The sequence below is a fragment of the Parapedobacter sp. 2B3 genome, from assembly GCF_041925275.1.
In the GTDB taxonomy this organism is placed as follows: Bacteria; Bacteroidota; Bacteroidia; order Sphingobacteriales; family Sphingobacteriaceae; genus Parapedobacter; species Parapedobacter pyrenivorans_A.
The window spans coordinates 1-196,660 of record NZ_JBHEUZ010000010.1 but is presented as its reverse complement, the minus strand read 5'-3'; the positions used below and the strand labels follow the sequence as shown (position 1 = coordinate 196,660).

The window sequence follows — 196,660 nt, the reverse complement described above, 5'->3', positions numbered from 1 at the left end:
TTTCATGATTTAAATATACTGAAAATCAAGCTAATATCAAATGTTATTTCAAATCAATGAGTTTTTAGAGGTGCCCTAATAATAAAATGATTTTACTAAGTTTGCAACGTGGTGGTAAAAACAGCGATATTTGTATGCAGCAATACACGGGTGGACCAGCTGCCGCCAGCGAATCTGCCGGAGTATGCATTCATTGGACGCTCCAATGTGGGTAAGTCGTCGCTTATCAATGCGCTTACGGGCAACCGCCAATTGGCAAAGACCTCGCAGACACCGGGCAAAACACAGCTAATCAATCATTTTTTAATTAACGATGCTTGGTACCTGGTGGATTTGCCGGGTTATGGCTTTGCCAAAACCTCCAAGACCAACCGTGCAACCTGGGAAAAATTCATCCGCCGTTACCTGTCTACGCGCGAAAACCTGCAGTGCGTTTTTGTACTGGTTGATAGTCGCCTTGGGCCGCAGAACAATGACCTGGACTTCTGCCGTTGGCTCGGTGAAAACGGTATACCCTTTCTGCTGGTTTTTACCAAGGCAGACAAGCTATCGCTCGGTAAAGCCAATGCGAATGTGGAAAAATTCCATCAAGCCCTGCTCGAATGGTTCGAGGAAACGCCCCCGCATTTTCTCACTTCGTCTGAGACCCGCGTGGGGTGCGAACAACTGCTCGCCGCCATTGACGAAATCAATGCGAATTTCCAACCACTTCACATTACCGACCGCTGATTGCCGTTTATGAAGAAATATTTCTCGCTTGTCCTCTTCGCCCATAGTATTTTCGCGCTTCCTTTTGCTTTCATCGGCTTTTTTCTGGCCATACACACTACCGCGGCCGATTTTAACTGGCTAAAGTTGCTATTGATGCTAGCTTGCATGGTATTCGCCCGCAATGCCGCGATGGCATTCAATCGTTACCTGGATCGCGATATCGATGCAGCGAATCCCCGTACCGTTATGCGCGATATCCCTGCTGGCCGTGTCAGCGCTGCGCAGGCACTGGGCTTTACCCTAGCAAATGCCGGCCTGTTTATGGCTGCCACCTGGTTTATCAATCCGGTTTGCTTTTATCTGTCGCCCGTTGCATTGGCGGTGGTGTTGGGCTATAGCTATACAAAACGGTTCACGCCGCTGTGCCATCTCATACTCGGGCTGGGGCTGGGGCTGGCGCCACTGGGGGCTTATTTAGTGGTGACAGGAGTCTTCCACATAGTTCCGGTGTTTTATGCTTGCGCGGTTTTATTTTGGGTTGCAGGCTTTGATATCATCTACGCACTGCAGGATGAAACGTTTGATCGCGCACACCGGCTTAATTCCATCCCGGTATGGCTGGGAAAGCGCAACGCGTTGCGTGTTTCAAGCCTGTTCCATGTGTTGTCTGCGATTTTCATCATCCTGCCGATGTATGTGATTCCGCTGGGTTGGTTTTATATCGTCGGTGTGTTGTTTTACTGTGCCTTACTCGTCTACCAGCACCGCATTGTTAGCCCGACGGACCTGAGCAGGGTAGATCGGGCGTTTATGACCACGAACGGAATTGCATCGGTGATCTTTGCATGCTTTTTCCTGCTGGACCTGTTTTTTTGATTTGCCATTCCTTGAATAACCTGCTTTGCAGCAGCGATTAGCACACTTCCGGAACGAATAATTTGTTATACAAGTAACCCAATTTATTGCATATAAAACAAATTTCTCTAAGTTTGCAGAAATCCGAAAAAATCAATGGCAAAGAATTTACTGATTGTAGAGTCACCGGCGAAAGCAAAGACAATAGAGGGGTACCTTGGCAAGGATTTCTTGGTGAAATCGAGTTATGGCCATATCCGTGATCTGGTGAAAACCGACGATGCAATCGACGTAGCTAATAATTTTACACAACGATATGAGGTACCCGCCGATAAGAAGGCGGTAGTCAGCGAGTTAAAGAAACTGGCCAAAGACGCTGAAACCGTGTGGCTGGCATCGGACGAGGACCGCGAAGGAGAGGCTATTTCCTGGCATCTTTATGAAACGTTGGGTCTCGATGATGAAAAAACCAAGCGCATTGTTTTCCATGAAATCACCAAGCCGGCCATCCTCCGGGCCATTGATACCCCGAGGGGGATCGATTTCAACCTGGTCAATGCGCAGCAGGCGAGGCGGGTACTCGACCGCTTGGTAGGTTTTGAGCTTTCGCCCGTATTGTGGAAGAAAGTGAAGCCGTCCCTGTCGGCCGGGCGTGTGCAGTCCGTGGCTGTGAGGCTGATCGTGGATCGCGAAAGGGAGATCAACCGGTTCAACGCAGAGGCTGCATTCAAAATCGTAGCAGTTTTCCATACTGGTAACCCCAGGGAATTGTTCAAGGCAGAGCTACCCAAGCGCTTCGCGGAAGCCGCGGATGCGGAACGTTTCCTAACAGACTGTATCCACGCGGATTTTGTGGTCAATGGTTTGGAAACCAAACCCTCCAAACGTAGTCCGGCCGCTCCGTTTACCACCTCTACACTACAACAGGAGGCCAGTAGGAAGCTGGGGTTTTCGGTAGCACGGACCATGTCGGTGGCACAGCGCCTCTATGAGGCCGGCCGCATTACCTATATGCGTACCGACTCCGTGAACCTGAGCGATACCGCCCTGCAAGGTGCCGAACAAGAGATCAAGTATGCCTATGGCGATAGGTACCATAAACGCCGCCAATACCGCACTAAATCCGCAGGCGCCCAAGAGGCCCACGAAGCGATCAGACCCACGTATTTCGACCGGCATTCCATTGAGGGCGACGGTGCCGAGCGGCGGTTGTATGAGCTGATCTGGAAGCGGGCCATCGCCTCGCAAATGAGCGAAGCGGAATTTGAGAAGACCACGGCCAAAATCGGCGTGTCTACCCGTGAGGAAGAGTTGGTGGCCAATGGCGAAGTGATGCGGTTCGATGGCTTCCTGAAAGTTTATTTCGAGTCTACCGATGACGAACATGAACCGAATCTCGATAACGAAACGGACAATGCGTTGTTGCCACCGCTAACGCGTGGGCAGCAGGTGCAGTTGCAACGGCTATCGGCCACGGAGCGTTTCTCTCGTCCGCCGGCACGTTACACCGAAGCAAGTTTGGTCAAAAAGTTGGAAGAATTGGGCATCGGCCGTCCGTCTACCTATGCGCCTACCATATCCACCATCCAAAACCGTGGATATGTGGTCAAAGAGAGCCGTGATGGCAAGCCCCGGGACTACCGTGTGCTGGAATTGGAGAACGGAACGATATCGTCGCAAACCAAAACTGAAATCACGGGCACGGAAAAAGCAAAGTTATTTCCCACGGATATCGGCGTGGTGGTAAATGATTTTCTGGTGGAGCACTTCAATGGCATTGTAGACTTCAATTTCACGGCCAAGGTGGAGAAGGAGTTTGATGAAATTGCCCAAGGGATGAAAGAATGGACAGCGATGTTGCACAGTTTCTACGGACCATTCCACCAGGAGGTCGAAACCACGACAAAACACGCCGACAGGGCTACGAACGAGCGGGAATTGGGTATGGAACCCGGCACCGGAAAGCGGGTTAGCGTACGTATTGGCCGGTTTGGCCCCATGGTGCAGATCGGTTCTGCCGACGACGAAGAAAAACCGCGCTATGCGAGCCTCCGGCCCGGCCAGATGATTGAGACCATTACGTTTGAAGAAGCATTGGAACTCTTTAAGCTACCCAAAAAAGTAGGCGAATTTGAAGGAAAAGAGATGACGGTTGCCGTGGGGCGGTTCGGTCCTTACATTCGGCACAACAATGCGTTTTTCTCACTTCCAAAAGACGTGGATCCATTGGATGTCACTACCGATTCGGCGATTGAGATCATCAAAGACAAACGTCAGAAAGACAAGGAGAAGATCATCAAGGTTTTTGAAGAAAATGCGGACGCACGTATCGAAAATGGTCGCTGGGGGCCGTTCATCCGGTTCGGTAAACAGAATATCAAGATACCCAAAGGAACGGAAGTAAACGACATCACCTATGAAAATGTCGTTAAATGGGCGGCTGAGGACGATAAAAAGCCAAAGAAAAAACCACGCGGGAAAAAATAAATGAAAAGGGATTTACCGTTGAATATCGTCGAGGATATTTCCATCGCGGTGGTGCTGGAGGGTGAAGCGCCCACCGGTAAAACATGGAACGTGTACCTGATCAATGAGAAGGATGAGCCGATCAACAATGTGATGGTCAGTTCAAAGGGTTATGGGGTCAAGGACGAGAAAGAGGTGAAAACCTCCATATTGCGGCATTTTATCGGCGATATCGATCCGCATGATTATGCTAAGATAGAGGCCATAGACGAGCAGGTGTTTGGGCTTACCAATGAATACTGGCTCAGTTATTACATCAACGGTACCATCTACGATAAGAAATACATCTTTCTTCCCGAGAGTATCATCGACGATAATCTGATCAAAATACCAGTGTTGAATAAGCCTGGCGTACTCATCGGGGGGCAAAATTAATCCACATGGACCCGACGAATAAAATCATCGCTATTGATGGCTATTCCTCCTGTGGGAAAAGCACACTTGCCAAGGCATTGGCCGGGAAATTACATTACCTCTATATCGATAGTGGTGCCATGTACCGGGCCGTTACGCTCTATTTTATCCGCCACGTTGTACCTGTAAACGATGACCGTAAGGTGATGGCTGCGTTGGAAGATATCCATATCGATTTCCACATCGAGCCGGGCGTAACCCGCATTTCGTTGAATGGGGAAGACGTATCGGATGAAATAAGGCAGATGCATGTTTCGGACTATGTGAGTGAGGTCAGTGCCGTCAAAGCCGTCCGTGAGGCGATGGTGGCCCAGCAGCAGCGGATGGGAAGGAACAAAAACATTGTGATGGATGGACGCGACATCGGAACCACCGTTTTTCCCGATGCCCATCTGAAAATCTTCATGACCGCCGATCCGAAGGTGCGCGCCGAGCGCCGCTACCTCGAATTGAAGGCCAAGGGCGAAGATACCACGTTGGAAGAAGTGTTTGAGAACCTTGCACACCGCGATTACATCGATACCACCCGTGCCGAAAGCCCGTTGGTGCGCGCGGAAGATGCCATCGTACTGGACAATACCGATCTCAACGAAGTGGAACAATTGCAATTCGTGCTCGATCGGCTTTAGCGGTACGGGGTCCTTTAAGGTTAACTCCGTCGCCCGGGGTAGGCCGCCAACCCCTTTTCAAGGCAGACCAGCGCATTATTCAAATCGGTAGTATTTAACACATAAGCCAATCTCACCTGATCTTTCCCCGCATGTGGCGTGCTGTAAAAGCCACTGGCAGGCGCCATCATTACCGTTTGGTTTTCATGGGCAAAATGTTCCAGTATCCATTGGCAAAACCGATCCGCATCATCAACGGGCAGTTGGGCCAACACATAAAAGGCTCCACCGGGATTCGGGCATTTTACCCCTTCGATGCCGTTCAGGCCTTCGACCAAGGTGTCCCTCCGGGCTTCATATTCCCGTTTCACCGCGTCGAAATAACTTTGTGGCGTATCTACAGCTGCCTCCGCGGCCAACTGCGCTACCGCTGGGGGGCTAAGGCGGGCCTGGGCAAACTTCAATGCTACCTGCCAAAGTTCCTGGTTCTTGGTAATCATGCAGCCCAACCGTGCGCCACAGGCACTGTATCGTTTACTCACGGTATCGATAATCACCGCATGCTGTTCCAAGCCTTCCAGGTGCATGGGCGAAATGAACTCCCGGCCATCGTAGCAAAATTCGCGGTACGCTTCGTCCGATAGGAGAAACAGGTCGTGCTTGATACACAGGTCACGCAGTGCCTCCAATTCTTCACGTGAATAGAGGTAGCCCGTTGGGTTATTCGGACTGCAGATGGCAATTGCTTTGGTTTTTGCGGTGATGAGTTTCTCGAAATCCGCTATGGGCGGCAGTGCAAATCCATCATCGATGTATGAGAGGATGGGTTTTACCACGATGCCTGCCGAGCGCGCAAAGCTGTTGTAATTTGCATAGAAAGGTTCGGGGATGATAATTTCCTCGCCCGGGTTAACGCATGCCTGCATAGCGATGGCGAGGGCCTCCGAGCCGCCGTTGGTAACCAAGATGTCGGTAGCAGCTATGTTGTATCCTAAGCCATTGTAATAGCCGCTCAGTTTATTCCGGTAGGAGGCCGTTCCTTCCGATGGGGTGTAGGCCCAGACCTTGAAATCAATGTTGCGGATGGCATCGAGCATGCCCTCTGGGGTCTCTATATCGGGCTGCCCTATGTTCAGGTGGTATACCTGTTTTCCGTCCGCCTTTGCCTTGTCGGCATATGGCGTCAGTTTACGGATGGGCGAGGCGGGCATTTCGCGGCCCTTTACAGATATCGATGGCATATTGTGTACAGTTTCGGATGCAATATTACGGATAGCTTTGGTTTAACGCAACAAAAAAAACCGCTATTGGTAGCGGTTTCTTGTTATTTCGGGTAATCCGGTACGCTAACCTGTCACTTCTCCTTTGATGTAAAGGGTTTTTACGGGTGTTTTGGTATTGGAACGTACGGTGAAGTTCTTTGTAAAAGGCTGTTTTGCAGCGGCATTGTACGTTACCGATATGGTGCCCGATTCCCCGGGCTTTACCGGTGTTTTGGTAAACTCGGCGACCGAACATCCGCACGATGGCTTTACTTCACTGATGATGATGGGCTCGGTACCCACGTTTTCAAAGGTAAATACATGGGTTACCGGCTTTCCCTGCGGGATTTTGCCGAAATCATGGGTTTCTTTGTCAAACTTGAATTCCGCTTTGCTGTTTTGCTGTGCGAGGGCAGTGGCGCAAACAAAGGCAACCAATGCAACGCATATTGTAGCGACTTTTTTCATCATTGTTCTTCTTTTAGTTTTTGTTTTAGTATGAGCTACCGTCCTACCGGCGATAAGCAAATTTACTGTTTTAAGTTGATAAGGTCAAAAAATGTTCCAAAAACCATCGCTATAGGTTCCCTCGCCGTTCCTGCTCGCGCTCGATCGCTTCAAAGAGTGCTTTGAAGTTGCCCGCGCCGAAACTCTGCGCACCTTTTCGCTGTATGATCTCGAAAAACAGCGTGGGCCTGTCTTGTATGGGCTTGGTAAAGATTTGCAAGAGGTAGCCCTCCTCATCGCGATCCACTAGGATGCCCAGCTCTTGGATAGCCTTTATTTCCTCATCTATATTGCCTACCCGGGTAGGTAACATTTCGTAGTATGCTTCCGGTGGTGCACTGAGAAACTCCACACCCCGTTTACGCAGTAACTTCACCGTGCGCATAATGTCGGTAGTGGCCAACGCGGCATGCTGCACCCCTTCACCCTCGTAAAACTCCAGGTATTCTTCAATCTGCGATTTCTTGGCCCCTTCGGCAGGTTCGTTGATGGGGAATTTCACGTAGCCGTTCCCGTTGCTCATCACTTTGCTCATCAGTGCGGAATATTCTGTATTGATCTGCTTGTCGTCAAACGTGAGGATATTTACGAATCCCATCACGTCCTGGTACCATTTTACCGTTTCGTCCATGCGGTTCCAGCCCACATTGCCTACGCAGTGGTCTACATAGAGTAGGCCGGTCTCATCCGGCCGATACGCTGGCTCCCAACGTACATATCCCGGCATGAATACACCGTGGTAGTTCCTGCGTTCCACGAAAAGGTGTACGGTTTCACCGTACGTGTAGATACCGGCGGTGCGGAGTTCACCGCTGTCGTCCGTCAGCGTTTGTGGCTCCTGGTAGCTTTTCGCCCCGCGTTTGGTGGTTTCTTCGAACGATTGGTAGGCATCGTCTACCCATAACGCCAGTATCTTCACCCCGTCGCCATGTTTTTTCACATGTTCACTGATAGGGTGTTCCGATCGGAGTGCCGAAGTGAGGACGATCCGTATCTTCTGTTGCCTTAGCACGTACGAAGCGCGGTCGCGCACGCCCGTCTCAGGGCCGGCATATGCCTCCGGTTGGAACCCGAAAGCCGTTTGGTAGTAATGGGCCGCCTGTTTGGCGTTCCCCACGTACAGTTCAATGAAATCGGTACCATTGATGGGCAGGAAGTCGCCCGCCTTCGCTATTTTTTCTGCAAATGTTGCCATAGTTAGTCGTAAGTCTTTAGTCTTTGGTCGTAAGTCTTTAGTCGATCTGCCAAGATTTGTAATAATCTCTATCTTCTATTTCCAGTGCCTCTTCGGTCAGCATCAGCGGCCGGAACGGGTCGATCATTACGGCCAGTTCGTCGGTTTTGGTCTGGCCGATACTTTTCTCCACCGTGCCCGGGTGCGGGCCGTGGGGGATGCCACCGGGGTGGAGGGTTATCTGGCCACGTTCCACGCTTTTGCGGCTCATGAAATCGCCGTCTACATAATAAAGCACCTCGTCCGAGTCCACGTTGCTATGGTTGTAGGGGGCGGGTATCGATTGTGGGTGGTAGTCATACATGCGCGGGCAGAAACTGCATAGCACGAAGTGGTCGGTTTCGAAGGTCTGGTGCACGGGCGGCGGTTGGTGTAGCCGCCCCGTGATGGGTTCAAAATTATGGATGGAAAACCCCCACGGGAAGTGGTAACCATCCCAACCCACAAAATCGAAGGGATGTGTACCGTAGGTATAGGGGTACATCAACCCCTCTTTTTTGATCACGATTTTGAAATCCCCCTGTTCGTCGTGTGTTTCCAAGTCGCGCGGCAGCTTCATGTCGCGCTCGCAGAATGGCGCATGTTCCATCAGCTGGCCATGTTCGTTGCGGTACCGCTTCGGTGTCCGAACCGGGCTGAACGATTCGACGATAAACAACCTATTGTCGGGCGTGTCGAAGTGCAGCTGGTAGATCACACCGCGCGGTATCAGTAGGTAATCGCCGTATTCAAACCGTATCTGTCCATAGCCGGTTTTCAGCACACCGCTTCCTTCGTGCACGAAGACGATCTCATCCGCCTGGCTATTTTTATAAAAATAGCCCGTCATCGAATGTCGCGGTGCTGCCAGCGAGATATGCAGGTCGTTATTTACGAGCACTGGTTTGCGGCTATCGAGGAAATCGTCCGCCGGAGCGATGTTAAATCCTTTCAGGCTCGTATGTTTCAGGTGTTTCTCGCGCGCCACCTTCGGCTGTACAGCGTAGGGTTCGCTGATCTGTTTCACCAACGTGGGGGGGTGGCAATGGTACACCAGTGAGTACGTGCTGGAGAAACCATGTGTAGACACCAGCTCTTCAGCATACAGGCCACCGTCCGGTTTGCGGAATACGGTATGGCGTTTAGCGGGGATTTTCCCCAAGGTATGGTAAATCGGCATTTTTTTAATTGATAGTGTATAATTGATAATTGACGATGGAAAATTGATAGTTGTCTACCATCTCACCATTGAAATAACCAAAAAAAGGGGGCGTTGTTCTTAGTATTGCGCAAAAATCAATTCGGCCAGTAAGGCTTGCGTAAGCGGTAGCATGCCGATGACCAAGGCAGTAGTTATATGTACCGTGTGTGCAGGCATCATTGTTCTAGTAATTGGTACTACAGCTACGAAGGTACGTATTATTTCGAAAAAAATGTGCTTTAGCCTATTTTATGACGGCGGGGGCTGAAAAGGTGTACAAGGTCTATGGAATATTCAGGTACTTATGCGTCTGCAAGGAGATTTCCCACTGGGGGTTTTGCATCACGTAGTCAACGATGAGGGGCGTCATCTCTTGCGCCTTTGACCACTCGGGTTGTAGGTACAGCTTACAAGAGGGTGGAACGAGGGCCGCATGCTGCTCGGCCCAGGCGAAATCGCTCTTATTGAACACGATGACTTTCAGTTCGCCGGCAGCGGCAATCACATCGGGCAGGGGCGATTTGAACTTTTTCGGTGAGAGGCAAATCCAATCCCAATAACCGCTTAACGGATACGCCCCGGAGGTTTCCATAAACGTCTGGATGCCTGCGGCCTGCAGGCCACGGGTAAGGTAATCGAGGTTATACAGCAGCGGTTCGCCACCCGTTACCACCACCGCCTTTGAAGGGTGCTGCTTGGCGTGTTCAATGATGGTGTCAGCTGCCGTAAGCGGGTGGAGCTCGGCGTCCCAGCTTTCTTTTACATCACACCAGTGGCAACCCACATCGCATCCGCCGAGGCGGATGAAATAAGCCGCTTTGCCCGTATGGTATCCTTCACCCTGGATGGTGTAAAATTCTTCCATCAATGGAAGTAATGTGCCGTCTTCGGGAACTTGGTGTGCCATGCTTTTTTTTGGAAATGCAAAGGTAGCAAAATTTATAATGGGTTTGGGTGTAGCGTTTCGGCTGCGGCATCCGTTATCGATATAAATGCCATTTTTGGATTCCTAAAACATGACTTGATATGGAAAGAAAATCACTCTTTGGTCGTTTGTCCAATAGTTGGATGGGCTTGCTGCTGGCCGTGGTGGCGGTATTATTTGCATCCTGCCGCGACCAGGTAGAACACTCCGTCACCTATAAAACGCAGGTGCCTGTTTATATCGAGGTCAGTGCTTTCCGAAGTATGGACGTGGGGATTAAGCCGCCGAAAAGCGTGTCTGAAACCGGCAAGATCTATGTGTATGGCGATTACCTGTTCATCAATGAACCGCAGAAAGGCATCCACATCGTCGATAACCGCAATCCTTCCGATCCCAAGAACATCAATTTTATCAGTGTACCGGGCAACGTGGACATGGCGGTGAACAGCAACATCTTGTATGCCGATAGCTACATCGACCTGCTGGCTTTCGATATCAGCAACATCCGCGACGTGAAATTGGTGGAACGGGTTGAGGCTGTGTTTCCGAATATGTTCGTTAATGCCGAGCGGTCAACATTCATGACCTATAAGGATACGGTAATCACAGCCGTCACTACCGAAGAAGGAAGGATATGGGGCGGGGTATGGCTTAATGAGATGGCCTTCGCCTCCGGTGATTTCTCCGGGCCCAGCTACGGACAGGGCGGTTCCATGGCCCGTTTTACACTGATGGGCGGGCACTTGTACGCGGTAGACAATCAATCGCTGCGGCTATTTGACGTACACCAGGCGAATAAGCCCGAATTTGTAAAGGACATTCCCTTGGGATGGGGCATCGAGACCATATTCCCATATAAACAGAAACTGTTCATCGGCTCGCTCACCGGGATGCATATCTACGATGCCAGTACGCCTTCGGCACCCGAACCGATGGCCGTTTACCAGCATGTGATGGCCTGCGATCCTGTGGTGGTGAATGACGATTATGCATTTGTAACCTTGCGGTCGGGCACAACATGTCGCATGAGTGAAAACGTGCTGGAAGTACTGGACATCAAAGATCTTTACCATCCAAAACTGCTTAAATCCTACCCGATGGATAATCCGCATGGGCTAGGCCTACGGGGGAACAACCTGTATATCTGCGAAGGGGATTACGGACTGAAAAGTTTTGACGCAACCGACGTGATGCACATCGGCGAAAACCTGCTGGAACATCACAAAGACAGAAGCGCAATTGATGTTATCCCGGCGCCGAAGTCGCTGATTGTAACCGGTCCCGACGGCGTATGCCAGTATGATTACAGTGACCCTGCAAGGCTACGGCTGCTCAGCCGCATTCATACGAAATAGTGCTCTATGCGATGGAAATGTAGCCTGCTTGTGGCCGTTACGATGAATGTGATGGGCATGGGGAGCCCGCTTCGCGGACAGACAATCAACTATACAAACGAGACGGAGATCGGCGTGATGTGGTCGCGGGCAAATTTTTTCTCGCCGGTAGCCGCTACCGTGCAAACCTTCCATGGGGTGCAGTTTGATGGGATATTAAGTATGGGGCTTACGGCGGGTATCGATGAATACTTTGGCCTACGCGTAGTGCCGATAGCGGTAGGCAGTCGCGTGGTGTTGCCCCGCAAAAGCCTAGCGCCATACCTTGGGGTGGACGTAGGGTACGGATTCGGCTGGTTGGAGAAAAAGACTGCCAGCGAATGGCACGATGGTGGCATGGTGTTCCATCCGGCCATCGGCTTGCGTTGGAAGACCGGAGGCAAAGACCGCTACCTTTTTAACATCGGCTATAAAAGGCAGGTAGTGACCGAACACACCGCTGACGCGGGATGGGGCCCCGGCTCTTTCAAGACCTCAACGTATACCCTGAACCGGATGACGATACGGTTTGGGATGATATTCTAAATTTCTTTCGTTACCTTTGCGCCCGAACTGACAACCACAATTGTATGGTGGTTTGCTGGATTTTTTATTTAACGTAAAATCATAGTTGTAAGTGATGAACATTACCCTACCAGACGGCTCCGTGCGGCAATACGCACAGGGCACGTCGGCGATGGAAATCGCCCAATCCATTTCAGAAGGTTTGGCCCGCAATGTACTGGCGGCCGAAGTGAACGGCGAAGTTTGGGATGCGTCGCGCCCCATAGAACATGATGCCTCCGTACGTCTGCTCACGTGGAACGACAAGGAAGGCAAATCCACTTTTTGGCATTCGTCGGCCCACTTGATGGCCGAAGCGCTCGAAGCGCTGTATCCGGGCATCAAATTCGGTATCGGACCGGCCATAGACACCGGATTTTATTACGATGTTGATTTTGGCGACCGTGAGTTCTCGTCGGATGATTTCAAGCAAATCGAAGACAAGATCGTGGAGCTGGCCCGTACGAAGGCCGCTTATGTGCGCAAGCCCGTTAGCAAAGCGGAGGCCGAGGAATATTTCACCAAGAAAGGCGACGAATATAAACTGGATCTGATCAAAGACCTGCCTGATGGCAGCATCACCTTCTATACTCAGGGCAATTTTACCGACCTCTGCCGGGGTCCGCACATCCCGAATACGGGTTTCATCAAAGCCGTGAAACTCACCAATGTGGCCGGGGCTTATTGGCGGGGAGATGAAAGCCGGAAACAGCTTACCCGCATATACGGCGTAACGTTCCCGAAGGCAGGCGAGCTGGCCGACTACCTCCACATGATCGAGGAGGCCAAGAAACGCGACCATCGCAAACTGGGCCGGGAACTGGAGCTGTTCGCTTTTTCGGAAAAGGTGGGCATGGGGCTGCCGCTATGGCTGCCCAAAGGGGCGCGCCTGCGGCAGAAGCTGATCGATTTCTTGCAGCGGGCACAGGTAAAAGCCGGTTACGAACCGGTGGTAACGCCGCATATCGGACACAAAAACCTGTACGTTACTTCGGGGCATTATGAAAAATACGGGGCCGACTCTTTCCAGCCCATCCACACCCCGCAGGAAGGCGAAGAGTTCCTGCTGAAGCCGATGAACTGCCCGCACCACTGTGAGATCTATAAAACGAGGCCCCGTTCGTATAAAGACCTACCCATCCGGTACGCCGAGTTCGGCACTGTATACCGATATGAACAGAGCGGCGAATTGCATGGCTTGACGCGCGTGCGTGGGTTTACGCAAGACGACGCCCATCTCTTCTGCCGTACCGATCAAGTGAAAGATGAGTTCAAGAAGGTTATCGACTTGGTACTCTATGTTTTCGGTGCGTTGGGTTTTGAAGATTATACCGCGCAGATTTCGCTCCGCGACCCGGGCAATAAGGGTAAATATATCGGTACGGACGAGAACTGGGACCGCGCCGAGCAGGATATTATCGAAGCAGCGAACGAGAAAGGCCTGAATACCGTGGTGGAATATGGTGAGGCTGCGTTTTATGGCCCTAAGCTGGACTTTATGGTGAAGGATGCATTGGGTAGAAAATGGCAACTGGGTACCATCCAAGTAGATTACAACCTGCCGGAACGGTTTGAGCTGGAATACACGGGAAGCGACAACGCCAAGCACCGTCCCGTGATGATACACCGTGCGCCTTTTGGGTCGTTGGAACGCTTTGTTGCTGTGTTGATCGAGCATTGCGCTGGCCAGTTTCCGTTGTGGTTGGCTCCGGAGCAATTCATCATCCTTCCGGTCTCGGAAAAATACGAAGAATATGCGAAAAAACTTTTAGAATCGCTCAATAATTCCGATATTCGCGGCCTACTGGATTTGCGCGACGAAAAAGTGGGACGCAAAATCAGGGACGCGGAGTTGAAGAAAATACCCTATATGCTTATCGTGGGAGAGAAGGAAGAGGCGGATGGTACGGTTTCTGTAAGGAAACATGGCGCAGGGGATTTGGGAACTATGGGCGTGGACGCATTTAGTGAACAGTTAATAAAAGAGATAACCGTTTAATTAGTAGATCATTTGGCATTAAAAAGACCAGGATTCAGAGGCCCGAGGCCGCCATTCAGGAAGAAGGAACCGGAGCACCGTATCAATGAAAATATCAGGGTACCTGAGGTACGATTGGTAGGCGACAATATCGAGCAGGGGATATACCCCACACGTAAGGCATTAGAGCTTGCCGATGGGTTGGAGCTGGATTTGGTAGAGATATCGCCAAACGCGGTGCCCCCTGTCTGCAAAATCATTGATTATAGCAAGTTCATCTACGAGCAGAAGAAGAAGCAGAAGGAAATCAAGGCCAACGCGAAGCAAACGGTCATCAAAGAAATCCGCTTTGGCCCCAACACCAACGACCATGACTTTGAATTCAAGCTCAAGCATGCGATAAAGTTTTTGGAAGCAGGGGAGAAGGTACGGGCGTACGTGCATTTCAAAGGCCGTGCCATCGTGTATAAGGAACAAGGCGAAATTTTGTTGCTGCGCTTTGCGCAAGCCCTCGAAGACTATGGCAAGGTGGAGTTGCTTCCCAAATTGGAAGGTAAGCGGATGTTCCTTACGGTAGCTCCCAAAACAGCCGCAAAAAAGTAAATACTAACAAGTCGATATAAAAATTAGTAATCATGCCAAAAGTGAAAACCAATTCCAGTGCGAAAAAGCGTTTCAAGCTTACTGGAACAGGTAAGATTGCCCGGAAGCACGCTTTTAAGAGTCACATCCTGACGAAGAAAAGCACCAAGCAGAAACGCAATCTGACGCAGACCGGTTTAGTGTCTGAAGCCGATATGGGCAACGTGAAACGTATGCTCGCTATCGGGAAGTAGTACATAATAGTTAGTAATTAGTAACCGGGTATTGGGTTGTAAGTCCGTTGCGAAACACGGCGCCTGCTACCAAAAATTGAAAGTTTATGCCACGTTCGGTTAATGCAGTAGCGTCGAGAAGACGGCGCAAGAAAATCCTCAAGATGGCCAAGGGCTATTATGGGGCACGTAGCAAGGTTTATACCGTTGCTAAAAACACAGTAGAAAAAGGTTTGCAGTATGCTTATCGCGACCGCAAGACCAAAAAACGGGAATTTAGGGCGTTGTGGATACAACGTATCAATGCCGGTGCCCGCGAGCATGGAATCTCCTACTCGCAGTTGATCGGTAAGTTGAATGCTAAAAACATCGGTTTGAACCGCAAGGTACTTGCCGATTTGGCAATGAACAATCCGGAGGCTTTCAAGGCCGTTGTTGATGCAGTGAAATAACGTTTTAAAAACCGATATCGATTTTGTTAGTAAAAAAAGGAGTCCGTCTCGCCTAAGGCAAGATGGATTCTCTTTTTTGTGACCTATCCGTTGGCAGCCAGTCTGGCCAATAAGTCCACTAGACGGTTCGAATAGCCATATTCGTTGTCATACCAGCCAACCACTTTTACCAATCCGCCCACTACCGATGTCAATTGCGCGTCGAATACACACGAGTATGGACTATTGATGATATCGACAGATACGATTGGATCTTCCGTGTATTGCAACACCTGGCTGAGATTGCCCGCAGCAGCCTTTTTAAAAGCGGCATTGATTTCTGCCACGGTTGGCTGCTGCCGAAGGGTACAGGTGAAGTCGGTGAGCGAACCGTTTAACACCGGTACGCGGATGCCTGCACCGCCGAGTTTACCTTCGAGGTGCGGGAATACGTTGGTGATGGCTTTGGCGGCACCGGTAGTGGTAGGGATGATGGAGGCAGAGGCGGCACGTGCCCGCCGGAGGTCCCGGTGGGGGCGGTCGTGCAGGCTTTGGTCGCCCGTCATGCTGTGTACGGTGGTGATATAGCCGTCTACAATACCCCAGTGGTCATCCAATACCTTCACTAATGGTGCGAGGTTGTTGGTGGTACAGGATGCATTGGATAAAATGGGGGCACGGAGATCGATTTCGCCATCGTTTACCCCAAGCACCACCGTTGGGATTTCCTTGTCTGCCGAAGGGGCAGAAATAATGACCTGTTTGGCACCGGCTTCGAGATGGTTTGCCGCTTGCTGCTTTGCCGTGAACTTGCCGGTTGATTCGATAACGACCTCTATGCCCAACGATTTCCAAGGCAACCGCAGGGGATCCTGTTCCTGTACGATACGGATAGCGGGGTATCCATCGATGACCAATCGATCCCCATCGGTCCGCACGTCGCCCGGATAAGGCCCATGTACCGAGTCGTATTTAAATAGATGAGCCAATGTAGGTACATCCGTGAGGTCATTGATGGCCGTGATAGCCACTCCATCCAGCTTGCGGAGCAGGATGTTCCGTAGGGTATTGCGACCGATACGGCCGAACCCATTGATGGCGACGTTGAGCATGTTCATTCAAGTTATGGCGGTCTTACCGCGAAAGGAAGCCGCTATTTGTTGATGGCTGCAATGATTTCGTTGGTATTGCGTTCGCCATTCCAATATTCTTTCAACTGACCATCCGTACCGTAGACATAGGTAGCGGGATATTGCGACGGAAGATGGAATTTATTGATGAACTCACCACCCCTGTCATAGAGGACCTCTACGTTTTCCTTGCCTACGAGGGGTTTTGCCCACGTGTCAAGGAAGGATGCCATCAAGGCGGGATCGTTCATCGATACGAAGTAAAAATTGGCGTCTTTGACACGGTCATAATGCTTACCGATATCGTTGGCTTCGTGTTGGCAATGGCTGCATGTGGGGTCGAACAGAATAAATACGATGTTTCCCGTTTGGGCCAAGTCTTCTTTCGTAAAGCGGATGCCGCTTTTCAGGATATGGAACGTGAAATCGGGAATGGATGCCGCCGGCTCCGTGGAAACGGCAGGTGGGTGGTTAGTGGCCGGGGCCGCGTGTGCCTGTTCGGATGCCGCGCTCGCGGTGGTTTGATGGGTCGACTGTGCGGTGGTTCCACTGTTGCCACAAGCCTGCGTCAACGCGATAAAAATAACGCCGGCAAGCGTGGTAAGGAGATTTGCTCGTGTTGTCATGTGTACAAAGGTAAGGGTTTCCAATTACAGTTTACGTACCAAAAGCTGGCAGGTATAACTGTCTTTCAGTTCCATGATGATTTCCTTTTCGACCAGTACCCGGTCGATGGTTTGCTGGTTATAGTAGCGTATGGTAATCAACTCCAATCCATTCTGGTGATGTACGTCATACCGCGATTGGAGATCCCCAAGCAAGGCGTCCACATTACTGCCCGTGTCGTCTATGCTTACCGAAAAACTCACGGCGCTGTTGTGCATCATGTTTACCTTGATTTTATGTGCATGGAAACGGCTGAATATATCGCTCAGGTTATCTTCAACAATGAAAGAGAAGTCCTTGGGCAAAATAGACACCAGTACTTGGTTTACCTTGAAAATGAACGACGGTACCGGCAATGATTCATGGGTGCCCTTGATCTGTGTTCCGCCATTTTCAAGATCAATAAATGATTTCACGAAGAGGGGGATGTTTTTATTCTGTAATGGTTTGATTGTTTTCGGATGGATAACCGTAGCCCCGTAATATGTCAGTTCAATGGCGTCTAGATAGGATAATTCGGGAATAAGCTCCGTTTGGTCGAACCATTTTGGGTCCGCATTAAGCACTCCCGGTACATCTTTCCAAATGGTGAGGCTTTCCGCCCCGAGGCAAGCGGCGAAAATGGCCGCTGAATAATCCGACCCTTCGCGGCCCAATGTGGTGGTGAAATTTTCGGATGTGGAACCAATGAATCCTTGCGTTACCAGCAATTGGCTTTCGAGTAATTGGGGCAGTTGCGCCTGTATGCGCGAAGCGGTCACCTGCCAATCAACCCGGCCTTCGCGGTGCGTGTTGTCGGTAAGGATATAATCGCGGGCGTCCAGCCACCTGCTTTTCAGCCCGATTGCTTGCAGATAGTGGCTTACAATGGTGGTGGAAACAAGCTCGCCCACGGCTACGATTTGGTCGTATAGGTAGTCGTAGGGGTCCATCGGCGGTTCTTCCAGTATCCACTCGATTTCAACGAATCGGTTGGCCACTTCGTTATGGACGGGATGGTCTTTGTCGGGAAAGAGCTCCTCAATGATCGTATGGTGGTAGTGCTTGGTCTCTTCGAGTAGGTGGGTCGCAGTCTCCGAGCCGTCTACATGGTTTCGCACCAACTGCTCAAGCAGATTGGTGGTTTTGCCCATGGCAGAAACGACGATCAGCAGCGCATGGTCTTTGTGTGCCGAAACGATAGCGCCCAGATTCACTACGCCCGAGGCGTCCTTGACGGATGCACCGCCAAATTTAAATACTTGCATTAAGGTTCAATTGGTGTATTCAGTTCAGTGATGATGCGTTTTGCACGATCCGTCAATAACCGTTCGAGATCGGCATAAGGCACACGGAGTTCCGTCTGCCCGTTTACGTAGGGCTTTATTTCGTAGATGTTATAAAGGAACAGCATGCTATCGGACTCGAGGGCAAAGTTATCGGGTAGGCTGAAACGTCCGTCATCAAAGAAATAGGTGCCTTCGAGCGGCTGGTTGACCCCAAGGTTCTCCTGGTTGCGGAAATAACGCTCGGCTACAGCCGTCAGCTCGTTCTGGAACGAGGGGTTTACGATATCGCCGAGGGCCAGTGGCTCGTTTGCCTGTAGGTCGTAGTGCTTGAAGATAGTTGCATAATTGCCGTGGGCACCACCGGTATAGGACGACGCATGGATGGCCAATGCCAAATACGTAGGCGTGATGCTATACACCTTCGCGTGCGACGCCGAGGTCCATACACGGGGAAACGGGTCAGAAGCGAAGAAGCGATCAAATTCTCCTATAAATGTGCCCGCAGCTTCGGCCACTGTCGTGGTGTCATTGCCCAGGAGCGCCATTCGGACAAATCGATCAGCTGTCGGCTCATCAAACACCGGGTACGATGCCGCAAAGAAAGTCGTATCGGTTGTCTCGCTGGTCTTAATCAGGTTGCTGCTGTATTTGATATAATCTTCATAGGCGTAAGCCAAGGTGTCCGCGGCTGGCTTCCCGGCCTGTGTTTTCTCCTTGTCCGTGTTGAGCTGACAGGCCTCCATTAACAAGATACCTATCAGGCCATAAATATACAGTTTGCTTAATTTCATTCCTTTCCTATTATACAATGACTAACGACCAGCGGCGATGGATACATTTACCCACTCACCGTCAAAAGTCGCTCCATATTTTTTGTAGAACCGGATGGCCGGCTCATTCCATTCGAGCACCTGCCAGACCATTCCGCTGTAATTGCGTGCTTTGCACAGGTTCCAGGTCTCCTCAAAAAGCAGCTTGCCGAGGCCTCTGCCACGCATGGCTTCGGTCACAACGATATCTTCCAGGTATAGCCGGCGGCCTTTCCACGTAGAGTACCTGATATAAAAAAGTGACATCCCCACGATGCGGCCGTCCACTTCGGCCACGAATGCTTCCCACACGGGGTTGGCGCCAAAGCCGGCGTCGATAAATTCATCCAGGCTAACGGTCACCTCATCGGGAGCACGCTCATAAACGGCCAATTCTTTAACCAGCGCTAATAATTGCGTACAGTCTGCAGCAATCGCTTTGCGTATAGTAGGGGTTGTCGTTTCCATGCCCATTAGCCTTCAATTGTCCGGCCCGTTTATCACCGATTACCGAAAAGCGTGCTTCCCAGCCGAACCATGGTACACCCATGTTCGATAGCTAGCTTGTAATCTGCCGACATCCCCATGGAGAGGGTGTCGAAATGATCGGTTTTCCTGAAAAAGCTGGCCTTAACGCCGTCAAACAACGATTTTAGTTCGCTGAATTCTGCTTTTATTTCCCGTTCGTTCGGGGTGTTGGTAGCGATACCCATTAGCCCGCGTATACGTACGTGCTCCAACCCGGTTAATTCTTCCGATCGCAGCAGTTCGATCAGTTCCACGTGGTCAAGCCCGAATTTGGTATCTTCTGCCGCGACGTGTACTTGCAGCAGGCAGTCGATGACGCGATTGTTTTTTGCCCCTTGCTTGTTGATCTCCTTGAGTAGCTTCAGACTGTCCACCGAGTGGATAAGCGCCACGAACGGCGCGATGTATTTTACCTTGTTGGTTTGCAAGTGACCGATAAGATGCCATTGGATGTCTTTGGGCAATGCATCGTATTTCGCTACCAAATCCTGTACGATGTTCTCTCCGAAAATCCGCTGGCCGGCGTCGTAAGCCTCCTGAATCGTGTCTAATGGCTTGGTCTTGGAGACGGCCACCAAGGTGATATTTAAACGGTTTAACTCCTCGCTAATGGTTTTTATCTGATTGGCTACATCCATAAATACAGTACAATGTTTATGCAAACTGCGAAGCAATTTGTCTAAGTTTCATCTTCCTCAACTTTCTCTCAATGGCAGATGAGAGATCGACAAATTGCATTTAAATAGCAATTTGTCTAAGTTTGCACAAAACTACGAAACCTACGGGTATCCGCCAAAGGTGTTGTGTTGGAATTGGCGGTTAGTTTATCGTAGTGATGTAGTTAAAGAAGGTTAGGTAAATACATGCGGCTGACGACGATCGTACTGATGGTTTTATTTTTAGGCGGTGCCTGTGGACGCAAGATACCACCTGACGTGGTGCCGCAGCAGCAGATGGGGAATGTACTACTTGATATGCACCTGGCGGATGGCCAGCTGGCTTCGATGCTCGCCGATTCCGCTCGACGCTACCGGGATGCGTATTACGACGCGATATTCAATCGGTATGCCATAGATTCCGTTACTTTTGAACGGAGTGTCGAGTTCTATTCGTCGCGGCCCAAACTGATGAAGGCACTGTACACCGGTATAGAGAAACAATTGGAGGCATATAACATGGCCGACCAAAAAGCGACGGAGGAAAAATACAATCTACAGCGGAAGGCCGACTCAATAGCCACTTCCCGGCACATGGATAGTTTACGGAAAGTGACACGTGACTCGTTAGATCTTAAGCGCAAGCGCTACCTGCTTTACATAGATGGCCCCGATAGCCTCGGGTATGGCCAGCCGATACCCATAACCCACGCGTTGTTGAGAGAACGTTTGATGGAGACAGTGGGGCTGAGGGACGTTGCTCCATTGGAGCACATACTGTTACCGCGTACGGTGCCTGTGGCACCCCCCGCCGCACCTATACCGGCCCCGAAAGAGGAAGACCACGCCATGCCGCCGTTAAGACCCCTCAAGAAAGCCAACTGACCATGACTTATCCAGAAAACGCCGTCGAGAAACTCGGGTTTGCTGATGTAAAGGCGTTGATTGCGCTGAAGTGCCTCAGCGATGTTGGGAGGGAACTGGTGGATCGGATACAACCGCAAACCCGCTACGATCAAATCAACCGGTTCCTTCGGCAGGCGGTGGAATTCAAAGAGTTGCTTATCAATGACTCGCCACTGCCTGTAGACCACCTGTATCCGATACGACCGCTGGCCGAAAGAGCACGAGTAGTGGGCGCTTTCTTGGCGGAGGAGGATTTTTTCCAACTCATGCTTTCTTTGCGGACCGTATTTGCGATCATCCGTTATTTTAACGACCGGAACGGCCAATACCCCAACCTCGAAACGTTGTTTGAGCACCTGCCGATAGAAAAAGATCTCTTGCTTGCTATCGAACGGGTAATCGATGCCAAAGGTCATGTGAAGCCGACCGCGTCGCCAGCATTATCGGACATCCTAGCCAACATTGCCAAGGCGGAACAAGAGGCGAGGAAACGCATAGACCAGGTATTCCGGACCGCGCAACAGCAGGGGTGGACCGCCGATGGCAACCTGACGGTACGCGATGGTCGCCTGTGTATTCCAGTGCTTGCCGAGAACAAACGGAAGGTGAAAGGCTGGATACACGACGAATCGGCCACGGGGCAGACTGCATACATTGAGCCGGAAGAGGTATTCCACCTCAATAACAGGGTGCGCGATCTAGCGTTTGAAATGCGACGGGAGATTGTCCGTATACTTACCACTCTTACCGATGAACTCAGGCCCCATGTGCCCTTGCTGGTCGATTATCACCGGCTCCTTGCCAAAGTTGATTTTGTTCGGGCAAAAGCACTTTTTGCTATTGATATCGACGCGCATATGCCCGAATTGACCACAGAGGCGTCGATATCGCTTGTCAATGCGCGGCACCCTTTGTTATTGCTCAGTTTCAAGGCAACCCGCCAAACGGTTGTGCCATTGAACGTCACGATAGACGAAAGGCAGCGCATCGTAGTGGTTTCGGGACCGAATGCTGGTGGTAAATCGGTGTGTATGAAAACCATCGGCTTGCTGCAATTGATGGTTCAAGCGGGGTTGCCCATCCCGGCCGACCCAACGTCGAAGGTGGGTATCTTCCGATACGTATTCGCCGATATCGGTGATGACCAATCCATCGAAAGTGACCTTAGTACCTATAGTGCGCATCTCACCAAAATGAAGTATTTCTCGGAACATGCCAACGCTAAAACCATGGTGTTGATAGACGAGTTCGGCACAGGTACCGACCCGCTTTTCGGTGGTCCGATTGCCGAAGCGGTGTTGGAAGTGCTTAACCGGAAACAGGTGCGGGGCGTGGTAACCACGCACTATTCCAATTTGAAGGTGTTTGCCAGTAACACGGAGGGTATTGAAAATGCATCGATGTTGTTTGACAATATGGCCATGCAACCGTTGTATATTCTCCAAACCGGTAAGCCGGGAAGTTCCTATGCCTTTGAGATTGCCCAGAAAATCGGCTTGGGCAAGAACATATTGCATGCGGCGAAGCAAAAAATCGGTGCCCAACAAAAGCGGGTAGATACGCTATTGGTCGATTTGGAGCGGGAAAAAAAGGATGTGCATGATGAAAGGGTATCACTGAACCAGAAAGAGAAGCAACTCACACGGTTGAAGGCCGAAAACGACGCGCTGCAGGCTTACTTGGAAGACAACAAAAAGACCATTATCAGCAAAGCACGGGAAGAAGCCCAAGCAATTATCCGCGACGCCAATAAACTGGTGGAAAACACCATCTCAGGCATCCGCGAGAGCCAGGCCGATAAGTTAAAAACGAAGATGCTCCGCAAGCGGTTGGGTCAGGAACTCGATAGACATGCACCGGCGAAAGAGAAAGGGGAGACGCCGGCAAAACAAAAAATGCCCGAAGTTGCTATACAGGTAGGCGATTGGGTTAAAATATTGGAGACAGGCAGTGAGGCGGAAGTCATCAGTACGGCAAAAAACAATCTTGTGTTGGCGATGGGGGAACTCCGCACCGTTCAAAAGCGGAACAACGTGGTGCTTATAGACAGGAAGAAGCAAAAAGCAGGCAGCCACCGTTCAAACCAGACGCAACTAACCGATAATGTCGCCAGTTTCAGTCCGGAGGTGGATGTCCGGGGGATGCGTACGGATGCGGCCCTTTCAGCCATCGAGAAGTACCTCGATAGGGCGGTGATGATGGGCTTTCCGAGCCTGAAGATCGTCCATGGTAAGGGTGATGGGATTTTACGTAAGTTTATACGGGAATATCTGCGCAAGTACGGCGAAGTGACCCGTATGGAGGATGAACACCCTGACCGTGGAGGTGAAGGGATCACGTATGCTTATTTGGATTAATAGAGCTGAAGATGGAATTTTTGCCGGAAGATAACGATTTAGTGGCCATCGGGGTTTCCCTATTGGCAGGTAGCCTCGTGGGGCTGGAGCGTGAGTATAAAAATAAGTCCGCCGGTTTCCGCACCATTGTATTGATTTGCTTGGGTGCCACCGCATTTACCATTGTATCCCGTTTTGGCGTGGGAAGTGATGACCGGATAGCGGCAAACATCATCACCGGTATCGGTTTTATAGGTGCGGGGGTCATATTCAAGGACAAGTTTTCGGTAATGGGTCTTACCACCGCCGCGGTGATTTGGGTAGTGGCAGGTATAGGTATGGCGGCAGGCATAGGCTACTACAGCTTGGCACTCTCGCTTTCGGTGATTACGGTTATTATCCTGTCGGTATTCAATAAGGTGGAGAACGCAATGGAACGGCTGTTCCTTACGCGCACTATCTATGTAGGATTCCATGATACGGATGCCCACAACCTGGAGAAACTGAAGCAGGTGATGGACGAATACCGTATCAGATACACGCGCAAGACGGTTGCTAAGCGTGCCCGTAAGTTGTCCGTGGTATTTGAATTGTCTGCCGATCGGCAGAATTTGCAACGCTTCAATAATGCGATGATGGAGCTTCCCTACGTGGAGGAGTTCCATTACAATTCATAAGAAAGCCGTTTCGCCACACAGGACGAAACGGCCTTCTCTGTTTAAATGATAAGGAAATCTAGAAGCTGTATGTGAGGCCGGCGTTCCACGTGGTGCCCAACCCGTAGAAGTACCCAAACCCGTCTTTACGGCCAAAATACTCCTTGTTGAGTACGTTATAAACGTTCCCGCGGAATTTCAACCGTTGCCCACCAAAGCGGAACGTATAAGACACCCCGGCATCTAGCACACCAAAGCCATCCAGTTTTTCAGCTTCGTATACCTCGCCATCGAGAACGGCGCCGACTACATCTTCCGGGTCTACCTGGCCATACAGGTTGTCGTAGAAGTTGAAATCCACATCGACCGACAAGTCGGGGAGGATAGTGTATTTCGTGCCCAATCCAAGCGATGTCTGCGGCGCATTGCCCACTTTAACCCCCGACAAGTCTAAATTGCCTGTGCCGATAATTTCGGAATTTACCTCTTCGCGGAAACGGAACGGAGTTTCGCTATCGTACTGCCAGTCGCCGACGGATGCATAGCCGCGCAGCATCCAGTTGGTTGTGATATGCGATTGGAAGTCGAGCTCCAACCCTTTGTGCAATTGGGTAATGCCGGTAATCAAGTAAGCACCTTCGGTGTTTTCACTACCAAACGTGCCGCTTTGCAGCAGAAAGCGGTTTGCCCAAGAGGTGTAGTAGCCGTTCAGATTGACCGTGATATTGGACGTGGTAAATCGGTAACCAGCTTCAAAACCTAAAATTTCCTCGTTTTCGACCACGGGATCAGTAAAGTCCACCGTATTCTGGATAAATACATTGTCTAGGAAAGGCTGACGGGAATAGAAACCGGCGTTCCCGAAGACAGTGTGGTCTTCTTCAAAATTGAATGAAAGACCCCCTTTCGCGTTGTACCCGAATTTGTTTTCAACGGGCGATTCGGCTTGGCCGCCGGTGTAGTTCCAACGATCAAACTTTTGGTACGATTGGTTTGAAACAGCACCCTGTACGAACGCCGAAACAATGCCATTGCTAAATTCGGCCTGACCGAACACTCCTTGGTAGTTGAGTTGCTCGGAGTTATCATAACCTACCCTGTATTCCTCACCTGCCGGATTGAACAGCGCGGTCCACGGATTGGCCTTAAACGTTTTGGTCACTAAGTAATCGCCGCTACCCCTGTTTTCGTTTGGCGCATTCCAGGCTTCCAGTCCCAATTTGTCGACCAACTGTTGGAAGTGGTCGCCACGATAGAAACGGATGTCTGCACCTACATTAAAGGTAAAATAACGCTGTGTGTCGAAATTGTAGTTCGTTACTAAACCATACCAAGCGTGGTTGTTGGCCGAAGCGCGCAACAGGGAACCGTTGCGGCCGGCACCGATGCCGTTGGCAATGGTAGCGTTGTAATCCATCACGCCCTGCCAGTTGATTGACCCGTCAGGCAGGTATCCGCCACCGTATTGCTGGTCTATGAAACCCAGGCCATTGCCGAGCGGACCTACGCCGCCACCCCGGCCCAGGGAAGCATAAAGTACGGTAGATAGCGATGATTGGTCGTTTATTTCAAAATCCCAGTTAAAGTTGGCTACCGGTTTATGGTAGAAATTTTTGCGGACAGCCAATCCCTCGCCGTTGAGGTACCCGTAGTTGGAATTTCCTTTGATACCCGTTATATCATAGCCAGGCGTATTGATCGTACCGTTCGTATTATACCGGGTCAACAATGCCTTTGAATAGTTTTGATCGTGCCATTGGGGCGCACCGAATACCATCAAGTTGAAATTATGGCGCTCATTTGGCCTATATCCTACCGAGAAGAAATAGCTTTGCCCTTCGCCGGCGGTACCTTTGGCATACTTGCCATCGCCACGCCAATAGTCGAGCATGAAAGAGAAGCCCCATTTTCCGCGTAGCCCTGTGTTATACGCCACCGTACCCTTGGCATAACCGTAGTTGCCGGTTAGGAAGCGAACCGAACCGCCTTCCTGCATATCCGTAGCCTTCGTTACGATGTTGACCGTACCACCAACCGATGAGATGGCTAATTTGGATGAACCAAGGCCGCGCTGTACCTGTACCGCATTGGCGATGTCGGCGATGGAACTCCAGTTTGACCAATACATGTTGCCGTCTTCCATGCCGTTGATGGGCTGGCCGTTCAGCAGGTAAGCGGTATTGGATTGATCAAAGCCGCGAAGGAAGTTCTGGCCATCACCGAATCCACCTGCTTGGTTAGTAATGAATACCGACGGTATATTTTTCATAATCTCCGGAAACTCTACGTTACCGATACCTTTTTCCAATATCTCGGCGCGGGAAACGGTAGATACGGCAATCGGCGTTTTCCGATCCTCGGCAATATCGATGATGCCACGGCCAACGACCACGACTTCTTCCAACGATTGCGAGTCGGAAGTCGTTAAGACGATGGTGCCTAGGTTCGTCTGTGCAGAAAAGGGAATCGACTTACTGGTAAACCCGAGTATGCGGATGACGACCTCGCCCGACTCAAGGTCGGTGGACAGGCTGAAGTTCCCTTCACCATCTGTGGCTGTAGCCTGCGTAGTGCCTTTGACCAGCACGGTTGCGCCCGCTACGGGACCTTCGCGATCGGTGACTTTCCCCGTGAGCACGCGTTGTGCCCATGAATAGTTGCTAAATAGAAGTAACATAGCAACCAGGGTGATGCATTTGGTAGTTTTTGCGTTCATATGTACAATAATTAGTGGAAAAAGTGAATGTAAACAATGCGGGGTTTTCACTTTCAGTGAAAAGGGCTTCGTAGTGTGTGCAGTGAAAAATAGTGCATTCATGGGATGAATGATGATTTTACGCTGCAAAGGTAGCTTTTTACATATGAAGTTAATGTTAACAGGTCATTATCTAACATTTTTTTTATCAACAAATGGAGGGATGTGTTGATTCCCGTTGATGGATTGAGCCATATGGGTTGCACAGGGGGGGACAAGAAAAACACGGCCTTTCACGTGAGCGTGAAAGGCCGTGCAGATTATTTTTTTACCAGGCTAAACGGTCGGACCCTGCGGTTTTCCCGCCTCCACCGCAGCACGTATTTTACTATGACGCTTGCTGTAAAGAAAATAGATAGCAACGCCAATGATCATCCAAATAGCTAACCGCTCCCAACTTTCGATAGGGAGGGATGCCATCAGCGCGATACACACGACAATACCGAGTATCGGTATCAGTGGAACCAACGGCGTACGGAACGGGCGTGGGGCATCGGGGTTTGTTTTGCGAAGCACCATAATACCGATACAAACCAGTGTAAAGGCAAATAAGGTACCGATGCTTACCATGTGACCTAAATCTGAAACAGGCACGAATCCGGCAAAGATGCTTACAAATACCATGAAAATTAAATTGGTCTTCCAAGGTGTTTGTTTTTTTGACAGGTCAGAAAAAAAACGGGGCAGCAAACCATCTTTACTCATGGTATAAAATACACGGCTCTGACCGAGCAGCATCACCAGCATTACGGAAGTATATCCTGTGAGAATTGCCACAATGAGCGCTGTATTTAAGAACGTATATCCTGTCTTTGCAAATGCGGTGGCCACGGGCTTGGCATCGCCAGCAAAATTAGCATAATTTTCGAGGCCGGTCATCACATACGAAAAGAGCATATACAACAATGTACATACGAGCAGTGATCCGATAATACCTATGGGCATTCCTTTTTGTGGGTTCTTTGCTTCCTGGGCCGCGGTGCTGACAGCGTCGAAACCGATAAATGCAAAGAAAACCACACCGGCACCACGCATAATTCCGCTGATGCCGTAGTGTCCGAAATAGTCGCTTTTGAAAAATTCGAAAAATCCCAGCTGGCCGGACTTAACCATTTGTTCGCCTTCATTCACCGGGATAAAGGGTACATGGTTCAGCGGATTAATAAAGCTCCACCCCAATGCAATGAAAATCAGTACCACAGCTACTTTAACAACCACCAATATATTATTGACAATCGACGACTCTTGTGTGCCGCGCATGAGTAGCAGGGAAAGTAAACAAACAATAACTATCGCTGGGATATTGATAATACCGCCTTCCCAAGGGCCATGGAGCATGCTTTCGGGCAAATGGATGTTAAACACCAACAACAGCTCATTGAAATACTGTGACCAGCTCGATGCCACGGTTGCAGCGCCCAATGCATACTCAAGTACCAAGTCCCACCCAATGATCCAGGCTACGAATTCGCCCATCGTAGCATAAGAATAGGTATATGCACTTCCAGCCACCGGAATCATGGCTGCAAACTCCGCATAGCATAGCCCAGCAAAAGCACAGCCGATAGCCGCAATGATAAAAGAAATCGTTACTGCGGGCCCTGCATTCTCGGCAGCAGTGATGCCGGTAAGTGAAAACAGGCCGGCACCAATAATGGCGCCAACACCCAGCGCCACCAAACCGCTACTCGATAATGTCCTTTTCAGCGTGCCTTCGCCACTCTCCGCGGCCTCGGCGATCAGGGTTGGAATCGTCTTTTTAAATAACATGAGCTTTGATCTTTTCTGTTTTAATTTAGGCCCATTCATGTGTGGGCATGCCAAACCTACAAATTTTATGATTAAATCATATAATATTTTTATATATCACCGTTTGTAACGCCTGGGTAAGAACGTAAAATCCCCGACACTGAGCCAGTACCGGGGATGTTATGTTGATCTGGAGGACTAAAATGACCTCACAGATGGGTTATTTGTTTTATTGTTCGAGGCCGTGGTTAGCCGTTTGCGAGACAGCCACCTGTTCGGTTGGGACCTCAGCATCATTTTTCGCTTGGCTGTCTGCGGTGTGTCCACCCAAAATGGGGGCGATGACCAATCCAACCAAGCACGTTAGTTTGATGAGGATGTTCATCGACGGGCCGGACGTATCTTTGAACGGATCACCGACCGTATCGCCGGTTACGGCGGCCTTATGTGCATCCGAACCTTTGTAGGTCATTTCACCATTGATTTCCACACCCGCTTCAAATGATTTTTTCGCATTATCCCATGCGCCGCCCGCATTGTTTTGGAAAATGGCCCAAAGCACACCTGAAACCGCAACGCCAGCCATATAAGCACCCAGTGCTTCGGCTCCCATCACGAAACCGACGATAATCGGCGTGATGATGGTGATGGCACCGGGAAGCATCATTTCGCGGAGTGCTGCTTTGGTCGAGATATCGACGCATTTGCCATACTCGGGTTTTCCGGTCCCTTCCATGATCCCCGGAATCTCCCGGAACTGACGGCGAACTTCATTCACCATATCCATTGCGGCCTTGCCAACGGATTGCATGGCCAATGCCGAAAAAACAACCGGGATCATCCCACCGATAAACAAGGCAGCCAGCACATCGGCTTTGAAGATGTTGATGCCATCTATCCCGGTAAACGTTACGTAGGCCGCAAATAGTGCCAAAGCGGTCAACGCCGCAGAAGCAATGGCAAAGCCTTTTCCCACCGCAGCGGTTGTATTTCCTACAGAATCAAGGATGTCGGTACGCTGGCGTACTTCTTTGGGCAATTCGCTCATCTCGGCGATACCGCCGGCATTGTCCGCAATGGGGCCGAATGCATCGATAGCCAGTTGCATGGCGGTCGTTGCCATCATGGCCGATGCGGCGATGGCGACCCCATAAAAGCCTGCCAATTCGTATGAACCCCAAATAGCCAATGCGAAAAGCAAGACCGAAGAAAAGGTCGACTTCATACCGGTTGCCAATCCGGCGATGATATTGGTCGCCGCTCCGGTAGACGAATTCCGAACGATATTCAGTACGGGCTTTTTACCCAATCCGGTATAAAATTCGGTGAAAGATGAAATCAATCCGCCTACCGCCAAGCCCACGATGGTTGCATAAAATACATTCGTGCGGGGTATTTCCTTGACGCCTTCGCCGAAAAATTTCATGTTGATGGTTTCGGGCAGCATGAAGCCGATCAGGAAGAAACAAGCGATAACCGTCAATACAATCGCTACCCAGTTTCCCCGGTTCAGTGCGGCTTGCACTTGGTTTTCTTTCGCATCGTTGGAAGCTACCTTAACGAACAGTGTTCCGATGATGGAAGCGATAATGCCGATGCCGGCAATCACCAAGGGCAAAAGGATGGGGCCATAACCGTTGAATGCATCGGTATAAGGTGCGTCCGAAACTTCGGCCATGTCTTTGATGATGTAATTTCCAAGCACCATCGAAGCCAGTACGGTGGCCACATAAGAACCAAATAGGTCGGCACCCATGCCGGCTACGTCTCCTACATTGTCGCCCACATTATCGGCAATGGTGGCCGGGTTCCGTGGGTCGTCTTCCGGAATCCCTGCCTCAACCTTGCCCACGAGGTCTGCACCTACATCGGCGGCTTTCGTGTAGATGCCGCCACCCACGCGCGCAAAAAGTGCAATGGACTCGGCTCCAAGCGAGAATCCTGCCAGTGCTTCCAGCACCACGGTCATCTCGCGATAGAGGTTGTTGGGATTATCCGTAATAAATAGGTTAAGGAAAATCAAGAAGAAGATGGTTAGACCGAGCACGGCCAGTCCGGCTACACCCAATCCCATCACCGTGCCACCTGAGAACGAGACCTTCAACGCTTTGGGCAAACTAGTCCTTGCGGCCTGTGTGGTACGCACATTGGACTGGGTGGCAATACGCATACCTATATTTCCCGCCAGTGCTGAAAAGAACGCGCCGAAAATAAAGGCAACGACAATGATCCAGTGTGTAGTTTCAACCACGGTAGACACCGCAAAGAGCGCTATCGACGCAATGAGTACAAAGATGAGGAGAATCCGATACTCAGCCCTAAGAAATGCCAAGGCACCTTCCTGGATGTTTTTCGCGATACCCTTCATCCGGTCGTCGCCGGCATCCTGTTTCCGTACCCATGCTGATTTTACGATCATCACTCCAATGCCGATCAGCGCGAACACAAGCACCAAATAGATTAAATTTTCCTGTAAAAATTCCATTATAGCCAAATCAATTGTTTACAAACTTCGTCATTGTCAAAATAGGTCTTAACAAAGAGTCGCCAAAAATAAGATGCTTATCCCAATAAACAAATTTATTTGCATGTTTTCATATTATTTACCTACTTTCGGCGCTACTAATCGTATATTTTAAGGATAACCTAATGCACACAAATACAGAACAACACGATGACATGAAGCGCGAGCTGGGTTTGCTCGATGCGACCATGCTGGTAGCCGGGTCGATGATCGGCTCGGGGATTTTCATTGTCAGTTCCGATATCGTGCGGAATGTAGGTAGTGCGGGCTGGCTTATTTTCATTTGGATACTAACCGGCGTAATTACGGTTATCGCAGCCTTAAGTTATGGTGAGCTGTCAGCCATGTTCCCTAAGGCAGGCGGGCAGTATGTTTATTTACGCGAGGCATATAACCGGCTGGTCGCTTTCTTATACGGCTGGTCGTTGTTTATGGTTATCCAGGCGGGTACCATTGCCGCGGTAGGGGTGGCATTTGCAAAATTTGCTGCGTATATATTTCCCGCGCTGAGCGATGAAAATGTACTGTGGAATCTGGGAGTGGTTAACATCAATGCCGCCCAGTTGGTATCCATCGGTACCATCGTCATCCTTACGTGGGTTAACGCGCGGGGCGTAAAGAACGGTAAGATCATTCAGACGGTTTTTACTATCGTCAAAATCCTGTCGCTGGGCGGACTGATTGTGATGGGACTCTTTGGCGCGTTCAATACCGAGGTTTGGAGCACTAATTGGGCTACAGCATGGGAGGCTGTGCGGTGGGACGTGAATGGTGGTACCGCCGTATCAATCGGTGGTGCGGCATTATTCGCCGGTATTGTTTCCGCCATGGTGGGCTCGCTCTTCTCGAGCGATGCATGGAATAACGTTACCTTCATAGCAGGGGAGATACGTAATCCCCGCAAGAACATTGGACTGAGCCTTTTCCTAGGAACAATGATCGTTACCATCGTATATGTTTCGGCAAATCTCATGTACTTGGCTACGCTTTCGATGGAAAGCATCGCACATGCGCCGGCAGACCGTGTAGCCGTGGTGGCAGCGCAGGCCATTTTCGGTCAGGTGGGCACGCTGGTCATTGCAGTGATGATCATGGTTTCCACTTTCGGATGCAACAACGGCTTGATACTGGCAGGTGCTCGGGTATACTACACCATGTCGCAAGATGGGCTGTTCTTCAAAAAAGCCGGCGAATTGAATCGATTCGAAGTGCCCGGCTGGGGGCTTTGGGCACAGTGCATTTGGACATCGGTACTGTGCCTCACAGGCCGGTACGGCGATTTGCTCAACTATGTTATATTCGTGGTATTGATTTTTTATGCGCTTACGATCATCGGCATATTTATACTGCGGCGCAAGCGCCCAACCGCCGAGCGGCCCTACAGAGCAGTTGGCTATCCCGTGTTGCCGGCGTTGTACGTACTCGCGGCGTTTACTATATGCGTAGGCCTACTGATTTACCAACCAACGTTTACTTGGCCGGGGTTGATCATCGTGCTGTTAGGTATCCCCGTCTTTTTCTTATGGAATAAGCAAGGGGCTTCTAAAATAAGCAGTAAGTAAGGGGGGTTACCGCTTACGCGGTATCTCCCTGTTGATTTCGGTCATGTCTACCTCGTCGCTGTAGTCGCCAAGCAGGTGTTTGCAGAAATAGTCGCCCATTTTCCAGAAAAAATACTCCGTCATGTCGCCAAACCCGTGGCGTTGGCCGGGCAGCAGCAGGAAATCGAACCGCTTGTTGGCTTTGATGAGTGCTTCCGCCATGCGGATGGTGTTGGCAGGGTGCACATTGTTGTCAATGTCGCCCGTGGCTAGCAGCAGATGACCCTTGAGGTTACGCGCCAGTTCGGTGTTCTTCTCGATGGCATAAGAGAAGGTGGTATCACCTTTGGCGGATACCTTTTCGGCAACGCCGTGGTGCCGTTCGCTCCACCATCGGTTGTAGATATTGTTTTCATGGTTGCCCGCACCCGATACGGCTACCTTGAAGAAATCCGGATACACCAACATGGCCGCAGTAGACATGAAGCCGCCACCGGAATGCCCGGTAATGCCGATACGATTGATGTCGACGAATGGGTAGCGGTCGGCCAGTTGTTCGGCGGCCGCTTTCTTGTCGGCCAAACCGTAGTCGCGTAAGTTGCCATACCCGTAGGTATGGTACCATTTCGACCTTGCGGGATGGCCCCCGCGGTTGCCAACGGTCACCACGATGAATCCGAATTGTGCCAACCGGTCGATGCGGTCCATGCTGCGTCCGAAGGCTTTGTTTACGGCTTCGGTCTGCGGACCGGGATATACGTACTCGATAAGGGGATACGTTTTGGTAGAGTCGAAGTCAAACGGTTTGTACATGACGCCATACAAATCGGTAATACCGTCGTCAGCCTTTACACGGAACGGCTCGGGGAATTGGTAACCAGCGGCAAACAGCTGCGATAGGTCGGCTGTTTCCAATTGCATGATTAGCTGCCCTGAACTATTGTGCAACGCCGATTCGGGAACGGTGTTTACGCGCGACGCGTTGTTCACGAAGAACTGTTCCTTGTCGTCCATTTCCGACTGATGGTCGAAGTCGCCCGGGTTGAGCAGTTTCATGCCGGTGCCGTCCAGGTTTATCCGGTAGAGGTGTTGGTAATAAGGATCTTCGTTTTCCTCGCGGCCATTCGCCTGGAAGTAGAGGGTGCGTGTTTTTTCATCCAATCCGGCAATGTCCGAGCAATAAAACTCGCCCGATGTAACCTGGTTTTTCAGGTTGCCGTTGCCATCGTAAAGGTAATAATGACCCCAACCATCGCGTTCAGACCAAAACAGAAACTCCCCTCCTTCATTGATCAGCGCCGGTTGCTGGATGTCGAGATACGTGTTAGCACGTTCTTCGACAAGCGTATTCACCTTGCCGTTGATGTCTACCGTAAGGAGGTCGATGCGTTTGAGGTCGCGGCTGCTGCGTGCCATAAAAAAAAGTTCGTTGGTGCCCAGCCAGGTGTCTATGCGGATGTCGCCGGGTTGTACATTACGCGGCGACGGTGCTGTCCAGATGGAAAGCGTCTGGTTTTTGAAAGCGGCCACCGGGATTCGGCGCGGCTCTTTGGTGGCGAAATCAAAGAGATGGAGTTCCTGCTCCGTACTGTCGGTTTCGCCAGGCATCTGGTACTTATAGGTTTCCAGTGTGGGGCGCTTACCACCTACGTTGTTGATGACCCACAGCGCATGGAGGTGCCGGTTATCTTTTCGGACAACCACAAAGTGGTTGCCATCGGGCGACCAGAGGATACGGGCCCGTTTGCGTTTGTCTTTTTCTTCCTCGTCCTCCTTATCATCGCCCGTGGTGATGGTACGGTCGTCACCACCCCAGGCAAAATGCTGTATGCCATCGGTAGTGAACTGGTGTTCCACGATGGTGCTGTCTTTCTCATCTTTTTGGGCTTTCCTGTAGTTTTCACGGTCCATCCAATACAGGTTATAATTTTTGGCGAAAATCACCGTGTTGGTATCGGGCGAAAAAGAGGCCCATGAAAGATGGGGCTTGGGTTTGAGTGAGTCTGCAAGTTCAATCGTTTGGCGCGTTTGCAGGTTGTACTCGATATAAAATACCTTTTTCTTCAGTGAATCTGCCTTGTTCTTGTTTTTTTTGCGTTCCTCCTCATTTTTGAGTGTGTCTTTTGTGCTGTTGACCTCAAAGCGGATGCGTTGCTCGTCGTCGGTGAATCGCAGGTTGCGGATATCGATATGCTGTGCATCGAGGGGATCTTTTACGATCCGTGTAAGCTGGGCCGCCATATAAGCGTTGTCAAAAAGCACCTCTTTATGGCGTGCGTGGGGATCCACTATGTACCAATTTTTGCCCTCGGAGGTTTCGTATGTATACCAAAACCGATCCGAATTTTTGAGCCATTGTGGATTGACTGATGTGGAAAAAATAAGACGTTTTAATTTCTCAGGTGAAAAGCGGGCTGCCAATTGATAATTTGCCCGTGGATTCCCATCGTTTTCCTGTGCGAATACAGGATTGAATAACGCAAATACGAGGAATACCAGTATATGATTTTTTTGCATGATGGCTTAATGGTGTATGTTGGGATTATCTTGCCATGCAAAAGAACGGTTTTTGATTGAAATTGCCGGATGGCTGATTGTAATATTCGCGTGATGTTGGGAGGACCGGGGGTGAAATTGCGATAGTCTACCGGCGACTTTTTAGGTTAAGGTCGATATCAATTTGTTGGACCGGATGTGCGGGATCACAAGTGCGCCGATTGATGCCAGTGTATGTATAATTTTATTATCAACGGCAAAATCCCGACTATTTGATAGAATAGGGTATATGCCAAAGGCAATGAACAAAGCTATTGATTTAATTGAAACAAAAATTATTACAATTGAAAAAAATCATTATCTTTGTTGCCAATATGAACAACACAAGGTTTGCAACGGTTATACATATCCTGACCCTTTTGGCCAAGAGCCCGGGCGAATGGTTAAGTTCCGACTGGATTGCAGGCAGTATCCAAATCAATCCGGTTATCGTTCGAAAGGAGTTGGGTGAATTGCAGGATCAGGGATGGGTGACCAGCCGAAAGGGAAAGGAAGGGGGGTACACGTTACTTATTCCGGGTAAAGACATCAACCTGGCGGCTATCTACAAGACCGTAAAAAAGACGGATGTACTGGGGAAGAAGAACCTCAATCCGAATCCTAAATGCCCTATTGGCAAGGATATGAATAAGGAACTGGAAGACCTGTTTGCGGAAATAGATGAAACCGTATTCGACGCGCTCCGGCATCGAACGTTGGAAAGTTTTGTAAAACAGTTCGGTTAAAAAAATTTGAACATTAATGTAATATGTTTTATTACAAATAAAAGTTAGTATGAAGATTGGAATTACTGGAGCTACCGGACAACTAGGTCGTTTGGTAGTGGAGAAATTAAGACAAAAGGTAAATGCGGAAGATCTGGTGGCGCTGGTGCGCTCACCGGAAAAAGCTGCTGATCTGGGAATCGAAGCACGTGAATTCGACTACGCAAAATCAGGAGCGTTAGCCGATGCGCTAAAAGATATCGATCATCTTTTGCTGATCTCGGGAAGCGAAGTCGGTCAGCGCAAAGTTCAACACGAAAATGTAATCAAGGCAGCCCGAGAGGCCGGTGTCAAGTGGATTGTTTACACCAGCTTGCTCCATGCCGACACCTCTTCGCTAAGCTTGGCCGCGGAGCATGTAGAAACCGAAGAACTGTTAAAGGCGTCGGGCATTCCACACACCATTCTAAGAAACGGATGGTATACAGAAAACTATACGGCTTCGGTACGGGGTGCCTTAGAGGCCGGTGCATTTATAGGAAGTGCGGGTGATGGCAAAATATCCTCGGCCGCACGTGAAGATTATGCCGAAGCTGCTGCGGTTGTATTGACAAGCGAAGGGCATCAAGGAAAAGCATACGAGTTGGCGGGCGACGTGGCTTATACGCTGAAGGATCTCGCAGCGGAGATTTCCGGCCAGACCGGGAAAGACATTCCGTATAACAACTTATCCGCAGAGGAATATGCAGGTGTATTGACATCCTTGGGTTTGCCTGACGGGCTTGCTCAGGCCATTGCCGGTTGGGATATCGGGGCTTCAAAAGATGACCTGTTCGATGATGGCAAAGTGCTCTCAAAATTGATTGGTCGTCCCACCACGACGTTGGGTGATACCGTTAAGAAGGCACTGGAGGCATAATGGAACAACGTAATTTAAACATCGGTTTATTGGTTTTCAGATTGAATATGGGCTTTTTCATGCTGTTTCATGGCATTTACAAGCTGGTTAACGGAGTGGACGGTATTAAGGGGATGTTATCTGAAATGGGGCTTCCCACCTTTCTGGCTTATGGTGTGCATTTGGGGGAAACCTTAGCGCCAATTCTGTTAATCATTGGCTTTAGAACCAAACTGGCCGCATTACTATTTACCGGTGTCATGGTGGTGGCTTTTGTGATGGCGCATACCGAAAATATTTTGTCTTTGGGAAAATCGGGTGCCTGGGCACATGAGCTGATCGCTTTGTTCTTGTTTGGGGGATTGGGGCTGATCTTCACCGGGGGAGGGAAATATTCCTTGTCCACTTCTCATAAATGGGACTAGTTTACAGTAGGGTTCCGGGCCTTTTGTAGTAGACATAGATTAATGCCGCCGATGCGCTGCGCGCAAATACCAACTTCCCGGATATAGTGCCCCGGCCTTTGCCTGTTTCGAGCCGGTGGCACTCGACTATATCCGCCAAGCAGGCCATCTCGGCCAATGGTCGCGCCGGCGGGTAGCGGAAGGAAGAGAAGGACGAAGCCGGCAAGGCATTGCTTAAATCGCTGCGCGCAGTGGCCAACTGCATCAACAATTTCACGGAAGTGTGTTTCCTGCGGCTGAGATCGGCGCCTTTCTCGCTGATAGCGCCTGCTTTTTCGCCGGCACGGGTCCAAGATATGCCGGACTGGGTCCGAGATATGCCGGACTGGGTCCAAGATATGCCGGCACGGGTCCGAGATATGCCGGACTGGGTCCAAGATATGCCGGACTGGGTCCAAGATAACGTCGGCATGGGTGCATATTGCGCCGGCATGTATGCAAGCCGTGCCTGCACGGGCCCGGGCTGCACGGTACGATGCCCATGTTGCACCGGACGGGATTACGTTTGTATCGACATGGATTCCTGCCGCACCGGCCTTGGTTTGGGATACGCCGGACCGGGCATAGGGCAAGGTGTACCGGGTTCGGCCGGGCGCTTCATGAAGCCGGTTGCGGCCCACAAGGGATGGTGTGCAGCACCCCCCATCCCTGTGTGAATCCACATGGGTCCGGTGCGACGCGTATACAACCCGTGTGCGTTACACCCGGAGCCACGTTGGTAACCGTTTAATCCTTGTTGATTCCACCCGAACCCAGGGTGGTTCCACCCGGATCCCTCCTGCGTTCGCCCCAACCCGGGCGCGTTAGCCATGAATCCGGTGTGCTTTCACATGGGTCGGGATCCGTTTCACCTGGGCCTGGTCGGGTTTCACCCGCGTTCGGGCGGCGTAAGGGTGGTGCCGTGTAGCGTTGTCCCCGGTTCGGTGCCGTGTGCCCGCGATCCGTTGCGGCATATCCAGAACCCGGTGCCGCGCTTACTCATCGGCGCAGCTTGCGGCAACAACGACTGATAGACCCCTTCCTGCCAATGTCAAAATGGCCGCGTTTGCTGTTACAGGCCCGAAGGTTAAATAGTGCCAGTTATCGGATGGTCCACAAATAGATGGTATCGTGGGTTCCTACCCGTACCGTTTTCTCGGGCTCCCAATCGTCCATGTCGAAATCGTGCGATACAATGCGGCTTCCCGGCTTCAGTTCTTTTTGGAGCTTGGGTCTCAACTGCAGGTTCACCGATGGCAGCAGGTACATCGTTACCACGTTGGCCTCGCTGAAATCAAATTCAAACAGGTCGCCCAGTACAAACTTCACCTTGTCGGCAACGCCGGCCGCCGCCGCGTTGGCATTGGCCTCTTTGATGCGTTCGGGATTGAGGTCGACCCCAACGCCGGTGGCACCGAACTTTTCTGCAGCCGTGATGACGATCCGGCCATCGCCGCATCCCAGGTCGTAAACAACGTCTCCCGGTTTCACGCCGGCCAGCTTCAGCATTTCTTCGACTGTTTTCTGGTCGGTAGGCACATAAGGTACATCCAATTGGGTTTTTTGGGCATATGCACCCGAGCATACGCCAACAAATAGGGCAATCAGCCAATTTTTCATCGTGCTCATCGTCTTCGTTTTTTTGTGTTATTTCATTGATTTATAAATAGCGTATCCATACCTGCCTACGTGGCGGACCACAGGGTAAACACCCGACGGTTGGCATTGTTTCGTTAAGCTATGTATCATATTGGTCACATTTAATAGCCTGCTAAAAAAGCGTGATTCCATCACCTCATCGGATGACATAGAAAAATAACGTGCCCAATAACAGTACGGCAACGCCCACCAACGCCCCAACGCCGGTATATGCCAAACTCGAGTATAATAAATAGGCGCATGACCCACAGAAAATAATCGGCGTAACCGGATACAGCGGTACCCGAAAGGGGCGTGGTATCTGTTGTTTTTTCTTACGCAACACCATTAATGAAACCCCGATGGCCAGAAAGAAGAACCAGAATACGGGTGCCGTAAAGTCTACCATCGATTGAAAGCCATCGCGCGTCATTGCACCCAGCCCGATCAGCGCCAACGAAACGATTCCCTGCGTTAGCAGCGCGGGGATTGGCGACGATGTTTTATGGTTCCATTTCCCCAGCCAAGAGAAGGTTTTGAAGTCGCGGCCAAGCGCATAATTCGTCCGAGCGCCGGTAAAGATGGTCGCATTTACCGACGTGAGGGCTGCCAAGGCTGCGAGTACGCCTACAAGGAAGACACCGGGTTCACCGAGTGTGACCCGCATCAGGTCTATCCCTACGGCGGTTGAAGCAGCCATACGATCCATACCCAATACGTAGATGAAGGCGCTGTTTATCAATAGATATATTCCAGTGATTACCAGTATACTGATGATAAGTACCTGAACCATCTTGCGGCTGCCGGCCCGCAATTCGGCAGATATGTATCCGGCCTCGTTCCAGCCACCAAAGGTGAGCAGAACGAATACCATGGCTAGGCCCAGCGCAGTTGACGGGCTATCCGTAACCGGCAAAGCTGCCAACGCCATAGGAGAGGGGCGTATGAGAAACCCTACGGTAATGATAAGCAGTAGGCCGACGAATTGGATGGCCAGCAAGACTTTCTGGGTGCCGGTACCGAATGTGATACCCAGTATATTCACCACGGTAAGGGTAATCACCACCAAGCCGGCGTATATTGCTGGCGCATAGGGGCCAAGATAATAGAGAGGCGAGAGGTAATCGCCCACAATGTAGGCGAGCAACGCAATCGACCCGGTTTGGATAACGCTCACCCGGGCCCAAGCGAATAAGAAAGCAAACCGTCTTCCGAAAGCTTGCATGAGGAAGTGATAGTCGCCGCCGGTATTCGGGAAAGCGGTAGTGAGTTCAGCGTAGCATAAGGCACCGATTAACGAAACCAAGCCGCCAAGTAGCCAGGTTGCGAGGAAGAGTTCCCAGCCTCCGGTATAGGCGGCCACCAAAGAAGGCGTACGGAAAATACCAGCTCCAACAACGATACCGACAATGATAACCATGGCATCCACCATGCGGAGCACTGGCTTCGGGCTGTTTTCGCCAGCCCCACTTCCTCCTTTCATACAACGCTTGTTACGATTGGTGTACAGTGTTAGTACAAAAAGAAGTGGGGTTTGTTTAGCGTGGATTGTAATTTTTTACTGGATTAACCAAAAAACTTTTCATGGAAGTTGACCAGAAACAGTTCGTCGGTAGCCCGGGTGCAGGCGGTATAAAGCCAACGCAGGAATTCGACGTCTAGCAGGTCGTCAGTGAGATAACCCTGGTCTACAAATACGGCCTGCCATTGCCCACCTTGCGCCTTGTGGCAGGTTACGGCCATGGCAAATTTGATTTGCAGTGCGTTATAGTAGGGATCTGCCTTTAGGGCAGCCAGGCGTTCTTTTTTATCCCCGATGTCGGCATAGTCGGCCATGATTGCTTCAAAAAGCCGCTGCTGGTCGCTCTGTGGCAGGTTTGCCGAATCGCTATGGAGCGTGTCGAGCATCACTCGGCAGTCGACCGGCTCGGTTTCGTCAGCCTCCATAAATTCCAAGCTCACATCCGCAAACCGAAAGCCATGCTGCTCGTGCACATTGCGTACCCGCCGCACTTGTGCCATATCGCCGTTGGCAATGAAACCGGCCCGGTCCGATTCGGTGGCAAGCCAAAAGTAATTGTTGCGGACCACCATGATGTAGTCGCCCCCGGTTAGCTCTTCTTCGCGGAAGAGGATCCGGTTACGGATATGCTGGTTATACAGGTTAGCGTTCTTATTGGACCGGCAAATTACCAGCGTGTTTTCCATACCGTACTTTTCATACGCATAGTGCAACCCCTCGATCAGGTGTTCCCCGGTCATCCGGTAAATATCGGAGTAGCCTTTTACCGTAAACCGCGGGAAGGGCAGAGGTTTGTCATCGGTTTGGCCAACAGCGGTTTGGATTTGCCGGCGTATGGCTGTCGCATTGTACAGTATGCCGGAGTCTTTTTCCTGCCGCACTACGTCAGTGAGTTCATAAACCCTTGTATGGAGGCCAAAGCGTTGCCCTAATCCCTGCGCATCCAATGCAGGGCTTTGCAGCAGTCCTACAGGTGGGAGCTGGGCGGTGTCGCCTACAAAAAGCAATCTGCAGCGTTCGCCATTGGCGACGTACTGGATGAGGTCTTCCAGGACGCTCCGCCCATTGAAGGTATGGCGGTCGTTGGAAATCATCGATGCCTCATCTACAATGAATAAGGTGTCCGTATGCGGGTTGTCGGCCAGGCTGAATGCCATATCCAGCGACAGGGCTACTTTCTTGCGGTAGATTTTCTTATGTACGGTGAAAGCCTTTTTCTTCGCGTAGTTTCCCATTACCTTTGCAGCGCGTCCGGTAGGGGCCAAAAGCACCGCGCGCATACGCAAAGCGGGTAGCGTGGCTACCAGCGCACTGATGAGGGTCGTTTTGCCGGTTCCTGCATAACCTTTAAGTACAAAGCAACCAGGTGTGCCCGTGCTATGATCAACCAGGAAATCCGCAAGCCGCTGCAATGCCTCATCTTGCTGCCCTGTGGGATGCATCGGGAAATGGCTGGAGATTAATTCGACTAACTGCACGGCCAAAGGTATCCAAAAGTTTGCTCAAAATGATTTATCTAAGTAAGTTTGTCGCGGCGCAAATAAATCAGCATGATATATACAACGACTAATTTCGACGGGCAGGAAGCAACAGACGACACGCTGTTGATTGGCGTGGGGCCGGCCAGCCATCGATTGGTTGTTGTGAGTAAGACACGCCAATTGAAATTTGCGGCCAGCTATGACCCCGCAAATGTGGAACCAGCAGTTACGGCGCTTCTCAATCGTGATTTCGGATCCGTGAAACTGGCCGTTACCGATTGCCGATACTCCTTCATTCCTGCGGACGTGTACGACGAACGGCAGCACGACGCGTATCTTCGGCATCTTCCTTTTGACGGGGTGGGGGGTGCGGATGTTGCCGATGTGGCGCCCTTAGGCATCAAAGTATTGTATCAGACCAACCGGATGGGATTGGAAACCTTTGTCGCCCGGTTCCCCCATGCCGTCAGCTGCCCGCAGGTACAAGCATTGCTCGGTGCCGTGGCCGATCTTGGCCTGCATGCCGGCGCACCGTTACTGGTTATTGAGCAGCAGGCTCAGTGGATGACGATCAGCGTATTTAATGATGGCAAATTTCTGTATTGCCACGATTTTGAATCCCATAATGAAGATGACTTCAGCTATCACTTATTGGCGGTCTTAAACCGATTCGGGTTGGCCGACCGAAAACCCAGCATCCAGTTGGCAGGTGATACAGACCTTGGCGATGCCTGTTACAACCGGGCGGCAACCTACGGCGGAGAGGTGGTGCTGGCTGATAGCAGTTCGCTGACAGGCATCCAGATACCCGGTGATATGGTACCGCACCAGCACCGGTTTCTCTCACTTTTCGGTTTGTATCTATGCGAATAATAGGGGGCAGCCACGCCGGACTACGGCTCCAGCCACCAACCAGCCTGCCCGTGAGGCCGACAACGGACATGGCAAAGGAAGCATTATTCAATGTGTTGCAGCATCGCATCGATTTTGTGGGAATGCAGGTGCTCGACCTATGCGCCGGCACCGGAAATGTAAGTTTGGAGATGGCTTCCCGCGGGGCTGCCCGCATAATGGCCGTAGACATTCACTTCAAGTGCATACAATACATCCAAGCAACTGCGAAGAAGTTGGGGCTTGAAGCCGTGAAGGGTGTTCGGGCGGATGTGTTGAAATTCATCGCCTCGTGCAAGGACCGATTCGATTTTATTTTCGTGGACCCACCGTACGAATTGCCGCAGCTGCCCGATATTCCCCGCCGAATATTCGATGGGGGACTGCTCAAGCCGGGCGGATGGTTGGTTTTGGAACATGCCACGACGCGTAAGATACCCACGCATGCGTATTTGGTGGAAACACGGAAATACGGATACTCGTCATTTTCTTTTTATCATTGCGAGCAGAATGGAAGCCAATAACTGGAAAACAGTACGTAGGGAAACCACCTACGAGAACCCGTGGATATGTGTGGAACACCGGGATGTGATCACACCTGCCGGTGCACCAGGTATCTATGGCGTTGTACAGTTCAAGAACAAAGCCATTGGTATTGTTCCGGTAGATGACGAGGGTTTCGTTTACTTGGTGGGTCAATATCGATATCCGCTAGAGGAATACTCGTGGGAGATACCCGAAGGCGGCGGACCGTTGGGAGAAGATAGTTTATCGACGGCCCGGCGCGAGCTGAAAGAGGAAACGGGTTTAACGGCCGAAAGTTGGCAGCAGATAGGCCGTATCCATACATCCAATTCCGTCACCGACGAAGAAGGATTCATTTTCCTGGCACAGGGACTCCGCCAAGGAGAGGCCCAGCCGGAAGAAACAGAGGAACTTTCGTTGAAGAAGATACCGCTGGCCGAAGCGGTGGCCATGGTGATGCGCTCGGAGATCACCGATTCGATTTCCTGTTGCGGCATATTGATGGCAGCGAGGATACTGGGCTGTTAAATAACCGAGAGGTAGAACATGCGTCCTTTGCATTGCAAACGTTGAAAGGAATGCCGACCTTTGAAGCATGTTAAAACCCAATATCAAAGCCGTCTTTTTCGATATCGACGGTACCCTCCTCGGACTGAGAAGCAAGGCCATTCCCGACTCTACGATAGAAGCCTTGGCTTTATTGAAAGCGAAGGGCGTGCGGATCCTTGTTTCGACAGGTAGGTCTTACGAACATGCTAAATTCCTGGCTTCCTATGGGTTCGATGGATTTATCACCTTTAATGGAAGCTATTGCGTAGATGGGGAAGGACAGCCGTTTTTCCGACATACGATCGATGTAGGCGACATCCGGATATTGCACGACCACCTGAATACCATAGAAAACTTTCCCGTGGGGGTGATGACTACGGAGGGCTCGTTCATCAGTGACATCACGGACGACGTGACCGCGACGTTCAGGTTACTGAAACTGGATGTGCCGCATGCGAAACCGTTTGCCAATGCATTGGAAACCGAAGTGCTGCAGCTGAACTTATTCGTCGATGAAAACAAAGAATCGCACCTGATAAACAATGTATTGAAAAACTGCGAATCAAGTCGTTGGTGCCCCGAATTCATCGACGTCAACGCTCGTGGAATCAGTAAACAGATCGGTATGGAACAGTTTTTTAGCCGATATAAATTGATTCCTGAACAGACGATGGCTTTCGGCGATGGTGGGAATGATATCCAAATGCTACGTACTGCTGGCATCGGCGTAGCGATGGCCAATGCAGGCGACCCCGTGAAAGCGGCGGCAGACCATGTGACGGACACAACCGAAGAGGATGGTATCTGGAATGCGCTCAAGCGGTATGGAGTTATCTAGGAGGTAGCTTGCATCATCCTTGTTAAATACTGCACTAATTTTATATGTTTGCCTCAAACAATGACAATATACAATAACAAACCCTTGATTTAACGTAAAGGTGATGAAAAATATGCTATTATTTGCCGTATCGGCACTTTGCATGGTTGGTGCGCGTGCTGCCGGTGTGGATACCGTATCCGTATGGAGCGCAGCGATGAACAAAGCGGTTAATTCGGTGATCATTACGCCGGAAACCTATGCCCAAAAGGATTCCTTTCCGGTGGTATACCTACTGCACGGCTACAGCGGCAACTATGCCGATTGGGTCAACAAAGCACCTGTGGTCAAAGACCTTGCCGATCGGTATGGATTGATTATCGTTTGTCCGGACGGTGGCCATGGCAGTTGGTACTGGGATAGTCCGGTTGACAGCACATTCCGCTACGAGACGTTCGTGTCGGACGAACTGGTGACGTGGGTTGATGGCCAGTATAAGACCATCCCGAACCGAACCGGGCGCGCCATCACGGGACTTAGCATGGGGGGGCACGGTGCGCTTTATCTGGCCATGAAGCATGTGGATGTCTACGGCGCCGCAGGTAGCACGGCAGGGGGTGTGGATATCCGTCCGTTTCCGCTCAACTGGGATATGGCTAAGCGACTGGGGAGCTATGCTGCTTATCCGGAGCGGTGGGAAAGCCACACAGTGATCAACCTGATCCATCACCTCACGCCCGATGCACTGGCGCTTGTCATCGATTGCGGAACAAGCGATTTCTTTTACGGCGTGAATGAGCAACTGCACCGCAAGTTACTCGACCGTAATATTCCGCATACCTATATCACCGGCCCCGGCGCCCACAATTGGGAGTATTGGCAACGTTCTATTGCCTACCAGTTGCTGTATTTCAATTCGTTCTTTTCTCTTTAGTCCCCAACCGCATCAATACGGGTACGAAAAATGATACGATACCAATAAGACCGATTACGCCGCCCAACATCACAAAGGTCACACTGATGCCAATCGTGTCTGCTAAAAAACCGGTGCTCAGCAAACCGATCATAGAGGGTAGCAACGCAATGCTGAAATACATGGAAAACACGCGGCCGAGCATGGCAGGATTTATCCGTTCCTGCAGCACGGTCGTAAAAGACGCATTATAAATCGAAGCGGCTAGGCCCCCCAAAACGGTGAGGGCCACGAAAAAGATGAATCCCGTTGCCGGCAATAGACCCGAGGCCGCCAAGCTTACACCCAATAGGATGTGCATGCTGTTGATAATGATGACCTTGTTCAGCGTAGGCTTGAAGATACCCAATAGTCCACCGCCAACGAGCATCCCGATACCCCAAACAACCTCGATGATACTCATCTCGAACTTCCCACCACCAAAGTGTTGCAGCGTGAGCAACGGAAACAAAACCGCCACGGGCATGATACAGAAAGTGGCGAGGATGGAAAACCCGAAAAGCCAAGATATGCCCCTGTTTGATGTAACGGCATTGATACCCATGGCGAGGTCGCGCAGCACTTGTCCGATCCCGGCGGTTTGTTCGGTCGTCGCTTTTTCAGGATTGGGGATGTGTACCAGTAGGAGGGAAGCGATGGCAAACACAGCTCCGCCGATATCAAGCAACAATACATACCCGATGTCCATCAGTCCGATGGCCAACGCACCGAGTGCGGGGCCGGCTATGCTGGATACCGACTGGATGACCTGGTTGATGCCTCCAATGCGGAGTAGTTCAGACTTGGGTGCCAACAATGGCACGGAGGCCTGCATGGCCGGCATGTGGAATGCCGATCCCACTGACCGTAGGGCTAACAAGATGTAGATGAACATCAGTTCGGAGTATCCGAGATAAAACAGCACGGACATCACCCCGGTGCAGGCGGCGATGAAGCCGTCTGCAAGGATCATGGTGCGCTTTCGGTCCCAGCGATCGATGAATACACCTGCAAAAGGGCCGATAATGGTTTGCGGCAGGAAAGCAGCGATGGCCGCAAAGGCCAGTACTTCGGCCGAACCCGTTTCGAGGCTCAGCCAAATGATGATGGCGAAATTGACGGCAGAACTGCTCAACAGCGACACAAATTGGCCGGTCCAGATAATGGCAAAAGTTCTTTTCCATGTAGTCGTCATGGCGAGGAGATAAGTTTTGGGATTCTCCGCGGTCGCAGCTTTGCATGGTGCGGAGAACAACAGTTAATAAGACGTGGGTAATCGCGGAATGTTTCGTAGCTGGCCCTTGGGGCTCATGCCCTGTGCCTGTAGTACAAGGCGCTGTTGGAATAAACCAATTTCATCGGAGTAATGTGTTGTTTCGGCTCAAAGATAGCTTAATTTTTTATTCGAAAATAATTATTCATTCAGCTCCTTGCTTTCAGTGGTATGCATGAATGCTTCACAATTTGTTCGTTAACGGTTTTATTTTCTATGTAACGTTTTGTTTATCTCCGCGTGATTTATTTATGCTACTGGCAGATATTTTTTAAGTTCGCCTCATCAAAAAGATTTGCACATGAAGTATTGTTTGAACCTAGTAATCGCTATGGCGGTTATCACAACCGCTATGGCACAGCAGCGCCATCAGGGAATCCATCTCGGTTATATGGATAACACCGTTCGGCCGCAAGATGATTTCTATAATTATGTGAATGGAAACTGGATGAAAACAGTCGATATCCCATCGGACAAGGCCCGTTGGGGAAGTTTCGATGAATTGCGGGAAAACACGGATGTCGCTACCCTCGAAATCCTGAAAGCCACCTTGGCACAGCAGCACGCAAAAGGTACGGATGGCCAAAAGATTGCCGACCTGTATCGATCGTATATTGACTTCGATGCGCGCGACAAAGCGGGTATAGACCCGATAAAGCCGTTGCTCCAACAGGTGGATGCTATACAGGATTTCGACGACCTTTATAATTACCTTGTAGAAACAGCCCCTATTGGCGGTAATCCATTCTTCGGTGCGAGCGTATCCGCTCATATGAAGAATAGCCGTATGAATACCGTGTACCTGGGTTCCGCAAGCCTCGGGTTGGGGCGGGCCTACTATCAAAAGGAAGATGAAGCGAATGCAAAGACTCTTGCCGACTACAATGATTACATCAACCGTCTGTTCCCGAAAATCGGCCAGCGTACACGGGATCTGAAAGGCCCCGCGATTATCGCTTTTGAAAAGGAATTGGCGAGCCATATGCTTACGGTTGAAGAAGGCCGTAATGCATCACTAAAGTACAACCCCATGGCCGTTGCCGACCTGAAAGGACTGGTAAAGAACTTCGATCTGGCCCGATACCTTACGGACTTGGGTTTCCATACAGATTCGGTTATCATCAGTGAGATAAGGTACTACCAGGCACTTGATGAGGTGCTGAAACCAGCGAATTTGGCTGTTATCAAAGATTTCCTCCATTTCCATATTGCCAACGGCGCTGCCACCAGCCTAACGCAAGAGTTGGATGAGCTGAGTTTCGATTTTTGGGGCCGGACACTCCGCGGCCAGCAGGAACAGCGTGCATTGGATAAACGCGGGCAGGAATTTGTAAACCATATCGCGGGCGAAGTGCTCGGTAAGTTGTATGTAGAGCGATATTTTCCTGCCGAAGCCAAGCAAGCTGCCGAAGAGATGGTAAATTACCTAATCCGTTCGTTTGAACAACACATTGGGCAGTTAGCGTGGATGTCGGACGCGACCAAGGAAAAGGCGTTGGCTAAGTTGGCCCGGTTCGAAGTGAAGATTGGCTATCCGGATAAGTGGAAAGACTATTCGAGTTTGGACGTGGGGGCGTCGTTGTTCGGAAATGTACTTAATGCACGGCGTTGGCGGTTCGAAGAGAACCGTGCCAAGCAAGGCAAACCGGTAGACAAGACCGAGTGGGGCATGACACCCCAAACGGTGAATGCGTATTACAGCCCACTTCGTAATGAAATCGTATTTCCGGCTGCGATCCTGCAATCACCTTTTTATGATTATAGAGTTGATGCGGCAGTCAATTTCGGGGGCATCGGTGCGGTGATCGGCCATGAATTGTCGCATGGATTTGACGATAGCGGCTCACAATACGATGGCAATGGCAACCTAAACAATTGGTGGACGGACGAAGACCGTGCCCAGTTTGACAAGGCTACGGATGCGTTGGTGCAGCAGTTCGAGGCATATGAACCTGTACCCGGTGTATACGTGAACGGCCGTTTCACGTTGGGCGAAAACATCGGCGATCTTGGTGGCGTCTCTGTAGCTTACGATGCACTCCGACTATACCTGAAGGAGAAGGGAGATCCGGGCACGATTGATGGATTTACTCAACAGCAGCGATTTTTCCTTTCCTGGGCAACTATATGGCGCACGAAAACAACCGAGCAGTTCGTCGTGAACCAAGTGAAGACCGATCCGCATTCGCCGGCTCAATACCGCGCGGTGGGACCACTGGTAAATGTCGAAGGGTTTTACGAAGCGTTTGATATAAAAAACGGCGATAAGCTGTACCTGCCGAAAGAGAAGCGCATCGTTATTTGGTAAGCGTGAGATTTACTCTGTTGCCCTAGCCTCTGATGCGGTCACCAGGCAGGACTTTAAACGACGTTTATTTTCTTACGTTTCCACCTCAATCCATACCGGTGCATGGTCGCTGGTCTTTTCCCACCCGCGCACATCGCGGTCTACGCCGGCCGAATGCAGTCGCGGAGCCACTGCCGGGCTTAACAGGAAGTGGTCTATGCGCAAACCGGCGTCACGGCCGAAAGCGTTGCGGAAGTAATCCCAATAGGTGTAAACTGTTTCGTCGGGATAGATTTGCCGTATCGCGTCGGTCCAGCCCTGCGCTATCAGTGCCTCGAACGCCGCACGTGTTTCCGGTCGGAAGAGGGCGTCGTTTACCCACCGTTCGGGTCGATACACGTCGGCTTCCGTAGGGATAACATTGAAATCGCCGGTCAATATCGCCGGGTCGCCTTGGTCGAGCAGCATTTGCGCGTGGCTAAGCAGGCGGTTCATCCAGCTGAGTTTATAATCGAATTTCGGTCCGGGGGCCGGGTTGCCGTTGGGAAGGTATAGGCAACCGACCAATACACCGTTTATTTTGGCTTCGATATAACGGCTATGGGCATCTTCGGGGTCGCCGGGCAGCACGCGACAGGTTTCTTCCGGCAGTCCTACCCGGGAAAGGATGGCTACTCCGTTCCAGCTCTTCTGGCCGTGCCAAATGGATTGATAACCTACGTCTAGCAGTGCCGACTCGGGGAAATTCTCTTGAATGGCCTTAAGCTCCTGCAGGCACACCACATCGGGTTTCGATTCTTCCAGCCATCGCAATACCACGGGCAGCCGCGCGTTGATGCTGTTTACATTGTACGTAGCAATCTTCATACAGCAAACTTAGCTAAAATATTGATTCCTTAATCTTATTTTTAAGGCATCAATGAGATCGCTTCGCTCCCCGTATTGACGGTAAATTTCCGTACATTTGCTTTTACCGCGCCGGATTACGCCACGAGCGACACCGGTTGATTGTTTGTACATACAGCATAAAGTGAAACAGGAGATGACAGTCAAAAACTCGTCAGACACATCTTATTTGCCGGTGGCATGGGAGTATCGTGAAGTGATAGAAGAGGCTATGGAGAAGAAAACAACTGGCAAAATCTTCTATTTCTGCCACGAAGGCAGCGTCTGCGAGGCGACAGGGAGCGTGATATCGATGGAAGAAATTGCGAAGAAAGGGCTCTACGTCCTATTGGATGGGGGCTTGGACATACGGGTAGACCGCATCATTACGCTTTTTGGAAAACCCGGTGCTGCCTATGACGAATACAGTGCATATGCGAATGCATGTATGGATTGCCTGGGCGGATATGACGCAGACGAGCTGCCTGGACCCAGTGGAAAAAGAAGCCATACCCCGTGATAAATTTTGTATATAAACGCAAATTTTTCTAAATTTGCACCCCCAGAAGATAATACCAGACTCCGTAGCTCAGCTGGTAGAGCAACTGACTCTTAATCAGTGGGTCGACAGTTCGAACCTGTCCGGGGTCACCACAACAAAAAAGCCGTTTTTCTGCACGAGGAAGCGGCTTTTTTACGTTTTTAAGAGCAGATTAGAGACATCTGCGCTTGCCGAATCGGATCCACCGAAACGGTGTGATTTACATAGTTTTTTGTTGAACTTCACGCAAAACCGTTACAAATACGTTACGGAAACTTTGTGTGGTAATTGAAAAATTATGGCAACCGTAAGCGCCAAGGTGTTTGAACACCACAAGAAAACCGATGGAACGTACAACGTCAAAATCTATATCCAGGCATCATCCGACCGAAATGGCTGGCACCATTCGAACCGTAGTATCCAACTCGTACCCTGGCCGCACCCACAAAAAGCCAAACTTGTCCCGGAACATCCCGGCTCCGTTGTCGCAGGTCTGTACCGGGGGAGGAAAAAGCGTGGCAACTCAATTTTTCTTATGACGGATTATAGAACAGGCAGAAATGGAAATTGCAGAGCGGAACAGGCTAATTAAACTAATTGAAAAAGATTTTTGATTATCTTTGTTATAATTTGAAAAGGAGGAAAAGATGAAAACAGCAGACTTAAATACAACCTTGATTGACAGCTATTATACATTGCTGAAAAGTCTTAGTCCCAACAATAAATAGGAACTTATCGCCCGACTTTCAAAGTCGATGAAGACAACTAAAAAGAAAGAGAAAGAAGTTTCCCTTGAATCTTTATACGGTTCTTGGGAATCAGACCAAACCGCAGATGAATTAATTGCAGAACTTAAAGCCGCGAGAAACTTTACCCGTAAACGTGAAGAATCGTGAGAAAATTCTTACTCGACACCAATATTTGTATCTATTTCATCAAAGGGCAATTTGACCTGCATCGTAAAATCACGGCGGTTGGTGAAGAAAATTGTCTTTTGTCCGAGGTAACGATAGCCGAACTTAAATACGGCATTGAAAATAGTGTACAGAAAGAAAAGAATCGAAAAAACATCGAAGCGTTTATTGCTAAATTCGATATTCTTCCCATTTTTCCTGTTCTCGACATTTACGCAAAGAAAAAGCCCGACTGAAAACCAAGGGCAGGAGTTAGATGATTTTGACTTGCTTATAGGTACAACAGCCATTTTCAACAACCTTACTTTGGTGACAAAAAACGTAAGTGATTTTGACAGACTTGACGGAATTGTTATCGAAGATTGGACAACGGAATGATAACCACACGCACCTGGCGTATACCTTGAGCATGCCCGAAGTATCCCCTGAGCGTTAGGCGAGATGCGTAACAAAATAAACCGATTTCAAATCAGGAAATAGTTGTACATTCAAGGGGTATAAATACCATACTCGCTATGAATAAATTAAGCAACGTCGATGAATACATCAACAGTTTCCCACAAGGAATCAAAGTGATATTGGAGCAAATCCGGCAGACCGTCAGGCAAAAGTCGCCCGATGCTGTTGAATCCATCAGCTACGGCATGCCTGCTTACAAGCTAAACGGCAAACCGCTGGTCTATTTTGCAGGTTACAAAAACCATATCGGATTTTATGCCACGCCAACAGGGCATTCCGAGTTTGCAGAGGAGTTAGCAACATACAAACAAGGCAAAGGGTCGGTGCAATTCCCCTTGAATAACCCCATGCCGCTGGATTTAATTAGCCGGATCGTCGCATTTCGCGTGAGGGAGACCTTGGAAAAATAAAACACACACATGATCAGTATCCAACGCACCGATTCTAACCATTCGGATTTCATTAAATTAGTAGCTGCCTTAAATGCCGATCTTGGTGTTTTTTAAATTTTTTTAAAAATGAATCGAAAAGATTTTCTCCGTTCTACCCTGTTCCTATGGGCCCCAGTAATCATTCCATTTGGTAGCAAGGGCGTACCTGATTTCGAGGATGGTTATGTTATGACTGTCAATGGCCCCGTGTCAACACGGGATATCGGGTTCACCCTTTCGCATGAACACATCATGGTAGACTTTATTGGGGCTGAGGAGGTAACACCTGCCCGCTACGACGCTGATGATGTGTTTGTTAAATCACTACCACACCTAAAACAGGCGGGTGAACTGGGGTGCAAGACGTTGGTAGAATGTACACCTGCGTGGTTAGGCCGCGATGTGCTGTTAATGCGGCGACTCGCTATCGCAAGCGGCCTCCATATCATCACCAACACGGGATATTATGGCGCTTCTGCAGAAAAGTTTCTACCGATACATGCTTACAGTGAATCTGCTGAGCAACTCGCCGCGCGTTGGATAGAAGAATGGAAAGAAGGAATCAACGGCTCTGGTATCAAACCTGGTTTCATTAAAATAGGTGTCGATGGTTATCCGCTTTCCGCCGTACAACGCAAATTGGTAGCGGCCGCTGCGCTGACCCACCTGGAAACCGGTTTAACCATCGGCATTCACACCGGTAGCGGAGCGGCAGCACAAGAGGAGCTACACATCCTCAAAAACATGGGGGTAGCACCTGAAGCTTGGATTTGGATTCATGCTCAAAATGAGTTGAATAGTGCCACACATATAAACATGGCTAAAGAAGGTGCATGGGTATCGTTTGATGGATTAAGTGACCAATCCATCGATACCTATATCCAATTCCTTACCAATATGAAAACCGCAAACATGCTGCACAAGGTATTGGTTTCGCATGATGCTGGATGGTACCATGTGGGTGAGCCAGATGGAGGGAATTACCGCCCGTATCATACTGTCTTTACAGCACTTATCCCAGCATTGAGGAAAAGCGGATTCTCAGATGCCGAGATCAGCCTGATATTCATAAAAAATCCTGCCCATGCATTGGCTGTAAGGATACGGTAGCACAGCCCGCACACAGCCACTGGAAGAATTGTTAACACCCAAAATCGCTGCATCGGATACCACCAAGAGCTTGCACGCTAACTATTACACCCTGCTTAGCGCGCGTATCAACGTCAACCCAATGACACGGGGTGCCAGCATGGGGCGTGAGAGCAAAGTTCATTTAACCACCGCGCTTGCGCAGGCTCCCGACAACCCTCGTGCTCTTTATGTACGTGGTATGGGTATTTTCTATACGCCGGCAGTTTTTGGTGGTGGAAAAAAGAAAGCGAAACCATTCCTCGAACGTGCGAGGGAAATCTTCGATGCCTCCATCGACTTCGTCCCATTGGATCCCCATTGGGGCCGACGTGAAACCGCAGCATTGCTGGCTACCTATAAATAGCGTATTTTTCTTACCTTTGTCCGCCGCGAGCACACTGCCGTTGGAGATGAATACCATTGATATTGTATGAAGTCTGTCCAAGAACTCGAAGATTTCTTCCGTATGCATCCGGTACCTGAAGGTACGATGCTTAATGCAGCAACCGTCATCACCGAACCTGATAAATATTTGGAGGTCAACCTCGACGTCATCCGGGATTGGCCGCGAGATTTAAATAAATGCCCGAGCTACTGGCACCTCTGCCAGTTGGCAGCCATCATTTCGGGTACGGAGCAGGCTGAGGGGACCCGATGAAGCCTATGATGAAGAAGGGGCTACTGCTCGTTGTAATTTACTTGGCGTTTATTAGTCTGGGCCTCCCTGATTCCTTACTAGGCCCCGCGTGGCCAACGATGTATATCGATTTAGCCGTACCCATCCATTTTGCAGGCATCATTTCGATGATCGTAGCCGGTGGAACCGTGATTTCCAGTTTGTTTAGCGCGAGGCTGATTGCCCGTTTGGGCGTGGCCTCGGTAACCACTGGCAGCGTCTTGATGACTGCCTTGGCGTTGGTGGGCTTTTCGTTTTCACACCACTTCATTTTCCTCTGCCTGCTTGCCATCCCCTTGGGCTTGGGTGCGGGTTGCGTGGATGCTGCCCTCAATAATTACGTGGCCCTGCACTACAAAGCTAAACACATGAATTGGCTGCACTGCTTTTGGGGTGTGGGGGCGGCGATTGGTCCAATCATCATGGCCCGGCAGTTGGCAAACGGCGAATCATGGAATAGCGGATATTTCGCGGTAGGTTCGATCCAGATGGCTCTGGTGTTGGTTTTGCTCCTGTCAATTCCGCTTTGGATACGCAGATCAGCGACCCTTCCTGGAGATCACGGTGACACCAAAGCGGGGTTTAAGACATTGCTGCGTATCGCAGGTTTGAAACAGGCACTTGTGGTATTCTTTTGCTATTGTTCGGTCGAGGCGACGTTTGGGTTGTGGGGGGCCAGCTACCTGGTCTTTGCTCGGCATCTGGAGCCGGAGACCGCTGCAAGGTTGGTCTCCATCTACTATGTGGGCATCACAGTGGGGCGGTTCGCTTCTGGCTTTATCGCCGGGCACCTTACGAACAAGCAATTGGTATATTTGGGGCAGGGGATTATCGTGCTTGGACTCCTCGTTCTGTTGTTGCCGTTTGATGCCGCCTTGCTCCCAGGCTTCCTGTTGATTGGCCTGGGATGTGCGCCCATTTTCCCGAGCCTATTGCATGAAACACCACGGAATTTTGGCGAAAAGCATGCGCAGGCCATTATGGGCATGCAAATGGCCAGCGCGTATATTGGTATTACGTTGATGCCATTGTTGTTTGGAAAATTAGCTTCTTACGTAGACTATTCATTTTTACTCGGATTCATTGCGCTTATGTTGGCGCTACAAATCGTTATGACCTATAACCTTAACCGTAGCGTCTCCACCAAGAAGGCGATGCCCGATTGATAGCGCCGGGTCACGAGGTCGGTGGTCCGATTTTTGACCGGAACTGATTTTCTTCCTATCTTGGGCGCTGAGAAGACTCAATAGTTGGATTTTATTACAAACATACATATTATGCGGAACGGTTTGTTGACCCTAACATGCCTGGTATCGATGGTTTGGAGTAGCTTCGCGCAGGAGCAACCGGACCACGCTAAATACGAGCTCATTCGGGAAACCATCAATTTTTTGGCTACCGATAAAGCCGTCTCCCGAGATACGGCCTTCCAGGTTTCGTGTGAAGCATTGGACTACGGTTGTTTCGGACAGCAGCTAGCCGGCAACCCCATAGCGGGTATTGAACCGTGGTATAATCGATGGCGGTCTGTTGCTGTGAAGGACAACGACGGTTTAAAGGCGTTACGGGACCGTATTTTCGCCGACATCTTTGAACGACCGGGCAAAGGGTATAGAAAACAATTGGCCGGCTACGAAGGGTACGTTTCGCGCACCGCAGCATTGATTGCACCTCCGACGGAAAATCTGCCGCCTGAAGATATTGCCGAAGACATCAGTTTGGCGCCAATGGCGGACCAAACCGGCATACAGACCATATACCCCGAACAACTACCTGATCAGATTGATAACCCCGAAAAAGAGAACACCATGATTGCTTACGTCGCTTTCGTCATTGGCCTCATTGCATTGGTCATTGCAGCCTTGCCTTTTATCAAGAAAAAAGAACCTAACCAGCCCAACGATTTCGATGGATTGGAAGAACTGCACCGTCGCCTAGATGGAATCGCATTGCGCATGAAGAACCTCGAACAGAAAATCAGTGATGCGCAGATGGCTGAAGCGGTAACCCACTTGACCGAAATCATGGAGTCCGTGGAAAAGCGGGTAGTGGAGCTGGAAGGTCGCATCAGCGAGTAGGTAAAATAAATTAATTTAGCTAAGTTTGATGGATGAAACGATCGATAATCCTGTATACGCTGATCGCCGTATGCCTCGTCGGGTATGCTACCCGTAATTATGCGCAAGAGAGAAAAACTGGGTTCAACCATGTGGCCTTATCTGTTTATGACCTTCAGAAAAGTGCTTCTTTTTATGAGAACGTACTGCAGCTCGATACCATACCCGAGCCATTTAAGATTGGTAAACATAAGTGGTTCAAAATCGGCCCGGGCTTATCACTCCACTTAATCAAAGACGCAACCGAAATCATTGCGCACCGCCGGAATACGCATATATGCTTCAGCGTGGCCTCCATAGACCAAATGACGGCCCGGCTTAAGGAGTTCGGTGTGAAGTACTACAATGCGCAGCAGGAACCGGATAAGGTGGGCACACGGGTAGATGGCGTACATCAACTGTATATCCAAGACCCTGATGGGTATTGGATAGAGATTAACGACGAACGAATGGAGTTGTAAAAATTGCAACTGGTTACAACTATACGTAACTTCGCGGGCAAATAATAACATATGCAGCAGCAAAGGCAGTGGCGGGGGAGCCCCGAAAAGCGTGAAACCAACCAACAGGTATATGGTATCCGCGCTGTGATGGAAGCTATCGACGGCGGAAAGGAAATCGAGTCGCTTTTTATACAGCGGGGTTTGTCAGGGCCGCTTTTCCAAGAGCTGAAACAGCTACTGCGGCAATATGATATCAGTTACCAACAGGTGCCGGTAGAAAAGCTCAACCGGATGACGCGCAAAAACCACCAGGGTGTAATTGGTGTTATCTCGCCCATTACCTATCAGCGGGCCGAAGACGTGGTGCCCGTCTTGTATGAAAAGGGCGAAGTACCCTTGCTGCTCATACTCGATGGCATTACAGATGTACGCAATTTAGGCGCAATTGCCCGGACAGCGGAGTGCGTGGGTGCACACGCGCTCATCGTGCCAAAAAAAGGCTCGGCCGAAATCAACCCCGACGCTATCAAAACGTCTGCTGGTGCATTATTTAAAATCAGTGTTTGCCGCGAAGACAACTTATCGCACACGGTACGTTTCCTGCAGGAATCGGGCATTCAAGTAGTAGCCTGTACCGAAAAAACCAATGATAGTATCTATGGACTGGATTATTCCGGTCCGATTGCTTTTATCTTAGGTTCCGAAGAACGGGGGATTACCGACGAACTGATTCGTCTAGCCGACCAATTGGCACGTATCCCCATGGCAGGCACTATTGCATCGCTCAACGTGTCCGTATCCGGCGGTGTCGTGCTTTACGAAGCGCTTCGGCAGCGCCTGGCAGCCGTTAACTAGCACGCCTTCTTCCGCTTTTTGCCGGCTGTCTTCTTCGGCCGTACGTGCCGTTCACAATTTTATCACGTTTGGTTTTCTTATCTCCTTTTCCCAAGTTGATTACGTCAGTTGTCAAACCATGATGAAATCGGCTTGCCGGAAAATGTAAAAACGAGTATGATAAATACGGTGGGTAAAACCGAGAAATGTAATGCTGTTTTGATCAAAGGGTAGTTTTATTCGCATTAACTAAAAGTTAATGTTGTTCGTGATTTTATTGTTTATCAGTGTGTTACTTATTCAATCTAATGTTTTTATGTATATAGATGTCGAACCTATGGCTTCGTTCGTACAGAGTGAAATGTCGTATTGGGCTACGGGGATTAGAAAAGGCAGCAATTAAGGTTATCTTCGCATGCAATGGAAAAACAATATCTGCTTGATGGGCTGCCGGTACAGGTAACGTTTGCGGATGGCTTGGTGCGTATTGTCAATGACCAGCCGTTCAAACAGGCTGTGACTGGGCAGCCCGAGGGAAACACAACGGCACTCGTTGCGAAAATTAAGTCCGACTACAAGGCGTCTTTTGGCAACGGTCTTGCTATAGGCGACGATTCCTTTGTTATGGAAATATTGGGACACCTTTATTTTGATTACTTATTGCTGAGATATAAGAGCTTGCTTAGGTTTATCTGTGTGTTTGGTTTATATGATAGATTTTGTCGCTCCTGTAGGGTAATTGATTGCGGTGAGCGTGGTAAAGATCCCAATCGGTGGTTGTGGAATAAACTGGTACCTTTTCAGAAGCTATTGGCCAGGCGATTGGGCAATGTCCGATTATCCCGGTTTACGGAAGGTTAGTCCCAACTGTTCCAGTGCGTTTTGAAGTTTTGGAAGCGAAGCCGGACCCATGCCGTGCAGTGCCAGTATCTCTTTTTCACTATAGGTTGAGAGTGCTTCTACCGTTGTGATCCCTGCGTGCTCCAGTGCACGGCGGGCAGGTGCACTTAAGGTGGAAAATAAACCCGGTTTTGGTGTCTTCGATGCCTCACAGACCGGGCAGACCGGACAATCGCTGCTTTTGTAGTATTGGTGGCCTTCAGAGCATGTTCTCAATGATTTCATCGCTTATTATTAGATCAGGCCACTTCCCGCATATCCACAGCGACAACACGGGAGATTCCCTGTTCAACCATGGTAACCCCATAGATGATATCGGTGCTAGCAATCGTCCGTTTATTATGCGATACGATAATGAATTGTGAGTGGTCGGAGAAGTTGCGGATAATGTTATTGAACTTGTCGATGTTCGTGTCATCCAAAGGTGCGTCGACTTCGTCGAAAATACAGAACGGTGCGGGTTTTAGGAGGTACAAAGCGAATAGTAGTGCCGTTGAAGTCAATGTTTTCTCGCCCCCGGATAGCTGATTGATAGACAACGGGCGTTTCCCTTTGGGCCGCGCTATGATGTCGATATCGGATTCCAGTGGGCTCTCGGGATTGGTAAGGATGAGATCGCACGTATCTTCCTCGTTGAATAGGGAGCGGAACACCGTGATGAAGTTTTCGCGTACTCGCGTAAAGGAGGCCATGAATTTCTCGCGTGCGGTATCGTCGATTTCCTGAATGGTTTCCAGTAATGAATTCTTTGCATCGAGCAAATCCTGTTTCTCCTTGATGATGAATGTGTAGCGTTCATTCATCTCCTTGTATGCCTCTATCGCCATCGGGTTGATGCTACCGAAGTCGTCCAACTGCCGCCGCAACTTGTCCGTTTTTTGACGTAATGTGTCCTCGTCGTCCTGTTGCGCCGCGTCGGCGTCGGTGTCTTCCTCCGCGGTCGGTGCGAGGTCGTTGATGTCGATGGAAAACTCAACAGCCAATCGTTCTTTCAGTGCATTGAGATCGAGTTTCAAGGTTGTTTTCTTGTCGCGGAGTTCGTCGAACAGAAAGTCTATTTGCTCTTTCTGCCGGCGTAACTGCGTAACCTGTTCTTCCGTTTCATTGATTTTACCACGAGACGTGTAGTAGTCTTCCTCTATCTCCTGTAGGCCTTTTTCGTAGGCTTCCTTCTGGGCGTACATGGCCATGAGATCCTCGTCCGAGTTATCAACATGCTGTAGTGTGTCTTTGATAGCCGTCTGCACCTGTTCATATTCCGCAGCATTTTTGGTAATCCGGCTTTCGTAAGTGTCCCGTAGGTTTTCGCGGTATTCCAGGTCTTTCGTGATACTTGCTACCGCATTTTGCTGCTGGTGGAAACGGATGTTCTCTTGGTTGAATACCGACGATTTATCGGTCAGTAGGTCAGCTAGTTCTTGGTAGGCAAACTGCATTTCCTGCAGTGCAACACCACTACTTACTTTCGTTGCATTCAGTGCCTCGAGCCGAGGTTCGGCCGCGCGGAGGTCGGCTGCAATGCCCGCCATTTTCTGCTCGATATCCTGTTCCCGGTTCCGGCTGTTGGTTATAAAGGCCTCGTATTGTTCTTGTTTGGTTTTTACCGACACCAGCTCGCTGTTCAGCCGGTTGAGTTGGCGGCCAAGCTCTTCCATATCGTTTTTCTTGGAGCTGTTCTTCAATGTGGCTAGCCGCTGGGTCGCTTCGTCAAGCGCTGCCTGTTGTTTGGCGATGTACTGGCCGAGTGATTTGATGTCTTTGGCCAGGTTTTCCAGGTTTTTTGCACGGCCGATGCGCTTACCTTCGAATAGCCCCACTGAGCCGCCAGACAGGCCCAATCGGTTCTTGCTGAATTTACCGTTTTTATGCAGCACGACAACCGCATCACCGGGCAATTCGCTATCCAACGCCCGCTCATCTTCCGTATTTAGTAAGTATACGTTATGCAATAATATACGGCAAAGGGGTAGGTAACGTTCCTCCACACTGATGATATCCAATGCCGGGATGAGTTGCTCGTCGGCCTGCTGTACCAATATGACATCGGCGGACTCTTTGATGGCATCGAGCACGAAAAAATTGGCCCTGCCGCGTACGGCATCGCTAAGCAACCGGATGGCTTGGACCGCTTCGCCGGGCCGTTGTACCACATAGTGGTTCATATAGGGTTCCAAGTAGTTTTCAATGGCAACCCGGTATTCCTCTTTGCAAAAGAGAATATCTGAAAACAGCGGGTACTGGTTTTTCCAACCTGCATTTTTACGTAAAAAACGTATCGACTCGGGGAAACCTTCCAAGTTATCTACCAGCGATTTCGTGAGGTTGTATTCATTCTGCTTGGCATCGAGCTGCCGGTTGTCGCGCATAAGCTCCTCATTGAGCGATTGGATGGCGGCTTCTGTGCTGGCCACCTGTTCCTGAAGAGTGGTTTCGGCATCGGCTGCGGCGTTGTAGGCCTGCTGTACTGCTTCTGTTTGCCCTTCGAGGTCGGCAACCAACGTATTGAACTGATCAAGCTCAGCGGCTTTGGACTCCACATCGCTTACATTGCGCAAACTTTCTTGTTCGAGCGCATCGTGCTGGATACGTAATACGGCGATTTCCTTTTCGAGTTTATAGCTTTCGTTCTGCTCGTCGCTATGCTGCCGTGCCGCGCTGTCGAGCTTTTGTTTGGCTGCATGTTGTTGACCGCGCAATTCGCCTACTTCGGCCCGCTGGTTTTCTAACGTGGCTGTAACAACATAGAGCTTTTGTTGCGCTTCGATGTATTCCTCGTTGAGGCGCTTAATGTTGTACAACACGTGGTTGAGCTGCTGCCGGTCTTGTGTGAGCTCACCACTGATGCGTGTTTCTTTATCCTGCAGGTTCCGGAGCTGCTCATTTTTGACCTTTTTATCGCTTTCGTATGCCCTTATCTTAGCCACGTATTCGTTGGTGGTGCGTTGCTGAGCAGCCAGGTTCTTCTCTTTGACCAGGCTCTCTTGTTTGAGCTGCTGGATGAGTGCTTCCAATTTAGCGATTTCGGTGCTGATACGCATTTGCTCAGCACGGTGGTCAAGTTCTTGGGCATCAAGCGTGGCCAATGAGGCATTGAAGTGACTGATTCGATAGGTGGCTAGTGCGATACTGAGTGTTTTGTATTGTTCCTTCAACCGGTAATATCGTTCGGCTTTCTTGGCTTGGCTCTCTAGCGTCTTGAGGTTTTTTTCAATTTCAAACAGCAGGTCGTCCACCCGCTCCAGATCGTTCTCTGTATCCCTTAGTTTGTTGAGTGTTTGTTTTTTACGTACTTTATATTTAGAGATACCTGACGCTTCTTCAAAAAGCATCCGACGTGAGTTCTCCTTATTATTGATGATCTCGTCAATCATCTTTAATTCGATGATCGAATAGGTGTCGGCTCCGATGCCGGTGTCTAGGAATAAATCAGTGATGTCCTTGAGGCGGCATTTTACATCGTTGAGTCGGTATTCGCTTTCGCCGCTGCGGTAAAGTTTCCGGGTGATGGTAACTTGGGAGAACTCGGTGGGTAGGATGTTCTTCGTGTTGTCGAACGAAAGTGACACTTCGGCCAGATTGGCGGCTTTGCGGCTTTTCGTTCCATTGAAGATGATATTCTCCATCTTTTCCGAGCGCAATATGCGTGTGCTTTGCTCGCCCAACACCCAGCGGATAGCATCTACCACATTGGATTTTCCGCAACCATTTGGCCCAACGATAGCGGTAACACCTTCGTTGAAATGAATGGTGATCTTGTCTCCAAAACTTTTAAAACCCTTTATTTCGAGCTTAGTGAGTTGCATCTACGCCACGGTTCCTTTGTTCTTCCTGTGCGAATTTAAGAAATTGGTTTGATTTTTTTACCTAACGATAGCCAACGCCGAGCAACCCATTCATGTCACTAGTAATTTCATGCATTACACGATGCGGAAATCGGGCATATTTGGGTGCGGGCAGGAAGGTACAGGATACTTCCGCAGGATATTTTGCGTTCTTTAGTAGGCGATAAATGTTTTTATAAACCACTCGATGATTAAACAGACTTTACCTGTGGAACGGCGGTTGCCGATAACGGTTTGTGTTTTTTTTTTACAGCTTCTTGCCCTGGCGGCATATGCACAGCCTGAGGCGCCGGCGAGCGAACCCGCGGACATATGGTGGGGCTGGGAATTTGTAGGGCGGATGCATCCTATGCTTGTGCATTTTCCGGTATCGCTGTTATTGATTGCCGCTGTGATGGAGTTGTTAACCTTCCGTCGCTTCCAGTCGCAACTGCGCGCCGGTATCAATTGGCTTGTTTTCATCGGGAGTTTAAGTGCCGTCATCGCTGCGTCATGTGGCTGGTTATTGGCCTGGACCGGCGAATATGGTGGCGACACATTCTATGCCCATCAATGGTCCGGAACCGCCACCGCGGTGCTAGGTGCGTTGGCTGGATTATTACTGTGGGCAGTGGTCCGTAAAAAACGACTGGCTTTTATCAAGGCATACCAAGTTACCTTGCTTCTTTCTTCCGTGGGCGTATTCCTTGCCGGTCACTACGGTGGGTCCCTTACCCATGGTCAAGATTACCTGCTGGGCGTTACACCCTGGGGGGGCGAAGACGAACGGATGGCGGCTGCTTTGGGTGGCACGCCAACCACGGTAGCATGGCAGTCGTTCGCCCAGCTCGACACCTTGGACGAACAGCAAGAAACCCAGCTGAACATGGCCGTCCGCACCGTGCTGGCGCACCGCTGCTTCCAATGCCACAGCAGCGACAAGACTGAAGGGAAATTACGTCTCGACCAACGGGAGTTTGTATTTCAAGGTGGTGAATCAGGACCCTCAATCCTGCCCGGAGACGTGGATAACAGTGAGTTGATTCGACGCATTACACTGCCAGCGGGGCATAAGGAGGCCATGCCCGGAAAAGGCAAGCCGCTGGATGATAACGAAGTAAATCTGATCAAGGTTTGGGTAGCGAAAGGTGCGCCATGGCCGGAACACATCAAAGGTATTTTCCCTGTGGCGCCGTTGGAACCTCGGCGCCCTGAATTGCCGGCATTAACGAAAGGGTTGGAGAATCCCATTGACCGATGGGTCAATGATTATTTCGAAGGCAATCAGCTCACATGGCCCGACGTGGTAGACGACCGGATATTCCTCCGACGCATATATGCCGACCTGGTTGGATTGCTGCCGACGCCGCAGCAATTACGCGATTTTGAAGAAGACACACGGCCGGATAAGCGGGCACAGGTCGCTGCTGAATTATTAGGCCGCAACGATGACTATGCGATGCATTGGACCACCTTTTGGAATGATTTGCTTCGCAACGATTATACGGGGCCAGGTTATATCACCAACGGCCGCTTCAATATTTCCGACTGGTTATACCGGGCGCTTGTAGACAACAAACCTTATAACCAGTTCGTGAAGGAGCTGCTGAACCCCGATGAATCGTCAAAAGGCTTTATCAAGGGCATTGCATGGCGGGGGGCCGTCAACAGCAGCCAAACTACCGCCATGCAGGCTGCTCAGAACGTGTCACAGGCGTTGCTGGGCGTGAATTTAAAATGTGCTTCTTGCCATGATAGCTTTGTAAGCGACTGGAAACTGGATGACGCGTATGCCTTTGCCAACATCTTTTCCGAAAATCAGCTCGAAATAGCCCGTTGTGATATCCCCACGGGGGAAATGGCCGATACAAGGCTGCTTTGGCCCGAGCTGGGAGACATTACAAAAAACGGATCGGTCGAGGAGAAGTCGCGCGAACTTGCGCAGTTGCTCACACAACCTGAAAATGGACGTCTATACCGCACACTGGTAAACCGGATATGGGCGCAGCTGATGGGACGTGGTATCGTAGCACCCACCGACGAGATGGACAACGAACCGTGGAGCAGGGATCTCTTGGATTGGCTTGCGGTAAATTTTGTGGATAACGCATATGATGTGAAGCATTTGCTTTACCTGATCACCACGTCTAAAACCTACCAGCTTCCCTCTGTAGCCATCGCCGATCCGGCGACGATTAACAACGCTGATTTTGTGTTTACGGGGGTATTGAAAAGGAAGCTTACCGCCGAGCAATATGCGGATGCCATCAGTACGATCGTCCATCCAATGTATCCCACTACGTCTTTGAAGTATAATCCGGAAGGTGATGAAGCATCGTATAAGGAATCCCACCCGTTTGTACGCGCAGCGTTGGTGCAAAACGACCCGTTTCTGACCGCACTTGGCCGCCCTAGCCGCGAGAATATCATTAGCGTTCGCGATGGGCAAGCTACGCTGCTGCAGGCGATGGAGTTGACTAATGGAGCCCTATTGAATGAAACGCTGATAGCCGGTGCGCAGGAGTGGATGGCAACCCATCGGGACAAGGACGGACTGATTACCGCGGTATTCACGCAAAGCCTTGGACGCCAGCCGTCGGAGGATGAACGGCGTGTATCGCATGAAATCTTGGGCCAGCAGATGGATACCACCAGTGTGCAGGATTTGCTATGGTCAGTGGTGTTGTTACCTGAATTTCAATTTATCGAATAATATAGCTATGAACCAATATTATAACAGAAGGGATTTCTTGAAGACGGCGACTGCCGGTACCTTGGGCGCATTAGCTGCCGGTGCGCCGCTTGCGGGATTTTTGAGTTCGTGCTCCGGAAAGCAGGCAACTGCTGATGCTGTCATCTTGCTATGGATGGCCGGCGGCATGGCCCATACAGACACGTTCGATCCCAAAGCCTATACGCCGTTTGAGAAAGGGTTGGATTCCAACCGGGTATTGAGCACTTTTCCGTCCATTCCGACAGCATTGGATGGCATCTCTTTTTCGGAGGGTTTGGAATCTATGGCCTCACTGATGGACAGGGGTACACTTATCCGTTCTTATGTGGCCGCCGACCTCGGGCATATCCTACATTCGCGGCACCAGTATCATTGGCATACCTGCTATGAACCCCCACAAACGGTATCTGCTCCGCATATCGGGGCGTGGATAGCGCAGGAGCTTGGCCCTAAAAACCCAGTGATCCCACCGTTCATTAATATCGGTCAGCGGATGACGGTAGGAGAAGCGGAAGAACTCAAAGCTTTCCATACGGCCGGTTTCCTTGGCAGTGAATACGGGCCTTTCATGATTCCCGACCCTTCCGGCGGACTCGATGCTGTGAAGCCACCCGCAGGGATGTCATTTAGCCGATTTGAGCGGCGCAACCAATTGTACACCGAACTGCTCGACCAAAACGCAATTGGCGACCTTGGGAGTGACTATCAAAAAGAATCGTTCAAAAGATCGATGGAGCAGGCGTATATGCTGCTCAAATCGCCGGAGGCCAAAGCATTCGATTTGCGGGAGGAACCGGAGGAACAGTATGCGGTATATAACACCGGTAAATTCGGATTGGGATGTTTAATGGCGCGTAGACTTGTGGAACAGGGTGCAAGGTTTATCAGTGTGACTTCCGAGTATGAACCATTTATGGGGTGGGATACCCACGAGAACGGCCACGTACGCGCAGGGGATATGAAGAAACTCATCGATGCGCCCATAGCCCAGTTGATCAAAGACCTTGACCGTAGTGGGCACCTTGAGCGTACACTGGTTATCATTGCCAGCGAATTCAGTCGTGACATGGTCATGGAGGGCCGCCCGGGGGCAGAAGTGTTGCACCAAGTAGAGCAACCCGATGTGATCAATGACATCCGCAACTATGGCATGCACCGCCATTTTACCGATGGGTGCTCCATATTGATGTTTGGTGGGGGAATAAAGAAAGGATCGGTGTTTGGAAAAACAGCCGATGAAAGGCCTTGCAAGACCATCGAGAATCCCATCCGGATTGAGCAAATCCATCAGTCGATTTACCATGCATTGGGTATTGACCAACAAAAACACGCGATAGTAGAGGGCCGCCCGTTTTATACGACCCCCGATGGTGTGCACCTGCCGGAGATGGCATTGTTTGCGTAACAGAAATCGGAAAAAAAAATAATACATCTCATACAATACATGACAATACACTACGTTATAAGTAAAAGTAAGATTGTCTTTTCATAATTTAGGTTTATAATTGGTTAGTTTAAAAGCCCCTATCCGCCCGGATCAGGGGTTTTTTTCTAACACAAGTTTTTTTGCGCTTCCGTTTAGGCACAAGGATTGCAGCGGATTTTAAAACGTAAATGATGAAGACCATTAACTTTGCTGTCGTATCGTTGTTTATCGCCGTCTTATACCTGTGGGGTTGTACGAAAGATACAGCGCCCGAGGTGTATCCGGTAGCAGAAGACGTAATCTTGAAAGACGTGGCCTACGGGGACCACGAGCAACAGCGGATGGATGTTTATCTTCCCGCGGGAAGATCGCAAGCGACGACGAAGATTGTCGTTTTTATCCATGGCGGCGGCTGGATGGCGGGTGATAAAGGTGACCTTCAGTTTACGGATGAAAATTTACAGACGCTGAAAGCGCATTTTCCCGGCTTTGCACTGGTGAATCTGAATTATCGGCTCGTGAACGGCGACGAAAACCGGTATCCAACAGCGGAGAATGACGTGAAGCAAGCGATGGATTACCTGTATCGCCGATTGGAACCGTACCAATTGTCGTCAGACACGTACCTGGCCGGGGGTAGTGCCGGGGCACACCTCGCTGCGCTTCATACCTTGAAGCACAACAGCAACGGCAATATCAAGGGCTGTGTAGCGATTGCCGGCGTTTACAATATGCAATCGCTTTATGAGTACGGAAATACGGAAGCCAAATTGATTGTGGCTGCATTTATGGGCGGTGCGCCAACCGATCAAGGTGATCGGTATGAACAGGCGTCACCGATAAACTTCGTCACATCATCCAGCCCGAAATTCCTTTTATTGCACGGCACGGAAGATGCATTGGTGCCCGTATCCCAGGCTTATGAATTGCGTGATGCACTTGCCGGAAATGGAGTTGAACATACGGTCTTTACATACTCCGGAGGCCATGGTATCCCACCGGAGCACCTGGCTGAGGCCTTTGAATATATTGGTGCTTTCTTGCAATAGTCCCACACCGATGCGCACGGATTACGTCAGTTTGTTAAACCAATCGATGTACGCATCAACCGCTTGGTGGAGGAACGCTTTTGTTTCTTTGCTTTTCAGATTATCGTCCTCATCGAATGCATCTTTCATATCCGGAAGATAAACCTCTGGCTGCTGCATAGCGGGTACGTTGAGAAATACCAAGCATTGCCGTAGGTGGTGGTTGGCTCCAAATGCGGAAAGGTTTCCCGGCGAATTACTGAATATGGCGGCAGGCTTTCCGTCCCACGTGTTTTTGCCATACGGCCGTGACCCGACGTCCAACGCATTTTTCAGGACACCCGGCATGGAACGATTATATTCGGGAGTAACGAAAATCACGCCATCGACGGCCTTAATGGCATTCCGGAATACGACATACGATTCCGGCACCCGGTCTTCGTCATCGAAATCCTGGTTATAGATAGGCAAGTCATCGATCGGTATGGTCTTGAACTCAAATTCGGAAGGAGCCATGGTGGAAATGGATTTGGCGAGTTTCTTAGAAAATGATGCCTTGCGTAAGCTGCCTACGATAATTCCTATGATGTTGTTGCTCATCGGATTTTAATTTTTACTTGTCAATCAATCGTGGTTCCTGAACGGAGAACAATCAGCACCGCCGATTGTTTACCCTTGTAAAATCAGAACGATGAGAGCTATATGGAGAGGCGCTATCGGCTTCGGCCTGGTAAACATTCCCATAAAAATATACAGTGCTACGCAGGAAAGCCGGCCAGACTTCGACCTGCTGGAACGGAAGTCACTGGACCGCGTGCGGTACAAGCGGGTGAACGAACGCACGGGAAAAGAGGTCGATTGGGACAACATTGTCAAAGGCCACTACCTTAAAGACAAGTACATCGTAGTCGAAGATGCTGATTTTGAAGAGGCAAGTCCGGAAAAGACGAAGACTATCAACCTGCAATCGTTCGTCAACGAATCGGCAATCGATAGCATCTATTTCGAATCGCCTTATTACCTGAGCCCGCAGAAAGGCGGCGAGAAAGCCTATTCACTGCTGTATCGTGCATTGGTTAAAACCAAAAAAGCAGCACTTTCCACTTTTGTAATGCGCAGTACAGAGAACTTAGCCGTCATACGACCTTATGATAACTTATTGTTGCTCAACCGGCTTCGCTTCCATGAGGAAATCCGGCCAGCATCAGACCCCGGCATTACCCTGTCATCCGTTTCGAAAGCCGAAATGGATATGGCAGTAAAGCTAATCAAGCAACATACCAGTGAATTCAATGTAGAGGAATATCGCGATGAATACAGCAAGGAGTTGATGAAACTCATCCGGGCAAAGGCCAAGGGCAAACGGCCTACCGTAAGGAAACTGAAAGCTAAACCCAAAGGCTCGGCCGATCTTTTGGAACAATTGAAAGCAAGCCTGGCATAACCAATCGCACATGGCACTCTCAGCATACAGGAAGAAGCGTCGGTTGAACGAAACGCCCGAGCCGGCAGGAGGTAAGGCTCCCGCCGCACAACTCCGTTTCGTGGTACAAAAACACCATGCATCACGGTTACATTACGATTTCAGGCTAGAACTCCGTGGCATATTGAAGAGTTGGGCAGTACCGAAGGGCCCCTCGCTTAATCCAAACGATAAGCGATTGGCTATGGAGGTAGAGGACCATCCTTATGATTACAAGGATTTCGAAGGTGTCATACCGAAAGGTAACTATGGAGCAGGTACGGTGATTGTCTGGGATGAGGGTACCTATGAGCCGATCGAAAGTAACGGCGATAAAAAAACCATGGAAAAAGACCTGATGAAGCAATGGCGGGCCGGGTCACTAAAAGTGGTATTGAAGGGTAAAAAGCTAAAAGGTGAGTTCGCACTGGTGAAGATGAAAGGAAAGGAAGATAACGCTTGGCTGCTTATCAAGCACAACGACCGGTATGCTACCGATGCGGACATTACGCGGAAGGAGAAATCGGTGGTTTCCAAATTGACGCTCGCCCAGGTGGCAGCAGCGGCCAGTAATGGGAGCACGAAGCCATCGGCGAAGAGAAAGGCTGAAAAGAAGCAGGCAGTTAAAACCACGTTGAAAGAACAAGTAAATCCCGAGGGGAATGCGAATCCGCGGACCGCCGTAGATGTAGCCGCATTGCTCAAAAGTGCTAAAAAAGCACCTTTTCCGAAATCCATTCCACCCATGTTGGCCACACTCGTCGACGCCTCTTTCGACGACCCGGAATGGGAGTATGAGGTGAAATGGGACGGATACCGCGCATTGGCGTTCCGAAATGGAAAGCAAGTGGCCTTGAAATCGCGCAGTAACAAATCGTTTGCCGATAAATTTTACCCCGTTTTTGAAGCGGTAAGCGCGTGGGACATAAATGCTGTAGTAGACGGGGAAATTGTCGCGGTGACGAATGGCGGAATCTCTAACTTCAATCGGCTGGAGAACTGGCGTAGCGAAGCGGACGGTGAGCTGTTGTATTACGTCTTTGATCTGCTATGGTATGAAGGTAAGGACACCATGGAGTTGCCGCTGTCGCAACGGAAGGCCATCCTCCAGCGCCTCGTACCGGCCGAGGGAATCATTCGGAGTGGTTATAGTGTCAATGCCGATGGGAATGCATTTTTCGAAGCGGCAGGTAAGCTCGGCTTAGAGGGTATTATCGCCAAACGCTCCGATAGTATTTACCATCCCGGTGAGCGAACGAGGGATTGGTTGAAAATCAAGCTGCAAAAACGGCAGGAAGTTGTTATTGGCGGCTTTACGCGCAACGCGGGAACATCGAAGCCCTTCAGTTCGCTGTTGCTCGGCGTATTTGACGGTAATGATTTCAAATACGCAGGAAAGGTAGGCACCGGCTTTAAAGACCAGGAGCAACGTGAAATGCTACAGTTGTTCAAACCGCTAATTCGCAAAACCAGTCCCTTCGCCACCCCTCCCGACCCGAACAAGCCGTCGCGGTTCAGACCCAATCCGCCGCATGCAAAGGCAACTTGGATCACACCTAAAATCGTGTGCGAGATCCATTATACAGAAGTGACCGATGATGGTGTGTTCAGGCACCCCGCATTCATCGCGCTACGGGTGGATAAGGACCCCAAGACAGTGGTTATGGAAAAAGAAGCTATCATGGGAAAAATAATAGGGAAAGAAAAGACGCAGGTAAGGAAGGTGAACGGCAACGAGCTGAAATTCACGAACGTTCAAAAGGTATTCTGGCCAAATGTGGGATATACGAAAGGTGACATGGTCAACTATTACTGGCAGGTAGCCAACTATATACTCCCTTATCTCAAAGACAGGCCCCAGTCGCTCAACAGGTTTCCAAATGGGGTAAACGGTAAGAGCTTCTACCAGAAAGATGTGACCGGGAAAGTACCCGCATGGGTAGAAAAATATCCCTATAAAGCAGCGGGCGAACGGAAACGTAAGCACTACATGTTATGCAATAATGAGGCGGCCCTGCTCTATATGGCTAACCTTGCGGCTATTGAGATGAATCCGTGGAGCAGCACAATCCATAAGCCCGATTACCCAACGTGGTGCCTTTTGGACCTTGATCCCGATAAAAGCAATACGTTCGAGCAGGTTATTGAGGTGGCCAATGCCATCCATGCTTTCCTGGAGGATATCGCCGTACCATCATACTGTAAAACCTCCGGCTCGACAGGACTGCATATTTATGTTCCTTTAGGTGCAAAATACACCTACGGCCAGTCGCAACTCTTTGCACGCTGGGTGGCCACTGAGGTAGATTCTACGTTGGATTTTACCAGCGTTGAACGGATGACCGACCGGCGCCGGGGCAAGGTGTATATCGATTTCCTGCAAAACCGGCCCGCGGCAACGCTGGCCGCACCTTACTCACTGCGACCCAAGCCTGATGCCACGGTATCTATGCCGCTTCACTGGGAAGAAGTGAAAAAAGGGTTGAAGTTAAGTGATTTTACCATTGCCAATGCGTTGGATCGCATTCGCTCCGAAGGCGATATATTCAAACCGGTATTAGGTAAGGGGATTAGCCTCAAGAAGTTGCTCAAAAACTTGGATAAATAACAATGGAAATCAGTGGATCAGTGATTTTTATTTACTTTTATAGATATATTCGGCCGTTGCCCCTTTGGAGCGTTGGCTAAAATATGGAAAAGTTAACCGCTAAAAGGAAGAACGATGCCACAGTTAAAAAAAGAAGACATCAAGCAAGAGGTCTTCGACCTCTACGATGATTATGCACACAACCGGCTATCACGCCGCGATTTCATGCAGCGGTTGTCGGCGTATGCCGGCGGGGCCGTTACCGTGCCGGCACTGATGAGCTTCCTGATGCCCAATTACCAGGACCGCATTCAGGTAAAGCCCGGCGATCCCCGGATTACGGAAACGTATGTAGACTACCCGTCGTCGAAAGGCGGCGGTACGATTAAGGCGTTGTTGTGCATGCCGAAGGGCAATACCCAACGGTTAGGCGGCGTCGTGGTGGTCCATGAAAACCGCGGACTCAATCCGCACATCGAAGATGTATGCCGTAGGGCCGCATTGGCAGGATTTGTCAGCCTTGCACCGGACGCACTAAGCCCGTTAGGAGGGTATCCGGGTACCGACGATGAAGGACGCGAAATGCAAAGCAAGCGGGATCGCGATGAAATGCTCGAGGATTTCATCGCCGCGGCGGCTTTTCTGCAACAACACGACTCGTGCAATGGCAAGGTGGGGGTGGTGGGATTCTGTTTCGGTGGGTGGGTTTCGAATATGATGGCCGTCCGTTTACCGGATATAAAAGCTGCCGTGCCGTTTTACGGCGGCCAGCCCACTGCCGAGAACGTGCCGAAAATACACGCGCCACTCCAATTGCACTATGCAGAATTGGATACCCGGGTAAATGAAGGATGGCCGGCTTACGAACAAGCGCTGAAAGCAAACCATAAAGAATATACCATGTATATGTACACCGACGCCAATCATGGATTCCATAACGATACCACGCCCCGGTTTGACCCGGAGGCTGCACAGCTCGCATGGCAGCGCACGGTGGACTTCTTCAAGGAAAAGCTTGGACCAACGTCTGATACCCCATCCAGGCCATGAGTACAACCACCGCCGCTCCCGCCAGGCTTAACCACAGCGGTTGCTTGTAGGTGCCCACGACTTTTGCCCGATACGCAGCAATAAGCATGATGCCCAACGATACGGGCAGGATGAGTCCATTGAGCGCGCCGACGACGATCAGCGTCTTTACAGGCTGGCCTACGAAAACGTAGATGGCACATGAAACCAGCATGAAGACGACGATGATGGTGCGATTATATGCGGCGATAAGGGGGTGGAAAGTTCTGATAAACGAAACCGATGTATAAGCTGCTCCAACAACGGAGGTGATGGCCGCGCACCACATCACCAATCCGAAGAGCTTATAACCAAGTTGCCCACTGGCTAGCTGGAATACGGAAGCCGGCGGGTTTGCCGGGTCTAGGGTATAACCCGAGTTGACGACCCCAAGGGCAGCAACAAACAGCAATATACGCATAAGCGAGGCAATGCCGATTGCACTGACGGCCCCGCGATTCACGGCCGGTAGGTTTTGTATACCGGTAATCCGGGCGTCTAACAGCCGGTGAGCGCCTGCATAGGTAATGTAACCCCCTACCGTGCCCCCTACAATGGTGAGCAAAGCGGTGAAGCTGAACTGGCTCGGAGCCACCGACCGCAGCAGGGCGTCTGCCACGGGTGGCTTGCTCTGATAGGCGATGTAACAGACGAGCAAGATCATCAACAGCCCGAGCCCTTTGGCAAACCCATCCATCGCTTTGCCGGCCTCTTTATATACGAATATGGCCACGGCAATAACGGCACTGATAACGGCCCCATATGCCACGTCGATGCCGAGCAATACGTTCAAGCCTAAACCCGCCCCGGCCATATTGCCGATATTGAAGGCCAAACCGCCAAGGAATACCAATGCAGCAATCGCGTAGCCCAGTCCGGGCAACAGCTTGTTGGCAATTTCCTGGGCGGGTTTATCCGCTACGGTAATGACCCGCCAGATATTCAGTTGGGCGATGGCATCGATCACGATGGAAAGCAGGATGATGCAGGCAAAATCGGCACCTAGCTGGGCGGTAAAAACGGCGGTTTGGGTGAGGAAACCGGGGCCGATGGCCGATGTGGCCATTAGAAAGGCCGCTCCCAATAAGACACTCCAATTGTATTTCTTCATGGGGCAAAGGGTGGGATGATGGCGATGCCCGACCGTACGCATGCACCACGCACCATGCGGGCGTGCGTCACCGCTTGCGGGTTATCACCGTGAATGCATAACGTATCCACCCGTTTTGACAGGGTAACGGCCTGATTTGATAGGGTTTCGATGTCGGTAATCAAAGCGTCCGGATGCGACCGCGGTGTAAGCGTGCCGTCTGCTTGGTAGGTGCGGTCTACAAACCCTTCGGTGGCTACCCGTAAGCCCTGCGCTTTTGCCGCCCGTACCATTTCGCTCCCTTCAAGTGCGTAGAGAATGAGGTTGGCATCGAAATCGTAAACCGCCGCTGCCAACGCCTTGGCCAAGCCCGCATCGCGCGCGGCCATGTTATACAATGCCCCGTGGGCTTTGACATGGCGCAGCGTTCCCCCCGCCGCGCGGACAAATCCATATAGCGCCCCTATTTGATAGAGCGCCAGTTCGTAAACTTCTTTGGCGGAGACTGGCCGTTCCAGCCTGCCGAACCCCTTCCTGTCGGGCAGCCCCGGATGGGCACCAATAGCGACCCCACGCTGGACGGCACGGGTTACCGTGAGCTGCATGCGATGCGGATCGCCTGCATGGAAGCCGCAGGCGATGTTGGCCGAGGATATATACTTCAGGAGTTCGTCATCTTTCGATCCCGGTTGGTTTCCCGGTGTCTCACCCATATCGCAATTCAAGTCAACGGAAATCATCATCACATGGTTGGTGTATGCATCGCGAGCGAAGCCGCCAATCTGTTCAATTGGTTCTCACGGTGAAGGTATAACTTTTCAGCTTCGCTACGGCTGATTTCGTTAAAAAAAATCATGTCGCCGGGTTTGAGTTGCGCGCAAAGGGGCATATCCACCGTGGCAACTTGCGCGATTCGTGGATATCCTCCTGTGGTTTGGCAGTCGGCCATCAGCAATAGGGGGTTACCGTCGCCCGTAACCTGTACTGTGCCTGGGACGACGGCCGTGGAAATTAGTTCGCGGTCTACCGTACGGTGGAGGGCAGGCCCCTCCAAGTGGTATCCCATGCGGTTGCATCTGGTGCTCACGGTAAAGGGCGCCGAAAGCAAGTCTACCACAGACTTGCCCACAAACCATGCGAATTCCCGGGCAGGGACAACACGTATGGAGTAGCGGTTCGGGGGCAAGAAATGCCCACGGGCGATGGCCCATGGTGGGTAACGGATTGCCCGGCCCCACAGATGGCGACACCATGCTGCTGTAATAGCGGTGTGGTTATCCGCGGCATGCAGCAGGTCGCCCGGACGCAAAGCCCGACCTTCATAACCACCGAATGCTGCGGTGATATAAGTGCTCCTGCTGCCCAACACTTCGGCAACGTCCCATCCACCGGCAACGGCGAGGTAGGTCCGGCAGCCGCTGGCGTTGGGGGCGAGGCAAATCTCAGTGCCGAATGGCACATATACCGGTCGGTCTGACGGCAAGACATATGAACCCGCTTTGAGCACCGCCCCATCGCCGGAGTAAGCCAGCAACAAGTCGTCTTCACTCCGGAACAGCGCATCGGCATAGGTAAACTCGATCACCGCTTTATCGATGGTGTTGCCTACCGCCAGATTTGCGATGCGTGCGGAAAGGGCGTCCATCGCCCCCGAGCGGGGCACCCCTTGGGACAGGTGCTGCCAACGCCCCATGTCTTGGACTGTACTCAACAGACCCGGCTTAATTATCGCTATCCGCATCGGCATCACTGGAGAATCGTTCAAATAATTCATGATCGATGGCTTGGAACACCACGCGATCGCCTGCCTTCAGCAACGCCGGCTGCTCGCGGCTGGTATCGAAAAGGCGAAGCGGCGTGCGGCCGATGATTTGCCAGCCACCGGGGGTGTCGAGTGGATAAATGCCTGTCTGCTCCGCGGCAATACCTACTGATCCCGCCGTCACCTTGTTGCGCGGTGAAGCTTTGCGTGGTACCGCAAGTTGCTTGGGCATGCCCCCCAGGTAGGCGAATCCGGGTGTAAATCCGATAAGGTGCACTCGATAGATCGCCGCACTGTGCAACTCGATAACCGTTGCCGCCGCAATGCCAAGCTGGCGGGCCACATCATCCAGGTCGGGGCCAAATGCGCCTCCGTAGCATAATGGAATAGGCGTAGGGTCGGGTGCGGGCGCCAGCGCAATCGACCATTCAGCTTGGAGTCCGTGCAGGAAATTCGAAACCCGTTCAAAGCAATTGATACCGGTCAATCGGCTGGCTTGCATCACATCAAGCGGGTCAAAGTATACGCTCAGTGTCGTGTAGGCCGGTACCGTAGTGCGAAATCCATCAAAGGGATGGCGATGCAAAAGGGCATTGAAACTGCGGATACGTTCAAGCATATCTGCGTTGATGCGATCATCGAATTGAACGGTTACGGCATATTCGCTGAGCGAATACACTACGAATGCATCGACGTTTTTTACATGCACATCCATTCCCTATGGTGTATATCCCATCCAATGATAAGTAAAAATTAGGAAGCGGCCAAAATAGCGGCCGGCTAAATCAGCAGAAATAATGTCGATATCGCGGTCAACGCAATCATGGCCGTCTTGAACTGGCGTTCGGGGAGGATGTGAACCAGGCGGATGCCGAGTAGGCCGCCAAGCAGGATAAAGGGGAGTGCTGTCAGATTAAGGAGGAGACTGTTCCACGAGAGGTTGTCCCAAAGGAAAGCTTGTAGCGGGATTTTGAGGTAATTGAGAATCATGATAAACCATGCCCCGGTGGCAACAAAAGCGAACTTTGGCAGGCGCAAAGCGAGCAGATAAACCACCAGGAGCGGGCCTGCGGCATTGCCGATCATGGTCGAAAAACCCAATAGAAAGCCCATTACGGGGGCGAACCACGGTGATTCGGTGAGCGCATAAGCCCGCTCGGGGTGTCGGGTGCCCACCATGGTGGCTATCCCGATAAGGATGCAGATGGCCATCATGATCCTGAACCCCGACTGGGGAATAAGGTGCCCTGCCACGAGTGCTACGACCAATCCCAGCAGCGCCCACGGCATGGGCTTCAGCACCAAATCACGGTGGAATTTCTTGCGGTAATAAATGACGGCCAGTAAATCGGCCATGCAGAGCATGGGCAAGGCAATACCCGTGGATGCCTTGGCCCCAAAAAGCAGCGCGAACACGGGTACGGTAAAGGTTCCAATGTTTGGGACGCCTGTTTTAGACATACCGACAAGCATAGCACAACCCAGAAAAACAGCCCATTCGACCGGTCCTTGCAAGAAACCGGAAAAGTCAGGCATTGTGGGCAGTTAATAGTTGGCCGATATCGTCCACGCCGATTTCACGGTAGTCATGTATATAGCGCTGGCACGGTGGAAGCTCGTCGGCTGAATGCGACGTGAGCACGCCGACCACCGTCGTACCGGCGTTGATTGCAGCGGATACACCGGAATACGAATCTTCAAAGACCACGCAATTGCTGGGCTTGGCGTTGAGCAAGGCGGCCGACTTGAGGTAAATTTCCGGGTCGGGCTTGTGCGCCGTCACGTCCTCGCTCGAGAGGAGCGCGTCCATGAGCGGGCGTAAAGACAGCTTATCGATGATGAAGTCGAGATTGGCCCTTGGCGCGGACGTAGCAACGCCAATGCCATAGCCTGCGGTTTTGAGCGCGTCCAGGAACTGGGGAAGCCCCTCAATGGGCTCAACCTGGTCTGCATAAATCTCCCGGAAGAGCGCCTCTTTTTCCTCGGCGAGCTTTTTAACTTCGGCATCATCCAGCGGTCGTTTGAAAAAGTAGCGCATGATGTAGTCGTTGTGTTTGCCATACATGTGGTCTTCAAACTCCTCCATGGTGTAGGCCACATTGTATTTGTCAAAAAACTGCTTGAATGCCTCGGTATGATGTGGGTTGGTATGGGCGATGACCCCATCCATATCAAAAATAACGGCGTAGTTGTCCATATGGCAAAGATAGCCTTTTTGGCGGAACGTAGGTGGAATAGGTTTCCCGTTGTCGCTATGAATACGTAATTTTGCCCGTATGAGTAACCACGATCACTATGCGCCCAAGTTGCCGCAGTTTGCGGAACAGATAATCTACGAAGACGACAACCTGATTGTGATCAACAAACCACCCTTTTTGGCCTCGTTGGATGAACGGGAAGGGGGAGAACCCAGTGTATTGCGTTTGGCCAAGAAGTACCACCCCGATGCCCAAGTGTGCCACCGGCTCGACAAGGAAACTTCCGGTCTGTTGCTCATCGCCAAAAACCCCGAGACTTATCGGTTGGTATCTATTGAATTTGAACGCCGGCGCGTTACCAAGTTATACCACGCAATTATCGGGGGCACCCACGTGTTTGAAGATGTGTTGGTCGACCTGCCCATACTTAATCTGGGCAATAAAAACGTGACGATAGACCGGGCCAATGGCAAACGGGCTGAAACCTATTTCAATTCGCTTCGCTATTTTAAGCACTTCACGTTGGTGGAATGCCGTCCGGTAACGGGCCGGATGCACCAGATACGCATACACCTGGCCACACAGCAGGCTGCCATTGTGGGGGATGCCCTATACCACGGTAAACCGGTATACCTTTCGCAGATCAAAAAACGCGGTTTTTCGCTGGGGCGTGGAAAGGAAGAACAACCCATTATGCGTCGGTTTGCCCTGCATGCGCATGAACTACGGCTTACGATAGGGGATAAAGCCTGTCATTTCCAAGCACCTTACCCGAAAGATTTCGCGACCTTGCTCCGCCAGTTGGAGAAATACGACGATTGATCAATTAAACAGCTTGCCGTCCGGCCCTCTTACCTCGAGGCCGAGGTCGGCATTGAGCCGATCGATGAAATAGGTGGAAAGGAGTGGGGATTCGACTTCGATATTTTGGTGAACAAAAAAGTAGAGCGCCTGCAAGCCCGCGTCGCGCCATTCCTTGATGCGGGCAACCCAATCATCCAGCCGGTTCTTATCCGTCGGATGGTTGGCACCTACATAACGGACAAAAGCCGTAGGCGTGGTGAGTCGCATGTGAAGCATGTCGCGCCGCCCCGCCGTATCCACCAGTACATTTGCGGTTTTTTCTTCTTCCAACAGGCTGTATAATTTTTGGCTAATGGAGGCGTCCGCGAACCACTCCGCATTGCGTACTTCCACGGCCAATGGTACGGATTTCGAAAATTTCCTGACGAATGTCGCCAATCGATCAAAATCTTTCGGTTTGAAGTTGTCATGCAACTGGAGAAAACTCACCCCCATCTTCTCTTCGAATAATGCGATAGCATCAGCGAATGCAGTCATTTTCTCATCCACATTGAGCAAACGGCCATAGTGGCTGATGGATTGCGGCACCTTGGGGAAAAACTTGAAATCAGCAGGGGTCTTGGCTTTCCAGGTTTCCACCTGCTGTTTGTCGGGCGAGTTGTAGAACGTGCCGTTCAACTCGATGCTGTTGAATTGCGTAGCGTAATAGGTCAATTCGTCTTTGGTCCCCCGCGGATAGAATCCTTTGAGGTCCTGCCTATTCCATTTCGCGCAGCCCACATATACCTCCAACGGCTTAGCGGATTTATGCTTACCCAACAAAGCCAGGGTATCCGGATGGGTGGGGGGCAGGGTAAAATCTATCGCTTCTGGATGTTCAACGCTTCCAAATTTCATAACCGAGTTGTTTTAATTAAACACGGATGACACGGATGTAATCGACCCGTGTTCCATTACTAATGTTTAAAATGCCGCACACCAGTGATAACCATCGCTACATCTTTCTTGTTGGCCATTTCCACCGATTCCTTGTCGCGGATAGAACCACCCGGCTGGCTGATTGCCGTGATGCCTGCGTCAGCTGCAATCTCCACACAGTCGGGGAACGGGAAGAACGCATCTGACGCCATCACCGCACCACGCAAATCAAAGCCGAAAGACTTGGCCTTTTCGATGGCTTGCTTCAGTGCATCCACGCGCGATGTTTGCCCCACGCCGCTTGCGGATAGCTGGCCATCCTTGACCAGTACAATGGTATTGGATTTCGTGTGTTTGACGATTTTATTGGCAAAGAAGAGGTCTTCCAACTCCCGCTCGGTAGCGATTTTGTCCGTAACGGGCTGCATTTGTTCCGGCCCCTCAATCACCGCATCTTTATCCTGCTCGATGACACCGTTGAGCAGCGTCTTGAATTGGCTCTTGGGAAGAGCTGTATGTTTGCGCCGCAACAATATCCGGTTTTTCTTTCCGGTAAGTATGCGTAGCGCGGCCTCATTGTAGGTCGGCGCAATCAAAACCTCAAAGAACAGTTTGTTGATTTCGTCGGCCGTTTGCCCATCGATCTCACCGTTGCAGATGATTACACCGCCAAATGCCGATACCGGATCGCAGGCCAGTGCATCCTGCCATGCGGTGAGCAGATCCGGGCGGGTAGCAACACCGCAGGCATTCGTATGTTTCAATATGGCGAACGTCGGCTGTTCAAATTCATCGATGAGCGCTACCGCCGCGTCTACATCCACGAGGTTGTTATAGGACAGTTCCTTGCCGTTGAGCTTATCGAACAGCGCATCCAGGTTACCATAAAAAACGCCCTTTTGGTGGGGGTTTTCTCCGTAACGGAGCACCTGGGCCTGTTGTTCGCTTTTTTTGAACACTTGCAGCGGTGCTTCTTGGTTAAAGTAACTGAATATCGCCGAATCGTAATGTGACGACACGTTGAAAGCACGTTTGGCGAGTTCCTTACGGTGCTCAACGAACGTATAACCCTCGTTCTCGGCAAGGATATCTTCAAGGTATTTATAGTCGTCTTTGGAAGCGATGATGACCACATCGTTGAAGTTCTTCGCCGCCGCACGGATCAGTGAGATACCGCCGATATCTATTTTTTCAATGATTTCCTGCTCCGATGCGCCCGACGCCACCGTTTCTTCAAACGGGTAGAGGTCCACAATCACCAAGTCGATCTCAGGGATTTCATATTCCTGCAATTGATGGCTATCGGCTTCCAATGGCCGGCGCGACAGGATTCCGCCAAATACCTTGGGATGGAGTGTTTTCACGCGGCCACCTAGGATAGACGGGTAACCTGTGAGGTCTTCTACGGGAACGACATTATGCCCGAGTTCGCGGATGAAGGTTTCGGTGCCGCCCGTGGAATAGAAGGTTACACCTTGTTTGTGTAGTAAGTTGATTAACGGGGCAAGGCCATCCTTATAATATACGGAGACCAGTGCATTTTTGATTTTTACGGGATGGCTCATTCGCTATTCAGCTATTTAGTTTATGAGCCGCAAAGATAAAAAAAATCCCCGCAGTCACATTCTCTTAAGCAGGTTTTCAATGACTTTCGGATAATGCAGATGTTCCAATTGCTGCCCTTTGAATTTGATGACCTCCAAGCCATCGTTGGGTTCGATGCGGAAACGGGCTTGATAGATGATTTCACCTTCATCGAACTGTTCGTTGACGAAATGGATGGTAATGCCCGATTCTTCCTCGCCAGCATGGAGCACAGCTTGGTGTACGCGATCACCATACATTCCCTTGCCACCGTAGGCTGGGAGTAATGCCGGATGTATGTTGATGATTTTATTGGGGTACTTGTCGAGTAAATTCTGGGGGACCAACCAAAGGAAGCCCGCCAATACTACCAAATCAATTTGGAGTTTGGCCAAAAGATTGACGATTTCATCTGTTTGATAGAGTGCGTGCCTATCAAACACATGGGTAGGCACCTCAAAATTGTCGGCGCGCTGGAGCACGTATGCATCTGGATTATTGCTTAAAATCAAGGCGACTTCGGCTTGGCCGTCGTATTTGAAATGTTCCATGATTTTCTGGGCGTTTGACCCGGAGCCGGAAGCAAAAATGGCGATTCGTTTCTTCACGTTCTTTGTTGAATTGATGGTGTTCCCCAGCAGATTGCCCCAAACATAACAAAGTTTGCCTAACAAAGCAAGGCGAACGGCCATCTTCGGGGCGCTGCAAAAATAGTGTTTATATTGCGGCCCACCAATAACCTTATCTCTTTATGCACGGCAAGATTTTACCAGGCATATTTATATTAAAATTGTGACAGTTCACCGCTGGTTTCGTTAATATAATTATTTAAATAATCTCATTTTTTTGAAAAAATGATTAAAAAAAATAGTTTTTATTGCGAATGTCAATATTTTATCCGTTACTTTGCAACATTAGCTAGAATGAATATTTAATTATATTACATATATGTGTGGAATCATTGGAGCTTTTGACTTGAAAACCAAGTCGGAAGAGTTGCGCCCCCAGGTATTGAAAATGTCGAAAAAGATTCGCCACCGGGGACCGGACTGGTCGGGGATATACAGCTCGGACCGGGCTATCATGGCGCATGAACGTTTAGCAATCGTTGATCCGAAATCAGGCCAACAGCCACTGTATAGCTCAGATCGCAGTATTGTACTTGCGGTGAACGGCGAGATTTATAATCACCAGCAATTGCGGAATGAGTTGTCCGATTACAATTTTTCCACGCAGGTTGACAGCGAGGTCATTTTGGCGCTTTATGAGCAGAAAGGGCCGCGATTCATTGAAGATTTGAACGGTATTTTTGCCTTTGCGCTGTATGATGCCGAAAAGGATACTTATTTGGTCGCCCGTGATCATATCGGGATTATTCCATTGTATATGGGTTGGGACGAGGCAGGCACTTTTTACGTCGCTTCTGAACTGAAGGCGCTCGAGGGTTATTGCAATCGTATCGAAACCTTTCCTCCGGGGCACTACTTGTATAGTAAGGAAGGGAATACGCCGCAGAAATGGTATGCACGTGATTGGGAGCAATATGACGCTGTAAAAGACAACGTGACAGATATCGATGCGCTGCGCAAAGGATTGGAGGATGCTGTACATCGCCAACTGATGTCTGATGTGCCTTACGGTGTATTGCTTTCAGGTGGGTTGGACTCGTCGGTTATCGCAGCCGTCACGAAGAAGTTTGCGTCGCGGCGTGTCGAGTCTAACGACCAGGAAAAGGCTTGGTACCCGCGGCTGCATTCGTTTGCAGTTGGACTAAAAGGATCGCCCGACTTAATCGCGGCAAAAAAGGCTGCTGACCATATCGGTACAATCCACCATGAGATCAATTTCACTATCCAAGAGGGGCTGGATGCCATCCGGGATGTTATTTATCACCTGGAAACCTACGATGTAACGACCATCCGTGCGTCTACGCCCATGTACCTCCTTGCACGGGTTATCAAATCGATGGGCATCAAGATGGTATTATCGGGCGAGGGATCGGACGAGCTGTTCGGCGGATACTTGTATTTCCATAAAGCACCCAATGCTAAAGAGTTTCATGAAGAAACCGTTCGGAAACTGAGCAAATTGCATCTCTACGATTGCCTACGTGCAAACAAATCGTTAGCTGCTTGGGGCGTAGAAGGCCGGGTGCCATTCTTAGACAAGGAATTTATGGACATTGCCATGCGCGTGAACCCCGAAGACAAGATGATACGGGAGGGGAGGATGGAAAAATGGGTTGTGCGCAAGGCTTTTGAAGATTACCTGCCTGAGAGTATTGCTTGGCGGCAGAAAGAACAATTTTCAGATGGGGTGGGGTATAACTGGATTGATACCTTAAAAGAACAGGCGTCACAACGTGTCAGCGACGACGAATTGGCTGGGGCAGCCGAACGGTTTCCTGTTAATCCGCCACAGAATAAGGAGGAGTATCTATACAGATCTATTTTTGCGGAACATTTCCCGTCCGTTGCGGCGGCGTTGACCGTTCCCTCTGTCAAGTCGGTAGCGTGTAGCACACCGGAGGCATTGGCTTGGGACGCATCATTCCAGAACCTGAATGACCCTTCCGGGCGGGCGGTCGCCAGCGTGCATAACGAAAGTTACGAGAAGACAATTGTCAATTTTTAATTGTCAATGGCCAATTTATAGTAGAAAGGGCCGGAAAGTCGATACTTTCCGGCCCTTTCCGTATTGGCAATTAACAATTACAAAGATCTAATCCAGATATTGCGGAAGCTCACCGGGTTGCCGTGGTCCTGCAACACGATAGGTCCAGCACCATGTGCTTTGTATTTCGGGAGACCGATGTATTCTGTAGGGCCGTCCAGTTCTACATTATTCTGAACCAATACACCGTTGTGCAGCACGGTAATACGTGCTTTGCTTATTAGGATACCCTCCGCATTGAATCGGGGGGCTGTCCACACGATATCATACGTTTGCCATTCGCCGGGTGCCTTGGTGGCATTGACAAGCGGAATCCGCTGTTTATAGAGACTTGCCGCCTGGCCGTTGGAATAGGTGCGGTTGTTGTAGCTGTCCAGTACTTGCAACTCGTATAATCCCTGCATAAAGATACCGCTGTTGCCACGACCCTGCCCCTCGCCAACGATTTCTGTAGGCGACCGCCACTCCACGTGTAGCTGGTAGTCTGTGAATTGCTGTTTGGTCTGGATGCCCCCTTTACCACCCACCACCGTGAACGCGCCATCCGATACGTGCCATTCGGTCGGGGAGGAACCATCTTTCTGGCTCACCCATTGATCAAGCGACGTTCCGTCAAATAATACAATGGCATCCGAAGGAGCCCGGTCGGCAGAAGTCGTAACAACACGTGGTTCGGGTTCCCACACTTCGGTTTCTTCTGGTTTCATCTTTGTCTGTTGTGCCAGGGCCGGGAGCATGAGCAACACGGCCGCACCGGCGGTAATCATTGATTTTCTATCCATACTTCTATTTGATTGTAATTAAAAACAAACTATTAAACGAATAACTTACGACTAACTAAATGCATTCATCCCCGTGATATCCATCCCGGTAATCAATAGATGAACGTCATGCGTACCCTCATAAGTGACCACCGATTCCAAGTTCATCATGTGCCGCATAATGGGGTATTCGCCGGTGATGCCCATGGCTCCCAGCATTTGGCGGGCCTCCCTGGCTATATGCAGCGCGGTAGCTACATTATTGCGTTTGGCCATGGAGATCTGCGCGGGGGTAGCCCGGTCCTCGTTTTTTAGCAACGCCAGCCGCCATGCGAGCAGTTGCCCCTTGGTGATTTCGGTAAGCATTTCGGCCAATTTCTTTTGCTGTAACTGAAAGCCTGCGATCGGCCTGCCAAACTGCTCACGCTCCTTGGCATAACGCAGGGCCGTGTCATAGCAATCCATGGCTGCACCCAAAGCGCCCCATGCGATGCCGTACCGTGCCTGGTTGAGACAGCTAAGCGGCCCGCGCATACCGGTTACGCCCGGCAGTATGTTGGATTTGGGCACCCGCACATTATCGAATACGAGCTCTCCCGTGGCTGAGGCCCGCAAACTCCATTTGTTATGGGTTTCGGGCGTGGAAAACCCTTCCATTCCCCGCTCCACAATGAGCCCCTGTACCTTGCCTTCCGGGTTTTTGGCCCACACCACGGCAATATCGGCAAATGGGGCATTGGATATCCACATTTTGGAACCATTCAATAGCACGGTGTCCCCTTCGTCTTCAAAATGAGTGAGCATGTTGCCGGGGTCGGAACCGTGATTTGGCTCCGTCAGGCCGAAACAACCCATCAGTGCGCCGTTAGCAAGTTTGGGCAAATAGCGCTGCCTTTGGTCTTCACTGCCGTAAGCGTAGATAGGGTACATCACGAGCGATCCCTGAACGGATGCGGTGGAACGGATGCCGGAATCGCCACGCTCGAGTTCCTGCATCATGATTCCGTAAGCCAAGTAATCCAGCCCGGCACCACCATAACTTTCTGCGATTGTCGGACCAAATAAGCCCAGCTGGGCCATGCCTGCGAGCAAATGCGTAGGAAATGCGGCCCGTTGCGCGTGGTCTTCGATTACGGGTATAAGTTCGCTATTGACCCACTGCCTCACGCTATCTCGAATAAGCAGGTGTTCTTCGCTGATCAATTCGTCCAACAAATAGTAATCCGGTGCGCGGTACGAACTCATAGTTTATATTTGCACACAAGTATACATATAAATTCGCGTTATTTTCAAAAGTAAGCGGTGTGTAAAATGGTTAAGTGGGTGCATTAACGTACTCAAAAGTGAGTATTTTTATCTACTTTTGGCCGTTTAGAATCTTAATCCCGAAGACTGATGCCTGATTTTCTACCTATTGATTTCGACTGCAGTGAAACCATCCGCGATGCTGTCATACAGAAGCTGGCTGCATTTGACGCTATTGCCGACGAACTTCCGGTATATATCATCCACGATGTGCGTGACTTTTCGGTGGTGTACATGTCTGAGCTCGGGCTGCGCCAGCTGGGAGTAACCCAAGAAGAAGTACGGCAGCTGGGACCGACGTATTTCGAAAAATTCTTTAATCCTACCGATGTTGAATTTTACATGTCTAGCTTTGTGGGCTCAATGCAAAACACGGAGAAGCCAGTGGAATGGTTCTCCTTCTTCCAGCAGGTAGCCACAGGACGAGATGAAGAATTTGAGTGGTTTTTGAGTGCATCGCGAACATTTATCCATGACGAGTTAGGGAGGCCGTTGTTATCGCTAACTTTTGCATTGCGGCTGAATCCAGACCATCACTTGGCCGAAAAAGCTGAACGGCTGATGAAGGAGAATCTGATGCTCAGAGAAAATTACCAACGCTTCGCTTCGCTGACCAAGCGAGAGAAAGAAGTACTTAAATACATTGCTTCAGGTATAAAAACAACGGAAATCAGCGAGCGGGTTTGTGTTTCGGAAAAGACATTGAATACACATCGGCGTAACATCAAGCGGAAGATCGGTGCGAAAAACCACTACGATATCTTTAAGTTCGCTCAAGCGTTTAATTTGGTGTAGCTTTATATCTTTGTAATCATGGGGAGGATTCGCCAACAAGTGGCACTTATTGATGCCCGTTTTTACGCTTACCACGGTTATTACCCCGAGGAGCAGGTGCTCGGCAATGAATTTACGGTCGATATCTATGTTGCATTCGATCGGGGCGACCGCAAAACAGCCGATGAATTGCAATACACCGTTAATTACGAGCAGCTCTACAATATTGCGAAAACCGAAATGCAAGAGCCCCGAAAATTATTGGAAACCGTGGCCGAATCGATGTTGCACCGTGTGAAAGCCGATTTCCCGTTCGTTTCCCATATCGAAGTGAGCGTAACCAAACACAACCCGCCTTTCGGGGGCGACCGCGCCAAAGCCGGAGTAAAGTTGACGTGGGAACAGAACGCCTAACAGACAATATGTCATACTTGACAATAATATAGATGACACAAAGTCATTAAAACATTTCTTTTTCCTGTTGGTATATAATTTGGAAGGTTGATACCAAAGTCAAAAACAAAAATTATAGGAGGATAAAAAATGACAATGGTAAAATTTTCTGGAAACAAAAACAGGGGCGTGGACAATTGGGTGAATGATTTTTTCAACCCCATTTTCAATGATTCATTCTTGTCTGATCGTTTCATTTCCCGCGTGCCAGCGGTGAATGTAGCGGAAACGAGCGATGCGTTCCATATTGAGTTGGCAGCCCCCGGTTTGGAAAAAGGTGATTTCAAAATCAACGTTGATAAAGATGTCTTGACGATTTCTGCCGAGAAGAAAGTGGAGCGTACAGATGACAACAAGAAATACAGCAAACGCGAGTACAGCTATACGTCTTTCACTCGCTCATTCACCTTGCCCGAAAGCATCGACCACAACAGCATTGATGCCAACTACAAAGATGGTGTGCTGAAAGTGGCAATTGGCAAGAAAGAAGAAGCAAAAGTAGCTTCACGGCTGATTGAAGTAAACTAATGAATATGCAGTGATATAAGTCATTGCTGCAAACAATTCCCCCGAGCCCATGGACGGTATGCCATGGGCTCTTTCTTGCGTGCTCAGGTAGTCACTTCTTCGTAATCTGCACTTTTAGGCAGATGGACGACAATGGCTTGCCATTCTTTTGGCAATACCGTGAGTTTCCTTTTTTCGATATCCATCCATGCGCCATCAACCGTTACTACCGCACATTTGGTCCCGTCTGAGCGGTAAATCTCGTGCCGGAAGGAGAACCGGGAGTTGGTTGTGTTGTATTTGGTCATCACTACGGTAACCCTCACTTCGTCATTCAGGTGTATCTCACGCAGGTATACCAATTCCTCACGGAAAAGTACCGGGCCGATGTTTATTTCTGCTATCCTATCGAGCGAAAGGCCGGTGTCTCGCAGCATGTTGCTCCTCGCTTGGGCGCACAGATCGGCGTAAGCAGAGTGGCGTAGGTGCCGATTCGCATCAATCTGTGCCCAGATAATCTGCCCCTCGTAGAAAACGTTTTCTTCCATAACCCAAACATAGCAATAATATCGATAAACCAACCGCCGCTATTTTGTTTATGTGCTAACGACGTCGCGATTCTCGGGAGGGGGCTTTCGGTGACCATAAATGAGGATCAAGTAGTTTTTCAGGCCACAATGCGTATTGTTATCGGGCACCTTTGACTGCCATTTGCAGCGTAAACACTTTGTCGCTTGCGGTGATGAACAAAACATCGTGATTCGTTCCGCTAAAGCAAACATTGGCTGTCCAGTTGGCGGGAACATCGATGTGTTCGATTTTTTCACCCTCGGCGTTGTAAACGCTAACACCTTTACCCGTAAGGTAAATATTGCCTTTTTCATCAATGGTCATCCCGTCGGACCCCTGGTTTGCAAAGAGCTGCCTGCCCGCAATCGTACCGTCTTTGCGCACGGTATACCGATATGTTTTATTGTCGCCGATGTCTGCAACGTACAGCAGCTTCCCATCGGGAGAACCGATGATGCCATTCGGTCGTTTAAACTGGTCATCCAATCGGGTTACCTGTCCGTTTTTATACATATAAAGGGCTTCGGCAACTAGTTCGGGTGCCGTCCGGCTCCAATAATCCCGCTGGTAATACGGGTCGGTAAAATAGATTACCCCTGTTGGAGATACCCAGGTGTCGTTTGGCCCATTGAAAAGGGAATCTTGGTAGTGTATTGCTAGTTTTTCCACTTTCTTATCCATTCCGATACGCCACAGTTCGTATTGTTCGTCGGCACATGCAATCAGATATCCCTGATGGTCGACATACAGGCCGTTGGCCCTGCCGGCCGGCTCCATGAAGATGGAAAGGTTTCCGTTGGTGCCATATTGCCATATCCGGTTGTTGGGTTGGTCCGTAAAGAATACATTCCCGTACCGGTCTGCCGCCGGCCCTTCGGTGAAACGGAAGCCGTTGGCTACCATTTTCAAGGCGGCGCCCGGCGCAACAACTTGAGCCATAACCCCATGTGCCAAGATGATGGACAATGAAAAGGCAAGACAGATTTTATATTTCATCATACGTTATAAAATTAGTTTATGTTTACTCAATAATTTTAAAGTCGGTACGCCGATTGAGTTGGCGCCCTTCCGGTGTATCGTTCCCGGCAATCGGCTGGGACTGCCCGTATCCTTTGAAACTTAGGCGCAGCGCCGAGATACCGGCTCGGATCAAATAGTCATATACGGATTTGGCCCGGTTTTCTGACAATTGCTGGTTGTGGGCCTCGCTGCCCGTATTGTCCGTATGCCCACCGATTTCGACCCGTACGTGGGTGTTCAGATTGAGGAAGCCGACGAGTTGGTCCAAGTCGCTCTTTGACGCCGGTAGGAGGGTGTATCGATCTGTTTCGAAGAAAATGTTGCTAAGGGTTTCTGATTTGCCAACCTTTATCCGGGATAGTGGAATTCGGATTTCGTAGGCATCATTGATCTGTGCGCTGTCGTCAAGCGGATAATTTTCCGAGAAAAAAAGATAACCGGGTTGGTTGATATGCAGCGCGTATGTTTTGCCGAAGGGCAGGGGCGCCAGGAAACTTCCATCCTCGTAATCTGCCTGCTCATTATATAGAACACGGTTTGATACTATTTCTGTCACCGTCACCTCTGCTTGGAGTGGATGGTTGTTTTCGGCATCCACGATAATGCCCTTGAGATATGCCACGGGTTCAGGCCGGAATGTTTCGGCCAATTGAAAGGTATAGATGTCTAACCCTCCAATGGCATCTGGCCTCCGGGTTGAAAAGAAAGCTTGGGCCCCATTCATGCTCACTGTCAACGCGCTCTGCTCATGATGATCGTTAATTGGATAGCCTAGGTTGATGGGCTGCGCCCAGTTACCATTGGTATCCATCTTACTTTTAAAGATGTCTTTATCCCCAAGCCCGGGCCATCCGTTGGAAACGAAGTAAAGGGTACGGTTATCGGCATGGATATACGGAGAGCTCTCGTCATAAGATGTATTGATCGCCGGACCAAGGTTCTGCGGTTCTTCCCATTGGCCGTTGTCTTTCAACGAGGTTCTCCAAATATCATACCCCCCTTGTCCGCCATGGCGGTTGCTAACGAAATAGAGTGTACGGCCGTCGGCTGCTAACGCGGGTTGTGCCTCCCAACCGCGCGTATTGATGGGGCTGCCCAGGTTGTGTGGTTTTCCCCATTGGTCGCCTTCGCGTCTCGATACGTAAATATCACAGCTGCCAATCCCGTCGGGCCGATTGCAGCCGGTAAAAAACAGGTATTTCCCATCGGGCGAGATGCAATGGGCACCCTCGTTATACAGGTCCGAATTGATCTGGCCCTTTAAAAACGAGGCTTCCCGCCACGCGCCGCTGCTATCGCGGCTACTCTCGAAAAAGTTCTCGCGGTTATCTTTCTTACGTGTAAAGATGATGGTCTGCTGGTCGGCGGTAACGCGGGGAAAGTACTCATCATAAGGGCTGTTGATAGCCGGACCAGGGTTCCGCGGTGAAAAAGAGGTGGGATTCCCTATCGCGGTTATGCTGAACTCACAGTCTGTTATGTATTTATCTACAACCCGTTTGCCATTCGCATCTAAACCGGGGGTATCCCGATACCGCTTCAACGCGGCCAATCCATCTTGATAGCTGCCAGTGAGGAGAAGGCTTTCGCCCAGGCCAAACCAAGTGAGCGGCGTAAGCACTGAATCCAGCTGGATAACTGTTCGATAGTTACGGGCGGCCATTTCGTAGTTGCGCTGTTTACGGTACACATCGCCAAGCTGTTGATAAGCGGCGGCAAACCCGGCGTCAAATGAAATAGCCTCTTCCAATGATAAAATGGCAAGTTCATATTGTAGGTTGCTGAGTTGGGACCCTGCTTTATCGAATGCCTGTTGTGCACGTTTATGGGTAGAACCCGTTTGTGCTATGGCGGGTGGCGTGAACAACGTGCCGAATAAAATCAATGAATAATATAATGCGTCTGCTACTTTCATCACGCAGGGTCGTTTTTTACGACGTTCTTTGTTTGAATTGTCGGAGTGCTTTTTTCGACTCTTCGCTGAGTGCCAGCTTACCGCTAATGGCCGCCAGGTCATAAAGTAACACCTCCCAATGGTCGGTGCCCTGCCATAGCGTACGTTTGAGTGCCGTGAGTGCCTCTACGCTTTTGTTGAGTAACGGGCTGCAAAATTGCTCGATAGCCACGTCCACCTCCGCGGCGGTGGGCCATACGGCGTGGATAAGACCATGCTGTTGGGCCCAATACGCATCGAAAAAAGTGGTCGGATTTAAAGAAAGCATCGTAAATGCCGAAAGGCCGATTTTACGCTCCAATGCCGGCGCGATAACAAACGGGCCGATATTGATGCTGATTTCACTGAGTTTGATAGCCGCATTTTCGGAAGCAAAACAATAATCACAGGCCGCCATGAGGCCTACGCCACCGCCCACCGCCTTACCTTGGGTTCGGCAAATAACGAACTTGGGTGATTGCCGGATAGCGTTGATAACCCGCGCAAATCCGGAAAAAAAAACCTTCCCTGCGCCTTCGTCTGCCAACGTCAATAATTCATCAAAACTTGCCCCTGCGCAAAACGTACGGTCACCGGCACTTTGTAGCAAAATCAACTTCACGGCTGGTACCGTCGCCGCCGATTGAATATGTTCACCAAGTTGCGATAACAGGGCGGAAGGCAATGAATTATGCGCAGGGTGCCCGAACGTAATCACGGCTAGCCCCGTTGAGTTTATTTCGGTCTTTACGAATCCTGAATCCATTAACAAAGCATTTGAACGCGGATTTCCGCACTGTCTTAATAATTCATGTCAGATATACTTACTGCCAAATTTCCCTTTTACATCAGATACAATTTCCTTAACTCCCTGTTCTTCGTCTTTCGGGCAAATCATTAATATGTCGTCAGATTGCACCACGATGAAGTTGTTGAGGCCTTTTAAAATGACAAGTTTATCTTTGGGCGCATGGATCATGCAATTCGACGAGTCGTATGCAATTACATTTTCTGAAGAAGAGGATACATTGCCGAGGTAGTCCTTTTCGGACAATTCATATATAGAGGCCCAAGTGCCCAGATCGGACCATCCGAAATCTGCTGGCAACACAAATACGTTGTCGGCCTTTTCCATAATGGCAAAATCAATCGATATATTAACACAACGGACAAATGCTCCAGAAATAAATTTTGCCTCCCGGGTAGAGTTGTATACTTCCGCTCCTTCCTTAAATACTTCGTTCATCTCCGTCTGATACTTTTGAAACGCTTTGATGATCGCTTTAGCTGACCAAATGAAGATTCCGGCGTTCCAGAGGAAATCGCCACTTTGCAAAAACGTCGTCGCCAATTCGATACTTGGCTTCTCCGTGAACGTCTTCACTTTCTTGAAGCCTTGTACGGCAGCACTTTTACCATACTGGATATATCCATACCCTGTGTCGGGACGCGCAGGTTTGATGCCGAGGGTGATGAGCCAATCGTTGCTTTCGGCACACTCGAGGCCTTTGGTTACGTCAGCCAGGAAAACATCGGGTTCCAAGATCAGATGGTCGGCCGGTGCAATGACCATAACGGCGTCGGGATTCAATTGCTGTATCTTGTGGCTGGCATAGGCAATGCAGGGTGCCGTGTTCCGCATGATCGGTTCGAGTATCAACTGCTGGGGAGAGAGTTCCGATAACTGTTCGCGCACCAGGTGGGCATACGACTCGTTCGTGGCCACAAAGATGTTCTCTTGGGGGATTATCTTCCGGAAACGGTCATACGTTGTTTGGATGAGCGTCTTCCCGGTGCCCAGCATATCGATGAATTGTTTGGGCAACTGGGTACGGCTCACCGGCCAAAACCGGCTGCCGATACCGCCTGCCATGATTACGGCGTAATAATTCTTCATGTGTTGTTCTTCTCTCTTTTGTTAACTATGCCGTCGGCTTCCAGCCGTCAGATTTCCGTGCATAATATAGGCATTTTATTGATGTATCCATAACCATCATCAGCGTACGTGGGCATCATGCTTATCCGCTGCCTCGCTGCAACCGATTGGCTTATAAGAGTAGACAAATGCTTCATGTAATATTTTTTTGTTTTGGATTGTTAATCACAAATATATTTTCTAATTTTAGATACTGATATGCGCAAAAATATGTTATTTTGGGCATTCTTTGGTTATCAGTCTATCTGAATTTTTGCGAAAGCGCAATGGAAATAGAGAAAAGATTATTTGACAATCTACAGGATTTTTTTGGGTTTGATACATTTAAGGGCGATCAGGAAGCGATAATCACCAACATCCTACAGAAGCAAGACACGTTCGTGATTATGCCCACCGGCGGCGGCAAGTCGATATGCTACCAATTGCCGGCATTGATGAGTGAGGGGACAGCTATCGTCATATCGCCTCTTATTGCCCTGATGAAAAACCAGGTGGATCAACTACGCTCATTTGGTGGCGATGATAGCATTGCCCATTTCCTAAACTCCTCTTTAAACAAAAGTGACATCACCCGCGTGCGGCAGGATGTGGTGGCAGGCAAAACGAAGTTGCTCTATGTAGCGCCCGAGTCGTTGGCGAAAAGCGAAAATGTGGAGTTCCTGAAGCTGATCACCGTATCGTTCGTTGCGGTGGATGAAGCGCATTGTATTTCGGAATGGGGGCATGACTTCCGGCCGGAATACCGCAAAATCCGATCAGTTATCAACTCCATAGGGGAGGGGATACCGGTGATCGCTTTGACGGCGACCGCTACGCCCAAAGTGCAATCGGATATCCGTAAGAACCTGCAGATGAACGATGCCACTCTGTTCAAATCTTCTTTCAATAGGGCGAATCTTTTTTATGAAGTAAAGCCTAAAAGGAACGTTGTAAAGGAAATCGTCCGCTTCATCAAGAATAATTCGGGAAAATCGGGCATCATTTACTGCCTCAGCCGGAAGAAAGTGGAGGAGATTGCAGAAGTACTGAATATAAACGGGATAAAGGCATTGCCGTACCACGCGGGTTTGGATGCCAAGACACGGGCGGATACGCAAGACAAATTCCTGATGGAAGATGTGGAGGTTATTGTGGCTACCATAGCTTTCGGCATGGGAATAGACAAACCAGATGTGCGATACGTTATCCACCACGACATCCCTAAGAGTATGGAGGGATATTATCAGGAAACCGGACGGGCCGGACGAGATGGGGGCGAGGGGCATTGCTTAGCATTCTATTCTGAAAAGGACATCGAGAAGCTGACCAAATTCATGAAAGACAAGCCCGTATCGGAACGGGAAATCGGTACGCAGATACTTAAAGAAGTTATTGATTATTCCGAATCTTCGGTATGCCGTCGTAAACAGATACTCCATTACTTCGGTGAGAACTTCGACGAGACGGGTTGCAACAACATGTGCGACAATTGCAGTGCCGACCAGACGGCTTTCGACGCCGAAGAACCGCTGTTGGATGTATTGAAGTTTATCCAGGAGCAAGGAGAGAAGTTTGATGACCATCATGTCATCAACGTATTTATCGGACAGAATAACCAGCCCATATCATCTTATAAACACGATGTACATCCGTTGTTCGGAAGCGGAAAAGAGCGCGGTGTCCTCTATTGGAAATCACTTATCCGCCAAGCGGTGTTAAATAATTTCTTGGCGAAAGACATTGATCACTACGGGTTACTTATGCTTACCGACACGGGGAAGCGATATATCGGCAATCCGTATGGCTTGAAGTTCATTCTAAATAAACCCATGGAAGCGGCAGCGGAAGACGGCGGCGACGAGCCGACCCAACAAGGCGGTGGAGCTGTGGACACGCAACTGCTCAAGATGCTGAAGGAATTACGCAAGAAAATCGCCAAGCAAAAAGGGTTGCCTCCATTTGTTATTTTCCAAGACCCGTCCCTCGACGAAATGTGTACGCACTATCCTGTTACCATCGACGAGCTCAAACAGATTCACGGCGTTGGGGCTGGGAAGGCGCTTAAGTTTGGCGGTAAATTCATCGAACTCATCCAGCAGTATGTGGACGAGAACGAAATAGATCGGCCACAGGACCTAGTCATTAAAGGCACCGCCAATAAATCGGCACTCAAGGTTTCCATCATCCAGAATATCGACCGTAAAATCGGACTCGAGGACATCGCTCATGCAAAGGGGATTACATACGAAGACCTATTAAAAGAGGTCGAATCTATCGTAAACTCCGGCACGAAATTGAACTTGGGTTATTTTGTAGATGAGCTCATCGACGAAGATCGGCAGGATGAAGTTTTCGACTATTTCCGGGCTGCAGAGATTGACTCCGTGGATCAGGCACTGCGCGATCTGGGTTCCGATGACTATACCTACGAGGAAATCCAATTGATGCGGATCAAATTCATGTCGGAGTTGGGAAACTAACCAACTTAAATTCAACTAGCTGTTTTTTAGAACGATAGCTAATTCCTTTGTCAAATTTTCATTTTAAAACTACTATTTCTATATACATTAGGTATATTTGCATCCATATAAAGGCGGGCACAGGTAATCGCCCGTCGTTGATAAGAGTGTAGAGTAAAGGGATATAGAGCGATTTCTCCCATTTAAATTAGCTAAACAACATCCATGCAGAGTTTTAGGACCGAACTGGAAAACCCGGTCGTAGAAAAGGAAATCATCGAGCTTGAGCGCAAAATAAGGGCGTTTCGGGACGGGTCAATACCAGAACAGAAATTTAAAAGCTTGCGGCTAGCGAGGGGCATTTATGGGCAACGGCAACCTGGCGTCCAAATGGTGCGGATAAAATTGCCTTTCGGTAAAGTGACTTTCAAGCAGTTGCTCCGCATATCGGATATTTCCGATGAGTATGCCATCCGCAACCTGCACTTTACCACGCGCCAGGATATCCAGATTCATTTTGTCAGCTTGGATCGGACTCCGGAGCTATGGGCTAAACTGGCCGAGGATGATATCACCATCCGCGAAGCTTGTGGCAATACGGTGCGGAATGTCACCGCATCACCGGAAGCGGGAATCGATCCCAAGGAGCCCTTTGATGTATCCCCTTATGCCCATGCCACGTTCTCTTATTTCCTGCGCAACCCGATTTGCCAGGAACTTGGGCGGAAGTTCAAGTTCGGCTTTTCATCCAGTTCCCGTGACACGGCCTTTGCATTCGGGCAAGATCTTGGATTTATCCCGCGGACCCGCGAAGTAAATGGTTCCGAAGAGCGCGGTTTCCGGGTGATATTGGGAGGTGGGTTAGGAGCGCAGCCGATGGCCGGGCATGTGGTGCATGAATTTTTACCCGAGGACCAGCTGATACCGTATTCCGAAAGTGTATTGCGTGCATTCGACCGGTATGGTGAGCGGAACAACCGAAATAAAGCCCGGTTTAAATACTTGATACAAAAACTTGGACTCGAAGAAGTAAAGCGGCTGATCGAGGAAGAACAGACGGCTAGCAAAGTGAAAACATTTGCGATCGACCGCGATGCTGTACCGCAGCCTGCCCCTCCGGTATCGGCTCCGATTGAGATAGCACCTGTAGTGGATCTGGTCGCCTACGAAATCTGGCGGAAAACCAATGTGTGGGCGCAGAAACAAGAAGGTTTTTACGCAATCAACGTAAAGGTGCCGACCGGCGACATGCCCACTGAGAAGGCAAGGGTGTTGCTTGCAGGTATTCGCGGGCATGTGGCCGACGAGATACGTGTAACACAGAACCAGGGACTCCTTCTAAAGTTTGCGCGCGAGGAGTCGCTCCCACATATTTACAATATATTGTTTAAAATAGGTTTCGCGAAGCCTGGGTTCGATAGCGTTGCGGATGTGACCACTTGCCCCGGTACGGACACATGTAACCTAGGCATTTCCAACAGCACGGAAATGGCTAGGGTATTGGAATCGTTGATATACGAAGAGTATGAAGAACTCGTTTACGATCGGGACCTCAAGATCAAAATAAGTGGTTGCATGAATTCTTGTGGCCAGCATGGAATCGCGCATATCGGCCTACATGGCAGTTCTTTGAAAGCTGAGGGAAAGGTGGTGCCGGCGGCACAGGTGATGCTAGGCGGCGGTGTTTTGGGCGACGGACTGGGTCGGGTGGCCGAGCGGGTGATTAAAGTTCCATCCAAGCGGGTGGTCCAGGCAGTCCGTTTGCTGTTGGACGATTTTTCGTCCAACGCGCTTCCCGCTGAATATTTCCATGATTATTTCGAGCGGCAAACCAAGGATTATTTCTACCGGATGTTGAAACCTTTAGCCGATCTCTCCACGTTGGTAGCGGATGAATTTGTCGATTGGGGACACCAAGATACTTATGAACAAGCAATTGGTGTGGGCGAGTGCGCCGGGGTAGTAGTCGACTTGGTTTCTGTATTGCTTTTCGAAGCGGAAGAAAAGCTCGATTGGGCCAACCAAAGTTACGCTGCGGGAGCGTTTGCCGACGCGATATACCACACCTATAGCATGTATATCAGCGCAGCGAAGGCTTTACTGCTCGAGAAGGGCATCCACAGCAGTACGCAGATTGCTATCATTAACGACTTTGAGAAAAACTTTGTCGAATCGGGTGAATTTACCATCCCCGGAGGGTTTGCTAATCAAGTGCTCGAAATCAACAAGCACGAGCCCTCGGAATCGTTCGCCCGGCAATACTTGTCGAAGGCGATCGACTTCCACGAAGCAAACTTCGCCAAACGATCCGTGACAGAGGCAGCAAACGGCTAGTGCAACGTTTTCCGGCGTGTGCATACGAGTAGTAACTAAACGACGAAATGAACAGACAACCAAAAATAACGCTGGTAGGGGCCGGACCTGGTGATGCCGACCTGATCAGTTTGAAAGGCTTGAAAGCGTTGGCCTCGGCAGATGCTATACTTTACGATGCCTTGGTTAATGAAGAATTACTTGATTATGTGCCTAAACATGCCTTGCGGATTTTCGTAGGGAAGCGGGCAAACCACCATACGTTCAGTCAACTGGAAATTAACCAAATGATGGTTGAGCTGGCACGGACAAATGGGCATGTGGTCCGCTTGAAAGGCGGTGATCCCTTTGTATTCGGACGGGGGGGGGAGGAATTGGACCATGCGGCAGAAAACAATATCCCGACGACGGTAATACCGGGCATCTCCAGTGCCGTCGCACTGGCTGGGCTGCAGGGGATTCCATTGACTTACCGCGGTATCAGCGAAAGCTTTTGGGTGATTACGGGTGCCACCACGGCGGGCTCGATTTCAAAAGATATTTACGCAGCTGCCCAAACAGATGCCACCGTGGTCGTACTCATGGGGTTGAACAAATTACCCGAAATCGCTCGTATTTATCAAGATGCCGGGCGTGGGAAACTGCCCATTGCCGTTATCCAGAACGGGTCTCTGCCAGATGAGAAAATCGCATTGGGCGCCATGGATGACATCGTAGAGGCGGCCCGGGCACAACAGATAGGAGCTCCGGCGGTGATTATTATCGGCGAAGTGGTAGCCAAGCATGCGCACTACGGAGTGAAGCGGGAACAGGAAAATGCAATAGCCGTATGAGCGAACATGTAAGCAATCTGCTATTTCCCGTTTTCTTGCAGTTGAACCAACTGCGCACGCTTCTCGTGGGAGGTGGGAATGTGGCATTGGAAAAGCTTGCAGCATTACTTGGTAATAGCCCCGATGCGGCGATTAAAATTGTCGCCAAAGAGATCAGCGCGGCCGTAAGGGATTTTACCCGTGGTTACCCGTCGGTTATCCTGCACGAGCGGGTTTTTGAAGATGCCGATTTGGAGGGGGTAGATGTGGTCTTTGTGGCAGCGGACAATGCGGAATTAAACGCGCACATCCGCAACGAAAGCCGTAGGCGTCACCTATTGATCAATATAGCAGATAAGCCGGACTTGTGCGATTTCTACCTTGGATCGGTTGTAAAGAAAGGAAACCTGAAACTCGGCATATCTACAAACGGAAAATCGCCTACAATTGCAAAAAGGATCAAGGAAATATTGAATGAAGCCTTGCCGGAGGAAATCGACGAGACGTTGACATACATGGGGCAACTTCGGGATTTGCTGAAAGGTGATTTTACCGATAAGGTGAGAACACTCAATGCGCACACGGCGTCTTTGTTAGCATCACAGGAGAAAAAATGAACGCACAGACAACAGAAATAGCTACCCTTGTAGACGGGCAAGCCGTATCCGATGCGTTGGCTTCACTTGCTGACCGTTTCCCGGGGCGCGTGGTTTTTTCCACAAGTTTCGGAATAGAGGATCAGGTCATCACGCATATTATTTTCCGCAACAATTTACCGATACGTGTTTTTACGCTCGAAACAGGACGGTTATTCCGCGAGACGTACTACGTATGGAACCGTACGTTAGAAATTTATAACAAAAAGATAGACACTTATTTTCCCAATACGCAGGCGGTGGAACAACTGATCAGCCAAAAGGGACCCGCCAGTTTTTACGAATCTGTTGAAAACAGGAAGGAGTGCTGCCGTATCCGCAAGATAGAGCCTCTTGGACGCGCTTTGGATGGAGCGGCATGTTGGATAACAGGTATCCGGGCTTCCCAGTCTGATAATAGGCAAGGCATGACGCAGGTTGAATGGGATGCGGGCCACGACCTCATCAAGGTCCATCCGATATACCATTGGTCGGAAGAAGAGGTGTGGGATTATGTGAAAAAGCATCAAATACCCTATAACCCCCTCCATGACAAAGGGTTTCCCAGCATAGGCTGTGCGCCCTGCACACGGGCTGTGGGAGAGGGGGAAGACTTCCGTGCAGGCCGTTGGTGGTGGGAGGATAGGAGTAAGAAAGAATGTGGCTTACATGCTACGTGATCGGGGGAGATTTTTAGATTTAATGATTATTGGGTTAATAACGATAAGAAAATAGAGGAAACAACAAACATGGATTATTTAGACCATTTGGAGGCTGAGGCCATATATATATTGCGGGAGGTGGCTGGACAGTTCGAAAAGCCGGCGCTGTTGTTTTCGGGCGGGAAGGATTCAATTACATTGGTTCACCTTGCAAAAAAAGCATTCAGGCCGGGGAAATTCCCTTTCCCATTGGTGCATATCGATACCGGGCACAACTTCCCGGAAACGATTGCCTTCCGTGACGAATTGATAGCGGAACTACAGGAAGAACTGATTGTGGGCTATGTGCAAGACAGTATCGATGCGGGGAAAGTAGTTGAACAAACCGGAAAGAATGCCAGCCGCAATCCATTGCAAACCACCACACTACTGGATACGATATTTGCAAATGGATTTGATGCATGCATCGGTGGTGCCCGTCGCGACGAGGAAAAAGCACGGGCGAAGGAACGTATCTTCTCCGTTCGGGACGAATTTGGGCAATGGGATCCCAAACGCCAACGCCCCGAATTATGGAGCATCTATAATGGACGCATTCATAAAGGGGAGAATGTGCGCGTATTTCCGATTAGCAATTGGACGGAGCTGGATGTTTGGAACTATATACGTAGGGAGAAAATCAAATTACCATCGATCTATTTCGCCCACGAGCGCGATGTCATCACCCGTAATGGACAGTTGATGGCAGCTGCGGAATTCCTGAGTATGGACCATGAAGACGTAGTGCAACGGCTTAAAGTACGGTTCAGGACCGTGGGCGACATGACCTGTACCGCTGCTGTGCCATCTGAAGCATACCACATTGATCATATTATCGAAGAAATCCAGTTGTCCAACATCAGCGAACGTGGTGCGAGGATGGATGATAAAGTATCGGAAGCGGCTATGGAAGACCGGAAAAAAGGCGGTTACTTCTAACCACGCCCACGCCCACTTACACAGAAACAGAATCAGAAATTCAAACAAAAAAAATCCAACATGGATCTATTGAAATTCATAACAGCAGGTAGTGTAGATGACGGAAAAAGTACCTTGATCGGTAGGCTGTTATACGATACCGACTCCATATTAGATGACCAATTGGAGGCAATACAACGTGCCAATCGGAAAAACGATGACGGCACATTGGACCTGGCCATCCTGACAGACGGTCTGAAAGCAGAGCGGGAGCAAGGTATTACAATCGACGTGGCTTATAAATATTTCCACACCGATAAACGTAAATTCATTATTGCCGATACGCCGGGGCACATCCAATACACCCGCAACATGGTGACGGGGGCCTCAAATGCGGACCTCGCCATTATCTTAATCGATGCCCGCAAAGGGGTGGTGGAGCAGACCCGTCGGCATTCGTTCCTTGTATCCTTGTTGGCCATCCCGAACATCCTTGTATGTATCAATAAAATGGATATGGTCGATTACGACCAAGCGGTATTTGAGAAGATCAAAAACGATTATGAACGATTGACCGAAAGCATGGCCGCTACACAAATAGATTATATCCCGGTGAGTGCATTGAAGGGCGATAACATTGCCACCCCTTCGCCGAATACTCCTTGGTACACGGGCAGTCCGTTGTTGGCATTCCTGGAAACTGTGGAGGTTAAGCGGCAAGCGGAAACTCAGCAGGCGCGGTTTCCCGTCCAATGGGTTATCCGACCGCAAACGGCCGACCTACCGGACTATCGCGGCTACGCTGGCCGCATTCTAGGCGGAACATTTACAGTAGGAGACCAAGTTGTTGCCTTGCCTTCGGGATTTACCAGCACCGTTACACGTATCGAGCTGGATTCGAAGAGCTTACCAACCGCTGAAAATGGGGCGTCGGTAGTTGTACATTTGGCAGATAATATTGACATAAGTAGGGGAGACATGCTTGTAAAAGCAGACGAACTGCCGGTGTTATCACAAAATTTCGAATCCGATATTTGTTGGATGGATACCAAGCCGCTTGATGTCAACCAAACCTATTTATTGCAGCAACACGGGAAAACGACCAAAGTAAAAATACAGGATATCATTTACCGTGTTGATATCGAAACATTGGAAAAGTCAGCAAGCGAAAGTTTTGGATTGAACGATATTGGCAGAATCCATTTTAAAAGTGCTGAACCGATGGCTTTCGATCGTTATGCATCCAACAAAACAAACGGCGGCGCCATCCTCATTGATGCACGAAATAATCTTACTGTAGCGGCATTGATGATAATAAACAATCCAATAGATTAAAAACTATTATTGTTTGCCAGATTTTCTATATGCAGCTGTAAGCTGCATATAGTTGTCGATTCATTAAGCACCTGTTTGACTTGCCACTTGCAGGTCAAATCGATTGATAGGGCCTATCGGAATTTACTATTTAACATAACGCAAATAGGGGAGGGTATTCCCATATTATGTTAAATACGCGCGGGGTTTCCGCTAAGAGATAGACAATTATAAGTATAATACATGAAATTTCCAAATGTCAACATTTGAAACTGCGAACGACCTTGTAGCGTTCGCGTTTGTCGTACAAATCAATTTCGTCGGTCCACGTGTTATGGAATGCCTCAAATCCGGGCACATCGCCATTAAAACGCGATAGGATAGTATCCAAGGTCGAACCGTCGGCACGGCCGGATACCCATATTTCACTAAACCGCCTAATAGCGGTAAACAATTCCACGGACTTAATTTGGCCGTGTAAATCCTGAATCCTCATAAGTTAAGATTTAAATTGCTCCTTTGCTTTTTTCCAGTATTTGGAAAGGATAGGCTTATTAAAGCTGGTTTGGCCGTTCGACGGTTCGCCACTGTAATGGCAAAACTTTTCCGAAAAATCGCCATTACTGTACTTACTCCATGACTTAAACGCGTCCGCACAAAATGGCTTTTCGGGATTGAACGGAATCTTTTGACCAGTACGGATACAATAGCCAGCATGCTTTTTTATCGAAAAAATATCACTGAAAATAGACTTGCCTTTATACTTAGAACTAGCTTGATAAATAAAATCTACTTGCTGTCTAAAATCTCGATACAAATCAGCATCCAGTACGACATCTACAACAATACCCAATTCAAAATTATTCGCCAATGAATTATCATATAAATTAGCTGAACACATTATCAGCCTATTGGCATTATAATAAGCCTTAGCATGTAACCTTTCGCAATCCCTTAAGTTTACAAACGAAAACCTCCTTAGACTATCAATAATATCCGGTTTCAACTCATCTCTCCTAAATATAATAGTCGTAAAAAGACCTTTACTATCACGGTACTTAAGGGCATCAAAAATATGACTAGTGCCTTTTATATAAGGTGATATCAAAACCACATTATCCAAATCACTCTTTAAAAGGTCTACTAACTCCGCATTAATTCCAGTCGTATCTAAAACCTTAGCCATAAAAATTTTTATTAGGTAGCATAGTATTGTCCTGCAAATATATCTTATTATCAACAGATTGATGCCATTTACCGAAATAAAATTTGTATTCCTGATAATCAATAGGAGGGGGCGGAATATCGTCGTTGGCATTGTACATGTTAATGCCCAACTTTTTCAAGTCTGCTTTATACCTGTACAACGTACGTTCATCTATAACACTTTTCAAATTCGCAATATCCATGTATTGGCTAAGCATGGCCAGCGTGATAAGCCGCGTTTTTTGCGGGTTGGCCTTCCGCTTTTTACGCAACGTGTTTTTAGTCTCGTTTATCAACTCGTTTTCGTCAATCTTTTTCATAACGTCATGGATGGACATACGGATATTCAATTGGTAATCCTTGACTTTTTGCCAAAAACGATTGTAAACGTGCTTAAATAGGTGGCTGTCAAACGGCAAATCATACTCATTGAAATAATCTTCGTAGCGTTTCGCGCCCTTGATATCCTGCCACTTGCTTTTCAGCGTGAACGAAAGTGTTTTGGAAAGATAGTCATCAACATACTGATTGAACCTACGACCATATTTCAACCTGGCCATCTTTGCCAGCGTATTGAAGTCGTGCGGCTCGTTTTTCTTGACAATGTCCTGCTTGAATATGTAGTTAAGCATCGTATTCCTAAACGTCATTTCGTACCGCAATATGCGGTCCGCTTGATACTGGAGATTATCCACATCATAACCTTTCGGATTGCCTGCCTTGTATATCTGCCTTTTATCATGCTTTTCAAATTCGGTCCCTTTGTGGTATATCTTGAATGAATAGCGGCCAGTTACGTACATCAAGCTGGTATCATAGCTGCGATAGTTGTTTTTGCTGCTACGTGCGTATTTTGCGGCCAAACCTTTCTGTTTGTCGAGGTAAGACAGGGCTTGCGCCTTATCAACAAAAAACTGGTTATAGCATAAGTCTATACGCCGGACCTCCACATCTTGGAAATCCGGCGTATGTATGAGCACCTTTTTGAAAAAGTCATCAAAGAAGTTAATAACCACATAGTAAGTTGCCTTGAAATCGGTATCATAGTAATTGATGGCTTGCAAAATATTGGTGCCGAACTGGTATTTCGGGAGGGATAAGTTAAAATCAATGAAATCCCTGTGATAGTTCACCGAATAAGATACGCTATAATGACTAGAGGGGATAAAGATATCAGACCTACGAGTAATAGGCATAATATTATCATAGTCATGGAATAATACAGAACGAATACCGGAAGCCTCTTTAGTCTCAGCCATAGAACGGCTGACCTCGATTTCGGTATGTCCTTTTTTGGACGTAGTAGAAAGTTGATTAACGATTGCATTGTACTTGTTTAAATTCTTAATTCTAAAATGGACTGTGTCAATCATTTTTCGAGAGATAGTATAGGTTTGATTAATTAGCCTGGATTAAAGTCCAAAATTTTAGACTTTAGTCCAGGGAATATCTGAACGGAGTGCGCGAAGATTCATCAATCCGTTCTTTAATCATTCTCAATGTTTGATATTGATAACCATTTCCGTACGGCACAGCTTTAGGCAAATGGACGCGCGGAAGCTTATAAAAGCCGCGCGCACAATTTCCACAACACCAAGAACCATAATTACCGTGAGGCCATTCAAAATAATACATATGAACGGCCAACCTCTTAGCGCCACACTTAACACAAACCTTGCGGCCCTCTACTAAAGAATTGCGAGACATAATAAAAGTTATTTTACGTAAAAATCGATTTTACCGTACTTTCTGAACCGGACGGTAGTTTTATCGGTCAGGGAATTTAAAGCCTTTTCAATGGCTATCTTTGCGTTGTGACGGCCAACGTACATGGGCAAACTATAGGGACTTACGAAGAAACGCCTACGATGTCCGTAGGCGCTTCTTTGTTTCGGTGTGAATACGCAAAGAAACTCTTTATTTAAATTCATTGTCTTTATCCGTTTTTTCCGTGATTTTGAACGCTTTCTTGAAATAGAGATTGGTCAGCGTGTTTATCACCTTGGCCAATTCCAGCGCCGTTATATTATGCGCGGTTTCGGCAGTAACCTCGTCATCGACGAGCGTTATCATGATTGCTTTTCGGGCCATGAGTTTGCATGAATGTCCAATACCTGTATCCTGTCTATATCCAATTCGTAAAAGCCGCTACAGGTATGGCCTTTCACGAATACGCGGCAAAATCCCCAATGGTCTTCGACGGACACAACCGAAAAGAAATCGTCGCCCATCTTTATGATTTCGCCGTAACTCAACTGGTTAGGTGTTTTCTTATAGGGGAGCATACGCGACTATATAAATACTATCCACAGGAAGGACGTAAAAACGGTGCCTGAACGTGCCGTCATTGACCACCAAGACATACGCCTGTTTTTGATGGTCGTACCATCTTTCCCGGCACTCGAAAACGGTTTGGCTTTTCGGGTTCATCTTGAACAGAAACACCCTGTGTTTTTCGTCGATGTTACCGATACGCATGTAACCTATATCATTGCACATACGAAGGACCGCGGCGGCGATGAACGCAAGGGCCAGCGCGGCCAATAGAAATAGTCCGTATTCCATAATCCAAAAAAATTTAAGTGAACAAAAAAAGCCGCCCACGGATATGGACGGCTTAACCGTTATCCGTTAAAGTTCAATGCCGGATTAATTTATATGCCGCAAGCGCAGCAGCGATAAAAACGAAAGTTCCGATGTTCTTTATCGCCTGTGTAGTCGTTGTGGCCACCGCCTTGCCCAGACGCTTACCGTACCATTTCCTGAAATCACCTTTGGTGATGAATCCTTTTCCGTCCGCGTCTATGGACCTATTGGCCTTATACGCGTTGTCCGGCAACCTGCTTTCGTCGGGCTTATTAAACCAAGCGGGGTAAAACACCAATACGTAAAGCTCGAATCCATCTTTAGGCTTGCCCAACCGACTGAACCAGTTGCTGAAATACTTTTCGACGTATGGCAGCTGCTGGACGTTGGTCATCTGCCTAATGGCCGCGGTGGTTGTACCTAGTTCCTTAGCCGTGCTTTCTATAAACTGGATAAGGCCGGAGGCCGAGCCGTTAGGGTTCTTTGCATTGGGATTGAAACCGCTTTCCAAGTAGATTATATCGGCCAGCCATTCGGCACGGATACCAAGATTGGACGCGGATTGATTTAGGAACCGAAAAAAAACGTCCGAATTGCCGGAATAGCGGTCTACTAGGCTTATGTATTTGCTATTCATAAAATAATTTGAAAGTGGCCCATTGATTCGGTTCAGTGCCCATATATCTACGATACGTTCCATCGCCATTGTCCACAACATGGGATTCTAAAACATAATTAGTATGCGTATGTTGACCGCCCAAATACACAGCTACATCGCTGCTTAAATCCACAAAATACCAAAACTTACCATCGCTATGATAAGGCCCCATACAAACGGAATTAGGCATAGCTATTGGAGCAGAACCATCCGGCAAAAACCTATATTCCCCCTTCGAACCTATAAGACCAACCGCAATCAAATCATCCAGCACATCCTCAACAATAACTTCGTGACCTGAAAAGAAATAACGGAAATCTAACAACAAATCTTCATCGAAATAAACAGAATCTTCATCGATAACGAGTTCCCTATTTTCATCTAAAAAGGGTTCGGTAGGAAATTTACCTAACGTCGATAAATAAGAATCAACATAATTTGCATCCAAAGGCGGAGATATTTTCAAACTCGAATAATATTCAAAAACCTTACCACTAACACCTAATGACACGTCACCGACCCCATCAACATCGACAAGAAACGATTTGAAATAATTACTAGTACCGCTTCCACTTGGATAACTTAATTTACTTGACACATAGGGGCTTTCTGGCACCCCGCCGCCCTCACCCAAAACAAATCCCTGAAATTCAATAACACAATTCCAGCCCTCAGTCAAACGGCTGCTACGTCGAATACGGATGAAATCCGCAAAGCCAATGAACTCGCCGCGCTGCGATTGCATCGGGTAATTGGAATCACCCATAGCGCCGTCACGGTAACGTTGCTGGATATCGCCGTCCTTGAAAAATTCCAAGATTACATACTTGATGTAATTGGAATGGTCGGACATCGGATAATTGAAGTTGAACGCATACGACCATTTGCCGTAATATAAATTGCCATCCGACCAATCGGCAAAATCGCTTTCAACATCGCGGCTCAAATCAACGACGAACTGGACAGGGGTAAGGGTCACGTCCGGCGCAAACATACGCGCCAGTTTCCATATCTCGGGTTTGAAACCCGAATCCCCAATCATTTGGTTTATTTGCTCCAATTGCTCCAATTGGGCACCCGGCACCGTTCCGGCGCCGTTTAACTTCTGAAATGCTATACCCATGGCTAAAGAATGTCTATTTTATAACCAACAAAAGTAAAATACGTGTCGTACTTCGTGCTTTCAAAATTCAACTCCAACAGGTCGAAAAGTTCAATCGACTGACTGTTTTCGTTGATAAGATTTTCCTGCTCTACATAGCGCGTTATCCGCTTCATATACGGCTCGATGTTAAAATACGAACGGTATTGAATCTCGATTTTTTCGGGCTGCAAAGCATTGTCGTTGGGATTCACCGACAGGTTGAAAAACCCGAAAAACAGGCTATTGGGTATGTGGTAGTCCTTCGGCAGGTCCTCGCCGTTGTTGTCGCTGCCAACAGTGAAACTATACGGTATGACGCTCTTAACTTTCATCCGGGAATAGTTTTCCGCTAGAAATGAACGGATATAGGCAGGGGAGTAGATGTTAAATTCATTAACACCGCGCTCATATGCAAAATTGATGCTATCCATGGTTAAAACCTCCTATACCCGCGCGAACTGGAGTTTACCGGATAAAATTTTGCTTGACGAAAGTGAAAATAAAGGTTACCCCCATTTCTTTTCGTCAACGAATCCCACGTGTTTATAAACAAACAACTGCCAAACTCCATACCAGCAAACACCCCATAATATACCCTCCTCGTTGAATCTACAATCTTATAACGTTTACCTTCTACCAATTTCTTAGTAGGCCTATTAAATGAAAAAAACGACATAACCTCTAAATTAAGCCAGCAACGCGGAAACGTTGCTTTATACCATTGTAATACGTTTCGTGTCCTTCGAAATACGTCAGTAACGTATCGGTAAACGTTTTCTTACCCATGCCAAAGTTTTCAAATTCCTGACCTGTTATACGTACGCCATAGGCTACATAAACGGCACGCAATTCCTCGTTACCAAGCGCGGAAACCATATTGAAAACATCGGCCATCTGCGATTTGCCGAACCAATCGGATAGCTTTTTCCATCCGTAGGTAAGGTCCGCAATGCGGTTCGCGATATTGATTATCCGCGAAGTCTTGGCCAGTTCGGATACCGCATTGTCCTTGGCCACGGCGGCGATAGACTTGCTTGCGGCCGTTTTGTACTCGCTCGATGTCATATCGAACGTTTCGCCCAAATCGGCAACCTTGAAATCCTTCAACCATTTGACAATCCAAACGGACAGGAACGCCAACACGCCGATAACCAGCAGATTGATATTCAATTTTCTCATAATCACGTAAAATAGGGAAGGGGCGGGAATTGCCCCGCCCCAGAATCATGGGCCAAAGTCCATAATTTTGGACAATCGCCCATTAAAATCAATCTTCATAGTCCTCATCATCCGCATCGGCATCCGGCCGGCTGGTCGGGTTCAAATACTCCTGAATCTTAGGTGTGATATAGATGAACAGGATGGCGAGCAACGTGCGGGATACCCAGTTTTCGCCGAGCCTAACGACCTTATGGGCCAAACTTTCCTTGGGGACTTTTTGGAACTGGGTCGCCAAATCCTCTTTCTGCTCCTCATCATCCGTTGCATCGATACGTGACTGCAAAAGCGCATTGGCTTTCTTTATGTCATCGATGCTTTTCAATTCAAGTTCTGTTTGGTTGTACCAACCCATGGCATCGGATTTAAGTTCAACAGCCGATTTTTCCGACATGGGTGCGAAACGCTCGATGATGCCGTATGCAAATTCCGTAATTCTCATTTGTAAGTTATTTTGCGATGAAGAATAGACCGAGCAACGCCAATCCGGCGATTGCTAGGCCGTTGTTTCCACTATTCCCGGCAGCGGTCACCGTGGGACTGATGGTCTCCAATATCTCTTTGTCGACCTTTGCCACCTTTTCCTTGCTATCCTGAATTTCCAATTCCTTCGTTGCCTTCGTCAATGCCAAGCTATTCGCCTTTTGGATTTCAGGGGACAGCACGCTAGACACGTTCATGTTTCCTTTGCTTTTATCCAAACTTGTAACAAACGCAGCCATGCCCGTTTGCCCTTTCAACGGGTTGTTTGCATCATTCGATACGGAAAAGCCGCCAAAGTTCAAAATACTGCCAACGGGCTGCGTACCCTGCATAGCCAACAGCGTGCCCGTGGGCGGTGGCTTTCCAGTCTCGGCTATATATTTTTCCAAGTTCTTTTTTGCCTGCGACTGCAAATCATTCTTTGCCTTATTGGGCGGGTTCACAATCAAGCTAAGCGGGTTAAGTATATAGCCGATATTTTTCCCGAGCCACTTAAACATTATTTACGTGTCAGGAAATACAGGGCAGCGGCAGCGCCGCCAAGCAGCCACAGGGGCTTTGTGTCTACCTTGTGTTCCAACGAAGCCGATAAAAGCGAATTGGAACTTTTGGGGAATACCTCGACCTCGTTAATGGTATAACCTTCCTTCATATTACCAGTAGCCAAACCGCCGTACGCATTACCCGTATTTACGGGATTGCCATTAATCGCCGAAATCACATTTGCAGCCGAGTTACCAAGACTACCTACAAGACCTAAAATCTTGGCAACATTATCAATCCCTTTGTTTTGATTCGCATTGACGGCGGGGGAGGTCACGGGCGTGTTGCCGTTATAAGACAGCATACTTGGCAAACCGCCAGTGGCGAAATTAAGAAAATCCATAAATCCAAAATTAGGGTAGCGGGGCTTACCCGCTACCATTGGTTAATCCTAAAGCGTAACGGGCAGCTTTGAAATATTCTCGGCCGCATGCTTTTCGCTCATCGCCGCTGCTTTCGCAATGATTTCCTTGCTTGAAAGGAAACTTTGGTAGACGATATAGTTCTTTTGCGCGTTGACCTTCGAAGGGTCGAAAGTGATATCGACACTGCAATTGTCAACGGCTTCCTCGTTGTGGAACACGAACGATTGCGGGTAGGCAGGCTGGTAGCTATCCACATCGGAGCCCCCGGAAGCGTAGTCGAAATACTTCAACCATTGACTATTACGGAACCAAATATCGTTCAACGCAATGAGTTCCGCGAAATTGAAAGAGCCGTCGACCCGGTCACTCGAAAAATTCAGGTTCTGTATAATCTGGTTGGATACGCCCGTATCTTCCATGTTCAGGAACGCGATACGCGTAACGGCATCCCCGAGGTTGACGGCCTCACGTGTCGCCGACTGCTGGATGACATTGGAACGGGTCACGAATATACCAACCTCCTTGCCGATGCTATAATGCGGGTTAATCTGCACGTAGCTTTGGTTAGAATCGATGGCGCTACCAAATGAGTTTCGGCCAACGTTGACCTCGAAATAAATTTCGTCGCCCGTGGCTAAATTCAGATGGCCGCCCAATCCGAGGAACAGGGTACGTATTGAATGGTGTTTAGCGGCGGAGGCGGGACGCACGATGTCGGTACCGAGTGACCAGTTTTTGCCGCCGTTCAGGATGGAGTTGAACGCGCCAAGGATACCCAGGTTATCGTGCATGACAACAAACTCCTTGCCGCCGCGCCGTAGGATAACCTTGAAATTGACCTGGCTTGCATCGAAGCCTGTACCCGTACCGTATTGCGTGGCGGCCAGTACCGTGTTGTTCGCCGCGGCTACCAAGTTGACGGACACCAAAAAGCCATCCAAGGTACGTTTACTGATTGTGCCGTTACGGCCTTCGTTTAATTTCGCTAACATGGTTACTGGATTTTGTCTTTGATTTGATTAACAAACGGGGTTATCTTGTCCTTGAAAATGTAGGTGGCAACCGCCACCGCTGCCAGTAGCAGCCAGTTTTGTCTACGTCTCATTGATTACTTCTTTTTAAGTAAAAGGAATGCCCCGGCCGCAAGCGCGCCGATGGTCAACATCTTGTTTGTCCGTTTCTGCTGGGCCAAACGGCGGCCCAAACTCCTAGCGCGGCTTTTAGCCTTGTTGATAGCGCGGCCAGCGCCACCGAATGAACCGCGGAAACGTCTCCGGCGGCGTCCATAGAATGCCATAGCAATGGATTTAAAGGGTTAATGATTAAGGGGTTAATTATCGTCCTGCGTAAGTTGATAGGGCAGGGAAGGTAAGTTAGAGTACTGACAGGGTTGTCATAAATTGTAGCATGTTATAGGCACGCTACAGAAACTTGCAGTTTCACCGCTTTTTCTTTCTTTTAAGTTCCCGAGAGATAGTTCAGGTGTTCCACCTATTTTTTTGGCTTGGATAACAAGTGTTCCGATACGTAGCCGATACGGCCGCCCAATTTGTAGGTATTGCCGAAGCCTGTTTGCTTCATACCGATTATTTGGAAAAACACGCCGTCATAGATGACCTGTTCGCCGACTTTGAATTTACTGGCGGGCTTACTTTTCCTTGCCGCCGCTGCGTTTGTCATAGCTTAAATTTTACGTAATTCATTTTCCGGAACGAGGACACGCGAGCGTCCCAATCGGTAATCGATACCACCGAACAGATTGTATTGAATCCTCGTTACCTTCCAGCGCTTGCCGCGCCAAAAAACCGTTTCGCCTAGCGAAAAACGGTTTTGGACAGTAGGGGGGGGGCACATCGCGAATCATGATGAATGCAATTTGATGTCCTCAGAAATCAGCATGCGGACATATTCATCCGGTGTCAATCCGGCAACCATGGAATTGATGGTCAATGCCCGTAGCATATCCTGACTTAACATAACCATCATATTTGCTGGATTGCCGATAATGGTGCGTTTCAATTTCAGTTCGCCGATTTCCACAACGTCACCGGGTTGCGCGTCTTTATAAAGTTCTTTATAGCGTTGCGCTTTCGCTTTGAGGTTTTCTGCCATTTTCATTGTCTATAAGTTCAAATAATTTCTGTTTTTCCAATTCCTTGCGCATAAGTTCAGCCGCGGCCCTATCGGCCCGCTTGCGCTGGAAGTAATCCGATACCCGCAAAATCACCTGTATGACCACAGATGAAAGGAGGGCAACCATAACGTTTTGTACAGACGGGTCCTGCGTGACCGTGGTCAGCACACCCGTGGTACTGGCGGTGGAAACGCCCACCTGCGTAATCGATTCTTTAATCATTCGAGAGATGTTTTAGGTTAGCGGACTATCCGGGCAATTTTCGCCCGTGTCCTACGATCGTATACCATGGCATGGGACCAACGGATATTTTGGGCATCTACCCACCTGATGGCGGTATCGGTGTTATGCACGTATTGCATAAACAAGCGCCTTATTTCACCGTCATAGAACGTCATGCTATAGTCGTTTTTACGCCCTTTCATAGTTATTTTTACTGAATTTCGTTTCTAAGCGACTTTATCGCCATTGACGGGTATTGCGCCGACGACGATTAAAAGCCGCTTACAGGGCTTTATTTTAAGTAATGGTTTGACGTGGCACCATTAACGTCGTACGTCAAAAAAACAATCGCCTGACTTTCAGTCACAGAATGGAAGCACAGTGTTTAGCTGGTACTTCGTTAACAGGTCTTTTTGGTATAGCTTGGTAAATAGGATACGCGTGGAGTAATTGCAAAACAGATGCATGGTCAATAACGAGGGCGTGAGGAGGACACAGTAATACGTATCTTTGCCGGTAATGATGAAATTGGATGGGAAATCACCGCCAAGGGTGACTTTATCACCATACGTATTGTAGGTTATCTTAGCGCGCCTTAGACAGCGCAACAACCGCAGGGTAGCGTGGTTTTTACCTCGGCGGATTGGCAACGATGTTTTAGTAAATACCTTTTGTTCCATTTCCCTAAGCTAATCCTTAGAGGGAACCCTGATTTACTATTTAACATAACGCAAATTATAGAGATTAATAAAGGCATTGAAAATGCGGGTTTCTCTGATAAATGGATTATATCCGATACCGCTTGTTGTTTTCCCACATCTAATGTATCATTTTTTTGACATTATTTTAATAAATTGCGAAATCTGTATTATAAATTCATAAATAATCATGGCTTTCATTATATTTTCGTTAAATTCGCCTCCTTCATAAAATTATATTATACTTTAATATGACAAACTACTTTGAATCGTTCGTTGATTATGTCACGGCACGCAACCCGAATCAGCCAGAATATCTTCAAGCCGTCCGGGAAGTTGCTGAAGACGTCATCCCGTATATCGAGAAACATACCGCCGAGTTGATTGATTGCAAACTTTTCGAGCGTATAACGGAACCCGAGCGGACCGTTTCTTTCCGCGTGGTCTGGCTGGATGATTCAAACAAGGTACAGATCAACCGAGGCTATCGTGTCCAAATGAATAGTGCATTGGGCCCGTATAAAGGTGGCTTGCGATTTTCCCCGACCGTCAACCTCAGTGTATTGAAGTTTCTCGCGTTTGAGCAAACATTTAAAAATAGCCTGACAGGACTCCCGCTGGGTGCTGGCAAAGGCGGTGCCGACTTTGATCCACGTGATAAATCCGACAGCGAGATCATGCGTTTTTGCCAGAGCTTCATGACCGAGCTTTATCGCCACATTGGGGCGGATACCGATGTTCCCGCTGGAGATATCGGCGTCGGTGAACGCGAAATAGGTTACCTATTCGGACAATACAAACGTATCCAGAATAATTTCACCGGTGTATTGACCGGTAAAGGCCCTGCTTGGGGAGGTAGTTTCATCCGTCCGGAAGCGACTGGTTTTGGTTTACTCTACTTCGTAGAGCGTATGTTGTATGAAATGCAGGACTCGCTAAAAGGCAAAAGCGTAGCGATATCGGGGGCTGGGAATGTGGCTTATTATGCTGCCCTTAAAGCCATTTCGCTGGGTGCAAAGGTGATTACCGTATCCAACAGCAACGGCGTCATCTATGATGAACATGGCTTTTCGCAGGAAAAACTTGATTATGTAAACTCGCTTAAGCGCAACCTGAAAGATTATACGGACCGCTTCCCTGCAGAATACCATGCCGGCAAAAAGCCCTGGCAATTTGCGTGCGATATAGCCCTCCCCTGCGCTACGCAGAATGAGCTCGACGAGCAAGATGTACGCCAACTGCTGAAAAATGGCTGCATGTGTATTGCCGAAGGTGCGAATATGCCCTGTACGGAACAGGCTGTAAAGGCCATAATGAAGGCGAAAATACTCTATGCGCCCGGCAAAGCAGCCAATGCGGGCGGCGTGGCGGTTTCCGGCCTTGAAATGTCGCAGAATCGGATTGGGCAACAATGGACTGCCGATAAAGTAGATAGCAGGCTCAAGAAAATTATGCAAGAGATTCACGATACTTGCGTACATTACGGCAAAGATAAAAACGGTGTGATCAATTACATGAAAGGTGCCAATATCGGCGGTTTCTTGAAAGTGGCTACCGCGATGAAAGCCCAGGGATATGTTTGATATCACGACATGAGAACAATCGCAGAACTCCCCCACCCTGATTTTAAAATCACCATCTTTGCAATGAACCAGAAGTTCATTGTCAAGTTTGAACAGGCGACACTCGAACAGGTATATAAAATCGCCGAAGCCGATGTGACGGGGGGGGTTGACGGATTATTCCAATTGGTCGATGCCGAATTTACCAAATCGGTCTCCGCACGTTTTGATGACATGCGGAAGGGCTTCATCGAGGCATACAAGAGACACGAATATTAGGCCACCAGCGGTCGATAATACGCAGTTGCACCTTCCAATTAAGTGATTTCTGTCGGATCTACTCAACGATTCCGGCACGAATGAATTATCTTTGGGCCAATATGATCGAACTGTATACAGATGGGGCATCCAGTGGCAATCCGGGTCCAGGCGGCTACGGCACCATCCTGCGGTCGGGGCCCCACTATAAGGAGCTATCCGAAGGATTCCGTAAGACAACGAACAATCGAATGGAACTGATGGCAGTAATCAAAGGCTTGGAAGCACTCAAAAAGCTAAATCAAAACGTCACCGTCTATTCCGATTCAAAATATGTTGTTGATGCAGTAGAAAAAGGATGGGTACATGGATGGGTACGGAAAGGGTTTGCCGGCAAGAAGAACAGCGATCTTTGGATGCGTTTCTTGACGGTCTATAAGCTGCATAACGTCCGGTTTGTGTGGGTTAAAGGGCACGCGGGCCATCCGGAAAACGAACGTTGCGACCGCCTGGCGGTGCAAGCGTCGCAAGATACGGCGCATTGGAAAATCGACAGTGTCTTTGAGATGGGCAACGCTTGATAAAAATACCTATTTTGGTGTATTGGCGTTACCCCTATTTTTCGCGATGTTTGTAACGTACTAATAATTAGTTTCTTAAAAAAACCGATGATGAAAGACGCAAACAATCAAAAGAAAAGCAAATTGAATCTCATCCCCGTTGAATTGGCACAGCAGATGGTCAATGCGTATGATAAGCAACGACGTGGACCCGCCGCAAGGAAGCGCAGCAAAGAACTTGGAAAAAATGTCGAAGAGCCCCGGTCTTTCTGGGTCAGCAAAGAAGCACTCCTCGAACTATTGAAGATCAATAAGGCCGACGGTATTCGCTTCTACTACGCCATAGCGGATGATTATCCGGGCTTCGAATTGAAGAAACGCGAACATAAAAAAGCACATACCGCCGTCATGGTCGCCACACGTTCTGTTGATCCAGATAACCCGACGATGGAAAACAGCGTGGATTGCCTGAATATGCCAAAACCAATCCCAACGATGCGCAAAGGGAAGATTGGTCCGGTAGTTTTACCCATCGCTCCGTCACGAGCAGGGCTGCCTGCAGACGAATTGGATTTATGTCCCCCCCCGCAGCCCAAAGGCCAATTGTTATGACGGAATACCCCTTTCTATAACGACTCCGCAGCGCTCCACCATACATATGCGGGTGTAGCGGATCGTTTGAGATTGTCAACGCCGACAAAAACATCAACCTATGAATAGTGTTACCATCGTTTTATTGGGTCTGGTCCTATTGGGGGCAATAATCGGCTTTTACCACCGCCGTAACCTTGGCTTACCTGTATTGAAACTATTTCCTTATTTTCTCCTATTCCAATTTCTCTATCAACTGTTCGCCTCCCTATATTCCTTTGTTTTTACCGACCATGCTTCCAATCATTTTATATTCAACTGCGTACTGCCCATAAACATCCTGTATTTCGGCGCTTTGTTCCATGGTTTGATCAAGCATCCTATTAAACAGAAGGTGGTTGTTGTTGGTACCGTGTTGAACCTGCTGTTTTTCTTTGTGGATTTGTTGTTTATTCAAGACATTTCCTTCCTAATGACCTATCCCCGTACCACGATGTCTGTGTCCCTGGTAGTTTTCGCCCTATTATATTTCCATGAGATTATCAAATCCGATCGCAGGTATGACACCAATCCAGCTCGGAATGTGGCTTTCTGGATTGTTACCGGGATATTCTTCTTCTACTTGAGTAGTACGCTTACCATCATTTTCTGGACCTATTTCGTAGTCAACGATGTTTACTTCGGATCTGTGATGCTACGTGTATTTGCCTTTATATTGTATTCCATGTATATTGCCGGTATACTGTTGCATAAACCGCCTGGCAAGGAGGTTTAGCTAACCGACCCAAACTATTGAATTGTGGGAAACTCCATAGAAACGACAAACATCGAAATAGCGATCGCTGTTCTATTCGGCAGCTTGATGCTCGCATTGATCGGTGTATTTATGTTCCTTATGGTTATTATTTATCAGAAGCGCAAAATAAGAGCCATCAGGGAGCAGCAACAGCTGATTGCCCAGTATGAACAAGCGGTATTGAAAGCCAAGGTAGAGATACGCGAGGAAACACTTAAGTATGTCGGGCAGGAGCTTCATGACAACGTGGGCCAAGTACTCTCTTTGATTAAGCTTTACCTCTCCCGTCCAGACACCCAGGGGCAGACCGATGTAAAACAGTTGATCGACCAAGCGATCAAAGACATACGGCTTCTATCACATGACCTCAATATCAACCGGGTGGAACAATATTCGCTCAGCGACTTTATTGAACAAGAGCTCAACAAGGTCTATAAAGCGGGTGTTGTGAAGGTGTCGTTCAGAAACGAAGGGTTTTGTGAGCCGGCTTCCATCCATGACCGGCTCATGATTAGCCGAATATTTCAGGAATGCATCAACAATATCTTAAAACATGCGGATGCTAAACATATATTTGTTAAGTTAGTGGCTCAAAAGGGCGGCTGCGCGTTGTCTATTACCGATGACGGTATAGGATTCGAATCAGATTCAACGTCTATGGGGTCCGGGCTTATCAATATTTACGACCGGGTTAAACTTATTGGAGGATGTATCGAGATCACATCTTCCCCCGGCGACGGGACCGAAGTTTTGTTGCGTATTCCGAACGAATGATTACCTATTACTGGATAACCGATGATAACTATTGCCATAGCAGATGATCACAAGCTGATGTCCGAAGGCATCGCTTCGATTTTGCAATCGGATGCCGATCTGTCCATTGTAAAGATATGCAACAACGGCCGGGAACTTGTTGAGTATCTGCGAGCCCATACGGTTGATTTGGTCCTGGTCGACCTAAATATGCCGATATTGGATGGTCCCGACACAATCCGTATCATCAAGAACGATCGGATTCCCTGCAAAATCGTTGTATTGAGCATGTACGCCGATGAAAACGTCTACGCCAAATGCCGTGAATTGGACATCCATGGGTATCTACACAAAGACTCGGACGCCCAGCACCTCATCGATACCATCAAACGTATCCACAACGGCAACAACCATTACGATTACGACCATACCACGATGGCCAACGAGCCCAGCAAGCTTTTTGACGATAAATTCTTAAATAAGTTCAAGCTTTCGCCACGCGAACTGGAAATCATCGCTTTGGTAAGCAATGGGCTTACTAACAACGAAATAGCTGACAAGCTTTTCCTATCGGTACATACCGTCATGACCCACCGAAAAAACATCCTCCATAAATTAGCGGTACGCAATACGGCCGAGATGCTTTCGCTGATCAATAACAGTTAAACCCAGATTGTTCATTCGCTTTCGTGATGAGGGAGGGGCTGGTGGTGTCTCCCTCCCATTCATGGTTGGTCGCTGTATACATACCGTATTTCCTCGCGGAGGTTATACCGTGATGCCATTACCTCGCCATAGGCTCCCGCTGTACGGATGGCGATGAGGTCGCCCCGGCGGGTCAGCGGAAGCAGCACTTCCTTGCCAAAGCAATCGCTGCTCTCGCAGATAGGCCCGACCACATCGTAATGTTTGGTGTCATCGCCGTATGTGCCCGTATCTGCGGTGAGGTTCTCTATTCGGTGGTAAGCCTGATACAAAGCCGGCCGCATCAGCTCGGTCATTCCCGCGTCGATGATAAGAAAGTTCTTTTTGATGCCATTTTTCACGTACAGTACACGTGAAACTAAACTCCCGCATTGCGATACCAGTGCCCTGCCTAGCTCAAAGTGAACCTCTTGCCCGGGCTTCCGCTCCAAAAACTCGTCGAAAACAGAAAAATAGGCATGGAAATCCGGTATGGATTGTTTATCCGGTTCGTAATAATCTACCCCCAGGCCACCACCTACGTTGAGCACTTTTAGCCGGATTCCGCGTTCGTCGAACCAGTTATTCAATTCGTTGGCTTTCACGCATAGGCTCTTGAATACATTAAGGTCTGTAATTTGAGATCCCACATGGAAATGGATGCCCACCAACTCAATGTGCGGGCACCCCCGTAATGTTTCCATGGCTTCTGCCAATTCCCAATGGGCAATGCCAAATTTGTTCTCGTCCAGGCCGGTCGTGATATACTGGTGGGTATGCGCATCGACATTCGGATTGATACGTAGCGCTACGCGGGCCCTTTTTTCAAGTGCACCCGCAAGCGCGTCGATAACCTCAAGCTCTTGTATCGATTCAACGTTGAAAGCAAAGATGTCCTCGCTCAACGCATAAGTGATCTCTTTGTCAGACTTGCCTACTCCCGCGAAGACAATTTTATCGGGGTCGAATCCGGCTTCAATGGCCCGCCGTACCTCATTACCACTTACGCAATCTGCGCCAAACCCGGTATCCCGTATGGAACCCAGCACGCGATCGTTGAAATTGGCTTTCAGTGCATAGTGTACATGGAAACCCAGTGTATCGGCAGATTTGCGGGCCGCTGCCAGCGTTCGCTCCAATAGGTCCATGTCATAGTAATAGAAAGGTGTTTCCCGTTGAGCAAATGCGTTAACACGGCTGGGGTCAAACATCATATCGGTCACTTACTTATTTATTAGAAAAGCCTATTATGCAGTGATCGAAGAGACTCGACCTTGTACTCCGTCTGCAATAATAAAGAAATGTTATAATTGCTTCCTCCATACGAAATCATCCGCACAGGGATGTGCTTAACGGCGTCCAACACGCGCGACGCATAGCCATGTGTATCCCAGCCGAAGTCACCCACCACACAGATGATTGTTTGGTCGCAATCTATCTCGACGGTACCGAAATCACGGAGTTCCTGTTCGATTTCAGGTAGGTATTTCGTATCGTCTATGGTCAGCGATACTGCTACCTCAGATGTTGTGATCATGTCTATCGGGGTCTTATAGCGCTCAAACACCTCAAAAACCCTCCGTAAAAAACCATAGGCCAACAGCATTCGCGACGAATGGATACGGATGGCGGTGATGCCATCTTTTGCGGCAATGGAGCGCACGATGCCCTTTGCCGCACCATCCTTGTTAATCAACGTACCCGGTGCGTTGGGGGCCATGGTATTCAGCAATCGCACCGGCACATTGAATCGCTGTGCAGGGAAAACACTTTGCGGGTGCAGAATCTTGGCACCAAAATAAGCAAGCTCTGCAGCCTCATCAAAGCTCATATAAGCAATTGGCTCGGTGCCTTTCACGATCCGAGGGTCGTTGTTGTGCATGCCATCGATATCCGTCCATATCTGGATTTCGTCCGCACCGATGGCGGCACCGATGAGCGATGCTGTATAGTCACTGCCACCCCTCCGTAGGTTATCAATCTCACCGAAAGCATTTCGACATATAAATCCTTGGGTGATAAATAGGTTGTGGTCGTTTGATTGAAGGAGCAATTCATTCAATTGCTCCCTTATGAAATCAATTTTCGGCTCGTTGTCCTCGTCTATTTTCATGAAATCGAGCGCCGGCAACAACTTCGACCGTATACCCAATTCCGTCAAATGGAAATGGAACAACGTGGTGGATATCAATTCCCCTTGCGCGAGGATGATCTTCTCTTCTACCGGCGTGAACAACTGGTTTGAAAAAGACGCGATCAGGTTGAAATGATAATCGATCAACTCGTGGCCATTCCGGCGCCCCTCGTCCGACGAAAAAAGTTCCGCAATCAGCTTTCGGTAGCTATCATATAATGCATTGATGAGCGCCGTTGCCTTCTCCTTGTCGCCTGCTGTGTAAGCCTGTGATATCTCCACCAACGCATTGGTCGTACCAGCCACGGCCGACAATACGATGATCTGACGATTTTGGGGGTTGATGATATCCAACAATCCCTTTATCCGCTCCGCACTTCCCACGGATGTTCCCCCGAACTTTAATATTTTCATCGATGGTATTTATCTTCTTGAATCATCCATATCCATACATGGAAACACGGTACCACTTTCGGTGTGTATCATTTGCCATAATCGGACAAAGACGGAAAAATTACGTCTCAAAGATAGCTAAACAGCCCTTTATGCATTATAAAAAATACCGAACTTATTTTTTGAGGTATTCAATAATAAGCTGGGCTAATTCTTCGCCGATTCGCTCCTGTGCTTCGCCGGTAGCCGCCCCGATATGTGGTGTAAGTGATACCTTCGGGTGGGTAAGCAACTCCTTGCGTGGTGTGGGCTCGTTGTCATATACATCCAATCCCGCAAATGCAACTTTGCCACTATTCAATGCTTCAAGAAGTGGGAGTTCTTCAATTACACCTCCTCGGGAAGCGTTCACTAGCCCGACTCCGGGCTTCAGTAGCTCAAATTCCGCTTTGCCGATAATCGGCTTGTCCGTAAAAGGCACGTGTACGGAAATAAAGTCCGCCTGCCGGAGCAGTTCCTCGGTTTCGACCTGTTTGATGGGTACGTCCACGGTAATCCCCCCGGAAAGCGCCAAGGGAAGACTTTTGGGTGCTTCGAACAAGTCGCTCACAATGACATCCATGCCGAGGCCCAAACCTACTTTGGCCGTTTCCCGTCCAATCCGTCCGATACCGATAATGCCCAGTGTTTTACCGCGCAGCTCTACTCCTTTGGCGTAGGCTTTTTTGAGCGCACCGAAATTCGTGTCGCCTTCAACAGGCATTTTCCGTTGCGAGTCGTAAAGAAAACGGACACCGCCCAACAGGTGTGCAAAGACCAATTCCGCAACGGATAATGACGACGCCGCAGGTGTATTCACCACCGCGATGCCCTTGGCGCGTGCATATTCCACATCGATGTTGTCCATCCCTACCCCACCCCTTCCGATTAACTTCAAATTTGGGCATCCATCAATCAGCTCCTGGCGCACTTTGGTGGCACTGCGTACCGTGATGGCATCGTATGCCGGTAGTTTCTCCGCAAGCTCTGCCTGGGGTATATGGGTGGTGTCCACTATAAATCCCGCGTCTTCGAGCAACTGTTTGCCCAAAGGATCTATACCGTCATTTGCTAATATCTTCATGTTATGAATCGATAGTTGATTATTTGTTTTTCTCTTCAAATTCCTGCATGGTGTCTACCAGTGCATTTACACCTGTAATGCTCAACGCATTGTAAATCGACGCCCTGAACCCACCGACGCTCCGGTGTCCTTTCAGCCCTACCAAACCCCGCTCCTTGGCCAAGTCGAGGAAAGCGCTCTCATGGGCCTTGTCTTCTGTCACAAAGGTCACGTTCATTCGGGAACGGTCGGCTGGCTCGGCAGTTCCCTTAAACAATGGGTTCCGGTCAATCTCGTCATACAGCGTACGTGCTTTGATGATATTTTCCTGCTCGATTACCCGTACCCCCCCCTTGTTCTTCAACCACCGGAGGTTAAGCATCGCCACGTAGATAGCAAATACCGGGGGTGTATTGTACATAGACCCCGCATTGATGTGCGAGTAGTAGTCAAAAATGGTCGGTAACGTCCGCCCCGTTTTTCCCAATAATTCTTCCTTAACTATCACAACTGCGGCACCGGCCGGCCCCACATTTTTCTGCAGGCCCGCATAGATAAGGCCATAGTCACCCACCTGGATGTCGCGGCTCAAAATGTCGGATGACATATCAGACACCAAGGGGATGCCACTCTTGGGTGTTTCAAAGACTTCTGTGCCGAAAATCGTATTGTTGCTGGTATAATGTAAGTATGCCGCGTCAGAAGGTACTTCGTAGGTTTTGGGAACATAGTTGTAATTGGCATCCGCTGAGGAGGCCACTACCGCTACTTCTCCAAATTTCCTTGCTTCCTTAATAGCTTTGCTAGACCACGTCCCGGTATCGAGGTAGGCAGCCTTACCACCTTCGGGCAACAGGTTCATTGGAACTTGGGCAAACTGCGTGCTGGCCCCACCTTGCAAGAAAATGACGGCATATCCTTGCGGTACGGAAAGCAATTCCCGCACCAATTGTTCGGCTTCCGTCATCACCGCCTCAAATTCTTTGCTGCGATGCGATATTTCCAAAATAGACAACCCCGTATCATTGAAGTTCAATACGGCTTGGGCGGCTTCCTGAAAAACTTCTTGGGGCAGTATGCACGGCCCCGCTCCAAAATTATGCTTCATATTATTTAATCTGAGAGGTGTACCCATTTAATTTGCCGCAAAAATAGGAATTAATTATTGAAATTCATTCAATAATTCCAATAATCTATTGCGAATAATTCAAAGATAATTGCCGCTTGTTAAATCATCAACAACGTTTTCCACGCATTTGTTACGTCACCAGCGTCGAGCAGCTTGGCAGCCTTTCGGTGGAGGTGGATCTGGAGCGTAGCCTTATCGCCGATAAATGCATCCAATAGCTCCCTCATTTCCGGATCGGCCCGCAGTACGTCCACCTCGTCTTCTGTTGGGAGCACTTCTACATTGCCCAATTGTCCCAAGTGATTACCCGTGAGCACGGGCGACAAGCGGATATCTTGGGGCAATTGGTCCACCCCGATTCCGCGGCTCCTCAGTGGTTTGGCTACTTCGAACAAGTTGGCAGCCGTAACACGGCAATACCAGTCGCCACCAAGACGGGCAACCAAATCGAGTGCTGCTTGGTCTATCCGATCATCATCATCCAATAGTGCTTCCCGCACGTGCATGCGCACCACTTCGGCCAGCACAAGGTTTCCGGCACCGGGTATATCGGACAGCTCGATCACTTGTTGAACCCTGCATTCCAATTGTACAGGCGATTCCGCCACACGTGGCGGAGCCACTAGTTCGGCAGCAAGCGGCGTGAAGCCCGATTTGGCAAATTCGTTCACCCCTTTCGGATATTCGGTGCTTGCCAGCGATTGCTGCTGGACCATGCCGTAGCTGACGATGTTGATCACCACCTCCGGTACTTCGCGGATGTTCTCCAGCGTATGCTTCGTGCTGCCATCGCGCATGCGGCGCAGCGGTGAAAACACACAGATCGGCGGGCGATGAGACACGAGGTTGAAATAGCTGAAGGGGCTTAGATTTATCTGGCCAGATTTGTCTACGGTGCTGGCAAAACAAATCGGTCGTGGTGCAATGGCAAGTTTCAACAAGTTGTCAAACTGCGGGTGGGTATGTGGATCGATGGTTCTCGTCATGGGTGTCTTTCACTAATGGGAAACTGAAAAGTCAGTTCCCAAAGCTATGAAACTAAGACGCATTTTCCAACCTTACGGTATTCACCAAACATCCCAATCCGGTCACTTCCATTTCCACCGTGTCGCCCGGCTTCAACCATTGGGATTCATACAGTGGATCTTCCCGCTTCCCCGTTCCATTCAGTTCCAGGAAACAGCCTGTCCCTACGGTGCCCGAGCCAATGATGTCACCCGGAAACACATCCACACCGTATGATACGCGTTCGATGATTTCAGCAAACGTCCAGTGCATATCGGCCAAATTACCTGTTGATACACGGATACCGTTTACAGCGCAGGTCATTTCCAAATTAAACGCGTCTCCTACATGGCCCGCCTTCGGATCGACCTTGTAAGGGATTAACTCGTCCGGCGTAACCAAATAAGGGCCCATGGCCGTGGCAAAATCTTTTCCTTTCGCGGGTCCCAGGCTCAATTTCATTTCTTCCATTTGCAGTTGCCGGGCACTCCAGTCGTTCATGATCATATACCCGCCGATGTGTCGGTCCGCGTCAGCGGCTTTGATATTCCGCCCGCGCCTGTTAAGCACTACGGCCACCTCAAGTTCAAAATCAAGTTCCTCCAAGTGGGCCGGCATGCAATAGACGTCACCCGGCCCCACAATAGCGCGGTGGTTAGTGAAATAGAATACCGGAAAATCGTCGAACTCGGGTATCATCGGTACACCCCTGTTCCGGCGTGCGGTTTCCACATGCTGCCGAAATGCATATGCATCCCGGCAGGAAGATGGTTTGGGTACCGGCGCAACAAACTTAGGTGCTGTCAGCGGCGCCGTCGGCAAACTTCCATTTTTTATGCAGGATACCGTTCGGCGGGCCAACTCCATCGCGTTCTCGCCCCCATCCAGCAAGTCCGACATACTGTCGGCAAGTAGCGGATTGGCTCGGTTCAAATCGTAGCAGGTCCCGTCGACCAGTGCCCCTAGGCGATATTCGTTGTCGGTTGAGTAGGAAAACAACTTCATTCAATTCCGTATTTTTCCATCTTGTTGTAGAGCGTTTTCCGATCAATGTTGAGCATCTGCGCAGCCTTGCTTTTGTTGTACTTGGCTTTCTGCAGTACATCCATAATCAGTTTCCGTTCATGCGCCTCGCTATGCAGCCGAAGGTCCGGGTTGTCTGCCGACGGTACCGCCCCTGTATTTTCAGCCGGCTTTTTTATCGCATATACCATTTCCTCGGGTAGGGCCGACGCTTCGGCCTTCGTGCCGGGCGATAGGAGTACCATGCGTTTAATCACATTTTTCAGTTCCCGTAGGTTACCGGGCCAGTCGTACGCGTTGAAAATATCCTTGACTTCATCGGCTAGCTCTTCCACACCCCTTCCCAGCTCTTCATTGGCTTTCCTCACAAAGAAATCGACGAATTGCTGGAAGTCCCCCCGCCGGTCACGAAGCGCGGGCACGATGATCTCAAACTCATTGATACGGTGGTAAAGGTCTTCCCTGAATTTTCCGGAGCCCAGCAGGTCCTCATTGGTCGCAGCAATCACGCGCACGTCCACGTTGATGGTTTTGTTTGCGCCCACAGGCTGTATAACCTGTTCCTGTAGCGCACGCAGCAATTTCACCTGCACATCATAGGAGAGATTGCCAATCTCGTCAAGAAACAACGTACCCCCGGTCGCCTCTTCAAACTGACCCGTCTTGTCGTTCAATGCACCTGTAAACGAGCCCTTCACATGGCCGAAGAGCTCGCTTGATGCAAGTTCCTTAGACAGCGTTCCGCAGTCGATCGATACAAAGGGCTTGCCCGCCCGCTTGCTCTTCTGGTGGATGGCTCGCGCTACATATTCCTTGCCGGTGCCGCTTTCACCGCGTATCAGTACGGACATATCGGTAGGCGCTACCAAGGCAATATATTCGTGGAGTTTGCGGGCCGCTGTACTGGCACCTTCCACAAAGTCCAAAAGGGGTGCAGCGGTTTCTTTGCGCACCTTTACCGTCGCATTTGCTTTATGGGCCGATTTCCCTTCAAGCGCTTCGTTGACCACCATCAGCAATTCATCGGGATTCACCGGTTTGGTGATATAATCAAACACACCCTGTCGTATGGCATTCACCGCAGTACGGACATCGTTGAAACTCGTCATGATGACGGATGGAATCACTTTGCCCTGTGCACGAAGCGCATCGACCACTTCCAAACCGATACCATCGCCTAGTCGATAATCCAACAATATCAATTGGAAGTCTTGGGTCCTGAGCGCTTCAATCCCACCTTTCACGCTGTATTTCACTACCACATCAAATCCTTTCTTTTTCAAAAAGTTTTCGAGTATCGTGGCGAAGGTGGTATCGTCTTCTACCAAAAGAATATTGGCCATGGAATAACCGATTAAAAAGTTACGTTTCTATTTATTTGTATATCGAACGGTCAAAACCCGATTTTATTTTATCGATGATTGCCGAACCAAATTCACTTGTTTTCAATAATTTCCCATCGGTCATCTGATTAAAGAAATCAACCGTCACCGTGCCATCCAATATCGTTTGCTGTAGGGCCGCCACAATAAGCTTGGCGGCTTCATCCCAGCCGATGTATTCGAAGAGCATCACACCGCTCAGGATCACGGACGACGGATTCATGGTGTCCGTATCCGCAAAACGTGGCGCGGTGCCGTGCGTCGCCTCAAACACGGCGTGCCCCGTTTGGTAATTGATATTGGCGCCCGGAGCAATGCCGATACCGCCAACAATCGCAGCCAATGCATCGGATATGTAATCACCGTTCAGGTTGAGCGTGGCAATAACCGAATAATCTTTCGGATTCAATAGGATCTGCTGCAAGAAATTATCGGCGATCACGTCCTTGACGATGACGCTGCCCCCTGCCTCTGCGGTGGCCATCTCTTCGTTTGCTGCCTGTTCACCGGCTGCCGCTTTCTTTCGTTCCCATTGCCGCCATGTGTAGGTTGTGCCGCTAAATTCCGTTTCAGCCAAATCATACCCCCAGCTTTTGAACGCACCCTCCGTATACTTCATGATGTTTCCCTTATGCACCAACGTTACAGACGGCAGCCCATGGAGGATGGCGTGTTCAATGGCCGCCCGGATCAACCGTTTCGAACCCTGCTCAGATACCGTTTTGATACCGATGGCGGTATCGTCCGTAAAATCAAAGTCGATAGCCATGTCACGCGTAAGGAACTCCCTCACGCGCTTCCCTTCGGGAGACTCGGCCGGAAACTCGATACCCGTATAGATGTCTTCGGTATTTTCCCTGAAAATAACCATGTCAACCTGTTCGGGATGTTTCACCGGCGAGGGTACCCCCTTGAACCAGCGAGTAGGCCGTTGGCACACATAGAGATCGAGCGCCTTGCGTATAGCTACGTTGAGTGACCGTATGCCACCCCCTATCGGCGTGGTCAACGGACCCTTTATGCCCACCAGGTGCTCCCTGAAAGAGGCCAGCGTTTCCGCTGGTAGCCACTCGCCTGTCTCTTGGAATGCCTTTTCGCCCGCCAGTACTTCTTTCCAGTGGATTTTCCGTTTCCCTTTATAGGCCTTTTCAACGGCGGCATCAAACACCCGCACGGAAGCACGCCATATATCGGGACCGATCCCGTCGCCGATAACGAAAGGGATAGCTACCTGGTCTGGAACGTCAAGAGTTCCATCAGCCAACTTGGTTATAAGGGTTGTCGCCATAGATCAGCTTTGTTTATCTTTCGTAAATATATTGCCTATGCCCCGGCCGATACGGCGCAAAATCGGCGCGGTTGCCACGTCTTCGTACTCATCAAGTGAATATATCGCGCGCCTGCTCGGAAACACGAGCACCCGGTTGTGGTCTGCATATACTTTACCGAGCTTTTTCGGTATGCCATCAAAAGAATGGCGGTATGAAACTTCTCCCTGCCTCGCAGATATGAATACAACGAGGTCATTATCTTTCACCAAATTACGTAAAGTTGCCAAATCGTCCCACTCGCTATGTTGGGCGTACAACACCCGCGTGCTATTCTTGTTCCGCTCAACATACGAAGATATGGCTTGCTTGGTGCGCACATCACAGACAAAAAGGATTGGCGTGGTCAATTCCTGCGAAAGGCGTAATACCTTTCCCGTGCAAAAATCGAAGCCCAGCTCCGACTCCACCAATGGCGGGCAGAAAACCACGATCCGTTTTTGCAGAACCAGCGGCTTGTCCACATGGCACATAAAGAGATTCGTATCGGTCTGGTTGAGGATGCTTTCGGTCTTTTCTCCCACCATTTTCTCAATGATTCCCGGCCGGCTCGGCCACCCTAAAAGGATACCGTCTGCCGCTACTTCGCGTGCCGCCCGGCTGATTCCGCTGGCGATGTTGTGGTCAATGGTAGCCATCATGTTCACTTCCATTTCACTTCCCGAGGCATATTTCGCTGTCGAATCGAGATTCTTGCGGGCTGTTTTGAGGTTTTGTTCAGCCATTTCGTTGTTCGGTACCACCGTCAGTACGGTAATGGGGTGCGGGGAATGTTTGCTTTTTATCAGTGTTGCAAAGTCCAGCAGCGACTCCATGTTATTCAGATTGGCAATGGGCAGCACCAGCTGTTCCTCGCGGGCGGTGTATTTTTCGCTGGGCACTTCATCCTGATCACCGGCAAGAACCACCTTTTTCGACGCTGCTTCCGTAGCCAGGGTTGCTACGATGCAGGTTACTAGAATCAATAAAATGGTTCCATTGAGTACGTTTTCATCGATGATTCCGTAGCGATAGCCTACCATGATCACAGCGAGGGTAGCTGCAGCGTGGGCACCGCTGAGCCCAAAAATAACCTGCCGTTGGGCCGAAGAATAACGGTACGTCAATTGCGTAAGCCATGCGGCTATCCACTTACTGAAAATCGCCACTACCGTTAACGTACCGGCGATAATCAACGCCGCAGGTCCGTTGAGGAGTACGCTCACGTCTACGATCATCCCCACACTGATTAGGAAAAACGGAATGAAGATGGCGTTTCCGATAAACTCAATGCGGTTCATGAGGGCCGATGAATGCGGAATCAGCTTATTCAGTGCCAAACCTGCCACAAATGCGCCGATGATGTGCTCCAAACCGGCTAGTTCGGCCAAAAAGGCTGCAAAAAAGACGACAGTGAGTACGAAGATGTAGTGTGCCGTTTTTTCGCCTTCTACCTTTTGGAAGAACCATTTGGCAATCCGCGGCACCACACCCAGCATGATTGATAGGAAAATAGCAAAAGAGACACCGAGGGTTACCCAGAATTCCTGGTTCAATTGGCCCTGGGAAGCCCCGATGATAACCGCTAAAATGATCAGCACGGCGGTATCCGTGAGGATGGTCCCTCCGATGGTGATGGCCACCGCTTCGTTCTTGGATATCCCATAACTGTTCACCACGGGGTAGGCTACCAGCGTATGCGTGGCAAACATACTCGAAATCATGGCGCTGGCCAGCACATCGTATCCAAGGATATAGTAGCACACCGGATAACCGATGGCGATGGGGATGGCAAACGTAAAGAAGCCAAACACCAGGCTCTTGTGGCGTGTTTTCCGGAATTCATTCATGTCCAGTTCCAGTCCGGCGATAAACATGATGTAAAGCAAGCCGATGGTGGAAAACAAGTCCACCGCAGAACTTTTTTCCAACAGGTTTAGCCCGTGGGGGCCCACCGCCACCCCCGAAAGGATGAGACCGATGATACCGGGGATTTTAATCCGGCGCAACAAAATGGGCGACAGCAGGATAATGAATAGGACAAGCGCGAAGATGAGCACGGGGTTACTTAACGGTATGTCAAAAGCATGACTTAGCTTGTCCGATATGTTTCCAGCCATAAGGTGATATTAAGGTGTCCGTTTCTCTTGAATTATCAAACAGGCTCAAAGATAACAAAATTAGCCGCTTTATCGCGATTAAGAGGCCTGTTTATTGAAATCGGATGGCCTTGATGGGGCTTATGCGGCCGATGAGATACGATGGAATAAGCAATACCGCCAATGCAATGCCCGCGATCCCCACATTCAGCAAAATCACTTCAAACAGATTGATATCTAGCGGTATGTAAGAAACATAGTAAGAAGCTTCGTCTAGCTTGAAATAATGGGTTTCCCGTTGAAACCAATAAAGCCCGTACCCCAAAAGGTTACCCAGTAGCAGTCCCAGTCCAATCAGGTACGCCGCTTGGTATAAAAACACCTTCCGCATGCCGGCCTCGCCGTAGCCCAGTGCTTTCAATATACCGATCATCGAGGTGCGTTCCAGGATGATGATGAGCAATGCAGACACCATGTTGACGACCGCCACCACGACCATCAATATCAAGATGATGACGGTATTGACGTCCAGCAGATCCAGCCATTGGAAAATCTCGGGCAGTTGATCGCGTACGCTGATGGCGTCGACTGTCAAAGGCACCTGTGTCCGTACGACCTCAGTGATACTTTCGAGCTTGTCGAAGTCGTCGATAGCCACTTCATAGCCGCCCACGGTGCCAGTTTCCCAGTTGTTGAGTCGCCTCACCAGCGAAAGTGCGCCGACTACATACGTATTGTCCAGTTCTTCCACGCCGGTATGGAAAATGCCGGCAATCTCGAATTTGCGTGGCCGTGGCCTGCCCTCCAACTGTACAAAGTACAGGATGAAATCGTCGCCCACCGCGAGTTGCAATCGATTTGCGGTGTGCTGTGATAGGAGTACTTGGGTTATCGCCTTCGCGCTATCCGCAAAATCTATGGGCAGCCCGGCTACCAGCGTACCCGCCAAGAATCGCTGGTTATAGCTACTGTCAATCCCTTTGAACAGTACCCCCTCCACCTCGTTGTTCACGTTGATGATGCCTGCTTTGGTGGCAAAATGCCTCACGTCCGTTACCCCCGGCACCGCCCGCAGTTCACTGATTTCGGCAGGTGTAAGTTCAATAGGTGCAGGCTCGTACGAGGAATTAAGGTCGTAGTTACTCAGGGTAATATCGCCAAAAAAACCACGCTGTTTGGCGGTCACCTCGCCTTTAAAACCTTTCAAAACCGCAATGGAAAGCATCATGGCCGCTATCCCCAATGCGATAGCGCCTACAGCCACCCGCACAATCAGCCCCGAAAAGGTCCGTTTGCCATCAATCGCTATCCGCCTCGCTAAAAAATATGGAAAATTCAAGCCGCCCGATATAATTTGTACCTTTGCAAAGGTAAGGTACGGGATTAGAAATACGAAATACGAATTATAACATGCGCATTATTTTCATGGGTACACCCGAGTTTGCCGTTGCTTCACTTGCCGCGCTGCTTGCCGCCGGCGAGGACATCGTGGCGGTGGTTACTGTACCCGACAAACCAGCGGGCCGCGGCCGGAAGCTACAGCAATCGGCCGTAAAGCAATATGCCCTTTCCAAACGGATACCGGTATTGCAACCCGAAAAGCTGCGCGACGCCGACTTCCTCGCCCAGCTCCGGGCATTCCGCGCAGACCTACAGGTCGTGGTAGCATTTAGGATGCTGCCCGAGGTAGTGTGGAACATGCCTGCGCAGGGCACAGTCAACTTACACGCCTCCCTCCTGCCCCAATATCGCGGGGCTGCGCCGATCAACCATGCCGTCATCAATGGCGAGACCGAGAGCGGCGTAACCACATTTTTGCTTCAGCATGAAATCGATACAGGCCACATCCTCTTCACCGAGGCGGTAGGCATCGGCCCTAACGATACCGCGGGTGACCTGCACGACCGCTTAATGACCGTAGGCGCCCAGCTCCTCGTCAAAACCGTCCATGCTATCGCCAACGGTACGGCCGAGCCTGTCCCCCAGCAAAACCTGGCAACCGCCGGTGCATTGAAGCATGCACCTAAGATTTTCAAGGAAGATTGCTTGATCGAATGGCATGAGCCGGTAGCTAGTGTGCACAACTTAATCCGGGGCCTTAGCCCCTACCCCGGCGCCCACACCGAATTGGATGGCCACACCCTAAAGATTTTTAAAGCTGCCCCCGAAAAAGCCGCGGTAGCACACCCACCCGGCACCTACCTCACGGACGGTGTATCCTTGCTGAAAGTTGCCTGTATAGACGGTTATATCCATATCGAAGAGCTCCAACTGGCGGGAAAAAAACGAATGGATACGGCCGATTTTTTAAGGGGATACCGCCCTTCCTCTGTCACAATTGTTTCATAATCGGACAGGCGGTATGGCCTTAAAATCACCCGATATCGGCATATCAAGCTGTCTATGAGTAAATTATGTAGGTGTATCTGGTACTGACACCTATACGTCCGCTATTCATTTTGGAACGCTTTTTGAGGTAAACTCGATTGTAAAAAAATCGGATAATTTCCTCTAAATCAGACAACTTTTTCCGAAAAAATCAGTTTATATGATTAGAAAAACCGTATTTTTGCACTCTTTTTAGAAAGGAAGGTACTTAATAGATTAAATGAGACAGCTCAAAATTACACAATCCATTACCAATCGTGAGTCGCAGTCGTTAGACAAATACCTGCACGAGATTGGTAAAGTCGACTTAATTACGGCCGAAGAAGAGGTGGTCCTCGCACAGAAAATCCGTGAGGGCGATCAAGCAGCTTTGGAACGGTTGACAAAGACAAACCTGCGGTTTGTCGTTTCCGTAGCCAAGCAATACCAAAACCAGGGGCTTACATTGGGCGACTTGATCAACGAGGGAAACCTTGGATTGATTAAGGCTGCCAAACGTTTTGATGAAACCAAAGGTTTCAAGTTCATCTCGTACGCGGTTTGGTGGATACGGCAATCCATTCTGCAGGCCATCGCCGAGCAATCACGCATCGTGCGCCTTCCATTGAATCAGGTAGGTTCATTAAGTAAAATCAGCAAAGCATTCTCCAAATTGGAGCAGGAATACGAACGGGAACCTTCACCTGAAGAATTGGCAGACATCCTGGAGACGACCGTAGATAAGGTTTCCGACACGCTAAGTAATTCGGGTCGCCATGTTTCCATGGATGCACCGTTTGTCCAAGGCGAGGAAAACACGTTATTGGATGTACTCGAAAACAGCGATCCCGATACAGATAGTTCGCTGATTGATGAATCGCTTTCCGAAGAAATCAAACGGTCGTTGGCCACGCTTACCGAGCGCGAACGCGAAATCATCGTGTTGTTTTTCGGATTGGGCTCCAATCACCAATTGTCGTTGGAAGAAATCGGCGAGAAGTTCAATCTCACCCGCGAGCGCGTACGCCAGATCAAAGACAAAGCATTGCAGCGGCTGCGCCATACATCGCGCAGTAGGATTTTGAAATCCTATTTAGGCTAATCAGAGGCCTCAACGGACATAAAAAAGCGCCCCGATACCGATATCGGGGCGCTTTGTGTTCACAGCCATCTTATGGAGTTTCGGGCATCAGCACAAACTTGAAAAGCCGCTCTTCCACAAGGTATTTGTTCGCTACGGCTTTCACGCTTTCGGGCGTCACCTTGTTCAGCTCATCAAGGTATGTCAGTATGTATGCCGGGTCTTCATCACGCTGGTAAGCCCCCGATAGGTGGCCGAGCCAAAAACCATTTTCGCGCAGCTGCACTTCCAGCTGGCGCTTCTGCTCGCTCACAAATTTCTCAATATCCACTTGTGCCGGACCATGCTGCTTGATTTTGTCTATTTCGTCAAATACGGAAGCCATTAGGGGTTCCACTTTATCCGGACTAGTGCCGTATGCCACGCTGAAGGAGTACCGATAGCGTGGATATTTGGCGTACGATGCGCTTGCCGATACCCCGTAGACACCGCTCTCAGCCTCGCGTAGGCGTTCGATCAATTTGATGTTCAGGATGCTTTCCAACGCATCGAGCTGCATGTTTTCCATTTCCGAATAATCATAGTCGCCAAAATAGTATAACCGCACGCTTGATTTTTGCTCTTTGCCCCGGTATACCGTGCGCTCCAATCCTTTTTCAGGGGGGTATATGCCAAGGTCGGGAGCTTCTTCTTTCCTATCCGCCGCAGGCAAGCCGCCAAGGTACTGCAGTACCAGAGGCATCAGTTCGTCTTCTGTGAAGCTACCCACGATGGTGACGGTAAAGTCAGAAGCATCCGCAAAACGCTCCCGATAGATGGCATACGCGCGCTGCGGATCAACGCGGTCCACCTGGTCTACCGTCATGCTCGTTCGGCGGATGTTGTGGTTGTACAGGATTGCGTTGATGGTATCGGAAAATACCGCATTGGGATCGTCCAGCCGATTGGCCAATGAGGCTTTTATCCGTTGCATATACCCCTCAAAAACCTCCATATCCAAGCGGGGCACGGTGAAATAGGCATAAATAAGCTCAAAGGCGGTTTGCAGGTCCTTCCTCCCGCTGGTCGCGTTGAACCCTTCCGTTCGTTCACCGATATAGGGGCTAACGGATACCTTTTTGCCACTGAGGTGCTTGGTTAGTTGCGTAGCGTCATACGATCCGAGGCCGCTGCCACCTATCACACTGGCTGCATAGGCCGCCGAAAGGAAGTCCGCGTCGTCATATAGAGAAGTTCCGCCCGGACTGAAGGCCGTAATCCGTATCTCATCATTCTTGAAATCAGTAGGTTTAACAACAACATGTACGCCATTGCTCAAGGTAAGTTCAACCGTGCCAAGGTCCGGCCGTTCCCGCCGCTCGATCACCGTTCCCGGCTGCCGCAGGTCCCCTAGCAGTGGCTCATCCTGTACGTTATCGTCATATGGAGCGATGTCTGACGCCTTTACCGCGGCAAGCCAGCCATCCACTGTCTGTTCATCGGGCAGGCTGTCGCGATCTTTTTCCGGTGCCATGATCAGTATGTCGCGGTTCGAGTCGGTATAGTACTGGCTAGCCAATGCATTCACGTCGCTGAGCGTAATCGTGCCGATGAGTGATTTGCCCAATCGGTAACGGTCTTCGTTGCTCAGCGCACTCTCCCCTTCTAGGAAATGATTTAAGTAGGTGGTCACGTAACTTTCCGACTGCCGTTTGTCACGTTCGGCGTACGCTGACTCCACGCTTGTCAGGAAATTGCCCTTGGCCCGTTCCAGCTCGGTGGCGGTAAAACCGTGGCGTTTTATACGTTCAAATTCGGTCACCACCGCTTCAAAACCACGTTGCATTTCATTCGGCTTTGCTGCATAATACATCGTAAACGCATCCAATCCGCGTAAAAATCCACCGATGCTCCCGCCGCCCTGGATAAACGGGGGGTCAGATTGGCGGGTCAGCTCCGCAAAACGGGCTCCTGCCATCTGGTTGAACAGCGCTTTCGCAAGTTGCATGCGATAGTCGGCGATGGTTTTTACCGCTGCTTCGGGATGTTTCACAATCACCTGCACCACCGTTTGCGGCATTTCGGCATCGGTCACCGCCATAAATTGGTTCTTTCCCGTCAATGGGATGCTATATGCCGTCCTTTCGGGTGCAGCGACCGGATTCTCCAGATCAGCGAACAGTGCCTTCACACGTTGTTCCATATCGGCCACATCCACGTCGCCCACAATAATCAATGCCTGGAGGTTGGGGCGGTACCAGTTGCGATGGAAATTGCGCAACGTCTCGTACCCGAATCCCTCAATCCGTTCGCGTGTGCCGATGGGCAGCCGTTGTGCATAGCGCGAATCGTTCAAAATCATCGGGAAGTACTGATCGCGCATGCGTTGCTGGGCTCCCCTCCCGCCAAGCAACTCGTTGAGCACCACCCCGCGTTCCTTATCAATCTCCTCCTCATCGAGGAGGGCATCCTGTGCCCAATCACGCATCACTTGTAGACCGCTTTTGAGCAATTCAGGATCGTCCGAAGGGATGGGGAGCTGATACACCGTTTCGTCAAAAGAAGTATAAGCATTCAGGTCCGAACCAAAGCGGACGCCCGCCCGCTGCAGGTAATCCACCAGCTCGTTCTTGGGGAAGTTCTTGGTGCCATTGAATTGCATGTGCTCAAGGAAATGGGCTAATCCCAGTTCCTCCTCGGCTTCCAGTATTGAACCCACCTTGGTGCCTAAATACATGACCACCCGGTCTTTGGGTTCCTCATTATGCCGTATATAGTAAACGAACCCGTTGGGCAATTTGCCGCGTAGCACGCTTGTATCCATCGGCAGCGGGTCGGCCAGCCGCAAGCTGTCTGTCTTCGGTATCGGAAGTGGCCTTGCCGTTAGTGGGGCCAGAAACAAAACGAACAATGGCAGCGCCAAGGAAGAGATTAACTTAATCATGTTGTGCATATTTATTGATCATAAAAGGTTCATGGGCATCACGAAAGCAGGCCCGGGCCAAAAATAGCAATATTTTTATTGGCGCACGCGTTAAAATAGTGTCAACAAACATTGGAATAACTTTTGCGACATTCTTTGAAAATAAACTATACGTATGGCAATACATATCCGTTTACCAATCGTGTTATGCCTCGCAGCGGTTCTGGTCGCTTGTGGCAACGATAAGTCCATCAGTGAACGCGTGGCATTGGGTGAAGTAGGTTTTTTCCTCGAGTCCAACCCCATTTACGAAACCGCCGACATCGAGTACGGTGAAGTGAAATTCAGGCAGAAATCCGACGCCGACCTGCTCGCGGGTTATCAGGGGCTCGAGAAAGGCGGGTACGTGAGCATGGAGCTCCTGAAGGAACGAAAGCGCTTCCTGTCCAAAGACAGTACCTTCGTTTATCTGATCAAACTCACAGACAAGTCCATCCCCTACGTTCTGCAGAAGACGGATAAGAGCGCCAAGGTAAAAACGGCAGCGTACGAGCTGGACGAAAAGGGAGGTGCCCACATCGAGCAGACGGGTAAAAATCGTGCAAAAGCTACCGTAACGCTCACCAAAACCGAGACCGACTTTGCCGATTTCGCCAAGAAGGGCACCGACAATAATGCTTCTTTTATAAAAAAAACCTATTCACTCCGTTTCAACAAAGATACGGGATGGGAAGTAACGAAGTAATTCTATGAAGGGTTTATCTACCGTCATTGCCCTACAGGCACTCCTCTCCACCATCTCGGGCGTATTGCTATCGCAGATGTCGTTCGTGGGCAAGGTGGGGATTTCGATTATGTATAGTGAATACGGTGTGTTCAAAATCTGGTGGAAAACTGCCTTGCTGCTGTTTGTCGTCCAATTAGCCCTACTGGTGGTGCTTTGGCTGGTCAAAAAGCTGCTAGGCCGCCGGCTAGCATTTGCAACGTTCCTGCTTTTTCTGCTTTTCGCGTTGGTAGGCGCCTATTTCACCTACCTCGATTTCACCACCACCTCGCACCGGCTGATGAAAGCGAATTTCCATGCGGGGGTCTACCTCTTTTGGGCCACGTGGCTGCTTGTCTGCCTTTATTTCATGATTGTACCACATAAGAGGCAGCGACGCACCGAGCCCATGGCCAACGCGTCGGACGATAACACCGCCGCAGCATCGGCCGGCGAGGCCGATGCTGCGGGATAAGCTTAACGGACCGATATACACATTAAAAACTCCAATCGTCTGTTCGGAAAGGTGCTACGGGTAGCCCGTTTTTGTTAAACAGGTTGGGCATGGCCGTTTCGGTAAATCCGAAACGTACCGCTACCGGATCATTCACTTCGGGCGATGACACGATAAGTTCATTCCCTTTGATAAGGGCCTTTGCCTCGTGGAAGACCCGGTCTTTCCCGGCGATATAGAGGTCTGTAATATGATCGCCCTTCACTTGCAGTCCGTTTTCAAGGTATTCAAAAGAGATCGTGATCGATTTGCCCTGTGTCCGGTGCCCTTTGTAGAGCGGTGAGCGGTAATCCTTGTCTTTACCAACACCATAATATTCGTTCAATGCAATGGCGGCTAGCCGATTGGCCACTTCCAGCTTTTGCTTGGGGTGGATATCTTTTATGTTATCCACCAGGTCACTTACCACGACCATCCCGGTACGGGGCAGGGTTTTCGCCGTCATTTCCTGTTGTTCGCGGAGCAGCGCGGCCAAAGGCAACTCATTGCCATAGGCAAACGGTGCAATCTGAACGAAATAGAAAGGCAGCTCGGCATTCCAGGCCATCCGCCACGATGTCACCATCGCGCGCATCAGTTTATCATAGCCCACCCATGTACCCACGTTGCTTTCTCCTTGGTACCAATAGAAACCCGATAACACAAATGGCGTGAGGGGCCGGATCATACTATTCCAGAGTACTCCCGCGTCCTTTGGGCGGTAGGGGGCATCCCCCTGCATCGCTCCCAATCGGCGCAACTCGGGGTCGTTTTCAATGATGTATGCAGGCGTCCACACCTCCGCAGGGGTACCTCCCCATGAGGCATTGATAATGCCGATGGGTACGTCAAGTTCGGCACGTAGCCTTTTGGCAATGAAATACCCGATGCCCGAAAAGGGTTTCAACGATTCCGCACTCAATGCCTGCCAGCTATTCGTAATGTCGTCTTGCGGATAGTCAGCTGCCGTGCGGCTTACCTGCAGCAGGCGTATCTGGCTATCCTTCGCGTGCGGCAGCTCGTCGAGTATTTCCTGTAATTGCTGGTTGCCGCCCCACTCCATATTTGATTGCCCCGAGCAGAGCCACACATCACCCAGCAGGATGTTATGCAACGTGATTTTACTTCCTGCCGATAGGATTTCCAGTTCATATGGGCCACCGGCCTGCGTGGTTGGCACCTGTGCTAGCCAGCGCCCGCCCGCGTCCACCTTCGTCTTCACGGTATCGCTTAGCCACGATGCGATGATAGCTACTTCCGTGCTCGCATAGCCCCATCCCCAGATATTGGCGTTGGCATTCCGTTGCAACACCATGTTGTCTGACAATACATGGGGTATTCGCAGTTGACCGAAACAAGTGAGTTGGAGTGCCACAGCAAGGCACGTCAGTATAAACGTTCTTTTCATGTTTTGTATTTTTCTAATCGGAGGGCAAATTAAAAAAAATAGGCCGGAAAAATATATCGGCAGCAAACAACTAACTATTTTAGTACATTTGCCTTATGAAGCAGTCTTGCGCACCTTCCCAATACGCCATCGTAGATATTGAAACCACGGGCGGTTATGCGGCGGGCAGTGGCATCACCGAGGTTGCCATCCTCATCCACGATGGCCAGCGGGTTGTTGACCGCTACACCACGCTGGTAAACCCGCACCGCCCCATACCGTTATCGATACAGGCGATGACCGGCATCACGGATGAACTCGTAGCCGATAGCCCTGCGTTCGACAAGCTGGCACCGCGTATCCACAGGTTGCTCGCAGACCGCATATTTGTGGCACACAACGTAAATTTCGACTATTCGTTTGTGAAATACCACCTCGCCGCGGCGGGTTACCACCTCGATGTGCCCAGGCTCTGCACGGTCCGGATGAGCCGTAAGCTCCGTCCGGGCCTTCCCTCTTATAGTTTAGGCAGGTTATGTGATGCATTGGGCATACCCATCACCAACCGCCACCGCGCGGGGGGCGATGCCGAAGCGACCGCCCTCTTGTTTGGCAGTTTAGTGCAGTGGGATACCGAAGGTGTGATCGCCGAGATGCTGAAAAAAACCTCCAAGCACCAGCAGCTGCCGCCCAACCTGCCGAAGGAACAGTTCGATGCCTTGCCCCACGGGGCGGGGGTGTATTATTTCCGTGATAAGGGAGGCAAAGTGATCTACGTGGGCAAGGCACGCAACATATACAAGCGGATATCGCAGCACTTCACAGGGCATACACCGCAACCGCAACGCCAACATTTCCTACGCCACATCCACGCCGTTACCTATGAGCGCTGTGGCACGGAGCTTATGGCACTATTGCTGGAGGCGGCCGAAATCCAACGGTTGTGGCCTGCCTACAACCGCGCACTGAAGCGCTTCGAACCCAAATACGCACTCTATGCATACGAAGACTATGGCGGCTACCTGCGGCTCGCCGTGGGAAAGCACGGCAAGCACCATAACCATGTGCATGTTTTCCACCGGCATATCGACGCATACAACCTACTGCTCCGCCTTGTCCGCGAATTTGATTTACATCCCGCGCTTTGCGGCATTGGCAAACCCAGTGTGCCACCACCGCCGGAAGTCCATAACCCGCGGGTACAACGTGCACTCAATGGCCTCTCCCGGCAACTTCCCTCCTTTGCCATCTTCGATAAGGGGCGGGACAGCCATGAGGCCAGCTGTGTCTGGGTAGAGCAAGGCAAATTATACGGTATGGGGTACGTAAGCGAACATGCTGACATGCCCTCGCCCGAGGCGGTCAAAGAGATACTGACCCGGTATCCCAGCAATCATTATATGATGCAGCTTATCTACAGCTATGCCGAAAAGCACCCTGCCACGGTGTGGAAACCGGGACAACCTGTCTCTATCACCTAGCTATGCAATAATTGTGTAAGTTTGCCCGCATATTATGAATATATTCCTTACATCGATTTGCTCGCTGATACTGACCGCGGGCCCCGCTGTGCCCCACCCATTCGCGGTGGGCGGCGATGAGCACTTTCCAGATAACGGTACCAGACGCACCATCGTCTCCGATCTCGCTGAGCGGAACCTGCTGCGTGCCCTGGAACTCGCCGATAGCGCTTTTACCCGTTATTTTACCGGCGATGGCAGGGCGATGGCCCGGTTTTACAACCCATTTACCGGTGCGCGCTCGGAAGAGAAAGGAAGCGTGTGGATGTATACTGCCGCCATAGAGGCGACAAATGCCATCCTGCATGCACTCCAAGCACACGATGCACATGGCAGTCCCCACCTTTACAACAGGGAAGCCAAACGTTACCGCGACCGGCTCGCACAGCTTTACGATAACCTAGCCTATTACCGCGGCACGTTTGAGCTTACTTCGTTTACACAAACCCGTGAGTGGTCGGTTTACGGTGTGCACCGTTCCGCCACGAAGGGTAGTGCAAAGGTTGCAGGCATAGAGAATGTTTATGACGACCAGCAATGGCTGGTTCGGGAACTTCTACATTCCTATAAACTTACCGGCGAACCGCGGTACCTTGAAGAGGCTGAATATCTTACCGAATACGTGCTAGACGGATGGGACAGCACGCTCGACGCGTCTGGTGAAGAACACGGCGGTATCCCATGGGGGCCGGGGTATACCACCAAACACGCGTGCAGCAATGGTCCGTTCATCAGCCCCTTGGTATGGCTATATGAGCAATATGCAGGAAGCGACGAAGAAACCACCCATCGATACATCGCGCCCGATGGCAGTCGAAAAAGTACCGTGGTGAAGAAAAGTGACTATTACCTCCAATTTGCCGAGTCGGTTTACGCCTGGCAGAAAAAGCACCTTCTGCGAGTGGATGGCGTATACGACGATTTTCTAGGGGGGTGTCGCGATTGCAGTGTGAAGTATGAAGAGGTAAACGGTGGGCGCTACCGGGCCCATACGCCGCTCCCTCGCCAAGTAGCTCCCCCATATTCCTATAATACGGGTTCCCCGCTGTCCGGTGCGGTAGATCTGTACCGCGTTACGGGTAACCCGCAGTACCTCGACGATGTTAGGCAGCTTTCGGACGACAGCTTCCGTTACTTCGCGAAAAAAAGCAAACAACATTCTGGTTATTATGAGTTTGCAACCAACGGATTCAACAACTGGTTTAATGGAGTACTCATGCGTGCGTACGTGGAAGCCTATCCTATGTACAGCGACGTAGACCGATATATCCAGCCGTTCCAACAGAACCTCGATCACGGCTATACCCAATTCCGGCGTGACGGCATCCTCCCACCCGACCTGCTCAACGGGTGGGGCGATGATGGCGACGTAGAAGGCATGTTTGCCTTTACATTCGCTGCGGAGTATGCGCTCCTTTCGGAGTATGCATTGGAAAAGGAGTAACCTCTTGATCGGCGGTTGAGGGCGTCGTCTGCAACGGTCAATGGCTTTTCAATTTTCGCATGGTTTTGTTCTAGTGACTCTGCAGAGGCTAACTTACTTGAATTTCCCCGACAACCATAAATCCTTGTTTTCGTGGATTGTTCGTTGCTTAGTTTCCGGCTATTTTTATACAGAAAAACAAGAACACATGAAATCAGCTATTGTAATTCCTCGCATTGCGATCTTAGTAGCCCTATTTACGTTCTCCTGTTCAAAAGACGACGGTATACCCAACGATGGAAACGGCAGAACGGGGTTAAAAGGGAAACTGCTTTACACCTTCGTGGGGACAGTCAGCGAGCTCGATCTTGGCACCAATGAGGCGCGGCTTTTTTTCACCTATAATACCTATGGTTTCGGCAATTGGCACATGGGTTGGGACAACCGGTATCGGTTGGTCAGCGAGCGCGAACCCGGCGAATACTACACTACCAAATTTGCGTTGGTCAGCAATACCGACGGCACCGTTGCCGAAGAATATGACTACATCGCACCTTCCGGTAGGGGGACCGGCTTTGGCGGCCAGCTTTCGCCTGACAATACGATGGCCCTTATTGCGCCAAGCTTGGATGACGGTATCGTGATTACGGACTTAGACGGTAACCATTTGCACCATCTTGAAGGTATCCATGTGGGCGGCACCGACATTGCACTTGGACTGGGCGATGAGGTATTATGGTTGCCAGACAACAGCATCCTGTTTACCCTGGATGACCGGTATATCCTTAAATCACCGCCGCCATATACGCAAATCTCGCTGGTACGCGAAATGCCCTATACCCAGTGGGGTAATCTCAGCGTGAACCACGACGGCACCCAATTGGCCATGCAGATCGATCTTCACATCTATGTGATGGATCTCCATGGCGGTGCTCCCATTCAGGTCACCACGAGCAAAGGCACAGAGCTATCGGCAACATTTTCGCCAGATGGCAAGCACCTGGTTGTGGGGAAGAAACACGGTGATATCTCTTACGCTAATCTCGCGATCGTACCCAACGACGGGAAAGTCTATGATATGGATAATGATGCTGCGGTTACCGTGGTCCAGCCCAACGGCGATAACATACCGGCTGCCGTGAATGGTCGGTATTTTTGGGTGCCCTAACCGAATGCCGTCACGAGTGGCTTATTCCATCGTACTTCATTCGACCAAAAGCGCTATCTTTGCGACATGGAATTTCGCGCGATAGGTGATACCGGGATTGTGGAAGTCGTTGCAGCGCATGTTATCGTCAACGATGCCGAAGATGGCCTCGATCTGGTCGGAAATGTTTATTACCAAGGGTTTGAAAAGGTCATCCTCCACAAGGAAAACATTTTAGTTGATTTTTTTGATCTAAAGACGGGCCTGGCTGGCGAAATTCTACAGAAGTTTTCTAACTACCGGGTACGATTAGCCATCGTAGGTGATTTCAGCGGCCATGCCAGCAAGAGCCTGCAAGATTTCATCCGGGAAAGCAACAGCGGAAAATTGGTCAACTTTCTCTCTTCCAGAGAAGAAGCTATCGATCGGTTGTCAATCTAGTGTATGTGTCCGGTATAATTGAAGACTTCACTTTGTTGATGCCGATCAGGCCGGCGTGGTCATTGAATTCGACCCGGCAAAAGATGTGCTTATCCTGAAGCAAAACGGCGACGAGTGATGCCCAATCAACGGCTAAGCGTTCGATCAATTTTCGTTACCGATCCCCAGAACACGATGTCCCCCTTTGGGTCTAATACCATCGCAGTCGGAAACCCGCCAGGGCCGAATTTTTTATACAGCTCATCGATTGTCGGCCCCGTGAGGTTTTCAATTGCGATATCGTGTCTCGCCAGATAAGCTAAATCTGACCCCACCGTATCACTCGGCAAAGGAATATTCACCATGTAAAAATCAATGTCTTCTTCGTCCCCAAATCGCACAAATTTCTCTTTGAGTGCCGGCAGGTACCTTGGAGTATATACACATTGGGTATTCCAGAGGAAGAACACCGTTGTCTTTCCTGCAAAATCATCGTTATCTAAAGCAACGGAATCTTTGAAAAAGGTAAAGTCCGGGCATTCCCGTATCGTCTCACCGTTACTGAACGTTCCGTAAATCATGAAATCTTGCCAGATATCCGAAAAGCGAACATACACCCAAAAGCCGATAAGCAGCGGCATGGCTACGATGATTAGTCTGGCCAGCGTGCGCGTCGATATCGTTAACAAATAGCCGAGGAGTACGCCGATGACCGGAGCGAAAATCAGTCCGGGTGCATAAATAATAATCGGTTGGAAAAAAGCAAGTATCGAAAGTGCGACAAACGGCGTTAAAAGTAAAAACGTATGGGTAATTCTTTCTTTTGAATCCACGGCTCGCCGAAGCAGCCCATAGGTCAACAACATAAAAGCAATCAAAGCGATGACGATATTGATGTGGAAATTATAAAAGCTTCGGATTAAAAAAATACTCGACGTGCATAGGATTAACGTACCGAACGAGAACAACGGGGTTTTCCAATATTTTTTAATAGTTTTCATCATCATCAGCCTTTGTAATAGTTAGTGTTTCAATAAAGATGCAAGCGGATGCTTATTTCCATAAAGCGGCGAATGTAGAAATCAGTATATTTGGCGGTATGACGCACACCGAAATAGCCCAGCCTTTCCCGCCCGCATACCATGCCATTGCCGAAGAGACGGAGCGTCTTGGTTTCACCATGCCCTCCGATGTACAGACGTGTGCCTTGTTGCGCACGCTTGCAGCGAGTAAACCCGGAGGTGCATTCCTTGAGCTAGGCACCGGAAGTGGGCTTGCCACTGCCTGGTTACTGGATGGCATGGGTGCGCATGCTTCGTTGGTGTCGTTTGACCACGACGAAGCATTGTTGGCAATCGCCCGCAACTATTTGGGCGGTGACCACCGGTTATCGCTGGTCCTGGCCGATGGCGCCGATTGGGTGTCTGCGAATAAAGAGCAATCGTTCGACTTCATCTTTGTCGATACCTGGCATGGCAAATACCTCCTCTTGGATGAGGTGCTGGGGATGCTTAGACCGGGTGGGCTGTACATCGTAGACGATATGCTGCCCCAACCGAATTGGCCGGAAGGACATCAGGAAAAAGCCCACGCCTTCATCCAACAGCTAGAAAGCCGGGCTGACCTGTGGGTTATTAAACAGCATTGGGCTACCGGTATCATCATCGGGGTTAAAAGGTAAACGTCCGCTTATTTGTTTCTGCATGTTCCGACAACTCTTCAATGACTTCCGGCTATTCGTACGCGATCCGCAGCAAATCGTTGATGGGCCCCAGGACCGGCCATTCCGAACGTGGCTGACGGTGTTGATAGCCGATCTCGCCATTACGACGGTCGTTATCATTCCACTCATTTTCCTTATTGACGAACACGTACTTCATTTGAGGCCGGACCCTGAAATCACCAGGCCGATGACATTCTGGTTAATGGTAACGCTTTTTGTCGGGGTTGCGCCGGTGATGGAAGAACTGTTTTTCCGCTATCCGTTGAAATTCGCCCGCAACCGTATCCTAAAGGTGGCTGTGTATATTTCGAGTGTGGTATTCGGCTTATACCATCTGCCTAATTATGCTAACCAAGAGGTATTGTTTTACGCGCTTGCACCGATTATCGTCGGTTCGCAGCTCCTTGGCGGATTCCTACTCGCCTATCTCCGGTTGAAATACGGTCTCCGCTGGGCCATCCTTCTGCATGCCGTATTCAATGCGCTGTTCACCATCCCATCGGCGCTTCTATTCCATGGAAAGACCGTTATCGACTACCAATCTTCCGACTATTCCCTCGTTGTTACCGAATACGCATATTTGGAGCGGCCGGAACGCATGCGGATTTCCCGCAAAGATAATGGGATTGACACGCTCATTGTTCGGCAAACGGGCTTGCAGGTCGTACTAGATTCCATCGGCAATCCCAATACCCACTACATAGAAAACGTGTTGGTCGACATTGATTTCAAAGCTGCCGCCCCTATCCCGCTAGACAGTCTGATCGATCGCCTCGGACAGGAATACCGGATTACTCCACAGGTAACTGAGACGCCCGGTCATTGATGCATCGCAACTAGAAATCACCGCAAATACCACCTAACAGACACCCCGCCATGCAACCAGCGGTACTCATCGCTACGCAGCCGGCCCAATGGGATGGCTACGTAGGGTGCCAGCACGGGGTTGCGGCGCTTCAGGATCGGCGGGTGGTATTGACCGGAAAGCTGGATGAATCCGATGTAGGTATTTCCCAAATACACCGAATCAACCCGTTGCATACGTGTCCGCTCCTCGATTAACCGCCCGCCGGTCGATTCGGCAGACGCCGCGCCATCATTTACCCAACGGTACCGTAGTAGGATGTCGGTGTGCCGGCCATGTACCACGCGGAATGGAAAAAGCCCCGCCGAAACCGTAAAGCTTTCGGAAATTGCATAGCTCAGTGCCACCGGAAGCGCCACCATCCCCACCGCATTCCTCATGCCAACCCGTTGCAGGCTAACCGTATCTGCTGGGTCCGCTTCCATATCCTGTCCTACCTTTACCTTCATGTAGCTCGTTCCTACTTCCAGCGATAGCCGATTGGATAAGGGAAGCTGTGCGGAAACACCGCCGCCTAGTGAAAAGCCCTTATTGGTAAACGCAGGCGTTATATTGGCGCCCACCCTTATTCCGCTAATTACGGGCCAGTTAGCCGTCAATCCATCCATTTCGGGAAGGTCAATGCGACGCTGCGGGCTGGACTGCTGGCGTAATCGACCCGGGTTTTGGTCCCGCACCGTTGAAAGGCCAGCCGTTTGGAGACGCGCCTTCAACTCAATGCGCTGGATGCGCGCAGCACGTTGTTTTTGGTGCCGTTGCGTCGCCATATGACGACCAACCGTTTCTTTTGCTTTCGTCCTATTTACCGCGTCATCGTTTACCCCGTTTACAGATAGAGGGCTAACTTCGCTTTGTTCGTATCTGCCTACTGGCTGTACTAATGAATCCGCGGCTAGCGAGTCAGGTTGCCCCTGTTCCTTCTCCTTTGGGCCTTCCCGCTGTTGCGGCACCTCGGTTGGCACATGCTTGCGGTGATCTTCCACCAGGTTTAGCAAGGGTAGTATCCGTACCGATGCATACACCATGAGAAAGAGCGACGCTGCGATGCCGGCTAATTTCACGAACAGCGGAACCGGCTTACGGCACTTTTTTTTCCGTCGTTGCTGGAAATGCTCCCATTCGGAGCGGTCGTACCGCTCCTCGAAATTCCGTAGGGAATCCCGTACGCCGTCAATCAATTCTTTCTTCGGTCGCTTATCCATCGTGCCGCCCTCCAACATATTTGATGTACAATGCCCGCAGCCCCTGTTTCGCCTTGGTCAAATAAACCCGGCTGGAGCTGGGAGGAATGCCCATCAGTTGTGCGATTTCTTCGTGTGCGTACCCTTCCAGCTCGTAGAGGTTGAAGACAATCCGGTGTAGGTCTGGCAGTCCCTGCAGCAACTGCAGGATGTCTTCCACGTCCAATGTGCCGTCCATCTCCACCGCCGGATGGTTCTCCAGGCCATCGATGGTCACCGTATCGGGCAGCGTACGTTGCGTACGCAACCGATCGATGGCCGTATTGACGGTAATGCGGACCAGCCACGCCTCCAATACCGCCCGCTTGTCGTCGCCCGCACCGTCAAACGTCGCCAGTTTACCGAACGCTTTGACAAAACTATCATTCACCACTTCCCGTGCCGTCTCCCTTACCGGGATATACCTGCGGGCCACCCCCATCAGCTTCCCCCAATAGCGGCTATAAAGCCGTTCCTCCATCTCCGCCGTAAGGCGTATCCTACCCTCGAAAATATCAGCTAAAAAATCGTCGTCTTTCTCGTCCACGTAAAGCAGGTGTCCTAATCGTGTATGTCCAAAGTTTCGTGCCTCCATTAGTAAAGACGAGTGCTTCTTTCAAAACGCTAATAAAAATACCCCAAATTTTTATTTTTTACGATTATCGCTCAAAAAGGGCCAAAACCACTAGCGAATCGGCGACAGCCACCGTCTTGTTTACGGAAAGAAGACATGTATGTACCTATCCGTAATCGTACCCGTATTCAACCGGCCCACCGAAGTATCGGACCTGTTGGAGAGCCTCACTGGCCAGACCGACTCCACTTTCGAAGTGATCATAGTAGAAGATGGTTCTACCCATCGCTGCGAAGAGGTGGTAACGGGATTCCAATCCAAATTGAATATCCGCTATTTATACAAGGAAAACTCCGGCCCCGGACCGGCGCGGAATGCAGGCAGTGAGGCGGCGGCAGGCGATTATTTGGTTTTCCTCGATTCGGACTGTGTTTTGCCCGAACATTATATCGAAACCGTCAGGCGGGCCCTTGCGTTGGACGATACCGATGCCTTCGGCGGACCTGACCAAGCGCGGGACGATTTCAAGTTGCTGCAACGAGCCATCAACTATTCCATGACCTCCTTCTTTGCCACCGGTGGCATCCGCGGCGGAAGTGAAAAGCTGGATAAATTCCATCCACGAAGCTTCAATATGGGGTATTCGGTATCGGTGTTTGCGCGTACGGGCGGCTTTTCGACGATGCGTTTCGGTGAAGACATCGATATGAGCATCCGGATCATCGGGGCCGGTTTCAAGACACGCCTCATCAAAGAAGCGTATGTATATCATCGGCGGCGCACCAATCTATGGCGGTTTTTCAAGCAGGTGTATAATTCCGGCATCGCGCGGATAAACCTGTATAAGCGGCATCCGCACTCATTGAAAGTGGTGCATCTGGCACCTGCCATATTCACCATCGGTGTGGTGTTGATTTTAGTGCTATCGGTGTTTCTATCCCCCTATTTCCTGTTGTTGTTAATTGCCCACGCTGTTTTTATTTTAGGGGATGCGACCGTACGGAATCAAAGTATACTGATCGGTCCGCTGGCTGTGGTAGCGAGCTACGTGCAATTGCTTGGATACGGCATCGGATTCATCCATGCGCTTTCATCTCGGATTATTTTCAAGAAGGGAGAGTTTGCGATGTTTCAACGATCGTTTTATGATTGATGGCCAAAGGTAGTGCTCCCCTCCGTAGCACAAAACATCGGCTTCCACGTACTAAATCACCGCAGCCACGTACTAACTTGCAGTGTCCACGTACTACGGCGGAGCTTCCATGTACTAACTTGCAGTGTCCGCGTACTACGGCGGGGCTTCCACGTGCTAATGCGGGGCGTCCATGGACTAACTTACAGTGTCCACGTACTACGATGCTGCATCCACGTACTGCGGCGGGGCTTCCACATACTAACTTGTAGCGCCCACGTACTACGATGTTACATCCATGGGCTACGTTCAGGCATCCACGTACTTCGTGGCGGCGCCCATGGACTAACCTTCGGCGTCCATGTATTAAGACACGGTGTTCACGGGCTACGGCACCCTTCCGAGATCCTACGCTACCGCGCCCATGTACTACGTAGCGCCTCCGTAGCCCTACGCCGCCACTTCCACGGGGTAGGCCGCGGCATCCATGTGCGAGGTAAGCGCATCCACGCACTACGCGGCCGCAGCTTAGGGGTAGCCAGGCGGGCCGAGCCCCTACGCTGCCGACAAGAAGTACTACGCAGCCGCCACTTCGTACCACGCAGCCGACCATGCCGGTCGGTAGTATCCCGGGAAGTTAGGTAGATGTGTTGCCCATGATAAGCCCATACTTTCCATTGATAAGCCAGTCTTTATCAGCGTGGGTAAGGCTCCGTAGCTTATCCTCGCTTAGCCCCAGGACAATTTCCGACTTGAGCGTACGGATGGAAAAACAAGGGCGGTGCAAGTAATCCAACAGACCATCAATCGGAGTCGTATATGGCCATTCACGGTCTTCAAACAGCCTCCTGTAGTTTGCATCGCCTTTGAAAATCAGCATCGCGTTACTGCTAAAGTGCTGCGTGATTTCCGGGGACAGCTTGGTAAAATGGCACGGGCTGTTCCAGAAAGGATGGTCTAGCAGCCGGAGCCTCCCCCCCGTGCGGTGGTCTTCCAATCGGTCTACGAACTGCGTCAACGGCCCGTGCAAGAAGCTGCGTAAAATTTCCAGGTGGCCCGTCACATCGGGAATGGTTGCATCGGAAACAAATGTGGGATATGCCTTCAAGTGCAGATTGATCCGCGATACCTGCCCCGTCGCCAACAGATAGTCGATCAGAAAAAGATCGGCGAGCAGTTCCAGCCCGGCATTATCGGCAATGAGATCCACTTCTTTGGTAGGCGTGGCGGTGAGCCATCCGTAAAGTGCCGCCGAATCGTCGATGACCAGGTTATTCCGTAGGGCGGGGTCGACCAATGCATCGTTGGTTTCCAACTGGCTCAAATCGGCACTGTTCCCCCACAGGGCAGCGTGCAGTAACGAGATGAAATAGGTCGCATCGAAAACAAGCGATTGCTGCATGTGCTTGCTTGCTGCGGCTTTCACGAAGTCTCGATGTTGTTTGAGGCTATCTACCTTCAGGTAATAGAACGGATCCAGGCCGCTGTCTTTATAATCCACCAAGTGGATAATCCGATAATAGATGTAGGCCTCCGCTTCGAAAAACGGGATATCCATATACCGCTTTCCGGCACGCTCAGTGAGGAAGGTTTGCCAATATAGGCGGTCTTCGGGATAAAACACGTCTTCCCGCGGTGGCACCACGCCTGTCGCGATTTCCTGCGCCAGGTCGTCAAGCCCGGTTTGTTGGCCCGGCGAAAGCGGATTGCCGGCTTTGAGCTGGTTAATGATGAACGGAAAACGAACGTCGAACGTAAATGCTGCAAAATCGCTCGTAGCGGCTGATATGGGGCGTGGTAAATTTGATTCCATTTTCGCAAACCTAGCAAATCTTGTCTGTTTTAACCTAACGTTTGTCTGCTTTAGCCCCTATTCTTGTGAAAACAACTGCCGAACTTAGTACCTGTAAACATCATTAAATTAAACGACACGATATGCGAAAATTAATCATGTGGAACATCATGACCCTCGATGGATACTTCGAGAGCGATAAACCATGGGACTTGTCGTTCCATGAGGTGGTATGGGGTAAGGAGCTCGAGAAATTGAGCATCGAGCAATTGCATGCCGCTGACTGCCTTGTTTTTGGGCGGGTAACGTACGAAGGGATGGCGGCGCATTGGAAAAATGAGACTGGCGAAATTGCGGACATGATGAATAAAATACCCAAGCTGGTTTTCTCCCGGACCTTGACATCGGCCGACTGGAACAACACGACCCTGATCAAGACAGATGCCGCCGCCGAGATTTCCAAACGGAAAACCGAAGGCGATGGGGATATGTATGTGTTTGGCAGTGCAGATCTTTCCGAAACGTTGATCAACCACCACCTGTTTGACGAGTACCGGATTGGTATTGCCCCGGTGTTACTGGGTAGCGGAAAGCCGCTTTTCAAGAAAGGGATGGCTTACGAAAACCTGACCCTTACCGATACCCAGCAACTGGTTAATGGCGGTGTCGTGTTAAGGTATCAACGGCGATCGTAAACACAAAAAAAGCACTCACAAATGCAAGTGCTTTTTTATTAACCGGGTAAGTAATCGGGCTCGAACCGACGACCTCCTGAACCACAATCAGGCGCTCTAACCAACTGAGCTATACCTACCGTGTTATTGGATTGCAAAAGTAGCAATTAAACAACAATCCAACAACAAATTTGAAAAAAACAATCAGCCGATCAGGCTTACACTGCGCTTCACGAAATTCGTCAGCTCATTTCCAGTCAGTAATCCGCGCGACAGCAATGCCAGATCAAAGGCTTGCTTAGCAAGCTGCTGTTGCTCCTCTTCATTTTCCGATGAAAGGACCCGCTTAATCAAGGGGTGGTTACCATTGACGGTCACCTTGTAATTATCGGGCATGGAACCGTAGAAATTCATGCCGCCCCCGGTTTGGGCCATATCTTTCATCCGCCTCATAAATTCGTCGATGGTCACGGTAACCGGTAGCTCCTGCTCATTGAGTGCCTCCACTTCTACTTTCATGTTATCGCGGCTGATGGCTTTCTCGAAAAGGGAGGCCACCGCCTTGCTTTCTTCTTCACTTAGCTGCAACTCCTTGGCATCGTCTTTTTGGATCAACTTGTCAATAATATCGGCATCCACGCGCTTAAGCTGTGTCTTCTCGGCTTTTTGCTCCAGATAGGCCACGAAATGGCTGTCGATCGGCGAATCCATCACCAGCACATCATACCCCCTGTCCTTGGCCGTGGCGATATATCCGTCCTGCTGAGCAGCATCGTTGGTATACAGATACACCACGTTGCCATCTTTGTCTTGCTGGATGTCCTTCACCTTCTCAGCATATTCCTTGAGCGTGTACACATCTCCATCCGTATTTTTCACCAAGCAGAAATCGTTCGCCTTCTCGGCGAACTTGTCGTCGCTCAGCATACCATATTTGACGAAAAGGCTGATGTCTTTCCATTTTTCCTCAAACCCTTTGCGGTCGGTCTTATACAATTCAGCAAGTTTATCGGCCACCTTCTTGGTGATGTGGGCGTTGATTTTCTTCACATTGCTATCGGCCTGCAAGAAGCTTCGCGACACGTTGAGCGGGATATCCGGCGAGTCGATCACCCCGTGCAGCAACATCAAAAACTCAGGCACGATATCCTTCACCTCGTCGGTGATGAACACCTGGCGCGAATAGAGCTTGATTTTATTTTTCTGCACCTCGAAGTTCTCTTTCAGTTTGGGGAAATACAGGATGCCGGTCAGGTTGAACGGATAATCTACATTGAGGTGGATCCAAAACAGGGGCTCATCCATGGAGTATGGGTACAGCTCGCGGTAAAATGCCAGGTAGTCTTCGTCTTTCAGCTCGGAAGGCGATTTCGTCCAGGCCGGATGGGTGTTGTTGATGATGTTGTCTACCTCTACCGATTTGTACTTCGGCTTGCCCTCGTCATCTTCCCCATCGGGCTCGCTGGTGGTACGCGTGCCAAAGCGGATCGGTACGGGCAGGAATTTACCGTACTTTTCCAGAATATCCGCCAACTTGCTCTTCTCAAGGAATTCCTCCGAATCGCTGTTGATGTGCAGGATGATGTCCGTGCCGCGCTCAGTTCGGTTTCCCGTGGAAAGCTCGTACGACGTACTGCCGTCGCAAATCCAACGGGCAGGTTCGGCGCCCTCTTGGTAAGAAAGCGTCTGGATTTCCACTTTCTCCGCCACCATAAATGCGGAATAGAAGCCAAGTCCGAAACGGCCGATGATCTCGTTGGCATCTTTGGCCTCTTTGAACTTCTCAACAAACTCTGTAGCACCCGAAAATGCAATCTGGTTGATGTATTTCTTAACTTCCTCGCCCGTCATCCCGATACCGCGGTCTGAGATGGTGATGGTCTTGGCTTTTTCATCGAAGGCTACGTCGATGGTCACATCGCCCAGTTCTCCTTCGTACTGGCCCAGGGAGGCTAACCTTTTGATTTTCTGGGTGGCATCGACGGCATTGGATACCAACTCGCGGAGGAAAATCTCATTATCGGAATACAGGAATTTCTTGATTACCGGAAAAATATTCTCGGTATGGATGGAGATATTGCCTTTTTCTTTTTTCATCTTATTAAATTTGTCTTTTTTTTCGGTGATGAAGCTGCCACGATTAATTGTAAATTACTAGCTAACGCGGCAACTTAAACAATATACGTTCCAATAAGGCCTTAGCGTCAGGATGGCAGGACAATATGGCAACGTTTGCTTCTATTCATTGAAAAATACCGACTAGTGGGTATTTTTTTCCCTTTCCAATCACATTACGTTTGTTTTGTCAGCGCGATGTTTTACATTTAACCACCATTATATATTGTCAATTGATCCAGGTGTAATCAAATTAAAATCGAACAACCTATGACCCATCAGGTGCGCCGTCTATCTTTTTTGTTGCTGATCCTTCTTTTCGGCTATGGCCCGGCCTATACGCAGCAAGCGTCGAAGCAAGAGCTGGATAGCCTCAAAGCCGCTGTCCGCGATGAGCGCGACCCCTCTAAAAAGGGTACTGCGCTGCTCAATCTGGCAAATCGCCTTCCACGCGCCGCGTTCGACGATGCGATGCACCATATCGATGAAGCTTCCGATTTGTTCAGGAAGGAAGCCGACTACAAAGGGCTCGTCCGCGCCCACCTGCTATTGGGTGATATCCATTTCAAGCGCCAGCAATTTCCGCAGGCACTCCGATACGATTCCCTCGGCATTTCCCTCGCAGACAGTGTCGGCGACCTGGAAGGCAAGGTGAAGCTGCTGAGCAACCAAGCCCGTGATTTTTCCATATCGGGGAACCACCTGCGCGCGGAACAATCCGCCCGCGAAGCACTGGCCATTGAGTCAACTTTCCCGCACCCCGATATCCGCCGACTAACCAGCCTGTATAACCTACTCGGTATCATCTGCCGTACGCTCGATAGCCTACAGCAATCGTTGGCCTATTTCGACAAAGGGTTGGCCTACCGAGATAGCTTGATACCCACCCATGCCGAAGACCGCATGCTGGTAAACCTCTATATGAATAAGGCTTCCACTCTCACGAAGTTGCAACGTTTTGAAGAAGCGGTGGATATGAATCTGGCAGCCATACGGATCCGGGAAGAACTGGGCGACAGCATCGGGCTGCAGCAATCGTTCAACAATGTAGCGGTGGTCCTCCGCTCCGCGGCGGAAGACGACAAGGCGCTCGAATACTTCCGGAAATCGCTGGCGATCTCAAGGGCCGCCCACATACCCGTTGCCACAGCCAACACCTTGGTGAATATGGCAACCATTTACTTCAGCAAGGATCAACGGGATACCGCCTACCAACTTTATGAAGAAGCCATCCAGCTAGCGGATTCCATCTCCAACGAGCGTCTGCTCCGGTTGGCCCACCACAATTACGGCAATAGCCTTCGGAATGCGGGGGAACTGGACTTGGCCCGGCAACATTTGGAGCGCGCGCTCGATTACGCCGAAGCCGGTGGCGGTACTGGCGACCTGAACATTACCCGGACGGTGCTGGGGCGGGTGTATTTTGAAAGCGGTGATCTGGCGCGAGCGGAACACTTGTATGCGGAAACCTTGCGACAAACCGATACGACGGCGCATACCGATAACCTGATGACGCTTTACGGATACCTCCGCGACCTGGGTGAAAAAAAGGGGGATTATCGATCGGCATTCCATTACCAAACGCTTTTTGGCCAATTATTTCAACAGCGCCTCACCGAAAACGAACGGGTGGCTATCCTCAAAGCCGAAAACCAATACCAACTCGACAAGAAAGACCTGCTGTTGGAAGCCCAGCGCAAAGAAGCGCTCCAAAAGCGCCGCACCCTGCTCATCGTCGCCATCGCGATCATATTGTTACTCGCGGCCCTATCGGCCATCATCTTACTTCGCCGCCGGCAGCTGAATGAACGCCACCGGTCCGAGGTAAGGCAATTGGCTACGAAACATCGGCTAGACACTGCCCAGGCCCTGCGCAATGCCGAGGAGAAGGAACGCAAGAAAATCGCCGACAGGCTGCATGATGAAGTCGGCGCACTGCTCTCCATCGCCCGTTTGAATGTAGACCAGTTGGAAACGGATACCGGCGCCACCCCTACAAGCAGGGAAAAGCTCCGAACCACGCAGAAACTCCTGGGCGATGTAGCCGACACCGTACGCAACATCAGCCATATCCTGATGCCCGTTGCATTGGAGAAACAAGGACTCAAAGCAGCCGTCCTGGAATTGGTCGACGCCGTCAACACGGCCGGCACCCTACGCATAGAAGACGCCATAGACGGATTCAACAACACGGGTACCTGGGAGGCCAACTTCTGCCATACCGTGTACCGCATCGTACAGGAAATTATCAATAATACCGTGAAACACGCCGGGGCCTCCCATCTATTGATCCAGCTCGTGGAACTGGAATCCTCGATAACCATTTATATGGAAGACAATGGCAGGGGCATAAACACGCTACGCAACAACGACGGGCTAGGCATGTCGTTGCTCCGGAACAACATTGCCTATTACAACGGCGCCATCGAGGTGAACGGACGCGAAAACGAGGGCACATTCATCCTCATCGAATTGCCCATCCGTCGCATCCAGCCAACGGTAGAGGGCTCCCCATCGGACAGATAGCAATCACATACCCGTGTTGACCACTCCGGGCCTCCCCGCCGCTTCCAATTGCGCCAACAGCTGGTCTGCCAAGCCGTCGATCGCTTCGTACGCGTGGGTTTTCTGTTTTTGCCAAATATGCGCGTTGATTTTGCTTGCCCGATTTTCCAGTGGAATGGGCGAAACGGTTGCCTTAACGAGTTTCCCGTAGCGGTCATTGCGATAAGGTTGGTATGTTAAGTCGGTAAACCAATAGGTAAACCCCGAGCCGTTGTCTTCGATCACCAGTGTGTAGTGCACATCGCCAGCTACATGGTTCCCAATTCCTGCGTGATTCTTCATCCGGATGCTTCCCACGCTTTCCATGCGGTTGGTGCCCACGTGCGTTATCCCGTTCCCTTTCTCCGCTAAAAAAGCGGTCAACGTTTCACGCACCTCCTCCAATCCGATCTGATCGGGCCACGTTTCCGACTTCAATAACACCAATTTGCCGCGTTGGTCCACCGAAAATCCACTGGTACCACGTCCGATATCGTCCGTCGATAGGCCAGTATAGCCTACGGTTACTCCTGTAATAAGCATTGCCATTAAATTAATCATACCCGTCTCCTGTTAACGTAACTAATTTATCTTAAGCCGGCATCCCGTCCAAAGGCGCCTGCGGGATAAAAATAAGAAAACAAAATCGAATACAAAAAAACCTAACAGGTTCTTTACACCTGTTAGGCCATTCATCCACGTGTGCAGCAAATCAAGGAGCCGAAACTCCTAGAAAGCGTAAACCAAGGCCAGCGAAAACTGCGAAGCACTTTTAGTTGGATCCATATCCATGCTTTTCATAAACATCTCAGTAGAGCCATTATCAAGCCTAAATTCCGGAATCATCGTCAAGGGGCCGGCTTTCACATTGGCCGACAGGGTAAAGCCGACAACCGACTCACCACCCGGCACAAAGGCCCAGCCCGCTTCTTTTTCGGTATAATACTCTCCCCTTGCGCCCAAGGCAAAGGCGTCTGAGAAACCGTATTGGAGGTACAATGCCCCACCCGAATAGCCGCCATCGCCATCCGCGGCATCGGAAAAGTCAGCCGCATTCAGCCCTACTTTGAACGCATCGGTCACTTGGTAAGCGGTAGTGAGGTCAACAATGGTACCCGTGCTACCGGTGAGGAAATTGATGTAGGCATCCCACCCGGCTACCGGCGAGAGCGACAGCTGCGCGCCGAAGTCAGACACGCCGTCGAAATCCTGATAGGCATTCCAATCGTTGAACAACCCTACCATCAAGCCTACCTTGTCTGAAAACGCATATTCCGCCTTGATGCCCGCATTCTGGAAGGGACCCGCTGAAAACAGGTATGACGTGGAGTAGTTGAAGTTCCCAGTGGGCGAAATGATCTCGTATCCAACGAATGTACCCATGAACCCCGCGGTCATGGAAAACTTTTCGGTAAACGCATAGCTCATGTAAAGGTTCTGGATGTGGAAGGAGTTGCCATCGCCACCGTTGAGCAGCGACTGGTAGCCGCCCCGCGGCCCGAAAGACACGTCACCCACAAAGGAGGCCTTCCCCACCGTTTTGCCTACGATGACATTGACCATGCCCAGCGAAACGGAGTTCTGCTCGTTGGCAAAGGACGTCGGGATGTTTCCCAGGCCATCGGCATCCTTGTAACCAGCGAAATCATATTTATAATAAGCATCGACCGAACCTGAGATGGTCAGTGATTCGTCCTGTGACTTTGCCACGAAAACAGTTGATAGTAAAACGGCTGCTGAAATAAAAATTTTCTTCATATTTGTTGATTTGTTGCTTGTTCTTAACTGGCTTCCAAACGAGTTTAAGAAAAGCGATGAACAATCGGTTCGGAGGATAACGTACGCCAACATGTACGTTATCCCTGAACCTTATTAATTAATGCATGTCATTCAATGTGTGCTATTTATTTTCATGGAGTACTTACGTACTCATTAATCTTCCATCAAAATGGTGTAACCACGGATACCGTGCTCTTCACTGTCGAGACCATGTTGCTCAATTTCTGGCTTCACACGCAAGCCCATGGTTATCTTCAATATACCGAAGATGACGAAGGCACCACCGGCTGCTGCGGCTCCACAGATCAAAACGCCATATAATTGCGGCATGAACGAAGCACCTTCGCCAAAAATCCCGGTAGCTAAGGTTCCCCATATCCCACATGTAAGGTGCACGGATACCGCACCCACACAGTCGTCTAGTTTCAACTTATCCAACAACATCACCGAAAACACCACGAGAACCCCGGCGATGGCTCCAATAATCAACGCTTCGAGCGGCGTGATGATGTCCGCACTTGCCGTAATCCCCACCAACCCGGCCAGAACTCCGTTGAGGACCATGCCAAAGTCGATCCGTTTCATTGCGAACATACTCGTAAAGTGGCCACCGATAGCGCCCCCGCAGGCTCCAAGAATCGTGGTCGTCAGTACCAGCGAAACAAGCCCTGGATCTGCGGAAAGTACGGAGCCGCCGTTGAAACCAAACCATCCGAGCCAGAGTAAAAACACACCGATGGTAGCCAACGGCACTGAGTGACCGGCAATTTCGGTGGTCTTTCCATTATCATATTTTCCGATACGGGGCCCAAGCAACCAAATCCCGACCAGTGCAGCCCATCCGCCCACAGAATGCACGAGGGTAGAACCGGCGAAATCAACGAAACCCATCTCGTCCAAAAAGCCACCGCCCCATTTCCAGCTGCCAATTACCGGATAGACCAAACTCACAAACACCAAGGAGAAAGTCAGGTACGCACTGAGCTTAATTCGTTCAGCGACGGCCCCAGACACAATCGTTGCACAAGTCGCAGCAAACATGGCCTGGAAGAAAAAATCGGTCCAGAAGGTGTAGCCGCCATCGGCGTAACCTGCACTGACATCAGCACTGCCCGGTGCAAGCCAAATCACATTCCAGCTCTCCATGCTGAAACCAAGGAAACCATTGAACGTGCCGGGGTACATCAGGGCAAAGCCTATCAACCCATACGTTACGACGCCGATTACCGGGGTCAGCGTGTTCTTGAACAAAATGTTCACCGTGTTCTTTGATCGGGTAAAACCAGCCTCAACACTGGCAAACCCCAGGTGCATAATGAAAACCAATGCGGCAGCCAGCATCATCCAAATGTTGTTGGCGGTGAGCATCGCATCCACAACGGTCGGACCCGCATCTGCGGCATCTTGAGTCATCACAGACAGCATCGGAAATGCGCTCGCAAGACTAAATGCATCGAAAAAACATGAAATAATAACAGTAAATAACTCCATAAATCTTAAAAATTAATTAAAAACACAAAATATCATTACGATTAATACAATAATTAATACAAATATGTATAATAAATTCAATAAAACAATTTTAATGTTAGTTTTTTTGTAAAAAAAAACATAAAATATTAAATTACTATACAAATAAAATAATATATGATGCATTATATTAAATATTCAATGATATTAATAGACATATAAATCAGTTTTACCACAATAAATATAGAGTTAGCTGTAATTAATCAAAAAAATAAACAAACAAAAAGAAACATAATTGTTCTTTTTTTTAAATTATACTCGAAAACACATTCAAAATTGATACAAAAACAGGAATATATTCAAAAAAAAGCTTCGCGTCACCATATGACGCGAAGCTTTCCGTTGCAACAGCAGCTAGGCCTTAGAGACTTTCCCCGTGCTGGGTCACATCCAGCCCCCGCTCCTCTTCTTCCACGGAAACCCGGAGCTTGCTCACCAAATCGGTGGCCTTCAGCAGTACGAACGCCATGATGAATGTGAAAGCCACGGCTCCCACCAGCCCGATCAGGTGGGCAACAAACAGCCCTGTCTGTCCGAAAAACAATCCATCCGTCGACACCGCCTCGTTGATGGTATGGGTGGCGAACACGCCGGTAAGGATCATGCCGACCATTCCGCCCACACCGTGGCTCGGGAATACATCGAGGGTATCATCCACACCCGAGCGCGTACGCCATTCAACCACCATTCGGCTGATGACAGCGGCAACAATGCCGATAATCAATGAATGGCTCACCGTTACGAAGCCAGCCGCCGGTGTAATGGCAACCAACCCGACAACCACCCCGATACAAACACCGATGGCTGTCGGTTTCTTGCCCCGGGCCGCGTCAAAGAAAATCCAGGCGAGTGCAGCAGCTCCGGATGCAGCGCTCGTAGTGGCCAAAGCGGAAGCTGCCAAGCCGTTTGCGCCGAATGCCGATCCTGCATTGAACCCGAACCAACCGAACCAAAGCAATCCCGTGCCAAGCATCACATAGGTAATCCGCGCCGGGTTGGAACCACTTGAATCGTTGCCCCGTTTGAGGTACAGTGCAGATGCCAATGCCGTTACGCCGGCCGACATGTGCACCACCGTACCGCCAGCGAAGTCAAGCACGCCCATGCCAGCCAACAATCCGTCGGGATGCCAGGTGGCGTGTGCCAAAGGCGCATAAATGAACACGAAAAACAGGATGAGGAAGAGCACATACGATTTAAACCGTATACGCTCGGCAAAAGCACCGGTAATCAGCGCCGGGGTGATGATGGCGAATTTCAACTGATACATCGCAAACAACGCAAAGGGAATGGTGGGCGCGCCCGGCCAATTCGGACCGCCAACGACGCCTTCAAACATAAAATACGTCGCCGGGTTACCGATCACACCGCCGATCGATTCGCCGAACACCAAACTGAAGCCGAATACCACCCATATGACCGCGACCACCGCCATGCAAATAAAGCTCTGGAACATGGTGGATATCACATTCTTTTTCTTGACCATACCGCCATAAAAGAACGCTAGACCCGGTGTCATGATCAATACGAGTGCCGTTGAGGTAAGCATCCACGCTACGTCCGCACCGTTTATCTCCCCTTCCCCCTCAACGGGCAACGACGGGAAGAAAAGCGCTAGCAATGCCACAATCACCAGCATCAGGAATGGTAAAATAGATTTTTTTGTCTCCATGAATTGATTAATTAGCAATAAAACGTGTAATTTAAATGATTTAACAATAATATTTCATGCAAAAATGTATAAATATTTCAATAATTCAATTTTTTATTAAAAAAACATTAATAATTGTCATAATTATACTCAAACAATCAATTTAATAACATAAGTAAGTTTATTTATGTTGATTAAATGTGTTTATTTTATAATAAGTAAAACATAAATACATTTTTTATCAAAAAAAACGACGTTTTTATTCAATTTCACATATCGATTAATAAGTGTCGTGTTATTCTAGCCAGTAGCGCCGACTAACTGGCGCCATCCCATTAATCCAGTACGTACGTGGATTCCGCCTTCGATAAAAGGTTAGTAATTTTTGTATTTCGAAGCAACTTTATCTAAGTTTACGGGCAAAGCGCAAACGATGAAGAAAATCCTTTCGATTGACGGGGGCGGTATCCGTGGCATCATACCCGGCATGTTGCTGGTGGCGTTAGAACGTCGGTTGCAGCGCGTAAGCAACGATCCCAGCGCCGCGATAGTGGACTATTTCGATTTTTTCGCCGGCACCAGTACCGGCGGCATCCTGACGTCCCTGCTGTTGTGTCCCGATGAAACGAACCCCTCCCGCCCGAAGTATTCCGCTCAGGAGGCATTGGACATCTACGTGTCCCATGGCAGCGACATCTTCAAGGCTGGTTTCTTCCGTAGGTTGGTTGCCAAATTCGGCTTGCTTAGTGAACGCTACCCAAGTACGACGCTGGAATATGTGCTCGAATCGTACTTCGGCGAATGCAAGCTTAGCCAGTTGCTCAAACCCTGCATCATCACTGCCTACAACATCGAGCTCCGGAAAACGCATTTCTTCAGGCAGCAGACCGCCATTACACGGGGCGATCCGCGCGATTTCTACCTCCGCGATGTGTGCCGGGCCACTTCGGCCGCTCCGACGTATTTCAGTGTTGCCGAAATCCGTTCGATGAGCGGCACGCGTTATCCGCTCCTCGATGGTGGGGTATTTGCACCCAATCCATCGATGAGTGCGCTGGTGGAAGTGACAAAGGCGTTTAACCAAACAAAAGTCAACGATATTTCGATCCTTTCACTGGGTACCGGGCGTTCCCGGAAGGCCTATGACTATGAGCACTTCAAGAAAAGCAGGGCCATATCCATCGGCCCGGCCCTCATCGATATCATGATGAGCGGGGCCGCTGAAAGCAGCGATTTCTTCCTCCAGCAATTGTATCGGTCGGCGGGCAAGAAACAACAATATGTCCGCATAGAGCCGAAAAACCTGCACAGCATCCAAGAGGCGCTCGATGCGGCTAGCCCCAACAATATCCAAAAACTGATTGCGTTGGGCGACCGCATGGTCAGCGAAAACGACGAACTGCTCAACCAACTGGTCGCTTGGCTGGTGAAGGAAAGAGACGACTCCCAACCCAAAAGCCCCTGGCGGTTTTTATCGACGAAATGACGATTCGGTGCAACCCGCCTTATAAGAAGCAATAAAACAACACAATCAACTGATGCAACAACAAACAATCGCGCTTATTGCGCACGATGGCAAAAAGCCGGAGATGGTAGCTTTCGTAAAGGACCACTTCACATTATTGAACGACCTGAAACTTGTCGCCACGGGCACCACGGGCGCCTATATCCGGCAGACGGGACTGGAAGTAGAGTTGAAGCTGAGCGGCCCCAAAGGTGGTGATGCGCAAATCGCCGCAATGGCCGCCGAAGGGAAAATCGATGCCATTATCTTCTTCCGCGATCCGCTCGGCAAGCACGCGCACGAACCCGATATCCAGATGTTGATGCGCGTGTGCGATGTATATGATGTACCGTTGGCAACCAATCCGGCTACGGGCGAATTGATACTGAAAGGTCTCCGCTGAAACGGCCGCAGGAGCACAATTATGCTACTTCGTGCTTGAGTAATACACTTTTTAATTAATTTTGCGGCTTCACCAACCCCACCGGCATGGTCAAAACGGACAACGGTATCACATATTCCCCCTTTCGCCATGTAACGCGCGATACGTGGAAAACACTCAACGGGCACCCCCACTACGTACTGGCCGACGAAGATATCCAGAAACTCAACGCGCTGAATGAGCCGCTCACCATGCAGGAAATCGAAGAGGTCTATTTCCCCCTAAGCCACCTATTGCGCCTGCATATCGATAGTTACCGGCAGCTGCACGGGTATACCAATTCATTTTTTGACAACCATTCCAAGCAGCTGCCCTTCATCATCGGTATCGCGGGGAGCGTGGCGGCAGGTAAAAGCACCACGGCACGTGTATTGCAAAAGGTACTGTCACTCGCACCCGGAAACCCGAAGGTGGAATTGATCACCACGGATGGTTTCCTCTACCCAAACAGCTATTTGGAATCGAAAGGCATCCTGAACCGCAAAGGATTCCCCGAAAGCTACGATGCACGACGGTTGCTGGGATTCCTGTCAGACATCAAATCGGGCAAGGAGGCGGTTTCGGCACCCGTATACTCCCATCTGGTCTACGACATCGTGCCCGACCAGCTGCAGTGGGTGGCACAGCCAGACATCCTTATCGTGGAGGGGATCAACGTGCTCCAGGTAAACGTCAAAGGAAAGCATCGCGGGCCGCGCGTATTCGTATCGGACTTCTTCGACTATTCCATCTACGTAGATGCGTCGCCCGAAAACCTGCAGGAGTGGTACACCAAGCGGTTCGAGTGGCTCCGTAAAACCGCCTTCCAGCGGGCTGACTCTTATTTCCATCGGTACGCCGACCTCGACGAGAAACAGAGTGCCGAAACCGCTGCCGGTATATGGAACGAAATCAACAAGCCAAATCTGTTGAAAAACATCCTGCCCACGCGGTTCCGCGCAGACCTGATCCTGGAAAAAGGCAGCCACCACTTTGTGAAAAGTGTCAAAGTGAGGAAGGTCTAAAGGGAGGCTTCAAATGAGATAATGTGCTGGTAGAGGTCGTTGCGCAGTGTCCGCCGCAGCTGGGTGTCTTTCTTGGCGGTCGAAAACTGCAGTTTATATTGTACGGCATCCTTGCCGATGCCTACCACACGCAGCTGGAAACTGCCCGGCACAATCGCATTGCCGTACTGTTCCAACGCCTTGCGCATATCATTTTCCAACGCCTTGTTCCGGCGGGAGCTTGCCAATGGCAGTTCAAACTCAATCGTCAGTTTCCTGGAATTCTGCAACGACTGGTTGATGATATTGGTGGTAAATGCCGTATTGTTCGGAATCAGCACCACGTCGTCGTCGTCGTTCTTCACCATAATGTTGGCCAACGTGATGTCCATGATCTTGCCCTGGTGCTCCCCTATGCGTACGGTGTCGCCAATGGTGAATTGATCGGAAAACATAATCAACAGCCCACTGATCATATTGGTGATGTAGTCGCGGAATAGCAGGGCAATGGCCATGGCGACGATGGTGATGCTGGTTAAAAACTCCTTCGGGTTGATACCGAAGGCAATCATCAGCCCCAAGACGGCAAACACCACATTCAGCAAAGTAGCGATCTGGTTGATCCCCAATATGTAATTGCCGCGTACGCGGTTGTTTTTCTTGTTGCGGCGCCGGTAAATGGCAATCAGGATAAACCGGCCGATGGCGATGAGGATGCTCCCCGTAAGGAACGTGTTTACGCCGTACGCAACGCCGGCCAATCGCGGCTGTTGGCTATATACCTCGGCATCTGCCGCAAACGAATAGGCAATGGCTGTCCATAGTACCAGCTTAAACGCAAAAAAGAACCACCCCCCGAGTGGCCGCCCTTTTCCGGTATCGGCAGCGTGTGTCATGGGATAAAAATACACATTTGATTTGTAAAAACCGACTTATCGCCGCTCGTAAATCCCGAAGGTATAGCCATAAGCATGCCGTTCGTCTGCAGGGTGGCTTTCTTCAGAAACCGACCTCCATTCTCGTTCATCCAGTTCGGGGAAAAAGCTATCTCCCGGCAATGCAGCGTGCACACGGGTAAGGTAGATGCGGTCTGTAACAGGGAGTGCCTGTTGGTATATTTCCGCTCCCCCCACTACGAATACTTCCTGTTCGCCTGCACAGCTTTCGAGGGCGGCCGCGAGCGAATGGACCACATCGGCTCCTTCCACGGCATATGCGGCCTGCCGGGTAATGATGATATTGCGGCGGTTGGGCAGCGGCTTGCCGACCGATTCGTACGTTTTGCGGCCCATGATGACGGGATGTCCCGTGGTGGTACGTTTAAAGAAACGCAGGTCGTTGGGCAGGTGCCACAGCAGTTGGTTGTCCTTGCCGATGGCATTGTTTTCTGCGGCCGCCACAATGGCCGATACGAGGGGTCGCTCCATAGTGGCCGGGGTTATACCGCTACCGGTGCTTTGATACGTGGATAAGGATCATAGTCCGTTAGCTCGAAATCTTCGTACCGGAAGCCGAACAGATCCGTTACCGCCGGGTTTATCGTCAGGGTCGGCAACGGCCGGGGTGCCCGGCTCAATTGGAGTTCCACCTGCTCGAAATGGTTGCTGTACAGGTGGGCATCGCCAAACGTATGTACGAAATCGGCGGCTTCCATGCCACATACCTGAGCCATCATCATGGTCAGCAACGCGTAAGAAGCGATGTTGAACGGAACGCCCAAGAAAATATCTGCGCTACGCTGGTAAAGCTGGCAGGAAAGCTGCGGTTTCGACAAGCCTTTATCCGGGTCGGCCGGTGCCACGTAAAACTGGAAAAATGCATGGCATGGCGGCAATGCCATGTGCTCGATTTCGGCAACGTTCCATGCAGATACGATGATGCGGCGCGAATCGGGATTGGTTTTGAGCTGCTGCACCACCTTTCCGATCTGATCGATGTGCCCGCCGCCCGGTGTGGGCCACGACCGCCACTGCGATCCGTATACAGGGCCCAAGTTGCCCGCTTCGTCTGCCCATTCATCCCAGATGCTCACGCCGTTTTCCTTCAGGTAGCCGATATTCGTATCGCCACGGAGGAACCAGATCAGCTCGTGGATGATGGAGCGCAGGTGCACCTTTTTGGTAGTTACCAATGGGAATCCGGCCTTCAGGTCGAAACGCATCTGATGGCCAAATACACTGCGGGTACCCGTACCTGTACGATCGTGTTTATACACGCCTTTTTCGTACACATGGCGCATCAAATCGAGGTATTGCTTCATGGTGAATCGTTCCTTTCAAGTGTGTAAAGATACAGAATTAGCTGTGATTACACCAACTCACGCAACGCAATTTCATAGGCACGCGACGTGATGTTGGTTTTAGCGGGCGACAGGTTGCGGATGGCCTGCAACGCCCGGTGGATAACGGCGGATACGTCCGAGAAAATGGCGTCATCACTCATTTCCACGTTGCGCTGCATGAGGTAGGCAAACACCCGGGCCATCCCACAGTTGGCAATAAAGTCGGGGATCAGCGACAGTTGCCCGTCTACGTATTCCATTACCGGACCATAAAAGATTTCGCGGTCCGTAAAGGGCACATTCGCTCCCGACGAGATGACTTCCAATCCGTTGGCCACCAAACGGGCCACATGCTCTTTCGATACCAGCCGCGATGCGGCGGCGGGGACAAAGATATCCGCGCGGAGGTCCCATATCGTGGCGTTGAGCACATCAAACGGCCGCATACCGTCTGCGTGCAGGCGATTTCCCTTGCGGTTGAGATACAGCTGCCGTACGGCTTCCGCGTCGAACCCCGTTTCGTTGACCACTCCTCCGTCGCGGTCGATAATCCCAATGATTTTGACGCCCATCTGCGCGAGGTAATACCCTGCGGCAGCCGCAACATTGCCCCACCCTTGGATGATGGCGCGTTTGCCCACCACCTCGCCATCGAAAAGTGCGTAGTAATGCCGGATCGACTCGGCCACCCCATATCCCGTAACCATGTCGGCTACCTTATATTTACGCCGCAGGTCGGGCGTATAGGCAAGATCCTCCAATACTTTCGATACGCCGTAGCGCAGCTGTCCGATTTGGTGGATACGCTGGTTCTCGGGTACGTTGAAATGCCCGCTAAGCACACCCTCTTGTGGGTGCCAAAGGCCATAGTTCTCGGTAATGGGGATGACATCGTGGATTTCATCCACATTGAGGTCGCCACCCGTGCCGTAGTAGTTCTTCAGCAACGGGGTAACCACTTTATACCACCGTTCCAGCACGCCCCATTTGCGTGGATCGGCGGGATTGAAGTTGATGCCCGACTTGGCGCCACCAATGGGCGGACCCGAAACGGTAAATTTCACCTCCATGGTTTTGGCCAGTGATTCAACTTCGTTGCGGTCCAACCCTGCACGCATGCGCGTGCCGCCGCCGGCAGCCCCGCCCCGCAGGGAGTTGATCACCACCCACCCTTCCGCCTCCGTCTCGGGGTCTTTCCATTCAAAGACAATTTCAGGCCGCTTTTCTTCAAAGCGTTTTAATAATGGTTTCATGTTATGTGTGCAATATGTGTGTGCGCAAACTTAGGCAACCCCGCTTACATACGCAAGCCAGCACACCCAAAGAAAACGTCCCGGATGCGGACACCCGGGACGTTGAGTTGAACTGTTATACAGCTTCCTCTTCGTATTCTTTCACTTCTTTGTGCACGTAGTCTTCCACCATCAATTCCTCGATAGGCTGGCCTTTCTTATCCAGCCCGAACCGGTGCAGGATGTTGTCCATGATCTGGTAGATCACCGGCACAACGATCAGCGTAAGGAACAGGGAGCTGACGAGGCCACCGATGATGACCCATGCCAGTCCGTTTTTCCACTCTGCACTCGGACCGGTGGCCAAGGCGATGGGCAGCATCCCGAACACCATGGCGATGGTGGTCATGAGGATAGGGCGCAACCGTGCCTGGTTGGCCAGGATCAGCGCCTCGCGCGTGGATTTGCCTTCCGCCTTGAGGTGGTTGGTGAAATCCACGAGGATGATGGCGTTCTTGGCGACCAGCCCGATCAGCATGATCAAGCCGAGGATGGTAAATATGTTCAAGGTATTGTTGGTAAGGGCCAATGCCAGCAAGGCGCCGATAATCGACAGTGGGATGGAGAACATCACCACAAACGGATACACAAAACTATCATACAGCGCTACCATGATGAAGTAGACCAGCAAAATGGAGCTGAGCAACGCAATACCCAAGGTACCGAACCCTTCGGACTGCTGTTCCATATCGCCGCTCCATACGTAGCTTACGCCGCTGGGCGCATGGACTTCGTCGAGCTGGGATTCCAAATCGGCCGCAATGGCGCTGACCGGGCGGCCCACCACCTGCGACTGCACTTTAACGGACGTACTTTTGTCGCGCCGCTCCAGCTGGCTCGGCCCCGACCCTTCGTGGATGCTGGCAAACTGCGATAGGCGCACCAGCTGTCCCTTGTCGTTCGTGAACGGCAGGTTGCTAACGTCGTCTACATTTTTACGGTCATAATCGTCGAAGCGGATGTTGATGTCGTACTCGTACTCGCCCGAACGGAATTTACCGTCTGTATTTCCGCTGAATGCGGTCTGCATGGTAGCCCCCACGGTCTGGAGGTTCAAACCCAGTGCAGCCATCTTGTCGCGGTCCACTTCCACCGTAATCTCCGGCGTACCGCTCTCTACCGAAAGTTTGGCCTCCGACGTACCCGGGATCCTGCGCACAAGTTCCAATATCCCTTCGGCGTAGGTAAGCACACTGTCCAGGTCAGAGCCAATGACGACCATTTCCAGGGGTGCCTGCTCGGCGAAGCCGACAATGCTGATGGGCACCGTCTTTACTTTCGCCCCCACCAGTACTTTTTCCATTTCGCGCTTCAACTTCGCGGCGTAGATGTTACTCGGGTCGGCACGCTCTTCGCCACCAACGAGTTTTACGGTAAGCTCTGCTTTATAGGCCGTGGCCTGTGTCCCCACGAAACCATCGTTTGACTGCCCCACCGTGGTAATCACCGATACCACTTCCGGTTTGGTGGCCAGAAATTCCTCCGCCTTCTGCGTCATCTGGTTGGTCTGTTCGATGGAAGCGTCCTTGGGCATCTCTATCTGCACCAGGAACTCCCCGCGGTCGCCCTGCGCAAAGAACTCACCACCAATATAGCCGCCTGCCAATAAGCCGAAGGACGCGAATAGCATAAGGGTTACGGCCGCCAGCGTGATGAATTTATGGTTGAGCGACCATTTCAGCACCCCTGTTACCCAGCGGGTAAAGCGGTGCAGTTGGTTTTCAAACCAAAGGATGAACCGGCCGAAAATATTCTTGTCAGACACCCGGTCCAGTTTACCGAACCGCGAAGTGAGCAGCGGCACAATGGTAAATGACGCCACCAAACTGAGCAGGGTGGCGATGACCACGACCACGCAAAACTCGCGTAGGATATCGGATACCATCCCCGTACTGATGGCAATGGGTAGAAACACCACCACGATAACCAGTGTAATGGATATCACGGTAAACCCGATTTCCTTCGCTGCATCGAAAGAGGCCCGCACCTTATTCTTGCCCATTTCCATGTGTCGGTATATGTTTTCGATCACCACGATGGCGTCGTCAACGAGGATACCCACCACGAGCGACAAACCGAGCAGCGACATCAGGTTGAGCGTATAGCCAAAAAGGCTGATGCCGATGAACGTAGCGATGAGCGACGCGGGGATGGCCACCATCACGATCACCGCATTACGGATGCTATGCAGGAAGAAAAGCATCACCACCGCCACCAACACCACCGCCAGGAACAAATCGAATATAACGGCGTTGGCCGATTCGAGTGTATAGGTGGAGCTGTCGTTGGCTACATCGATTTTCAAGCCTTCCGCCTGATAGGTGTCCATCAATGCGTCGATCGATTGCTGGGTACCCCGGCTCACTTCCACCGCATTGGCGTCAGACTGCTTCAATACCTGCAAAAGCAGGGCGCTTTGCCGGTTCACGCGGGCAATTTTTTCAACATCTTTCTGTGTGTCCTGCACGTCGGCGATATCACCGATGCGTACCTGTCCGCCCATCGGCGTGGTAGCGACCACGAGGTTGCGCAGTTCATCCACCGACTTATATTTACCTGCCAACCGTACCAGGATATCCTGGTTTTGCGTTTTTACGCTTCCCGTGGGGAAATCAAGGTTGGAGGTGAGGATCGCCTGCTGCACCTGTAGGATGGACAACCCATAGCCTTCCAATCTGGATGCGTCGATACTGACCTGGATTTCGCGTTCCTGGCCGCCGATGAGGTTTACCTGGGCAACACCCGGCACCCGCGACAAGACCGGCTGTATCCGCTTGTCTACGAGGTCGTAAAATGCCGCGCCGTCCATGTCGCCGGTGGCGGCAAGCGAAAGGATGGGCAAATCGTCCATCGAGAACTTGGCCAGCGACGGCGCTTCCGCATCATCCGGCAACTCGGAAAGGATGGCGTTCACCTTCCGTTGGGCATCGTTGAGCGCATAGTCCACGTCCGTGCCGCTGTTCAACTCGATGATCACCAGCGAAAGGCTTTCGAACGACGTGGCGTCGAGTTTCTTGATATTCTCCAGCGAAGCCACCGCGTCTTCTATTTTCTTGGTCACGGTGTTTTCCACCTCGCTGGGCGATGCACCCGGGTATATCGTGGTGATAGATACCACACTCGGGGTAAATTTAGGGAGCAGCTCGTAGTTCAACGAGAAATAGCTCATGATGCCCAGCAGGGTCAATGCGGTGAATACCACGATGACGATGGAGGGGCGTTTTATCGATATTTCTGCTATCTTCATGAGTTAAGATATGAGATATGAGATATGAGATATGAGATAAGGGGTATTGTATTCGCTATCCTTGGGTTCAATCGACCTGCGCGGCAACCTTGGCGCCGTCTACGAGGTTGATCTGGCCGCTTGTGATCACGGTTTCACCTTCTTCAAGCCCCTTGATGATTTCAACCTGTTCGCCCAGGATCCTTCCGGCAACCACCTTGCGTATCACCGCCGTGCTGTCCGTGCCGAGTACATAAACCTGGTTGCTGTTCACGCCCCCCACAAATGCACCGCGCGGTACCAGTATGGCTGGATCGGTTTGCGGAAACTTGAAATGGGCCGTACCATACATGCCCGCACGCAATTCGGAGGCGCGGCTGTTCTCGATCACGATCTCTACCGGATAGTTGAGCGTATTGTCGGCTTTGGCGGCGATGAAACGTACCGTGCCCGTAAATTCCGCTGCCGGGAATACGGTACTCGTCACATCGACCTTGTCGCCCACTTTCAGGTTAACCACCTGCGTCTCATTGGCCGTTACCTGCAATTTCAATTGCGATAGGTCCACGATTTCAAAAAGTTCGGTGCCCGGCGAGAGGTAGGCCCCCACTTCGATGTCGCGGCGGTTGATGACACCGCTGATCGGCGACTTCACCGTGGCATCTGCCACCCGGCGATTGGCTTGCTGCAAACGCACCTCGGCATTGCGGAGCTGCAATTCGATTTCGTCCAATTGGGCCCGGGTAACGCCACCGGTTTCAAAGGAACTCCGGTACCGTTCGTGGTCGGTTTTCAGCTTTTGGAGCGCGTCTTCGGCCGTTTGCTTATCCAAGGTGAGGATTTCAGGGTCTACCAATGCCAACACCTGTCCCTTACCCACGCGCGAACCCTCGTCTACCAGGATGCGGGTAATGCGGCCACTGATTTCAGAAAGCAGCGTCAGGTCCTGGTTGGCAGCGAAGTTGCCGTTGGCCGAAAAATCGAGTGCAATCGGTTGCTTGCTTACGGTGGCGGCGGTAACCACGGTGGCCCCGCCCGTTTCGGCAACGACGGCCGTCTTTGCCTCGTTTTCCTTTTTGTTATTGGTTAATACCCATCCGATGAGGCTCAGTAGGCCAATAACGACAATGATGGTGATAATGATCCGTTTCATATATGTGTGTTGATGATGTTTACTCGTTTATTAATGATTTGATGTCTCCGTTCGCTTTCTTCAGCTGGATTTCGGCTACCTTGTAATTCAGTAGGGCCTGCGTGTAGCTGTTCTGTGCCTGTGTCAATGCATTTTCGGTGTCCAATAGATCCGTAAGCGGTGCCAGCCCGTTGTTGTAGTTGTTTTGGGTACTGGTGTATACTTCCTGTGCCAACACCACGTTCTCGCGTTGCGAACGGATGGTATTCAGTGCGTTATGCAATTGTATCTTGGCATTCTCGTTCGCCAGGTTCAGCGACTGCTTGGTGTTCCACAGGTCCTGCTCGGCCTTCAGGTAGTCTACCTTCGCCTTGCCCATGCGGGCGCGGGTAGCAAACCCGTTGAAAATCGGGATACGCAGGCTCAGGCCGATGGCCATGGAGCCGAAGCGGGCAGCCATGGGGTCCGCAGAGCTCCTGTACAGGTAGTTGAACTGGTCAGACATCGCCGTGTAGGTGTAATTGCTTACCAGCGCCAGCGTGGGGTAGTATTCCGCTTTATAGGCTTTGTACTGCAGGTCGAGCAATTCCAGTTGCTTGTTCATCAGGTTCAGCTCCACCAAGTGGTCCATCCGATCGGGCTGGTCGGGGAAATCCAGTGCCGAAGGCACTTCCTTCAATTCGGTCTCGGGCAATACGATGGCCGTTTCTATGGGCATGCCCATGGTATATTTCAACTGGTTTTCCAGCATGGATATACCGTTTACCAGTTCCTCACGTTGGTTTTCCAGGTTGGTGATGTTCACCTTGATCCGGTCCACGTCTATTTTCTTGGCCAATCCGTTGTCGTATTGGTTCGATACGATTCCGTGGATTACCCTCACGTTTTTGAGGTTGGTATCGATCACATTCAACTGTTCGCGGTTTACCAATACCTGGTAGTAGCTTTTCGCCACCTGTTCAATCACTTGCTCTTCGGTCAGGTCGGCGCTGAGTTCGTAAAATGCACTGGTGGCTTTCGCCGCCTTCAGCCCCGTGAAAACCTGCTGGTTGAAAACCTGCTGGTTCAACCGGACTCCGATGTTAGAATCCCAGGGCTGGCCGATGGTGACCGATTGCCCGGCGAAAACCAGCTTCCCGATAACCGGGTTGTAGTTCAAGGCGCCCACACCTTCCACCTGCGGCAGTGCCGACGCCCGCACTTCGGCCACCTGGTGTTTGCCACCCTCCACGTCCAATTGGGCCTTTTTTACCGCTTCACTGTGGGCAAGCGCGTAATGGAGGGCATCTTTTAAGGTGATCACTTCTTGGGCAGACACGACCTGCACGCCCACCAAACCGGCGAATAGCGTGGCTATCATTAATCGTATGTTCATTGTTGACTTATTCATGTTACTACTAGTTCATCTACTTATTTTTCTTCTATTGGCTGATGGCCGCCCATCTCGGTTTCATCTATCTCTGAGTCCGTTAATAACGATTGCTGCGGCTTGCTTTTGTTTTTCAAATATGCGGGCAATTTCATCCCGATCGATCAGCGCATGCGGGGCGGCATGGTCGCAAAACATGGCCAATCCACGTATCATGGCAACATACAACTCAGACGTAGCAGCCACGTCAAATGTTACAAGTTCGTTACGGGCAATCCCCTGCTCAAAAATCCGCGAAATGGTTCCCACTTCCCGTTGGAATAACCGCTCCGCCAGTGTTTTCCACTTTTCCTCATGGATGTTCATCTCATGGAGATTGAGGATGAGCATATAATATTTTTCAACATAGGCTTTCTTCATCTCCAGCATCCGGATCAATAGGTCCAGCGTGCCTTCGGCCTCGTCGAATGCCTTTTCGATGGCCGCATCGCTTTCGTCGATAATGCGATATGCAATCGCTTCGATCAACGCGAACTTATCCGGAAAATAATAATACAAGTTTGCCTTCGAAAGTTTCAGGTCGTCCGCCACTTCGCTCATCGATGTTTTGGCGATACCGAAATGCGAAAAACGCTTCAAGGCCGCTTCGATTATTTGATTCCGTTTGTCGTCTACCATGCTCATTTTATCTTTTTACCATTTGACTATTTTTAAATTTCGGTCAAAAGTACAGTTTAATTGGCAAATAGCAAGCGAAAAATGATGCCAGTGCCCTGCATCCGTTATCTTATGACACAACGTTTACAAAAAGAACGATGGAACAAAGGAAGGCACCGTGTATGACAACCCTATGGCAAGGGATATGCCGTGTCGCTCCGGGCTTCTTCCAGCACGAAGAAACTTTGCACGGTACTGATGTTGGGCAGGGTAGCCAGTTTTTCACGGAGGAAATGGTTGTAGGCGTCCATGTCGCGTACGGCAACGCGGAGAATGAAATCGAATGCACCGGTCAACTGCATGCATTCCATCACTTCGTCAAAGGCCAATACATCCCGCTCGAAACCCAGCAGCACTTCGCGGCTGTGGGAAGTGAGCAGCACGTGCGAAAAGGCCACCAAGCTACGGTCTATCTTCCGCCTATCCACAATGGCTACCACCCGTTTGATGTATCCCTGCTCGCGGAGCTTGCGCCGCCGTTCCTGGATGGCCGCCACCGACCTGTTCAATTGGGATGACAGTTGTTTGTTGGACAAGGTGGCATCCCGCTGTAGGATGCGCAGCAATTCGATGTCTATGGGGTCGAGCTCTATCAAAACGGGCAATCAGTTACTTTAACGGCCAGCCGTCACGCTAACCGTCCAAAAATAGAAAAAAAATGGAATTTCATCACATTTACCGTCAAATTAACGAAATTTGACAGCAACCATTGTCTTTTTATTGAAATGGGGGGAATTTTGCAACGTTATACAATGAGGTGCGGCTGTGATGCAGATGGCACAACACATGGATGGCAGTCCGTTGCCCATTAAAGACTTAAACTTAGGTTACTGCATGGTGGCCGGCATTTCCGACTACCATGCAGTTTTTTTGAAAAGGATTTCGTATGCTGCAACAACAGATCATCATTACCGGGGCCAATGGCCAACTCGGCACCGAGCTCACCGCGGCGCTTCGTGCGCGATATGGCACCGATAGCGTCATTGCTACCGATATCCGGCAACCGGCGGTTGCCGGCACGGGCTTCCGGTTGCTCGACGTGATGGATATCGAAGCGCTCCGGGCGTTGGTTACGGATACAGGCGCCCACACCATCTACCATTTAGCCGCGTTTCTTTCTGCCAGTGGCGAGCAGCGCCCCCAGCAAGCATGGGACCTCAATATGCAGGGGTTATTGAATGTGTTGGAAGTAGCCCGTGAAACCGGATGCCGCGTCTTCTGGCCCAGCAGCATCGCCGTCTTCGGCGCGCACGCCCCCAAAACCCACTGCCCGCAACACACGGTAACGCAGCCGGGCACGGTATACGGCATCAGCAAGGTGGCCGGAGAGAACTGGTGCCAATATTACCATCACGTTCACGGTGTGGATGTACGCAGCATCCGGTACCCTGGCCTGATCAGCCACACGGCGCTGCCGGGTGGTGGCACCACGGATTATGCGGTGGATATTTTCCACCATGCCGTGCGGGGCGAAGCCTACCATTGCTTCCTAGCCGCCGGCACCGCGCTGCCCATGATGTACATGCCCGATGCGGTGGCGGGTACGCTCCAACTGATGGAGGCCCCGGCCGAAGCGATCAACATCCGCACAGCATACAATTTTGCGGCATTCAGCTTCACCCCCCAGCAGCTCGCCGCGGCTATTCAACGGCACCTGCCGGAATTTGCCTGCCTGTACGAACCGGATTTCCGCCAACGTATTGCCGACAGCTGGCCGCAGCAGATCGACGACAACCAAGCACGGAGCGATTGGGGATGGCAGCCCCGGTATGGACTCGAAGAGATGGTGCGCGAGATGCTTGCTGCACTTACCGCCAACGCTGCGCGATAACGATCATGTGTTTGCAACGCTTCCCGCCGTCCGCTCCAACGCGTGCGTGCGGGAGCGTTTTTTTAACCCAGGATATTCATTCAGCGCGGGTCCCCTTTCTTCACGTTCACGAGCATCAACGACCACGTAGCTACCAACAGCAGGCATGCCGCCACGATATAGATAACGGACAGGTCTACGTCGGCATCTTTCAGCGCACCCCCGGCATATACCATCAACCCGCCGGCAATGGTGCTCAAGAAGTTCAGTACGCCGTAAGCGGTGGCAGCATACCGTCCGTCCACCACCTGCCGTACCACCGGCATGAGGTTGGCATCGCTGAAACCCCGTGCCATGCCGAAAAAGAAAAGCGCCACGATCGCCAGGAGGAAAAGCGAGGTCCACGACATCAGCATCAAGAAGGGCGCCCCTACGGTAAACCCGATCACCATAACCCAAATGCGGCTCTTGCGATTGGCCTTGAACCAGCGGTCGGCCCATATGCCGCCCAGTAGCACGCCTATGAACGAACCGATTTGCGGATACAGGGTGGCCGAAATCCCCGCCTCGCCCAGGCCCAGCGAAAATTGCTCCCGCAGGAACGTGGGTAGCCACGCATAGATGAGCCAGTTGGCAATCCCCAATACCACAAAATAAAACAGGAGCACGCGGTAGGATCGCTCACCCACCAATGTCTTAACCGCATCCATAAAACCGACCGTGGCGGCCTTGTGCGCGGGCACGTCCGGTGCGGTGACCTCCTTGTGGTCGCGCAGCGTAAACAGCAGCACCACCGCATAGAGGCAGCCAAAGAAACCGAATACATGGAAACCATAGCGCCAGCCCCACAGCTCGGCGATATACCCGCCGATACCGCCCAGGGCCAGCCCGGCATACAGACCACTGAAGTGGATGCCCGTTGCCAGCGACCGTGTTCTGCCGCGGTGGTAATCGGTAATGAGGGCCAGTCCGGCGGGGATGTAGAACGCTTCGCTCATCCCCATCACGATCCGTGCGGCCACCAGTTCTTCAAACGACGATACGTATCCTGTCCACGCCGTGGCTGCCGACCATACCGCCACGCTGAAGATGATAACGTTCCTTCTGCTGTATTTGTCGGCAAGGTATCCGCCCAGCGGACTGAACACCCCATACGACCATAGGAATACCGATGTAAGTAGCCCGAACTGGGCATCCGTAAGCGAAAACTCGCTGACGATAGGGTCGCGCATCGTGGTAATCAGGATGCGGTCGAGGTAGTTGAGGAACGCCACAAGCCATAACAGCCCCACCAACAGCCAGGGATACCAAGGTTTCGCACCTTGTTCATTCATATGACCATTCATTTTGCTTCATACTTCACTGCCAGCACGCGGTTCGTACGTACCCCCGGCCGTACTTCCCCCATGGGCAGCACATACCGGTTGTTCCACAGCACGGCGGCCGTGGTTACCGGTGCCCACGTGCTTGCGTTGGGATCGGTTTCGGGATTTGCCTGCTTATCGACGGGCAATGTGCCATCGGCGGCCCATTGGTTGGTAAGGGGATTGTAAGCCTGTATTCCGGAGCTGAACCCTGGGTGGGCATCTTTCATCGGGCCGGCCTGCCGCGCAAGCCGGCCATCATCGCCGCCGAAGACAAGCAATTGGCCGTGCGGGCCGGTAAGGGCGGGACTGGGTGCCGCCGCGACGGCGTGGGGAAGGCCGGCGATTGCCGTCCATCCCACCCCGGGCCGGTAACGGAATGCGTCCGAAAGATAGCTGCGTGTGGGTACCGCATCGGCGGCATCCGCTTGCAGCGATACACCGCTCAACAGGTAAAAATCACCGTCCACGCTGCCGGCAACGGCCAGCATGCGTGGCGCCCCCGGCCAGGATTCCCGTACCTCCCACTGCCGCTCGCCGACAGGTTTGCTTAAATCGAGCGCGAAGAACGCCGCGCTGGCCACCGTGTCATTGGGCGACGACAGCCCCCCGGCCACGTAGATCACATCGCCCACCAACACGCCGCACGTGTGGGCAATCGGTGCCGGCAAGGCGGGCATCGGGCTAATCTGCAACGCTCCATCGGCGTACCGCATCGCAAAGACATCCGCGTAGTGCCGGTGCTGGTCGGCACCCCCGATGATGATGACGGTATCCCGCCACGTTACGGAAGCACCATACCCCATGGGGCGCGGCAAGGCACCCACCTGGGTCCATTGTCCACTCCCCTCCCCAAGCACGAAAACGTGGTCGCTCCACTGCTTCACCCCGCCCGACCATGGCCGGGTCCCTTCCGGGAAATTCGCGCCGCCCGCCACGACGAGGCTCCCACCGCTTACACCTGCGTATGCTCCGGCAAACCCCACGGGGTCCGGCACGGAAGGCAGATTATCCCACTGCACATCCACCGCCCTAGGCGGCACACACCCGTTCGTCATCGTCAAGAGTATCATCATGTTCACCGTATTGATCAAGTGTTTCATAGACGCGGGGTTGTGGTCACTGCCTGCAATGCCCCCAAAAAACCGATCGCTTCCAAATTCGCCCGCAGCTGCTCCTTTTCTTCCGCCTGCAGGGCATTGAGCGGCAGCCGGGTCGGACCGAGATCAAAGCCCACCATTTCCATGATCGCCTTTTGCGCCGGGATTGGCGAATACTTCACCATCTCGCGGATCATGTTCACCAACCGGAGCTGTAGCTGCTGCGCCTCGTGCAGGTGCCCACCTTTAAAGAGCTCCATGACGCGCAGGTACAACGGTGCGGCAAAATTATAGGTGCTGCCCACAGCCCCCTGCGCGCCCACGGCTAGCGCAGGCAGCAACAATTCGTCATAACCATATAGCACATCAAACTTACCCGCTTTGTAATTCAGGCACGCCTGATATTCATGTAGGGTGGCTGCCGTATATTTAATACCGGCCAAGTTGGGGATACGTTCCTCCCCCAGCCGCAGGAACTCCAGCATGTCCATGCCCACGCCGGTCAGCGCGGGGATGTGGTAATAGTAAAAGGGCGTGTTGGGCGCTGCGGCTGCGATCTGCGCCATGCAATCCGCCAGGTTGGCCACATTGGCCGGCTTGAAATAAAAAGCCGCCACCGCCGACACGGCGTCGGCACCGATCTGCTCGGCATGTGCCGCCAACGTGCGGCAGTCGGCGACGGACGGGTGCCCTACGTGCACGAACACCAGGAGCCTGCCCTTTGCCGCTTCCACATAAGCCTCCGCCACGGCCATCCGTTCTTCCACCGTGAGGTTCGGGCCCTCCCCGTTGGTGCCGCATATGAACACGCCTTTCAACCCGTCGTCAACCAATTTGTCGACGATGGCCGGTATCGGCCCCAGATTAACCGTACCGTCTTCGTTGAAGGTAGAAAATGTAGCTGCTATTAAACCTTGTATCTTGTTCATTTATTTGAAAATTTAAATTCGGTCATCAATTACGTTTTACCGGCCGGGATCGGTCAATTCACCTAGCGGAATCCGTTGGAACACCAGGTCTGCTTGGCTGCTTTCGTATAGCACGCCGATATGCCCGTCGTCTACGCTGGTTATGCACGAATAGCCCCTGCTCCGCCCTTCATCGAGCAATACCCAATTCGCTTCCGGCCACGTGAGGCCATCATCGAAACTGACCTTCAGCGTCATGTCCTCGCGGGCTGTCTTTGAATGGGGGTTCAGGAAAATCAATACCCGCTTGGTTTCGCCACTGGTGGTATATTCGTGGGTATACAAGCTGGCCATGCAGGTCGGCTCGGGTAATGCTCGGAACGACGTGGGATGTTCGTGCCACGTATTCCCAAGGTCATGGGTCACCGCTATGGCACGTCCGTTGTCGGGGCCCTCGTTGCCCCGGTTGCTGTTCGCCCGCATGTTCAGCATCAGCGATCCGTCCGTGCGCTCCACCACCGCGCATTCGGTCGTGCCGGCGGGCACGTCCAGGGCCGGGTTGCTGGTCTGCCAGGTCTTGCCGCCGTCTTTGCTGTAGGTGATGTTGGAAAATGACTTGCCCACGGCATCCCGTCCTTGGGTTGGGAACACCAGCGTACCATCGCGCATCGTAATACCTGCGCCCGGCGCCGGTGCCCACAGCCACCACTCGGCCCGCTTGCAATGCTCGGTCAGGTTCATGGGTTCGCCCCAGGTCTTCCCGTCGTCCGTACTCTTCACCACGAGGAATTGGGAGGTCTGCTTCACGCCGAAACCAGGTTGGGACCCTTTGGTACGCCACTGGTGGTTCCACACGGTGCTCGTATCGGTTAGCCCTTCCACCCAGTTGCCATCATCACCGATTACACCATACATCCATAAGCCGGCGATATAGATGGCATCCGAATTTTTGTCGACCAATATGCACGCATCGGATACGCCGTTGAACCTTTGCGGCAGTCCGCCCCATTCGCCCATGTCCATCGCTATCTGCAACGGCTCCCAGGTTTGCCCGCCATCCGTGCTGCGGTGCAGCCCGATATCCATGTGTCCCTGCAGGTCGCGTGCACTTTCATAGCGGGCATCGAAGATAGCCAGCAAGGTACCCTTGTTGGTGGTGGCCAGGCCCGGTATCCGGGAGGTGTGCACGCCATCTTGCATGTGTTGGCGCAAGGCCACACCGGTGCGTTGCCGTATCGGGCCGTTATGCCGGGCAGGAACCACCTCATCCGTGCCGAAGGTCGCTTTTGTGCACGCACTTCCTACGTAGGCGCCTGCATCGGCGCGGTCGGCAAGCGCATACGAAACCCAGAAAAAATGGGTCCCTTCCTGCAGGGGCCGTCTGCCCGCAATCGAAACTTGCGCCCTCACCTTGCCCGACGACCCGAATACGGCCTGCGGATTTTCCAAACCGCCCTTCCACACCGAGTCGGCCCCCGTGTAAAGTACGTCGACCGACCGGATCGCTGTGGGGTCTGTCGTTCCCGTCAAATCGATGGTCAATCCATCCAAGGTGGTGCCTCCCCCGGGGGGTACGGTCATCTTCAGCCGCAAAACGGCATTGTATGCTTTGTGCGACAGCACGGGCACCTGGTATTGGGTCTGCTCGATCTGTATGGCCGGCCGCTGCGCAAAAGCCGCCATACCCTGTAAAAAGGCAGCGAAAAAAAGGGGGAATCTGATCATCATCTTACGTTTTATTATTAGTTGTCGCTGGGCAGGGCCTGTTTCCAGCCTCCATCCAGCAATTGCTTCATCGATTTCTCCGTCGCCCGAAAGTCGGGATTACCGGCCAAATTCCGGTGCTCAATATCATCGGCGCCATAGTGGTACAATTCGCTGTCCACCACCACGCCGCTATCCATGTTGCGCCATTCCGTATACCGGTAATCCCGTATCCTCACGGAATAGCCCATCACTTCCGGCTTGGCCTTGTACATCCACGGCCGGGGAAATTGGCTGAACGCCGCCTTCTTCCAGTCGCGCCCCGGCTCTGCTATCAGCGGCGCCATGCTCGTCCCATCCAAATCGTCCGGTATGGGCAACCCCGCCAGTTCCAACAGCGTGGGATAGATGTCGACCAGCTCGACGAGCGCATCGCTATGCGCAGCTTTATTCTCCAGTAATGGCGACGAGATGATGAGCGGCACGCGCGTGTCTGTCTCAAAGTTAGTCGTTTTGCACCACAGGCCCAATTCGCCCAGGTGGAAACCGTGGTCGCTCCATAATACGATCAACGTATTCTGCAGCAACCCCAGCCGCTCCAATTCGTCGAGCAGCTTGCCTATCTGCGCGTCTATGTACGAAATACCCGCATAGTATCCATGGCGCAGCTCCCGTATGCTGCCCGGCGGAAGCGGCCCCGCATCGGGCATATCGGTGTACCCCCGCAATTCCACCCCCGTATGCAGTGCGATCGCCGGTGCGCCAAGGGGGGCGCGGTCGGGCCAAGGCAAGGGGATGGCATCCGTTTGATACAGGTCCCAGTACCGTTTCGGGGCCGAGAAAGGGAGGTGCGGCCTACGGAATCCCACGGCCAGGAAGAATGCGGTATCTTTCAATTCACGCAGCAGCTGCACCGCCGCATCGGCCACTTTTCCATCCACGTAGGCGCTATCCGGCACATCGGCACATTCGGTCGCTGCCGCCTTCCACGATGTACCGCCGGCTAGGTTCTCGCTGCGTACATATTTGGGGCCCGCATGACCCGTAACCGCCATCACCTCGGGGGCAGACCAGGAAATCCGGTCCTGGGCGTTTGCCGGGTCGTGGTATATCTTACCCACACTCCGCGCCTCATAGCCATGCACCTTGAAATACTGCGGCAAGGTAATGGCGTGGGGCAGTGCAGCCCTGAAATGGGTTTTCAAGTCCCATACCCGGGTTGCATCCGGCCGCCTGCCCGTCAGCACGGAAGCACGCGACGGCGCACATACCGCCTGCTGGCAATAGGCGCGGTTGAAAACCACGCCCCTTTGCGCCAGCCTGTCCGTGTGCGGCGTAATCGCTACGCGATCGCCGTAACACGCCAGCTGCGGCCGCAGGTCATCCACCGCAATAAACAAGATGTTGGGCTGTTGCCCCATAGCCGGGCTGGCCAGGAGACAAAGCAGCAGGCTGCACCATCTAGCTATATGCATCTATTGGATATTCGGGTTTGTATTGATGGAAGAATCGTGCAGTGGCCATAGGAGAACACCCTGTTCGTTCTCACGGCCGGCCAGCGTAGGCACCTCGTCAAATACGACACCGAAGCGGATCAAGTCCCACCAGATTTTCCCCTCCGCCACAAACTCCTTCTTGCGTTCGTTGAGGATGGCCCGGTCTATCTCCTGGGGCGATAGGCTGTTCGGATAGAAATCGGCTACGCCATAGGCGCGCTCGGCCACTTCGTTCAACCGTTCTATCGCCAGTGGCGCGTTGTTCAATGCATGCTCGATCTCGGCGCTCATCAGCAACGCATCGGCATAGCGATAAACCACAATGTCCGAATCGAAAATACGGGTTTGGTTTTCCCAGCTCCCGGCGAATTTATTGATCCACTGGAACGACGAGTTTTTGGGCGCATCGAAAAATGTCTCGAAGCTTACGTCCGTGCGGCGGTCGCGGTCATCTTCCGAGAGGAAGGCCTTGTAATCCTCCGTCAGGAAAATCCACTGTTGGTGTGTCCCCACCTTGATCGGGTTTTCAATATACTCGGCAGATATGTACTGCAAGGGCACTAGGAAATCGGCCGGGTACCCGCCTGTATACTCGTCTTGCACAAAACTCCATGCAAAAACGATCTCTTGGTTTTGTTCGGAAGCAAACACGCTGGCGAAGTTATCCATCAAGGAATAGTTGGTATTGGCCAGCACTTGGTCCACCGCCTGTTTCGCGGCATTCAACGAAGCCGTTCCTCCTCCCCGCACCTTCGCCATCCACAACTGGTAGTCGGCCAGCAGCAGGTTTATCGCGGCCTTCGACGCGAGGTCCTTGTCCAGCACCCCGTCGGGCATCAAACCCGCCGCCGCGTGCAAGTCGGCACCCACCTGTTCAAACACGCGGTCGGCAGGTTCGCGCGATGGATACAGGTCGTCCTGCTGCCCCGATTCGAAACCGTTCAGCAGCACGGGAGCATCCCCCCAAACCCGGCCGATCCAATAGTAGCAGAAAGCACGCACGAAAAGCGCATTGGCCAGCACCTGGTTTTTTTCAGACTCGTTGGTGAATTGGATGTTGGGCGTATATTTCAAGATCAGGTTGCAATCGTTGATGGTTGTATACAGGTTGGCCCAGTTTGCGTGGGTATGTGTGCTGTTCAGCTGATTGGAAAACGGATCGCTGTAGGTTGCGTTGGTCGCCAATCCAGCACCCCATAAGCCCGAGCGGTATTCGCCCCAGAAAATGTATGCTGCCGAAAACGTCGACCTGAATTTATTGAATGTACCGTAAACGGCCGCCTTGGCATCGCCTTCGCTTGCCCACATCGAGTTGGCGGTAATGGCACTTTCCAGGTCAACGTTCAATTTATCGTGGCAGGCATGGAATGCCAGCGAGCAGGTGGCCATTCCAGCGATAAGATATAATGTAACTTTCATAATTCCGTAGTCTTATAAGGTGATTTTGGCTCCGAAGGAAAATCTGCGAATCGGAGGGTAATTGTAATAAGATGCGTTGTAAGTGGTGGATGCACCCACTTCGGGAGAGATACCCATGCCCTGCACCGCAGAGAAATAATGGAGGTTGTTTCCAGACAGTGTGAATGTGAGGTCCTTGATCCCCAATCGGCTGAACACCTTCTCGGGCACCCGGTACAACAGACTGACTTCGCGTATGCAGAGGTAGTCGCCTCTGTAATTGAATACGTCAGATGTGCGCGAGAAATTGGAATTGCCCACGTCCGGATCGTTCGCCGTAAACCGAGCATACTTCGTATCGTCCCCCTCGCCCGTCCAGGCCTTCTTCACCTCGTCTACCAACGTGTAGTTGTTTGCAAAGGTGTTCATGAAGTAGCGCATGTAGGCATTGTGGTTGATCGAGTGCCCCAGTGCCCAGTCGACGAAGACATTCAAGCTGAACTGCTTGTATGAAAATGAGTTGTTGAGCCCGCCCGTGGTGTGGGGCACCGTTACACCGAGTTCGAATTGGTCCCTGCTGGTAATCCGGTTGTCGCCATCGCGATCCAGCCATTCGTAGTCGCCGGGCAGCTTGCGGCCGCGTACACTTTGGCCGTCTGCCGGATCCCAGCCCCGTGCACTTTCGTCGTAGCGGGCGTTGGCCGCCTGTTGGGCATTCTGGAGGATGTGGTCTACCGTATAGCCGTAATACCTATACAGGGGTTCCCCCTCGGCAGTGCCGCCGAAAGCCGTCCCATCGGCCAGCGTGATGCCACCTATCCTGTTCCTTTCGCGGCCATTGTCGGGCAGTTCCAGCACCTTGTTCTTCACAAAACTCCACGTCAACTTCGAATCCCATGAGAAAGCGCCTCCGGTTATGTTTTTGGAAGAGACTTCGAAATCGTATCCATGGAACCGCACCTTGCCGATGTTGGTCTGTACCGTGCTGAATCCGCTGGTATTGGGCAGCTGCATGCTGAATAGCAGGTCTTCCGTAATCTTGTTGAAGTAATCGGCACTGATGGAAATCCGGTTTTTCACGATGCTCAGATCAAACCCGGCATCGAGTTGGGTCGACGTTTCCCAGGTCAAATCGCGGTTGGGCATCGTTGCGGGAACGATACCCGCATTGCCGTTGTACCGTGCATCGGTTGCGTACCTTCCCAATGCATCATACAGGCCGATGGAATTGTTGCCGGTTTGGCCGTAGCTCGCCCTGAGCTTGAGGTAGTTCACCACCGGGCTGCCGTGCAAGAAATTCTCTTCAGAGACCACCCAGCCGCCGGAAACACCGGGGAAGAAGCCCCAGCGGTTCTCTTCGGCAAATAAAGACGACCCGTCGAACCGGAACGTGGCCATCAACAGGTATTTTTGGAGGTAGTCGTAAGATAGCCGCCCGAAGTAACCGATCAACACTTCCTTCTCGAAGTTGCTGTCGGCCCCCGTCTTGTTGGGTCCGGCGGTCAGCGTGGGCACCTTGTCCGAGCTGGCCCCCGTAGCGCTCGCCGAAAACGTTTTGTTGTCGGTTACTTGGTATGAGTAGCCCACCGTTCCGGAGAGTGCATGCGTATTCCGGAAGCGCTGGTCGTAAGAAAGGTAGGCGTCCAGTTTGGTCCGGCCCAGTTCACCGAACCGCGACCTGGTGGTCCGCAGACCACTGAATTCATGGGCTTTTTCGAAATAATCGGCTTGGACAACGTGGTTGTAATTGGAGAGCTGTACGTTCGCCTTCAGCTGGTCTACAATGCGGTAGTCCAACCCGCCGATCAATGCCAGCCGTCTGTTCTTATCCGTCTGATCCCGCGTGTAGTCCCACCAAACCGGGTTTGGGGAAGACGCGTTATAGCCCGGTGTGGGGCGTCCATCGGCATAATAAACCTTTTGGGTGGCCGGTGTGGCGAGCCCACGGGCGATGACGTTCATCTGGTTTTCGAACTCGCTCGACAGCGTACTCGAAAAATCGAAAGCCGTATTCAGCGAAAGGCGGTCCGATATTTTGACATCCGAGCGGGCGCGGGCGCTGTACCGTGAGTATCCCGTACCCAACGCCACGCCCCCATCGTCCGTATAGCCGCCACTGGCGGCGTACCGGATAAACTCATTGCCGCCGTCTATGCCAAGGTAGTAGTTCTGCCAGAGCACGTCGCGGTACATCAGCGATTGGTAGTCGTTATCTTGGTATATGAGCGTTTTGCTGGGGTCGAGCGGGTCGGGCATGGAGCCGTATCCGGCGGGGACCGCTTCGCCCGGCTGAAGGTAGCGCGTGGAATAGATCGAGTTTTCGTCATTGCCCGAACTGGCAGAATAGCCCGAGGCGTTGTTATATTGCGGGTTGGAGCTCACGGCTACCGCCGGCCGCACCGTGCTGATGTAGTCCCTGGCGTTCATGAAATCAATCAGTGTTTCGGGCTGCTGGTGGGCCAGGTCCATATCAAAGGTAATACGGGGTGCCGTTGATGCAGACCCTTTCTTGGTGGTAATGAGGACCACGCCGTTGGATGCCCGCGAGCCGTAGATGGCCGTCGATGCCGCATCCTTCAGCACCTCGATGGATTCCACGTCATTGGGATTGATGCCCGAAAAAGCCCTTTCCACCCCATCGACCAGTACCAGTGGGTCGTTGGTTTTGTTGATGGAAGAGCCGCCCCGGATCCGGAATATCGCGTCGGCACCCGGGGTGTTGTTCGATGAGTACACGCGTGCCCCGGCCACCTTGCCCTTTAGCCCTTCACCAACGGTGCTGATGGGTATGTCCTGCAGCACCTCCCCGCCTACCCGGGTAATGGCGGAAGTAATGGTGCGCCGCGACTGGGTTCCGTAGCCCACCACGACCACCTCGTCCAGGTGCGACTGCGACTCGACCAACACCACATTGAGCACGTTGGAGGAAGGAATGGGCAATTCCTGTGTTTCGAACCCGATTGCCGAGAACACAAGTACCCGATGCCCGGCGGGCACATCCAGGCGATAGCGCCCAGCGGCATCGGTAAGGGCCTGTACATTCACGTCTTTTAGTGAAACGGTGACGCCCTGCAACGGCTCGCCGCCTACGGTGGTGGCCACACCGCTCACCACGTTGTTTTGAGCGTGCGCTACTTGGATCGGAAAATTCATCCAACCAACAAGCAAACAAATAGATAACGATAATAATCTCATAATTTCAAGTCTATTTTTTTAGTAAGGTTCCTAATAAGCTTTCAATCGCATCATCCAGTTTATCATTCCAATTGGTTTAATAGTCCTTATGTAGAACATATTGACAAATATAAACGCTTTGCTTTCATACTTCCAAATATTTTTTTCATCTATTTAAATTTGCTTTTTTTCGGTGATGAAGCTATCAGATTTATTCATCCCCCAGTGTGGTCTGAAAAATCATGATGGTTTCATTTCCTTTGGGAGCTCGGCTTAGGGCGTTTTATCTACTTTATCCGCTCAAAATGCGGGCTTAGGTGTTCCCTCATCCCTTGGCGGAAATCTTCGGGGCCACCTTTCTTGAGCAGTTCCAACAGGTCGCGATGGGTTACCCGCCCTACTTTCGCCTCGCCGTTTAATTTGGCTTCTTCACTCACCACGTATTCAAATACGGGCAGCAGCATGTTCTGGAAGCGCATCAGCGTATCGTTGCCGCTCATTTGGTAGAGCTTTCCGTGGAAGGCGATTTCGTATTTCACTTTGAAAGGAAGTTGTATTTGGTTTACTTCCTTATTGACGATCTGTTCCAGTTCCTTCAGGTCCTGGTCCGTTGCACGCACAAACAGCACGTCGGCCAGGCCCATTTCCAGCACCAATCGAAGTTCAAACAGGTCTTTCAGTGTCTTTTGATCCAGGATCAGCGGGTCCATCACCCGTTCGAACCCGCCCAGCACATCGGGTTCGGCCAGGACCATCCCGCGTTTTTTCTTGGATTCGATCATGCCCAGCATCTTGAGGCGGCTCAATGCTTCGCGCAGCACGTTCCGGCTCACATCCAATGCCTCGGCCAGCTCCAGTTCCTTCGGTAGCGCATCGCCGGGTTTGAATGCTTTCTTTTTCAAGTATTCCCGTAAACGCAGCTCCACCACGTCTGCCATGGTAGAAGGTTCGATCCGCCCGATATCTCGGCTCAAATTAGTGCTTGCCATTGTTCATGTGAGATTGTGCGGGCAAAATTGCATTTTTTTATTATGATTATGTAGAACAAAATGAAATATTGGTGTCGGTATCCCTTCCATTGACCCGGTTTAACCACCTGGCCTGTAATGGAAAACGGGGTCATTTTGAAATTGGCAGAAAGGGATGAATCAGTCGGGGGTTGTCTACAAAAGTTACCATTCCGCAAAACTACCGTCTTCGAGCCGCCAGATGGGATTGGTCCATTGATGGCCTACCTGCTGCGCACGCAGCAATGCCTGCTCATCGATCTCCACGCCGAGCCCCGGCTTTTCGAACAGCTGGATATAGCCGTCTTTCACGGTAAATACTTCCGGATTGGCCACGTAGTCCAGCAAATCAAAGCCTTGGTTGTAGTGGATGCCGATGCTGCTCTCCTGGATAACGGCGTTGATGCACGAAAAATCGATGGTGAGGGCGGCGGCAAGTGATATGGGCCCCAGCGGGCAATGGGGCGCCACCGCCACGTCATAGGCCTCGGCCATGCTGGCGATGCGGAACACTTCGGAGATCCCGCCGGCGTGGCTGAGGTCGGGCTGGATGATATCCACATGGCCATCATGCAGCAGGTGCTTGAAGTCCCACCGGGAAAACATCCGCTCACCCATGGCAATGGGGATGCTGGTATAGGCGGCGATTTTAGCGAGCGCCTCCGCGTGTTCGCTCAACACGGGCTCTTCGATGAAGAGCGGATGGTAGGGTTCCAGTTCATCGATCAAGCGCCGTACCATCCCTTTGTGGACACGCCCGTGGAAATCGAGGCCTATATCCAACTGGTCGCCGAACGCTTCGCGCAGTAATTTGATGTTGTCGACCACCGTGGCGACATCGCGCTGCGAAGCAATCCAGTCTATCCGGCCGGTGGCGTTCATTTTCACGGCACCGTAGCCCTCGGCAATCCGGTCCTCGGCCTGCTTGATGACCACATCGGGGTGGTCACCCCCTATCCAGCAGTACATCTTCATCTGCTGGCGCACCGCCCCTCCGAGCAACTGGTAAACGGGGAGGCCTGCCGACTTTCCCTTGATGTCCCAAAGTGCCTGGTCAATACCGGAGATGGCACTCATCAAGATGGGGCCGCCACGGTAAAAACCACCGCGGTACAGCACCTGCCACACATCCTGTATATCGTGGGCCGACCGACCGACGACGTAGGGCGACAGTTCGTTGACGCAGGCGGCGACCGTATCGGCACGCCCCTCCACGATAGGTTCGCCCCAGCCGATGATCCCCTCCTTGGTGGTTACCTTTAGGAAAAGCCACCTGGGTGGCACCTTGAACAATTCGAGTTTTTCAATGATCAGTTTATCTTGCATGATAGGTTGTTTTTATGATACTACGGTAGCGGAACGTAATTTCGCAAGGTGTGCGCCAATGGCTCCCACATCGCCCGAAAGGATGCTGCCCCCCATGCCCACACCCACCGCGCCTGCGCGGAGCCACTCTTCGGCATTTGAAAAACCAACACCGCCCACAGCGATAAACTTGGCTTGGTTGTATGGGCCCAGCAGTGCCTTCAGATAAGCCGGCCCCAATACCGAAGCGGGGAACAGTTTGATGAAATCTGCTCCGTGGTGAATGCCTTCGGCCACCTCGGTAGGTGTAAGCGCTCCCATCAATACCGGCACGCCGGCGCCATGCGCCGTCGTGATCACATCCACATGCATATTGGGGGTAACCAAAAACTGGGCACCGTATGACAGCGCTTCTTTTGCCAATGTCTCGTCAAGGATGGTCCCTGCGCCGACCAGGATGTCGGGATACCGCTCACGTGCCTGTTGGATGGTCCGTCCGTAGCCGGGCGTATTGCTGGTTATCTCCAGCACCTGTATACCGGCGGCTACCAAGGCGGCTACCGTGGGCAATGCCTCTCGCTCTTCGGCTACCCGCACGATGGCAATCACCTTTTCTGCTTGTATTCTTGTACTGATTGTTTCTTTCATCTACTCTTTATTTTTTGTTTTTCATTCGCCAGCACCTGTCCCGCCTTAGCGGGATGGAGCCTTTGATGATTAAAGATAATCATTGCCCTGTGTGCTTACGATTATTTAAATCATGTCGGGTTCATAGTTTCATGTCATGAATCCGCACCGTTTGGTGGCGGCTACGTGGTCAATTCTTCCTGGAGCTGCTCGAGCGATTTATTCTTGGTTTCGGGGAGCACGAACCAGGCAAAGAACAAATTGGCCACCATGGCTACCGCGAAAAAGCCGAATATGTAGGCCGCTCCGTTGCCGATACTACCCACGATAATAGGAAACGTCCAAGACAATGCCGTGTTCCACACCCAGTGGGTCATGCTCCCGAATACCTGCCCTTTCGCCCGCACGCTCGTAGGAAAAACCTCGGCTATGAGTACCCAGATGACGGCACCCAGCGATATGGCGAACGAGGCGATGAATCCGATGAGGTAAAACAGCATCGAATACCCTTCGAAACTATCTTCATAGAAACCCTTGGCCGCCAGGCCCAGCGAAACAATCATGCCGATGGAGCCGACGATCAGCAGCTTTTTGCGCCCTACCCGGTCGATGATGAGCATTGCCAGCATGGTAAACACGAGGTTGGTTACGCCGATGATGGCCGACTGCATAAGCGCGGAATCGCGGAGCAGGCCAGCGGTTTCGAAGATACGTGGCGCATAATAGAGGATGGCATTGATGCCCGACAGCTGATTGAACGTGGCAATCAGGAAGGCGAACAATATGGGCCGGTAGTACTTGCGCTGGAATAGCCGCTCCTCGTGCAAGGACGATTGGAGCGAACCCTTTATCGCCTCCAGTTGGGCGGTGATATGCGGGGTGCCTATTTTCCGGAATACCTGCCCGGCTTCGTCGCTGCGTTGCTGTTTTACCAGCCACCGCGGGCTTTCCGGTATGGTAAAAAGCAGGATGGCAAATAGCGCCGAGGGGATTGCCAGCACGCCCAACATCCACCGCCAGTCTTCGGGCACACCGCTGAGCCAGTAGTTGGATGCATAGGCCGCCACAATACCGAAAACGATGTTGAACTGGAAAAACGCCACAAACCGGCCCCGCCAGTTGGAGGGGGATATCTCAGCGATATACATGGGTCCTACCACAGACGATGCCCCCACGGCGATACCGCCAATCAGCCTGAAAAACAGGAACGAATGCCAGTTGACGATCAGTCCGCAGCCCAATGCGGAAACTAGGTAGATCACCGCTACCCATTGCAGCGTCGGTTTCCGTCCGTATCGTTCCACGGGCTTGCCACAGACCACGGTACCGATGATCGTACCGATCAGGGCGATGGCAATGGTAAACCCGTGCCAATAGTCCGTTAACCCATATACTTCCTGTATGGCTGCCTCCGCCCCGGAAATGACCGCGGTATCAAAGCCGAAGAGGAAACCGCCCAACGACGCCACAAAGGCAACGTAGAACATGTAATTGTTGATTTTGCTCATATTGGAATAAATTGGCCCTAAAAGTACGGTTATTTTTTCTTTTTTCTCACATACGGAAGGTCCGTGCCACACCATTTCGCTTTTTATATGTTATGTGATAAAAAGCGGCAGAAAAGAATGCCGGTGGTGTAGCATTTGTCCACGTCTGCTCGTCAACAAGATATGATGAAAAAATTGAATCTGATCGTTGCCCTTGTGGCCGTTGTGGTGCTGCTTGGCAGTTGTTTACGGGGCGGTGATCCGCAGCCCCAACTTGTTGGCGGCACTACATTTATCAACACGTTTATCGAAGCCAATGCGGCGTATTACTACATAGACCGCAATACGGTATCTGGATTGGACCCACTCCCTTACCGGAGCTATGGCCCCGGCATACCCGTGTATGTGTACCCCGGCGAGGGCCGCCGGTTGGAAATCTATTCGACGTACCAGGACAACCGGCTCGTAGACACGGCCCTTACCGTACGGGATAGCGTATATTATTCGTCGATCCTCTTCGGCACGCACGATGACCCGCGGCACTTCATTACCGAAGACCGGGTTCCCGAAAGCGCAGCGGACCCAACGGCCATCGCTGCGGTGCGGTTCTTTAACCTGGCGAATACCGATCGCCGTGTGACCCTCCATATCGGCGATATCGAACCGGTAGCGGCTTTCCGCAACCGGCCCATCGAAACACCGCAGAGCGGTAAGCAAAACGAGGGCTTCATTCCCGTAACCACAGGTACCTATACCATCCATGTAACGGATGAGGCCGGCGAAACGATGGCTACGCGGCAAGGTACGGTTGCCCTGCCGGCAGGCAGCTACACCAGTGTTTTCCTCACGGGCGACGAACGGGATCCGAACACGTTCTATGTAGGTATCGTACGGCAATGGGTAAATTAACTAACGGTAATTTCTGATGGAAACCAACTACCTCCCCCGCTTACCCCTTTTTATCGGGCTTATCGGGCTCACCTTGTTTGCCGGCTGCATAAAAGAGGAAGAACCTGCACCGGATGTCCGCTCGGGCCTCGCTGTGGTCAACTCGTTCTTGGAGGCGCAAGCGATCCTCCATCGGTTGGATGTAGGCCGTGGTCTCCAGCAACTGAACCAAGGCCAAGGTTACCGGGGGGTCGATTACTACGCCGTACCGAGTTACGAAAGCTGCCGGTTGGAGATCATCTCGTCCAACGAAGGTGCGCAACTGGTAGATACCACCTTTGCACTGGAGGAAGACAAATATTACACATCCTTCCTTTTCGGCACGGAGGCGGCACCCCAGCATTTCGTCACCAACGACCGATTGCCGGCCGGCACGGAAGACCTGAAGTCGATTGCCGGCCTTCGTTTTTTCAACCTGGCCGAGTCGACGCATCGGGTTACCCTGCAAGTCGCCACCGCCGAGCCGATGGCTCCTTTCAGCAACCGCCCTACCGAAACGCCTGCAACCGCCAAAGCGGCGGAGGAATTTATGCCCACCACCCAAACGGGAACGCACGTGCTGACCATACGCGACGAAGAGGGAACGCAGCTGGCCAGGCGTACTGGCGTGGCCCTGGATCCGGGCGATTACCTGACCGTTTTCCTAACGGGCAACGGCAACGAAGCTGCTCCCTATTACATCGGCATCGTACGCCATCGGGGGCTTCGTTATGAAGCCGGCGAATAACGGCAGCCGTGGCTTCATCAACGCCACCCCAGCGCCGGGGCAACGTGCTCCAAGATAGCGGAAAGCACATGGACGTTGTAATCGACGCCCAGCGTATTGGGCACCGTCAAGAGGAGCGTATCGGCTTCCTGTATCGCTTCGTCGTTGGCCAATTCCTTGATGAGCCGGTCGGGTTCGGCAGCATAACTCCGCCCGAAAATAGCGCGCTTGCCCGGTTCGATCGTTCCGACCTTATCAACGCGACCAGCTTCCTGTCCGAAGTAATGGCGGTCCTGGTCGGTGACCAGCGCAAAGATCGACCGGCTCACAGATACCCGCGGTTCGCGCGTGTGCCCGGCTTTTCGCCAAGCGTCTTTATACAGCCTGATCTGCTCCGCTTGCTGCACATGGAACGGCTTGCCGCCCTCGTCGTACTTCAAGGTGGAGCTTTGCAGGTGCATCCCATTTTCAGCAGCCCAAATAGCGGTTGCATTGGACGCGGCGCCCCACCAGATGCGTTCGCGCAACCCATCCGAATGCGGCTCCAGGCGCAATAGGCCCGGTGGGTTTGGAAACATGGGGCGGGGATTGGGCTGAGCGAACCCTACCCCTTTAAGCCGTTCCAGGAACTCCAATGCTTTGCGGCGCCCCATGTCGGCATCGGTTTCCCCTTCTTCTAATCCGTAACCGAAGTAGCGCCACCCATCGATGACCTGCTCGGGCGAACCCCGGCTGATGCCCAGCTGCAACCGCCCACTCGAAATCAAATCGGCGGCTCCGGCATCTTCCACCATATACAACGGGTTTTCATAGCGCATATCGATCACGCCGGTTCCGATCTCTATGGCATTTGTTTTGGCACCGATAGCTGCAAGCAACGGAAAGGGCGACGCCAGCTGCGCAGCAAAATGATGCACCCGGAAATAGGCACCATCCAGTCCCATTTCCTCGGCGGCAACTGCCAGATCGATCGACTGGAGCAACGTGTCGCTTGCTGTGCGTGTTTGGTAGGCCGGATGATCGGACCAGTGCCCGAACGATAGGAATCCTATTTTCTTCATATAGCAAAGGTACGGAATATCCCGCATCGCCTAGCGGATACGCCTATTATATATCGACACCCAGGCCGCCATAGCCAGCTGATTTTTTTTCTGTACTTTTGCCGCCGTAGTTGAATTGAGATCATGAACGAGCGTACCAAAAAAATCTTCCTTGCTATTTGCATCATTCTCCCATTTTTGCTGTATTGCTTCTATTATTACAGCCAGATGTTCAAGAACGCACCGTTCCGGTTTGCGGATTTCGAATCGATTGTGCTTAAATACGGTGAAGGCGACGACCTTGTCAATCAATTTGATTCGAAGACGGGCCTGTACCGATTCCTCAACAAGCAGGATTCACTGGTGGTAGACACCGTGAGGTTACGCAAAGACGATGTGCAGTACCTGCACGGGAAAGCGACGCAACTGGGGTTCTGGAACCTGCCGGACGACATGACCACGGGGGAACCGGACGGAACAACGCCCGTGGCCCGCTTCTACCTGCAGTTCAACTACAAGGAAAAAAGCAAAGAGGTGACGCTGGATGCGGATTTTAACGGCAATACCAAAATGCGCGACGTGGCCAAAACGATGGTCGACGAGGCGATGCGCCTGGTCAACGATGCCCGTATCCGTTGATGCCCCCCGTCCTACCCATTGCTTTGCCGGATAGGCACCGAGGCGGCGGCTTCACCGCCAACCCCACGCGTTGACAACCCGAGGCTACGCACATCGTCGGCGGCGGGCGCTTCAAACACCTCCAGCCCGAAATACTTGACCGAAGCCAGCAAGTGGTCGAAAATATCGGCCATCGCATTCTCGTAGATGGCCCATTGGGTATTGGAGGTGTACATATAAAGCTCTATTGGCAACCCAGTTTCCGTGGGTTGCAATTGGCGTACAACCATCGTGTAGCCTTTGTGGATCAACGGATGCTGCGCGGTGTACAGCGTGATATACTGCCGGTAAAGTCCTGCGTTTGTCATCTTCCGCCCGTTCACCGGCATGGTCGGGTCGGCACCGCTCTCCAGATTATATTGCTCAATCTCTTTCTGCCGCTCCTCGATGAACGGTTTCAACAGCTGTATCTTCTTGAGGTGCTCGATTTCTTCTTTTTCCAGGTAACGTATGGTGGATATCTTGATGCTCACGGAACGCTTGATGCGGCGCCCACCACTTTCATGCATACCCCGCCAGTTCTTGAACGAGTCCGTAACGAGGTAATGGGTGGGTACGGTGGTGATGGTCTTATCCCAGTTCCGAACCTTCACGGTATTGAGATTGATTTCGAGCACATCGCCATCGGCGTTGTACTTGGGCATCTCTATCCAATCGCCCACACGTACCATATCATTGGTAGATACCTGTATGCTGGCCACGAAGCCCATGATAGTATCTTTGAAGACCAGCAGGAGGATAGCCGACGCAGCACCCAGGGCACCCAGGAAAGCCCAGGGCGATTGGCCGGTAAGCATGGAAAATATAATGATGCCGCCGATGAAAAACATGAAGATATTGACCACTTGGAGGTAACTGTCCAGCGGCTTGTCTTCAAACCCTTTCTTGGTGCGCAGGTGATCGCGGATGGACCGGAGTACCGCCCGGAAAAGCAATACCCATACAACGACCAGAACAACGTCGAAAAACTTCCGCACAGGGCCGATCCAATCCGGGAAAGCGGAAAAAACGACGGGGATGAACTGGATGGAGATGATAAGCGGCACCAGTCGCGCCAGCTGGGCCATGGCCCGGTTGCGCACGAGGTGGTCATCGAATTTGGTTTTTGACCGCTTAGCAAAAAGCGCCAGCGTATTGACAAGGAATTTACGGAGTACATGGTAAACAATGCTCAATAGGATGCATAGCAGCGCCAGCAACACAAAAAGGTTGACGATGTCCGCCTGTTCTACAGGCACTCCCCACCCGATAAGCGTTTGGTAGGTCCATTGATAGATGATGTTTGACGAGTTTGCGATGGTAGGTATTTCCATAAAGTAACTGATTGAACGGTAAAAAAGAAGACGTAACGGGCAACAAAGTTACAGTTTCTCTACGAATAACAAAACCACGCGAGGAGTACCACAGGGAAATCGCTTTTAAAAATACGCGGCGAGCAGGCTGCTTCGGAAATCGTCATCCAGGGCAGCGCGTTGCCTCTTTTTAGGCTTACTTAACTTTGATTCG

General features: G+C 50.7%; 185 protein-coding genes and 2 tRNA genes. 82 read left to right on the top strand and 105 right to left on the bottom strand.

Annotated features, from left to right (window positions below; translation table 11 throughout):
• The first annotated feature begins 108 nt into the window (after window positions 1–108).
• From yihA to cmk, 5 genes are all read left to right on the top strand, one after another.
• Window positions 109–729 (top strand): ribosome biogenesis GTP-binding protein YihA/YsxC, encoded by a 621-nt coding sequence (yihA, locus tag ACEVG1_RS13130; protein WP_374744157.1) that lies wholly within the window; start codon window positions 109–111, stop codon window positions 727–729.
• A gap of 9 nt (window positions 730–738) precedes the next feature.
• Window positions 739–1,587: a UbiA-like polyprenyltransferase gene (locus tag ACEVG1_RS13125; RefSeq protein ID WP_374744156.1), complete on the top strand. Its 849-nt coding sequence runs from the start codon at window positions 739–741 to the stop codon at window positions 1,585–1,587.
• A 135-nt stretch (window positions 1,588–1,722) separates the two neighbouring features.
• Window positions 1,723–4,053, top strand: a complete 2,331-nt coding sequence (topA, locus tag ACEVG1_RS13120) for a type I DNA topoisomerase (protein ID WP_374744154.1) — start codon at window positions 1,723–1,725, stop codon at window positions 4,051–4,053.
• On the top strand, window positions 4,054–4,467 hold the full coding sequence (locus ACEVG1_RS13115) for a hypothetical protein (RefSeq protein WP_374744153.1): 414 nt from the start codon (window positions 4,054–4,056) through the stop codon (window positions 4,465–4,467).
• Window positions 4,468–4,472: 5 nt separating this feature from the next.
• Window positions 4,473–5,135: a (d)CMP kinase gene (gene cmk, locus ACEVG1_RS13110; RefSeq protein ID WP_374744152.1), complete on the top strand. Its 663-nt coding sequence runs from the start codon at window positions 4,473–4,475 to the stop codon at window positions 5,133–5,135.
• Window positions 5,136–5,155: 20 nt separating this feature from the next.
• Here cmk and ACEVG1_RS13105 read toward each other — a convergent pair whose 3' ends face one another.
• The 5 genes from ACEVG1_RS13105 to ACEVG1_RS13085 all read right to left on the bottom strand — a co-directional run bounded on the left by ACEVG1_RS13105 (window position 5,156) and on the right by ACEVG1_RS13085 (window position 10,204).
• Window positions 5,156–6,355: a pyridoxal phosphate-dependent aminotransferase gene (locus ACEVG1_RS13105; RefSeq protein WP_374744150.1), complete on the bottom strand. Its 1,200-nt coding sequence runs from the start codon at window positions 6,353–6,355 to the stop codon at window positions 5,156–5,158.
• 105 nt (window positions 6,356–6,460) lie between these two features.
• Entirely contained in the window at window positions 6,461–6,844 is a 384-nt protein-coding gene (locus tag ACEVG1_RS13100; protein ID WP_374744168.1) for a DUF1573 domain-containing protein, read from the bottom strand.
• A gap of 109 nt (window positions 6,845–6,953) precedes the next feature.
• Window positions 6,954–8,078 (bottom strand): 4-hydroxyphenylpyruvate dioxygenase, encoded by a 1,125-nt coding sequence (hppD, locus tag ACEVG1_RS13095; protein WP_374744149.1) that lies wholly within the window; start codon window positions 8,076–8,078, stop codon window positions 6,954–6,956.
• Between the two features lie 37 nt (window positions 8,079–8,115).
• Window positions 8,116–9,276, bottom strand: coding sequence for a homogentisate 1,2-dioxygenase (locus tag ACEVG1_RS13090; RefSeq protein ID WP_374744148.1), 1,161 nt, complete (start codon window positions 9,274–9,276; stop codon window positions 8,116–8,118).
• Between the two features lie 304 nt (window positions 9,277–9,580).
• Window positions 9,581–10,204, bottom strand: coding sequence for a 7-carboxy-7-deazaguanine synthase QueE (locus tag ACEVG1_RS13085; RefSeq protein ID WP_374744147.1), 624 nt, complete (start codon window positions 10,202–10,204; stop codon window positions 9,581–9,583).
• A gap of 119 nt (window positions 10,205–10,323) precedes the next feature.
• Here ACEVG1_RS13085 and ACEVG1_RS13080 point away from each other — a divergent pair, with 119 nt between their 5' ends.
• The 6 genes from ACEVG1_RS13080 (at window position 10,324) to rplT (ending at window position 15,404) form a co-directional block, all read left to right on the top strand.
• On the top strand, window positions 10,324–11,577 hold the full coding sequence (locus ACEVG1_RS13080; protein WP_374744145.1) for an LVIVD repeat-containing protein: 1,254 nt from the start codon (window positions 10,324–10,326) through the stop codon (window positions 11,575–11,577).
• Between the two features lie 6 nt (window positions 11,578–11,583).
• Complete coding sequence (locus ACEVG1_RS13075; RefSeq protein WP_374744144.1) at window positions 11,584–12,141, top strand: hypothetical protein; 558 nt, start codon at window positions 11,584–11,586, stop codon at window positions 12,139–12,141.
• A 91-nt stretch (window positions 12,142–12,232) separates the two neighbouring features.
• Window positions 12,233–14,158 carry a threonine--tRNA ligase gene (gene thrS / locus ACEVG1_RS13070; protein ID WP_374744143.1) on the top strand — a complete coding sequence of 642 codons (1,926 nt, stop codon included), beginning with the start codon at window positions 12,233–12,235 and terminating at the stop codon, window positions 14,156–14,158.
• Between the two features lie 12 nt (window positions 14,159–14,170).
• Complete coding sequence (infC, locus tag ACEVG1_RS13065) at window positions 14,171–14,740, top strand: translation initiation factor IF-3 (RefSeq protein ID WP_374744142.1); 570 nt, start codon at window positions 14,171–14,173, stop codon at window positions 14,738–14,740.
• A 32-nt stretch (window positions 14,741–14,772) separates the two neighbouring features.
• A complete protein-coding gene (gene rpmI, locus ACEVG1_RS13060; protein WP_374744141.1) occupies window positions 14,773–14,973 on the top strand; it encodes a 50S ribosomal protein L35 in 201 nt (66 codons plus the stop codon).
• An 86-nt stretch (window positions 14,974–15,059) separates the two neighbouring features.
• Window positions 15,060–15,404 carry a 50S ribosomal protein L20 gene (rplT, locus tag ACEVG1_RS13055; RefSeq protein ID WP_374744139.1) on the top strand — a complete coding sequence of 115 codons (345 nt, stop codon included), beginning with the start codon at window positions 15,060–15,062 and terminating at the stop codon, window positions 15,402–15,404.
• Between the two features lie 83 nt (window positions 15,405–15,487).
• Here rplT and gap read toward each other — a convergent pair whose 3' ends face one another.
• Genes gap through ACEVG1_RS13025 form a run of 6 tightly spaced genes read right to left on the bottom strand, consistent with a single transcriptional unit; the run spans window position 15,488 to window position 20,422 of the window.
• A complete protein-coding gene (gene gap, locus ACEVG1_RS13050; protein ID WP_374744166.1) occupies window positions 15,488–16,495 on the bottom strand; it encodes a type I glyceraldehyde-3-phosphate dehydrogenase in 1,008 nt (335 codons plus the stop codon).
• Window positions 16,496–16,536: 41 nt separating this feature from the next.
• On the bottom strand, window positions 16,537–17,139 hold the full coding sequence (locus tag ACEVG1_RS13045; RefSeq protein WP_374744138.1) for a peroxiredoxin family protein: 603 nt from the start codon (window positions 17,137–17,139) through the stop codon (window positions 16,537–16,539).
• 24 nt (window positions 17,140–17,163) lie between these two features.
• A complete protein-coding gene (locus ACEVG1_RS13040) occupies window positions 17,164–18,426 on the bottom strand; it encodes an aspartate kinase (protein WP_374744137.1) in 1,263 nt (420 codons plus the stop codon).
• Window positions 18,426–19,238 (bottom strand): RsiV family protein, encoded by an 813-nt coding sequence (locus ACEVG1_RS13035; protein WP_374744136.1) that lies wholly within the window; start codon window positions 19,236–19,238, stop codon window positions 18,426–18,428. Before ACEVG1_RS13035 ends, ACEVG1_RS13040 begins: the two co-directional genes overlap by 1 nt.
• Window positions 19,239–19,259: 21 nt before the next feature.
• On the bottom strand, window positions 19,260–19,724 hold the full coding sequence (locus ACEVG1_RS13030; RefSeq protein ID WP_374744134.1) for an N-acetyltransferase family protein: 465 nt from the start codon (window positions 19,722–19,724) through the stop codon (window positions 19,260–19,262).
• Window positions 19,725–19,756: 32 nt separating this feature from the next.
• The gene (locus ACEVG1_RS13025) at window positions 19,757–20,422 is read right to left on the bottom strand and encodes a YggS family pyridoxal phosphate-dependent enzyme (RefSeq protein WP_374744133.1); all 666 of its coding nucleotides are present in this window, start codon (window positions 20,420–20,422) and stop codon (window positions 19,757–19,759) included.
• A gap of 225 nt (window positions 20,423–20,647) precedes the next feature.
• On the opposite strand from ACEVG1_RS13025, the gene ACEVG1_RS13020 reads away from it, so the two are divergent.
• Genes ACEVG1_RS13020 through ACEVG1_RS13010 form a run of 3 tightly spaced genes read left to right on the top strand, consistent with a single transcriptional unit; the run spans window position 20,648 to window position 24,359 of the window.
• Window positions 20,648–21,325, top strand: coding sequence for a DUF4296 domain-containing protein (locus ACEVG1_RS13020; RefSeq protein ID WP_374744131.1), 678 nt, complete (start codon window positions 20,648–20,650; stop codon window positions 21,323–21,325).
• A gap of 2 nt (window positions 21,326–21,327) precedes the next feature.
• The gene (locus tag ACEVG1_RS13015; RefSeq protein WP_374744130.1) at window positions 21,328–23,703 is read left to right on the top strand and encodes an endonuclease MutS2; all 2,376 of its coding nucleotides are present in this window, start codon (window positions 21,328–21,330) and stop codon (window positions 23,701–23,703) included.
• 11 nt (window positions 23,704–23,714) lie between these two features.
• Window positions 23,715–24,359 carry an MgtC/SapB family protein gene (locus ACEVG1_RS13010; protein WP_374744129.1) on the top strand — a complete coding sequence of 215 codons (645 nt, stop codon included), beginning with the start codon at window positions 23,715–23,717 and terminating at the stop codon, window positions 24,357–24,359.
• A 58-nt stretch (window positions 24,360–24,417) separates the two neighbouring features.
• Here ACEVG1_RS13010 and ACEVG1_RS13005 read toward each other — a convergent pair whose 3' ends face one another.
• The 3 genes from ACEVG1_RS13005 to ACEVG1_RS12995 all read right to left on the bottom strand — a co-directional run bounded on the left by ACEVG1_RS13005 (window position 24,418) and on the right by ACEVG1_RS12995 (window position 31,327).
• On the bottom strand, window positions 24,418–27,054 hold the full coding sequence (locus tag ACEVG1_RS13005; protein ID WP_374744128.1) for a TonB-dependent receptor: 2,637 nt from the start codon (window positions 27,052–27,054) through the stop codon (window positions 24,418–24,420).
• 315 nt (window positions 27,055–27,369) lie between these two features.
• Window positions 27,370–28,863 carry an amino acid permease gene (locus tag ACEVG1_RS13000; protein ID WP_374744127.1) on the bottom strand — a complete coding sequence of 498 codons (1,494 nt, stop codon included), beginning with the start codon at window positions 28,861–28,863 and terminating at the stop codon, window positions 27,370–27,372.
• Between the two features lie 208 nt (window positions 28,864–29,071).
• Window positions 29,072–31,327, bottom strand: a complete 2,256-nt coding sequence (locus tag ACEVG1_RS12995) for a sodium-translocating pyrophosphatase (protein WP_374744125.1) — start codon at window positions 31,325–31,327, stop codon at window positions 29,072–29,074.
• A gap of 164 nt (window positions 31,328–31,491) precedes the next feature.
• Between ACEVG1_RS12995 and ACEVG1_RS12990 the strand changes: the two genes are divergently transcribed.
• Complete coding sequence (locus ACEVG1_RS12990) at window positions 31,492–32,928, top strand: APC family permease (protein ID WP_374744124.1); 1,437 nt, start codon at window positions 31,492–31,494, stop codon at window positions 32,926–32,928.
• 6 nt (window positions 32,929–32,934) lie between these two features.
• Here ACEVG1_RS12990 and ACEVG1_RS12985 read toward each other — a convergent pair whose 3' ends face one another.
• The gene (locus ACEVG1_RS12985) at window positions 32,935–35,424 is read right to left on the bottom strand and encodes a DPP IV N-terminal domain-containing protein (protein ID WP_374744123.1); all 2,490 of its coding nucleotides are present in this window, start codon (window positions 35,422–35,424) and stop codon (window positions 32,935–32,937) included.
• A 353-nt stretch (window positions 35,425–35,777) separates the two neighbouring features.
• Here ACEVG1_RS12985 and ACEVG1_RS12980 point away from each other — a divergent pair, with 353 nt between their 5' ends.
• From ACEVG1_RS12980 to ACEVG1_RS12970, 3 genes are read left to right on the top strand one after another with little or no spacing between them, the layout of a single operon-like run.
• A complete protein-coding gene (locus ACEVG1_RS12980; RefSeq protein WP_374744121.1) occupies window positions 35,778–36,188 on the top strand; it encodes an Rrf2 family transcriptional regulator in 411 nt (136 codons plus the stop codon).
• A 49-nt stretch (window positions 36,189–36,237) separates the two neighbouring features.
• Entirely contained in the window at window positions 36,238–37,086 is an 849-nt protein-coding gene (locus ACEVG1_RS12975) for an SDR family oxidoreductase (protein ID WP_374744120.1), read from the top strand.
• Window positions 37,086–37,490 (top strand): DoxX family protein, encoded by a 405-nt coding sequence (locus ACEVG1_RS12970; RefSeq protein ID WP_374744119.1) that lies wholly within the window; start codon window positions 37,086–37,088, stop codon window positions 37,488–37,490. The genes ACEVG1_RS12975 and ACEVG1_RS12970 overlap by 1 nt, the downstream gene beginning before the upstream one ends.
• A 1-nt stretch (window position 37,491) precedes the next feature.
• Here ACEVG1_RS12970 and ACEVG1_RS12965 read toward each other — a convergent pair whose 3' ends face one another.
• The 4 genes from ACEVG1_RS12965 to ACEVG1_RS12950 all read right to left on the bottom strand — a co-directional run bounded on the left by ACEVG1_RS12965 (window position 37,492) and on the right by ACEVG1_RS12950 (window position 42,110).
• A complete protein-coding gene (locus ACEVG1_RS12965) occupies window positions 37,492–38,019 on the bottom strand; it encodes a hypothetical protein (protein ID WP_374744118.1) in 528 nt (175 codons plus the stop codon).
• 590 nt (window positions 38,020–38,609) lie between these two features.
• The gene (locus ACEVG1_RS12960) at window positions 38,610–39,137 is read right to left on the bottom strand and encodes a cyclopropane-fatty-acyl-phospholipid synthase family protein (RefSeq protein WP_374744117.1); all 528 of its coding nucleotides are present in this window, start codon (window positions 39,135–39,137) and stop codon (window positions 38,610–38,612) included.
• A gap of 166 nt (window positions 39,138–39,303) precedes the next feature.
• A complete protein-coding gene (locus tag ACEVG1_RS12955) occupies window positions 39,304–40,629 on the bottom strand; it encodes an APC family permease (RefSeq protein ID WP_374744116.1) in 1,326 nt (441 codons plus the stop codon).
• Window positions 40,630–40,712: 83 nt separating this feature from the next.
• Complete coding sequence (locus ACEVG1_RS12950) at window positions 40,713–42,110, bottom strand: ATP-dependent RecD-like DNA helicase (protein ID WP_374744114.1); 1,398 nt, start codon at window positions 42,108–42,110, stop codon at window positions 40,713–40,715.
• A gap of 108 nt (window positions 42,111–42,218) precedes the next feature.
• Here ACEVG1_RS12950 and ACEVG1_RS12945 point away from each other — a divergent pair, with 108 nt between their 5' ends.
• The 5 genes from ACEVG1_RS12945 (at window position 42,219) to ACEVG1_RS12925 (ending at window position 45,865) form a co-directional block, all read left to right on the top strand.
• The gene (locus tag ACEVG1_RS12945) at window positions 42,219–43,022 is read left to right on the top strand and encodes a DUF3822 family protein (RefSeq protein ID WP_374744113.1); all 804 of its coding nucleotides are present in this window, start codon (window positions 42,219–42,221) and stop codon (window positions 43,020–43,022) included.
• Window positions 43,013–43,564 (top strand): RsmD family RNA methyltransferase, encoded by a 552-nt coding sequence (locus ACEVG1_RS12940; RefSeq protein ID WP_374744111.1) that lies wholly within the window; start codon window positions 43,013–43,015, stop codon window positions 43,562–43,564. The genes ACEVG1_RS12945 and ACEVG1_RS12940 overlap by 10 nt, the downstream gene beginning before the upstream one ends.
• On the top strand, window positions 43,551–44,093 hold the full coding sequence (locus ACEVG1_RS12935; RefSeq protein WP_374744110.1) for an NUDIX domain-containing protein: 543 nt from the start codon (window positions 43,551–43,553) through the stop codon (window positions 44,091–44,093). The genes ACEVG1_RS12940 and ACEVG1_RS12935 overlap by 14 nt, the downstream gene beginning before the upstream one ends.
• A gap of 67 nt (window positions 44,094–44,160) precedes the next feature.
• The gene (locus ACEVG1_RS12930; RefSeq protein WP_374744108.1) at window positions 44,161–44,952 is read left to right on the top strand and encodes a Cof-type HAD-IIB family hydrolase; all 792 of its coding nucleotides are present in this window, start codon (window positions 44,161–44,163) and stop codon (window positions 44,950–44,952) included.
• Between the two features lie 103 nt (window positions 44,953–45,055).
• Window positions 45,056–45,865 carry an alpha/beta hydrolase gene (locus ACEVG1_RS12925; protein ID WP_374744107.1) on the top strand — a complete coding sequence of 270 codons (810 nt, stop codon included), beginning with the start codon at window positions 45,056–45,058 and terminating at the stop codon, window positions 45,863–45,865.
• Here ACEVG1_RS12925 and ACEVG1_RS12920 read toward each other — a convergent pair.
• Window positions 45,843–47,078, bottom strand: a complete 1,236-nt coding sequence (locus ACEVG1_RS12920) for an MFS transporter (RefSeq protein ID WP_374744106.1) — start codon at window positions 47,076–47,078, stop codon at window positions 45,843–45,845. The genes ACEVG1_RS12925 and ACEVG1_RS12920 overlap by 23 nt on opposite strands.
• A 409-nt stretch (window positions 47,079–47,487) precedes the next feature.
• Between ACEVG1_RS12920 and ACEVG1_RS12915 the strand changes: the two genes are divergently transcribed.
• The gene (locus ACEVG1_RS12915) at window positions 47,488–49,464 is read left to right on the top strand and encodes a M13 family metallopeptidase (protein ID WP_374744105.1); all 1,977 of its coding nucleotides are present in this window, start codon (window positions 47,488–47,490) and stop codon (window positions 49,462–49,464) included.
• 72 nt (window positions 49,465–49,536) lie between these two features.
• On the opposite strand, the gene xth is transcribed toward ACEVG1_RS12915, so the two are convergent.
• Entirely contained in the window at window positions 49,537–50,310 is a 774-nt protein-coding gene (xth, locus tag ACEVG1_RS12910) for an exodeoxyribonuclease III (protein WP_374744103.1), read from the bottom strand.
• A gap of 175 nt (window positions 50,311–50,485) precedes the next feature.
• Between xth and ACEVG1_RS12905 the strand changes: the two genes are divergently transcribed.
• The 12 genes from ACEVG1_RS12905 to rlmB all read left to right on the top strand — a co-directional run bounded on the left by ACEVG1_RS12905 (window position 50,486) and on the right by rlmB (window position 57,895).
• A complete protein-coding gene (locus tag ACEVG1_RS12905; RefSeq protein WP_374744102.1) occupies window positions 50,486–50,848 on the top strand; it encodes a hypothetical protein in 363 nt (120 codons plus the stop codon).
• A gap of 58 nt (window positions 50,849–50,906) precedes the next feature.
• Window positions 50,907–50,982, top strand: a tRNA-Lys gene (locus tag ACEVG1_RS12900).
• A 642-nt stretch (window positions 50,983–51,624) separates the two neighbouring features.
• A complete protein-coding gene (locus ACEVG1_RS12895) occupies window positions 51,625–51,765 on the top strand; it encodes a hypothetical protein (RefSeq protein WP_374744101.1) in 141 nt (46 codons plus the stop codon).
• Complete coding sequence (locus ACEVG1_RS12890) at window positions 51,762–52,019, top strand: PIN domain-containing protein (protein WP_374744099.1); 258 nt, start codon at window positions 51,762–51,764, stop codon at window positions 52,017–52,019. Before ACEVG1_RS12895 ends, ACEVG1_RS12890 begins: the two co-directional genes overlap by 4 nt.
• 279 nt (window positions 52,020–52,298) lie before the next feature.
• On the top strand, window positions 52,299–52,652 hold the full coding sequence (locus tag ACEVG1_RS12885; RefSeq protein WP_374744098.1) for an iron chaperone: 354 nt from the start codon (window positions 52,299–52,301) through the stop codon (window positions 52,650–52,652).
• Window positions 52,653–52,760: 108 nt separating this feature from the next.
• Window positions 52,761–53,783 carry a phosphotriesterase gene (locus ACEVG1_RS12880; protein ID WP_374744097.1) on the top strand — a complete coding sequence of 341 codons (1,023 nt, stop codon included), beginning with the start codon at window positions 52,761–52,763 and terminating at the stop codon, window positions 53,781–53,783.
• Window positions 53,784–53,811: 28 nt separating this feature from the next.
• Window positions 53,812–54,168 carry a hypothetical protein gene (locus ACEVG1_RS12875; RefSeq protein ID WP_374744096.1) on the top strand — a complete coding sequence of 119 codons (357 nt, stop codon included), beginning with the start codon at window positions 53,812–53,814 and terminating at the stop codon, window positions 54,166–54,168.
• A gap of 66 nt (window positions 54,169–54,234) precedes the next feature.
• Window positions 54,235–54,462, top strand: coding sequence for a hypothetical protein (locus ACEVG1_RS12870; protein WP_374744095.1), 228 nt, complete (start codon window positions 54,235–54,237; stop codon window positions 54,460–54,462).
• Window positions 54,463–54,467: 5 nt separating this feature from the next.
• Window positions 54,468–55,646, top strand: coding sequence for a sugar MFS transporter (locus ACEVG1_RS12865; RefSeq protein WP_374744094.1), 1,179 nt, complete (start codon window positions 54,468–54,470; stop codon window positions 55,644–55,646).
• A 111-nt stretch (window positions 55,647–55,757) separates the two neighbouring features.
• On the top strand, window positions 55,758–56,558 hold the full coding sequence (locus ACEVG1_RS12860) for a hypothetical protein (protein ID WP_374744093.1): 801 nt from the start codon (window positions 55,758–55,760) through the stop codon (window positions 56,556–56,558).
• 32 nt (window positions 56,559–56,590) lie between these two features.
• Window positions 56,591–57,058 (top strand): VOC family protein, encoded by a 468-nt coding sequence (locus ACEVG1_RS12855; RefSeq protein WP_374744092.1) that lies wholly within the window; start codon window positions 56,591–56,593, stop codon window positions 57,056–57,058.
• A 51-nt stretch (window positions 57,059–57,109) separates the two neighbouring features.
• A complete protein-coding gene (gene rlmB / locus ACEVG1_RS12850; protein ID WP_374744091.1) occupies window positions 57,110–57,895 on the top strand; it encodes a 23S rRNA (guanosine(2251)-2'-O)-methyltransferase RlmB in 786 nt (261 codons plus the stop codon).
• Here rlmB and ACEVG1_RS12845 read toward each other — a convergent pair.
• Window positions 57,888–57,989 carry a 30S ribosomal protein THX gene (locus ACEVG1_RS12845; RefSeq protein WP_374744165.1) on the bottom strand — a complete coding sequence of 34 codons (102 nt, stop codon included), beginning with the start codon at window positions 57,987–57,989 and terminating at the stop codon, window positions 57,888–57,890. The two genes, rlmB and ACEVG1_RS12845, sit on opposite strands and share 8 nt — an antisense overlap.
• 305 nt (window positions 57,990–58,294) lie before the next feature.
• Here ACEVG1_RS12845 and ACEVG1_RS12840 point away from each other — a divergent pair, with 305 nt between their 5' ends.
• Complete coding sequence (locus ACEVG1_RS12840; protein WP_374744089.1) at window positions 58,295–58,735, top strand: hypothetical protein; 441 nt, start codon at window positions 58,295–58,297, stop codon at window positions 58,733–58,735.
• Here the strand turns inward: ACEVG1_RS12840 and ACEVG1_RS12835 are convergent.
• Window positions 58,712–58,999, bottom strand: a complete 288-nt coding sequence (locus ACEVG1_RS12835) for an RNA polymerase alpha subunit C-terminal domain-containing protein (protein ID WP_374744087.1) — start codon at window positions 58,997–58,999, stop codon at window positions 58,712–58,714. The genes ACEVG1_RS12840 and ACEVG1_RS12835 overlap by 24 nt on opposite strands.
• 14 nt (window positions 59,000–59,013) lie before the next feature.
• Window positions 59,014–62,577: a chromosome segregation protein SMC gene (gene smc / locus ACEVG1_RS12830; RefSeq protein ID WP_374744086.1), complete on the bottom strand. Its 3,564-nt coding sequence runs from the start codon at window positions 62,575–62,577 to the stop codon at window positions 59,014–59,016.
• A 226-nt stretch (window positions 62,578–62,803) separates the two neighbouring features.
• On the opposite strand from smc, the gene ACEVG1_RS12825 reads away from it, so the two are divergent.
• The 3 genes from ACEVG1_RS12825 (at window position 62,804) to ACEVG1_RS12815 (ending at window position 67,804) form a co-directional block, all read left to right on the top strand.
• A complete protein-coding gene (locus tag ACEVG1_RS12825) occupies window positions 62,804–65,308 on the top strand; it encodes a DUF1549 domain-containing protein (RefSeq protein WP_374744085.1) in 2,505 nt (834 codons plus the stop codon).
• Window positions 65,309–65,315: 7 nt separating this feature from the next.
• Complete coding sequence (locus tag ACEVG1_RS12820; protein ID WP_374744083.1) at window positions 65,316–66,734, top strand: DUF1501 domain-containing protein; 1,419 nt, start codon at window positions 65,316–65,318, stop codon at window positions 66,732–66,734.
• A gap of 209 nt (window positions 66,735–66,943) precedes the next feature.
• Window positions 66,944–67,804 carry a prolyl oligopeptidase family serine peptidase gene (locus tag ACEVG1_RS12815; RefSeq protein ID WP_374744081.1) on the top strand — a complete coding sequence of 287 codons (861 nt, stop codon included), beginning with the start codon at window positions 66,944–66,946 and terminating at the stop codon, window positions 67,802–67,804.
• A gap of 21 nt (window positions 67,805–67,825) precedes the next feature.
• Here the strand turns inward: ACEVG1_RS12815 and ACEVG1_RS12810 are convergent, their stop codons facing one another.
• Window positions 67,826–68,383, bottom strand: coding sequence for an NADPH-dependent FMN reductase (locus tag ACEVG1_RS12810; RefSeq protein WP_374744080.1), 558 nt, complete (start codon window positions 68,381–68,383; stop codon window positions 67,826–67,828).
• A 91-nt stretch (window positions 68,384–68,474) separates the two neighbouring features.
• Here ACEVG1_RS12810 and ACEVG1_RS12805 point away from each other — a divergent pair, with 91 nt between their 5' ends.
• The 3 genes from ACEVG1_RS12805 to ACEVG1_RS12795 all read left to right on the top strand — a co-directional run bounded on the left by ACEVG1_RS12805 (window position 68,475) and on the right by ACEVG1_RS12795 (window position 72,882).
• Window positions 68,475–69,227, top strand: coding sequence for a Ku protein (locus ACEVG1_RS12805; protein ID WP_374744078.1), 753 nt, complete (start codon window positions 68,475–68,477; stop codon window positions 69,225–69,227).
• A gap of 10 nt (window positions 69,228–69,237) precedes the next feature.
• Entirely contained in the window at window positions 69,238–71,853 is a 2,616-nt protein-coding gene (ligD, locus tag ACEVG1_RS12800; protein ID WP_374744076.1) for a DNA ligase D, read from the top strand.
• Window positions 71,854–71,967: 114 nt separating this feature from the next.
• Window positions 71,968–72,882 carry a dienelactone hydrolase family protein gene (locus ACEVG1_RS12795; RefSeq protein WP_374744074.1) on the top strand — a complete coding sequence of 305 codons (915 nt, stop codon included), beginning with the start codon at window positions 71,968–71,970 and terminating at the stop codon, window positions 72,880–72,882.
• Here ACEVG1_RS12795 and ACEVG1_RS12790 read toward each other — a convergent pair.
• The 6 genes from ACEVG1_RS12790 to ACEVG1_RS12765 form a co-directional block, all read right to left on the bottom strand.
• Window positions 72,836–74,011, bottom strand: a complete 1,176-nt coding sequence (locus ACEVG1_RS12790; RefSeq protein WP_374744073.1) for an NRAMP family divalent metal transporter — start codon at window positions 74,009–74,011, stop codon at window positions 72,836–72,838. The two genes, ACEVG1_RS12795 and ACEVG1_RS12790, sit on opposite strands and share 47 nt — an antisense overlap.
• Complete coding sequence (locus ACEVG1_RS12785; protein WP_374744071.1) at window positions 74,008–74,733, bottom strand: LamB/YcsF family protein; 726 nt, start codon at window positions 74,731–74,733, stop codon at window positions 74,008–74,010. The genes ACEVG1_RS12790 and ACEVG1_RS12785 overlap by 4 nt, the downstream gene beginning before the upstream one ends.
• Complete coding sequence (locus ACEVG1_RS12780) at window positions 74,733–75,764, bottom strand: biotin-dependent carboxyltransferase family protein (protein ID WP_374744069.1); 1,032 nt, start codon at window positions 75,762–75,764, stop codon at window positions 74,733–74,735. The genes ACEVG1_RS12785 and ACEVG1_RS12780 overlap by 1 nt, the downstream gene beginning before the upstream one ends.
• Entirely contained in the window at window positions 75,712–76,467 is a 756-nt protein-coding gene (gene pxpB / locus ACEVG1_RS12775; protein WP_374744068.1) for a 5-oxoprolinase subunit PxpB, read from the bottom strand. Before pxpB ends, ACEVG1_RS12780 begins: the two co-directional genes overlap by 53 nt.
• A 65-nt stretch (window positions 76,468–76,532) precedes the next feature.
• On the bottom strand, window positions 76,533–77,288 hold the full coding sequence (locus ACEVG1_RS12770) for a TSUP family transporter (RefSeq protein WP_374744066.1): 756 nt from the start codon (window positions 77,286–77,288) through the stop codon (window positions 76,533–76,535).
• Complete coding sequence (locus tag ACEVG1_RS12765; protein ID WP_374744065.1) at window positions 77,281–77,949, bottom strand: HAD family hydrolase; 669 nt, start codon at window positions 77,947–77,949, stop codon at window positions 77,281–77,283. The genes ACEVG1_RS12770 and ACEVG1_RS12765 overlap by 8 nt, the downstream gene beginning before the upstream one ends.
• Before the next feature lie 79 nt (window positions 77,950–78,028).
• On the opposite strand from ACEVG1_RS12765, the gene ACEVG1_RS12760 reads away from it, so the two are divergent.
• On the top strand, window positions 78,029–78,772 hold the full coding sequence (locus ACEVG1_RS12760; protein WP_374744064.1) for an RluA family pseudouridine synthase: 744 nt from the start codon (window positions 78,029–78,031) through the stop codon (window positions 78,770–78,772).
• On the opposite strand, the gene ACEVG1_RS12755 is transcribed toward ACEVG1_RS12760, so the two are convergent.
• From ACEVG1_RS12755 to purN, 3 genes are read right to left on the bottom strand one after another with little or no spacing between them, the layout of a single operon-like run.
• Window positions 78,773–79,651, bottom strand: coding sequence for a DUF72 domain-containing protein (locus ACEVG1_RS12755; protein ID WP_374744062.1), 879 nt, complete (start codon window positions 79,649–79,651; stop codon window positions 78,773–78,775).
• Window positions 79,652–79,710: 59 nt separating this feature from the next.
• On the bottom strand, window positions 79,711–81,237 hold the full coding sequence (gene purH / locus ACEVG1_RS12750) for a bifunctional phosphoribosylaminoimidazolecarboxamide formyltransferase/IMP cyclohydrolase (RefSeq protein ID WP_374744061.1): 1,527 nt from the start codon (window positions 81,235–81,237) through the stop codon (window positions 79,711–79,713).
• 54 nt (window positions 81,238–81,291) lie between these two features.
• The gene (gene purN, locus ACEVG1_RS12745) at window positions 81,292–81,864 is read right to left on the bottom strand and encodes a phosphoribosylglycinamide formyltransferase (RefSeq protein ID WP_374744060.1); all 573 of its coding nucleotides are present in this window, start codon (window positions 81,862–81,864) and stop codon (window positions 81,292–81,294) included.
• Window positions 81,865–82,204: 340 nt separating this feature from the next.
• Between purN and asnB the strand changes: the two genes are divergently transcribed.
• Complete coding sequence (gene asnB / locus ACEVG1_RS12740) at window positions 82,205–83,890, top strand: asparagine synthase B (RefSeq protein ID WP_374744059.1); 1,686 nt, start codon at window positions 82,205–82,207, stop codon at window positions 83,888–83,890.
• Window positions 83,891–83,967: 77 nt separating this feature from the next.
• Here asnB and ACEVG1_RS12735 read toward each other — a convergent pair whose 3' ends face one another.
• On the bottom strand, window positions 83,968–84,711 hold the full coding sequence (locus ACEVG1_RS12735) for a DUF1080 domain-containing protein (RefSeq protein ID WP_374744058.1): 744 nt from the start codon (window positions 84,709–84,711) through the stop codon (window positions 83,968–83,970).
• Window positions 84,712–84,762: 51 nt separating this feature from the next.
• Window positions 84,763–85,935, bottom strand: coding sequence for an acyl-CoA dehydrogenase family protein (locus ACEVG1_RS12730; RefSeq protein ID WP_374744057.1), 1,173 nt, complete (start codon window positions 85,933–85,935; stop codon window positions 84,763–84,765).
• A gap of 150 nt (window positions 85,936–86,085) precedes the next feature.
• Here ACEVG1_RS12730 and ACEVG1_RS12725 point away from each other — a divergent pair, with 150 nt between their 5' ends.
• The 3 genes from ACEVG1_RS12725 (at window position 86,086) to ACEVG1_RS12715 (ending at window position 87,750) form a co-directional block, all read left to right on the top strand.
• Window positions 86,086–86,790, top strand: a complete 705-nt coding sequence (locus ACEVG1_RS12725) for a LuxR C-terminal-related transcriptional regulator (RefSeq protein WP_374744056.1) — start codon at window positions 86,086–86,088, stop codon at window positions 86,788–86,790.
• Window positions 86,791–86,808: 18 nt separating this feature from the next.
• Window positions 86,809–87,183: a dihydroneopterin aldolase gene (gene folB, locus ACEVG1_RS12720; RefSeq protein ID WP_374744055.1), complete on the top strand. Its 375-nt coding sequence runs from the start codon at window positions 86,809–86,811 to the stop codon at window positions 87,181–87,183.
• Window positions 87,184–87,318: 135 nt separating this feature from the next.
• On the top strand, window positions 87,319–87,750 hold the full coding sequence (locus tag ACEVG1_RS12715; protein WP_374744054.1) for an Hsp20/alpha crystallin family protein: 432 nt from the start codon (window positions 87,319–87,321) through the stop codon (window positions 87,748–87,750).
• Window positions 87,751–87,833: 83 nt separating this feature from the next.
• On the opposite strand, the gene ACEVG1_RS12710 is transcribed toward ACEVG1_RS12715, so the two are convergent.
• The 5 genes from ACEVG1_RS12710 to ACEVG1_RS12690 form a co-directional block, all read right to left on the bottom strand.
• Window positions 87,834–88,277, bottom strand: a complete 444-nt coding sequence (locus tag ACEVG1_RS12710; protein ID WP_374744053.1) for an acyl-CoA thioesterase — start codon at window positions 88,275–88,277, stop codon at window positions 87,834–87,836.
• 139 nt (window positions 88,278–88,416) lie between these two features.
• On the bottom strand, window positions 88,417–89,298 hold the full coding sequence (locus ACEVG1_RS12705) for an SMP-30/gluconolactonase/LRE family protein (RefSeq protein ID WP_374744052.1): 882 nt from the start codon (window positions 89,296–89,298) through the stop codon (window positions 88,417–88,419).
• A gap of 22 nt (window positions 89,299–89,320) precedes the next feature.
• On the bottom strand, window positions 89,321–91,234 hold the full coding sequence (locus ACEVG1_RS12700) for an OmpA family protein (RefSeq protein ID WP_374744051.1): 1,914 nt from the start codon (window positions 91,232–91,234) through the stop codon (window positions 89,321–89,323).
• Between the two features lie 16 nt (window positions 91,235–91,250).
• The gene (locus tag ACEVG1_RS12695) at window positions 91,251–92,018 is read right to left on the bottom strand and encodes an enoyl-CoA hydratase/isomerase family protein (protein ID WP_374744050.1); all 768 of its coding nucleotides are present in this window, start codon (window positions 92,016–92,018) and stop codon (window positions 91,251–91,253) included.
• A gap of 48 nt (window positions 92,019–92,066) precedes the next feature.
• Window positions 92,067–93,149: a mannose-1-phosphate guanylyltransferase gene (locus tag ACEVG1_RS12690; RefSeq protein ID WP_374744049.1), complete on the bottom strand. Its 1,083-nt coding sequence runs from the start codon at window positions 93,147–93,149 to the stop codon at window positions 92,067–92,069.
• Window positions 93,150–93,454: 305 nt separating this feature from the next.
• Here ACEVG1_RS12690 and recQ point away from each other — a divergent pair, with 305 nt between their 5' ends.
• The 7 genes from recQ (at window position 93,455) to ACEVG1_RS12655 (ending at window position 102,340) form a co-directional block, all read left to right on the top strand.
• Window positions 93,455–95,647 carry a DNA helicase RecQ gene (recQ, locus tag ACEVG1_RS12685; RefSeq protein WP_374744048.1) on the top strand — a complete coding sequence of 731 codons (2,193 nt, stop codon included), beginning with the start codon at window positions 93,455–93,457 and terminating at the stop codon, window positions 95,645–95,647.
• A gap of 204 nt (window positions 95,648–95,851) precedes the next feature.
• The gene (locus tag ACEVG1_RS12680; RefSeq protein WP_374744047.1) at window positions 95,852–97,960 is read left to right on the top strand and encodes a nitrite reductase; all 2,109 of its coding nucleotides are present in this window, start codon (window positions 95,852–95,854) and stop codon (window positions 97,958–97,960) included.
• 47 nt (window positions 97,961–98,007) lie between these two features.
• Window positions 98,008–98,772 carry a uroporphyrinogen-III C-methyltransferase gene (gene cobA / locus ACEVG1_RS12675; protein ID WP_374744046.1) on the top strand — a complete coding sequence of 255 codons (765 nt, stop codon included), beginning with the start codon at window positions 98,008–98,010 and terminating at the stop codon, window positions 98,770–98,772.
• On the top strand, window positions 98,769–99,368 hold the full coding sequence (locus ACEVG1_RS12670) for a bifunctional precorrin-2 dehydrogenase/sirohydrochlorin ferrochelatase (RefSeq protein ID WP_374744045.1): 600 nt from the start codon (window positions 98,769–98,771) through the stop codon (window positions 99,366–99,368). The genes cobA and ACEVG1_RS12670 overlap by 4 nt, the downstream gene beginning before the upstream one ends.
• On the top strand, window positions 99,365–100,066 hold the full coding sequence (locus ACEVG1_RS12665; protein ID WP_374744044.1) for a phosphoadenylyl-sulfate reductase: 702 nt from the start codon (window positions 99,365–99,367) through the stop codon (window positions 100,064–100,066). Before ACEVG1_RS12670 ends, ACEVG1_RS12665 begins: the two co-directional genes overlap by 4 nt.
• 51 nt (window positions 100,067–100,117) lie before the next feature.
• On the top strand, window positions 100,118–101,026 hold the full coding sequence (gene cysD, locus ACEVG1_RS12660; protein WP_374744164.1) for a sulfate adenylyltransferase subunit CysD: 909 nt from the start codon (window positions 100,118–100,120) through the stop codon (window positions 101,024–101,026).
• Between the two features lie 60 nt (window positions 101,027–101,086).
• Window positions 101,087–102,340: a sulfate adenylyltransferase subunit 1 gene (locus ACEVG1_RS12655; RefSeq protein WP_374744043.1), complete on the top strand. Its 1,254-nt coding sequence runs from the start codon at window positions 101,087–101,089 to the stop codon at window positions 102,338–102,340.
• 238 nt (window positions 102,341–102,578) lie between these two features.
• On the opposite strand, the gene ACEVG1_RS12650 is transcribed toward ACEVG1_RS12655, so the two are convergent.
• The 20 genes from ACEVG1_RS12650 to ACEVG1_RS12555 all read right to left on the bottom strand — a co-directional run bounded on the left by ACEVG1_RS12650 (window position 102,579) and on the right by ACEVG1_RS12555 (window position 113,558).
• On the bottom strand, window positions 102,579–102,815 hold the full coding sequence (locus tag ACEVG1_RS12650; RefSeq protein ID WP_374744042.1) for a hypothetical protein: 237 nt from the start codon (window positions 102,813–102,815) through the stop codon (window positions 102,579–102,581).
• Between the two features lie 3 nt (window positions 102,816–102,818).
• Window positions 102,819–103,505 carry a hypothetical protein gene (locus ACEVG1_RS12645; protein WP_374744041.1) on the bottom strand — a complete coding sequence of 229 codons (687 nt, stop codon included), beginning with the start codon at window positions 103,503–103,505 and terminating at the stop codon, window positions 102,819–102,821.
• Window positions 103,498–104,898, bottom strand: a complete 1,401-nt coding sequence (locus ACEVG1_RS12640) for a phage/plasmid replication protein (protein ID WP_374744040.1) — start codon at window positions 104,896–104,898, stop codon at window positions 103,498–103,500. Before ACEVG1_RS12640 ends, ACEVG1_RS12645 begins: the two co-directional genes overlap by 8 nt.
• A 544-nt stretch (window positions 104,899–105,442) precedes the next feature.
• Window positions 105,443–105,598, bottom strand: a complete 156-nt coding sequence (locus tag ACEVG1_RS12635) for a hypothetical protein (RefSeq protein ID WP_374744039.1) — start codon at window positions 105,596–105,598, stop codon at window positions 105,443–105,445.
• Window positions 105,595–105,810 carry a hypothetical protein gene (locus ACEVG1_RS12630; RefSeq protein ID WP_374744038.1) on the bottom strand — a complete coding sequence of 72 codons (216 nt, stop codon included), beginning with the start codon at window positions 105,808–105,810 and terminating at the stop codon, window positions 105,595–105,597. The genes ACEVG1_RS12635 and ACEVG1_RS12630 overlap by 4 nt, the downstream gene beginning before the upstream one ends.
• The gene (locus tag ACEVG1_RS12625; RefSeq protein WP_374744037.1) at window positions 105,797–106,090 is read right to left on the bottom strand and encodes a hypothetical protein; all 294 of its coding nucleotides are present in this window, start codon (window positions 106,088–106,090) and stop codon (window positions 105,797–105,799) included. Before ACEVG1_RS12625 ends, ACEVG1_RS12630 begins: the two co-directional genes overlap by 14 nt.
• A gap of 73 nt (window positions 106,091–106,163) precedes the next feature.
• Window positions 106,164–106,748 carry a transglycosylase SLT domain-containing protein gene (locus tag ACEVG1_RS12620; protein WP_374744036.1) on the bottom strand — a complete coding sequence of 195 codons (585 nt, stop codon included), beginning with the start codon at window positions 106,746–106,748 and terminating at the stop codon, window positions 106,164–106,166.
• Window positions 106,741–107,892, bottom strand: coding sequence for a hypothetical protein (locus ACEVG1_RS12615; protein WP_374744035.1), 1,152 nt, complete (start codon window positions 107,890–107,892; stop codon window positions 106,741–106,743). Before ACEVG1_RS12615 ends, ACEVG1_RS12620 begins: the two co-directional genes overlap by 8 nt.
• Window positions 107,893–107,894: 2 nt before the next feature.
• Window positions 107,895–108,344 carry a hypothetical protein gene (locus ACEVG1_RS12610; RefSeq protein WP_374744034.1) on the bottom strand — a complete coding sequence of 150 codons (450 nt, stop codon included), beginning with the start codon at window positions 108,342–108,344 and terminating at the stop codon, window positions 107,895–107,897.
• Window positions 108,345–108,594: 250 nt separating this feature from the next.
• The gene (locus ACEVG1_RS12605) at window positions 108,595–109,092 is read right to left on the bottom strand and encodes a hypothetical protein (RefSeq protein ID WP_374744033.1); all 498 of its coding nucleotides are present in this window, start codon (window positions 109,090–109,092) and stop codon (window positions 108,595–108,597) included.
• 88 nt (window positions 109,093–109,180) lie between these two features.
• Window positions 109,181–109,573, bottom strand: a complete 393-nt coding sequence (locus ACEVG1_RS12600; RefSeq protein WP_374744032.1) for a hypothetical protein — start codon at window positions 109,571–109,573, stop codon at window positions 109,181–109,183.
• Window positions 109,574–109,580: 7 nt separating this feature from the next.
• Window positions 109,581–110,114 carry a hypothetical protein gene (locus ACEVG1_RS12595; RefSeq protein ID WP_374744031.1) on the bottom strand — a complete coding sequence of 178 codons (534 nt, stop codon included), beginning with the start codon at window positions 110,112–110,114 and terminating at the stop codon, window positions 109,581–109,583.
• A complete protein-coding gene (locus ACEVG1_RS12590) occupies window positions 110,114–110,500 on the bottom strand; it encodes a hypothetical protein (RefSeq protein ID WP_374744030.1) in 387 nt (128 codons plus the stop codon). The genes ACEVG1_RS12595 and ACEVG1_RS12590 overlap by 1 nt, the downstream gene beginning before the upstream one ends.
• 48 nt (window positions 110,501–110,548) lie before the next feature.
• Window positions 110,549–111,514 carry a hypothetical protein gene (locus ACEVG1_RS12585; RefSeq protein WP_374744029.1) on the bottom strand — a complete coding sequence of 322 codons (966 nt, stop codon included), beginning with the start codon at window positions 111,512–111,514 and terminating at the stop codon, window positions 110,549–110,551.
• A 116-nt stretch (window positions 111,515–111,630) separates the two neighbouring features.
• Window positions 111,631–111,819 (bottom strand): hypothetical protein, encoded by a 189-nt coding sequence (locus ACEVG1_RS12580; RefSeq protein WP_374744028.1) that lies wholly within the window; start codon window positions 111,817–111,819, stop codon window positions 111,631–111,633.
• Window positions 111,820–112,013: 194 nt separating this feature from the next.
• Window positions 112,014–112,202 (bottom strand): hypothetical protein, encoded by a 189-nt coding sequence (locus ACEVG1_RS12575; protein ID WP_374744027.1) that lies wholly within the window; start codon window positions 112,200–112,202, stop codon window positions 112,014–112,016.
• Window positions 112,203–112,382: 180 nt separating this feature from the next.
• Window positions 112,383–112,634, bottom strand: coding sequence for a hypothetical protein (locus ACEVG1_RS12570; protein ID WP_374744026.1), 252 nt, complete (start codon window positions 112,632–112,634; stop codon window positions 112,383–112,385).
• Complete coding sequence (locus ACEVG1_RS12565) at window positions 112,597–112,878, bottom strand: hypothetical protein (RefSeq protein ID WP_374744025.1); 282 nt, start codon at window positions 112,876–112,878, stop codon at window positions 112,597–112,599. Before ACEVG1_RS12565 ends, ACEVG1_RS12570 begins: the two co-directional genes overlap by 38 nt.
• A gap of 17 nt (window positions 112,879–112,895) precedes the next feature.
• Window positions 112,896–113,081, bottom strand: coding sequence for a hypothetical protein (locus tag ACEVG1_RS12560; RefSeq protein WP_374744024.1), 186 nt, complete (start codon window positions 113,079–113,081; stop codon window positions 112,896–112,898).
• Between the two features lie 156 nt (window positions 113,082–113,237).
• Complete coding sequence (locus ACEVG1_RS12555; protein WP_374744023.1) at window positions 113,238–113,558, bottom strand: hypothetical protein; 321 nt, start codon at window positions 113,556–113,558, stop codon at window positions 113,238–113,240.
• Window positions 113,559–113,827: 269 nt separating this feature from the next.
• Here ACEVG1_RS12555 and gdhA point away from each other — a divergent pair, with 269 nt between their 5' ends.
• The 7 genes from gdhA (at window position 113,828) to ACEVG1_RS12520 (ending at window position 118,762) form a co-directional block, all read left to right on the top strand.
• A complete protein-coding gene (gene gdhA / locus ACEVG1_RS12550; protein WP_374744022.1) occupies window positions 113,828–115,159 on the top strand; it encodes an NADP-specific glutamate dehydrogenase in 1,332 nt (443 codons plus the stop codon).
• A gap of 9 nt (window positions 115,160–115,168) precedes the next feature.
• Window positions 115,169–115,417 carry a hypothetical protein gene (locus ACEVG1_RS12545; RefSeq protein WP_374744021.1) on the top strand — a complete coding sequence of 83 codons (249 nt, stop codon included), beginning with the start codon at window positions 115,169–115,171 and terminating at the stop codon, window positions 115,415–115,417.
• Window positions 115,418–115,518: 101 nt separating this feature from the next.
• The gene (gene rnhA / locus ACEVG1_RS12540) at window positions 115,519–115,977 is read left to right on the top strand and encodes a ribonuclease HI (protein WP_374744163.1); all 459 of its coding nucleotides are present in this window, start codon (window positions 115,519–115,521) and stop codon (window positions 115,975–115,977) included.
• 87 nt (window positions 115,978–116,064) lie between these two features.
• Window positions 116,065–116,568 (top strand): hypothetical protein, encoded by a 504-nt coding sequence (locus ACEVG1_RS12535; RefSeq protein WP_374744020.1) that lies wholly within the window; start codon window positions 116,065–116,067, stop codon window positions 116,566–116,568.
• A gap of 100 nt (window positions 116,569–116,668) precedes the next feature.
• Window positions 116,669–117,322, top strand: a complete 654-nt coding sequence (locus ACEVG1_RS12530) for a hypothetical protein (RefSeq protein WP_374744019.1) — start codon at window positions 116,669–116,671, stop codon at window positions 117,320–117,322.
• A 24-nt stretch (window positions 117,323–117,346) separates the two neighbouring features.
• On the top strand, window positions 117,347–118,117 hold the full coding sequence (locus ACEVG1_RS12525; RefSeq protein WP_374744018.1) for a sensor histidine kinase: 771 nt from the start codon (window positions 117,347–117,349) through the stop codon (window positions 118,115–118,117).
• A 21-nt stretch (window positions 118,118–118,138) separates the two neighbouring features.
• Window positions 118,139–118,762, top strand: a complete 624-nt coding sequence (locus ACEVG1_RS12520; protein WP_374744017.1) for a response regulator — start codon at window positions 118,139–118,141, stop codon at window positions 118,760–118,762.
• A gap of 59 nt (window positions 118,763–118,821) precedes the next feature.
• Here the strand turns inward: ACEVG1_RS12520 and lysA are convergent, their stop codons facing one another.
• The 10 genes from lysA to ACEVG1_RS12470 form a co-directional block, all read right to left on the bottom strand.
• Entirely contained in the window at window positions 118,822–119,991 is a 1,170-nt protein-coding gene (lysA, locus tag ACEVG1_RS12515; RefSeq protein WP_374744162.1) for a diaminopimelate decarboxylase, read from the bottom strand.
• Between the two features lie 23 nt (window positions 119,992–120,014).
• A complete protein-coding gene (locus tag ACEVG1_RS12510) occupies window positions 120,015–121,328 on the bottom strand; it encodes an aspartate kinase (RefSeq protein WP_374744016.1) in 1,314 nt (437 codons plus the stop codon).
• A 154-nt stretch (window positions 121,329–121,482) separates the two neighbouring features.
• Window positions 121,483–122,430 (bottom strand): D-2-hydroxyacid dehydrogenase, encoded by a 948-nt coding sequence (locus ACEVG1_RS12505; RefSeq protein ID WP_374744015.1) that lies wholly within the window; start codon window positions 122,428–122,430, stop codon window positions 121,483–121,485.
• Window positions 122,431–122,449: 19 nt separating this feature from the next.
• Entirely contained in the window at window positions 122,450–123,517 is a 1,068-nt protein-coding gene (gene serC / locus ACEVG1_RS12500) for a 3-phosphoserine/phosphohydroxythreonine transaminase (protein WP_374744014.1), read from the bottom strand.
• Window positions 123,518–123,636: 119 nt separating this feature from the next.
• Entirely contained in the window at window positions 123,637–124,524 is an 888-nt protein-coding gene (locus ACEVG1_RS12495) for a flavin reductase family protein (protein WP_374744013.1), read from the bottom strand.
• A gap of 52 nt (window positions 124,525–124,576) precedes the next feature.
• Complete coding sequence (locus ACEVG1_RS12490) at window positions 124,577–125,548, bottom strand: fumarylacetoacetate hydrolase family protein (protein WP_374744012.1); 972 nt, start codon at window positions 125,546–125,548, stop codon at window positions 124,577–124,579.
• Window positions 125,545–126,909, bottom strand: coding sequence for a sigma-54-dependent transcriptional regulator (locus ACEVG1_RS12485; protein WP_374744011.1), 1,365 nt, complete (start codon window positions 126,907–126,909; stop codon window positions 125,545–125,547). The genes ACEVG1_RS12490 and ACEVG1_RS12485 overlap by 4 nt, the downstream gene beginning before the upstream one ends.
• Before the next feature lie 31 nt (window positions 126,910–126,940).
• On the bottom strand, window positions 126,941–128,236 hold the full coding sequence (icd, locus tag ACEVG1_RS12480; RefSeq protein WP_374744010.1) for an NADP-dependent isocitrate dehydrogenase: 1,296 nt from the start codon (window positions 128,234–128,236) through the stop codon (window positions 126,941–126,943).
• Window positions 128,237–128,239: 3 nt separating this feature from the next.
• Window positions 128,240–130,375, bottom strand: a complete 2,136-nt coding sequence (locus ACEVG1_RS12475; RefSeq protein ID WP_374744009.1) for a cation:proton antiporter — start codon at window positions 130,373–130,375, stop codon at window positions 128,240–128,242.
• A gap of 91 nt (window positions 130,376–130,466) precedes the next feature.
• Window positions 130,467–131,693, bottom strand: a complete 1,227-nt coding sequence (locus tag ACEVG1_RS12470) for an ABC transporter permease (RefSeq protein ID WP_374744008.1) — start codon at window positions 131,691–131,693, stop codon at window positions 130,467–130,469.
• A 71-nt stretch (window positions 131,694–131,764) separates the two neighbouring features.
• Here ACEVG1_RS12470 and fmt point away from each other — a divergent pair, with 71 nt between their 5' ends.
• Both fmt and ACEVG1_RS12460 read left to right on the top strand, forming a co-directional pair.
• Entirely contained in the window at window positions 131,765–132,703 is a 939-nt protein-coding gene (gene fmt / locus ACEVG1_RS12465; protein WP_374744007.1) for a methionyl-tRNA formyltransferase, read from the top strand.
• Between the two features lie 259 nt (window positions 132,704–132,962).
• The gene (locus ACEVG1_RS12460; protein ID WP_374744006.1) at window positions 132,963–133,823 is read left to right on the top strand and encodes an RNA polymerase sigma factor RpoD/SigA; all 861 of its coding nucleotides are present in this window, start codon (window positions 132,963–132,965) and stop codon (window positions 133,821–133,823) included.
• 70 nt (window positions 133,824–133,893) lie between these two features.
• Here ACEVG1_RS12460 and ACEVG1_RS12455 read toward each other — a convergent pair whose 3' ends face one another.
• Window positions 133,894–136,725 carry a M16 family metallopeptidase gene (locus ACEVG1_RS12455; protein WP_374744005.1) on the bottom strand — a complete coding sequence of 944 codons (2,832 nt, stop codon included), beginning with the start codon at window positions 136,723–136,725 and terminating at the stop codon, window positions 133,894–133,896.
• A 154-nt stretch (window positions 136,726–136,879) separates the two neighbouring features.
• Here ACEVG1_RS12455 and ACEVG1_RS12450 point away from each other — a divergent pair, with 154 nt between their 5' ends.
• Window positions 136,880–137,449, top strand: coding sequence for a hypothetical protein (locus ACEVG1_RS12450; RefSeq protein WP_374744004.1), 570 nt, complete (start codon window positions 136,880–136,882; stop codon window positions 137,447–137,449).
• A gap of 4 nt (window positions 137,450–137,453) precedes the next feature.
• Window positions 137,454–137,942: a hypothetical protein gene (locus ACEVG1_RS12445; protein ID WP_374744003.1), complete on the top strand. Its 489-nt coding sequence runs from the start codon at window positions 137,454–137,456 to the stop codon at window positions 137,940–137,942.
• A gap of 22 nt (window positions 137,943–137,964) precedes the next feature.
• On the opposite strand, the gene ACEVG1_RS12440 is transcribed toward ACEVG1_RS12445, so the two are convergent.
• On the bottom strand, window positions 137,965–139,368 hold the full coding sequence (locus ACEVG1_RS12440; protein ID WP_374744002.1) for a sialate O-acetylesterase: 1,404 nt from the start codon (window positions 139,366–139,368) through the stop codon (window positions 137,965–137,967).
• A 95-nt stretch (window positions 139,369–139,463) separates the two neighbouring features.
• Here ACEVG1_RS12440 and ACEVG1_RS12435 point away from each other — a divergent pair, with 95 nt between their 5' ends.
• From ACEVG1_RS12435 to ACEVG1_RS12420, 4 genes are all read left to right on the top strand, one after another.
• Window positions 139,464–140,828, top strand: a complete 1,365-nt coding sequence (locus ACEVG1_RS12435; RefSeq protein WP_374744001.1) for an exonuclease domain-containing protein — start codon at window positions 139,464–139,466, stop codon at window positions 140,826–140,828.
• A gap of 34 nt (window positions 140,829–140,862) precedes the next feature.
• The gene (locus ACEVG1_RS12430) at window positions 140,863–142,311 is read left to right on the top strand and encodes a glycoside hydrolase family 76 protein (RefSeq protein ID WP_374744000.1); all 1,449 of its coding nucleotides are present in this window, start codon (window positions 140,863–140,865) and stop codon (window positions 142,309–142,311) included.
• 187 nt (window positions 142,312–142,498) lie between these two features.
• Window positions 142,499–143,458, top strand: a complete 960-nt coding sequence (locus ACEVG1_RS12425; RefSeq protein ID WP_374743999.1) for a TolB family protein — start codon at window positions 142,499–142,501, stop codon at window positions 143,456–143,458.
• 66 nt (window positions 143,459–143,524) lie between these two features.
• The gene (locus ACEVG1_RS12420) at window positions 143,525–143,878 is read left to right on the top strand and encodes a DUF4180 domain-containing protein (protein ID WP_374743998.1); all 354 of its coding nucleotides are present in this window, start codon (window positions 143,525–143,527) and stop codon (window positions 143,876–143,878) included.
• A gap of 125 nt (window positions 143,879–144,003) precedes the next feature.
• On the opposite strand, the gene ACEVG1_RS12415 is transcribed toward ACEVG1_RS12420, so the two are convergent.
• Window positions 144,004–144,723, bottom strand: coding sequence for a TlpA family protein disulfide reductase (locus ACEVG1_RS12415; protein WP_374743997.1), 720 nt, complete (start codon window positions 144,721–144,723; stop codon window positions 144,004–144,006).
• 173 nt (window positions 144,724–144,896) lie between these two features.
• On the opposite strand from ACEVG1_RS12415, the gene ACEVG1_RS12410 reads away from it, so the two are divergent.
• Window positions 144,897–145,538: an O-methyltransferase gene (locus ACEVG1_RS12410; RefSeq protein ID WP_374743996.1), complete on the top strand. Its 642-nt coding sequence runs from the start codon at window positions 144,897–144,899 to the stop codon at window positions 145,536–145,538.
• A 22-nt stretch (window positions 145,539–145,560) separates the two neighbouring features.
• Entirely contained in the window at window positions 145,561–146,406 is an 846-nt protein-coding gene (locus tag ACEVG1_RS12405) for a CPBP family intramembrane glutamic endopeptidase (RefSeq protein WP_374743995.1), read from the top strand.
• Window positions 146,407–146,423: 17 nt separating this feature from the next.
• Here the strand turns inward: ACEVG1_RS12405 and ACEVG1_RS12400 are convergent, their stop codons facing one another.
• Both ACEVG1_RS12400 and ACEVG1_RS12395 read right to left on the bottom strand, forming a co-directional pair.
• Window positions 146,424–147,647, bottom strand: a complete 1,224-nt coding sequence (locus ACEVG1_RS12400; RefSeq protein ID WP_374743994.1) for a hypothetical protein — start codon at window positions 147,645–147,647, stop codon at window positions 146,424–146,426.
• A complete protein-coding gene (locus tag ACEVG1_RS12395) occupies window positions 147,640–148,260 on the bottom strand; it encodes an RNA polymerase sigma factor (protein WP_374743993.1) in 621 nt (206 codons plus the stop codon). Before ACEVG1_RS12395 ends, ACEVG1_RS12400 begins: the two co-directional genes overlap by 8 nt.
• Before the next feature lie 139 nt (window positions 148,261–148,399).
• On the opposite strand from ACEVG1_RS12395, the gene ACEVG1_RS12390 reads away from it, so the two are divergent.
• Entirely contained in the window at window positions 148,400–149,392 is a 993-nt protein-coding gene (locus ACEVG1_RS12390) for a glycosyltransferase (protein WP_374743992.1), read from the top strand.
• A gap of 616 nt (window positions 149,393–150,008) precedes the next feature.
• Here ACEVG1_RS12390 and ACEVG1_RS12385 read toward each other — a convergent pair.
• Window positions 150,009–151,184 carry a damage-control phosphatase ARMT1 family protein gene (locus tag ACEVG1_RS12385; RefSeq protein WP_374743991.1) on the bottom strand — a complete coding sequence of 392 codons (1,176 nt, stop codon included), beginning with the start codon at window positions 151,182–151,184 and terminating at the stop codon, window positions 150,009–150,011.
• 122 nt (window positions 151,185–151,306) lie between these two features.
• Here ACEVG1_RS12385 and ACEVG1_RS12380 point away from each other — a divergent pair, with 122 nt between their 5' ends.
• Window positions 151,307–151,858, top strand: a complete 552-nt coding sequence (locus tag ACEVG1_RS12380; RefSeq protein WP_374743990.1) for a dihydrofolate reductase family protein — start codon at window positions 151,307–151,309, stop codon at window positions 151,856–151,858.
• Between the two features lie 45 nt (window positions 151,859–151,903).
• Here the strand turns inward: ACEVG1_RS12380 and ACEVG1_RS12375 are convergent.
• Window positions 151,904–151,977, bottom strand: a tRNA-His gene (locus ACEVG1_RS12375).
• A 64-nt stretch (window positions 151,978–152,041) separates the two neighbouring features.
• The gene (gene htpG / locus ACEVG1_RS12370; RefSeq protein ID WP_374743989.1) at window positions 152,042–153,934 is read right to left on the bottom strand and encodes a molecular chaperone HtpG; all 1,893 of its coding nucleotides are present in this window, start codon (window positions 153,932–153,934) and stop codon (window positions 152,042–152,044) included.
• 288 nt (window positions 153,935–154,222) lie between these two features.
• Here htpG and ACEVG1_RS12365 point away from each other — a divergent pair, with 288 nt between their 5' ends.
• Window positions 154,223–156,478: a tetratricopeptide repeat protein gene (locus tag ACEVG1_RS12365; RefSeq protein ID WP_374743988.1), complete on the top strand. Its 2,256-nt coding sequence runs from the start codon at window positions 154,223–154,225 to the stop codon at window positions 156,476–156,478.
• 3 nt (window positions 156,479–156,481) lie between these two features.
• Here the strand turns inward: ACEVG1_RS12365 and ACEVG1_RS12360 are convergent, their stop codons facing one another.
• The 4 genes from ACEVG1_RS12360 to ACEVG1_RS12345 all read right to left on the bottom strand — a co-directional run bounded on the left by ACEVG1_RS12360 (window position 156,482) and on the right by ACEVG1_RS12345 (window position 161,477).
• Entirely contained in the window at window positions 156,482–157,039 is a 558-nt protein-coding gene (locus ACEVG1_RS12360; protein ID WP_374743987.1) for a hypothetical protein, read from the bottom strand.
• Window positions 157,040–157,225: 186 nt separating this feature from the next.
• Complete coding sequence (locus tag ACEVG1_RS12355) at window positions 157,226–158,254, bottom strand: outer membrane beta-barrel protein (RefSeq protein ID WP_374743986.1); 1,029 nt, start codon at window positions 158,252–158,254, stop codon at window positions 157,226–157,228.
• A 174-nt stretch (window positions 158,255–158,428) separates the two neighbouring features.
• Window positions 158,429–159,688, bottom strand: coding sequence for an ammonium transporter (locus tag ACEVG1_RS12350; RefSeq protein WP_374744161.1), 1,260 nt, complete (start codon window positions 159,686–159,688; stop codon window positions 158,429–158,431).
• Between the two features lie 478 nt (window positions 159,689–160,166).
• Window positions 160,167–161,477 (bottom strand): ammonium transporter, encoded by a 1,311-nt coding sequence (locus ACEVG1_RS12345; protein WP_374743985.1) that lies wholly within the window; start codon window positions 161,475–161,477, stop codon window positions 160,167–160,169.
• A 412-nt stretch (window positions 161,478–161,889) separates the two neighbouring features.
• Here ACEVG1_RS12345 and ACEVG1_RS12340 point away from each other — a divergent pair, with 412 nt between their 5' ends.
• The 3 genes from ACEVG1_RS12340 to coaA all read left to right on the top strand — a co-directional run bounded on the left by ACEVG1_RS12340 (window position 161,890) and on the right by coaA (window position 164,406).
• Complete coding sequence (locus tag ACEVG1_RS12340; RefSeq protein WP_374743984.1) at window positions 161,890–162,942, top strand: patatin-like phospholipase family protein; 1,053 nt, start codon at window positions 161,890–161,892, stop codon at window positions 162,940–162,942.
• Window positions 162,943–162,994: 52 nt separating this feature from the next.
• The gene (locus ACEVG1_RS12335; protein WP_374743983.1) at window positions 162,995–163,363 is read left to right on the top strand and encodes a methylglyoxal synthase; all 369 of its coding nucleotides are present in this window, start codon (window positions 162,995–162,997) and stop codon (window positions 163,361–163,363) included.
• 86 nt (window positions 163,364–163,449) lie between these two features.
• Window positions 163,450–164,406, top strand: coding sequence for a type I pantothenate kinase (gene coaA / locus ACEVG1_RS12330; protein WP_374743982.1), 957 nt, complete (start codon window positions 163,450–163,452; stop codon window positions 164,404–164,406).
• Here the strand turns inward: coaA and ACEVG1_RS12325 are convergent.
• From ACEVG1_RS12325 to ACEVG1_RS12285, 9 genes are all read right to left on the bottom strand, one after another.
• Window positions 164,403–165,281 carry a mechanosensitive ion channel family protein gene (locus ACEVG1_RS12325; protein WP_374743981.1) on the bottom strand — a complete coding sequence of 293 codons (879 nt, stop codon included), beginning with the start codon at window positions 165,279–165,281 and terminating at the stop codon, window positions 164,403–164,405. The two genes, coaA and ACEVG1_RS12325, sit on opposite strands and share 4 nt — an antisense overlap.
• Before the next feature lie 36 nt (window positions 165,282–165,317).
• Window positions 165,318–165,812 (bottom strand): dihydrofolate reductase, encoded by a 495-nt coding sequence (locus ACEVG1_RS12320; RefSeq protein WP_374743980.1) that lies wholly within the window; start codon window positions 165,810–165,812, stop codon window positions 165,318–165,320.
• Window positions 165,813–165,823: 11 nt separating this feature from the next.
• On the bottom strand, window positions 165,824–166,645 hold the full coding sequence (locus ACEVG1_RS12315; protein ID WP_374743979.1) for a thymidylate synthase: 822 nt from the start codon (window positions 166,643–166,645) through the stop codon (window positions 165,824–165,826).
• A gap of 47 nt (window positions 166,646–166,692) precedes the next feature.
• Window positions 166,693–167,919 (bottom strand): Glu/Leu/Phe/Val dehydrogenase dimerization domain-containing protein, encoded by a 1,227-nt coding sequence (locus tag ACEVG1_RS12310; RefSeq protein ID WP_374743978.1) that lies wholly within the window; start codon window positions 167,917–167,919, stop codon window positions 166,693–166,695.
• Between the two features lie 115 nt (window positions 167,920–168,034).
• Entirely contained in the window at window positions 168,035–171,205 is a 3,171-nt protein-coding gene (locus ACEVG1_RS12305; RefSeq protein WP_374743977.1) for an efflux RND transporter permease subunit, read from the bottom strand.
• Between the two features lie 67 nt (window positions 171,206–171,272).
• Window positions 171,273–172,337: an efflux RND transporter periplasmic adaptor subunit gene (locus ACEVG1_RS12300; protein WP_374743976.1), complete on the bottom strand. Its 1,065-nt coding sequence runs from the start codon at window positions 172,335–172,337 to the stop codon at window positions 171,273–171,275.
• Between the two features lie 19 nt (window positions 172,338–172,356).
• Window positions 172,357–173,691, bottom strand: coding sequence for a TolC family protein (locus tag ACEVG1_RS12295; protein ID WP_374743975.1), 1,335 nt, complete (start codon window positions 173,689–173,691; stop codon window positions 172,357–172,359).
• A 75-nt stretch (window positions 173,692–173,766) separates the two neighbouring features.
• Window positions 173,767–174,363: a TetR/AcrR family transcriptional regulator gene (locus ACEVG1_RS12290; RefSeq protein WP_374743974.1), complete on the bottom strand. Its 597-nt coding sequence runs from the start codon at window positions 174,361–174,363 to the stop codon at window positions 173,767–173,769.
• A gap of 170 nt (window positions 174,364–174,533) precedes the next feature.
• Window positions 174,534–175,007 carry an Lrp/AsnC family transcriptional regulator gene (locus ACEVG1_RS12285; RefSeq protein WP_374743973.1) on the bottom strand — a complete coding sequence of 158 codons (474 nt, stop codon included), beginning with the start codon at window positions 175,005–175,007 and terminating at the stop codon, window positions 174,534–174,536.
• A 281-nt stretch (window positions 175,008–175,288) separates the two neighbouring features.
• Here ACEVG1_RS12285 and ACEVG1_RS12280 point away from each other — a divergent pair, with 281 nt between their 5' ends.
• Window positions 175,289–176,233 carry an NAD-dependent epimerase/dehydratase family protein gene (locus tag ACEVG1_RS12280; protein ID WP_374743972.1) on the top strand — a complete coding sequence of 315 codons (945 nt, stop codon included), beginning with the start codon at window positions 175,289–175,291 and terminating at the stop codon, window positions 176,231–176,233.
• A gap of 80 nt (window positions 176,234–176,313) precedes the next feature.
• Here ACEVG1_RS12280 and ACEVG1_RS12275 read toward each other — a convergent pair whose 3' ends face one another.
• The 11 genes from ACEVG1_RS12275 to ACEVG1_RS12225 all read right to left on the bottom strand — a co-directional run bounded on the left by ACEVG1_RS12275 (window position 176,314) and on the right by ACEVG1_RS12225 (window position 191,803).
• Window positions 176,314–177,546 carry an MFS transporter gene (locus ACEVG1_RS12275; RefSeq protein ID WP_374743971.1) on the bottom strand — a complete coding sequence of 411 codons (1,233 nt, stop codon included), beginning with the start codon at window positions 177,544–177,546 and terminating at the stop codon, window positions 176,314–176,316.
• Window positions 177,547–177,554: 8 nt separating this feature from the next.
• A complete protein-coding gene (locus ACEVG1_RS12270) occupies window positions 177,555–178,679 on the bottom strand; it encodes a galactose oxidase (protein WP_374743970.1) in 1,125 nt (374 codons plus the stop codon).
• A complete protein-coding gene (locus tag ACEVG1_RS12265; RefSeq protein ID WP_374743969.1) occupies window positions 178,676–179,605 on the bottom strand; it encodes a dihydrodipicolinate synthase family protein in 930 nt (309 codons plus the stop codon). Before ACEVG1_RS12265 ends, ACEVG1_RS12270 begins: the two co-directional genes overlap by 4 nt.
• 36 nt (window positions 179,606–179,641) lie before the next feature.
• Complete coding sequence (locus tag ACEVG1_RS12260; RefSeq protein ID WP_374743968.1) at window positions 179,642–181,312, bottom strand: exo-alpha-sialidase; 1,671 nt, start codon at window positions 181,310–181,312, stop codon at window positions 179,642–179,644.
• A 14-nt stretch (window positions 181,313–181,326) separates the two neighbouring features.
• Complete coding sequence (locus ACEVG1_RS12255) at window positions 181,327–182,763, bottom strand: sulfatase (RefSeq protein WP_374743967.1); 1,437 nt, start codon at window positions 182,761–182,763, stop codon at window positions 181,327–181,329.
• Window positions 182,764–184,203, bottom strand: a complete 1,440-nt coding sequence (locus ACEVG1_RS12250) for a RagB/SusD family nutrient uptake outer membrane protein (RefSeq protein WP_374743966.1) — start codon at window positions 184,201–184,203, stop codon at window positions 182,764–182,766.
• 12 nt (window positions 184,204–184,215) lie between these two features.
• Window positions 184,216–187,335, bottom strand: a complete 3,120-nt coding sequence (locus tag ACEVG1_RS12245; protein ID WP_374743965.1) for a SusC/RagA family TonB-linked outer membrane protein — start codon at window positions 187,333–187,335, stop codon at window positions 184,216–184,218.
• 308 nt (window positions 187,336–187,643) lie between these two features.
• Window positions 187,644–188,345, bottom strand: a complete 702-nt coding sequence (locus tag ACEVG1_RS12240) for a FadR/GntR family transcriptional regulator (RefSeq protein WP_374743964.1) — start codon at window positions 188,343–188,345, stop codon at window positions 187,644–187,646.
• A gap of 183 nt (window positions 188,346–188,528) precedes the next feature.
• Complete coding sequence (gene dgoD / locus ACEVG1_RS12235; protein ID WP_374744159.1) at window positions 188,529–189,677, bottom strand: galactonate dehydratase; 1,149 nt, start codon at window positions 189,675–189,677, stop codon at window positions 188,529–188,531.
• Window positions 189,678–189,701: 24 nt separating this feature from the next.
• Window positions 189,702–190,316, bottom strand: a complete 615-nt coding sequence (locus ACEVG1_RS12230) for a bifunctional 4-hydroxy-2-oxoglutarate aldolase/2-dehydro-3-deoxy-phosphogluconate aldolase (RefSeq protein ID WP_374743963.1) — start codon at window positions 190,314–190,316, stop codon at window positions 189,702–189,704.
• Window positions 190,317–190,477: 161 nt separating this feature from the next.
• Entirely contained in the window at window positions 190,478–191,803 is a 1,326-nt protein-coding gene (locus ACEVG1_RS12225; protein ID WP_374743962.1) for a sugar porter family MFS transporter, read from the bottom strand.
• A gap of 162 nt (window positions 191,804–191,965) precedes the next feature.
• On the opposite strand from ACEVG1_RS12225, the gene ACEVG1_RS12220 reads away from it, so the two are divergent.
• Window positions 191,966–192,691 carry a hypothetical protein gene (locus tag ACEVG1_RS12220; RefSeq protein ID WP_374743961.1) on the top strand — a complete coding sequence of 242 codons (726 nt, stop codon included), beginning with the start codon at window positions 191,966–191,968 and terminating at the stop codon, window positions 192,689–192,691.
• A 16-nt stretch (window positions 192,692–192,707) separates the two neighbouring features.
• Window positions 192,708–193,457, top strand: a complete 750-nt coding sequence (locus ACEVG1_RS12215; protein WP_374743960.1) for a hypothetical protein — start codon at window positions 192,708–192,710, stop codon at window positions 193,455–193,457.
• A 17-nt stretch (window positions 193,458–193,474) separates the two neighbouring features.
• Here ACEVG1_RS12215 and ACEVG1_RS12210 read toward each other — a convergent pair whose 3' ends face one another.
• Entirely contained in the window at window positions 193,475–194,497 is a 1,023-nt protein-coding gene (locus ACEVG1_RS12210; protein WP_374743959.1) for an LLM class flavin-dependent oxidoreductase, read from the bottom strand.
• 207 nt (window positions 194,498–194,704) lie between these two features.
• Between ACEVG1_RS12210 and ACEVG1_RS12205 the strand changes: the two genes are divergently transcribed.
• Entirely contained in the window at window positions 194,705–195,115 is a 411-nt protein-coding gene (locus tag ACEVG1_RS12205; protein WP_374743958.1) for a hypothetical protein, read from the top strand.
• An 11-nt stretch (window positions 195,116–195,126) separates the two neighbouring features.
• Here the strand turns inward: ACEVG1_RS12205 and ACEVG1_RS12200 are convergent, their stop codons facing one another.
• Window positions 195,127–196,467: a mechanosensitive ion channel family protein gene (locus ACEVG1_RS12200; RefSeq protein WP_374743957.1), complete on the bottom strand. Its 1,341-nt coding sequence runs from the start codon at window positions 196,465–196,467 to the stop codon at window positions 195,127–195,129.
• Window positions 196,468–196,660: the final 193 nt, after the last annotated feature.

Bases quoted from the DNA above. Each gene is read 5' to 3' on its own strand.
- ACEVG1_RS13125 (WP_374744156.1), top strand. From the start codon at position 739: ATGAAGAAATATTTCTCGCTTGTCCTCTTCGCCCATAGTATTTTCGCG.
- topA (WP_374744154.1), top strand. From the start codon at position 1,723: ATGGCAAAGAATTTACTGATTGTAGAGTCACCGGCGAAAGCAAAGACA.
- ACEVG1_RS13115 (WP_374744153.1), top strand. From the start codon at position 4,054: ATGAAAAGGGATTTACCGTTGAATATCGTCGAGGATATTTCCATCGCG.
- cmk (WP_374744152.1), top strand. From the start codon at position 4,473: ATGGACCCGACGAATAAAATCATCGCTATTGATGGCTATTCCTCCTGT.
- ACEVG1_RS13105 (WP_374744150.1), bottom strand. From the start codon at position 6,355: ATGCCATCGATATCTGTAAAGGGCCGCGAAATGCCCGCCTCGCCCATC.
- ACEVG1_RS13100 (WP_374744168.1), bottom strand. From the start codon at position 6,844: ATGAAAAAAGTCGCTACAATATGCGTTGCATTGGTTGCCTTTGTTTGC.
- hppD (WP_374744149.1), bottom strand. From the start codon at position 8,078: ATGGCAACATTTGCAGAAAAAATAGCGAAGGCGGGCGACTTCCTGCCC.
- ACEVG1_RS13090 (WP_374744148.1), bottom strand. From the start codon at position 9,276: ATGCCGATTTACCATACCTTGGGGAAAATCCCCGCTAAACGCCATACC.
- ACEVG1_RS13085 (WP_374744147.1), bottom strand. From the start codon at position 10,204: ATGGCACACCAAGTTCCCGAAGACGGCACATTACTTCCATTGATGGAA.
- ACEVG1_RS13080 (WP_374744145.1), top strand. From the start codon at position 10,324: ATGGAAAGAAAATCACTCTTTGGTCGTTTGTCCAATAGTTGGATGGGC.
- ACEVG1_RS13075 (WP_374744144.1), top strand. From the start codon at position 11,584: ATGCGATGGAAATGTAGCCTGCTTGTGGCCGTTACGATGAATGTGATG.
- rpmI (WP_374744141.1), top strand. From the start codon at position 14,773: ATGCCAAAAGTGAAAACCAATTCCAGTGCGAAAAAGCGTTTCAAGCTT.
- rplT (WP_374744139.1), top strand. From the start codon at position 15,060: ATGCCACGTTCGGTTAATGCAGTAGCGTCGAGAAGACGGCGCAAGAAA.
- gap (WP_374744166.1), bottom strand. From the start codon at position 16,495: ATGCTCAACGTCGCCATCAATGGGTTCGGCCGTATCGGTCGCAATACC.
- ACEVG1_RS13045 (WP_374744138.1), bottom strand. From the start codon at position 17,139: ATGACAACACGAGCAAATCTCCTTACCACGCTTGCCGGCGTTATTTTT.
- ACEVG1_RS13040 (WP_374744137.1), bottom strand. From the start codon at position 18,426: ATGCAAGTATTTAAATTTGGCGGTGCATCCGTCAAGGACGCCTCGGGC.
- ACEVG1_RS13035 (WP_374744136.1), bottom strand. From the start codon at position 19,238: ATGAAATTAAGCAAACTGTATATTTATGGCCTGATAGGTATCTTGTTA.
- ACEVG1_RS13030 (WP_374744134.1), bottom strand. From the start codon at position 19,724: ATGGAAACGACAACCCCTACTATACGCAAAGCGATTGCTGCAGACTGT.
- ACEVG1_RS13025 (WP_374744133.1), bottom strand. From the start codon at position 20,422: ATGGATGTAGCCAATCAGATAAAAACCATTAGCGAGGAGTTAAACCGT.
- ACEVG1_RS13020 (WP_374744131.1), top strand. From the start codon at position 20,648: ATGCGGCTGACGACGATCGTACTGATGGTTTTATTTTTAGGCGGTGCC.
- ACEVG1_RS13015 (WP_374744130.1), top strand. From the start codon at position 21,328: ATGACTTATCCAGAAAACGCCGTCGAGAAACTCGGGTTTGCTGATGTA.
- ACEVG1_RS13010 (WP_374744129.1), top strand. From the start codon at position 23,715: ATGGAATTTTTGCCGGAAGATAACGATTTAGTGGCCATCGGGGTTTCC.
- ACEVG1_RS13005 (WP_374744128.1), bottom strand. From the start codon at position 27,054: ATGAACGCAAAAACTACCAAATGCATCACCCTGGTTGCTATGTTACTT.
- ACEVG1_RS13000 (WP_374744127.1), bottom strand. From the start codon at position 28,863: ATGTTATTTAAAAAGACGATTCCAACCCTGATCGCCGAGGCCGCGGAG.
- ACEVG1_RS12995 (WP_374744125.1), bottom strand. From the start codon at position 31,327: ATGGAATTTTTACAGGAAAATTTAATCTATTTGGTGCTTGTGTTCGCG.
- ACEVG1_RS12990 (WP_374744124.1), top strand. From the start codon at position 31,492: ATGCACACAAATACAGAACAACACGATGACATGAAGCGCGAGCTGGGT.
- ACEVG1_RS12985 (WP_374744123.1), bottom strand. From the start codon at position 35,424: ATGCAAAAAAATCATATACTGGTATTCCTCGTATTTGCGTTATTCAAT.
- ACEVG1_RS12980 (WP_374744121.1), top strand. From the start codon at position 35,778: ATGAACAACACAAGGTTTGCAACGGTTATACATATCCTGACCCTTTTG.
- ACEVG1_RS12975 (WP_374744120.1), top strand. From the start codon at position 36,238: ATGAAGATTGGAATTACTGGAGCTACCGGACAACTAGGTCGTTTGGTA.
- ACEVG1_RS12970 (WP_374744119.1), top strand. From the start codon at position 37,086: ATGGAACAACGTAATTTAAACATCGGTTTATTGGTTTTCAGATTGAAT.
- ACEVG1_RS12960 (WP_374744117.1), bottom strand. From the start codon at position 39,137: ATGAGCACGATGAAAAATTGGCTGATTGCCCTATTTGTTGGCGTATGC.
- ACEVG1_RS12955 (WP_374744116.1), bottom strand. From the start codon at position 40,629: ATGAAAGGAGGAAGTGGGGCTGGCGAAAACAGCCCGAAGCCAGTGCTC.
- ACEVG1_RS12950 (WP_374744114.1), bottom strand. From the start codon at position 42,110: ATGCATCCCACAGGGCAGCAAGATGAGGCATTGCAGCGGCTTGCGGAT.
- ACEVG1_RS12945 (WP_374744113.1), top strand. From the start codon at position 42,219: ATGATATATACAACGACTAATTTCGACGGGCAGGAAGCAACAGACGAC.
- ACEVG1_RS12940 (WP_374744111.1), top strand. From the start codon at position 43,013: ATGCGAATAATAGGGGGCAGCCACGCCGGACTACGGCTCCAGCCACCA.
- ACEVG1_RS12935 (WP_374744110.1), top strand. From the start codon at position 43,551: ATGGAAGCCAATAACTGGAAAACAGTACGTAGGGAAACCACCTACGAG.
- ACEVG1_RS12930 (WP_374744108.1), top strand. From the start codon at position 44,161: ATGTTAAAACCCAATATCAAAGCCGTCTTTTTCGATATCGACGGTACC.
- ACEVG1_RS12925 (WP_374744107.1), top strand. From the start codon at position 45,056: ATGAAAAATATGCTATTATTTGCCGTATCGGCACTTTGCATGGTTGGT.
- ACEVG1_RS12920 (WP_374744106.1), bottom strand. From the start codon at position 47,078: ATGACGACTACATGGAAAAGAACTTTTGCCATTATCTGGACCGGCCAA.
- ACEVG1_RS12915 (WP_374744105.1), top strand. From the start codon at position 47,488: ATGGCGGTTATCACAACCGCTATGGCACAGCAGCGCCATCAGGGAATC.
- xth (WP_374744103.1), bottom strand. From the start codon at position 50,310: ATGAAGATTGCTACGTACAATGTAAACAGCATCAACGCGCGGCTGCCC.
- ACEVG1_RS12905 (WP_374744102.1), top strand. From the start codon at position 50,486: ATGACAGTCAAAAACTCGTCAGACACATCTTATTTGCCGGTGGCATGG.
- ACEVG1_RS12895 (WP_374744101.1), top strand. From the start codon at position 51,625: ATGAAGACAACTAAAAAGAAAGAGAAAGAAGTTTCCCTTGAATCTTTA.
- ACEVG1_RS12885 (WP_374744098.1), top strand. From the start codon at position 52,299: ATGAATAAATTAAGCAACGTCGATGAATACATCAACAGTTTCCCACAA.
- ACEVG1_RS12880 (WP_374744097.1), top strand. From the start codon at position 52,761: ATGAATCGAAAAGATTTTCTCCGTTCTACCCTGTTCCTATGGGCCCCA.
- ACEVG1_RS12870 (WP_374744095.1), top strand. From the start codon at position 54,235: ATGAAGTCTGTCCAAGAACTCGAAGATTTCTTCCGTATGCATCCGGTA.
- ACEVG1_RS12865 (WP_374744094.1), top strand. From the start codon at position 54,468: ATGATGAAGAAGGGGCTACTGCTCGTTGTAATTTACTTGGCGTTTATT.
- ACEVG1_RS12860 (WP_374744093.1), top strand. From the start codon at position 55,758: ATGCGGAACGGTTTGTTGACCCTAACATGCCTGGTATCGATGGTTTGG.
- ACEVG1_RS12855 (WP_374744092.1), top strand. From the start codon at position 56,591: ATGAAACGATCGATAATCCTGTATACGCTGATCGCCGTATGCCTCGTC.
- rlmB (WP_374744091.1), top strand. From the start codon at position 57,110: ATGCAGCAGCAAAGGCAGTGGCGGGGGAGCCCCGAAAAGCGTGAAACC.
- ACEVG1_RS12840 (WP_374744089.1), top strand. From the start codon at position 58,295: ATGGAAAAACAATATCTGCTTGATGGGCTGCCGGTACAGGTAACGTTT.
- ACEVG1_RS12835 (WP_374744087.1), bottom strand. From the start codon at position 58,999: ATGAAATCATTGAGAACATGCTCTGAAGGCCACCAATACTACAAAAGC.
- smc (WP_374744086.1), bottom strand. From the start codon at position 62,577: ATGCAACTCACTAAGCTCGAAATAAAGGGTTTTAAAAGTTTTGGAGAC.
- ACEVG1_RS12825 (WP_374744085.1), top strand. From the start codon at position 62,804: ATGATTAAACAGACTTTACCTGTGGAACGGCGGTTGCCGATAACGGTT.
- ACEVG1_RS12820 (WP_374744083.1), top strand. From the start codon at position 65,316: ATGAACCAATATTATAACAGAAGGGATTTCTTGAAGACGGCGACTGCC.
- ACEVG1_RS12815 (WP_374744081.1), top strand. From the start codon at position 66,944: ATGATGAAGACCATTAACTTTGCTGTCGTATCGTTGTTTATCGCCGTC.
- ACEVG1_RS12810 (WP_374744080.1), bottom strand. From the start codon at position 68,383: ATGAGCAACAACATCATAGGAATTATCGTAGGCAGCTTACGCAAGGCA.
- ACEVG1_RS12805 (WP_374744078.1), top strand. From the start codon at position 68,475: ATGAGAGCTATATGGAGAGGCGCTATCGGCTTCGGCCTGGTAAACATT.
- ligD (WP_374744076.1), top strand. From the start codon at position 69,238: ATGGCACTCTCAGCATACAGGAAGAAGCGTCGGTTGAACGAAACGCCC.
- ACEVG1_RS12795 (WP_374744074.1), top strand. From the start codon at position 71,968: ATGCCACAGTTAAAAAAAGAAGACATCAAGCAAGAGGTCTTCGACCTC.
- ACEVG1_RS12790 (WP_374744073.1), bottom strand. From the start codon at position 74,011: ATGAAGAAATACAATTGGAGTGTCTTATTGGGAGCGGCCTTTCTAATG.
- ACEVG1_RS12785 (WP_374744071.1), bottom strand. From the start codon at position 74,733: ATGATGATTTCCGTTGACTTGAATTGCGATATGGGTGAGACACCGGGA.
- ACEVG1_RS12780 (WP_374744069.1), bottom strand. From the start codon at position 75,764: ATGAATTATTTGAACGATTCTCCAGTGATGCCGATGCGGATAGCGATA.
- pxpB (WP_374744068.1), bottom strand. From the start codon at position 76,467: ATGGATGTGCATGTAAAAAACGTCGATGCATTCGTAGTGTATTCGCTC.
- ACEVG1_RS12770 (WP_374744066.1), bottom strand. From the start codon at position 77,288: ATGCCTGACTTTTCCGGTTTCTTGCAAGGACCGGTCGAATGGGCTGTT.
- ACEVG1_RS12765 (WP_374744065.1), bottom strand. From the start codon at position 77,949: ATGGACAACTACGCCGTTATTTTTGATATGGATGGGGTCATCGCCCAT.
- ACEVG1_RS12760 (WP_374744064.1), top strand. From the start codon at position 78,029: ATGAGTAACCACGATCACTATGCGCCCAAGTTGCCGCAGTTTGCGGAA.
- ACEVG1_RS12755 (WP_374744062.1), bottom strand. From the start codon at position 79,651: ATGAAATTTGGAAGCGTTGAACATCCAGAAGCGATAGATTTTACCCTG.
- purH (WP_374744061.1), bottom strand. From the start codon at position 81,237: ATGAGCCATCCCGTAAAAATCAAAAATGCACTGGTCTCCGTATATTAT.
- asnB (WP_374744059.1), top strand. From the start codon at position 82,205: ATGTGTGGAATCATTGGAGCTTTTGACTTGAAAACCAAGTCGGAAGAG.
- ACEVG1_RS12735 (WP_374744058.1), bottom strand. From the start codon at position 84,711: ATGGATAGAAAATCAATGATTACCGCCGGTGCGGCCGTGTTGCTCATG.
- ACEVG1_RS12730 (WP_374744057.1), bottom strand. From the start codon at position 85,935: ATGAGTTCGTACCGCGCACCGGATTACTATTTGTTGGACGAATTGATC.
- ACEVG1_RS12725 (WP_374744056.1), top strand. From the start codon at position 86,086: ATGCCTGATTTTCTACCTATTGATTTCGACTGCAGTGAAACCATCCGC.
- folB (WP_374744055.1), top strand. From the start codon at position 86,809: ATGGGGAGGATTCGCCAACAAGTGGCACTTATTGATGCCCGTTTTTAC.
- ACEVG1_RS12715 (WP_374744054.1), top strand. From the start codon at position 87,319: ATGGTAAAATTTTCTGGAAACAAAAACAGGGGCGTGGACAATTGGGTG.
- ACEVG1_RS12710 (WP_374744053.1), bottom strand. From the start codon at position 88,277: ATGGAAGAAAACGTTTTCTACGAGGGGCAGATTATCTGGGCACAGATT.
- ACEVG1_RS12705 (WP_374744052.1), bottom strand. From the start codon at position 89,298: ATGATGAAATATAAAATCTGTCTTGCCTTTTCATTGTCCATCATCTTG.
- ACEVG1_RS12700 (WP_374744051.1), bottom strand. From the start codon at position 91,234: ATGAAAGTAGCAGACGCATTATATTATTCATTGATTTTATTCGGCACG.
- ACEVG1_RS12695 (WP_374744050.1), bottom strand. From the start codon at position 92,018: ATGGATTCAGGATTCGTAAAGACCGAAATAAACTCAACGGGGCTAGCC.
- ACEVG1_RS12690 (WP_374744049.1), bottom strand. From the start codon at position 93,149: ATGAAGAATTATTACGCCGTAATCATGGCAGGCGGTATCGGCAGCCGG.
- recQ (WP_374744048.1), top strand. From the start codon at position 93,455: ATGGAAATAGAGAAAAGATTATTTGACAATCTACAGGATTTTTTTGGG.
- ACEVG1_RS12680 (WP_374744047.1), top strand. From the start codon at position 95,852: ATGCAGAGTTTTAGGACCGAACTGGAAAACCCGGTCGTAGAAAAGGAA.
- cobA (WP_374744046.1), top strand. From the start codon at position 98,008: ATGAACAGACAACCAAAAATAACGCTGGTAGGGGCCGGACCTGGTGAT.
- ACEVG1_RS12670 (WP_374744045.1), top strand. From the start codon at position 98,769: ATGAGCGAACATGTAAGCAATCTGCTATTTCCCGTTTTCTTGCAGTTG.
- ACEVG1_RS12665 (WP_374744044.1), top strand. From the start codon at position 99,365: ATGAACGCACAGACAACAGAAATAGCTACCCTTGTAGACGGGCAAGCC.
- ACEVG1_RS12655 (WP_374744043.1), top strand. From the start codon at position 101,087: ATGGATCTATTGAAATTCATAACAGCAGGTAGTGTAGATGACGGAAAA.
- ACEVG1_RS12650 (WP_374744042.1), bottom strand. From the start codon at position 102,815: ATGAGGATTCAGGATTTACACGGCCAAATTAAGTCCGTGGAATTGTTT.
- ACEVG1_RS12645 (WP_374744041.1), bottom strand. From the start codon at position 103,505: ATGGCTAAGGTTTTAGATACGACTGGAATTAATGCGGAGTTAGTAGAC.
- ACEVG1_RS12640 (WP_374744040.1), bottom strand. From the start codon at position 104,898: ATGATTGACACAGTCCATTTTAGAATTAAGAATTTAAACAAGTACAAT.
- ACEVG1_RS12635 (WP_374744039.1), bottom strand. From the start codon at position 105,598: ATGATAACGCTCGTCGATGACGAGGTTACTGCCGAAACCGCGCATAAT.
- ACEVG1_RS12630 (WP_374744038.1), bottom strand. From the start codon at position 105,810: ATGCTCCCCTATAAGAAAACACCTAACCAGTTGAGTTACGGCGAAATC.
- ACEVG1_RS12625 (WP_374744037.1), bottom strand. From the start codon at position 106,090: ATGGAATACGGACTATTTCTATTGGCCGCGCTGGCCCTTGCGTTCATC.
- ACEVG1_RS12620 (WP_374744036.1), bottom strand. From the start codon at position 106,748: ATGAATAGCAAATACATAAGCCTAGTAGACCGCTATTCCGGCAATTCG.
- ACEVG1_RS12615 (WP_374744035.1), bottom strand. From the start codon at position 107,892: ATGGGTATAGCATTTCAGAAGTTAAACGGCGCCGGAACGGTGCCGGGT.
- ACEVG1_RS12610 (WP_374744034.1), bottom strand. From the start codon at position 108,344: ATGGATAGCATCAATTTTGCATATGAGCGCGGTGTTAATGAATTTAAC.
- ACEVG1_RS12605 (WP_374744033.1), bottom strand. From the start codon at position 109,092: ATGAGAAAATTGAATATCAATCTGCTGGTTATCGGCGTGTTGGCGTTC.
- ACEVG1_RS12600 (WP_374744032.1), bottom strand. From the start codon at position 109,573: ATGAGAATTACGGAATTTGCATACGGCATCATCGAGCGTTTCGCACCC.
- ACEVG1_RS12595 (WP_374744031.1), bottom strand. From the start codon at position 110,114: ATGTTTAAGTGGCTCGGGAAAAATATCGGCTATATACTTAACCCGCTT.
- ACEVG1_RS12590 (WP_374744030.1), bottom strand. From the start codon at position 110,500: ATGGATTTTCTTAATTTCGCCACTGGCGGTTTGCCAAGTATGCTGTCT.
- ACEVG1_RS12585 (WP_374744029.1), bottom strand. From the start codon at position 111,514: ATGTTAGCGAAATTAAACGAAGGCCGTAACGGCACAATCAGTAAACGT.
- ACEVG1_RS12580 (WP_374744028.1), bottom strand. From the start codon at position 111,819: ATGGCATTCTATGGACGCCGCCGGAGACGTTTCCGCGGTTCATTCGGT.
- ACEVG1_RS12575 (WP_374744027.1), bottom strand. From the start codon at position 112,202: ATGACAAACGCAGCGGCGGCAAGGAAAAGTAAGCCCGCCAGTAAATTC.
- ACEVG1_RS12570 (WP_374744026.1), bottom strand. From the start codon at position 112,634: ATGGCAGAAAACCTCAAAGCGAAAGCGCAACGCTATAAAGAACTTTAT.
- ACEVG1_RS12565 (WP_374744025.1), bottom strand. From the start codon at position 112,878: ATGATTAAAGAATCGATTACGCAGGTGGGCGTTTCCACCGCCAGTACC.
- ACEVG1_RS12560 (WP_374744024.1), bottom strand. From the start codon at position 113,081: ATGAAAGGGCGTAAAAACGACTATAGCATGACGTTCTATGACGGTGAA.
- ACEVG1_RS12555 (WP_374744023.1), bottom strand. From the start codon at position 113,558: ATGGAACAAAAGGTATTTACTAAAACATCGTTGCCAATCCGCCGAGGT.
- gdhA (WP_374744022.1), top strand. From the start codon at position 113,828: ATGACAAACTACTTTGAATCGTTCGTTGATTATGTCACGGCACGCAAC.
- ACEVG1_RS12545 (WP_374744021.1), top strand. From the start codon at position 115,169: ATGAGAACAATCGCAGAACTCCCCCACCCTGATTTTAAAATCACCATC.
- rnhA (WP_374744163.1), top strand. From the start codon at position 115,519: ATGATCGAACTGTATACAGATGGGGCATCCAGTGGCAATCCGGGTCCA.
- ACEVG1_RS12535 (WP_374744020.1), top strand. From the start codon at position 116,065: ATGATGAAAGACGCAAACAATCAAAAGAAAAGCAAATTGAATCTCATC.
- ACEVG1_RS12530 (WP_374744019.1), top strand. From the start codon at position 116,669: ATGAATAGTGTTACCATCGTTTTATTGGGTCTGGTCCTATTGGGGGCA.
- ACEVG1_RS12520 (WP_374744017.1), top strand. From the start codon at position 118,139: ATGATAACTATTGCCATAGCAGATGATCACAAGCTGATGTCCGAAGGC.
- lysA (WP_374744162.1), bottom strand. From the start codon at position 119,991: ATGTTTGACCCCAGCCGTGTTAACGCATTTGCTCAACGGGAAACACCT.
- ACEVG1_RS12510 (WP_374744016.1), bottom strand. From the start codon at position 121,328: ATGAAAATATTAAAGTTCGGGGGAACATCCGTGGGAAGTGCGGAGCGG.
- ACEVG1_RS12505 (WP_374744015.1), bottom strand. From the start codon at position 122,430: ATGAAGATATTAGCAAATGACGGTATAGATCCTTTGGGCAAACAGTTG.
- serC (WP_374744014.1), bottom strand. From the start codon at position 123,517: ATGAAGCATAATTTTGGAGCGGGGCCGTGCATACTGCCCCAAGAAGTT.
- ACEVG1_RS12495 (WP_374744013.1), bottom strand. From the start codon at position 124,524: ATGACGAGAACCATCGATCCACATACCCACCCGCAGTTTGACAACTTG.
- ACEVG1_RS12490 (WP_374744012.1), bottom strand. From the start codon at position 125,548: ATGAAGTTGTTTTCCTACTCAACCGACAACGAATATCGCCTAGGGGCA.
- ACEVG1_RS12485 (WP_374744011.1), bottom strand. From the start codon at position 126,909: ATGGCCAATATTCTTTTGGTAGAAGACGATACCACCTTCGCCACGATA.
- icd (WP_374744010.1), bottom strand. From the start codon at position 128,236: ATGGCGACAACCCTTATAACCAAGTTGGCTGATGGAACTCTTGACGTT.
- ACEVG1_RS12475 (WP_374744009.1), bottom strand. From the start codon at position 130,375: ATGGCTGGAAACATATCGGACAAGCTAAGTCATGCTTTTGACATACCG.
- fmt (WP_374744007.1), top strand. From the start codon at position 131,765: ATGCGCATTATTTTCATGGGTACACCCGAGTTTGCCGTTGCTTCACTT.
- ACEVG1_RS12460 (WP_374744006.1), top strand. From the start codon at position 132,963: ATGAGACAGCTCAAAATTACACAATCCATTACCAATCGTGAGTCGCAG.
- ACEVG1_RS12455 (WP_374744005.1), bottom strand. From the start codon at position 136,725: ATGATTAAGTTAATCTCTTCCTTGGCGCTGCCATTGTTCGTTTTGTTT.
- ACEVG1_RS12450 (WP_374744004.1), top strand. From the start codon at position 136,880: ATGGCAATACATATCCGTTTACCAATCGTGTTATGCCTCGCAGCGGTT.
- ACEVG1_RS12445 (WP_374744003.1), top strand. From the start codon at position 137,454: ATGAAGGGTTTATCTACCGTCATTGCCCTACAGGCACTCCTCTCCACC.
- ACEVG1_RS12440 (WP_374744002.1), bottom strand. From the start codon at position 139,368: ATGAAAAGAACGTTTATACTGACGTGCCTTGCTGTGGCACTCCAACTC.
- ACEVG1_RS12435 (WP_374744001.1), top strand. From the start codon at position 139,464: ATGAAGCAGTCTTGCGCACCTTCCCAATACGCCATCGTAGATATTGAA.
- ACEVG1_RS12430 (WP_374744000.1), top strand. From the start codon at position 140,863: ATGAATATATTCCTTACATCGATTTGCTCGCTGATACTGACCGCGGGC.
- ACEVG1_RS12425 (WP_374743999.1), top strand. From the start codon at position 142,499: ATGAAATCAGCTATTGTAATTCCTCGCATTGCGATCTTAGTAGCCCTA.
- ACEVG1_RS12420 (WP_374743998.1), top strand. From the start codon at position 143,525: ATGGAATTTCGCGCGATAGGTGATACCGGGATTGTGGAAGTCGTTGCA.
- ACEVG1_RS12415 (WP_374743997.1), bottom strand. From the start codon at position 144,723: ATGTTGTTGACCTATGGGCTGCTTCGGCGAGCCGTGGATTCAAAAGAA.
- ACEVG1_RS12410 (WP_374743996.1), top strand. From the start codon at position 144,897: ATGCAAGCGGATGCTTATTTCCATAAAGCGGCGAATGTAGAAATCAGT.
- ACEVG1_RS12405 (WP_374743995.1), top strand. From the start codon at position 145,561: ATGTTCCGACAACTCTTCAATGACTTCCGGCTATTCGTACGCGATCCG.
- ACEVG1_RS12400 (WP_374743994.1), bottom strand. From the start codon at position 147,647: ATGGATAAGCGACCGAAGAAAGAATTGATTGACGGCGTACGGGATTCC.
- ACEVG1_RS12395 (WP_374743993.1), bottom strand. From the start codon at position 148,260: ATGGAGGCACGAAACTTTGGACATACACGATTAGGACACCTGCTTTAC.
- ACEVG1_RS12390 (WP_374743992.1), top strand. From the start codon at position 148,400: ATGTACCTATCCGTAATCGTACCCGTATTCAACCGGCCCACCGAAGTA.
- ACEVG1_RS12385 (WP_374743991.1), bottom strand. From the start codon at position 151,184: ATGGAATCAAATTTACCACGCCCCATATCAGCCGCTACGAGCGATTTT.
- ACEVG1_RS12380 (WP_374743990.1), top strand. From the start codon at position 151,307: ATGCGAAAATTAATCATGTGGAACATCATGACCCTCGATGGATACTTC.
- htpG (WP_374743989.1), bottom strand. From the start codon at position 153,934: ATGAAAAAAGAAAAAGGCAATATCTCCATCCATACCGAGAATATTTTT.
- ACEVG1_RS12365 (WP_374743988.1), top strand. From the start codon at position 154,223: ATGACCCATCAGGTGCGCCGTCTATCTTTTTTGTTGCTGATCCTTCTT.
- ACEVG1_RS12360 (WP_374743987.1), bottom strand. From the start codon at position 157,039: ATGCTTATTACAGGAGTAACCGTAGGCTATACTGGCCTATCGACGGAC.
- ACEVG1_RS12355 (WP_374743986.1), bottom strand. From the start codon at position 158,254: ATGAAGAAAATTTTTATTTCAGCAGCCGTTTTACTATCAACTGTTTTC.
- ACEVG1_RS12350 (WP_374744161.1), bottom strand. From the start codon at position 159,688: ATGACTCAAGATGCCGCAGATGCGGGTCCGACCGTTGTGGATGCGATG.
- ACEVG1_RS12345 (WP_374743985.1), bottom strand. From the start codon at position 161,477: ATGGAGACAAAAAAATCTATTTTACCATTCCTGATGCTGGTGATTGTG.
- ACEVG1_RS12340 (WP_374743984.1), top strand. From the start codon at position 161,890: ATGAAGAAAATCCTTTCGATTGACGGGGGCGGTATCCGTGGCATCATA.
- ACEVG1_RS12335 (WP_374743983.1), top strand. From the start codon at position 162,995: ATGCAACAACAAACAATCGCGCTTATTGCGCACGATGGCAAAAAGCCG.
- coaA (WP_374743982.1), top strand. From the start codon at position 163,450: ATGGTCAAAACGGACAACGGTATCACATATTCCCCCTTTCGCCATGTA.
- ACEVG1_RS12325 (WP_374743981.1), bottom strand. From the start codon at position 165,281: ATGACACACGCTGCCGATACCGGAAAAGGGCGGCCACTCGGGGGGTGG.
- ACEVG1_RS12320 (WP_374743980.1), bottom strand. From the start codon at position 165,812: ATGGAGCGACCCCTCGTATCGGCCATTGTGGCGGCCGCAGAAAACAAT.
- ACEVG1_RS12315 (WP_374743979.1), bottom strand. From the start codon at position 166,645: ATGAAGCAATACCTCGATTTGATGCGCCATGTGTACGAAAAAGGCGTG.
- ACEVG1_RS12310 (WP_374743978.1), bottom strand. From the start codon at position 167,919: ATGAAACCATTATTAAAACGCTTTGAAGAAAAGCGGCCTGAAATTGTC.
- ACEVG1_RS12305 (WP_374743977.1), bottom strand. From the start codon at position 171,205: ATGAAGATAGCAGAAATATCGATAAAACGCCCCTCCATCGTCATCGTG.
- ACEVG1_RS12300 (WP_374743976.1), bottom strand. From the start codon at position 172,337: ATGAAACGGATCATTATCACCATCATTGTCGTTATTGGCCTACTGAGC.
- ACEVG1_RS12295 (WP_374743975.1), bottom strand. From the start codon at position 173,691: ATGAACATACGATTAATGATAGCCACGCTATTCGCCGGTTTGGTGGGC.
- ACEVG1_RS12290 (WP_374743974.1), bottom strand. From the start codon at position 174,363: ATGGTAGACGACAAACGGAATCAAATAATCGAAGCGGCCTTGAAGCGT.
- ACEVG1_RS12280 (WP_374743972.1), top strand. From the start codon at position 175,289: ATGCTGCAACAACAGATCATCATTACCGGGGCCAATGGCCAACTCGGC.
- ACEVG1_RS12275 (WP_374743971.1), bottom strand. From the start codon at position 177,546: ATGAATGAACAAGGTGCGAAACCTTGGTATCCCTGGCTGTTGGTGGGG.
- ACEVG1_RS12270 (WP_374743970.1), bottom strand. From the start codon at position 178,679: ATGAAACACTTGATCAATACGGTGAACATGATGATACTCTTGACGATG.
- ACEVG1_RS12265 (WP_374743969.1), bottom strand. From the start codon at position 179,605: ATGAACAAGATACAAGGTTTAATAGCAGCTACATTTTCTACCTTCAAC.
- ACEVG1_RS12260 (WP_374743968.1), bottom strand. From the start codon at position 181,312: ATGATGATCAGATTCCCCCTTTTTTTCGCTGCCTTTTTACAGGGTATG.
- ACEVG1_RS12255 (WP_374743967.1), bottom strand. From the start codon at position 182,763: ATGCATATAGCTAGATGGTGCAGCCTGCTGCTTTGTCTCCTGGCCAGC.
- ACEVG1_RS12250 (WP_374743966.1), bottom strand. From the start codon at position 184,203: ATGAAAGTTACATTATATCTTATCGCTGGAATGGCCACCTGCTCGCTG.
- ACEVG1_RS12245 (WP_374743965.1), bottom strand. From the start codon at position 187,335: ATGAATTTTCCGATCCAAGTAGCGCACGCTCAAAACAACGTGGTGAGC.
- ACEVG1_RS12240 (WP_374743964.1), bottom strand. From the start codon at position 188,345: ATGGCAAGCACTAATTTGAGCCGAGATATCGGGCGGATCGAACCTTCT.
- ACEVG1_RS12230 (WP_374743963.1), bottom strand. From the start codon at position 190,316: ATGAAAGAAACAATCAGTACAAGAATACAAGCAGAAAAGGTGATTGCC.
- ACEVG1_RS12225 (WP_374743962.1), bottom strand. From the start codon at position 191,803: ATGAGCAAAATCAACAATTACATGTTCTACGTTGCCTTTGTGGCGTCG.
- ACEVG1_RS12220 (WP_374743961.1), top strand. From the start codon at position 191,966: ATGATGAAAAAATTGAATCTGATCGTTGCCCTTGTGGCCGTTGTGGTG.
- ACEVG1_RS12215 (WP_374743960.1), top strand. From the start codon at position 192,708: ATGGAAACCAACTACCTCCCCCGCTTACCCCTTTTTATCGGGCTTATC.
- ACEVG1_RS12210 (WP_374743959.1), bottom strand. From the start codon at position 194,497: ATGAAGAAAATAGGATTCCTATCGTTCGGGCACTGGTCCGATCATCCG.
- ACEVG1_RS12205 (WP_374743958.1), top strand. From the start codon at position 194,705: ATGTTCAAGAACGCACCGTTCCGGTTTGCGGATTTCGAATCGATTGTG.
- ACEVG1_RS12200 (WP_374743957.1), bottom strand. From the start codon at position 196,467: ATGGAAATACCTACCATCGCAAACTCGTCAAACATCATCTATCAATGG.